This is a genomic window from Streptococcus oricebi, from assembly GCF_017883985.1.
Lineage (GTDB): Bacteria > Bacillota > Bacilli > Lactobacillales > Streptococcaceae > Streptococcus > Streptococcus oricebi.
In genome coordinates this window covers 287,748-467,012 of sequence record NZ_PRDG01000002.1, presented here as the reverse complement: position 1 = coordinate 467,012, position 179,265 = coordinate 287,748, and the positions used below count along the sequence as shown (strand labels likewise).

Below are 179,265 nucleotides of genomic sequence, written 5' to 3'. Positions count from 1 at the left end.
GTCTTGGCTACAAAACAGCTTTAGAGGCACTTTTAGATGAGGTTGAATAAAAGTTGCACTTTTTCTTGCAATTTATCCCTTTTAAAATCGATAATGTTTACTAACGGCCCGTCCCATACAGTACTTGCTAGCACTCAGTTCGCTACCGTTGATGGTATCCAGCATGTCCTTGATGTAGGAGAGCAAAAAGCCGTTATACTTGACTTCGAGAACTACTAAGCCAGGATCCAAGAGATAATTTTGGATCAAATCCTCTGAAAAAATATCATAGGAGGCTTCTGTCCCGACGATATGATGATCAAAAGTAATCCGAATGTTATTTTCCTTGGCAACAAAGGCCTTGCGCTGGTATTCAATCACCGTCTTGGGTCGATAGCACTGCTCCATCATGCGGATATAGCATTCGCTGGCAAAGTCGTCCGGATAGCTAAGCAAGACCGAGGTGTCGCCCCTAATCAGGGTCCTGGCGTCCTCTTTGGACATTTTGAGGGACCTCTTTTTTTGGTTGGCCCCTTGCTTTTGCTTCATCTCTAATTTGGCAAAATTGCTGCCACTGCCATAGTTTCTGAGGCGAATTTTCCGCCTCAATTCAACCCCGTCTTCTTTTTCTTGCCAGTCTACATCCTCTAGAGAATCAAAGTAAAGAGAACGGATATGATAACCGTCCCCCGAACTATGTGAATCTAAGTGGATGATTTTTTCAAAAAATTGTGATAATCGATAGTAATCTTCAATGGTAATTAAGTATTTTTTCTCCTGTCGCAGGACTTCCTTCATACCAAGACTCCTTTACTTTATAGGTATTTCTTAAGTTTTTGAAATGAAATAAGCAAGATAAAAAGTGGTTTTTACGCAAAATAAGACGCATATATTTTAACTGTCTAAAAATGCTTATATGAAAACTAGTTTTAAATTAACTTTATTGTAGACCAATCCAGGCCCCTTGTCAAGGTCACTTTTAATTTCTTTACAAGAAACATATACAAAATATGGAAGAAATATGCAAAATTTTTCATTTTGTTTCCCCTTGATTTTTATAATTTTTTGACCTATCTAGTAATTTTCCCAAAGAAAAAGGAGGGGGATAGAAGACTTCCTGTTCAGGAATCGTTCGTAATCCCACTCTCCTACTAGCTATTTAGCTTCATTTGGAGCTTGAAAAAACGAAGGTCCAAGCCTAAAAGCTAGCAGACCTTCTACTTATTGCTCATTCATTTAAAAAACTAGGAGCTTTCATCTAGTCTCCTTCTTACTTTTATTTTAATCTAAACACAGCAGCCTATATTCATCGATTTGCAAATCTTAATAAATAATTCTTTCTTTTTTCTTCTAGTAAGTTCCCTAGCGCTTCTGACTAGCTAAAAATTCGCTTTTGACTTCCTCTAAGCGCTCTAGTTGGTGGCATTGGGGAATGAGATACCCCAGAAAATAAGGCGAGGCGATAAAGCGAGGGATTACCTTACAGATATATTGGTCCTCTTGTTCATAAAAGAAAAGATTGTAGGACTGGCAGCGCCCTTGGAAATAGTCCCTTAGCAAAAAAAGAGTGACCCGCTTGGTCATCAGAGCCAAGAGATCAATTCGCTCCTTGGGAGCACGGACATTAAATTCGGAATACCCCATAATCGGATTCAAGGAGATATTAAACTCAGCCGAATCCTGACTTTGAGGCACAACCACCAAGCCCTCAAAGTAGAGGTCTTCCAGCTTGGCCTGGGCATCAATCGCGTCCAGACCAACAATTTGCATGTGGGGGTGACGGAGGCTGCCGCCTGATAAGGGGCCGAAATTTTTAAAGAGGCAAACACTTTTATAGTCTCCCTGCTCCTTTAACTCCTGCCACTTAGCAATACTATAGTCAAATAAGGAGACGACATAATCATCTTGATAGTTGGAGACATCTCCCAGATGCTCGGGACTCTCAATAATCAGGGTCTGATAGGCGTTTTCTAAGGTAGGATACTTATTTTCCAACCAGAGGAAGCTACCTCTCTCATCTAAAATCTTCCCCAAATTATCCTTGACACAAAAGGGACAAGCATCTTGGTTGCTGGGCTTTTCCTTAGCGATATAGGGATTAAAAATTAGGTTTCTATCTTTTTTAGTCATGGTCCTCTTCTGCTTCTTCAGCCTCTAACTTGCTGATTTGATAATTTAGATATTGTTCTTCTTCGTCAAAGTAGTACTTGGTTGATTCCAAAGTTTCATCGTTTTCTTGGTTTAAGAGGGCCGTTTCCTGACTCATTTTAACCATATTATTTAAGTTTTGCTCAAACTCTTTATCGCCTCTGCGTCTGGCCTCATCGATAAAGGCATCACGAAAGGCCACAACAAAACCATGGACCTGTTGCTGGCGGAGCTTTGACTCTTGAGAGATTCTTTCTAATTCTTTCACATGATCCTTATATTGGTCCAGGATTTTCTTATTGCGCCGAAATTTTCTTAGTTTTCTTTGACCTTCTTGATCCAGCATAGCTCCTCCTTTGCATCTAGCCTTCTTTGACTATTATTATAACATAGAATGAAAAACTCCCCAAGTCGAAAAGAGACTGAGGAGCTTTTACTATTCTTTTGCTTAGCCGACAATGGCCTCAGCGATTTCTTCCTTACTGATACCTGCAAAGTAGCGACTGATATCTAGTGAGGCCAGGGCCGATAGCACATCTTCGCGCTCATACTTCTGACCACGCAGTACATCTTCTACCGCTGCTACATCTTCAATTCCAAAGAAGTCACCATAAATCTTGATGCCTTCAATCTTAGAGTTAACAACGTTGGCGTAGATTTCAACCTTACCGCTTGGAAATTTAGTCCCCCGCTTGATGTTGTAGTCTGGCGATTTTCCATAGTTCCAATCCCAGTTACCAAATTTCTTGGCCTGATTCTCCTTGATTTGAGCAATTTCCTCTTCAGAAAGGACATACTCGGTCATCTCAGGATATTCCTTTTTCATGTAATCAAGCAGGAGGTCACGAAACTCTTCAACTGTGATTTTCTCTGGCAATTCATCAACGATATTGGTCACTCGAGCCCGAACCGACTTGACCCCCTTAGACTCAATCTTGTCCTTAGACACCTTGAGGGCTTTTGAAAGGACAGACAAGTCAACATCAAAGAGCAGGCAACCATGGTGCATGATGCGACCATTGATATAGGCTTGGGCATTACCGCAGAATTTTTTACCATCAATTTCCAAGTCATTACGGCCTGTAAATTTAGCCTTAACTCCTAGTTCTTCCAGGGTTTTAATCACAGGAGTTGAGAAACTCTTGAAGTCGAAGGCCTTGTCTTCATTCTCACGTGAGATAATGGTATAGTTGAGGTTATTATAATCGTGATAAACCGCACCCCCACCAGAAATCCGCCTAACGACTTCGATGCCGTTTTCCCGCACAAAGTCTCGGTTAATTTCCTGGATGGTGTTTTGATGGCGACCAACGATAATGGATGGTTTGTTAATCCAAAGAAGGAAAATCATATCCTCATCGAGGAGTTGCTTGAAAGCAAACTCCTCAAGAGCAATATTATAGGCAGTTTCATTGCTATTATTGATAATGTACTTCATTTTAATCTCCAATTCTTTCTTCTTGCAGACCGATAATCCACAAATGGCCCTTTTGAGCTTTTCTAACTTTTTCTGAGCGAAAGCCAGAGTTCTTACAGGTATGATAGAGCCTTGAAAAAAGAGTTTACATATATTTGTTTATGTAAACTCATCTCATTTTACTTGCTAATCTTATTTCCGTTTTGGCGGATTGTGAATAGCCTCTCCAACGGTATCTAAAATAGCTTCATAAAAGACTTCAGAGAAGGTTGGGTGGCCATGGATAGACTGAGCAACTTCATCCACCGTTAATTCCATTTTCAGAATGGTAGCCGCTTCGTTGATAATTTCAGCTGCTGCCGGTCCAATGATGTGCACCCCTAGGATTTCGTGATATTTAGGCTCAGAGATAACCTTGACAAATCCTTCTGCTTCATTTGATGCAATAGCCCGACCATTTCCAGTAAAGCTATTCTTACCAACCAAAATCTCACCGTATTGCTCGCGAGCTTGCTCTTCTGTCAAACCAACCATGGCTACTTCTGGGTGGGTATAAACAGCAGCTGGCGTAAATTCGAGATGCGCTTCGCGATGATTGCCCTGTAGAGCATTTTCAGCAGCGATTTCTCCCATCCGATAAGCAGCATGAGCTAACATTTTAGTACCATTGACATCACCTGGTGCGTAAATACCTGGTACAGAAGTTTCTTGATAAGCGTCCACCTTAATGCGACCCCGATCCATTTCAAGTTCCAGTTTTTCAAGACCATCCAGTTGCGGAACACGTCCGATTGAAAGCAGGGCTTTCTCAGCTACAACTTCTTGACCGTCAGCAAGCTTCAAGGTCAACTGGTTGCCATTTTCAACGATTTCTTGCAGAGAAGTTGAAGTCAAGAACTTCATACCGTGTTTCTTAGCTAAAATGCGTTGCAATTCTAGGGAGACTTCCTTATCCATAGCAGGGATAATTCGGTCAGCCATTTCAATAACTGTAACTTCTGTACCGTAAGAGGCATAAACCAAACCAAGCTCAACTCCGACAACACCACCACCAATAACGGCTAGTGATTTAGGGATTTCACGCAAGTCAAGAATGTCGTCAGATGTTAAAACAAGTGAAGATTCAATTCCTGGAATATTGATTCGAGAAACCTTTGAACCGGTCGCAAGGATAATCTTCCGTCCCTTAATCACCCGGTCACCGATGACAACTGTCTTGTCTGGATTTACTTGACCAAATCCATTGATAACCTCAACTTTATTGGCTTTAAGGAGACCACGAACTCCACCAGTCAGGGTTTTCACAACGCTGTTCTTGAAGTCAACTGTCTTATCCATGTCGATGCTGTAATTAGTTGAGGCTAGGTTGATGCCACGTCCAGCAGCAATTTTTAGACTATCAAGAATTTCCGCATTTTTAAGATAGGTTTTGGTTGGAATGCAACCCTTATTCAAGCAAGTTCCACCAAATTCTGTTTTCTCAACAATGGCGATTTTACCACCGAGCTGGGCACCACGAATAGCGGCATAATAACCAGCAGGTCCACCACCGACAACTACAAAATCGTATTCATCATCTGCGAGTGGCTCTTTCTTAGCCGCCACTTCAGCGATGGCCTCTTGTGATGGCGCTTCAGGAGCAGATACTGATTGACCGTCGGCCGCTACAACCGGCTGATTAGCTGCTGCTGAGGTATCGACCTGCTCGCCTTCTTCACCAAGGTAACCGATAACCTCTGTAACAGGAACGGTCTCTCCGTCGCCTTTTAAAATCGCAATCAAGTAGCCGTCTTCTTCAGCTTCAAGCTCCATGCTGACCTTATCTGTCATAATTTCCAGGAGAATTTCGCCCTCTTTGACAAAATCTCCTACTTTTTTATTCCATTGGACGATTTGACCTTCGGTCATATCAACACCAGCTTTGGGCATAATAACTTCTAATGCCATGATTTCTCCTCTGTTTATTTTCTTCTTTACTTATTATTCTATAGTTTTTAGACTATTAAATCAACAATTCCATTGGGTTTTCCAAAGTGTGCTTCAAATCAACCATGAATTTAGCCCCATTCATTCCGTCGACCACACGGTGGTCAATGGTCAAGGTCAACTTCATAATCGGACGAATAACGATTTCCCCGTCAACAACCACTGGTTTTTGATGAGTTGCTGCCACACCGAGAATGGCTGAGTTTGGTTGGTTGATGATTGGATTGAAGGAGTCAATTCCAAACATTCCCAAGTTAGAGATAGAGAAGGTTGAACCAGACATTTGATCCGGTTTCAACTTACCTGCCTGGGTTGCCTTAATCAAGCTTTTTGATTCAGTGACAAACTCTGACAAACTCATCTTGTCAGCATCCTTAACAACAGGTACCAAGAGTCCCTCATCAAGCCCAACAGCAATTCCTAGGTTGACATATTTGTGAACCGTGATTTCTGTTCCCTCTGGATTGAGGCTGGAATTGATAAATTTATGCTCTGGTTTCATGAGATTACGAACGACCGCTAGCCCAATCAAGTCGGTAAAGGTTACCTTGTTACCCGTTTTATCCATGATTGGATCCAGAACTTGCTTCCGAAGTGCGATTAGATTGGTCATATCGACTTCATAATTCAAGGCAAATACTGGCGCCTTGAGGTAACTTTCGGTCATGCGCTGGGCAATCACCTTACGCATTGGAGACATTGGGATTTTTTCAAGGTTTGTATCTTCTTCTGCCACTGGTGCAGGCTCAGCTACTGGAGCTGCTGGTTTTTCCTCTTCCAATAAAGCAAGAACATCCCGTTTTTTGATTTTACCATTCACGCCTGAACCAGTCACTAGGGCCAAGTCAACCCCTAAGTCTTCTGCTATTTTCTTAGCTAATGGAGTAATTTTCACTGTATTTGTCGCCTTATAATTTTCTACATCATCTTTATGAATGCGTCCTTTGGCTCCGCTACCAGTCACGCTAGAAAGTTCAATTCCCAAGCTATCTGCTAGCTTACGAGCCGCTGGAGTCGCTCTTAACTTATCATCAGTCATGGCTTCTCCTTAGTCTTTATTAACAGTTTTACGAATGGCTTCCTTAATGCTATCAACCGTTGGAATCATAGCGTTCTCAAGATTTTGAGCATAAGGCATAGGTACATCTTCCCCCGCACAACGACGAATTGGCGCGTCCAGATAATCAAAGGCTTCTGATTCAGCAATAATCGCAGAAAGCTCACCGATAAAGCCACTTGTCTTGTGGGCATCATTAACTAAAACAACTTTTCCAGTTTTCTTGACAGAGTTAATGATAATATCTTTATCAAGCGGTACCAAGGTGCGAGGGTCAACAACTTCGACCGAAATCCCCTCTTGAGCCAACTCTTCTGCTGCCTGCATCACACGACGAAGCATTTTTCCATAAGTAACAACGGTTACATCTGTTCCCTCTTTTTTGATTTCTCCCACTCCTAGAGGAATTGTATAGTCAGGGTCTAGAGGAACTTCTCCCTTTTGGTTAAATTCTGACTTGTACTCTAGGATAATGACTGGATTATTGTCCCGAATAGAGGACTTGAGGAGGCCCTTCATATCAGCCGGTGTCCCTGGAGCTACTACCTTAAGTCCTGGGATATGGGTAAACCAAGACTCTAGTGATTGGGAGTGTTGGGCTGCAGAACCGACCCCATTTCCGGCAGCACAACGAATGGTCATTGGTACTTGCCCTTTTCCACCGAACATATAGCGAGTTTTGGCTGCTTGGTTGACAATAGCATCCATGGCAATAACCGAAAAGTCCATAAAGGTCATATCAACAATCGGACGAAGTCCAGTCATAGCAGCTCCTGCTGCTGCACCAGAAATAGCAGCTTCAGAAATAGGACAATCTCGTACTCGTTCTGGACCAAATTCTTCCAGCATACCTACAGAAGTACCGAAGTCTCCACCAAAGACACCTACATCTTCACCCATCAAGAGTACATCGGGATCCTGACGCATCTCCTCAGACATAGCTAGGATAATGGTATCACGAAATGACATTAGTTTTGTTTCCATTAAAAATTTTTCCTCTCGTAATCTTTTTAAAATAAAGCGCTAAATAGGAAGTTGACTTCAATCTTTCCCGGAATTTTTCTTAGAGTTAGAAAGATGAAATCAAGCCCTAGTATTAGTCTGCGTAGATGTCCTCAAAAGCAGACTCTAATGGTGGGAAGGGACTTTCTTCTGCAAATTTAACAGAAGCCTCAACCGCTTCCTTAACATCTGCCTGAATCGCTTCTAATTCTTCAGCGCTTGCGATTTGGTTTTCCACTAGGTACTTGCGAAGGTTTTCAATCGGATCTTTCTTCTTCCATTCATCCACTTCTTCACGCGTCCGGTACTTACCTGGGTCAGATGATGAATGACCCAACCAACGATAGGTCACACTCTCAATCAAGACAGGCCCCTTACCGCTGCGAGCATGCTCAACCGCCTTTTGGAAACCTTCATAAACATCCAAGACATTGTTTCCGTCCTCGATAAACATACCTGGCACACCGTAAGCTGCACTTCTTTCATGGATATGCTCGATGTTGGTCATCTTTTTAATGTCAGCAGAAATACCATAGCCATTATTGATACAGTAGAAAATGACTGGCAAGTTCCAAATAGAGGCCATATTCATGGCTTCGTGGAAGACCCCTTCATTAGTAGCTCCATCACCAAAGAAACAAACTACAATCTTACCAGTCTTGTGCATTTGCTGGGTCAGGGCTGCTCCGACAGCAATTCCCATACCGCCACCAACGATACCGTTAGCTCCCAGATTTCCAGCATCCAGGTCAGCGATATGCATGGAACCACCTTTTCCTTTACAAGTTCCATTATATTTACCTAGGATTTCAGCCATCATTCCATTCAGATCAATCCCCTTGGCCACAGCTTGTCCGTGCCCGCGGTGATTGGAGGTAATTAAATCATCTGGATTTAAAGCCAGCATCGCCCCAACGCTAGCCGCTTCCTCACCAACTGAGAAGTGAGTCATCCCAGGGACCTTCCCCTTTTTAACCAATTGTGCAATTTTCAAATCCATTCGACGGATTTCTTCCATCTTCCTGAACATTTCCAATAATAAAGATTTGTCTAATGTCGCCATGAAAATATAGCCTTTCTATAATTTACCTTTTCAGATATCAGCGAGAAAACGTTTTCTCGCCAACATCATGCTCTTCTATTCTAAAACAATATGAAAACCCTGTCAAAATATTTGCTTATTTTTTTCACAAATTAAAAACTAGTTTACCTTATAGATAAACTAGTTAGCTAATCTTAAACAAAAAATTCACAAACTTTTTAAAGGCTAGTCCTCTGCCTTACGAGCAAAATCAGCAATCATCTGCTCCATTTGCGCCCTATCTGGCGTAGTTAAGAGATAGAGCCAATCCCCTTGCAGTTCGGCAAAGGCGGCTGGCATGCGTTTGATAGTCTTCAGCTGGTCACGGTATTTGTCGAGAACAAAATCTTCCGGATAATAATAGTCCGTCGCATCGCGGCGCGTGGTCGCCAGACAGTAAAGGGGCTCAAACTCTGATGGAGCTAGACCTTCTCCTGCCACGATAGAGGCATAACCCTTGTACAAGTCAATCGAGTGGGCGTAGTTATAAACGTCAATGGTGAAGCCTCCTGCCGGACGATTATTGTACTCAATCGCGATGTAGTCGTCACCTTGACGGAAAAATTCAATATGGAAAAAACGCTCTTTCATCCCGAAAGTTTTCACTATTTTTTCACCATATTCTCTTAGCTTGGGATCCATATCCTTCAAGATATAGTAGGAATTATCCAGCTTATAGAGCATCAAATCAAGAGGGGTGTGGGCATAGTCGAAAGTGGTTGAAAAGACAATATTTCCCTGACTGTCAAGCAGACCATCAAAGGTACAAATCTCGCTGGAATTAACAAACTTCTCCAGGAAATAGACAGTAGTCTGGTCCCATTCTGCCCGAAAGGCTTCCACATCTTCCTTGCTCTCCAGCTTGCAGGTCGCCGCTGCTCCCACTCCATTGTCTGGTTTTGCAATCATGGGTAGGCCAATCTCCTTTAGGGCCTTATCAATGTCTGCTGGCTTTTTAACAACTTGCCCCGGCACCACAGGAACACCCGCCTTGGTGAAATATTTTTTCATCTTGGACTTGTACTTGGTCTTGTCCAAATCTCTAGGCTTGGCACCAAAAACATGAAATTGCTCCCTAAGAGCGGCATCTAGCTCCAGCCAGTGCTCATTATGGGACTCAATCCGATCGATAGGGCCGTGCTTGTAGAAAAGAAAGGCCACAGCCCGCTTGACCTCATCTAGATTTTCTAAATCTTCCACCCGAAAATATTCGCTCAAGGCCTCCCTTAGAGGCGCATCTAGCTGCTCATAAGGCTCTTGACCAATCCCTAAAACCTTGATTCCCTTATTGGCTAGTTCAATAGTGAATTGTTGAAAATTTTGCGGATAATACGGAGAAATAACGAGATAATTCATAGCAACCTCCCTTATAGATTTAATTCATTGAGGAAATAAGGCATTTGTTTCCGCCACCAGACCCAGTCGTGGGAAACATCATGGCCCCACTCAGCAAACCAGGCCGGAATATTCTTTTGATCAAAAGCGGCTTTTAGGGTATAGAAGGAAGGCAGACCGTCCTGCTCCCAAGCACCCAAACCTGTACAAATAATGACATCAGCCTGACGATAGCGATCGATAAACCAGCCGTCATTCTGATTCCAGATATAGTCTGCTGGCGAATTTTGGTAAACCGCCTCATCATGACCAAAGTCTCCAACAAAGAAACGAGCATCATAAACGCCACTTAGGGCAATCACCTTATTAAAGACATCAGGGTGCTGCAAGAAGAAATTGAGGGCATGGTAGGCCCCCATTGAGCAACCTGTGGTCATCATCGGATCAAACCAACCGGTCTTGTGCTTGATAAAAGGAATCGCTTCTTGGATGACATAACGCTCATAGGCCCGGTGCATTTCGGCCCGATCATGCCCATTTTTCCAATTAGCCAGCCAGCTTTCATCATCGACAGTAGACAGGGTGAAAAACTGAATCTTTCCAGCCTCGATAAAGCCTGCACAGGCCTCAATCATTCCAAAATCAGCATATTCATTGTGACTACCACCCGAGGAAGGAAAGACCAGAACAGGAAGCCCTGCGTGCCCATAACGATTGAGGGGCATTTCTCGATTTAACTGACCACTCCAATGACTTAAAAATTCAACATGCATCTCTACTACCTCCATTTACTTAAGAGAAAAAAACAACTCAGACTGATAAAGACTGACACTCAGCAATCCTGCTAGCTTTTCTAAAAAAATTCACCACTTTTCGCCAAAGAATCTGAGACAGGCTGGCAAGTTTTCGGCCCAGGCGATTTCATTGTGCTCAGCTCCCGCCTGAATCCGCAAAAGCAAATTATCAAGGTCCAGGCCTTGAGCGATTAGCTGACGATAGTAAGTCAAAGACGAATCCAGATAGGCCTGCTTGATATTACCAGCCATCAAGGTCTTATCGGTATCATCAGCTTCTTCCGTCCCGACATAGATAAAGACCCTCTGATTAGTCTCTAACTTCTGGCGAGCCAAATAACGATCAAAGGACTCTTGGTGGATCCAGTTGGCCGATGAAAAGACTCCCAAGCAACCAATAGACTCCTGGTATTCAATCCCCATAAACTGGGTGATATTGCCTCCGAGTGAGGACCCCACCATGGCTGTATGGGCCTTGTCGGTCTTGGTCCGATAATGCTGATCGATAAAGGGCTTGACCACCCCCATGACAAACTCGGCATACTCCGTCCCCTTGCCACCAAACTGGACACCGGGAATGTTAGCTTCCTTGTATTTCCAAGCCGAATACTCATTCATGCGGTTAAAGCCATCATTGTCAATGGCTACGACAATCATTCTTTCAATATCTGGATTGCGCTTAATGGTTGGAATGACCTTCCAAGAATGACCGCTAAAGGACTCCTTGCTGTAGAGCACATTTTGCCCATCATGAAAATAGACCACTGGATAGGTCCTTTCCTTGTCCTTGGCATAATTTTTAGGTAATAAAACACGAACCCTTCTTTTTTTCTTAGTATAGGGAACCTCTAGTTCATGACTTTTCATATCAAGATAAAAATAGGCTTTGTTCATTTTCAGAAAACTTTCTATTTTCAAAATTTTTTATTTATTATACCATAAAATCAAGAAAAAAGTTAGGCTTTTCCTAACTTTTTTAAAATTCTTGATAAAATTGTAAGTCTTTTAAGGCTCGCTCAGCAATCTTTTCATAGCGTTCCTTTTTATCACGGATGCGGGGGCCTTCCAACTCCTTGATGATGCCAAAGTTCACATTCATGGGTTGGAAGTGCTTGCTATCGGCGTGGGTGACATAGTGGGGCAGGCTCCCAATGGCTGTGGTCTCTGGGAAGATTAGGGGTTCTTCTTGTTTGAAAAGACGGGCAGCATTGATACCAGCTACCAGACCAGAGGCTGCTGACTCCACATAGCCCTCTACTCCAGTCATCTGGCCGGCAAAAAAGAGGTGGGGAGCCTTTTTAGAGCGAAAGGTCTGGTCCAAGAGTTGGGGAGAGTCCATATAGGAATTACGGTGCATGACCCCGTAACGAACAAACTCTGCCTTTTCTAAACCTGGAATCATTTGAAAGACTCGTTTTTGTTCACCCCATTTGAGATGGGTTTGAAAACCTACTATGTTGTAAAGACTAGCTGCCGCATTGTCCTGCCGTAGTTGAACAACCGCATAAGGGGTCTTGAAATCACCGTCACGCGGCCCTTGATAGTCATCCGGATACTCCAGCCCTACCGGCTTCATGGGACCATAGAGCATGGTCTTGACTCCTCTTTTGGCCATGACCTCAATGGGCATACAACCCTCGAAATACTTCTCCTTTTCAAAGGAATTAAGGGGAGCCTCTTCTGCATTGACCAGGGCCTCATGAAAATCCATAAACTCCTGCTTAGTCATGGGAGCGTTGAGATAGGCAGCCACCCCCTTGTCATAGCGGGATTTAAGATAGACCTTGCTCCGATCGATGCTATTGACATCGATAATTGGTGCTGCTGCATCATAAAAGTAAAAACCGTCGCCGCCATTCAGCTGATGAATTTTTTCAGCCAAGGCATCGCTAGTCAAGGGACCTGTCGCAATCACAGTGATTGTATCTGTCGGAAGCTCTGTCAACTCTTCACGAATCACCTCAATCAAGGGATGCTGGCTCACCTCTTCTGTCACTCTTTGGGCAAAGCTTTCCCTATCCACAGCTAGGGCGCCCCCGGCTGGAACGCGGGTACTTTCAGCCGCCTTCATGATGACAGAACCTAATCTACGCATCTCTTCTTTTAAGAGGCCGACCGCATTGGTCAGCGAGTCCCCCCGAAAAGAATTGGAACAAACCAATTCAGCAAAATCGCTGGTTTTATGCTGGGGTGTTGACTTAACTCCCCGCATTTCATAGAGTTTGACAGGAATACCCCGCCTGGCAATTTGATAAGCCGCTTCGCTCCCTGCCAGACCTGCACCAATCACATTGATATAAGATTGAGACAAAACCAATACCTCTTGCCAGCCATCAAGGACTGGCTCAAATCTTTCTATTTATTTTAAACTTTTGTTATTATAACAAAAAAATAGCCAAAAGACGAGCCAGATAGTTATTGACTGACTTGATTTGTTTCACATAATATAAGTTATGTAAAATACCCTTCTTTCCCTTTCTACTTTGTAGGAAAATGAGAATTGTGCTACAATATAAGAAAAGGATTACGGAGGTTCAATCATGAAGTTTTACACCATTGATAAGCAAGCAGAGTTTGCTGAAACACCCGTCCAAGAATCAGGACGCATCATCCACCACTTGCACCTGGCTGCTGGCAAGGAAGTCCCAGAACACAGTGCCGATGCCCTCGTTACGGTTATCTGTCTGGCAGGAAAGGTAGACTTCTCAACCCGCCAAGAAACCGTCCAGTTGGTCCCAGGCAGTTTTCTAACCATGGAACCCAATGAACTACATAGTTTGGTTGGCCTTGAAGATAGCCATCTCTATGTAATCAAACAACTGCTTTATTAAATACTAAAGAGCTTAGGAAAAGTCATCCCAAGCTCTTTCTTTTTATACTCGAAGAAAATCAAAAATAGCCTAGGCGACGAGACGCAGGCAGTACTTGGGTACGGCAAGTCGAAGTCAACAACAGATAGTTTTGATTTTCAATGAGTATTATTTCACTTTTTCTTCTTCGTAGTCCCCATTGCTACATACGACTTGCTTGCCGCCGCCCCGTACTTTTTTCTCAACCAAATAGTGGTCACATTTAGGGCAATTCCGCCCTACTGGCTTATCCCAAGAGGTAAAGTCACAGTCTGGATAGCGATTGCAGCCATAAAAGAGGCGGTTGCGTTTGGTCTTGCGTTCAATGACCTGACCTTCTTTACACTGCGGACAAGTCACGCCGATTTCCTTGACAATGGCCTGGGTATGGCGACAGTCTGGGAAATTGCTACAAGCGTAAAATTTACCGTAGCGACCCAGCTTAATGACCATAGGGCTACCACAAACTTCACAGTCGAATCCAGCAGGTTCATCCTTAATCTGGATTTTCTCCATTTCCTCTTCAGCCTTGATGACTTCCTTTTCAAAAGGCTTGTAAAAGGCATCGATGACCTTCTGCCACTCTTCTTTTCCGACTTCGACATCATCAAGTTTAGTTTCCATACCGGCCGTAAACTTGACATCGACAATATCTGGGAAAAATTCGACAATCAAGGAGTTAACGATTTGGCCCAATTCAGTTGGCTCAAAGCGCTTGGAAGCCAATTTGACATAGTAGCGCTTTTGGATAGTTTCAATGGTTGGGGCATAGGTTGAGGGCCGTCCTACTCCATTTTCTTCCAAGGTCTTGATAAGGGTTGCTTCCGAATAGCGGGCTGGCGGTTGGGTGAAATGCTGTTCAGGATTGGTATTGACCCGCTTGACCTGGTCGCCCTTTTCCATGTCCGGCAGCATCTTATTCTTATCCGAGTCATTATAAATAGCCAAGTATCCATCAAATTTAATCTGACTACCGTTGGCCGTGAATTGCACGCCGTTTTGACCCAATTTTACACTCATGGTATCAAAGACAGCTGCTGTCATCTGACTGGCCACAAAGCGATTCCAAATCAGGGTATAGAGCTTGAGCTGGTCCTTGTCTAAGTACTTGGCAATAGCCTCAGGCGTATGATGAACACTGGACGGACGAATAGCCTCATGGGCATCTTGAGCTCCAGAAGCATTTTTCATCTTGCTACCGTGCTTGGAGTAGTTTTGACCGAAACGCTCTGTGATAAAGCTCGCAGCTTCATTTGCTGCCACAGGGCTGATACGGGTCGAGTCTGTACGCATATAGGTAATCAAACCTTGCACACCAGAGCCGATATTGATTCCTTCATAGAGCTGTTGGGCCACCATCATGGTCTTACGAGTTCGGAAGTTGATTTTATTAGCCGCATCTTGCTGCATGGAGCTGGTCGTGTAAGGCAGGGGCGCATTGCGCTTGCGCTCCTTTTTATCCACTTGCTCAACCACAAAATCGTTACTGGTCAGCTGGGCCAAGACTTCCTTGACTTGCTCATTGCTCGATAGCTTGACCTTCTTGCCATTGAGACCGTAAAAGCTAGCTTGAAATTGCTTGTTGCCCTTTTTAAAGGTCCCATCAATCGTCCAATATTCTTCTGGTTTAAAGGCATTGATTTCATTTTCACGGTCAATAATCAACTTGAGCGCAACGGATTGGACCCGTCCGGCAGACAAGCCCTTTTTGACCTTCTTCCAGAGAATAGGGGAAATAGAATAACCCACAATTCGGTCCAAGACCCGCCGCGCCTGCTGGGCATCAACCAAGTCCATGTCAATTTGCCTCGGTTCCTTGAAGGCATTCTTTACTGCATCCTTGGTAATTTCGTTAAAGACCACTCGATTTTTGTCCTGGGCATCTAAGTTTAAGATGTGGGCCAGATGCCAAGAAATAGCCTCTCCTTCGCGGTCCGGGTCACTTGCTAGAAAGACTTGTTTGGCCTTCTTGGCCTCTTTTTTCAAGTCGTTGATAAGCGGTCCCTTACCACGAATATTGATATACTCTGGCTGGTAATTATTATCAAAATCAATCGACATGGTTGATTTTTTCAAATCACGAATATGACCAACACTGGCCAGGACCTTATAGTTTCTTCCTAAATATTTTTCAATTGTTTTTGCCTTAGCAGGCGATTCTACAATCACAAGGTTTTTCTTGCTTGCAGTTTTTTTCTTTGTTTTTGTTACCAATATCTACACCTCAAAAAGTTATAAACCTCATAGAGTTTAAACTATTTTTTAAGGCTTGTCAACTAGTAACTTCTCTTATAGGAAAACTTGTTTTAAAATTGAAACTCAGCTAGGACGTCAGAACCCGAGCTAATGCACTTGGCACCTTCCTGAATCAGACGGTGGCAACCAGCACTTTGACCATCTAAAATGCTGTCAGGGATGGCGAAAACGTCTCGTCCCTCCTCCATGGCCCGCTCGCAAGTAATTAGGCTTCCTGAGCGAATCTTGGCCTGGGCTACGATAACTCCTCGACAAAGCCCGGCAATAATCCGGTTACGCTCAGGAAAGTGAAATTTCAGGGGTGGCTCGCCAGGGCCGTACTCACTCAAGACCAGATGATTTTTAGCCAGGTATTTTTGGAGGCGGGTATTTTCTCGAGGATAGTAGACATCCAGACCTGTTCCGATAACTGCTATACTGCGCCCTCCTGTTTGCAGGGCAGTCATGTGGGCAACTGTGTCAATCCCTCTGGCTAGACCACTAACGATAACCAGTTCATTATTTAATTCCTTAATCACCTTTTCTACTGCCTTATTTCCACTCCTACTACTATTACGGCTGCCGACAACCGCCACCTTAGGGAGATCTAGTAGCTTTAGATTGCCCTGATAAAATAATAGCGAGGGGGCATTATAAATCTCACTCAAATCCCAAGGGTAGACATCATCTAAAATAGAAAAAGAAGGGTACTGGTCAAAGTTTTCCCTTAGCAGGTCCTCGTCTAATTGCCTATACCTTTCCATAAACAGGGCGGGATTGCGACATTCTGATACCACCGCCAAATCTCTAGGAGAAAGCTCCTCATCCTCCTCCTGCATCTCCAGGTAGGACAGGACATTTAAGACCTGCTGGTTATTGAGACCTGCCTGCTTCAACTTATAAATTCCAAAATTATCCATTGACTTTCCTTTCTTAAATCCTTTCTTTATTTATTCGTAAAAAAATAAAAAAGTTGGCACAATCCAACTTTATTTTCTAGTTTTATCATCAAGACTAAAAAAGGAAAAGATGTCGAAGAATTCCTTGTTTTCCACTGCTGGCTCATCTAACTTATCCTGCAAGTGGCAATAAGCTCCTAGTAAATTAGCTTGATTGTGATGGCGACAAGCAAGAATTGGTAGAGGAGCAAAGATTTGCGCAAAAGGCTCCTCTTGTATCAACCTTCTATACTGGCGATTGATTTCCTCAATCAAAAGCGCTTGGCTACTGATACCGCCACCAATAGCCACGCATTCTAGTTTGAAAATCGCCTGTAAATTTAAAATCAAATAAGCGATTTCGTGGCAATAATCGGCAAACATCTGCTCCAACTCCTTTGAATTTCCCTGCTGCAAGAGTTCGAAAACTTGCGCACCGTCTGCTTCTGCCAAATTCATTTGCTGACTAGCTCTCTTGACAAACTGAACCGCGGAACCCGCATTGGTACGCAGACTTTCTAGCCCGTATCCATGCAATTCCCAAATTTTAGAAAAAGTCCCCTCTTGACTAAAAAGAGCTTTGTCACTGGTCAAGCGCAGCTTTTCAGCTAGCTCGCCCAATTGAAAATGCGCGTTTGACAAGAGATTGCCATTGATGACAACGGTACCACCCACACCTGTACCCAAAACCAAAACTGCGCCACAAGTGAAATTTTTCAACTCACCATATCTCGCCTCAGCAAGACCTGCACAGTCCCCGTCATTCATGACAGCCACAGGCAAGTCGAATTTCTCCTTTAAATATTGACCTAACGGAAACCGCTTCAAATAAAGCAGAAGTCCCCCTTTGTGAACATAACCGGTCTGAGTATTGATATCACCAGGGCAAGAAATTCCGACTCCAGCGATAGAGTCTTGGTATCTAGCAATCAACTCGGTCAAGGTCGCCAAAAATTCCTCCAGATTATCTGGCGTGGGCGTTTTGGCTAGCTGACTAAAGTGCTCTTCATCGTCAATTAAGGCAGATTTGATAAAGCTTCCGCCAATGTCAATCGTCAGATAGTTTTGCGTCATAGCACCTTCCTTATTTTACTATTTTTATCTTTCTCCCTCAGAGCAGGTCCCTCTTATTTATTTTTTTAATTTTCTCAGCAAAAGCACCATGCCACAAAAGAGGAAAAGCGCAGCCAGTAAGGCACAGAGAAGCATTCCAATCAGGACGGTTGTCGTGTATTTGCCGACAAAAACATTATAAAGTAGAGCATAGAGGAAAAGGGCTGCCAACCCCAAGCAAATAAGGATATAATAAATATCACGATGCTTGGAACTTTCTATCTTATCGACTGTTGCCCTAGCGATTTTTCCACCAATGTATCTGGAAAATAGACTCATTAGATTCCTCCAATCATTTTTTAGCAAGTAAACTTTTGACTGGCTCAAATGTTTTGCGATGAATGGCTGTCACGCCGTATTTCTCTAAGCCAGCTAGATGACTCTTGGTGCCGTAGCCTGCATTTTTAGCAAAATCATAACCAGGATAGACCTTGTCAAAGTCTGCCATCATTTTATCCCTGGTGACCTTGGCTACTATTGAGGCTGCTGCAATGGATAAGCTCTTGGCATCCCCCTTGATAAGGGCTTGCTGGCCTAAATCTACTGGAAGCTCCATGGCATCAATCAAGAGATAGTCTGGTTGAATAGCTAATTGGGCCAAAGCCTCTTGCATGGCTAACTTACTAGCCTGGTAGATATTGACCTGATCAATCATTTCATTATCGACGACGCCAAGTCCAATAGCAAGCGCTGCTTCTTGAACCGTTCGGTAGATTTCCTCATGTTTCTTTTTGGGAATTTTCTTACTGTCGTTAAGGCCTCTTATCTTGCAATTTTTAGGCAAAATAACCGCCGCTGCAACGACCGGCCCCGCCAGGGGACCACGACCCACTTCATCAATGCCTGCGATAAGTTGAAAACCTTGGGCATACAAATCCTTTTCGTAGCGCAGCATGTTTTCTAAACGCTCATCTTCATCGAGCCTAGCTTGAATCTCTCGCTTACGCTGCTCAATAGCCTTCTGAACGCCTGAACGCTTATCACGTGAGAATTCTTCAAAAATTGGACTATCCAGATGGTTAATCTCTGCCAAGAGGGTCTTGACCTCCTTAATCGTCGCCATCTAAATCCTCCAGCCGATCAAGGGTATAGCGGCCCAATTTGCCATCACGAACTTCCTTGACAAAGAGATTGTAAAACCGGTCATAATCATCCCGAAAACCAAGATTGCGGGTCATATCCATGATAATTTCTGGCGCTGCCTCTTCCAGATCCATCCGCTTAAAACGAGCTTCTAACTCTTGGGGATAGTGCGCTTTGAAAAAATTGATACCAAAAATCGTTACCTCATCCATAGGTAGGAGGTTGTCCTTGATAGCTCCTGTCAAAGCAAGTTTTAAGGCTACTTGCTCATCTTCAAACTTGGGCCAGAGAATCCCAGGAGTATCCAAAATTTCTAAATCCTTATTAGTCCTTAGCCACTGCTGGCCCTTGGTAACACCAGGTTTATTTCCGGTGACCGCAATTTTCTTGCCGGCCAAACGGTTCATGAGCGTGGACTTTCCGGCATTAGGAATGCCGATAATCATGGTGCGCAGGGTCTCGATTTGAATACCCCGCTCTTTTTGCCGCTCTAATTTGTCCTTCATCAGAGCCTTGGCAGCTTCAGTTACTTTTTTTACAGTGGCCTGCTCCTTGGAATTGATAGCTAAAGTCTTAATCCCTTGATTCTCAAAATAGGCTCTCCATTCCTTGGTCCAGACAGGATCTGCCAAGTCAGCCTTGTTTAAAATAAGCAGTTTGGGCTTGTCTCCCACGATTTTAGTCAGCATGGGATTTTGACTGGATAGGGGGAGTCTGGCATCGACTAAAATAGTCACAAAATCCACAAATTTGATATTTTCCTGAACCTGGCGTCTGGCCTTGGACATGTGTCCAGGAAACCATTGAATGCTTGTCATCTTAGATTCCTTTCTTTGAACATTGTAAACTTTAAAAACTTTAGTCCTATTTTACCATATTTCTACTTAGGGGAGCCATCAATAAGCCCTGTCGTCCAATTTATCTACTTTCTAAATTTTCTTTAAAATCCTAGAACATTGGCAAGCCTTTATTTCCAAAAAAGAAATAAGAACAAAATAAAAAGCAGCTCTTAAGCCACTTTTACTTTAGCAATTGAAGGAGCAGGAAAATAATTCCTGTCAATAAAAGAGATAGCACCGTCATGGTAATCATCCCTTTGAGAAAACCCTTGAAATGGTGGAGATAATCCTTGTTTCCTGCGCAATCTTCGGTCTTGGGAAGGATGAAGAATTTGGAAGAGCAGACGCAAATCAGTAACCAATCAAGCACCAATAAATCCACCACATTCCAAGTCATGGACATGATGAAGACATGCAAAAAGATAGTTGCAAAAGACAAAGTTTTTAGCTCATAAGTCAAGAAAACCGATAAAATAACAAAAAGAAACAAAAGGCCAAAGCTGACTGTTGCAAAGAGAACCGTTCTTTTCTTTTGCTGGGGACTGGGATTAGGTAGAGCAGCAGCCTCACGCACATCCTGGGGGTAATCATGCTCGATAGCCCAAGGGAAATAGCGGATAGTAAGTGCAACCATAAGCATCCAGAGGCCAGACCAGACTAGACTTTCCAATAGTAAAATAGGGAGATTGATCATAAGGCTCCTCCTAGAGAAAAAGGCGGGCTGAGCCCACCAACTCTTATCTTATTTGTTCAAAATGAAGGTGAACTGCAATGTGGTCACCGTAACCACTACGCTCCAAATCACGTTGGAGACGATAGGAGATATAGTGCTCGGCAATGGTGATGTAACCAGCTCCTAATAGACGGTGTTCTACAATGGACTGAATCATGCTGATTGTTGCCCGCTCCACTCTAGCCTCTTCCAAATCCAGGACAACCTTCTTGGTCACCAAGGCTAGGTTTTGCCGCAAATCATCGGTCAAGACATAGACGGTCTGCGCAGCCTTCAAAATTGCTTGATAAATCTTCTCTGGGTCAAAATTAGTGATTTGACCATCACGTTTAATAACTTGCATAAGCACCTCTTTTTATAAATTATTATTAACTAAATTTTTCTGACATATTGTAAGTCGCGAGCCTGACTAGGGTCAATCCAATTTTCACTAGCAACTACAAATTCAAAACCTTCCTTCTCATAAAAAGGAATACCGATTTGATTGCCTTCTGCCACGCTAACCCATTGCTTGCGAGCTTGAAAAACCTCTTTTTGATGTTTGGTTAAAGTAGCAAGCAAGGCATGTCCAAGGCCTTTTCGCTGTTGACTTGGCAGAACATAAAGAAGGTAAACATTGCCTTCGCCCTCTTCGTTCATGCCACCACCAATACAGCCCAAGACTTGTCCATTTTCTTCTGCCAGCCAATAACCATGCCACTGAGCCGAATGTTCAATAATATCCTGTCGCAAACGCTCCTCGCTATAAAACATCTGGAAAACTTTTTCCAGATAGGCTGGGGAATAAATATTTTTATACGTATCCCGCCAGGAAGTCTGGCAAACCGTTTGCAAATCCTGCCAGTCCGTCAAACTTGCTTTACGAATGTTCAACATAGGCTCATCTCCTTATGTAGAAGTCACCCTCTCATTATACCTTTTTTTCAAAAATTTTTCAAAAAATTGTAAAAGAAAAGGCAGATTTCACCACAATCTACCCTTCTTTCATTTTAGATTTTTAAAACGAAGTTTAGAAAACCTAGCCATAAAGTCTATTTGGTTAGGCTTCTACAATCTTGACAATCTCTGCTGCTGATTCTTCTGAACAAGCAACCAGAGGGAGACGAAGCGGGCCGACCTCAAAGCCCTGATGGTTGAGAACAGCCTTGAGCGGAGCTGGACTTGCTTGAGAAAAGAGGGCATCTACCTTGGGAAGGAATTGACGTTGGATACGCGCTGCTTCCTTGATGTTTCCCGAATCAAGGGCTGCAAACATATCGTAGATCTCATCTCCGTTTGTGTGAGAAGCCACGCTAATAACTCCATGAGCGCCCAGCGCCTTGGCATGAAAGGCCAAACCGTCTTCCCCTGTATAAATCAGGAAATCCTCTGGCGCGTGTTCCACCAGATAGGCTAGATTGTCAACACCGGTACAATCTTTAATGGCAATGATATTTGGTAACTGAGCGAGGCGTAGTGATGTCTCCACATCAAGCCCTGCCACTGTCCGACCTGGTACATTGTAGACGATAATGGGCAAGTTTGAGGCTTCCGCAATTGCCTTATAGTGCTGATACATCCCTTCTTGACTAGGCTTGTTGTAGTAGGGGGTTACAGCGAGACCGGCTGCAAATCCACCAAATTCGTCCACCCTGCGAGCAAACTCAATTGAGTCGCGCGTGTCGTTGGTCCCAATCCCTGCAATCAAAGGAACGCGCCCTTGAACAATGTCCTGAACTGCCCGAAAAAGTTCCAGCTCTTCCTCATGGGTCAAGGTTGGACTTTCTCCAGTTGTTCCAGCCAAGATGAGCCCTTCTGTATGGTGGGCCAAGAGGTGCTCAATCAACTTAGGAAGGGCAGCAAAGTTGATGCTGCCGTCTTGATTAAAAGGCGTTACTAGGGCAGTGATGATTTTCGCATTTTTTAATTGTTCGATAGACATAAATCCTCCTAAGTAATAGATGTTGTTAAATAGTGAAAAGTTATTATTTTAAATCAAAGACGACTTCTGCTGTCGGCCGAACCAAGCCACGCTCATGCAAGCTTTCTGCGATTTGAACAGAGTTCCAGGCTGCCCCTTTTAAAAGATTGTCCGATACAACCCACATGTGGATGCCCTTTTCAGCATCTAGGTCCTTGCGAATCCGCCCGACAAAGGTATCACGACTACCAACAGCATTGATAGCTTGGGGATAGATTTGATGAGCAACATCGTCCTCTAAAACAGCACCTGGAAAGGCTGCAATGGCTGCTTTGACTTCCTCGATTGGCGCAACTTCCTTGGTCTCGATATAGACTGACTCAGAGTGGGCTGACAGGATAGGAAGACGCACACAGGTAGCAGAAACTGCGATGCTGTCGTCTTCCATGATTTTTTTAGTCTCCTTGGTCATCTTCATCTCTTCATAGGTATAGTCATTATCGGTGAAGACATCGATTTGAGGCAGGGCATTAAAGGCGATTGGATAGTGTTTCTTATCCCCACCAGCCGGTAAAATCTCAGCCTGAACATCGCGGGGATTGATCCCTTCATTCAGAACCTGGCGTAATTCCCGCTCTGTTTCAAGAATAGCTCCCATACCTGCACCAGAAACCGCCTGATAGGTGGAAACGATAATCCTATCCAAGCCCCATTTTTGCCGAACTGGCTCTAAAGCAACCATCATTTGAATGGTTGAACAGTTAGGGCAGGCAATGATTCCACGATGTTGGTCCAGGGCATGAGCATTGACCTCTGGAACAACCAGAGGAACCTGGTCATGCTGGCGGAAGTGAGAGGTATTGTCCACAACAACTGCCCCAGCCTTGACCGCATAAGGAGCATACTTGGCCGAAGTTGATCCTCCAGCAGAGAAAAGGGCAATATCCACGCCCACAAAGGCATCTTCGGTCGTCTCTTCAATCAGGACCTCTTGCCCCTTAAACTGGAGTGACTTGCCTGCTGAACGGGCTGAAGCCAAGTAGCGAATCTTATCGATTGGCAAGCTAGACTCTTCCAGCATCTTAATCATTTGAGCGCCAACCGCACCAGTAGCACCTACAACCGCAACTGTGTATCCCATAAATCTACCTCATCAATAAATTTTCTAAAAATTTTTACAATAACGTAATTGTAACATTTTTTTTGAAAAATGAAAAGTCATAAAAAAATCCCTACCAAAAGGTAGGGAGAGGGCACTTTCGTGTGATAAGCAGGTTCACACAACTTATCAAGGTCCGCTCCTGCGTAATGACCTCCCATGCTAGATAGTGGCTTGCGCCACCTATCGACTCATCGCACTTTGTAAGTATACTATGATACTGTATTAAATGTCAAGTTTTTGATTTCGGTAAATGGCAGAGCTAGCAACTTGTTTTCTCAGTCTATCAGATATTTACTAGCTTCCTTGATACTTAATTTTGCCATTTGACCACCATGCTTGTCTATAAAATCCGCCACCCATTGAGGGTTGGTCTTGGAATAATCACGCAAGCTCCAGCCGATTGCCTTGTTGATGAAAAACTCCGTCTGCTCTAAATTATTAAGTAAAATTTGCTCCAAAAGAGCCGTATCCGTCTCTTCCTTTCGCAGCAACTGGTGGTCGATCGCTAAGCGCCGCAACCAAATATCAGAGTCCTCGCTCCAAGCCAAGATCGTCGCCGTACACTCAGGAAAACGGAAAACAAGGTCGCCAATAGTCATATCTAAATGGTCAATCGTGTCCCACCAAGACTTGCTTTGAGCCAGCTTTTTTAGCTTGGGCAGATCAGCAGGTGTCAGCAGTTTTTTCTTGCTTCGCAAATAATCCAAAGCCACATATTGAAGCTCCCGATAAGGGTTTTCCCAAGCCTGCCTTATGAAGTCCCAGTCAATTTTAGATTTAGGATATTTTTTAAAGCAGGCTTTAGCCACTTTTCGTCGAACAGGCGTTTTCACGCCCAAGTAGGCAAATTGGTTTTTCATATAGGCACGCATCTTGACAGCATCTTCCTCGTCAGCTACTGCCACTAACTCTTTCAAAATTTCATCAATCATATTTCCTCCTTTATGGGAATGGTTGGAAGGCAAGCAAAAGGAAAAGCCCTCAGTCATCTGCAAGCCTCTTTTGCAGCCAGACGATATCATGCCAACGACCAAACTTATAGCCAATTTTAGGGAAATGGGCCACTTGGATATAGCCTCGTTTTTGATGAAAGAGGATGCTGGCTTCATTGGGGAGGGCGATGCAGGCCAGAAAATTCACCTTGCCCTGCTTTTTTAATTGTTCTTCCAACTCCTCATACAGGGCACTACCAACCCCTTTACTCCGCTTACTTGTGTCCACATAGACAGATAATTCCACCGTCCAATCATAGGCCGCCCGCTGATAATAGGCTGAAGCGTAGGCGTAGCCGACAAGTTGACCCGCTTCTTCTGCCACCAGGTAAGGATAGTTGGCCAAGGTCTTTTCAATGCGCCTTTCAAACTCTTCTATAGTAGGGACTTGCGTTTCAAAGGTGATGGCCGTCTGCTCCAGATAGGGGCGGTAAATAGCCAGCAACTGGGCCGCATCTTCCCTCCTAGCCCTTCTAATTTCCATTATCTACCTCCATAATTTTCCTAGTAAGAAAGTAAAAAGTAATAAGTATAAAAGTCTGAATCTATTTTATCAGATATGGGGCCAAAAAGCTGAACTCAGCCCTAGTTTTGAATCTGGTAAGCTAATATTTTACGAATTGACCTTTTTCCTGTAAAATAATAAGTATGAAAATCTTAATCACTTCGGGCGGGACCAGTGAAAAAATCGATCGGGTACGCTCTATTACCAATCATTCCACAGGCCAGCTGGGTAAGCTGATAGCAGAAACTTTCTTGGACAGGGGACATCAAGTAACCCTAGTGACCAGCCCCAAGGCTCTAAAGCCTGAGCCAGATGCCAGGCTAAAGATTCTGACGGTCGAAAATGTAGCCGACCTACTTGAAACCCTAGAACCCCTGGTCAAGGAACATGATGTTTTGATTCACGCCATGGCTGTGTCAGATTATAGCCCTAGCTATATGACTGGCTTTAGCCAACTTGCCCAGGCCAGCAAGCTGGAAGAATTTTTAACAATGAAAAACCAGGAAAGTAAAATTTCCTCCGAGGAGGATTTTCAGGTGCTCTTTCTTAAGAAAACGCCCAAAATCATCAGCCTGGTCAAGACCTGGAATCCCAAAATCAGACTGGTTGGTTTTAAGCTTTTAGTAGATGTTTCCAAGGAAGAGCTTATCCAGGTCGCTCGCGAGAGTCTGCTTAAAAATCAAGCAGAAATCATCGTCGCTAATGACTTGACTACTATTGATGACCAGCAACATCTGGCCTATCTAGTTGATGAAAAAGAAGAAAACCTAGCCAAAACCAAGCAAGAAATCGCCCAGCTCTTACTAGAGCGCCTTTCACATTCAGAATAGAGGATAGCTATGACAAAGATTACTTTAGCCGTTACCGGCAGCATCTCCGCCTACAAGGCAGCTGATTTGGTCAGTCTTTTGACCAAGGAAGGCTACCAGGTGACTGTTTTAATGACCCAGGCAGCCATGGAGTTCATCACTCCCTTGACCCTACAAGTCCTATCCAAAAATAGGGTTCATTATGACATCATGGCCGAACCAGACCCCAGTAAGGTCAACCATATTGAAATTGCCAAGAATAGCGATCTTTTTCTAATAGCGCCAGCCACTGCCAATACAATCGCTAAACTCGCCAACGGTTTAGCTGATAATATGGTAACTAGCACCGCTCTGGCTCTGGATAGGAGTCAGAAAAAAATTATCGCTCCCGCTATGAATACCAAGATGTATGAAAATTACATCACCCAGGCCAACCTAAAATTCCTGCAAAAATTAGGTTATGACTTGGTTGCTCCGCGCCAGGCCCTGCTGGCTTGTGGAGATAAGGGAACTGGTGCTCTGGCTGAGCCTCAAGATATTTTAAGAAAGGTAAAGGAAGTCCTTAACAATGAAGCGTAAACCATCCATTATCGCCCCGATTGCTATCTTTTTTGCCCTCATGTTGGTCATTCATTTTCTGAGTTCGATTATCTTTAATATTCTCCCGGTTCCTATCAAACCCACTCTGATTCATATCCCAGTTATTATAGCTAGTATCCTTTATGGTCCTAGAGTCGGGGCTATTCTAGGGGCCTTGATGGGAATCATCAGTGTCATCACCAACACCGTCATCTTGCTTCCGACAAGCTATCTCTTTAGTCCCTTTGTTGAAAACGGGAATCTTTATTCACTGCTTATTGCCATCTTACCCAGAATCTTGGTCGGTATCAGCCCTTATTTTGTCTACAAGAGCCTTAAAAATAAGGCAGGCCTGGTCTTGGCCGGAGCTGTCGGATCTGCTACCAACACTATCTTTGTCTTGGGCGGGATTTTCATTCTATTTTCAAATGTTTACAAGGGCGACATTCAGGCCCTCCTAGCCCTTATCCTATCAGCCAATTCAATCCTGGAATTAGTCATAGCAGCCTTTTTGACCATCTTGATTGTTCCCAGTCTTGAAAAAGTTAGAAAATAATCACGCCAAGGCGTGATTTTTTTATGAAAAGATGCTATAATGAAAGCGATTAAATAATTGTGTTTAGGGGAAAATCGCTTGAGAATCTTTCTTCTAGTCCTTCTTCCTCTTGACCCTCTTAGATTTTAAATAAAGGAGACCCTACTATGACTTATCAGGAAAATTTCCAAAAATGGCTTGACTATGCTGAACTGCCAGCCTATCTGCGTCAAGATTTGTTGGCTATGGACGAAAAGACCAAGGAAGATGCCTTTTACACCAATCTTGAATTTGGTACAGCCGGTATGCGGGGCTTGATTGGTGCTGGTACCAACCGAATCAATATCTATGTTGTCCGTCAAGCTACTGAAGGTTTGGCTCGCTTGATTGAGGAAAAAGGGGAATCCTATAAAAAACGTGGGGTTGCCATCGCCTACGACAGCCGCCACTTCTCACCTGAATTTGCCTTTGAATCTGCAGCTGTCTTGGCTAAACACGGGATTCAATCCTACGTTTTTGAGGCCCTAAGACCGACACCTGAGCTTTCTTTTGCTGTTCGTCACTTGGGAACCTTTGCTGGAATTATGATTACAGCTAGTCACAACCCTGCACCTTTCAATGGCTACAAAGTCTATGGTGAGGATGGGGGACAAATGCCACCGGCTGATGCCGATGCTCTAACCAACTACATCCGGGCCATCGAAAATCCTTTCCAAGTTGAGGTTGCTGACCTTGAAGCAGAAAAAGCTTCTGGCCTCATCAAGGTTATTGGGGAAGATATTGACCAGGAATATCTAAAAGAAGTCAAATCTGTCAACATCAACCAAGATCTTATTGACAACTACGGTAAGGACATGAAGATTGTCTATACTCCTCTCCATGGTACAGGGGAAATGTTGGCTCGTAGAGCCCTAGCCCAGGCTGGCTTTGCTTCTGTTCAAGTGGTTGAAAGCCAAGCCGTCGCTGACCCTGACTTCTCTACTGTTGCTTCACCAAACCCAGAAAGTCAAGCAGCCTTTGCCCTGGCTGAAGAACTAGGTCGTCAAGTGGGAGCGGATGTCTTGGTTGCCACTGACCCTGATGCAGACCGGGTTGGGGTAGAGGTCCTCCAAAAAGATGGTTCTTACAAAAACCTATCTGGTAACCAAATCGGAGCCATCATTGCCAAGTATATCCTAGAAGCCCACAAGACCGCAGGAACTCTGCCAGCCAATGCGGCCCTAGCCAAGTCTATCGTTTCCACCGATTTGGTAGCGAAGATTGCCGAAAGCTATGGGGCAAAAATGTTTAATGTCTTGACCGGCTTCAAGTTCATTGCTGAAAAGATTGCCGAGTTTGAAGAAAAGCACAACCATACCTACCTCTTTGGTTTTGAAGAAAGCTTTGGTTATCTGATTAAACCTTTTGTTCGTGACAAGGATGCTATTCAGGCTGTTTTGATGGTCGCAGAAATTGCTGCCTACTACCGCTCACGTGGCCTAACCCTAGCTGACGGTATCGAAGAAATCTACCAAGAGTATGGTTATTTCGCAGAAAAGACCTTATCTGTCACCCTATCCGGTGTAGATGGTGCCGCTCAAATCAAGGCTATCATGGGTAAATTCCGCAAGGAAGCTCCAGCTCAATTCAATGCCACAGATATTGCAGTAAGGGAAGACTTCAAGGAATTGACTTCAACTGACTCTGCAGGAAATGTGACTGCCCTCACTACTCCTCCGTCAGATGTCCTCAAATACACCCTGGCTGATGGCTCCTGGATTGCTGTCCGTCCTTCAGGAACTGAACCTAAGATTAAATTCTATATTGCTGTTGTCGGCTCTTCTAATCAAGATGCAGAAGAAAAAATTGCCAATATCGAAAAAGAAATCGAGGACTTTATTAAATAAGAATACTCAAAAAAAAGAACTTGGTCAGCTGACCGAGTCCTTTTTACTTGATTTTCTTTAATTTTAAACTGTTTCTCAGCATCATGGCAAGGTTTATCAGCATAAAGCCGGCGCTTAGACCAAGAGGATAATCCTTGAGGACCAGCAGAACTCCTCCTCCTATCAGCAAAACCAGGAAATAATAAAGAGTATCCTTGCTTGTCAGAGCCAAAGAGGGCTTGTTATAGCGACTGGTGGCAAAAAGGCTCAAGTAAAAAATGGCCAAGCCCAAGAGAAGAAAAAGAGCTAAAAAGCTAGTATTGACCTGCTCTAGTAGGTAGCCAAAGCCTGCGGTCACCGTCAAAAGTCCGATAGGCAAGAGCAAATGGAGGTGCATGAGAAACATGCCATTAGAGGCAACTCCATGGTCGATAACTTCCTCAGTTTGAATCTGGTAGGTCGCAAACATAAAGATAAGACCAAAAAAGATGAGAAGAGGGAGCAAGGGATTGCTGCTAGCAGTTACTATGGAGGTTAAGCCGACAATACTCTCCCCGAAAAGGATGATGGTAATAAGGCCACAGCGTTCTAGCAAATGTGGGAAATTGAGCGTAGCTCCTAAAAATCGCTCCTTAACAAACCAAGGGGCATAGGCCTGGAAGAAATAGGCAAAAGTCATCAACCAGATACCCAGCTTATAGCCAAGCAAGAGACCGATAAAGACCAAGAAACTTGTAAAGCTAATCATGAGCATAAAGGAGGAAATCTCTTTTCTTTCCTGACTCGTCTTGGGATAATCCCCACGCGCAAACCAAAATTGAAAAAGGATGGCCAGCTGCATCAGGAGCATACCGATATTAAAAGGTAAAAAGGTGCTAGACCAGTCTGTATTGATGGAGACTGCCACATAAATGGCCCCAATCATATTGATCCAAAGACCGATTTTATCAGTCAAGCGTTCACGACCAAACTTATTGACATAGGTGGTTTGATACATCCAGGCCTGCATGAGCATGATACAGACAGAAAGGAAAAGTAGATAATCCACCCAGTTTACCATTCCTTGATGTAGATGGTGAATCATGTGGGTTATTTTGGAAATAGCAAAGACAAAGATTAAATCATAAAAGAGCTCCCACATGGTAACCCTTTTAGCAAATACATCAGACATAAAAACTCCTTCTAAAAAATTCACTGTCCCCATTATACCATAGAAGAAAAGCCAACCCTTAAGGAAAAACCAGAAAACGTTTTCCGCTGCTAACAAGGGCCCTTCTCATAGCAAAAATTGGTAAAAATATTTTAAATATGTCATACTAGACTTATCAAAAGAAAAGAGGTTACATAATGGAAGAATTTACTCAAAATATCAAGGATTTGGAAGTAACAAGGGTTGAGCGAGCACGCCAAGCTATTGCTGATAAGGAAACCGCTACTTTCTTTATCGGTCGCAAGACCTGCCCCTACTGCCGTAAATTCGCAAGGACTCTAGCTGGTGTTGTCGCTGAAAGTAAGGCCCACATCTACTTTATCAATAGCGAAGATCCAGAGCAAGTCGAGGAGCTAGCAGCCTTTAGGTCAGAATACAAAATCCCAACCGTCCCAGGCTTTCTACATACTGAAAAGGGACTGGTCTCTGTTCGCTGTGACTCTTCAATGACAGCCCAAGAAATCAAAGATTTTGCTGGACTTGCCTAAGAAACAAAAAAGAAAGCGTCAATCGACGCTTTCTTTTTGATAGACCTCCCAAATCTTCTGTTGGGGTTTGGCAAAGGGATAGCGGTCAAATTCATCTGGCGACAGCCAGATGATCTGACCTTGACAGTCAGGATCTACTGCTTCCTTGGCTAGCCCAGTCTGAATCTGTACCTGCCATTTACGATGGCTAAAGACATGTTTAACCAGGCTAAAATTTTTCTGCTCCCAATCAATAGCCAAGTCATAGTCCTGCTGGAAACTTTCTTTGACAGAAGGGTCTGGCTCTGCTACTTCAAAGAGGTCTCCCTGACCCAGCTTTTCGAGATAATCAACCTCTATCAAGGGGAAATGCCAAAAACCTGATAAGAGGCCCGCATTCTCATTTTTTTCCAGTAAAAACTGTCCTTTTTTATTTTTGATAATCATGGCCTGCAAGTAAACTGGCACTGGCTTCTTTTTTGGAGCCTTGATAGGATAGATATCCATGGTCCCATGCAGATAGGCAGCCGAAAATTCCTTGACTGGACTCTCCTCAGGCCGAGGATTAAGAGGGGCCTCAATATCAGAGCCCAAATCCATCAGGGCTTGATTAAAGTCCCCTGGTCTTTCTGGATCGATTAAGACTTCCATCAAAGCTTGAAAAACCTTGCGATTGCTAGCCTGACCAATATCCAGCTTTATTTCAAATAATCTAGCCAGGACCCGCATAACATTTCCATCAACAGCAGGCTCAGGCAGATGAAAAGCAATCGAAGCAATAGCCCCAGCTGTATAAGGGCCAATGCCCTTGAGACTGGCAATTTCCTGATAGGTCTGAGGAAAGGCACCCTGAAAATCTACCATAATTTGGCGGGCAGCTTCTTGCATATTGCGGACACGAGAATAATAGCCCAATCCCTCCCAGGCCTTTAAAAGACGCTCTTCCTCTGCCTGGGCCAGATCAGCCACCGTCGGAAACCAGTCTAAAAATCGCTCATAGTAGGGAATAACCGTATCGACCCTAGTTTGTTGGAGCATAATCTCTGAAACCCAGATATGATAGGGGTTAGTCGTTCGTCTCCAGGGTAAATCACGCTTGTGCTGGTCGTACCAAGCTAAAAGTTTAGCCCGAAAATCCTGAGTTTTCTCCTGAGGCCAAAGCTCAATACCATAGTCATCAAAATTTATCATAAAAATAGTATAGCATAAGTGGAACTATCGGACAAAAAAGAAAGATAGTTTTAGCTAACTAAAATATCCGCCTTACTTTTATATACCATTCTTTATCCCCTTTTTACCCTACTTAAAAAATTTTATTTATTGTAGCAATAGTATCTACTAATAATGCCGTCATCCCTTCTTCGATAGCCTCTAAGACCTCATCACGTCTACTTGCTAATTCTGGCGGAATAACTAGGTCTTGAATGTCAAGTGCAGTTTCAGCAGGTTCAACTACTTTTTTATCCTCAAAAACCCAGTCTTTGACAGTCCAAAATCGTAGCACAACAAAGTAAATGTCATAGCCCTCAAAAAGCATCCCATAGGTATTAGCAAACTCATCAGCTAGTCCCCCAGAATCTATACAAGTTAGATAAATCTCTCTCTCTGTAGCCCACCTACTTACGCGTTCCACCCGACCGGTATACATACCATGCTCCTTTAACAACTCTACTCCGTCTGCCGGAATAGGACTTTCCTTTACGAATCCCATTGTGATTCCTCCTAACTTTTCTACTATGATTATACTTTATTTTGAATCAAAAGGCAGCAAAAAAGAGCTTGAGCTCTTTTTACTTTTTAATAATGTCCAACCGCCTGGCTGGCTGTAATCAAGGTAAGCTTGTAAACATCATCAGCATTACAACCACGAGAGAGGTCATTGACTGGGTGATTGAGTCCTTGCAAGATTGGTCCGACAGCAGAGAAACCGCCTAGGCGCTCAGCCATTTTGTAGCTGATATTTCCTGCCTCGATACTTGGAAAGACAAAGACAGTTGCTTGTCCTGCCACCTTGCTACCTGGCGCTTTGAGATCTGCCGTTTCAGGGACAAAAGCCGCGTCAAATTGCAATTCGCCGTCGATTTGTAAATCAGGCCGCATTTCTTGAGCTAGCTTGGTCGCTTGGACCACCTTGTCCACCTTCTCACCAAAACCACTACCCTTAGTCGAATAGCTGAGCATGGCAACCTTAGGGTCAATACCGAAAATTTGTGCCGTTACAGCTGAATTAACAGCTATTTCTGCCAAGATATTTGCATCTGGATCGATATTGATAGCACAGTCGCTGAAAATATAGCGCTCATCATCACGCACCATGAGAAAGGCACCTGAGGTCCGTGATACCCAAGGAAGGGTCTTGATGATTTGCAGGGCTGGACGCACCGTGCTAGCTGTCGAATGAATTGCACCTGAAACCATCCCTTGTACTTTGCCCAGATAAACCAGCATGACCCCAAAGTAGTTGACATCTTCCTTCAAAAGTTGGCGAGCCTCGTCCTCGGTAATCTTGCCCTTACGACGCTCCACAAAGGCAGCGACCATTTCTTCAAAGCAGGAACAACTTTGCGGGTCAATAATTTGGTAGCCCTCAGTTACCCCTTCGATTTCCAGATAAATGCGAATCTTATCAGGATTTCCCAAAAGAACTGGGGTTACATTTGTTTCTTTGACCAAGCGCTTGGTGGCTTGGAGGATACGAGGTTCTTCGCCTTCTGGCAGGACAATTTTCACCTCTTTATTTTCAAGGGACGAACGGATCGAATCAAAAATTTTCATAGTTTGTTATAACTCCTTATTTCTAGTTGAAATATTTAAATTTTGGATAAGTTTCTGAAAGTCCTCGGGAAGAGGACTTGTTTGCTTGACCACTTCTGCTTGGAAGGGGTTGTAAAAGGTAAGAGAATGGCAGTGCAGGGCCTGGCGTTCAAGGCCCTCTCCTAGAGAGCCACCATAGAGGTCATCTCCTAAAAGAGGAAAACCAATATGCGAGAAATGCACCCTTATCTGGTGAGTCCGGCCTGTATGAAGCTTTATATCCACTAGGTAGACATCCCCATACTGGGCTAGGACTTGGTAGGAAGTATGGGCGTACTTGCCACCTGATGCCACCCTCCTTGTGATGATTGAGTCCTCACTTCTGGCAATGGGGGCGATGATGTCTCCCTTTTTTTCTAGAACTCCCTCTCCCTTGACCAGGGCATAGTAGCGCTTTTCTATGGTCTTTTTTTGTAGCTGCTTATCTAGCCTTGCATGGGCATAGCCGTGCTTAGCAAAGAGCATGAGGCCCGATGTATCCCGATCCAGACGAGTGACTATGTGGACCTGCTGATTATCATAGGCTTGGCGGATATAGTAGGCTTTGACATAGTTGGCCATGGTGTTGGAATGATTGATACTGGGAATGGAAGCCACTCCAGATGGTTTGTCCAGGATCAAAAAATGGTCATCTTCATAGACAATGCTTAAGTCCTTATCGACTGCCTCTAGTTTCTCAAAGGCTTCCTCCCGCGGAATATCCACGATTAAATGGTCGCCGACATCCAGCAAATAGGTAGCAAACTGGGGCTGGTTATTGACCAAAATCTGGCCGCCCCGGTATTTAATCTTGGCCAGCAGGGCCTTGGAGATTTCATGTCTCTTTAAGAAAGTCTTTACCTTGACATGCTCATCAACTGTAAACTCAAATCTCATTTGTCAGCCTCACCGATAAAGGCATCCTTGACCCGATTCCAGAAACTGGTATGGCTGGGACTGGCTAGGAAATGAATCTTGTGTTGGTCAATCTGGTATTCAATCCGCACCACATCCTTGAGGTTCAAGGTCCGATTGTCAATGGAGATGGTGTGCTGGTCACTGCGGGCTGGCACCAGTTCAATCTTGTCCTTTTTAGGTACAATAATCGATGAGCCCAGGGTCCGATAGACCCGGTTATTTAGACTGGCCACTTCTGCCACCTGTAAGGCTTCAATGGTCGGGTGGAGAACCGCCCCGCCTAGTGATTTATTATAGGCAGTACTGCCCGTTGGGGTAGAAACTGAAATCCCGTCCCCCCGAAAGCGTTCAAAATGCACATGATTGATAATCAAATCAACCACCATGGTCCGGTCGGTCCTTTTTATAGTCGCTTCATTCAAGGCCCGCATGGTCTTAACCTCGCCATTACCCAGTATAATCTTAACATTCAAGATGGGGTAGGAGACCTGGGCCCCAGTATCCAGCTTTAAATTATCCACTAGTTTATCGATTTCAAAGTCCCGATAATCGGTATAAAAGCCTAGGTGGCCTGTATGGACACCGACAAAGCGGACACGATCTAGCTGATCCTCGTATTTGTGAAAGGCCGACAGCAGCATGCCGTCTCCTCCGACCGAAATAACGACATCGGGATTTTTGCTAGTCAAAATGAAGTTGTTCTGTCTCAACTTCTGCTTCAAGGCCCGACAGACTTCTTCACTCTGGGGTTTATGGTTGCTGATAATTGCAATTTTTTTATCTGTATTCTTCATCTGTATCATCACTATTTCCAACACCATCATTCATTTTACGATAAAGGGGGTCAAACAAGGCCTGGGCCTCTTGAATATCGTCGCGGATTTTCCCCATTTCTTCGTCCAACTGGTAGGCGATTTTAGCTGTTGTTTCTAGTCTTTCCTTGATTTCTTGAGGAAATTCTCCCTTATACTTGTAATTCAAGGAATGCTCAATGGTCGCCCAGAAATTCATGGATAGGGTCCTAATTTGAATTTCAGCCAAAATCACTTCATTCCCCCTAATGGTCTCAACTGGATATTCAATGATTACATGGTAGCTGCGGTAACCACTGGCCTTTTTGTGCCTGATATAATCTCGCTCCTGGACAATTTTCATATCCTTACGGCGGCGCAAGACCTCCAAAACTTCATCCACATCATCGACAAACTGGACCATAATCCTTAAACCAGCAATATCCTGCATATCCTGGGCCAGATTTTCTTCCTTGATGTTTCTTAAGAGCATCTTTTCCTTGATGCTCTCGACATGCTTGACCCGGCCGGTGACAAACTCGATGGGCGAATGCCGCTTTTGCTTGCGGTACTGCTTGCGGATTCCCCTCAGTTTAATTTTTAATTCACCAACCGCCTGGATGTAGGGGTCTAAAAAATCTTCCCAATCTAGCATCTGTCCTCACTCACCTTGTTATTTTCCTGCATTTTTTATAAAATAAGTACAAGAGTTATTATAACATAAAAATGGCTTGAAAAAAAGAAAAGGACTCAGCATGAATCACCTAGAAATCGAATTTAAAACCGGCCTGACCCAGCAAGAATTTCAGTCCTTGTTGGCTTATTTTGGAAATCTTCCTGCCCTAGAGCAGACCAACTACTATATCGATAGTTCCGACTTTCTCCTGGCTAGCAAAAGACTGGCCCTGCGGATTCGGACCTTTCGACAAGCAGGCGAACTGACCCTAAAAATCCCCCAAAAGGTCGGCAGCATGGAATACAATCAAGAGCTAACTTCTGGACAAGTCCAAGAGCTACTGACCTCTTTTTCTCTCCCTTCAGGGACCATCCGGGATTTACTACTGGAAAGGCAGATTCCGCTTGACCAGTTGGGGATTTTGGGTCATCTAAAAACCTGGCGCAGGGAAAAAGCTGATAAAATTGGCCTCCTAGCCCTGGACCAAAATGAATATTTCGATATTAGAGACTATGAGCTAGAGGTCGAAGTCACAGATGCCTCAAAAGGCAAGGAAGATTTCCTCAAATTTTTACAGGACCAGGGCATCACTTATAAGCATCTTAAAAGTAAAATTGCCCGCTTCAGCCAAAAGCTGGTAAAAAGCTGAAAAAATCCATTTTTTTTGGTAAAATGATATATTGTAAAGCAAGTCGCTAGCGCTAGTTTCAAGAGCTAGTCCTAGCTCTAAAAAAGGAGTCTTAAAAGCAATGGTCAGTCTAAGAACCGATAAGAAGCAAATGAAGTTGTTTGCCCTCAATTCCAACTATCCAATGGCCGAAAAAATTTCCCAAGCCATCGGTGTTCCTCTTGGAAAATTATCTTCCCGCCAATTTTCCGACGGTGAAATTCAAATCAATATTGAAGAAAGTGTCCGGGGATTTGATATCTACATCATCCAATCTACTAGCTTTCCAGTCAACAACCACCTGATGGAACTCTTGATTATGGTCGATGCCTGCAACCGGGCCAGTGCCAACTCGGTCAACCTAGTCATTCCTTACTTTGGCTATGCCCGCCAGGACCGGACCGCCGCTCCCCGCGAGCCTATCACAGCTAAATTGGTAGCCAATATGTTGGTCAAGGCCGGAGTGACCCGGGTTTTAACCCTTGATTTACATGCCGTCCAAGTCCAAGGTTTCTTTGATATTCCGGTCGACAATCTCTATACGGTTCCACTTTTTGCTGAGCATTACTGCAAAATGGGCTTGACCGGTGAAGATGTGGTCGTGGTTAGTCCGAAAAATTCTGGCGTTAAGCGGGCCAGGAGTTTAGCCGAGCATCTAGATGCCCCTATCGCTATTATCGACTATGCCCAAGACGACTCCGAACGTAGTGAGGGCTACATCATCGGAGATGTGGCTGGCAAGAAAGCCATCCTGATTGATGATATTTTAAATACTGGTCGGACCTTCTCTGAGGCAGCTAAGATTGTCCACGATGCTGGTGCAGTAGAGATTTATGCCGTTTCCAGCCATGGCCTCTTTGTCAAGGGAGCTGCCGAAAAAATCGATGCCGCTCCGATCAAGGAAATTTTGGTTACAGACTCTGTGGCTACCAAGGAGAAAACGCCTAAAAATCTCAAGTATATTACAGCTAGCGAGCTGATGGGAGACGCAATCCTGCGGATTCATGAACGCCGCCCAGTCAGTCCTCTCTTTTCTTACCAAAAAAAGGATTAGGGTGATAAGGTGATTTATTTAGACAATGCAGCTACCAGCCCCCTATCGCAAGCTGCCCTGACTGCCATGATTCAGGTGCTAGAAGAGACCTTTGGCAATCCTTCCAGCACCCATAGCCACGGCCGAGCAGCCAGTAAAATCCTGCGTCAAGCCAGGTCTAGACTGGCCCAACTTTTAAATTGCCAAGACCAGGATTTAATTTTCACTTCTGGGGGAACAGAGAGCAACAATCTAGCTATCAAGGGTTATGCCCTAGCCCATCAAAATCGGGGGAAACACTTAATTACAACTGCTATTGAGCATCATTCTGTCCTAGATACTATCCAGTATTTGGTGGATAGATTCGGCTTTGAGGCCAGCTACATAAAGCCCAAGGACGGGAAAATCACTGCTCAACAAGTCCAGGAAGCTTTGAGACCCGATACAATCCTGGTTTCCACCATGTATGCCAACAATGAAACTGGCTATCTCTTGCCCATTCAAGAAATCAGCCAACTTCTAAAGGACCACCCAGCAGCCTACCATGTAGATGCTGTCCAGGTTATGGGAAAACTTCCTATAAACCTCCAAGAGCTAGGGGTTGACTTTCTTTCAGCTTCGGCCCACAAATTCCACGGCCCCAAGGGGGTAGGCTTCCTCTATGCCAAGCAGGTCCAATTTGATAAACTACTACATGGCGGCAGTCAGGAAAATAAAAGACGGGCAGGTACGGAAAATCTAGCAGCCATCCAGGCGATGGTAGTTGCTCTTGAAGAAAGCTTAGATAACTATCAAGACAAGTTGGATAAGGTAGAAGGCTTAAGGCAAGAAGTCCTAAGTCAATTAGAGCAAGATCAAATCGACTTCTACCTCAACCAGGCCCAACCCCAACTACCCCATATTATCAATATCGGCTTTCCCAAAGTAACCAATGACTCCCTGCTTCTGCGCCTGGACTTGGCAGGGATTTCTATCTCTACTGGCTCTGCCTGTACGGCTGGGACAATCGAGCCCAGTCATGTTCTAGCGGCCTTTTACGGACCTAACTCAACCCGGCTGACCGAATCAGTCCGCATCAGCCTTTCTGATCAAAACAGCCTGGCTGAAATGAACCTATTTGTTGAAAAATTAAAAGAAATTTTAGGAGGATAAGATGGCTTTTCAAACAAGCGTTAGCTTAAAAAACTGTCTCTACACATATACTATTGGAAACAAGGTTAAAAAATTCACCCTGCGTGACAATACCTTTAGTCAAACCAAGGTTGGAAATTTTGAACTCACCCGGCTCTTAGAGGCTATACCTAACAGCGGCAATGGCTTTTTACTGAAAATCATTATCAATTCAGATATGACAGCCTTTAAAATCAACATTACCGACAAGTCTGGTCTACGTCTGGTTGATATTTTCAAGTCGGAAGACAACCACATCATTCAGGAAAAATTCTACTTCCTCATGGATAGCCTAGTTGAGCGGGAAATCTTCAGCAAGAAGGAACAGTAAGCAAATCATTAACACTTTTCAACTTTTTGCAGTATAATATAGACATAAAAAGGGGGAAATACAATGATTGAATTAAAATATTTAGATCCTTACAAGGTCGAACGTAGCCTGAGCTATGATAACTTTGATGAGTTTTTACTAGCCCTATCTGGTTGTTTGACTATTCCAGACTACCTACCAGTCGCTAGCTTGACCTATAAGGGACAAGAACTTCCTTATAAGGGAAATATCGGCGACCTTTATCGTAGCATGTCCAACTTTGATCTCAGTCCCTACGAAAATTAGGACTGAACATAGTAAGAAAAAACTAAGGGACCTCTCTTAGTTTTTCTGTGTTGATAAAGTTGATTTTTTCACAATCTTTCTATAAAATAGTAATGAAAGGGTGTGATATCGTGAAAACTGATAAACAGACAACTATTCCAAGAGCAACCGCAAAGCGACTCTCGCTATACTACCGCATTTTCAAACGATTCCATGCTGAGCGCATCGAAAAGGCCAACTCCAAGCAAATCGCCGAAGCTATCGGTATTGACTCGGCTACGGTCAGGCGCGACTTTTCCTACTTTGGTGAGCTCGGTCGACGCGGTTTTGGCTATGATGTCAAAAAGCTGATGAACTTTTTCGCTGAACTTCTCCATGATAATTCCATCACCAATGTCATGTTGGTCGGTGTCGGAAATATGGGACGGGCCCTGCTCCACTACCGCTTCCATGAACGAAATAAAATGAAAATTGTCATGGCCTTTGATACTGATGACCATCCAGATGTCGGAAAGACCAGCTCTGACAGCATTCCCATTTACGGAATTTCCCAAATCAGGGAAAAGATCCAGGGAGCTGATATTAAAACAGCCATCCTCTCTGTTCCCAGTGTCAAGGCTCAGGAAGTAGCTAGCATCCTGGTCCAAGCTGGTATCAAAGGAATCTTAAGCTTTTCACCCGTCCACCTCAATCTGCCCAAGGATGTGGTCGTCCAGTATGTCGATTTGACTAGCGAACTACAAACCCTACTCTATTTTATGAAGAAAGATTAGTCTTAGAAAGAGAACAAACATTTATGAAAAAAGCAATTATTGGTATTACCGGTAATGAGCGAAAAAATCCCGAGGACAATGACATCTTGCTGAGCTATTCGGCAACCGGTTTTGTCCAGGGGGTCAAAGAGGCTGGAGGGATTCCACTTATCCTCCCGATTGGCGATTCAGAAATGGCCAAATCCTATGTTGAAATGGTCGATAAAATCATCATCACTGGCGGTCAGAATGTCTCACCTCAATTCTATGGAGAGGAAAAAAAGATTGACAGTGATGACTACCATTTAGGGCGTGATAAGTTTGAGCTGGCCATTATCGAAGAGGCCATTAAGCAAAACAAGCCCCTTTTTACCGTCTGTCGAGGTACCCAGCTCTTCAATGTTGCCATGGGCGGTAGCCTCAACCAGGAAATCGAGCACCACTGGCAGGATAATTCGGCAGAATATACCAGTCAAGAAATGGTGACAGAGCCCGGCTCTATCCTTTTTGATATTTATGGAGCTAAGTCTCAAATCAACTCCTTCCACCACCAAAGTATCAAGGATTTGGCTCAAAATCTAGAAGTGATTGCCCGCGATCCCAAGGATCAAGTAATTGAGGCCATCAAAACGACAGACGGCTTTCCCTACCTAGGTGTCCAGTGGCATCCCGAGTTCCTCTTTGGTAGTCGGCCAGAGGACTTCGCCCTCTTTACTTATGTAGTCAAGGAGCTCTAGAGCAGGTCGGTCTCTTCCCGATAGCTATAATAGTTCTGACCGGCCACGATTAGATGGTCCAAAAGAGTCAGCCCCATCATCTGGCAGGCTTCCTTGATGTGTTGGGTGACCTGGTCATCGTTTTTACTGGGATAAGCCGAGCCTGATGGGTGATTGTGGACCAGAATGAGAGAGCTTGCCATGTGCTTAAGGGCGTAGTGGAGAATTTCTCTAGGTTCAGCAATACTACGACTGACACTCCCGATAAAGATTGTTTGCTGATGAATGATATGATTTTGAGTATTGAGATAGAGCGCCACTAGGTGCTCTTGTTTTTTATCTCCTAGCTCCTGCTGCATCTTCTGAGCCAGCTTTTGACTACTGAGGATTTGCTCGCGCTCCAGGGTCTCTGCCTGGGCAATGCGGCGTCCCAACTCCATCATGGCCTGTAATTCAATGGCCTTGACTTGGCCAATGCCCGAAATGGTTTGCAATTCTTGCAAGCTCAAATAGCGCAAATCGGTCAGCTTTGATAGGCTGGAAAGGATACGGTGGGAAATCTGAAAAACACTCTCCTTTTTACTACCTGTCCGCAATAAAATAGCCAGTAACTCTTGATTGCTTAACTGCTCCGCCCCTTGAGTCAAGAGCCGTTCGCGCGGCATCAGGGCCGCCTCCTGAAATGAAATACTATACATAAGGACCTCCTTATCTGATTATTCGTAAAATCTTGATAGGGAGGTCTTAAAAACTTCTTTTTGGCTAAAATAAGCTCAATTCCTTATCTGTTAGTGCCTGGCCAGCTATCATTGGACCTCCTTTGTAACAAGAAGACAAGCTTTTTCTCGTCCTATCCCCAATCAAGCTCGGTCATCCACTAGACATTACAAATCGTAGAAAAGAGGCAAAAAAACCAAGAAAGGGTCAAGAACCACCTTCTTGGTCTGCTTTTATAATTGCATTTGATTATAGGATTTACTGAAGTAGCCTAAAAGCTCCTTAGGTGCCTGATCATAGGCGACAGAGCCCTCCAATCGTCCCTTGACAATGGTCCGGGAGGTGGCTGCTGCATCTTCACAGGTTACCAGGGTCACCTCAGCACTACCGTCTTCAGCTTCATTGATGACATCTACCCGATCAGGAGCCACATTTTCAACTGTGGTAATCGTATAGGTATAGATATTTTCCTTATCTGTCAAGTAGATTTTCATTCCAGCCTTGGCCTTGTCCAAGGGGGAAAAGAGCATGCTGTTGGCCCCGGTGATTCCAAAAACATGGTGGCTAGCCAGGGCATAATTGCCCTGGCCCATCTGCTGCTCTTCCTTCATGGTTCCTGCTCCATAGTAGAGGCCGGCATTATTTAAACCTTTAAAGATTGGAAGATTGAGCGAAAGTTCCGGAATAGCAACCCCTCCGATAACGGGAAGTTGCTGGGCCTGCCACTGGGCATTGATAACCGCCTCGGTGGAGAGGGGTTCCACCTTTTCAAAGTTAAAATCCCCCTTGGTCTCCTTGTTTTCTTTAATCTTATCCTTAGAAACCTTACTGACCTGATACTTGTTGGTATGCCAGACCATAATCATGTTTCGGATAGAGGAGTTAAAAATCAGGCCTAGGGCAATGATAATCAGTAAAAAGGAGAGGATATTTAAACCTAGTCTCTTTTTTTTCAGTTTTTTTGCTTTCCTTCTAGCTTCCAATCGTATTCACCTTCTATTCGTCCGTTGGGACTTCTTCTTTCTCAGTTTCTACAGCATCCACACTGGTAAAGGTAACAATGCGGGCATCCTTGTCCAGGCGCATGACCTTAACTCCCATGGTTGAGCGACCAGTTTGGGAAATATTGGCGACACTGGTCCGAATCATGACACCAGTATCTGTAATGACCATAAGGTCTTCCTGACCACTGACAGTCATCAGTCCTGCTAGGGGCCCATTCTTAGAGGTCACATTGGCCGTTTTAATTCCTTTACCGCCTCGACCCTTGGTTGGGTACTCCTTGGCTGGCGTCCGTTTACCATAGCCATTTTCGGTAATGATTAGGACCTCGTCACTGTCCTTAACTACACTGGCTCCGACCACTTGGTCACCCTCTCTAAGGCTAACTCCTCGAACCCCAGTTGCTGTCCGTCCCATATTCCGGACCTTGTCTTCCTTGAAACGAACAGAATAACCAAATTTAGTGCCTATAATAACGTCAGAATCCCCGTCAGTCAGAAAGACGTTGATAAGTTCATCTCCATCTTTCAAATTAAGCGCTTTGAGCCCATTTTGACGAATATTAGCAAATTCAGACACGTTTATCCGCTTGACAATCCCATAGCGTGTTGTGAAGAAGAGATAATCATTATCCCCCTTGTCTTGTTGAACATTGATAATAGTCTGAATAGTCTCTTCTTCATCCAACTTCAAAAGATTAACAATTGGTAAGCCTTTAGCCGTCCGTCCATATTCTGGAATTTCATATCCTTTAAGGCGATAGACACGTCCTTTATTGGTAAAGAAAAGTAAGCGATCGTGAGTGCTAGTTGATACTAACTCACGCACAAAGTCATCATCTTTAACCCCAGTACCTTGGACCCCGCGACCTCCCCGTTTTTGAGCTGTAAACTCAGTCTGGTTGAGTCGCTTGATGTAACCCTTGTTAGAAAGGGTAATCAGAACATCTGCCTCTTCGATGAGATCCTCATCTTCCAGTGTTAGAACCTCTCCGACCATTAGTTCGGTCCGCCTTGGGTCGGCAAACTTACGTTTCACCTCGTCTAACTCTTCTTTGATTAGAGCCAAGACCCTAGCAGGCTTGGCCAAAATATCAGCCAAATCAGCAATCAAGGCAAGCAGCTCATCATACTCAGACTGAATCTTATCACGTTCCAAGCCGGTCAGACGACGTAGACGCATATCTAAGATAGCTTGACTCTGCCGATCCGATAAGTCGAACTTAGCCATCAATTCAGCCTGGGCTTCGGCATCCGTCTGGCTATTGCGGATAATCTGAATGACCTCATCAATATGATCCAGTGCAATCAAGAGACCGGCTAAGATATGAGCCCGAGCCTCGGCCTTCTCCTTATCAAAGATGGTCCGTCTAGTAACTACTTCCTTTTGGTGCTCAATATAGGCAAGTAGAATCTCACGCAAGGAAAGAATCTTGGGAACACCATTCTGGATAGCCAGCATATTAAAGCTGAAATTGGTCTGCATCTGGGTCAGTTTAAAGAGGTTGTTCAAAATCACATGGGCGCTAGCATCCCTCTTGACTTCGATAACAAAACGAACTCCCTCGCGGTTGGATTCGTCCCGAACAGCCGTAATTCCATCAATCCGCTTTTCCTGCACCAGGCGGACAATATGCTCATGCACCTTGGTTTTGTTGACCATATAGGGGAATTCCGTAACAACAATCCGCTCCCGGCCTGTCTTGGTTTCTTCGATTTCTGTGCGTGAACGTAAAACGATTGAGCCCTTACCTGTCTCGTAGGCCTTATGGATACCAGACTTGCCCATGACCAAGGCTCCTGTCGGAAAATCAGGACCAGGCAAGACTTCCATGATGTCCCTGGTTGTAGCCTCAGGCTTATCCATAATCAGCTTAACAGCATCAATGGCTTCTCCTAGATTGTGGGGCGGGATATTAGTAGCCATACCAACCGCAATCCCTGTCGCCCCATTAACTAGGAGATTAGGGAAGCGGGCTGGTAGCACGACTGGTTCGCGCTCGCTGGCATCATAGTTATCCGCATAATCAACTGTATTTTTATTGATGTCCTTGAGCATTTCGAGCGCAATCTTGCTCATCCTTGCCTCGGTATAACGCTGGGCCGCAGCACCATCTCCATCCATGGAACCAAAGTTTCCATGACCATCTACCAGCATGTAACGATAGCTCCACCACTGGGCCATCCGAACCATGGCCTCATAGATAGAAGAATCCCCATGTGGGTGGTATTTACCCATGACATCCCCGGTAATCCGAGCTGACTTCTTATGGGGTTTATCTGGAGTCACTCCCAATTCATTCATCCCATAAAGAATCCGCCGATGAACGGGTTTTAGACCATCACGAACATCTGGCAGAGCCCGAGCCACGATGACACTCATGGCATAATCAATGAAACTAGTCTTCATTTCGCTAGTCAGATTGACATTTACTAAATTTCTATCCTGCATTAAAAAATGCCTCTTTTCACTTTTATAACTGTTCTATTATATCATATTTTGCCTCTTTTTTCAGCAATCACACCCATGTATAAAAACGTTTACATTTGTTGAAAATTCGGATTTATAGTGACAAACATCTGTAAAAGTGATAGAATGAAGTTGTATGGGCAAGTGCCCTCTATAAAAATTAAGGAGATGTTTAGAATGACTGCTACTAAACAACATAAAAAAGTTATCCTTGTGGGTGACGGTGCTGTAGGTTCTTCTTACGCTTTCGCTCTTGTCAACCAAGGTATCGCTCAAGAATTGGGAATTATCGAAATCCCAGCCTTGTTTGAAAAGGCTGTTGGTGATGCAGAAGACCTGTCCCACGCCCTTGCTTTCACCTCACCTAAGAAAATCTACGCAGCAACTTATGCTGACTGTGCAGACGCTGATTTGGTCGTTATCACTGCTGGTGCTCCACAAAAACCAGGTGAAACACGTCTAGACTTGGTTGGTAAAAACCTTGCTATCAACAAATCAATCGTCACTCAAGTAGTCGAATCTGGTTTCAAGGGTATCTTCTTAGTTGCTGCTAACCCTGTTGATGTCTTGACCTACTCTACTTGGAAATTCTCAGGTTTCCCTAAAGAACGCGTCATCGGTTCAGGTACTTCCCTCGACTCAGCTCGTTTCCGTCAAGCGCTAGCAGACAAGATTGGCATCGATGCACGTTCTGTCCATGCCTACATCATGGGTGAGCACGGTGACTCTGAGTTTGCCGTTTGGTCACATGCTAACGTTGCCGGTGTTAAACTAGAACAATGGTTGCAAGATAACCGTGATTTGGATGCTCAAGACTTGCTTGACCTCTTCATCGGTGTCCGTGACGCAGCTTATTCAATCATCAACAAGAAAGGTGCTACCTACTATGGTATCGCAGTTGCTCTTGCTCGGATTACCAAGGCTATCCTGGATGATGAAAATGCAGTTCTGCCACTTTCAGTCTTCCAAGCTGGTCAATACGGTATCGAAGATGTCTTTATCGGTCAACCTGCTATCGTCGGTGCGCATGGTATCGTTCGTCCAGTAAACATCCCTCTTAACGATGCTGAAACTCAAAAGATGCAAGCATCAGCTAAACAATTGAAGGAAATCATTGACGAAGCCTTCAAGAATCCAGACTTCCAAGCAGCATCAAAAAACTAAAATAACAAACTATGAAATCTCCTCTAAGCAGGAGATTTTTTAGTTTCTAAAAAAGCCAGCAACTAAAAGGACCTAGCTCTCTATAATTCAGAACTAAGCCCTTGGATTAAATATTTTGTTCAACTTGGGAACCTGTAAAAGAGGGTTTTTCTCTGACAAAAGTAAAAGCTGATGGAAACCATCAGCTTTTAAGTGTTATCATTTAATCTTTAGCCTTCAGGGCTGCCATAGTTACATAGTTGTATGGCTTGTTGAAGTGTGGTAGGAAGAACATATCGAGAAGGCCCAGTCTGTCGATTGTAACCTTTTCTTGAATAGCTAAGGAGAACATGTGGATACCCATAGACATATCTTCCCTAGAAGCCATTTGCGCTCCAAGTACAACCCGGCTGTCCTTGTCATAAACAATCTTCAAGGTGACATCGTAGTTGCCATGCTCCATAAAGTCTGGTTTTTGAGTATCGGTCACTTCTACTGTTTCTGGATTGTAACCAAAACGTTTTGCTTTTTCAGCTGTCAAACCAGTTGAAACCATTTTAAGACCAAAGATTTCGATACCGTTTGAACCTTGCACACCGTTTGATTCAAGTTCACGGCCACAAACATTGTGGGCTGCCACAATACCGGAACGCAAAGCATTGGAAGCAAGGGCGATATAGTTGGTGTCATTGATAGAGTTATCATAAACAGTCGCACAGTCACCGATAGCATAGACATCTGGACGGCTAGTTTCTTGCTTCTTATCAACAATAAAGGCACCATTGCGGAAGGTTTCCAATTGGCCAGCTCCAAGGGCTGTATTTGGCCGGAAACCGACTGCCAAGACTACCATGTCAACATCAAAGCTAGCCTTGTCAGTTACAATGCGCTCAACTTTACCTTCCCCTTCAATAGCTTGGACTGTTTGACCAAAGGCCAATTCAACTCCATTGTCTTCCAGGTTTTTACGCATCATGTCTGAGAGGTCGCGATCGTAGTAGCCAGCCAAGCAAGTATCAACGACATCAATTAGGATAACTTCTTTGCCTAGGCGTTGGAAGGCTTCTGCTAATTCAACCCCGATATAACCTGCTCCGACAACCGCTACCCGGTTAATGTTTTTACTCTTATCTTGCAACTTCTCAATCACATCAGCAGCGTTTTGGTAGAGTTTTACGAATTGCAGGTTTTCAAGTGTGGACTTAAATTCGCGGCTATTTGGATCAAATTCAGCTCCCTTGATTGGTGGCAAGATAGGCTGTGACCCGGTAGCCAAGACCAATTTGTCATAAGACTCGACATGCTCTTTACCGTCTACTAGGGCAGTAACAGTTTTAGCATCGTAGTCGATAGACTCAACTGGGGAGTTCATATAAACCTTAGCTCCCTTAGCTTCAAACATTTCCTTATCTGCATAGAAAAGGCCATCTGGCTTACTGATTTGCTTCCCAATCCAAAGGGCCATTCCGCAGGCCAAGAAAGAGATATTGGAATTTTGATCAAAAATGACAACTTCATTTTCAGATCCATAGTTGTCTAACATGGTGTTAATACAAGCCGTACCAGCATGGTTAGCTCCTACAACTACAATTTTACTCATAGAATATTCCTACCTTTTAATTAAAATTTTACCTGCCAATTATACCACTAGCTGTTAGCGTTTACAAGTTATTTGCTCATAATGAGCTGAAAATTTTCAAATATCTATAAAATAAATGTGCAAACGTTCTCTTTTTCTGCTATAATGGTAAGTGAAGAAGATAATAGAAAGGTTGCTTTGTGATGCTCGTTTCAGGTTCGATTTCTCTAATGGGAACGACCATTACCGTTTCCTTGCTGGCTGATGATGCTGAGGCCCTACTAGCCCAAGTCATGGAGCTTTTAAAAGTCTATGAACAGCGTTTTAGCGCCAATGATGATCAATCAGAGTTGATGAAGGTCAATCATGAAGCGGGCAAAAATTGGGTCTTTGTTCATCCCGAACTTTTCGAGCTAATCGCCCTGGGTAAGTCCCACAGTCTAGCTCCAGCCAGTCATCTCAATATTACGATTGGTCCCTTGGTTCAAACTTGGCGAATTGGCTTTAGCGATGCTAGAGTACCCAAGGACCAAGAAATCAAAGACGCCCTTAGTCTAACGGATCCAAGCTTCATCGAGCTGGATTTCAAAAATCAAGGAGTCTATCTGGCTAAGCCCGGTATGAAGATTGACCTAGGAGCCCTTGCCAAGGGCTATATCGCCGATCGAATCGCTGACTTTCTAAGAAAAAAAGGGGTAAGTTCGGCCCTTATCAATCTAGGAGGCAATGTTCTGACCCTAGGTATCAATGAAGAAAGCAAGCGACCTTGGCGAATCGGTATTCAAAATCCCCAAGAGACCCGCGGCCACCACTTGGCCCTCTTGAACATTCAAAATCAATCGGTCGTGACCTCGGGCGTCTATGAGCGTAGTCTCACCGATCAAGGAGAGACCTATCATCATATCCTGGATCGCAAGACCGGCTATCCGCTCAAGACCAAGCTCACTAGCTTGACCATCGTTTCTGATAAATCGGTGGACGGGGAAATTTGGACAACCCGGCTCTTTGGCCAAGAGCCTGCTGCTATTTTAAAGGCAGTTGAGGCCCAAGAGGGGCTAGAAGCCTTTATCATCACTGAAAACAACCACTACTTCTATAGCTCTGGTTTAGAGCCCCAGATACTTTAAAAATAGAAAGGATTTTATCATGTTAAAATTCATTGGTTTAGTTGGAACCAACTCCAAACAATCCACCAACAGAAAGCTCTTGCAATATATGCAAAAACATTTTGCCCAAAAGGCCGAAATCGAATTGATTGAAATCAAGGACCTCCCTCTTTTCAATAAACCAGCCGACAAACAAGTCCCCCTAGAGGTGCTAGAAATCGCTGAAAAAATCGAGGCAGCTGACGGTGTGATTATCGGGACTCCTGAATACGACCACTCCATTCCAGCTGTGCTAATGAGCGCCCTTGCCTGGCTTTCTTATGGCATCTACCCTATGCTCAATAAACCGGTCATGATTACCGGAGCTTCCTATGGAACCCTAGGTTCTTCTCGGGCCCAATTGCAACTGCGACAAATCCTTGACTCGCCAGAGTTAAAGGCGACTGTCATGCCTGGTTCTGAGTTTCTCCTTTCCCACTCCTTACAGGCCTTTAACCAGGATGGAGACCTAATCGACTTGGATACTATCCAGAAATTGGACGCCCTCTTTGATGACTTCCGTCTCTTTGTGAAAATCACTGAAAAATTGTCCAGCGCCCAAGAACTGCTCCATAAAGAAGCTGAAAACTTTGACTGGGAAAGCCTATAAGAAAGAGAGGAAGATAAAGAATGAAATTTGTAGGACTAGTTGGCTCAAATGCCGAACAATCATATAATCGTAAATTGTTAGAATTCATTCGCAAGCAATTTAAATTAAAATTTGAATTAGAAGTACTGGAAATCGACCAAGTACCTATGTTTAATCAGGATGAAAAATGGGATGAAAGCTTCCAACTTCGCCTCCTCTATAACAAGATTACGCGGGCGGACGGAGTTATTATCGCTACTCCTGAACACAACCACACAATCACTGCTGCCCTCAAGAGCGTCCTAGAATGGCTCTCTTACGAGGTCCATCCCTTTGAAAATAAACCGGTCATGATTGTAGGAGCTTCCTACTACGACCAAGGAACTTCTAGAGCCCAGGTTCACCTGCGTAAAATCCTTGATGCTCCTGGGGTCAATGCCTATACTCTACCAGGAAATGAATTTCTCCTAGGCAAGGCCAAGGAAGCCTTTGATAACAATGGAAATATCACCAATGAAGGAACTGTACATTTCCTAGAAACTTGCTTGGACAACTTTATCAAATACGTAGAAGTGGTATCAAAATTGAAAAAACCAAAACCAATTGAACCAGAAGATTTAGATGTAACCAACCCAATCGCAACAACCATTACAGGTGTTGACCCTGATGATCCAGACTGGGTTGAAAAGGCAGCTGAACTGGTCGGTGCTGTTTCTGGCGATACCTATGTCAAATTGGACCATGGTATTTTAACGGTTAACCAGATTGATATGTTCCTTAAGGCTATGCCTTTTGAGTTGACCTATGCCGATGACAACAATCAATTCCTTTACTACAACAATGCCCACCAAGATCCAGACACCATGTTTGCTAAGCGGGTCCCATCCCAGTCAGGTAGTCGTCTGTCGACCGTTCACAACTCCCTACCAGGCGGACGGATGAAAAATGTCGAATGGGTAGTTGGTAGCTTAAGAAACGGAAATGAAGAGTATGTGAGAACCATCGTCCCTGGTGGACCTGACGGCGTTATCAATACCCACAACTATCAAGCCATGTACTATCCAGACGGTTCCTATGCCGGAATCAACGAAATCGTCTTTAACTTCCAACCTTGGTTGGACTGGTACCTACAAACCACTGGTCAACGCTTAGTTGGTGGGGCTGCTTCAACTGCTTATAACCCACATGGGGGCGGAGCTGATGCGACCTCTGGTGCTTCTGACGCTGGTGGTAGCGCAGATACTACCGCTGGTGCCTCTGACGCTGGTGGCGGTGAAGCCGATGCAACTTCAGGTGCTTCAAGCTAAAACACTTAGAATACAAAAAGCCACAATTTCTCTAGGCAAGACTTGTGGCAAATAGGATTTAAAAAGGCCAGGCTAGACTGTGAGATTCTAGCTTGGCCTTTCTATTCTCTTAGGGTTGAGGCCTGGATCTCGACCTCTTTTGTTTTGGGCTAGTTTTTGGCCAGAGCCTTAACTAAAAGACGGGCAACTGCACGACCAGACATGGGATTTTGACCTGTAATTAGCTGACCATCCCTTACTGCAAATTCAGAGAAAAAGCGCTTTTTGACAAAATTAGCTCCCTGGCTACGAGCGACTTTTTCCGTTCCGAAAGGAACGAGGGACTGTTTACCAGATAGGACTTCTTCTGTTTGAGTAAAGCCGGTTATGGTTTTACCTGCAATCAGAGGCTGGCCTAGAGAGTCCTTGAGGTAGAGAAGGCCAGCCAGGCCATGGCAGACCGAGCTTAAGTAGCCTCCAGCCTGATAAATATCCTGGGCCAGCTGGGCCAAGGCCTCATCATGAGGGAAATCCCAGACCACTCCATGGCCACCAGTATAGTAAATAGCTAGATAGTCTTCTGCCCTAACTTGCTGGGGGCTCAAAGACTGACTTAAGGCCCGACTTTGAAAGTCCTCTGACTGGTAGAGGGCCAAATCGCTCTCTCTTAGATAGAAAGGTTTAAGGCTTCTAGGATCTATGGGAACATAGCCGCCTTTTGGGGAAAGGTAATCTATCTGATAGCCCTTCTTGGTCACCTCATCTACAAACTCCGTTGCTTCTGCTAGCCAGAGACCTGTCGCTTCCTTATGCTTGCCGTAACGGCTGTTATTGGTCAAAACCACTAAAATCTTTTTCATATTCACTCCTTAAGGTTTACTGATTTTATAAGGGATTATTTGCATTTAGTCCTCCCTTAGACAAGTCCTTTTATTTTATGCTTTTTCCAGCCAAAAGACAAGAAAAAGGTCCGAGTCTATTAAGCAGGAACTGGAAAAAATAAGGATCTTGTTTTTCTTTAATGAATCAGCAAGAAACCCCGCTTGAATAATCAAACGGGGCCTCTTTTTTGAATTTTTAGTGAGAAATATAGGTTTCCAGGACCTCTAGTAGTTGGCTGGAACTTGAAAGAACCTGGCCATTGAGCTTAACCAGGCCAACAGTATAGAGGTTGACATAGGAAAATTGCGATTCAGCTACTGTTTTTAGGGCAGAAAGTTTCTGGGGGTTATCTGCACCCTGTTGGCGAGAATCACTATAAAGGGCCAGGATAGGGATTCCCGCCTGATAGGCCACACCGATTTCAGAAGCCACGCCAGGGTCAATAATTTGCCCATCTAAAATAGCAATTAACAAGTCACTTTTGAGGACCGCTGCTGTGTCAAGCTTAGCAATCATCTTGGAATCGGCATAGGCATTTTTATCGTTAATTTGCCCCTGCTCCTGAGGAAGAAAGACCTCTACTTGAGGAAAGCGACTACGAATTTGCTCAACTAGCTGGCGATTAAAGGCTAGCTCCATCTCGCTAAATAAGGGACTGGCAAAATAGATATGCATAAAAAACCTCCTTAAGGTCAGTAAATTTTGATTCTATTTTATCACGAAAAGAAGAGGCTGTCAGATTTTTTAAAGGAAAAACCAGTAAAAATCAATTTACTGGTTTCTCTTTTTAATCGACTACTAGGATAGACTTAATTGTCTTGCGCTGGTCCATATCCTTATAAGCTTGGTCAATCTCATCTAGCTTATAAGAGGAAGTAAAGACCTTACCTGGGTTAATCTCGCCTTTAAGAACAGCATCTAAGAGACCTCCCTTGACATAGGTGGTAACTGAAGCAGGACCTCCTGCGAAAATTAGGTTGAGACCAAAGTAGTCAGCCATATTGATGTCATCTGTATGCGGCAGGCCTACCCGGCCGATATGGGCACCTGGTCGGCAAACCTTGATGGCTGTTTCGGTCGATAAGTGCGTTCCGACACATTCAAGGGCTGCATCTACCCCTGTTCCGCCAGTTAGCTCCAGAACCTTGGCTACTCCTTCATCTCCACGTTCGGCTACAATATCTGTCGCTCCAAATTCCAAGGCTAGTTTTTGACGGTCAGCATGACGGCTCATGATGATAATTCGCTTGGCACCGCGGAGTTTAGCAGCAATAACTGCGCAAAGTCCGACCGCTCCATCACCGACAACCGCAACAGTATCTCCAGTTTTAACATCTGCTACTCTAGCTGCATGATAGCCCGTTGGCATCACATCGGATAAGGAAAGCAGCGATTTGAGCATGCCTTCTGAATAGTCACTTGGTTGGCCAGGAACCTTAATCAAGGCCCAATCTCCATGGCTATAGCGAACATATTCGGCCTGATAGCCACCAGAGTAGTTGCTAGACGAGTCATGGGATTGGCAGCCCGCCTCAAATCCAGCCCGACAGGCTGCACAATGACCACAACCATGGGTGAATGGTGCGATAACAAAGTCACCTGGAACGACTGTATTGATGGCCTGGCCGACCTCTTCTACAATACCGATAATTTCATGACCGCTGTTGGCTGTACCAACTACTTCCTCACTATCATTACGGTATTTCCAAAGGTCTGATCCACAGACGCAAGAACGGACTACTCGTATAATCACGTCGTCTGCTTCTTGGACTTTAGGGATATCAAGTTCTTTGAGGCCAACTTGGCCGGTCTTTACATAAACAGCTGATTTCATCTAATTTCTCCTTTATCATCTGTAAGTTTACTGCTGTCAATCATAGGGAACTCCCTATAATGAAGGCTGAGGGAATGGTCATTTATAAGTCTGCTAATCTTGCTCCTTTTTAATCTCTAGTAGCTTTTTCAAGAGTTGAAAAGCCAGCTCATAGACTGAGTAGAAAGTATAGTCTATCTGCAACTCTTCTAGGGCCTGGCGCTGCTTTTTGGTCCCAACAGCATAGGCGTGGAGGCCAAAGAGATAGGGGAAAAAAGCATAGATAAATACTTGGCGTTCAGGAGCGGATATAGTAGGGAAGAGGGTAGCTAGGCTACTTTCGACAGCTGACAAGGTTTGAGCATAGGCTCGCTTAAAGCTAATAATCAACTCCATCCGGCTCTTTTCTTCAAAGTCAGCAATATTATTAGCAATGAGCTTGAGCATGAGCGGTCGATCCTCCAAGCTTTGGGCCAGAAAGTCAGCAAAGTCCAAGCGACTGAGTTTTTTCCCCTCATACTTGTCCTTAAAAGCCAGGATAGCCTGGGCCCAATTCTCATACTCCAAAGTCAGCAGGGTCAGAAAAATCTCCTCCTTACTATGAAAGTAATTATAGATAGAAGGGCGACTAAAAGAGGTGACTTGACTAATCTTTTTCAGATTGATGTCCCGATAAGACTCTCTTTGATAGAGTTGCTTGGTCGCTTCAAGAATTTCCTGGGCCCGCTTCTCCGTCTTAAACTCTGTAGTCTCTCCTTCTTTCATTTCGTTCCTTTCACTTTGACACACTGTCAGCAATAATTGACAAGATTTATTTTAACACTTATCTGACACTGTGTCAATTAAAAAAGATGAAAAAAATCCAAGAAATGTACTGACCCCAAAAAGTTGGACAAATAATTATTGCATGGATTTAGTTCTGTATTCTACAGGGCTAAGTCCTTTTAATTTTTCTTTGATTCGTTTGTTATTGTAGTAGTCAATATAGTCCTCAATAGCCTTTTCCAATTCATCCAGTGTCTGATAAGACTTCTCATAACCATAGAACATCTCAGACTTGAGAATGCCAAAGAAAGACTCCATCATGCCGTTATCTAAGCTATTGCCCTTCCTAGACATAGACGGCACCATGCCATGCATTTCTAGAAAGTAGTGATAGCTCTGGTGTTGGTATTGCCAACCTTGGTCACTATGTAGAATAGTCCCCTTGTAAGTCTCAGCAGGGAAGGCTTTCTCAAGCATATCATGTAATTGCTCTAGATTAGGAGATTGAGAAATATTGTAGGCAATAATCTCGCTGTTGAATCCATCTAAAACAGGTGATAGGTAGAGTTTCTTATCACTAGTTGGGATAGAGAATTCCGTCACATCTGTATAACACTTCTCATAAGGTTTGGAACCCTCAAACTGGCGCTGAATCAGGTTGTCTGCTTTCTTACCGATGTCACCCTTGTAGGAGTTATACTTGCGAGGTTGACGCATCACAGCTTTCAAATCAAGCTCTCTCATGAGTCGTTGGACTTTCTTGTGATTGACATGGACTCCTCGATTTTTTAACTCTAGATGAATGCGCCGATAGCCATAGTTGCCCTTGTGCTCATGGAAGATGGTGACCATCAACTCTTTCAATTCTTTATTAGAATCTTTTTGAGAGAGTCGTTTTCGTTGGTAATAATAAGTAGCACGCGGCAATTTTAGAATACCGAGTAATAAGGAGAGCGAATATTCAGGAATCAATCCCTGAATGATTTCTGTTGCTCTTTGAGCCTTGCTTCGTCCTTCAACCGGTATTCTCTCAGCTTTTTTAGGACAGCATTCTCCGCTTTCAGATATTCATTTTCGTATTGAAGTCGCTCTAACTCCGTCATTTCCTCTAATTTTTTCTTTGGTTTCCGTCCCATTTTTAGTGGCCTTCCCTTTTGTTTCTCAACAATAGTATACCCGTTTTTCTTGTATTGTGCCAGCCAATTGGAGAGCGTCCCACGGTTTGGGAGAGCATAATCTATGGAAACCTCTAGCTGAGACCGACCTTTAAGTAAGACATCGTCCATGATTTGTTTCTTCAATTCAGGAGGATAATACTTCTTTTTTTCTTTACGAACACTTTCTAGTCCATGCTTATCCATTAGCCGGACCATATATTGAAGATTAGACACCTGGACATCGTATTTTTGACCGAGTCTTGACCAAGACCAGCCAGCTAATTTTAGCTGATAGATTTCAATTTTATCATCATAGCTTAATTTCATCAAAAAACACCCCTTCTGTTAGATTTTCTGTCTAACTTTTGGGGTGCGGTTCAAAAAGGGTTCGGTCCTTGGACTTTTTGACTAATTTTTAGTCCTTAGAGGCGAAAACGATTTGACCATCGCAAATGGTATAGCAAACCTGTCCCTTGAGACTTTCACCAATAAAGGGGGAATTGGCTGCCTTAGAGGCAAAATGGTCAGACACTAGACGATCCGCCTGAGGGTCAAAGATAGTGATATCTGCAGGTCCGCCTTCTGCCAAGAATCCTGCCTCAAAACCATAGAGTTGGGCCGGATTGATGGTCATTTTTTCCAATAATTGCATCAGGCTTAAGTCCCCTGTTTCTACCAAATAGGTCAAGCCGAGCGAAAGAGAAGTTTCTAATCCGGTCATACCAGATGGTGCCTGGGTGATGTCAGCCACATTTTTTTCGTCAGCATGATGGGGGGCATGGTCCGTCGCAATAATTGAAATCACTCCTGACTTAAGCCCCTCAATAACAGCTAACCGATCGGACTCTAGACGCAGGGGCGGATTCATCTTTGCCTTGCTGCCTTGAGTTAAAAGCAAAGACTCGGTCTTAGAAAAATGCTGGGGAGCCACTTCTGCAGTTACCTGGGCCCCCAGTTTTTGAGCAAACTCGACCACCTGAACACTCTCTGCCTTAGAGAGGTGCTGGATGTGAACATGGGCCTTACAATCATAGGCAATCATAACATCACGCGCAATCATACTGTACTCGGCTACTCCTGTCGCCCCACAAATATGAAAATGCTCCCTAGCAATCTGCTCGTTAAAACCTAAAACGCCATTCAGTTCAGGGTCTTCCTCGTGCAGGCTAATAAAGGTTTGATTTTTTCGGGCCAATTCCAGGGCCTGGCGTAGTACCTTGGCACTAGTCAAGGGAATTCCATCGTCAGAAAAACCCACTGCACCTGCCTCTAGCAGGGCTGGGAAATCAGTCAGATTTTGACCGTCAAAATTTTGAGTAATGGTAGCGACTGACTTGACATGAATCTTCTCCCGACTAGCTGACTCCAGGACCTCTTTTAGGGTCTCCTTGGTCGAAATTGTCGGATTGGTATTGGCCATCATGACGACTGTGGTAAAGCCACCCGCTGCCGCTGCCAAGGAGCCCGTATGGATATCTTCCTTATGAGTCTGACCTGGCTCCCTAAAATGAACATGAATATCTACCAGCCCCGGTGCAACCACCAGCCCCTGGGCATTGATAACCTGGGCCTCCCCATTTTCAATATTAGGAGCAATTTTGACAATCTTCCCCTCCTCAATCAAGAGATCTGAAAGCTGATCCAATCCAGTTTTAGGATCCATTACCCGACCATTTTTAATCAATAACATAGCGACACTCCTTATTCATAAAAGTCAACATGATAGTCCAAGAGCTGGTCCCCCTGATAGGAGAAACTAGCCGAAAAGAAAGGTTTATCCTCCAAGAGCCAAGAGACAAAGGTATGGTCCCCCTCCCAGGTCGGCTTGGATAAGACCTGCTCATAGGGAACCCACTCCAGAGTTCCCTCATTGCAGTCAATCAACTGGCCCTCAAAGTCGGTAGCCTTAAAAACATAGGTGTACCAATCATGACCAGGTGTAAATTCTGGAAAGGTGATAATTCCCTTGAGCACAGGTTTGGCCCGCAGGCCCGTTTCCTCAAAAATCTCACGTGCAGCGCAGGCTTGGGGTGTCTCTCCTTTTTCTAGCTTGCCTCCGACCCCAATCCACTTACCAGCATGGACATCATTGGGCTTTTTATTGCGGTGGAGCATGAGGAACTCCTTGCCATTATCCAGATAACAAATCGTTGCTAATTTAACCATAGTTCTCCTTTATTGTAACCAGTCAATCGGACCGAGACCTTGTTGGACTAAAAATTCATTGGCACGAGAAAAGGGCTTGCTACCAAAAAATCCACGATAGGCCGATAAGGGGCTGGGATGGGCCGACTCGATAATCAAGTGCTTGGGATTGCTAATCAAGGCCTTTTTCTTACGAGCATAAGAACCCCAGAGGATAAAGACGACAGGGCTATCCTTTTGATTGACTACCTTGATGATGGCATCTGTAAAAGGCTCCCAAATAAGACCTGCATGAGCATTGGCCTGGCCGGCAGGTACAGTCAAGCTAGCATTCAAGAGGAGAACTCCCTGTTTAGCCCAGGGGGTCAAATCGTGGGAATCTTTCTGACCTAGATCGCTAGCCAACTCCTTTAGAATATTCTGCAAGGAAGGAGGGGCTGGGATATCATCTGGCACCGAGAAACTCAAACCCTGAGCCTGCCTTGGGCCATGGTAAGGGTCTTGCCCCAAAATCACCACCTTGACATCCGACAAATCCGTGGTCTGAATGGCATTAAAAACCTTGTCCCGCGGCGGATAAATGGTTGCCGACCCGTAAACATCATCCAAAAAATGATTGATTTTAGCAAAGTAACCCTCTGGCAACTCCTGCTTAATCAAATCGTGCCATGCTGAATGTCGCATTGTGACCTCTCTTTCTTTTTAACAATCCTTTAGCCCAGCCAAGCAAAGGCCCGCTTCAACTCCGCTTGGCCATTTTCCAAATAACAGCGTCCATGTGCCAGAATAATTTTATCCGGCTACCAGGCTAATATTTTTCTCAAAGACTTTCTCGCAACTTCCTTATTAGCTGTAAAAGTCAAACGAAAATCAAGTGGCGTTTTCCCCTTAGGGTCAGAAATCCCTGCCGCTTTATAGACAAGCTTCCTAATTGGACTGGTCATTTTTTCTGTCTCAAAATTTTCAATCAAATCTGCTAAAATCAAGGTCGAACTCGCTCTGTGAAAAAAGACCACTTCTTCCACAACCTTGCTGCCCTTAAAAGTCAGCTGTTCCAAGTCAGCCGACCAGTCACCAGGCGCTGACTCTGTCAATTCTCGGCCAAAAGCGGTGGCTATATTTTGGCTAGTCGCCCGCTTTTCTATACCTGGACTGGCCCAGGCAAGAGCATCTGGATAACGCTTTTTCCAAGCAGCGATATAGGCATAGTGAATCTTGTTGGGCGAAACCAAGTGAGCCACTTGTCCCAGCGCATCAAGTTTTTCAAAAAGCCCTTGATGAGGAGCCAAGGGCGAATGGCACCAGAGCTTGCCGTCTGATAGCCGAACGACCGTCATCCGCGTTGAAAAAGGAAGGGAAAAGAGACCAACATTCATATCTATAATATCTCCGTCCACAATCCAAATATTGTCGGCAATCGCTTTGAGCGTGTAAAGCGGTGGATACAGGGGAACTACTGTTTTTGTCATGACTTCGCTCCTTTGCTTTTCTTTCCTTATTATAACAAAAAAGAAAGGGAGACAAAAGCCAAACCCTTAAGAGAGCTGACTTTTTCTTCCTTTCCAAGCAATTATTTTCTTTACTTTCTCACCCCTAAAAGAATAGCGACCTAGGCCTAGACTAGCCAGGAGGACTATTTGCGGCAAAAATTGAATTAGATAGCGGGTCTTGCCGCCTTCAAAGATTTGGAGAAAGAGAAGACCACCAAAGACCGCCAAGGCCAGGAGATTTAAGGCCTCATCCTCGGCCCGAAACTTCCACATGGCAAGAACTAGATCAAAGGCTAGGAAAATCCAGAATAGCTGCTTGACCAAGGCATAATAGGCAAAGCTCTTCTTATCCGTATTGAGAAAGTAATCTCTGATAAACTGGGCCCAGGCTTGACTCTTGGTCCAGTCATAAAGAGGAGAGATATAAGGAGTCTTCTCATTTTCAACACTGCGATAAAGCCAACCCAAGGTCCCTTCTGCCACCGTCAAGGACTCCTTGTAATAAAGATGCCCTAAGAAGGTCCAAGGCGTGAACTCGCTCAAGCGACGCTCGATGTCCTTGATAATATTCTCCTGCGCAAACATACCGTTATTGTAGTCAGCACGCCGACTAGGCTCCACATAGGCCAAGAGGCCTTCCTTCATATCTTCTTGATTATGACCCGTATCGGTCAAACCTAAATCAATAAAGAGAAGGGGGCCCTTAGCTAGTCCTTCTCCCTTGACCAGAGGAATCTCAGTTTGATTTTTAATCAAGTGATTGAGACTGAAATAACTAGCAGCGAAAGCTAGACTAAAGACTCCTAGGACTAAGAAGGCTTTCTTAAACCCCTTTCTTAGAAAAAGAAGACCAAAAAAGGCTATTAAAAGGATCAGAACAGTCGGCCTGATAAGACTAGCTAGGCCAGTGATAAGAGCCAAAAGCACTGTTTTGAGACTAATTTTATTTGTCTCCTTCTCTTGGAAAATAGCTAGAGTCAGAAAAATCTGAAGCGCAATCAAGGGCAGGGGTAAAATGTCTGTATACATGGAGAAGAAATAAGGAGAAAAGCCCAGTAAAAGCAGATAGAGGAAAAAGGTCATATCAGCTGTTTTTTGTCCCAAGTACTTCAAACTCCCCTTATACAAAATCCAGGCTGTCACATCTGTATAGAAAAGATTGAGAGCCTGCATAATCCAAAGCCCAGACGGACCAAAAATCTTAAAGAAAAAACGTTCATATAAGAAGAGGAACATATTATTGGGATTGCGGGTCAAATAATTAGAAATAGAACTTTCCTTGAGATAGCCAAAAGCCCCCGTAAAAACCACTGCCGCATCTCTGCGAATCAGCAATTGAGCTGCCAGCAACATGACAAGTTGAAAAATAATCGCTGCTAGCATTAAGGCTCGCTTATGCTGCATCAAGAACTGATAAAAACCTTTTAATTGCTTGCGACAGACAAAGAGAAGCAAGACTAGGGCCAGGAAAAAGAGGCTAGCTCCCACTGAAGGCAATAAATTATTTATATGAAAAATCGCAATCACTAGCCAATGAATCACTAAAAGCAAAAGCAACTTTTGCAAAAAAGAAAAGAAAAAGGAATAGACTTTGTTCATAGTTACATTATAACAGAAACAAAAAAAATAGGCGAGCACGCCCAGAGTTCAGAACATATTAGCTTGCCCATAACCTATGTGAGGGTGAAAAATTTCAATTAAAATGCTTAGAGACAATTCTAAGCATCAAACAAAAACTAATCCTCAATCACTAGCGGCAACTGGCCCTCTAGCTCGCCTTTTTTAAACTTGTCCTCCATTTCAATCCACTCATAAACTAACTCTTTGAGTTTAGCGGTAGGAAGAACTACATCTGGTCCAAGTTCCTCGTAAGCAAAGCCAACTAAGGCAGTGCGACTGTCTCCCTCTACAAAGGACATATTGCCTGAAAAATAGAGGTCTACCTTGCGCCCCGAAAGGACATCGTCTAATTCTTTGACAATATGGGGAGCAAAATTATGAGTTTCGCTAAATAAAAAATCTTGTAGAGCGTACAGCTCTTCATTTTCAAATGCAACGTTTAATCGAGGATAATTTTTTAAAGATAGATATTTTCTTGTATACATTTTATTCTCCTATTATTGATTTTGAGAAGGAAAAGCGCTAATGATTTTTCCGTTTTTGTCTAAAAACATATCAATCTTGATACCATTTTTTGCTGTTCCACTATATGTATTCCTTGTTCCCTCAATGTATTCTCTGTTATTATACGCCTCATTGATAACATCTACCACTTCCTGCGGGCTCATGGTATCGGGGAATATAGTAGATTTCGCATGCTTAATCACACCATTTACCTTAACATCCACTTCATAGACCCCATTCCCCAAATCTACTCGAGTATCGGGTATTGCTTCACCAGCAGTTCCTTCGATATTGACATAGTGATAGCCCTTGGCTTGACGGCGCCTCACTTCTCCTTCAAAAATATGTTTAACGGTATTCTCTCTAAAACTTTCCGTATGTTCAAGTTGCTCTAACACTTCCGGTGAATAGGTCTCTGGTGTATGAACAACGTCCTTCGTTACAGTGACTGGTTTACTCGCCTGATACGCACTATACAGCCCGGTCCCAAAAGCAAGGGCATTGTTGATGCCTTCTGGGAATCCTTCAGGATAGGGTTTTCCTACTGGGTGCTAAAGTTCATTTGCTCTGTCGACTAGAGTTGGCGGGGTAAACGGAACAAATTTGGGCTGTTGATTAAGGTTGATGAACAGAGAGGAAATTAAATATCAATCCTACCGACTTCAAACTCTAGCAATTCTCCTTCTTTCACATCATTTGGAATATCACTTTCAAAATGAAGGACATACTCTCCAATCTTTAATAAAGAATTCTGTTTATCTATCAATGTACCAGTTATCACTTGACGAAAACCACCTAGAGGCAGAACGCTCTCCGGCTTATTCATTACCTGAATAACGTCCGATGAAACCATAGCATAGAGCTCCTCTTTAAACTCAACTCCAACCTGGCAATCAAACTCACTATAGCCGTCTGAGAAAACAAGCAGTTTATTTTCGCCGTCAGACAGAACAAGCTCTGCTTCTTTAGTATCAACATCAATCCACTCTATATTGTTTATTTTTATCATGTTATAAACTGTCTATTTCAACGTTTGACTGCGTTTCTAATCCGTCCACAAAAGCCTTTTGGAAGGTTTCAATTAAGTCATCACCTCGACTAGTCACAAAATAATTTGATAAGTCAGTAATATCTGGGCTGATATTATCCCCCCAAGGTGGTTGTGCACTTAAATCATCTATATCCCAGACCACCTCTTTTGGTGAAATATGGGAGAGCTCCTCTTTGATAACTGACAATTCTTGTTTGGCCTTATCAATTCTTTCATAAAGAAGATTTCCCTGATATAATTCATTCATCATCACTGGAAAACGACTGCCCCACTTACTATCTTCCAAATTAACTGCAATGGTTGAAAAGAAAGAATGAAGAAAACTTCCATTCCCAATCGGATACCAATATAAATCTACTTTTAGTCCTACTGTCATTTATTTACTCCTATTTCATAAATCGAATTTCAACTTGAGTTTGAGATTTGTTCAAAATTTTAGATTTTATGCTTTTTAAAATATCATGTGAGACACGCTGTCCCCTTATATCAACAACTATAGTTTGGAATGTCCCGCTTGGTAAGTTAGCATTTCTTTGAATGATTTGTTTGCTAACATTATTTACTAGATTATTTCTACCAGAAGGTGTCTCCAAATTATAATTTTTTACTTCTATACTATGTCCTGACTTATAATATTCAGGTCTAACACTTCCTTTAGTTCTATAAGGTACTTCTTCTCCATTTAAGAAGGATTTTTGGGCTTCATAATCAGGATAATCTTTCCCAATATCAATTTCAGATTGTCTCCATGAGGGTCTTTTTGTTGGTGGAAACTCCTCTAGCTTCCGCAAAATCTCTTTTTCTTTCTTAACATACTCCCCGAAATTCGATGCTTGTCTGGCTTCTTTGCTTTTTCGGATATTCTCAAGGATATAGTCCCGATTGTAAGTAGGAGGGGGAGTGCTCTCGCCGGCAGTTGGGGCTTGTGGGGTTGGGTCCACCCCTTGGGTTTGCGGTTTGCTGACCTGTCCGACTGGTTTTCCCGCATGATAAGCACTGAGACCAGCTGCCGTAAAGGCAAAGAAATTACTGAGGCCTTCAATAACGCCATGATGTTTGGCGGAATATTTCAATTAAAAAGCTTAGAAAAAATATTCTAAGCATTACCCGACCTCTTAATCCTCAATCACCAGCGGCAACTTGCCGTCTAGCTCGCCTTTTTTAAACTTGTCTTCCATTTCAATCCATTCATCAACTAGCTCTTTGAGCGTGGCAGTTGGGAGAACAACATCAGGACCAAGTTCCTCATAAGCAAAGCCAACTAAGGCAGTGCGCCTGTCTCCTTCTACAAAGGACATATTCCCTGAAAAATAGAGGTCTGCCTTGCGTCTTGAGAGAACATTGTCTAATTCCTTGACAATATGAGGAGCGAAATTATGAGTTTCACTGGACAAAAAATCTTGTAGAGCACCTAGCTCTTCATTTTCAAATGCAACGGTCAAATCCATAGTATTTCCAACTTTAAAACTTATGTATTTTCTAGTAAACATTTTATTCTCCTAAATTACTTAATTATTGACTTTTAGCAGGAAAAGCACTGATTATTTTTTCATCTTTGTCTAAATACATGATAACTTTTATTCCATTATTGGCTTCTCCACGATATTGATTTCTAGTATTAGGGACTTTTTCTCTCCCATTATACGCCTCATTAATAGCGTCCACCACTTCCTGCGGGCTCATAGTATCGGGGAACATGGTAGATTTCGCATGCTTAATCACACCATTTACTTTGACGTCCACCTCATAGACCCCATTCCCCAAATCAACCCGGGTATCAGGAATGGCTTCTCCAGCAGTTCCTTCGATATTGGCATAGTGATAGCCCTTGGCTTGACGGCGCTTCACTTCTCCTTCAAAAATATGTTTAACGGTATTCTCTCTAAAGCTTTCCGTGTGTTCAACTTGCCCTAATACTTCTGGTGAATAAGTCTCTGGTATATGAACAACATCCTTCGTTACAGTGACTGGCTTACTCGCCTGATACGCACTATACAGCCCGGTCCCAAAAGCAAGGGCATTGCTGAGACCTTCAATGGTACCATGGTGTTTGGCGTAGAATTTAAGATTGTCGTCCGCTTCCTTGCCAGTGATTGGGTCAATCCCAGTCTTGTTGACATGGGCATAAATCTTATTCATGAAGTTGGGGTCTCGCCAACGAAATTCCTTCTGGCTATCTAGCTTAAAATAGCGATACTCCAGATAACTTGTATTGGCAAGGTCCGTTTTTGAAAAGTAAATTGCCGGATGAACAGGGCTCTGCAAGTGCTGGAGATAAGGGAATTCCTTTTCCAACTCTTCCTGACTCATTTTATCAACCTTGGCCTTGAATTTCTTATCGACCTTTTTCAGGAGTTTAGGGCTAAACTCCACTTCCTCATGTTCGACTTGCTTGTAGCGCTCCATCACCCACTTGGCTGTACGCATTTTGGATTGGCTATTGGGGCTATACGGATCTGGATAAGCATTGGAACTGATAATATCTCCATACTCATCTAGCAGCTCCGCTTTAGACATCTTGGCTATCTTCTGACGTTCAATTTCTTGAGGGTCAGCCTTTTTAACCTCTTCATTCCTATTTTGCTTAAATAAAAGCAGAAATGATGTCTGGTGAGAAATCAGTAAAAAACAATTAGAATGCTTAGGATTGTTCCCAAGCATTCTTGCCTCCACCTAATTATCTGATAGTCAACTCTCTAGGTCAATCCCAACCCATAATCTCTGGTATTGTCGTTTCTTTATCTGCAATTAAATCATAGAAGCCAATATGAACCCCTTCCTCGTATAACCAAGCAAGGTCGGTCCCGAATTTTGCTTCAAAGAATTCAGCCATTACTGGTGCAATAGAAAACATAGTTTGCGCCGAAACAATTTCAAAATTTTCTGGATTACTAACATATTCATTGTCGTCTCTTGAAGAATAAATATACCAACCATTTAAAGCGGGAATACTAGGCTCTACGCGATAGGTATAAGCAATAGGAATTCCTAACATTACATTTTTTGATAGGAGAAAGCCACCATAATTATCTTCCCTCATTTTCATACTCCTTTACAATATCTAAAAAAGCATTTCGCCAGGAAAATTCTTTAGCATAGTCTAAAGATGATTTTCCATTATTATTTTTCAATTTATAATTTGCCCCAGCATTTAAAAGCAGTATATAAAACGGAATCAACTCCTCTGTACTATTTCGTAAATAAACAATAGATTCCATTAACGGTGTCATACCTTTTTTATTTTTCTGATTTACATCAATTCCATATTCTATTAAAAGTTCAGCAACTTCTAATAGAAAACGAACATCAGGATTACGATTGATGCGTATAAGAAGATGTAAAGCGTTCCAATCAAATCGTCCACCAATACAGTTAACATCAATTCCTTCTTCTAACAAAAATTTAATAATTTTCACTTTGTCATCTAATCTACTATAATCTGTTAGAGTAAATAAGAGGAGGTTTAAATGTCCATAAGTGAAAAGCTGGTTAACATCACCATTATATAATTCCTTAAATTCCTCAAAAGTACCGTACTGAACGGCATCAAATACAGTTGTAATTTTCATTTCAAAGCCATCGCCTAATGTCGCTCATTCTCCAATTATTCTTCTTTCTAAAAATTCAAGAAAATCTTTTGCATACAGCTGTTTATTAGATAGCCTCAAAACTGGGGCTTCTCCATTATTCATCTTAGATAGTTCCAAAAAAAAGGTATCATCAAACGATTCACAAATGACTAATTGATCAGTATTTGTTACATGATTTTTTTGGTTTAACTTATTTATATAAACAACATCGCCACCGACAACATTATCAAAATCTAAACCATAGACACTAAATATTTCATCTCCGTCAATTTCACCACCACCATAATTTTCGAGCCACCATTTATAAGAATTCGGGAAAGTAACATTTAGAGCTTGTTCAGCTTTATTAACCCATTCCTTAGAAATACCTTCACCAAAATCTGCAAATTCTACATTATCTGCTGAAGTAATTAGTTGTTTGATACTTTGAAAGTTATTCATTTTCTAACTCTAACGTTACCATATCTAAAAGAAACTCTCCAAAGCTATTATATAAAACTGGATTTTTTTGATATTCTTCTGCAAGTCCTAAGATATAGCCTGTAATTTGTGGTTCACCTTGTTGATTAAGTGAATGATAATTTAAACAATAAACTTCACCCATAGACGAATCATAAATAATAACTAAATTTTGAGGAAAATTCAGTTTTTTTCTCTGTAATAAAGTATACCAAACAGAATCAGGCACTCCTGAATTAGCAAAATCTTCTTTAAATAATCCATAAATTTCTGTAGAACCAAAATTTCCAGCACCAAATGTTTTTAAAAAATCTTTATAGTCCTTAGGATAAACTACTCCCAAGGTATTTTCGGCTAATTGAATAATATTTTCAGAACAGCCTCCAAAATCATCTAATAAATCCTGATTGTTATCAATTAAATTTAACGCTTCAAGATAGTATTTACTTAACATATTTTACTCCTCCATGTATTTTAGTTTTTATTCAAAGGGAAATCTACTAGATCGATTTTTCCAATATTGTTTTCTCCAAGTATTAAATTGCGTTCTATTTATACCTGTTGGCAATTCCCCCGTGTTTATATGCAGTATATTATAGTTCTTTTGATGAAATCTAGCTTCTACTTCAGCTATTGAACTTGTTTGACGTTGAGTAAGATGATGCAGATTAAGAGGCATTCCGTCAGAACCAATAGGAGCTAGCCCCTTTTCCATTCTTTCCAAATTGGTTCTACCTTTAGCATCCTGTGAGAAAAGATCAATTAAATCATCTCTCTGATAAACCTTATTCCCTTTAAATTCTATCTCCCTAGTCCAATATTGTTTTTGCTGAGAGTAATTTTTAACAGTATCAGTTTTTATCTTTTGAAGAATTTCCCGTTCTTTCTTAACATACTCCCCGAAATTCGATGCTTGTCTGGCTTCTTTGCTTTTTCGGATATTCTCAAGGATATAGTCCCGATTGTAAGTAGGAGGGGGAGTGCTCTCGCCGGCAGTTGGGGCTTGTGGGGTTGGGTCCACCCCTTGGGTTTGCGGTTTGCTGACCTGTCCGACTGGTTTCCCTGCATGATAAGCGCTGAGACCAGCTGCCGTAAAGGCAAAGAAATTACTGAGGCCTTCAATAGCGCCATGATGTTTGGCATAGTTTTTTAAGCTCTCATCGGCTTCCTTGCCAGTGATCGGGTCAATCCCAGTCTTGTTGACATGGTCATAAATCTTATTCATGAAGTTGGGGTCTCGCCAACGAAATTCCTTCTGGCTATCTAGCTTAAAATAGCGATACTCCAGATAACTTGTATTGGCAAGGTCCGTTTTTGAAAAGTAAATTGCCGGATGAACAGGGCTCTGCAAGTGCTGGAGATAAGGGAATTCCTTTTCCAACTCTTCCTGACTCATTTTATCAACCTTGGCCTTGAATTTCTTATCGACCTTTTTCAGGAGTTTAGGGCTAAACTCCACTTCCTCATGTTCGACTTGCTTGTAGCGCTCCATCACCCACTTGGCTGTACGCATTTTGGATTGGCTATTGGGGCTATACGGATCTGGATAAGCATTGGAACTGATAATATCTCCATACTCATCTAGCAGCTCCGCTTTAGACATCTTGGCTATCTTCTGACGTTCGATTTCTTGAGGGTCAGCCTTTTTGACCTCTTTTTCTCTTTGCTGTTTGATATGCTTATCAATGGTCTGAACCCAGTTTGGTTGGGCGACACCTTGGACATTGGGAACTTGGCCGCCATAGGTTTGGGCATCGAGTGCTAGTTGGTCGGCGCCTGCTGTGACGGCTGTTTGTAAGTCCGCAATGCCTTCTAAGACACTGGCTGAGCTAGCGAAAAAGGCTCTGAGTTTCTGGAGTTTTTCCCTAGTCTTTTCCAACTCATCTTTGGCACTGTCGATGACCTTGGTAATGGCTCCCAGGGTATCATTTGAGATGTCATCTAGTCGAAAAAGGGTATTATAGAGGTTGGTTTTGGTATGAATGACTGCTTGCAGGCTTTCTATCTTTGACTGCAACTCATCTTCATCTAGGCTTTCGCTTCCGACCTCGGCGATATATTTATCGACCAAAGCTTGACTAGCCTCGGCCAAACGCTCGACCAGGAGCTTGGCTCCTCTTAAATAAGGGATATTTCGACTGGATGCGTAGCTTTTGGAAGCACTATAAGCCTCCCCTTGGAGGCTCCCGTCATTGATAAAGTCCAGAAGGGCCTCAATGGTATGGTCATAGGCCGCGCTTCTAGCTGCCGCAATAGTGGCCATACTGCTGGCCTGGGCTTGCAGCGAAGGTAAATCAACTTTCATCAGGCTTCCTCCTTTTGTCTTCTTGGGCTAGATAGAGCTGACGCTCTGCCTTATAAAGCCGGTCTTCCTCTTCTTCTAAGTCGGCTTCTTGCTTTTTTAGAGTCTGCTCCATGGCTTCCAAGTCATCGTCCAGCAGACGGACACTGCGGTGGTCTGCTTCCCTTAATTCTGCTAAAAACAAGGCATCCTGAGGCTGGTTACTGATGAGGTCCAGCTCCTGAAAGCAGTCTTGCATCCTATCATGATGGTCTAGCACCTGGTCTTCTAAAGCTTTCAAGCGACGTTTTTGATGAATCAGGTAATCGAAAGAGCGCTCTAGCTGACGCTTTTCCTGCTTAATAGTGGCTAAGGATTGGTCTGTCATGGCGTCTCCTTTAATTTAAGGGGTAACCAAGCCCAGCCTTCTGGAGAGTTTCTGTTCCCGGAAGAGGGGCTGAGCTAGCTACATGGTCCTTGCGGGCAGGAGCAGTGACTTGATAGATCTTATCAGTCAAGCGCCAAATATCCAGCTGGGCCTTGATTTGCGTATCTGTCGCCACAAATTCTCTTGCTGTTGCTTGCACTCCAGCAACCAACTGCCTGGTCTGTTCCGCCGACTGGCTGGCAGAATCCGCTTCCTGATCCATATAGGATTGAAGACTTGTATTGCTATCAAAGTTGCTAGTGGTGTCCTTAGTGACGGCTTGGTCAACCATCAAGCTAGCTCCCGCCATAATAGCGCTGGCATGGCCGCTAGCGGTCATTTGATTGCTTTGAATGGTCATAGTGTTCCTCTTTTCTAGCTTTGTCCTATTTTACCATGTTTTGAAATTTATAACAAACAATGATAGAAATTTACTAATTTTATAAAAACAAGCCTTAAAAAGGCTTGCGTTTGATGATATAAGCGTTTTCGGCTGTTTCAAAACCGATTTTGGGATAGTAGTTCATAGCATTTGGTGCTGAAAGGAGGATAAGAGCCACTTCTTCTCCAATCTTCTGACGCGTTTTTTCGACCAAAATTCTACCTATCCCCTGCTTCTGATAGCTTTCATCGACCGCCAAATCAGACAGGTAGCAAGCGTAGGAAAAATCTGTCAAGGAACGCGCCACACCAACTAGTCGCTCTCCGTCCCACGACGTCCAGAGAATATCCGCCTCATCTAGCATTTTTTGCAAACGCGGCAAATCCTTAGTCGGGCGGTGAATGCCTGATTGCTCCAAGACATGGGCAAACTGTTGAGCAGTGATTTTTTTCTGATTTGTATAATCAATCATGCCAAACTCTCCTGCCAGGTTTTTTGGTTTTCTTTGAAGCGTTCCAAGAGCGCCAAGCCCTCTGCGCTGACATAGCCTTCTTGCTCCGCCAGCTGAATCAATTCGCTGTAGTTGGACAAGGTCACGAGCTTGACTCCTGCTTCTTCAAAGCGTTGGTCAGCCTTAGGCAGTTGATAGGTGAAAATGGCCACTACACCAAGGACATGAGCGCCTTCACGTTCAGCTGCTGCTACCGCATCTAGAACGGAACCTCCGGTTGAAATCAAGTCTTCTACAACGACCATTTTTTGTCCCGCTGGCACGCGCCCCTCAATCTGATTGCCTGCACCATGATCTTTGGGCTTGCTACGAATATAAGCAAAAGGTAAATTCATCTTATCAGCAATAATGGCACCATGAGGAATACCTGCTGTCGCTGTTCCTGCAATGACTTCTACTTGAGGAAAATCTCTCTTGATAGCCTCGACAAAACCATTCTCAATCAAGGTCCGAGTTTCTGGATAGGCCAGGGTTACACGATTATCTGTATAAATCGGGGACTTGATACCACTAGCCCAGGTGAATGGCTCTTCTGGTTTCAAGTAAACAGCCTCAATTTTCAATAAATCACGTGCAATATCTTTTGCTAAAGTCATCTTTTCTCCTTTTTCAATGTAGCATCTTAGAAACCCGAGGTCTTTAAGAATAAGTAAAAACAAATTATAAGCAAGCAAAACTCCCATAAAAACTCTAGCCAAGAGCATGGGACAAACAAGGTGGTTAAAGCTAGTGAATAGCTTAGGGAGGGCCCGATAAATAAGTAAGAAAATCGGGGCTCACGTAGAGAGACAGGACCTTCAGGGACTAGAATCTCTTAGCGGACTTCCGACGATTTCATCAAAAGGTCGATGATACCTGTTGATGAAAGCTAGTGAATAGTTTAGGGAGGGCCCGATAAATAAGTAAGAAAATCGGGGCTCACGTAGAGAGACAGACCCTTTAGGGTCTAGACTCTCTTAGCGGACTTCCGACGATTTCATCAAAAGGTCGATTATACCTGTTGATGAAAGCTAGTGAATAGCTTAGGGAGGGCCCGACAATAATCAAGAAAATCGGGGCTCACGTAGAGAGACAGACCCTTTAGGGTCTAGACTCTCTTAGCGGACTTCCGACGATTTCATCAAAAGGTCGATTATACCTGTTGATGAAAGCTAGTGAATAGCTTAGGGAGGGCCCGATAAATAAGTAAGAAAATCGGGGCTCACGTAGAGAGACAGACCCTTTAGGGTCTAGACTCTCTTAGCTATTCCACTCCTCCTTAATCTGATGATAGACTGCAAGTGGATCTTGGGCCTGGATAATAGGCCGTCCAACCACAATATAGTTGGAGCCGATTAGCTGGGCGTCGTGGGGCGTCATGACCCGCTTTTGGTCGCCAACAGCTGCTCCTTTAGGCCGAATCCCTGGTGTCAGACAGATAAAGTCCTCGGAGGTGGCTTTTTTAATCAAGTCTACTTCATGGGCCGAACAAACAACCCCGTCAAGGCCCGCTTCTTGGCTTCTCTTGGCATAGTTGACAACCGACTCTTGCAGACTAGTCTGGATATTTTGCCAGTCCCGCATATTTTCCTCAGATGTTGAGGTCAGCTGGGTGACCGCAATAATCTTAGCAGGTTTTAAAAGTCCAGCCTTGGCAGCTCGCATCATTTCCACACCACCAGCAGCATGCACCGTCATCATATCAACATCTAACTGGGATAGCATGGTCATGGCCGACTGGACCGTATTGGGAATATCGTGAAGCTTCAAGTCCAAAAAGATGGAATGACCCAATCCTTTGACATAGCGGACAATTTCAGGACCATTTCCATAAAAAAGCTCCATTCCCACCTTGACATAGAGTTTTTCCTCTTGGGGAAAAAGGGCTAAAAATTTCTTAATATCCTCAAATGAGGGGAAGTCCAAAGCGATAATCGGACGTTCTTCACGCATAAGTTTCTCCTTTACACAAAAAACCTTGCCAGATTTCCAGCAAGGTTTCACGAAAATTGGGCCCAGTCTACTGGCCCTTTTTAAGCGTTTCTACCTTAGCAGCCTCTCTGGACTCTTTAAAGGTTATTATTTATTTCATTTTATAGTTTATCGCCTCATTTGTCAAGAAAAATCTTTAAATTCAGGGCGGACTAATCCGATTCTTTTTATGGAAGCTAGCCTCTTTGCTAACGAGGAGCCATTCACAAAATCAAGTCTGATAGTGGAGAACTCATGAACCAGAATTGAGCGGTATTCCAAAGGTGGTTTCCAGCTTAGCTCTCTTTTCTATTTGTGTCCTCTTTTACTAAAACTTAAACTTTTAAGTCTACTAGCCTTTTTTCGTTCTTATATTCTCTAAAAATTGCAATATTTCCTGAGTTTTTCCAGTAACTTTATGATAAAATAGGGATATGAGAATCCAACAGTTACACTATATTATCAAAATTGTCGAAACGGGTAGCATGAACGAGGCTGCCAAACAGCTCTTTATCACCCAGCCCAGCCTGTCCAATGCCGTTCGGGACCTGGAAAATGAGATGGGAATTGAAATCTTTATCCGCAATCCCAAGGGTATTACCCTGACCAAGGATGGTATGGAGTTCCTATCCTATGCCCGTCAGGTAGTCGAGCAGACCCAACTTCTGGAAGAACGTTATAAAAATCCGGTTGAGCAAAGAGAACTCTTTAGCGTTTCATCCCAGCACTATGCCTTTGTGGTCAATGCCTTTGTCTCTCTCTTGAAAAAAAGCGATATGGAAAAGTATGAACTCTTTTTAAGAGAAACTAGGACCTGGGAAATCATTGATGACGTCAAGAATTTTCGCTCAGAAATCGGTGTTCTCTTTCTCAATAGCTACAACCGCGATGTCCTGACTAAGATGTTAGATGATAATCATCTCCTGGCCACTCCTTTATTTACAGCCCAACCCCATATCTTTGTCAGTAAGTCCAATCCCTTGGCTGACAAGGAGAGCGTGCAGCTGGCTGACTTGGAGGACTTCCCCTATCTGAGCTACGACCAAGGGACCCACAATTCCTTCTACTTTTCAGAGGAAATCCTTTCCCAGGAGCGCCACAAGAAGTCCATTGTCGTATCTGACCGGGCAACCCTCTTTAATCTCCTAATCGGACTGGACGGTTACACTATTGCGACCGGTATTCTCAATAGCAACCTCAATGGCGATAATATCGTCTCAATCCCACTTGATATCGATGACCCGATTGACCTAGTCTACATCACCCATGAAAAGGCCAGCCTATCAAAGATGGGAGAACGTTTTATTGATTATCTTCTAGAAGAAGTTAAGTTTGATAAATAAGAGCTAGGTGAAACCAAGCTACTAGTCAAAAATAGCCGAATAGTAAAGACAGAAAAGAGATTGGTAATTTCCATTACCAATCTCTTTTTGATATCATTTTTTATCTGGTCTGTTTTTAAAATCCGCCGGTAGAGGGCTAATATACTGCAAGGCAATCCGATTTTCAGGTTTGATATCTATCAAGTATAATACAAGCAGGAAAAACCACTCCAAGGGTTTCATCATTAGGTAATGACAGCTTCCTTGAAACATTCTTTCTCCTTGTTATTTCTCGCTTAAAAGAGGGCAGTTAAATGGTTAAGGAGTTGAACTCTGCACAGTTTCCTTGTTCCTTAGATTTCTTAATCATTTTTGAAGTATTTTTCGAAATCATTTATACTTTTTAGCTGATGGTTTTCCCTATCTTTACTATAACTACTAGATAGCGTCCAACCTGCAAAAGCATCTTTTTTATTTTTGGGAGCAAAATAATAATTGTAATATTCAAGAGCTTGCGGTCCAATAAATAGTACAGAGGACGATTTATAAATTTTTTTATTTTTATACGGGAACTTGAACTCTTGCATATTTTGATAAAGATAAAATTGGTTATTCGGAAAGAATTGGTTAATATTTAAGCTTTCTAGCTTAAGATTATAATCATCATATCGACCTCCTTCTATTTTTACACTTTCTGGGCTTAATTCAAGTAACAACTCACGAGCAACTCCTGTTTTATCTTTCTTAAACAGCTCGACACGACTTCTCTTAATTTCATACTCTACTCTTTCACCCCTTTTTAAAGGCTTGAAACTTTCCTCTTTTAAATTTAGCAAATAATTTCTTGGTTGCAAGAAGTTATAGCCCTGTCCTTTTTCACTAGTTCTGTAAGCTTTTATCACAAAAGTATCTTGGTTGACCTGACTTAAAATCCTTCCCGCAACAGCATCTTCCAGATGAGTTTTAATTAGTCTGTTTAAATTTATTTCCTTCTCTTTTTTTAGTCCATGGTGATAGCGATAAACTGTTAAGGTGTTTTTATCTTCATCATCAACATCTAAATCATCTCGAAGAAAATCAAAGCCACGCTTAAATGCTATTTTTTGAGTATACAATTTACCATTAGTGAAATTTATAAAGGGATGATTTTGTGTTTCTATCAATAAAATAGCATTGTTTTCATTTATCTTCAAAGTCTCGAGTTTGAATTTCTCCTGGTAACTTACAAGTTCCTTGTACTGCCAATCAGGATAAAAACCCCGATTATTTACCAATAAAAAAATGAACGGTCCTACACCTGATAGAGTAACGACAATAAGAAATATCAGCATTTTTTTATTCTTGATGATGCTCATGATTTACCATTCTCCCAATCTAAAATATTATTTATAAAGTCTAGTCTATCAGTAAGTGAAAGATTTTCTGGAAAATCTAAATGTAAACTATAATTCTCTCTTAAATAGTTTTTCACAAAGGGAAACTTATGAGTTAAACTTGGAAGCTGTTCTACATTTGAAAAAATCAAACTATCTACCTTAAGATCTATATTATTCTTAGTAAGATAATCGGTAAATGCATTCTTTCCCCACAGTGAAAGTAGACTGTTTGATTTATCTATCTGATTGGAATTATCTAACTTTTCGCTCACTGGATTTTTCGCCAATATTGTAGCTTGTCCGTTTTCTAAATCGACCTTTAAATAAGATTGTCTGTTTTCCTTATTTTTATAATCAGTCTCAGTATCGTTACCTCTATAAGTAAGTTCAAATGATAAAAAAGTTTTCCCTTCTTCTTCTAGCAAATCAAAATGAGTAGAAATAGACTCTGCCTTAGGTTCTAATTTCCTAGCTTGAGCTAGAACGTCAATTTTTTGATAGGAGGTCATTCCCTTAGCAATTTCGATTAAATCAATTATGAAATAATCTCGACTATTTTGTCCTCGATATTCCTTTTTTTCTAGATTGTTAAATTCACTTAAACGATAATTACTAGTAATCAGGTATGTATCGTTCTGAAAGTAAGAACCATCTACCAACACTGCCAGTATTCCATTATCATATTTTTTGTAATCTATAATACTATTGTATTCTCTCTCATAGTGGTCTTCTAAAAATTCATTACTTGAGTTACGTCGGCTTGTATATAACAAATCTTCAACTTGATAAAACGAGTAAAAGAAAATCATAATTGCTATAGCTATAAGCCATATGTAGGTCGTAAATTTATCCAATAAGTAGTCCTTAATTTGTTTCATATGTATTCCAATCTAAAGCTTCCTTTCTCCCTTGGCAAATCCTCAGGCAAGGGAGAGGTATACAGGAGGCAATCCGATTTTCAGGTTTGATATCTGTCAAGTATAATACAAGCAGGAAAAACCACTCCAAGGGCTTCATGAGTAGGTAAATAAGATATACTATAAAAAATGACTAGCTAAGTTTTCTTTTGCCCTCTGAATTTTTCCAACTTTATACTTCTATTTAAAAAGGATTGGGAAATTTTCTCAATCCTCATTTCTTAAAAAACTAGTCTGTAATCAAGGTTTCCAGACCCACCTTCATCATATCGGTAAAGGTGGTCTGGCGTTCTTCTGCTGTGGTATCTTCGTCTGGATTGACCAAGCTATCTGAAATGGTCATAATTCCTAAGGCTTCTACCTGATGTTGGGCCGCTAGATAATAGAGGGCTGCTGCTTCCATTTCTACTGCCAAGACTCCCATTGTGCCCAGTTTGAGATTTTGCTCGTAGAAGTTAGAATAAAAAACATCTGACGAGAGGACGCTGCCGACATGGGTAGTCATACCCAAATCTTTGGCGATATGATAGGCCTTATCTAGCAGGTTAAAGCTAGCAATTTGGGGGAAGTCATACATGGGCCAGTCGTTGCGAATAATGTTAGAGTTGGTTGCTGCTGCTTGAGCTAAAACTAGCTCTCTTACATGCACCTTATCTGACAGGGAGCCAGCAGTCCCAACCCGAATCAGCTTTTTAACTCCATAGTCGACAATCAGCTCACGCGCATAGATGGAAATTGAGGGCATTCCCATACCCGTCCCCATAACGCTGACCCGATGACCCTTATAGCTTCCTGTGTAGCCAAACATATTACGGACTTGGTTGAAGCAAACTGCATCTTCTAAAAAATTTTCGGCGATAAATTTTGCCCGCAAGGGATCGCCTGGTAGCAAGATTTTATCAGCAATCTCACCTGCTTTTGCTGCGATATGAATAGACATTTTTCTCTCCTCTGGAAATAATAATTAAATGAGCCTATAATTCTGCCAAGACAGCCTTGACCAAGCCCTTGAAGTCTTCTTTGATCCGTTCGGTGACTTCGACGACTTCTTCATGATTGAGCTCGCTTTGGAAACCTGCCGCAAAATTGGTTATAGCAGAAATTCCTAGAACCTTAAGTCCTGAATGGGCGGCGACAATGACCTCTGGAACAGTGGACATGCCGACAGCTTGAGCCCCCATGGTTTGGAAGGCACGAATTTCGGCTGGGGTTTCATAGGTTGGACCTGTAACTCCTAGATAGACACCGTCTGCTAGCTCAATTCCTAATTTGTCTGCTACGGCATGAGCTTTTTCACGATAGGCCTTGCTATAGGCATCAGACATATCTGGAAAACGTGGTCCAAAATCATCTAAATTGGCACCGATTAAGGGGTTTTGACCGGTTAAGTTGATATGGTCGCTAATGGCCATCAAGGTTCCTGGACCATAGCCAATCCCTCCCGCTGCATTGGTAACGATAACTCCGCTAGCTCCCAGAGCCTTCATCACTCTTACTGGAAAAGTGACAACTTCCATGGGATTACCTTCATAAAAATGGAAACGTCCTTGGAGGGCCAAAACCTTACGGCCAGAAAGTTCCCCGTAAACCAGTTTACCAGCATGGCCAACAACGGTCGAACGACCCCAGTTGGGAATATCGGCATAATCAACAGAGATTGCATTTTCAATCTCATTGGCCAATTCACCCAGGCCAGAGCCAAGGATAAGCCCAAATTCGGGCTGGATAATTCCCTTGCTCGCTAAAAAATCTTTTGTTTCAATAATTTTTTCTAATAATGTCATCTTCTTCTCTTTCTATTATTTATATGGTTTCAAAGATATATCAGCTTTTAAATAGAGCGGGTGGCAAGGTTGACCACTCTGATTGACTTTCAAACAAAATAATGTTTTTAAAGAATTTTTGACTTGTTCAGAGCGACCCAAATAAGTTCCGTCATTTCCCCAGCAAGCCACAACTTTGTCAGATAAATCTGCATATTTTTTGATATAGTCATCATTCTCATCGCCAACTGGATTTTCTACTGACCTTAACTGCGCTGGGTCTGTGCTCCTATAAGCAAACAGATTGGTCATGTAAAAACCACCATAGCCCCATTTTTCTGCAAAAGCAATACATTTTTTAATAGTTGGGTCGTCTTCATTTTCATCAGCTGTTGAAGGATTTAAACCAACAAACATCAGCTTGGGTAAACTAGCGTCCCACTCTCTCCATAATACATATCTGTATTTTCTATCCTCAGATAGAATAGCTCCCTTTTCCATTCTAATCTCCTATTTTTTTACTTGATAAAACAATTCGACAAATTGACCATGCCTGCGACAGTCCGTTAATTCCAGTGGGTAAGGACAATCAAGCCCTGTAAACAAGGGAACTCCGTCTCCAAGAAGAAGAGGAGCAATCATCACTTGCAGACAATCCAATAATCCCTCTTGTATCAACTTTGAGATGAGCAGACCGCCACCAACAATCCAAATATCTCGCTGGGAATACTCTTTCAAATCTGCAAACAACTGGCGAGCAGACGAAGCAAGGCGAATATGCTTTTCTGGCTCAACAGGCTGACTGGTCAAGAGGTAACAGTCCTTGTCCTGATAGGGAAAGACTTCCAAGTCCTGCTTGATAAGCCAATCATAAGTCCTTCTTCCCATGACCACACTGGAAATACTGTCATAAAAAGCACCGTAGCCATTGTCTCCTTGACCTTGCACTTCTTCCAGCCAAGTCATCCCTTCTGCTGTATCGGCAATATAGCCGTCTAAGCTCATGCCCAGATAAGCAATCGTTTGAGGTCCATTTGTTATTGACATAATCTCCTCCTCAGCCTTGATTTACAGTAATTTATCCAAGAAACTTTCCCCAATCATGGCCTTGTCGACACCAAAGTTATCAGCGATAGTGGCTGAGATGTCAGCAAAGTGGCCGACCGGTAAGTGGCCGCTTCCTTGGAGCGATTTGCCGTAAACCAAGAGCGGGATATACTCGCGGGTATGGTCAGTTCCTGCATAAGTTGGGTCATTTCCGTGATCAGCCGTAATCATGAGCAAGTCCTTATCACCCATATTTTCGATAATTTCTGGCAGGCGGGCATCAAAGTCGTGGAGGCAATCACGGTAACCTTGAGGGTCTCTTCGATGACCGTAGAGGGCGTCGAAGTCTACTAGGTTGGTAAAGGAAAATCCTTGTTTGAAGTCGGGCTTGTTTAAAGCCTTAATCAGGGTATCGACACCGTGCATATTGTTTTGGTTATGGCCTTGGTCCTTATTGATACCGGAACCGTTAAAGATGTCGTTGATTTTACCGACAGCCAGGGTATCAATCCCTGCCTCATCTAGTTTATTGAGCACAGTTGGTGCAAATGGTGAGACGGCATAGTCGTGACGATTAGCGGTCCGTGTAAAGTTACCTGGTTGACCAAGATAAGGCCGAGCGATAATCCGACCTAATAGGGCTGGTCTTTCTAGTGTGATTGAGCGGGCGTATTCACAGATACGATAGAGCTCCTCCAAGGGGATAATCTCTTCGTGGGCTGCAATCTGAAGAACCGGGTCGGCAGAGGTATAAATAATCAGCTCACCTGTTTCCATTTGGCGAGGTCCAAAGTCGTCAATAACCGCTGTTCCAGAGTAGGGTTTGTTAGCCTCCCGGATAACCTTGCGACCTGAAAATTCTTCGATTTTTGTGATGATTTCCTCTGGGAAACCATTCCAGAAGGTGTCAAAAGGCTCGGTAATGTTCAAGCCCATAATTTCCCAGTGGCCGGTCATGGTATCCTTACCTAGCGAAACTTCTTCTAATTTACTGTAGTAGCCACTAGGCTGTTCCTCTTGGGGAACGGTCTTTAGTGGCTGGGGCCGCTCGATATTTCCTAATCCGATTTTGGCCATATTGGGTAGGTTGAGGCCAACGGTCTTAGAAATATGACCCAGGGTGTCTGCAGCTCCGTCTGGAACACCAGCATTTTGAAAATTGTTGGCATCAGGGGCTGCCCCGATCCCGACTGAATCCAATACAATCAGATGAATGCGATCAAATTTTGACATAAACTGCCTTCTTTCTATTTATTTTTTTCTAAAATCTGCAGACCGGTTTGACCGGCAACAATCACTGTATCCACTAGACCATTAAAGAGCCCATGCTCGACCACTCCGACCATCTGATCGAGCTCGAGCGCCAGAGCCTCGGGGTCGGGAATGGCTTTTAAGTCTAGGTCAATAATAAAATTTTGCATATCGGTCAGATAAGGCTGGCCGTCTTGCAACCGCAAAGAGGGGCGGTAGCCGGCTTTTTCAAAGCGCCGAAAAACCTGCTTGGCTCCATAGCGGACAACCTCGACCGGTAGTTTAAAGGCGCCCAGTTGATTCACTAGCTTGGTCTCATCAACCACCCAGATATAGTGTTGGCTGGGAAGAGCGACCACCTTTTCCATCAGGAGGGCTCCTCCTCCCCCCTTGATACCGTTAAAATCCTTATCTACCTCATCGGCACCGTCAACAGTGAGATCAATACTTTCCACCTCGTCAATATCAAGCAGGGGAATGCCTAACTCTCTGGCTTGTTTTGAAGTTCGACTGGAGGTCGTTACGGCCTTTATCTGCAAACCTTCTTCTTTTAGCCTTCTCCCTAGCTCTTGGACAAAGTAATAGGCGGTCGAGCCAGTTCCTAAACCAACTGTCATGCCGTCGGTCACATACTGGGCAGCTCGAACCCCCGCCTGCTCTTTAAGATTTTCCATTCCGTTAAACTCCTTTTTGGGCCTGAGCCATTCAGCACAAGCTCCCGACAGTCTTTGCTCTATCGCACAGCCAGCTTTTCTTTTCCTAAGCAAAAAGAAGGCGACTGCCCATAAAACAATCTATATTATATTATACCATGATTATTTGGAACATGAAAGCATTTTCCCCAAATGAAAAATAAATCCAATTTTTCAAAAGTTCTGACAGTTTTCCGCGCTCAATCTAAGTCAAAAATGAAAAAGGAGCTTGTAAAACAAGCTCCTTATCTCTAAACAATCTAAGCCCCGCTTTCTAATTTAGGGATTTTCTCCTAGGCCAAGAGGTTGCTCTTTGGGCAGATAAAGAGATACTCGACTGTAGCTTTGGGCTTCTGATTGAATCTGCATGTGGTAGCTAGAGCCAAACTGTAATTTCAGACGTTGATCGATATTTCTCAGGCCGACACCCCCTAGACGCAGCAAGCTTTGCTCACTTGTAGGCTGGCTAGCAAAGCCGGAGCCATTATCATAGACCGAAAGGACCAACTTATCTCCTTCTTCTCTGACTTCAATCCTAATCAGGCCGGGACCAACCTTTTCCTTAATACCATGATAGAGGGCATTTTCTACCAGGGGTTGTAAGATGAGTTTGGGCAAGTGGTAGTCTGCAAAAGTGTCCAGCTCCTCAATTTCATACTGCAACTTATCTCCATAGCGCTGTTTCTGGATAAAGAGGTATTGGCGAACATGATCGATTTCGTCTTTGAGGCTAATCTGCTCATTTCCTTGATTGAGGGCCAAGCGGAAGTATTGGGCCAGAGACTTGGTCATAGCAACCACCCGCTTGCTATCGTTAAATTCAGCCATCCAAACAATCGTGTCCAGAGTATTGTAAAGGAAGTGCGGATTGATTTGACTAGATAGAGCGGCGAGTTCATAGCGACGAACATTTCTTTCCTTTTCTTGGACCGCCTGCATCAACTCCTCGATTTGATCCAGCATGCGATTGAACTGCACAGCCAGACTAATCAGCTCCTTGGAGCCCTTCTCATCTGCCCGGACCTCCTTGTCACCTGCTGCAACCTTGAGGATAACGCCCTCCAACTTTTGCAAGGGTCTAATCCAAAGGGAAAGCACAAACCAGAGTCCAGCTAGACAGAGCAAGAGAGCTAAAAGCCCCGTCCCTAGGAAGGACCAGAGAATCTGACCTTGCAGTTCTTTTAGTCCTTCTAGGGAAGAAACGCCGACCAGGGTCCAAGGCCCCTTAGGAAGACGGTATTGATAAACAAAGGCCTGGTCTTTTAAGTAGCCATCCTTGATAGCTAGGTAGGGCTGCATGGCCTTCATTTCCCGACTGGAGCTATAAACAGTTTTTCTAGGGTGGTAGACAAACTGCCCCTGGTCATTGAGAATAAAGGCAAAGCCTTGCTTATCCAGCTTGAGCTGGTCCAGATAGCGTTCCAGACTGTCGTAGGCCATATCTAGACGGAGCAGGCCCAGATTTTTTCCCTGACTATCCTCAAGCTCCTGGCTAATAGTAATCAGCCACTTTTCCTTTCCTTGACTGAGGACTTCCTTGCGGGCTGGAGTAATCAAGGGCAGGCCTTTTTGGTTCAAGGCCTCTTGGTACCAAGACTGACTCATCATGTCGCTGGAAGTCTGCATGCTTAGGCTAGGGTCAGTCGAAATCAAGCGACCATCTTTAGTAACTAAAAGAGCCGAAATCAAATCCGAATCGCTGGCCAAGAGGGCCTGAAAGAGGGAGCGAACCTCCGCTTCATCGCCTCCTTTTTGGGCAGCAAAATCTTGAATGGTTTGATTTTCAACTAGGCTAGTCGTAGTCTGCTTCATCTTCTCTAAATAGCGTTCCAAAAAAGCTCCGCCCTGCTCAATAGCATTGCGAGTATTTTGCTCAGTCGCCTGACGAATAGCTTGGGAACTGGTCTGGTAGTAAAGTCCTCCCACGATGGCTAGCAGAAACAAGATAAGCAGAAAGACATAGATAACCACTTGAACTAAGAGAGGGAAACGTCTCATTCTTCTACTCCCTTTTTAAACTGGCGAGGGGTCTGGCCGACCAGCTGCTTGAAACGTTGGGAAAAATAATTCATATCTTCAAATCCGACTTTTTCTGCAATTTCATAGATTTTCAAGTCAGTCGTCAACAAGAGCAATTTGGCCTTTTTCATTCGAGCCTGAATTAGGTAATCTTGAAAGGGCAGCCCCAAATCCTTTTTGATGAGAACACTAAGGTAGGAAGGACTAAAGCCTAGGTCTTGGGCCAAACTTTTCAGACTTAATCCAGGATCGTCTAACCTATCCTGGATTTTATTGGCCAATTCTGAAAAAGAGGACTTTTCTAGCAACTGCTGTACTTCTGCCTCCTTTAGTTCCTGGTCCAGCTTCTTTTTGACCTTGGCCAACATTTCTTCTACATCATCCTTAGAAAAGGGCTTAAGTAGGTAATCGTCTGCCCCCAACTTAAGGGCCGATAGGGCATAGTCAAAGTCGTCATAGCCGGTCAAAAAAATTAGGTGGGTTCCCGGCGAGTTTTCCCTAATTAGTTGGGCCAAGCTAAGCCCATTCATCTGGGGCATATTGATATCGGTCAGTACAATCTGGGGCCTCTCCTTTTGAAACAGTTCCCAAGCTTCCAGTCCGTTTTCAGCCTCGGCTACTAGTTTCATATTAAATTTTGCAAAATCTACCAAAGAAGCAATCCCCTGGCGGACCAGGTATTCATCTTCGACAATCATCATCGAGTACACAAAAATCTCCTTTATCTGGACCAGCAAGTTTGGTCATGCTTGTATAAGACTCAAAGCCCCAAATAAAAGGGGCTTGCATCTATAAATTCTGGGACCTCTAGGCCAGAGTTACCTTTCTAAAGTAAACTTTCTAGTCAAAGCTCTAAGTGCAAATAGTCTTAGACATAGTCAAGTAGATAGCCATAGCCTTGGGCTTCCATCATATCCTTAGGAATAAAGCGGATAGCTAAACTGTTGATACAGTAGCGCAAACCGCCCTTGTCCTTGGGTCCGTCGGTAAAGACATGACCAAGATGGGAATTTCCTACTCGGCTGCGAACCTCAATCCTAGTCATATTAAAGCTCTTATCCTCCTTATAGTCGGCTACATCGGGACTAATAGGGCGACTAAAGCTAGGCCAACCACAGCCAGACTCAAATTTATCCTTGGAAGAAAAGAGGGGCTCTCCCGTCACCACATCGACATAGAGACCTTGGTCAAACTTGTCCCAGTAGCGGTTAGAAAAGGCTCTTTCGGTATCGTTTTTTTGAGTCACAGCGTATTCTTCGGCCGATAATTTCTCCTTGATTTCTGCCTGACTAGGCTTGGGGTATTTACTGGCATCAATGACAGGATAAGAGGCTTGGTTCACATTGATGTGGCAGTAACCGTTAGGATTTTTCTTTAGATAATCTTGGTGATAATCCTCGGCCTCAATAAAGTGCTTTAGGGCTTCCTTTTCAACTGCCAGGGGCTGGTCATGCTTTTTAGCCTCTTCGGCAAAGACCTGCTCTATCTGCTTCAAATCCTCTTCATCTTGGTAGTAGACACCCGTCCGGTACTGGCTGCCCCGGTCATTTCCTTGCTTATTGACACTGGTTGGGTCAATAATTCTAAAATAATGCAGCAGTAATTCCCTCAAAGAAACCTTGCTGGGGTCGTAGCTGACCTTGACGGTTTCTGCATGGCCGGTTTGGCCGATTAGCTGGTATTGGGTTGTCTCGCTCTTACCATTAGCGTAGCCAGAGACTGCATCCGCCACTCCGGAAACGCGTGAGAAGTATTCTTCCACACCCCAGAAACAGCCGCCCGCTAGGTATATGTCTTTTAGTTGCTTTTTGTCCATTTGCTGCTCCTTTTTTTCTGTTGCTTTTTGATTTGTCTGACTGACTGCTGCCTCCTTGATTCGAGACAGGTCTGACTTGGAGGAGGATTTTAGGAAATTCCGTCCTACTAATAAAACCAGACCAATAAAAACGAGAGCCAGCAGGGCTAGCCAGAGAAGATTTCTTTTTTCCATGGTCTCCACCTAGCCCCTACTTGATTTTTTCTAGCTCTTCTTGAATCTGCTCTTTCTTCATAAAGCCGACATGAGTCTTAGCCACAACCCCATCACTACCGATAAAGGCTGCACTAGGATAAGAGCGGATACCATATTCTTCCAGAAGTTTTCCGTCAGGATCCAAAAGAACCGGTAGGTGCTTATAGTCTAGCCCCTTATACCACTTCTTAAAGTCCTGAGTAGACTTTTCACCATTATGGCCCGGAGAAATCACCGATAAGACCATATAGTCCTTGCCCTCACTCATGGCCAGCTGGTCGCTATCTGCCAGGGTGGAGAGACAAATCGAGCACCAGGAAGCCCAAAACTTTAGATAGACCTTCTTGCCCTTAAAATCGGATAATTTATAGGTCTTACCGTCTACTCCTTGAAGGCTAAAATCTGCTGCTGGCTTACCCTCATTCAACTTGCTAGGGCTTGCTTGCTCCTTTTTCTTATCAGAATCAGTCATTTTATCCTTCTTCATTTTATCATCTTTTTTCATAGATTGCTCGTTCATACTACTTTTTTCCCCTTTTTTCATTTGTGAATGATTTTGCTGGCTACTACAAGCCCCCAAGAGTGCTAGGCAAGAAAGACCGGCTAGGGCTAGACTAGTTGTTTTCAGATATTTTTTCATTGTTTTTTTCCTTTCCTTACGACACTTACTTAGCCAAAGAGACTGGCTAGACTATTGAGATTGCCCAACATCAGTAAAATTCCCATTAGAATAATCAGAAGGCCTCCAATTTTTTTCAGAACTCCTAGATAGGGCTTGATTTTTTGAAAATGATTTAGGACCAGACCAGACGCCAAAGCCAAGAGCAGGAAGGGAAGGCTGAGCCCCAAAGTATAGATAAACATCAGGAAACCTCCTTGCAGGGCCCCCTGGCCACCTGAGGCAGCAAGAGCCAAGACCGAGCTGAGAACTGGACCGACACAGGGGGTCCAACCAAAGCTAAAGCTCAAGCCCAAGAGAAAGGCGTTATAAAAGGGATTGCGCTCTTTCTTGGACTGAATCGCCAGAGTCTTTTGCCTCTGTAAAAATGATAACTTGATGAGGTCCAACTGGTGAATCCCTAAAAGAATAACCAAAAGACCCAGCCCATAGCGAAACCAAGGAGCATATAGAACCTTACCCAGAAAACCGGCCCCGTAGCCCAAGATGAGAAAGACCAGAGAGAGACCCGCGATAAAGCAGAGGGTCTTGACTAGACCATACCAGGGTAGCTCCTTACCCAAAAAGCGGATGCGGGGACCCTGGTCCCTATCTAAAAGAATACCGGCATAGACTGGTAATAAGGGTAAAATGCAGGGAGAAAAGAAGGATAAAACCCCTGCTAAAAATACTGAAATAGAAAATAAAGAATCTTGCATGTCTCATGTCCTCCCATAAACTTTTGATACTCATACAGTATCAATCACTAAGACTAGTATAGAAGAAAAGGACTTAAAAAAATAGGGGGAGAGATTAGCAAAAACTTGAATTTGATATGATGATTTTCTAGAAAATAAACAGAGGGGCAAAAAGTAGACAGAGCCTAAAACTCTTTAAAAGCAAAAAGCAAGTAAAAAAGGCTTTAGGACCTGGCACTTGCAAGAAAAAAAGACCCAACCAGAGTTGAATCTTTAAAGGGTATCTAGGGCCTGGTCAATCGCAAGCTCTCCCTCAATCATCTTAATAACCTGGCCGATGCTGGCCTTCTTGTCCAAGAGACCGGCTAAGACCTGAGCCACATCGGCAATGGCATTGCCAGCAAATTTTTCTGGCTGGAAGTCAACCTTGCCAGTAGCTGGCTTTTCTAGTAGGGTTCCTGGCTGTAAAATCGTATAGTCTAAATCTGTCTGATGAAGGAGATAGTTATCTGCAAAGAACTTGGCGATATAATAGTCTTGTAGATTAGCCAAGGCTTGATTTTGCCATTTTTCCGGTTCCAAGGCAAAGAGGGAGCTAAGCATAATAAAGCGCTGGACTCCTGCTTTTTGGGCGGCCTGCATCAGCTTAACAGCACCAAAGGCATCTGTCTGCAAGAGATCCCGCCCTCTTGATCCAGCTGTAAAATAAAGAGCATCCATACCCAGCAAGAGTTGACTCAAATCAGAAACCCCATTTTTTAGGTCCAACTTGACTGCTGTCAAACCTAGTAGACTAGGCAATTTTTCAGGAGAGCGAGCTCCAGCATAAATATCATGTCCCCGTTCCAATAGGATAGAAATGAGCTCTTGAGCCACGCGCCCGCTAGCTCCAGCGATAAAGATTTTCATAGGCAAAGCCTCCTTTTCTACTAGTTTATCACTTTCTACAAAACCTAGTCTCATCTTTCCTCTAAGACTAGAAAGTCCTCCTCGCTTAAAGGTTCTTCCTCCTTCTTATCTGGTAAGAAAAGGCAGGCCAAGAAACCAATAATAGCAGGAAGAATCCAAGCTAGGGAGGCCTGGGAAAAAGGCAGATAGGCTAGCCAAGTCTCCAAGAGACGAAGCTTAAAGAGGCTAGCTATCACCGATAAGATAGAGACCATACTAACCAGACCAATGGTCAACCGCATGCCAATCTGGGATAGACTTGTCAGTTTGCTTAAAAGCAAGATAGCTACAAAACTTATCGTAATCGGGTAGAGAATTTGTAAGACCGGGATAGAAAAGGCAATGATAGCATTGAGGCCTAGATTGGCAATTGCAAAGCCGACCAGACTAAAAAGGGTGGCACACAGCTTATAAGATAGTTTTGGAAAACGCTGGTTAAAAAATCCAGATAGGGAGACAATCAAGCCAACCGTTGTAGTAAAGCAGGTTACTACAACCATCAAGGCCAGGAAGGTCTGGGCAACTGGGCCAAAGAGATTACGGGTGGCCTGGGTCAGGATATAGACCCCCTTATTAGCATCAGAGACCATAATGGAGCTGGGGATGGGAAAATGATTGCCCAAATAGGCCAGTCCCAGATAGAGCAAACCAAAAAGCAAAGCCACCACCAAGCCAACCAGCCAGACAATAGAGTAATACTCTTTCTTACTTTTAAAACCCAATTGGCGCATGCTCTCTACAATGATAACCGAAAAGGCCACCGAAGCTAAGGCGTCTAGGGTATTATAACCCTCTAAAAAACCAGTCCCAAAAGGATTCGCCTGGTATTCTAGAGCTGGTGCAGATAGAGGAGCCCCTCCGTAGCGACCAATCCCGACCAGGATTAAAAAGACAATCAAGGCCGCAAATAGAGGCGTCAGCACACGTCCGATACGATCCATTATCTTAGAAGGTTTTAGGGAAATCAGATAGGCTGCTATAAAATAAAAAAGAGTAAAAACAAGGAGGCCGGCGCCTGTCCAAGCCTTGGGCAATAAGGGGGCAATCCCCACATCAAAGGAGGTACTGGCAGTCCGAGGAATGGCAAAAAAAGGACCAATAGCCAGATAAAGAGCTACCAAAAAGATAGTCGCAAAAAGAGGTGAAATCCTCTCTTCCAATTCATAACGATAGCCCTTGGGATTAAGCGCCCCGACAATCAAGGCCAAAACAGCAAAACCAACCCCCGAAAAGATAAAGCCTAAAATCGCAGGCCAAAAATTAGTTCCCGACAAGGCCCCCAAGGCCGGTGGGAAAATCAGGTTTCCTGCTCCGAAAAAGAAACCAAAAATTAAGAGGCCAATCAGGCTTCCTTTTTTAATCATAGATACTCCTTTAATTAGTGATTCTACCATTATATCACAAAGTGGCCGACCAGCCCAGATAAGTGTCTCTCTCATCAAGCCTAGCAAGCAAGCTCCCCAACTTTTCAGCCCTTAAAGATTGTGGTATACTGATAGTCTAAGAAAGGGCTAGATGAGGCTTAGCCAGATTTCGCCCTAGAAAAACCAGTAAAAACTAGAAAGATTGTCATGATTTTACATCTCTTTTGGATTATCCCCCTTTGTTTGTTTTTTATTTCCTTTCTCTATGAACCCCGCCGCATGCTCAATGCCTACCTCTTGATTTACAGTTTGGGCATGCTGGCTATCGCTCTGGTCGGTTTTTCCATTGTCAATATCGAACAGGCCCTTAACCAGCAAGTAGCCCTCTTTTTCCTTCTCCTAGTAGCGATTCTTATCCCCATCAGCGTTATCCTCTCAATGATTTACCTGATTTTTAACGGTCGACAAATGATTAGTCTAGAAGGTCACCGCCTAGCCAACCTTCTCTCCCTCTTTTATGGCCTAGCTATCGCTCTGACCTTGGGCCTTCACCTCCTACCCCAGCGACTTGGCTTTCCACTTAATTCCTTGCTTTTTTTCTTTGACTTTCTCCTCCTTTATGGAAGTTTCCTCTATCTCTCCCACATCTTCTACTCCGCCTTTTACAATGCCTGGCCCATTAGAAAAGAACCTGACTATATCATCGTCCTTGGTTCGGGTTTGCTCGGAGATAAGGTGCCACCCCTTTTGGCCCAACGCCTAGACAAGGGCCAACTACTCTATCAAAAGTTTGGTCAAAGACCACAAATCATCGTATCAGGTGGACAAGGACCTGATGAAAAAGTGGCTGAAGCAAGCGCCATGGCCGCCTACTTGCTAGAAAAAGGGGTGCCCTCAGAAGACATCCTACTAGAAAAGCAATCCAAAACCACCCAAGAAAACCTCATCTTTTCAAAAACATTGATGAAAAAAGACAGCCAAGTCCTGGTTGTGACCAATTCTTTCCACGCCTTACGAGCAGGAATTTATATGAAAAGACTGGGCCTCAAAGGCCGCAGTGTCGGCTCTAAAACAGCCCTCTACTACCTTCCTAGCGCCCTTATCCGGGAAAATATGGGACTCTTTGTCATGTATTGGAAATGGCATGCCAGTCTCTTAATTCTCTTTCTCCTCCCCCAACTTATCCTTAGCATCAAAAAAATTATTCATCTTTTTAACTAGGAGTTTTTATGCCTCAAATTATCGCCAAACGCGTTTCCAACTACGAACTTTTCTATGACCTGGTTTTTGTACTAGCTATTTCTAAGCTGACCAGCCTCCTTCACCAGCCGCATTTCCAGCTGCAAAACTTCCTGGTCTACCTGTCTGCTTTTGTCGGCATCTTGTCGGTCTGGTTTTTCCAAACCATTTACATCAACAAGTATGCTCATATCGACCGCAACGATGTCTATGGGATTATTGCCCTCATGTTCATCGTGGGACAAATGGCAATCAATATGACCAACACCCCCTCGACAGCCATTCTCCTGCTTTATCAGGTTCTCTATGCCTCGGCCTATGGAGTTATTTTGGTTCTCTACCTCCTAAGAAGAAGGCGCTACGGAACAGAAAGCGACATGGCCTACAACCTCAAAATCCTCAGCACCATTGTCATCTTTCACCTACTCATGGCCTTGCTCACCCTGATTGGCCTACTCAAGGTCTCCCATATCATCTTCTTTTTTCCCTTTCTCCCCCTCTTTTTGGTCAGCCTGACCAGACCCAAGCAGCAAGCTCCCGTCAACTTCCCCCACCTAGTAGAGCGCTGCCAGCTCATCACCATCATCAGCTTTGGAGAAACCGTCATTGCCCTAGTTAGTAATTACCCCCTGGATAAATTTCCAGCAGAATCCCTTATCTTCTTTCTCGGTATGGCCTTTCTCTTTGTCATCTATATCTCCCAGACCTATCTCAATATGGATCACCACCAGGAAGCCCAAGCTAGCCGCCTGATATTTAGCCACATCAGCCTGATTATGGGCCTCAATCTTTTTACAATCGCGGTCGAACTCTTTCCTCATCATCTTAATTCAGTCTCTCTGACTTACTTCCTAGCAGGACTGAGCATTTTTTACCTCAGCCTCCTCAGCAACTCCAGCTACAATAAGGAAGAATTTCAGATTTCCAAAAGCCAACTAGCCGCCTACCTCCTCCTTTTAGCTCTGGCTCTAGTCCTTATCTGGCTAGTCCGAAAATACCTCTTAGCCATCGCCTTAATTTTCCTTATTCTTTCTTATAGCATGGCCCATGTCGGCTACGTTTATCGCCAAGCAGCCCGCAGAAGACAAGCAAAAAGCAATTAGTTTTTGTGACTAATTGCTTTTTAAATCGTCGACCTCCCCATAGAGCTAGGCAAAATAAGAGAAAGAACTTGTCAGTCTAAGACCTCCTCCATCTGTAAGTATTGGGCCTTCATACCCAAACGCTCATAAAAGCGGACCGCTCCAGCATTATCATTCCAGACATGCAGGGTCAGACTCTGACAATTCTCCTGTCTAGCAAAGGCTCGCGCCTGCTGATAAAGCAATTCCCCCACACCTTTACCACGTTGGGACTCATCAACACAGAGATCATCAATAAAGAGCTCCCTGCGCTCAATCAGATTAGGCTTGTCCTTGGTCTCTCTTATTTCACAAAAAATATAGCCCTGAACCAGACCAGCCTCATCTTCATAGACAAAAATCGGATGTGCCTTATCCTCAATCCGTTCTACAATCTCTTGGTCCGAAAACTTCTTTTCTCCTGAAACAAACAAATCTGGCCGCAAATCTGCATGCACCGCATGCACCTGATATAAAAGCTCTCCAATCCTAGGCGCATCAGCCAGTTTGACCAAACGAATCATATTTTTTCCTCCTCATACACTTCCCTCAAGTATAGCAAAGAAGAAAAAGAAAGGCAAACCAGGCTATCCTTCCTTTCATTTACTTATACTTCCTAGTCGAGATCATTTCGCAAATATAAGTCCTCCCATCAGAGACTCTTCTCTCTGTAAAGCTAGAGCAAGCTTTTTTCAATCCTTGGAAAAATATAAGCCCAAAGCTAGTAAGGTAAAAATCGCAAATGTACTGATTGAAAGCAAGTGTAGGGTATCTGCACACTTTGGAATAGATAGGGCCACTGCAAGTCCCACAAGAACCAAGCCCAGTGCGGCTATCTTTTTACTGTACATAACTTTCTCCTTTCTAAACCAAGAAATAAGAATAGACTTAGCTAATATTGGCTGTTTGATATAAAAGAAATAATAAGGCAGGTATCCTGACTTTTTCATAGAATAATCCTCTTACTTGAGAGATATTTAATCATCCAAGCACCATACGATAAGAAGTATGCCAAGAGGGTAGACAAGATTCACCTTAGCTTCCCATATTAAATCAAGGAAAAATACCAGCCCTGCCGAAAGATATAAAGTAGCTTTTATAGCCTTCATTACCATTTTGTGTATTGATTTTTCTTCCATAAAAGCACCTCATCATTTCTAATCAAATAGAAAGTGAGTGAAATATTTTCCTACTTTTTCTTTCGCAAACCATAACGCAGATAAATAAAGAATACCAAAGAAAATGATATAATCAAACCATAAGTCGTACGATTCCAAAACGGTTCTTTGAAAAACAGATAGTTAACAAACAAAAACGATAAACCCAATATTGTTAATACAACAGATACAACTAAGGCAATTTTTAAAATGAACTTATCATTCATAGCCCCCTCCTCTTTCCCTGCTAAATCCTGTTTACTTAACTTTCTATAATTCATATAAAGCTTCTTAATATTTTTTTCTAATCATCTTTAGACATCATTAAAATAACAAATTACCAATTTAACTACTGTTTATGTTTTGAATAAATAGAATGACCAATGGATCCAATGCCTGCAATTAATAGGCCAACATGAAATGTAGGGGAGCTATTCAAATACCCCATTAATAATAATATAAAGTATAGGAGCAAGCAAAAAATACCAAAAAGGAAATCAGCTTTTATCATTTTCTTCATGTCAACACCTCACTTTCAGAAAAATAAATATCATTTATCAAGGAACTGGAATAGTAAAACTATTTCTTAAATATTTTTTTGAAAAACGAAATGATTGATAGTTTTCCTAAATATTTATCTAAAGCAACACATATAAATCCTATAATCATACCAACGATGAAAGATTTTATATCCATTTTCACCACCATAAATTATAATTTTATTTTTAAAGTGCAAATCAAAAAAACTTAAAATAATCTACCTAAACTGGTTATTATTCCTGCTCCACCTTTGTCTTTAAAACGATGACTAGTAATTGTTAGATAGAGTTGCGATACATTTCCCGAAAGTTTTGCCTTAATGGCAATAGGAGTTAATTCTGATTCCAAAAAAGCAACTACTTTAGGCAAATACATTTGATGCTCTAAATCTAACTTAGCTTTACTTAAAATTCTTTGTTCCTTTGAAGTTATATTTCCTTCTGACAAAATATTCGTAATTTTTTCTAATAGTTCGCTCTCTTTTAATAGCACTTCTAATCACCTTCTTATGATATTTATCTAGCAAAAACAAATCCTCTAATATACTGTGAAAGAATAGGCAAATAAGCTGTATTCACCTACTTGCCTACCCAGAAATCATCCTGAAAAGAATACGAAAATCAATAAATCAATAATAAAAGATATGCTTGTACAAACAACTGGTATAGAAAATAATAGATGTCTTATAGTTATTTGTTTGTCCCTAAACTTGATTAAATAATATCCAAGTAAAAATGAGACAGGAAATAGAAATAAATATTTATATAACATGATTTAATCAAAAATTATCAATGCAATACACCATCAACATTGGCAAGCATTTCGCTATCCATCACTTCAAATTGTTTAATTGTATCCACAATGAATGCTTCCTTAATATTTTTTTCTGTTAATAGCTATCACACTTTAAGTATAGCACTTTTTCTAATTTTTACTCACAAATATCCTGAATGGTCGTTTTTTTGTCCTGAATGGTTCTTTTGAATTACTAAAACTAGAAAAGAACTGAGATTCCCCAACCTATCCATCCTCTAGTCCTTTTATTTCAACGGTTTGGCGGAATAAATAATTCTGGCTAGTCGTGGTGATTGTGGCTTTGGGGTAGCGATTCATTATGGTTTGTAGATTAGCAAGTCCAATCCCCCTATTACTTCCCTTCGTGCTATAACCATAGTCAAAAATGCTAGATACATCTATTGATTCCTCCTCGGTCGAATTTTCAATGATAAATATCTGCTTATTATCATGTTCAAAGTAAACAAGAGATAGTTTTTCGGGATTAGCTTCGAGCGCATTGTCACATAGTATCGAAAGGACGGTAATAAGGTCCACCAATTCCATCCCCTTGGGACGAATCAAGTCAGGTACCTCAATAAATGCAGCTATTCCCTTATTTTGCGCTTCTAAAAACTTTGCTGCCAGAAGGCTTTTTAGGGCGTCATTTTGAATATTAACCAGGCGACCAATATCAAACTTAGAATGGGTTAATTGCTTCTCTGAATTCTTCAGTACACCATTATAGATTGTTTCAATCGCCTCCAAGTCCTTATTTTCAATGCCCAGTCTCAGACTCCTAAGGATATTACTGTAGTCATGACGAAAACTTCTGACCTCCCTATAAAGCTCCTCGATTCGCTGGCTATACCTGGTTAGATTGTCCAGCTGCATTTCCTGCTGTTCTATTAAGCGTTCCTGCAAATGCTCCCTCAGGTGACGAACCAGCAAATTCAAAGCGCTCAAAAATAAAATGATATAGACAATGACTAAAAATTGACGATAAGACAGGGTTGGAATCTTATAGCTGACTTCTATATAAGACAATATTTGAGTGATTCCATAATAAAATAGCATAGATAGATTAAGGAAAATCAATACTCTTCTATTCTTTTCAAGAAGGTATTCTTCTCTCAAATGCACAAAGTCGTATTTCAATAATCTAAAAATAGCTAGGATAAAAGCAATGGCTAATAGAGAGTTAAGTAAGAGAATAACTGTATTTTGGTTGAAAGTATTAGCATTTAAGCCCAGCAAGGGCATTAGAAAATAGGCCAAAAAACGATGAAATAAATTCCATAAAACCAAGGGGAAGAGGGCGTAGAATACAATCAAGGTTTTCTGTCTGGTTTCCCGCAAAAAATAGGATAAGGCCAGGAAAAAAATTGCTTGCATAAAGTATAATAAAAGACTATTGGCAAAGGAAATCGATAGGATAGCCAAGATAAAATAAAGCAGGGTTGAGAACACAAATATCCTTGTCGATAACTTTCTTCCGCTAATCTTGGAATAAAGAAAGGTTAACAAGACGACATCGATTACGACTAGCAAGAGCCTAACAAAATGAGCCATAGACTTCTCCTATCTTTTATCTAGCTTGGATACAAGCTCCAACAGTTTTCTCATCTTTAGCCTAGCCACAAAACAGGAACTCTGATTTTTTAAATAGACGATATTCTGCTTTTTATCTATAAAGCTGACATTGGCTGGATTGACCACAAAAGAACGGTGACAGTTATAGAGACTGGGATTTTGCTTTACAACATCAGAAAGATTGCCATAAAATTCCAGACGCTGATTTTCAGTATATAAAATAACCTTATGAGCTACCGTCGAAGTTTCTAGATAGAGGACCTTTTCTAAGGGGACTTCTATCTGCGAATGCTTTGACTTAAAATGAAAGGAAGCCTGACTAACCACTCGTCCAGCTTGACCTAAAACATAAGTTAGCACTCTTTCTATCCGCTGCTCAAAAAGATTAGCGTCCAGCCCCTTATCAATGAAGTCTAGGGCCGACACCTGATATTGAAAGGTTAGCGGCATAAACTCCGAATGCGTGGTCACAAAGACGATTACCGCTTGGGGGTCAAGCTCTCGAATCTGATTTGCAACTGCTAGCCCCTTTTGCTGCTCAGCCTTGATCTCAATATCTAGAAAAAAGACCTGATGGCTTCCTCTTTCTTTGATAGACTCTAATAAATGGCTGGGCTTGGCAAAGACTTGAAATGTCTGACAGGCCCAGTGATGTTTGGCCACTAGCTTTTTGATGACTGCTTCTAGATAAGATTGTTGGATAAAATCATCCTCTAAAATAAAGATATTCATACTACTCTCCGCTCTTGCTGGTTCCTTCCTGATATTTTTGGCCCAGTCTTTAGGGCTTTTATATTTTTCAGAAAAAATGAGACAAATTACAGATACTGCTACTTATTATTTTATCATAAATTTTACTAAGCGAGTAGGTTAGAGGGCAAGCAGAAACCCTAAACTAGAGACTTCAAAGAAGACATAACAAAGAACATAGCGAAAGCCCTAAATCGTCCCCTGTTAGCCCACTGTGGCTCTTGTGACCCTAGTTGGCAAAAGTGATGTCCTGCTCTCCAGCAACAAATAAAGGACCGGCTAAACCGATCCTTTTCGTACTAAAGCATTTTTCATAGATTCTCCTACATAAAGTAAGGTTTAGGACCATCTGAATTTGGCTTATTGACTCCAATATTTCCCCTAGAGTATCGCTCAGGGTGTTGGAAGATTTCTAGTCCCAAGGCAGCAACAGAACGACGAGAGATAACCGTTCCCTTATAATCTTGGTCACGACTGGTTGTTTCATAATCAATTTCATCCACATCAGTCAACCAAGCTGGACGCAAAACAGTGTAGTCCAAGTCAGATGCTTCAATCAGTTGGGATGCAGCACGATAAGGTGGAAGATAGCTACCGATAGCCTCTTCATTCCAGCGGCCAAATTCTCCCCAAAATACCTAATGAAGTCACAAAAACAAGCCGGGAAACGCCCTCCTGATTCATAACTTCAATCAAATTTTTAGCATGGTTTTCCATGTCACCTGAAAGAGAAGCAAAGACATAAGAAGTCCCGGCAATGGCTTGTGCTAATAGGTCCTTGTTTTCCATCTCCCCTTCAAAAATAGTTACTCGCCCTGCTGGCAAGTTCAGATCAGAGGCGGCTGGCCTTGCGCAAATACAGGTTTAAATGCTCTTCAGTTTGAGCTAAAAATAAGTCAATGGCCTGACGTGAAATTTGCCCGCTTGCTCCAATAATTGCTACTGTCACATCATTTCTACTTTCTATTTTCCTATATCTTGAGCGTCTGCCCAAAGGATGATGTCCTATCAATCCTATTTATCCTAAATAATGCTAAAAGACCATCCGTTGCCGGATGGCCTATTGGTAGATGCTACTCGATTATTTAAGAGTAACAGAAGCTCCTGCTTCTTCCAATTTAGCTTTAAGTTCTTCAGCTTCAGCAGCTGCAACACCTTCTTTGATGACACCTGGTGCACCATCAACAAGTTCTTTAGCTTCTTTAAGACCAAGACCAGTGATTTCGCGGACAACTTTGATAACTCCGACTTTCTTGTCACCAGCTGCAGTCAATTCGATATCGAATGAGTCCTTAGCAGCGGCAGCTTCACCAGCACCAGCAGCAGCTACAGCTACAGGAGCAGCTGCAGTTACACCAAATTCTTCTTCGATAGCTTTTACAAGGTCGTTAAGCTCAAGGATTGAAGCTTCTTTAATTTCAGCAATAATGTTTTCAATGTTCAATGCCATTGTTATTTCCTCCAAATTTTGTTTTTTTATAAATATTTTTTGCTAGCTAAAAGCTAGACTTAGGCAACTTTTAGGCTTAAGCTGCGTCTTCTTTGTTTTCTGCAACAGCTTTGACAGCGTATGCAACGTTGCGGACTGGCGCTTGAAGTACAGATAGCAACATAGACAGCAAACCTTCGCGGTTTGGAAGTGTTGCAAGAGCAAGGATTTCTTCCTTAGATGCCACAGCACCTTCGATAGCTCCACCCTTAATTTCAAGTGCATCCGCTTCTTTAGCAAAATCGTTCAAGATTTTCGCAGGTGCTACCACATCTTCATTTGAAAATGCTACAGCAGACGGTCCAACAAATACGTCAGCCAAACCTTCAAGACCAGCTTTTTCAGCTGCCCGGCGCAAGATTGAGTTTTTAATCACTTTGTACTCAACTTCGCTACCACGAAGATTACGACGAAGAACAGTATCTTGCTCAACAGTCAATCCACGAGCGTCTACAACGACGATAGATGCTGCAGCTTTCATTTTTTCAGCAACTGCATCTACTAATTCCGCTTTTTTAGCAATAATAGCTTCACTCATTATTTTGTTTACCTCCGTTTTTATTTTGCTTGGGATTATTTTTCAAAAGAAAAACGCGCCCAAACCTAGACACGAAAGTACAAACTATTTCTTCTCTAGTGAACTGAAATAAAACGTAAGCTGTATTAAGCTAGCATCTTATCTCAATCCACTATTGATGATTGTTTGTCCTCGGTAGGATTTTTATGAGTCTAGCTCCCCTACTGTCTTAGGCAGTTTTTTCAAACCATGAATAAGTATAGCACATCAAAAAAAAGATTGCAAGCTATTTGCGCAATCTTTTTTGATTTATTGGTTTATTTTAAACTGGTGACTAGTTGACGTAGCAATTTATCAAAGTAAGTGTTCTTTTCCTTGAGTTCTTGCTTTTCCTTCTTAACTAGGTTTGGATAGTCGGTAATAATCCCAGTCACTGGTTTTTCCAGATATTTGACCATTTGATCCTCTTCGTTAATGGTCCAGACAAAGACTTCTTTTTTCTCTTTTTGGGCCTGGGCCACCAGGCCATCATTGTAAGAGAAATCCTCGATGACAAAAAAGTCTACCTTATTCTTAGCAAAATCACCGAATTGTAAGGGAATGACATAGCCTGTATCCATCTCAGGAGCCTTTTCTTCAATGGCTTCCATGACCTTTAAGTCTAGCGACATGACCTTGTAATCCCTATCTACCCCTAGACGGCGCATTTCGGCAATAAAGAGGTCCACATAATTATCAGGCTCTGAACCGTGAGGTTTGAGTTCGACCAAGAGTTTAACCTTTAGTTCTTTAGCTTTTTGGACAAATTCCTCAAAAGAAGGCAGCTTGCTCTTATGGCCGTCTTGGCTGATTGGCAGTCCTACTACTTCATCAAAGGTCATATCCGCCACCTGCTTATCAAGGCCTACTAAACGCTTGAGATTGTAATCATGCATAACGACAAACTTGTGGTCTTTGGTGAGGAGAATATCCATCTCCACATAGTCCACCCCCTCCTTGGCAGCTCCTTCAAGTCCTTCCAAAGAGTTCTCAACTCCCTTACTGACATAACCGCGGTGACCAATAGTCAGACTATTGGGATTTAGGTCTACTGTAAAAAGAATCAAGCTATTATTGACAAGGCTAAGGAGCAGGGCTAGCGTGATTAGGAGCGAAAGGACTTTAGATTTCTTAGGCTCTTCTTTTTCATGAGCCAAAATACTAGCTGACAGCTCCTTTTCCTCCATGATGATTCGAACCATAATGGCTACAATGGATAGTTTAGATAGGAGGCTAAAGAAGAAAATAAGCACCTTCAAGCCAGTGAAAAAGATGGTCTCATATAAGAGATTGCTACCCTGGGGATCCAGCAGAACCATGATGATTAAAAGGAAGGTTAAGAGCAAGAGGGTCAAGAAGGTAAATATCAGCTCAAAACTTCCCCAGACCAAGCCTAGTTTAAACTTGCCTTTTCTGGTCAACTTCCAACTGCGCTTGATATTATCCCAAATAGTCAAATCATTAGTCACCGTCAGTGGCAGGGTGAATAAGAGCCGCAAATTGATGTAGGAAAAGAACAAAAGAGCCAAGGGATAAGCTACTGCTCCCAAGGAAGTCTTGGTCAGCTCCCCGCTGATGAACTTTGGAATAAAGAGATTTTCAGTCAAGATGGAACTGAGGCCAAGATTGGCCACAGGTACCATAGAAATCAAGTATAAGAGAAAGACTGGAAACTGTCGCCAATTTAGCTTGCGAAAGCTCAGCCAGGCATTTTTCAGAAGTGACTTCCAGGAGAAATAATCCTCTTGATAGCTACCATAAACCATCAGGGTCAAAACTGAAAATTCAAAGAAGATAAGACCAGCCATAACCAGGATAAAAAGGACGATAAGGGCCAGACTTACGGGGTTAACTAGCATGCTAAACAGGCTATCCTTGGTTAAATTTTCCTGACCAGAAGTCAGGAGGATAAATTGAAAGACCAACTTCATCAAGCCTACTCCCAGACTAGTCATGACTAGCTGCAAGAGGACAGCCCTTGAATAGTAGGTAAATTTATGGCGATAAAGATTAGACCAAACTTCTTTAAAGAGTTTTCTTACTTGAATCGTCATCAGTTTTCCCCCCTTTTACGCAAGAGACAGACCATATAAAGACAGGCCAAGAGACCAAAAAACGTTGTAAAAATGCTAGCCTCCACTCCAAAACTACCGCCATTGATTAGGGGCAAATCAGCCCTAGCTTGAGAGATAAAAATAGTTTTTGGAAAGACCTGACCGCTGACCTCAATCCCCAAAAGAGGGCCAAGCGTAAAATTCCAAATAGAATGGGCCGCTCCTACCAACCAGATATTATCAGTCAGCCAAAAGAGCAAGGCAAAGACCAAACCAAATACAAAGAGATTGATAACTGGCATCAAGGTCATTCCTGGATTGGCAGCATGTAGGCCCATAAAGGCTAGAGCGCTGATGAGCGTCGCCCAAACTCTAGAAAGGTGACTAGCCAGCTCGTTAAATAAATAGCCCCGAGTCAAGACTTCCTCGGTCAGACCCTGAATAAAGAAACCTAAAGCCGCTACTAAAATCCAGAGCCAGTCAACAGAATCCTGGCTAGCAAAGCTAAAGCCGGAAAAAAGACTAGCCGTACCAATGACACAGCAGGCCATGCCCAAGCCCAGAATGAGACCCAAACCATATTGGCCAAGGCAGTTCTCCTTTTTAAAACCTAAAGCCCTGATGGAACGCTTTTTTATCCAAAGGGTATAAGCGATGGCTAAAAAGGTAGAGCCAGCAAAGGTATAAAGGCCCCCAATTTGCTCTACAATCCCCTTGTCTGGACTGATCCAAGTCGTAAATGGACTGACAAGAGCTGCTCCCAGTACAGCAAACAGGAAATAATAAAGCAAGGCTGGCCACCAATTTTTAGACGGTTTTTCTTTGACGTATTCTAAACTCTTCTTCACGAGTTCCTCCTTAAAATTACTTGTGTCTACTGCTAAATCTTGCAAGATAAGGAAAGAAAGCTTCTTATCCTTCCCAAAATGTCCACCTAGCACCAGCTTAGACACACCAATCTAGAATAGCATAGATAAAGTATGGAGACAAGAAATAAGCCCGTCCCATAGGCTTTTAGAGGCAAAAAAACAAACTTCCCACAAAGAGAAAGTTTGTCTTAGTTCATCAGATTATTTAAATCATCTTTTCCTTCTTAAATCAGAGGAAAATCAATCAAGATAGGTATCTTCTTTTTTATTAAGAAAGGCATAAGGGAGACCGATTAAGAAGCCACCGCCAATAAGGTTGGCAATCCAGGTCACTCCCCAGTGACGGAAGATATTTGCCAAATCAAAGTTCTTAACGGAGTCTGCAATGGGGTGGAATTTGACAATGGCAAAGGAGGCAAAGTTGGCTGCAATATGCTCATTAGTCAGATATACAAACATGTAAATAGCCGATAGGACCAGAAGTAGCTTAGCCGTTCCGTCCTTGACCAGGATAAAGCAGAGAATAGCAATATTTACAAAGACATTGGCTAGGATTCCCTCCAGCAAAATCAATTCATTTGACCGCGCCAGTTTCATCTCTACTACCTTAACGATAAAGCTATCCTTGTTTAAGCCCTCAAAGGCTGCGGAATTGGCAAAGAGCCAGCCAGCAATCAAGGCCCCAATAAGATTAAAAAGAGTACAGTAGAGCAGGATGAGAAAGGCCTTCTGCCACTTCAACTTCTTCAAGTAGCTCCCTGCTGTCAAAAACATCATATTAGAGGTAACCAACTCGGCATTTAAAAAGACGATATAGGCTAACCCCCAGACAAAGAAGGCTGGAAAGACAAAGCGACCAAGACCTGGAATCGCCTTATTGATAACATCCGCCCCAATGGCACCAGCTGCGGTACTCAGGGTCAAGAAAGCTCCTGCAAAGATTGAACGGACTGCATACTTGCCCTTACTGCGGTCAAAGAGACTTTCTTTCTTGCCACAGGCCTGGGTGAGTTTTTCTAGAAAAAGTGATTCTGCCATTTGATTTCTTCCTTGTGATTTTTATTACAAATAATAGTATAGCATAAAATCCAAGGATTGAAAAGGCTTTCCTGGTTTTTATTTTCCCAAAAGAAAAAATCGGTTCAAGACCAGTTTCTTAGGTATTTATCCCAGACTTGCCTCGATTGAAAGCATCTTATCAATGGGCCAATTGGAGTTTCAAAACCTTTTTAGCCCTTGAAATAAGAAGCTAATTCGGCAATGTCCGCAGGGCGGGTTCGACAGCAACCTCCGACTAGCCTCACTCCTTTTTCTTGCCAAAGCTTGCTGTAAGAAAGCAAGGTCTGACTTTCTTCCTTGTCCTTGTGCCAGGTTTTCTTGTTTCCGTCATAAATCTCACCAGAATTTGGATAGGTCAAGAGGGGTTTAGCACTGGTCGTCTTTAGTCTTTCCAATAGAGAAGAAAGAAAAGCGGGCGGTGTACAGTTGATACCTAAGGCTAAAACCTGGGGACTAGCTTGGCAGAGGGCTCCTAAGTCAGCTATATCTGTGCCGTCTACCAGCTGCTGCCCATTTTTTGCGGTAAAGGAAAAATAAGCCTCCGTAGTTGGAAATTCCTTTGCTAGCAAATCAACTAGTGCCGCAGCTTCTGCCGCATTGGGAATGGTTTCGATAGCTAATAAATCTGCTCCCGCTTCCAAAAGAGCGGCAATCCGTGGGCGGTGAAAATCCTGATATTCTTCCTTGGTCAACTGATAAGCCCCCGTATATTCAGAACCGTCCGCCAGATAGGCTGCATAGGGACCGACACTGCCTGCAACCAGGGGATAAGGTCGCTTCTGCCGCTCGTCTTCTGACAAATCCTGCCAGACTTGGGCAATAGCCTTTTGAACCAGTTCAACCGTTAATCTTAATAGAGAAAGAGCTTGTTTTTCAGGCAAACCATAGGCTTTTAATCCCTCAAGCGTCGCTTGATAGCTAGCTGTTGTAATGATGTCGCTCCCTGCTCGGACATAGAGTTCATGGATGCCTTGTAAAACTGCTGGATTGTCCAAAAGATACTTGGCAGACCAGAGTTGGCCCGAGACATCATAACCCTGAAATTCCAGCTCGGTACCTAGGCCACCGTCTAAAATCAAGACCTCCCTTTCTTCTAGGGCTTGGCGAAATTTTCCCATCTTTTTCTCCTTTACCATTTTTTATAACGCAGATAGTGATAAATATAGCATAAGATAATGAAAGGAATACCGAAGTAAAGCCCAGTCCGTTGCGAACTATCCCAAGCAATCCCGATAATGGAAATGGCTAGCAAGATGATTGTGGCATAAGGCAAAATCGGATTAAAAGGCGTTTTGTAGGCCAAATCCTTTTCATCGTGTTCTTTCAGCCATTCCTTGCGAAAACGGATTTGGGCAATAGGAATGGAGAGCCAGACCACCACTACGGCAAAGCCTGCGATAGAAACCAAGGCCAGAAAGACCGTATCTGCTGCGTAGACACTGGAAAAGAGTGCCAGAACAGCCCCTAGCATGGATAGAAGCAGGTCCCGCATAGGAACCCCATACTGGTTGATTTTCACTACTTTTTTACTAATCATTTCTTCATTAGAGAGCGACCAAAGCATACGACTGGAGGCATAGAGGCCCGAGTTTCCAGCCGACAAAATCGCCGTTAAGATGACAAAGTTCATGATGTCTGCAGCAAAGGGCAGGCCAATTTTATCAAAAACAGCAACGAAAGGCGCTTTAGAGACCCCAGCTTCCTTCATGGGCAAAAGCGAAGCCAGGACAAAAATGGTTAGTACAAAGAAAATCACCAAGCGGCCGATGGTTGTTTTAATGGCCTTGGGAACAGCCTCGGTCGGATTGTCCGTCTCACCAGCCGCAATCCCGATTAGCTCGGTACCTGAAAAAGCGTAATTGACTGCTAGCATGACCGAAACGACAGCAATAAAGCCATTAGGTAGGAGACCATGTTCCGTCAAATTGCTAAAATAAGGTGCCGGACTCCCGTCTTTCATCGGCAAAAAGCCAAACATGGCCAAAAGACCCAGAATGATAAAAGCAACAATAGTCAAAACCTTAATACTTGAAAAGTAAAATTCTGCTTCCGCAAAAACTTGACACTGAGGGCGTTAAGGGCAAAAATAACCGTCGCAAAGACACCCGCAAAGATCCACTCAGGCACTCCAGGAAAGCAGCGTTGCATGAGCAAGCCTGCCCCCCAGAAATTCCGTTCCCAGAGCCACTGTCCAACAAAGCCAGTAGAGCCAAGCAATGGTAAAACCTGTACCTGAGCTGATAAATTTAGTGGCATAAGTATGAAAGGAACCTGTCACTGGCATGGCGACTGTCAACTCACCCAGTGATAGCATGACCAGATAGACAACAATCGCCTCCACCAAATAAGACAAAATAGCTCCAAAAGAACCTGCCTGTCCAATAGTGTAGCCTGAACTCAGGAAAAGTCCTATTCCAATGACACCACCTAGCGACAGCATAAAGAGATGACGGCTGGTCATCTTACGCTGAAATTCCCCTTCATTCTCAAAATTATGATTTTGACTAGTCAGTTTTGAAGTATTTTCTACCATGACAACTCCTCAATTTATTTACTAGCTATTTTACCATAAATAAAAAACCTCAACCATATAGAAATTTTATGGCTGAGATAGTTTTTATCTATTTGCCCAAGCGATGTCTAGATTCAAAACATCTTGGGAAGTGTACTGCTGACGGTAGGGGTTATAGACCACACCAACAGCCCCTGCTTCTCCTTGCGTTTCAAGAACGTCGTACTGGGTTAGATTGTATTTTTCGATAATCCGATTTAGCTTGGCGCTATAGCTTGTATCTGTTGCGTAGACACCTGTCAAGGCTTCGGTCGCTTCCAAGTAGCTATTGGTATTGCTCTTCCAAGCATTGGCATAGTAACCCTGACGCAGGATATTGACATAGTCAAGCAGGGACTCATAATAGCTTGGATAGGAACGGAAATCAGCGTTGATTTTATAGGCGTTCCCTTGGCCATCATCTTCCCAGGTCTGCATATTGGCCGCTTGACCAGCATACTGGCCTTTCACTCCAAAAAGATTATAGTGAGGCGCTGATGACAAGGTAGACTGACCAGAATTACTTTCCAAAATCGCTTGTGCAATCATCACAGAAGCATAAAGGTCATTTTCTTGGCCCAGTTGACGGGCTGTCTCACCGATTTGCGAAATCAGGGCCCAGGTTGGATTGTAGGCCACTTGATAGCCTTCATTGGCGCTAGCCTTTTCCACCCGATTTGATAAAATTAAAATTCCCGCTACAAGAGCCCCAAAAGTCAGGGTTAGGGCTGTTAAAATTCGCTTGTCCTTCTTTTTCACGAGTAACTTTCTCCTAGTTAAATAATATAGTATAGAAATTGTATCATATTCCCAGACAAAAAAGAAGACGCTTATTTTACAATTTGATAACAGTTTAGCATTTTGCCAGTCTTTTCCGACAGATTTTAAACTTTGTCCAGAATGGCCTGCCAGGACTGGTCTAGGCCGATTTTGTCAACCGCTGAAAAAATGATAAAATCATCATTTTTATCAAAGTCCAATTTCTTTTTAATGGCGCTTTCGTGCTTGTTCCACTTACCTCGAGGAATCTTATCGGCCTTGGTAGCGACCAGGATGACCGGAATTTCATAGTATTTAAGAAATTCATACATTTGCACATCATCGGCACTGGGGTCATGGCGCAAGTCAACCAGGCTGACCACTGCCCGAAGGTTTTCCCGATTAGTCAGGTATTCCTCAATCATCCGCCCCCACTTGGCCCGCTCGCTCTTAGAGACCTTGGCATAGCCATAGCCCGGAACATCAACGAAACGGAGCTTGTCATCAATATTGAAAAAATTAAGGAGCTGGGTTTTGCCTGGCTTACCGGAGGTTCGGGCTAGATTTTTACGATTGAGCAGGCTGTTGATAAAGCTAGACTTGCCGACATTGGAGCGCCCAGCTAGGGCAATTTCTGGCAGGTCGTCTTGGGGATAGTGGGATTTATTGGCCGCGCTGAGCAAAATCTCAGCATTATGAATATTGATTTCCATCTTTCTCCTTTTAGGAAAAACTCCGTTGAGACTTCAGCGGAGTTTTTTATCTCTTATTTTAAGCAGTTTCTAGGATCGGCTTGTCTGTACCTGCCACTGCCTCCTTGGTAATACGGACTAATTTGACACCATCTTGACTCGGTACTTCAAACATGACATCCATCATGGTTTCCTCGATGATAGAGCGTAAACCACGCGCACCTGTCTTGCGTTCAATAGCCTTATTGGCAATTTCTTGCAGGGCCTCATCATCAAACTCAAGCTTGACATCATCATAGGACAAGAGGGTCTGATATTGCTTAACCAAGGCATTTTTGGGCTCACGAAGAATGCGGACCAAATCCTCAACAGTCAACTGCTCCAAGGCAGCGAAGACTGGTAGGCGGCCAATCAACTCAGGAATGATACCAAACTTTTGGATATCCTCGGAAATAATCTCCTGCATGTAGGAATCACCCTCATCAATTGCTCGGTTGTTCTGGCCAAAACCGATGACCTTTTCACCCAGACGTTGCTTGACGATTTCTTCGATACCGTCAAAGGCCCCACCAACAATAAAGAGAATATTTTTGGTATCTACCTGAATCATCTCCTGTTGAGGGTGCTTACGACCTCCTTGAGGAGGGACACTTGCGACCGTTCCCTCGATAATCTTTAGGAGGGCTTGTTGGACTCCTTCACCCGATACATCTCGAGTGATAGAGACATTTTCAGACTTCTTGGCAATCTTATCAATCTCATCAACATAGATGATACCACGCTCTGCCCGCTCGATATTAAAGTCAGCAGCCTGCAAGAGCTTGAGCAGGATATTTTCCACATCTTCTCCGACATAACCAGCCTCTGTCAGGGCTGTCGCATCCGCAATGGCAAAGGGCACATTGAGACTGCGAGCCAGAGTCTGAGCCAGGAAGGTCTTACCTGATCCGGTCGGACCAATCATCAGAATGTTTGACTTTTGCAGGTCCACATCTTCCTCTTCACGACTATCGTGGAAGTTAATCCGCTTATAGTGATTATAGACAGCAACCGCTAGGGCTCTCTTGGCCCGATCTTGACCGATGACATAGTGGTTCAAGATATTCAAAAGTTCTTGTGGTTTTGGAACCTCTGATAGATCTGCCAAGACCTCCTCAGCTAGCTCCTCCCGGATAATCTCCTGGGCCAGCTCCACACACTCATTACAAATAAAGGCGTTGTTCCCTGCAATAATCTTTTGAACTTCCTCTTGGTTCTTTCCACAGAAAGAACAATAAACCATCATATCATTATTTCGATTTGTAGGCATGAAATTTTTTACTCCATTTTTTCTAATACATTAAATTAAATTTGCTATTAAAACAAAGTCATATAAAAGGCATGAATTGTATTGACTAAGTTGGTAAAGGCGTTGAGCCAAAAAAGAACCGATAGACCGTAGCGTTTCTTACGCAGGGTCTGGATGGCACAGATGACGCAAATGGCACATAAAAAAGCCGTAAAAACGCCAAAGACACTTCTTTCCATTACTACGAATCCTTTCTCTCTAGGACTTTTACAGTAAAATCATACTGATTCTTTTCGTCCTTGGCATGAAAGAGACTGGAGGTCTCTTCAAACCGCGAAAAGTCAAAGTCTTTAGGGAAGTAGGTATCTCCCTCCAGCTGGGCATGGATTTGCGTCAAAATCAATTGATCTGCCAAATCCTCAAAGGCTGAAAATACTTGACCACCACCGATAATAAAGAGGGTCCGCTCCTGCTCTTGATACCAGGATAAGACCGAGTCCAAATCATGAAAGACTAGCACGCGCTCGTCGTCCACCTGATAGCTCTTATCCCTGGTCAAAATCAGACTCAGCCGATTGGGAAGAACTCGCCCTTGCATTCCATCAAAGGTCACCCGCCCCATTAGAATGGCATGGCCAGTCGTGACTTCCTTAAAATGCTTTAACTCGGCTGGTAAATGCCAAGGGAGGGTCTGATCCTTACCGATTAGTCCGGTCTCATCTTGGGCCCAAATGGCTACTATCTTTTTGGTCATTCTCAAATCCTTTACATTGATACTACTATTCTATCAAATTTACCTAGAAAAGACACTTTTTAAGCATGATTTCCAGCCTTTTTATTTGGACAATCTTTCCCGCTATTTCTAAAAATAGACAAGAGAAAACACCCGTAAAAGGTGCTTACTCGATTGGACTAGATGGCTAGGTCAAATTTTAGCTGGGGTTTGACCGGGTCATAGTTTTCTAAACGAAAGTCCTCTGCCTTTATCTCAAAGAAATTCGTTCCGTCTGGCACATCTAAGACCAGGAGGGCCTCTTGACTAGAGGGTTCTCGGCGTAAGAGCTCCTCTGCCTGCTCAAATTGATTATCATAAATATGGAGATTATTGACAAAGTAGAAAAATTTGCCAGGCTTCCAACCAAAGTGCTTGGCAATCATCATCTGCAAGGCTACATATTGCATGGCATTGATATGATGGGCTACCAGCATATCATTGCTCCGCTGGGTCAGGGTCGCATCCAGATAGATTTCTCCATCTACCCGCCTTACATCAAACATGGTTTGAAAGGCGCAAGGTAGCAGACCATCCGTCTCTTCAAAGGCCTCATAGTCCCAGAGGGAGATGATATTGCGGCGATTCCAAGGATTTTCAGCCAACTGCTTTAAAATCTTTCCGATAATATCATGCTTCTTGACCACAGCTCCATAGCGTTGGCCGATGGTCTTGCTACCAGCAACCTCCCAGTCATTCCAGTAGTGGACACCATACTTGTCATTCAAGACCTCTAGACTATTGGACTGGTCCTGATAAATCCAGAGGACTTCCTTGATTGCTGACTTAATCGCAATCGGGCGTAGGCTTGTAATTGGGAACTCCCCCTTAGAGAGGTCATATTCAGCAAAAGAGCCTGTTATGTACTTAGAATTGGCGACTTGTCCATCCTTATAGCGGGGACGGGCATTTTCTGAAAAGACCCCTTCTTCTAAAATCTTTTTGATATTCTCCTTAAAAATCCGATCTGCTTTCGTCATGCTTACTCCTTTAAAATGAGAAAATTTACTTTATCTAGTATAACATAATTCAAGCCCAAAGAGGCACTTAAAACTCTCCCTACCGCTAAGGCAGGAAGAGTCCAATTTATTTAATCCAAGTATTTGGGTGATTGAGCTCATCGGCTTCCAAATCAGATAATTCCAAGGTCACCTCAGGCACTGCTGGAATATTTGAAATGGTCACCAAGGGATAGTTCTTATAGGTCGTGAAACGGACCGAACTTCCTTCTTTTCCGCCACCAAAATCATAGATATAGTTGATTTGGGCATCAGCTGGAAGCTCTACCAGCATCTCCTCTGTAATCTCGTCGCCGTCTTCCCCTTCTATCTCATCTAGCATATCGGAAAACCATCCCAGAGCTTCTGGATTAGAGGTTTCCATAATCTGCTGATTTTCACTATCATAGACATGTATCATGTCCCGATGCTTGCTCTTGTTAGGCTGACAAGCTACAAGAAAGAGAAAGGCTAGGACAAGGACGGACAAGGATTTCAGAAATTTCATCTCTTTCATACCTCCTTAGTAAGATAGGGCTACTAGCCTATCGGACTATCTAGTTTTAAAAGGCTAGCCTACTCAGCCTTAAGCTGTTTTTGCAAAAACTCTTCAAGGATTGTCGAAAATTCCTCAGGTCTTTCTTTATTTAGTTCGTGCCCGCCATTCTCAAGAATAGTCAACTGGGCGCAGGGCAACAATCGAGCTAAATTCCTTGTAGTAGCGAGATTAACCTTATCTTTGCTGCCACAGATGACACGCACAGCCAGATTGATATGTTTCATCTGCTCTGTCATCTCAAGATTTTTCATTGACTTAAAAAACTGAAGCAAGCTCGCTTTATCAACACCTTTTTGCGCGAGAGCTTTGCTAGGTAGCAACTTAAAAACGACATTTTGCAGTTTATAAAAGAAATTGTGCTTCAGGTCGTATTGAGCAGCAGACACAACCAAGCCTTTCAAGCGAGGCAACTTTTCTTTCGCCAAAGCCAGAGCCAAGGTTCCCCCAAGCGAGAGACCAACCAAAATAAAATCTTCATTTTCTTGTTTTAAGTACTCTAGCGCATTTGCTTTTAACTGAGCAAAATCCGCTGGAAAGACGCCGTTGGGCAAGAGTTCAGGAGCTGCACTAGGATAGTTTGCTAAATACTCACGAACTGCTCCCCAATCATCAGCCGTCTGCCCCGCTCCCTGCAAAAAGATCAGTTTCATACCTGCCTCCTATTGCAACACCAGCGAAGCAGCCCCAATCACACCAGCATCATTTCCGAGATTAGCTAAGGCCAACTTGGTTGTTTCCTTAATCTGAGGAAAGGCATTTTTATCAAAAACTTCTTGGACGCCTGCTAGGAGAAAATCTCCTGCTGCTGACACACCACCACCGATAACGATGGTAGCTGGATTGAGGACACTAGCGATATTGGCACAGGCTAGACCCAGATAACGAGAGAAATTGCGGTAGACAATCAAGGCCAACTCATCCTTTTCCTTGGCTAAATCAAAGACAGTCTTGGCAGTCACATCTTGACCATCATCAATCAGCTTTTTCAACTCGGCGTCGCCAGCATATTCTTCTGCATAACGGCGGGTCAGATTGACAATTCCAGTTGCGGATGCAACTGTCTCCAAACAACCTAGCTTGCCACAGGTACATTGGATAGGTTGGTCAAAGTCAACTGTGATATGGCCCAATTCTCCTGCTGCTCCAGCAACCCCATGAATCAGGCGGCCGTCAGCAATGATTCCACCACCGACACCTGTTCCCAGGGTCACAAAAACAACATCTGGATTGTTCTCACCAGCTCCGACCCACTGTTCGCCCAAGGCTGCCACATTAGCGTCATTATCGATGAAGAAAGGAATAGCAAGGGCAGTTTCCATTTTTTCCTTGACTGGCTGGAGGCTCTTCCAATTAAGGTTGTAAGCTCCAATAACTGTCCCTTGGAAACGATCCACCACACCAGGAGAGCCCATGCCAATCCCTAAAAAGTTTTCAGCAGTCAAGCCCAAGAGGTCCAGGTGGTGCTTGATAGAAGCAATCATCTCGTCAACAATATGGCTACCATCGTCCAGAATATTGGTCTTAATGGACCATTTTTCCTGAATTTCTCCAGCCTGGGTCAAGATTGCAAACTTAATGGACGTACCACCCAAATCGATTCCAATAATTTTTTTATCCATTTCTTTATCCTCAATTCAAATAGAATATCTTCACAATCATTATACCAAATTTACAAAAAAATGAAAAGGTTTGCAAAAAGAAGAAAAGGTTTTAGATGTAGGGCTTTTTTAATATTTAGAAAAAATTTTTAGACAAATTATCTAAAAAATCTAGATAATCTAAACGAAATCTTATCTAACTTCTAAGAGTTTTTTTGTTTCTGAATATAAAATTTTAATATTTTCCTATACTGAAAAATAATCCAAACCAAGAGAATTATCTCCATTGAAATAAAAGTTATATCTATGAGTCTGTTTCCAAGTGCTTCTCTATATAAAATTGCTATCTCAAAAAAATAGGACGCCATTAAGAATAAAGTAAGAATCATAGCCACCCAATATACACTAAAACGTTGAAAATAATTTTCCGATATTGCTTGAATCATAAAGATAAACAAGGGAAGAAATAAAATCAAAAATAATAAACTCTTACTAAAAGGGGTTATTAGAGAGGATAATTTCGAATTCGTAACAAATGAAATAAGTGTAATAAATTGTTCGTCATAAGGCTTTGCTAAAGGAGCAAAAAATATAATCAAGTAAATGAATCCAGTAATATAGATATCAATGCTATAAAGTTTTTTAGTTATCATCTAGTATCTTCTCCTCTATGCTATTTTTTATTTGCTTTTTGTAAATCTTGGTATTCTTGATAACTAGTTATGTAAGGATTCTCTGGTCGAAGATTACTATCCTTCAACTTCCAAAGCACTGGTTCTTCAACAACCTCAAAAGATAATAAAAGGTCTACCAATTCTTTAGAGCTCATCTTAGACTTACTCAAGTAAAATCTCCCTCCTTTTCGAGCCAATCCTTCCATGCGTTCGTCCATCCCCCTGCTTTCTATAACCTCTTCAGCCACTGTAATATTAGGATTACCATCAAAACCACCATCAAAATTTTCACCAAAATCAATATCAACAGGTAGTTCAGATAAATCTGCAATTTTTATCAAATTAGCTAATTCTTTATCATAATGCTCATAGATACTCTTAGGTTTCCTATTAGAAATTGTTTGCTTATCAATATTCAAATAGACTGTTTTCTCATTTCCTAACTTAATTTCTAAAACATCTTGACCATTTTCTAAATAGATACTTTTCGAAATTTCAATATGATTTATATCTAACTTTTTATCTTTCAAGAGCTTAATAAGGTTAATATCTTGAGATTTATTTAACCCACTTGTTTTATTGTAATTATACTTCATTTGTTTATAAGGATAAATATGTAATGTATAATGACTAACCTCGGTATACAGTCGTTCTTTATAGTTAAGTACATAATCTTTTAAAATTATATTGGAAGAACCAACAATAAAATTATCATATTCCTTATTCGTAAATCGAATTCCAAAACCAAGCTCACCATAAAGAGGCATAAACTCCTTAATCTCCTGCCCATTTCCAGAATTTATAGAATACATATATTCAAATGTTTTTGGAAGTTGAGAACGATACAACTTTTTTAAAATAAACAAGCTTCCAAAAATTGTCACCACCATTAAGCTTAATAGTAAGATATTTATCTTTAAAATTTGCCAAATATTCTTTTTCATAAGGACTCCTATCGAAAATTAAGTAATTTTGTAACAGAAAAATACAACATTTGTATTTTAAACTCAGAAATTTAAAACTTCTCCTTATTCCAACTCGCTCAAATATTCATAGCGTTCGTATTTTTCTAGTAGTTGCTCGTTTTTGCTATCTAGGTCTGCCTGCAAGTGCGAGAGCTTATCAAAGTCCGAGGCGTGGGCCTGCATTTGGGCCTCGATTTGGGCTAGTTCAGCCTCTAATTCTTCAATATCTGCCTCGATGGTCTCCCACTCTTGCTGCTCGAAATAGCTTCTCTTCTTTTTAGACTCCCGGACCTTGCCTGTCTTTTCTTTCTGGCCTTTAGTCACCAGTGTAGCTTGCTCGACCTCAAAGGTCTTTTCATCTAGATAGTCTGTGTAGTTGCCATAAAATTCTCTGATTTGCCCATCTTCAAAGGCCAAGATTTTCTGGGCTAGCTTATCTAGAAAATACCGGTCATGGCTAACTGTAATGACCGGTCCTGCAAAGCCTTGGAGGAAGTCCTCTAAAACAGTCAAGGTCGCAATATCCAAATCATTGGTCGGCTCATCTAAAAGGAGGACATTGGGCTTTTCAAGAAGAATTTTTAAGAGATAGAGGCGTTTCTTCTCCCCTCCGGATAGCTTTTGAATCAAGGTGCCGTGACTGGAGCGTGGAAAGAGAAATTGCTCCAAAAGCTCGGCGATACTGATTGTCGCTCCGCCTGCTTGGACCTCTTGGGCCACTTCCTGCAAGTAGTTAATCAGGCGTTTGGACTCATCTAGTCCTTCGGTCTTTTGGGAAAAATAACCCACCCGAACCGTCTCACCAATCTTTAGCTGGCCTTGGCTGGGGCTCAACTGGCCCGCAATCAGATAGAGCAGGGTCGACTTCCCCACTCCATTTTCACCCACAATCCCAATCCGATCCTTACTCTGAATCAGGAGATTAAACTGGCTAAACAGCTCTTTTTGACCGTAGGAAAAGGAGACATCCTCAAACTCAACAACCTTTTTCCCAATCCGGCTGGTCTCAAAGTCTATATCCAAATCGCTGTCCTTGCTTTGGCCTGAAAGGTCCTTCTTTAAATCCTGGAAACGATTAATTCTGGCTTGTTGCTTGGTTGCTCTAGCCTGGGGTTGCCGCCTCATCCAGGACAACTCCTGCTTATAAAGCTGTTTCTTCTTGTGAAGCAGGGCTGCATCGCGTTCATCCTGTTCGGCCTTTAAACGGACATAATCCTGATAATTGCCCTGGTATTCAAGAACTTGTCCCCTATCCAGTTCAAAAATCCGATTAGAGACTCGGTCCAAAAAATAGCGGTCATGGGTAATAAAAAGGACCGTCTTTTTACTATTGATGAGGAAGTTAGCCAGCCAGTTGATACTCTCAATATCCAGGTGGTTGGTTGGTTCGTCCAAAAGGAGCAACTCCTCGTCTCCCAAAAGGACCTGGGCAAGCTGGACCCGTCTGCGCAGGCCTCCTGACAAGTGTCCAACCTTGGCCTGCAAGTCTGTGATTCCTAGCTGGTTCAAAACGGTCTTGACCTGATTTTCAATAGACCAGGCGTCCAGTGAATCCATTTCAGCCATAATCTTTTCAAGTTCGACCTGCTTGTCCTCGCTATAATTGCTTAAAAGCAGCTCATAGTTCCGAATCAGGACCATTTCTCTTAAGTTACTGGATAAGACCGTATCTAAGACCGTCTGCTCATCATCAAAATCAGGCTCCTGTCTCAGATAGGCCATGCGGTAGTTGCTTTTACTAGAGAAGGGATTGACATCCCCATCAAAACCACTTAGGCCTGCTAGAACATCTAAAAGACTGCTCTTACCCGTTCCATTGACCCCAATCAGACCAATCCGATCCAAATCGTGGATAATAAAGGAAACATCCCGTAAAACAGTCTTATCTCCGACTGTCTTGGTCAAGCCTTCAACGATAAAATCACTCATGGTCCAACTCCTTAATAAATTTCATAATAGCATCCTTTTCATTGGGAATCCGATCCTCCACAATGGCCAACTCTAGCTCCTTTAACATTCGGCCCAGGTCAGGACCTGGCTGAATGTTAAATTCTTCTATCAACAGGCGGCCATTGACGACAATTTCCTGCTTATCGTGGATAGCCAGACTCTGGTAGGTCTGCTCAAGCAAGTCAAAGTTCACCTCTAGGCCAGCCTCTTGGCGGATTTGTTCCGCTAGCTCTAGCAAATCCCAGCTAAAGCGGTAGCAATCCTTCTTTTCAAGAGGTCCTTGCTGGCGAATCCGGTAGATACTGACTAAATCTTCTACCTTTTTTTGAAAATCATTGGAGGTTTTCCAAGCCTTCAAGAAAGGACGGGCCGAGGTCAAATCCAAGGCCAAGATAAGACTAGCCCAAGCCTGCTCGGAAGTCTTAAACTGGGTGTCTGACTTGGTCTCTTCCAAGAGTTGCTCCAGGGCCTGGCCTCGATCTTTTAGGCCAGGAAGGTAGTGATAGGCTCCACTTTCAATCAGACTTAAAAGAGCCCGGCGCCAGAAAGGACCAGCCAGAAGCTTGTCAAATTCGATAAAGACCCGCTCTACTGAAATCTTTTCTAAAAGAGGGGCACAGCTAGTCATAGCAAGACGAGTATTTTCCTCCAGTTTAAAACCTAGGCTAGCTTGAAAACGAAAGCCCCGCATCACTCTTAGAGCATCCTCATTGAAACGCTCACTGGCTATCCCCACTGCCCGCAAGACTTGCTGCTCCAAATCAGCAAGGCCAGCAAATTTATCAATCAGATTGCCCTCTTCATCCAAGGCAAGAGCATTGATTGTAAAATCTCGACGCTTCAAGTCCTCTTCCAAAGAGCGCACAAAGCTGACCTGACTAGGTCTCCGGTAGTCGACATAGGTATCCTCCGTCCGAAAGGTCGTCACTTCATACTCTCTTTCTCCATCTAAAACCAGGACCGTTCCATGCTCAATCCCGACATCAATGGTCCGAGGGAAAATCTGTTTGATTTCTTGCGGATAGCTGGAGCTAGCAATATCGACATCGTGAATCGGCCTATTTAAGAGGGCATCTCGTACAGAACCACCAACGAAATAGGCCTCAAAACCAGCCGCCTTAATTTTTTTTAAAATTGGTAAAGCCTCCTGAAATTCAGAAGGCAAATGCTTTAATCTCATAATAAATGTTCCAAACCATATACAAGCTCTGAGCCTTCGACTACCTTTTTAATAGCCAAATTAACCCCAGTCATAAAAGAAACCCGGTCATAAGAATCATGGCGCAAGGTCAAACCCTCGCCTTGGCTACCAAAGATGACTTCTTGATGAGCAACCAAGCCTGGTAGGCGAACACTATGGATGTGCATACCATCGAAATTTGCCCCCCTAGCTCCTGCTAGACTTTCGGTTTCATCTGGAGCACCCTGCTCCTGGCTGGTCCGAACCTGACTAATCAGCTCTGCTGTCTTAACCGCTGTTCCGCTAGGGGCATCCTTTTTCTGGTCATGGTGGAGTTCGATAATTTCCACATTAGGAAAATATTTTGCTGCTTGGGCAGCAAATTGCATGAGAAGGACAGCCCCAAGAGCAAAGTTAGGAGCAATCAAGCCCCCTAAACTTTTGGCGCGTGAGAGCTCTGTTAATTCGGTAATTTCTTCACTGGTAAAGCCAGTGGTCCCAACTACTGGGGCATAGCCTTGCTCCAAGGCAAAGCGAGTATTTTCGTAGGCTACTGCTGGCGTAGTAAAGTCTACCCAAACATCTGCAGTCAGTCCCTTCAAATCCTCCTTAGACTTAAAAACCTGAACTCCAGCCACTTGCTCTTCAGGAGCAAAGGGATCATAGAGGGCAACTAGGTCCAAATCAGGGTCCTCAGTCACCATCTTATAGGCAGCCTGCCCCATTTTTCCCTTAAAACCAGCGATAATAACCTTAATACTCATGCTTCCTCCTCAATCAAAGGTGTCACTCCAAAAGCGATAGCTCCCTCACCCAGGTGGGTGCCAATCACGCTACCGATAGCTGCAATCTCAATCTGACCTTGTAGACCACTGTCCAGAAGGAGCTGGCGAAACTCCTCAGCCTTTTCAGGTCTTTGGGCGTGTAAGACAGTGATTTGGTAGGCTTTCTGTCCAGTCATTTCCTGCAAGATGTCCAAGAGACGCTTGACTGCCTTTTTCTCTGTCCGAATCTTTTCGTAAACCTCAATCACCCCATCATTAAAATAGAGAATGGGCTTGATACTAAGAAGATTTCCTAAAATAGCCGCTCCATTAGAGAGGCGACCTCCCTTGACTAGGTGATCCAGGTCATCAACCATGATGTAGGCTGTAGTAAGATTGGCCTGCCTTTCCAGGCGATTGACAATCTTATCAAAGTCCAAACCTTCTTCTCCCCAAGTCAGAGCGTTTTCTACCATCGTTCCCAAAGGAGCTGATGTGATTTTTGAATCGATAAAGACCGTTTCTAAATTTGGAAATTCCTCAATCAGATATTGGATATTCTGATAAAAACCAGAAATACCACTGGATAAAAAGAGACCGATAATGTGGGTATAGTCTTGCCCCGACAAGATGGACAAGAGCTCTTCTAAAGCTGCTACACTGGGCTGGCTAGTCTTGGGAAGCTCCTTTGATGCAGCCATTTTTTGATAAAAGTCATCAATGGTCAGATTTTTCCCCTCGATGTAGGTCTGATCATCAATCAAGACTGGGATATCTAGTACAAAGAGATTTTCACTCTCTCTGATACTAGCTTTCAGAGAGGCTGACGAGTCTGTAATGACAGCTAATTTCATCTTTTAAAACTCCAAATTGATGCCCGGTAAATCAAGGGCAATTTCTGTTACTTCATAGGTCAAGCGGTTAAGCATGGCGAGGCTAGGAGCCGCTAGCTCCTCTACTTCCTCTTGAGAAAATTCACTAGGCTCATCAACGATGCGACCGATAATATGGTTGACCTGAGAAATGACACCACTAACGACAAAAGCTTCAAAAACAATCATGTAGTTTAAAATCACCACGATAGAGGTAGCTTGATTTTCCTCATCCCGATTGATTAGTTGAAAATTAACATCTACCTTGGTTTCAGGTGTTCCATTTTCTTTTTCCCATTCAAAATTGCGAGCGTCGTAATGATACTGACTCACAAACTCTTTTTCACGATGTAGTTCCATTCTAACTTTCTCCTAAAATTAAGCGTTAGGAATATTATAGCATATTTTCAAAAGACTGACTACTCTTTCTTATGGCCATTTCCAAGCCCTTTGCCTACAAAATAAAAAGCTGGGCATAAAGCCCAGCCTAAGTAAAATGCTTCCTGTCTAGTTGTTTGCTTAAGTGTCTTTGGTAGAGGTCATTTAAGTCCAGCCCTACTATTAGCATAGCCGTCCAGATTAACATACTGGCAAACTCAACAAAGACATCTCGAAAATAAGAAATTTTATCATACTGTTTATAACTATGCTGTAAAAAGTGGATATACAGTGGTAGGACAATTTGCCAAAATAAGAAAATAGTTACAGCCAGTACCAACCAGTTTAACACTTTAAACCACCAAGTGCTGCAATACCAAGCATGTTCGCCTATTATCCCTTTTAAAAATTTATAATTATTGAATGGTCCTGCAAATAAAAGAAAGAAAAGTACTACCATTACTATTGGTGGACTGTAATATTCGCCAACAGTGACAATATGGTCGCTTTCGCTATATCCAGCCGGTGGCAAATCTTTCAAAATGAAGAAAGGAATAATAATGACAACGAGAAAGAAAGAGAGGTAAAAAAGAGAGGTTATTCCTTTTTCCCTCAATTTCAGGTAATCCTTATACTTTAGTATTTTAACAATCGCTCTCGAACGTCCAGCTGGATTTGTAGGCATATTTTTCTCTATTTCTTGACCGCAAGAAGGGCAGGCAACATAACCCTCCTCACGCTCAAAAAATTCATAGCGACATTTTTTATTGGGGCAAATCATCATTTAAAATACCGCCTGTCTAGTTTTCTGCTTAAGTGTCTTTGGTAGAGGTCTATTAAATCTAACTCAATCATAGCCAGACTAACATAAATCATAAGTATATAAAAATAGACGACTTTTTGTTCCATATTTGCTGATGATAAACCGTGTTTAAGAAATTCCCCTAGATAATAGTTATAAAAATAGGGAATAAACGTCTTAAACAGAGCAAAAATCGTTAAGCCGTAGACGAACCATTTGAATAATTTACATTTGAAAGTACTGAGATACCAAGCGTCCTCTCCAATTGTTTTCCTTATAAATTTATAATTATTTGTAGATTGAGAAAATATAAGCATTAAAAAAGAGGGGATAATATATACACTACTCCGTGCTGCTCTATTTAAAAAATAATCGCGGAAACCATAGGAATAGCGTGGCGCATAGGTTAAAATCGCAATAATAAATACTATACAAAATAGGGTGATTGTTATGATTATAAGTGTTTTCTCAAGTTTTAAAAACTTCCGAAAAGCCAGCATTTTTACAATCGCTTCAGATCTTCTCGCTGGATTTGTGGGCATATTTTCCTTTATTTCCTGACCGCAAGAAGGGCAGGCAACATAGCCCTTCTCACGCTCAAAAAATTCATAGCGACATTTTTTATTGGGGCAAATCATATTTCTAGAAACCATAGGCTCTCAACATTCGATTTCCTACTCGCAAACCATTGTATTGGATTAAGGAAACAAACCACACTTTATCATATAAATCTTTAATCATATATGGATAAAAAACGAGCGCCGAGATACCCATAGAAGAAAAAATATCTCCAATACCACCGCTACCTATCCCAACTGCAACTAGCATAGCACAAAGAGCATCATTCATATTATCTGTTGCCATTTTGTCATAATTTGCATTTGATAAATTATTTTTTAAATTATCTACAAATGCTTTTGGATTGTTTTCTTCATTAAGAAGAGAAGCGACTAATTTTATTCTGTCTCTCATTTCCTCAACACTACCATCTATCTCCTTTATAATGTCAACTATTTTCTTTAAAAAAGATCTGACTGTTGTTATTTGAGTTAATTCATCAATTTCCTTTAACCACTTTCTTGAATTATACATACTTACTACGCCCTTAGTAAACTCAAAAACTTTATCAGAATTTCTTGTATGTTTCAAATAGGTATCATAAGTGTTTCTATCATCGTTAGTTATCCAAGCACTGAAGTAAACATCATCTGAAATACTTTTATCTACAATAAAAGAAGGACCTGTTTTTATATCTACATAATGGGACATGAACATATACTTGGTTTCTTGGATAAGGTCCTTGGCATTATAATCCCTCTTTTGATTTAAAGATGCCATTTCCCAAGCATAAGCCCAAAGACTAGCATCGTTTTTAGATTCTGCACTTAATTTAGGCTTTTCAGGGTCTTCAAAGACTTTTTCCCAATCTGTAGCAGAAGTTACTGAAGGTTGAGAAGAAATACTACTTCTATCTGTTGTAGATGATGATTTTGAAGATGTAATTAAATACTCTTTTAATCCTTCATAAAAAGCCGAATCTTTTTGTGGTAATTTTTGTAAATCACCCAAATTTATTCCAAGAGGTTCTAATATTTTATTGATTTCTAATATCTCTGCCATGACCTCTGTCGCATAATCTATATCTGACATTTCATTCTGAGTTTCAGCAGCATAAGCCACCGGTTGAAAATTGACTAATAGTAATAAGATAGATAAAATTAAACTAATTATTTTTTTCATGATATAAACTCCCTTTCTGATTTTAATCATTTATAGACTAAATTTAATAAAAAAATCTTTAATATACTATAACTTTCATCACCCCTTACTTTATTTCCCTATGACCTTTCGTAATTCAACAAAAAACAACCTCACTCCTTTCTTTTATAATCACAAGTTTATTATAACATGAAACCGCTTACAAATAAATATATTTTATAGACAACTTTTTCTTTTCTGTTCAAAAGTGTCTATTTTTAGCAAAAAAAATCCCCACCAAAGTGAGGATTGAGTCATTTCTTATTTGTCTAATGGCTTGCGCAAGTAACCAAAGAGGATACCGCTGACAACTGCTCCGACTAGAACAAAGAGCAAGTAAAGGAGGGGATTAGTTGTTAGACCGATAACGAAGATACCACCGTGTGGCGCCATGAGTTTGATACCAGCAAGACCAACCAAGGCACCTGTCAGAGCAGAACCAGCAACGAAACTTGGAATAGCACGACCTGGGTCAGCTGCACCAAATGGAATGGCACCTTCTGTAATGAAGGACAGACCCATAACGATATTGGTGATACCAGAGTTACGTTCTTCTTCGGTGAATTTATTTTTAAAGAGCAGGGTTGCGACAAAGACCGCAAGCGGTGGAACCATACCACCAGCCATAACGGCTGCCATAACAACTGAACCACCAGTTGAGACAGTTGCTGCCAAAGTACCCGTACCAAAGATGTAGGCTGCCTTATTGAAAGGACCACCCATATCAATGGCCATCATCCCACCAACTACAAGTCCTAGAAGGACAGCTGATGTTCCACTTAAACTTTCCAGGAAACCGTTCAAACCAGTATTGATAGCTGCCATTGGAATGTTAACCGCTAGCATCAGGAAGCCGGTAACAGCTGTACCAAGAAGTGGGTAGAGTAGGATTGACTTGATACCTTCGAGAGATTTTGGCAAGCCTTTGAGGGCTTTCTTAAGGAAATTAACCGCATAACCAGCCAGGAAACCACCGACAAGGGCTCCAAGGAAACCTGAAGGAACTCCTGCAAGGGCCATGCTAGCTTTTCCACCTGCTGCAAAGGGAACCTTACCAAAGGCTGCACCAGACGCTGCTAAAGCACCCGCTACAAAACCAGGAGCAAGACCAGGTTTCTCAGCAATAGAGTAGGCAATGTAACCTGCAAGAACTGGAAGCATAAAGCCAAAGGCTGCACCACCAATGCTCTTAAAGAGGGCTGCAATTTCATGGTAGCTACCGAGCTGACTGAGTTGGTCCTTAGGTACACCCATAAATTGGTCAAAGAGGAAGGCCAGGGCAATCAAGATACCACCACCGATAACAAATGGCAACATTTGACTAACACCACTCATCAAGTGTTTATAAAGACCGGCACCAGCTGAAGAGCTTGTTGAAGCAGCTGCTTCCTTGTGGCTGGCATGGTAAACAGGTGCTTGACCAGAAAGTGCTAAATCAATCAATTCTTGAGTTTTTCTGATACCGTCTGCAACAGGGCGCTGTACCAATGGTTTACCGTCGAAACGTTCCATTTCTACTGCCTTGTCAGCCGCTACGATAACTCCCTTGGCTTTAGCAATGTCTTCTGCTGTCAATTGATTGCCAATACCGCTAGCACCATTGGTTTCAACCTTGATACCAACTCCCATTTCCGCTGCTACTTTTTGCAGGGCTTCTTGGGCCATATAGGTATGGGCAATCCCTGTTGTACAAGCTGTAACTGCTACCAGGAAGTCGCCTCCCTCAGCAGCTGGCTCAACAGTTGCAGGTTCTTCTGCTTTTTCTTCAGCGCTATCAAAGAGTGCAAGTACTTCGTCTGGTGAAGTCACTTGACGTAGTTTTTCAGCAAAACCGTCTTTCATCAGATACTGAGACAATTCAGCAAGGGCTGCCAAGTGGGTATCGTTAGCGCCCTCTGGTGCTGCAATCATAAAGAAGAGATCAGTTGGCTGACCGTCCAAGCTCTCATAGTCCACGCCCTTATTGGATTTGGCAAAGAGAACGGTCGCTTCTTTGACTGCTGCATTTTTACTGTGGGGCATAGCGATTCCGTCTCCCAGACCTGTTGAGGTCAGGGCTTCACGAGCTAGAATTCCTTCTTTAAAAGCTGCAAAGTCAGTCACATAACCCTGGTCGCTTAATTTTTGAATCATTTCCTCGATTACAGCGGTCTTTTCAGTCGCTTGTAAATCCAACAACATGACATCTTTTTTTAGTAAATCTTGAATTTTCATAGTTTTTCTACCTCGACTTTTTCATAAATTTCTTTGATATAGGCTGCAGTGGCCAAGTCATCTGAGAAGGTGGTTGCCGTACCGCAAGCCACTCCCCACTTAAAGGCTTCAAGGACATCTCCTGTTTGGACTAATTTCCCTGTAAAGCCAGCCACCATTGAGTCTCCTGCCCCGACAGAGTTTTTCACCTGTCCCTTAATCGGTTGGGCAAAGTAGGAGGCTTCCTTGGTAACCAAGAGGGCACCGTCACCGGCCATAGAGATAATCACCTGTTGGGCTCCTTGCTCCAAGAGTTGGCGAGCATACTTTTCGATGTCTGGCAATTCTGTCAGAGTCACCCCGAAAATATCGCCCAGTTCATGATTATTAGGTTTGACCAAGACTGGCTCAAAGGCTAGCGAGTCGATGAGGGTCTGTCCCTCAAAGTCACAGACCACCTGTGCCCCTGTCTGCCTAGTCAACTCAATCAATTCCTTATAGATAGCATTTCCTAGATTTTTCGGGCTGCTACCCGCAAATACAACGGTATCTGCTGCCGTAAGAGCAGCTAGAATCTTCTTTAAACCATCTAGCTCTGCTGGGCTAATAGTAGGGCCAGCTCCATTGATTTCTGTCTCGGCGTCAGCCTTGATTTTGACATTGATCCGGGTATCTTCTGCTACCTGAACAAAGTCGCCTGCGATCCCTTCGCTAGCTAAGATGTCGGTGATGAATTTACCAGTAAAGCCGCCGATAAAACCGGTCGCCTTACTATCGATATCCAAGCGTTTGAGAACCCGACTAACGTTGATTCCCTTACCACCGGCAAATTTATCATCGCTATCCATGCGATTGACACTTCCGACCTTGACCTCGTCTAGGCGGACGATGTAGTCAATTGAGGGATTGAGTGTAACCGTATAAATCATACTTCGATAACCTCCGTTTTTTCTTTCAACTTAGCAATCAAATCCAATCTGCTCCCGTTGGTGATGAGACTGGCCCTTTTAAGGGGGGCTACCTTGACAAAGGAAGTCTGACCAAGCTTAGAACTATCTGCCAAAACATAGGTTTTTTGGGCATTTTCTAAGATGGCCCGCTTGATGGCTCCTTCTTCCATATCTGGAGTTGTAAAGAAGTCTTGATCGACTCCATTCATCCCCAGAAAGGCCTTGTCAAAGTTTAGTTGACCAATTTGATTGAGAGCGACACCACCGATACTGGCATCGGTAGATCTTTTTACTAATCCTCCGATAATGACCGTTGGTATATTTTTTTCAACTAGAGTTGTCGCATGGTGAATCGAATTAGTCACAACCGTTATCTTCGGATTGTTCAGAAATTGGAGCATGAGCTCCGTTGTCGTTCCTGCATCAACAAAAATCACCTCATAATCCTGAATCAGGCTGACCGCCCGGCTGGCAATCAGCTTCTTAGACCGAATGTTTTTGATAGATTTTTCTTGATTGCTCTCCTCCTCCTGCAAAGAGTGGAGGCTTTGGGCACCACCATGGACCCGCCTCAGCTTATGCTCGCTCTCCAATTCATCCAAATCCCTGCGGACAGTAGACTCGGATGTCTGTAAGATTTGGACTAGACTTTCTAGTGAAACAATCTGATCGCGGTTGACTTCCTCTAAAATCACCTGCTTGCGCTCTGATTTTAAGATAAAAATCACTCCTTCTGCAATCGTTTACAGATTCTATTATACAGAAAAATCTGATAAAGTCAAGCACTTTCTGCCAAAAACTTCCAAAAAACTCCAAATTCTTTCTTTACTAAAATAGAGTTCCTGAAGAAGAGATGCTAAGAATTGATAGGCCATTCATAAAAACAGGCTCAAGCTAACCTTTTTACAAATCTAGCATTTCGCTAGCCAGCAAACTTGGCCAAGAAAAAACTTACCCTGCTATTTGCAAGGTAAGTCTATTTTTAATCTTGACGGCGACGTTTGCCAGCCGCTAGTCCCAGGAGACCAAGGGCCATACCTGCCAAGCCTAATTGGCTAGCCTGGCTACCAGTTGCTGGCAACTGCTTAGCAGTTACTTCTGGGTTTACCATGGCTTGACCTTGGTAGGTTCCTCCCTTAGCTAGGGCTAATTGCTCAGCCTGAGCCTTGAGATTTTGGTTTTCTGTTTGAACGAATCCAGCCTGGTTAGGATCTCCTTGAGCTGCCCCCTGTCCTAACGACTGAGGAGCGGCTGCCAAGGCTGCACGATCATTTAATTTAGCTTCCAAGTCCTTGTACTGGCCGTCCAGTTTACTAAAGACTGTTTGGTAAATAGATAATTGAATTTGCTCTTCCTTCAAGAGGGCCTCTTTTTCAGCTAGATTTTCTTGAGCTGTTTTGAGGTTTTCTTGGGCTAAGGCCAGGGTTTGCGGAGCATTGGTCAAGGACAAGAGTTTATCCTTGGCTGCTGCTAGGACTGCCTTGGCTCCATCTAAATCTGCTTGGGCCTTGTCCAACTTGGCTTGAGCAGTCTCATGAATGCTGACTAGTTGAGCCAAACGATCCTTTTCTTGCTTCAATTTATCCTGACTAGCTTTCAGGGCTTCCTCTTTAGGAGCCAGACTAGCTGAAATCTTATCCTTGGCCAGATTGAGCTGGTTTTGCTTAGCCGCTAAGTTTTGTTGAGCCAGGGCCAAGGTATTTTTGGCATCAGCTACGGCTTGGCGGGCATTGCTTAAGTTTTGAGCTTGATTTTGAATATTGGCCTTCAAATCAGCCAACTGGTGATTGAGGATATTTAGGCTAACTTCTTGGTTGGTCTTTTGAACATTAAGGGCTGCCAACTCATTTTTGAGATTGGTAAGGGCTGGATTAACTGCACCTGCCGCACCATTTCTCAATAGGTTTTCAAAGTCAGCCACAGTCATCAAGGTCCCATTGTTGATGCGTTCTGCTAGATTACGGATATTGTGGAAACCAACCTCTGCTGTTCCATTTGTTTGGCTGAACTGGTTGGGATGGTTATTATAGGCTGCTGAAATTGCAGTCGCCTTATTGTCCATCATCTGCACATAATGACCGATTTTCGCAAAGGTAGCAGCTCCAACCTTGGAGTAAATATCGTTGGCATCAAGCTGTCTCTCGTCTGTTGGTAGGCCATGCTGGGCTGCAACTTGCTGATAGAGGGCTTTTTCCCGATGCCAGAAGTCCACCGCTCCTTGCGGAGTGAAGGAAATGGCTACATTTTCATTAGCAAAATACTTGGCATCATGCCAACCCTTAGCCTCAAATAAGAGGGCTTGGATTTGACTTTGAACATTGGCATAAGGGTCTACATAGAGCTCATGCAAGCCAGCCTGACGGCGGTGGGCATTGATGGCCTTAACCATTTCCAGAGCCTTGAGGTTGTTTTCCAAGGTCGCTGCACTGCTAGCACCTGTATCAACATTGACCCCTTCTCTGCTAGCATTCGCATAGGTCTCAAGAGCCTTGTTTGCTGCTTCTCGAATAGCCTGAGTTGCCCCGTTATTCTTGGCACTTTCTAGGAAACCTTGGTAGTTGCCATTGGCAAATGTAACAGAACTAGCTGGTTGGCTTTTTTCCAGTTCAGATACTTGAGCTTGCTTAGCTGCTAGGCTTTCCTTGGTTTGATTCAAGTCCTTATCGGCCTGGGCAACCTTGGCTTCTAGGTCTTTTTGAGCGGCACTTTGGTCGCTAGTCGCTTGAGCTTGCTCTAGTTGACCTTCCTTAGCTGCTAGATTTTCTTGGGCTTGGCTCTCTTGCTTTTGAGCTTCTGCTAACTCCGCTTCTTCTCTAGCAATCGGTGCCTTGGCTTCATTTACTTCCTTTTGAGCCATGTCTACCAAGGATTGTTGGCCGGCCACTTTATTTTCTTGCTCTTTGACATCTGCTTGGGCCGCTTCTTCAGCTTCCTTGGCTGTTTGGACGTCTGCTTCTTTTTGAGCAACTTCTTCTTGGGCAGCCTTGATGTCAGACTCAGCCTTGTCCATATTTTCAGCTGTCGCTTCTGCTTGGAGGGCTTGGGCCTGAGCAACTTGCTCTTCTGCTTGCTCCTTAGCAGCCTTAGCTTCATCGACTTCTTTTTGGGCTTCTTCTGTTGCCTTTGTTTGCTCCTTGACCTGCACATTAGCAGCATCTAGGTGGACCTTAGAGACTTCAAGATCAGCCTCTGTAACTGGCTTTTCAGTTACCTCAGTCGTTTTAGGCTCTTTCTTACTTTCCTTACTTAAGTCATCAGCCTTGACCTGATGAGTCAGGCTACCTGAAATAATAGTCGTTGCGGCAATCCCCGTTGCAACAACGGATTTACCTAGTTTCTTTTCCATTGAGTTTCTCCCCTCGCTTCTTAAATATTTTTTACATAGAAATATATTTTTTATTTTTTCCATACGCTACTATTTTATCACTAATTGGCCTTAATGTTTAGAGGAAAAGCATGACTTTTTTATAGAAATTAGATTACAGTTCTGTAACTTTCTTATATGAGGAGACTCTGTCCAGGAAACTAAGAGGCTGGTCAAAGTCAGATTTAGACTCTTTTTCTAGTTTACTAGTATCAGAAAAGGCATGAAAGCAGACTTTCTATGTCTAGGATTTCATGCCTTTGGCTTATCTAGGACTTGTTTCTTAGCCCCTCTAAAGATTTTCAGTGATAAAGGTTTGGCTGTCCACCACCTTCAGGATAGCTCTCAGGGTATCTAGAGAGGTGAAGAGGGGGATACTGTGGCTAATCGCTGACTGGCGAATCAATTGGCCATGCACATCACTAGTGCGTTTGTTTCCTACTGTATTCACAATGGCCTGGACCTTCCCTGCCTGGACAAAGGCTGGAATATCTCGCTTGCTAGGTCCGCCGATTTTTTCTAGACTTTCTACTTCCAGCCCCTTGTCTCTAAAGAATTTTGCTGTTCCTTGAGTGGCTAAAATGCCATAACCAAGATTAGAAAAATTCTGGGCCAGACCAAAAGCTTCTTTCTTATTATCATCTGCAATAGTAAAGACGATATTTCCAAAGCTGGGTAGGTGGAGGTAGCTGGCTTCAAAGACCTTGTAGAGGGCCTTCTCCAAGCTACGGTCGCTCCCCATGACCTCACCTGTTGATTTCATTTCTGGTCCGAGGAGACTATCTACCTTGGCTAGCTTGGTGAAGGAAAAGACGGGCGCCTTGATGTGAACGAGGGAACTTTCTGGATAGAGGCCGCCTTGGTAGCCCAAGTCTGCTAACTTCTGGCCTAATATCAGCTTGGTTGCTAGTTGAGCCATGGGCAGATTGGTCACCTTGGATAAGAAGGGCACTGTCCGACTGGCCCGCGGATTGACCTCAATCACATAAACATCCTGGTCCTTGATAACAAACTGGATATTCATCATGCCGACACAGTTGAGGCTGAGGGCTAGGCGCTTGGTATAGTCCACAATCTTGTCCTTAACTGTAGCTGATAGATTTTGGGGTGGGTACACAGCCATGGAATCTCCTGAGTGGACTCCGGCCCGCTCGATATGTTCCATAATTCCTGGGATAAGAACCTCTTGGCCGTCAGAAATGGCATCTACTTCGCATTCCCTACCGACAATATAGGAGTCAATTAAGATAGGGTGGTCAGGACTAGCCTTGACAGCTGTCCGCATATAGTTGAGGAGGTCCTCTTCATTTTCAACGATTTCCATGGCCCGTCCACCGAGAACGAAGGAGGGTCTCACTAGGACAGGGAAGGCTACCGCCCGGGCAGCAGCCAGGGCTTCCTCCTCGTTGGTGGCGGTTTGGCCTGGCGGCTGCGGAATTGCCAGCTCTTTTAAGACTTGCTCAAAGAGCTTGCGGTCCTCGGCACGATTCAAGTCGGCTACTTGGGTACCAAGAATGGGCACCCCGGCCTCCTCTAAATCCTCTGCCAAATTGATAGCAGTCTGGCCACCGAACTGAAGAATAACGCCCTTAGGCTTTTCCAAGTCAACTACATTCATGACATCTTCCAAGGTCAGGGGCTCAAAATAGAGCTTGTCAGAAATGGAAAAGTCGGTAGAGACGGTCTCAGGATTGCTATTCATGATAATGGCCTCATAGCCGGCAGCCTGAATGGCCTTGACCGAATGGACCGTCGCATAGTCAAATTCTATTCCTTGGCCAATCCGAATGGGGCCTGAGCCCAAGACCAAAACAGACTCTTTGTCCGACCTGTGAGATTCATTTTCAAAGGCATAGGTCGAATAGAAATAAGGGGTTTGGCTTTCAAATTCGGCTGCACAGGTATCGACCATTTTAAAGACCGGAAGGAGCTTATTGGCCAGCCTCAAGTCTCTGACTTCTGCTACTGTCATCTGCCAAAGCTGGGCAATCTTCTGGTCAGAAAAACCGTAACCTTTGGCTGTCTGTAAAAGCTCCACATCATAGGGGGCTTGAGCCAATTCTCTTTCCAGCTCAACGATATGTAAGAGCTTGTCCAAAAAGAAGACATCAATCTTGGTTAGTCGAGCTAGCTTCTCAATATCATATCCCCTTCTAATAGCTTCTGAAAGGTAGAAAAGGCGGTCATCCTGGGCTTTAACGATTTTTTCAAGCAACTGGTCTTCTGGCACCTGCTCTAAGTCCGCCAGCTCATTATGAATAAGACCATTTTCCAAGGAACGACAGGCCTTAAGTAGGCTCTCCTCAATCGTTCGCCCGATAGCCATAACTTCTCCAGTTGCCTTCATCTGAGTTCCTAGATGGCGCTCCCCATGCTCAAACTTATCAAAGGGAAAACGGGGAATCTTAGCGACCACATAGTCTAGGGCAGGCTCAAACATGGCATAGCTTTTTCCGGTAACTGGATTGAGCATCTCGTCTAAGGTCAAGCCGACAGCGATTTTAGCTGCTAGCTTGGCAATGGGATAGCCAGTTGCCTTGGAGGCCAAGGCCGAGGAGCGGGATACCCGTGGATTGACCTCAATCACATAGTATTTAAAACTTTGGGGGTCCAGGGCTAGCTGAACATTACAGCCGCCCTCGATTTTAAGAGCTCGAATGATTTTGAGACTGGCGTCTCGAAGCATTTGATACTCATAGTCAGATAAGGTCTGGCTAGGAGCAAAGACGATGGAATCGCCTGTATGGATACCGACCGGATCGAAATTTTCCATATTGCAGACCACCAGGGCATTATCTGCCGAATCCCGCATCACCTCATACTCAATCTCTTTAAAACCAGCAATGGAGCGCTCCAGCAAACATTGCGTTACTGGTGATAATTTGAGGCCATTTTCGACAATCTCGCTCAGCTCCTGCTCATTCTCGCAGATACCGCCACCCGTTCCACCTAGAGTAAAGGCTGGACGAACAATGAGCGGATAACCAATCTGGGCCGCAAAGTCCAAGGCTTGCTCAACTGTATGGACAATTTCTGATTCGGGAATAGGCTGATCCAGGCTTTCCATAAGACGTTTAAAGAGGTCCCGATCTTCGGCCTGGTCAATAGCAGATAATTTGGTCCCCAAAAGTTCGATACCTAGCTCTTCTAGCAGGCCTGCTTGGGATAATTCCATGGCCATATTGAGGCCTGTTTGTCCGCCTAATGTAGGTAAAAGAGCGTCAGGACGCTCTTTTCTAAGAATACGACTTACAAATTCTAAGGTCAAGGGCTCGAGATAGACCTTGTCGGCAACTTCCTTATCGGTCATAATCGTTGCTGGATTAGAATTGATTAAAATGACCTTATAGCCCTCTTCCTTCAAGGCTAGACAGGCCTGGGTCCCGGCATAGTCAAATTCGGCTGCTTGGCCGATAACAATCGGTCCAGACCCAATCACTACAATCTTTTTGATATCATTACGCTTTGGCATGCTTCTTCCTCCTTTTTCTGCTCAGGCTAGTCTGCTTGGAACTGATCTATCATTTTCATGAAATCATCAAACAAACTGCTAGCATCGTGGGGACCAGGGGCAGCATCAGGATGAAATTGGACCGAAAAGGCTGGGTAGCGACGGTGACGTAAGCCTTCAACTGAACGGTCGTTAATCTCCTCATGCGTAAGCTGCAAGTCCTCTGGCAAATCCTCGCGGCTAACGGCGAAGCCATGATTCTGACTAGTAAAGCTCACGCGCCCACTAGTCAAATCACGCACTGCATGGTTAAAGCCACGATGACCAAACTTCATCTTGTAGGTTTTGGCTCCATTGGCCCGGCTAAAGAGCTGGTGGCCCATGCAAATGCCAAAGAGGGGAAGCTTGCCCTGAATCCCTTGAATCATGGTCAGGGCTTCTGGTACATCTTCGGGATTTCCCGGTCCATTTGATAGGATGACACCGTCAGGGTGAAGTTGGAGGATTTCTTGGGCAGTCGTATTGTAGGGAACCACTGTCACGCTACAAGAACGTGCTACCAATTCTCGTAAGATAGAGTGTTTCAGGCCAAAATCTACCAGGACCAGATTGCGGCCAGTTCCCGGAATAAAATAGGAGGTCTTAGTTGAAACTTGCTTGATATTGTCCTGGGGCAGTAAGGTCGCCTGGAGTTGCTCCTTTATGTAGCTTAAATCGTCTCCCCGATTCAGCAAGGTTGCCTTCATGGTCCCATGTTGGCGAATCATCTTGGTTAGAGCCCTGGTATCAATCCCGGAAATTCCTGGGATATTCTTGGCTTTTAAAAACTCATCTAGGTTGGCCTGACTGCGCCAATTACTGGCAAGTCGAGCCCACTCATTGACAACAACTCCCTTACAGGTCGGACGGATAGACTCAAAGTCATCTCGATTGATGCCATAATTACCTACCACGGGATAGGTAAAGGTTAAAATCTGTCCGTTATAGGACTGGTCGGTAATCGACTCTTGATAGCCTGTCATACCTGTATTAAAGACCAGTTCTCCTGTTACCTCTATATCTGCGCCCAAGGCCTGTCCGCTAAAGACAGTGCCATTTTCTAAAACTAAGAATCTTTTTTGCATGCGCCCTCCTTTTAGACCGTTTGTAAGTCGATTGAGTGAAACTTCTACTGCTTGCGTCCCTTGAGAACTGCTTCGATAATGGCCATTCGGACAAAGACACCGTTGGTCATCTGCTCTACAATTCTGGACTTAGGAGCTTCTACAAGCTCATCAGCAATTTCAACATCGCGGTTAACTGGGGCTGGGTGCATAATAATGGCATGGTCCTGCATGCGGTCATAGCGCTCTTGGTTCAAACCATGCTCTCTGTGGTAGGCTGCCGTTGAGAAGTCACCATAGGTTTCATGACGTTCATGCTGAACCCTTAGGAACATCATTACATCTACCTTGTCAATGATTTGGTCGATGGTGACAAAGCTACCGTATTCTTCAAATTCTGGTGTCCGCCATTCCTCAGGTCCTGCAAAGTAAAGCTCTGCTCCCAGGCGTTTCAAAATCATCATATTGGACTTGGCTACCCGAGAGTGGGACAAGTCACCAGCAATAGCTACCTTCAAGCCTTCAAAACGGCCGAACTCTTGATAGATGGTCATCAAGTCCAGCAGGCTTTGGCTAGGGTGTTGGCCTGACCCGTCTCCACCATTGATAATGGAGGTGGTGATGGTTGGACTTTCAATCAATTCTTTATAGTAATCAACATGGGGATGACGAATCACACAGGCATCTACCCCCAGGGCAGACATGGTCAAAATCGTATCATAAAGGGTTTCTCCCTTATTGACCGAGCTCGTTTTTACATCGAAATCAAGCAAGTCACAGCCCAACTTTAACTCTGCTACTTCAAAGGCCTTGTGGGTCCGAGTGGAGGATTCAAAGAAAAGGTTGGAAACGATATGCTGGTCATCATACTGGACCTTGGCTCCATTTTTAAATTCAATTCCCCGCTTAATCAAACTAAGAACTTGATCATTGCTTAAGACTTCCATAGAGACCAGATGTTTAAGTGCGATTTGATTGGTAGACATAATTTTCTCCTTACTTGAGTATAGGCATAGTCCCAGCTTTGTTGCTAGGAAGGGTCAATCTACTAGTAGATTCGAGACGAGCAATGGGTAACTGATTTTGACCTAGTGTGAAACGCATTCCCCCTTTCAGGCCTTGTCTTTTGGCTCTGGCAAGAGCAGATAAAGGGCAATTCCTAATAGTGTCGAAAGAGCCACTCCCGAGATTTGCAGACCTGACAGTTGTAGGGTCAAGCCTCCAATTCCAGAAACCAGAATGACACTGGCGATCAGGAGGTTTTTCTTATTATCCATATCGACCTGTTTTTCAATCAGGATTTTCAGACCACTGGAGGCGATAACTCCAAAGAGGGCAATGGAAATCCCACCCAAGACCGGTCTAGGAATGGACTGCAAGAGGGCAGAGACCTTGCCGACAAAGCTCATGACAATAGCTAGGCTGGCTGCACCAGCAATCACATAGACACTATAAATCTTATTGAGGGCCATGACCCCGATATTTTCACCATAACTGGTAACCGGAGGCGCCCCTAGAAAACCAGCAACAATCTGGGCCAGACCATCACCAGCTAGGGTCTTATCTAGACCTGGCTCCTTAAAGAAGTCTTTTCCGGTCAGGCTATTTAGGACCATGACATGGCCGAAGTGTTCGGTCATGGTTACAAAGGCAATGGGAGCCATGGTTAAGATGGCGCTAGGATAGAATTTCAAGCCATAATGAACCAGGGGCAGCCTCATCGGAGGTAGGCTAAACCAGGAAGCCTTCTCTAGACCTGCAAAGGAAATGATTTCCTGGCCAGTCAACCAGCCCAAGACCAGAGCAAAGAGGTAGCCGACAATCAAGCCAAGCAAGATTGGAATGATGGCTAAAATTTTCTTGCCATAGATATTAAAGAGAATCACTGCCAGTAAGGTCACCATACCGATTAGAAAATAGCTAAGATTGTATGCCTTGTCCTTAAGCATCACATCATTGACTGCTGTCGTTGCAAGACTGAGACCAATTACCATGATGATTGGACCGACAACGACTGGTGGTAGGACCTTGTCTATCCAGGCATTGCCAGCGAATTTAACAATCCAGGCAACAATAAAGTAAACCAAACCACCAGTAATGGCTCCTTGGGCTACTGCCCCGATACCATCCGTTTTCATCAGCAACTGCATGGCCGTGATATAGGCAAAGCTAGATCCCATATAGGCGGGGATTTTATACTTGGTCACTGTCAAATGGGCCAGGGTTCCTAGACCACTAGAAAGGAGGGCCACTGCTGGATCAATTCCAACCAAGATTGGAACCAGAACGGTCGCCCCAAACATGGCAAAAAGGTGTTGGAAGGAAAGGCCTAAGAGAAGGCTAGCCTTGGGTTTATCGCTAACATCGTATCTGACTTGACTCATTTGCTAGCGCCCTCCACAATCAGGACCTGATCTCGGCCGTCCTCTTCCACCATCTGAACGACAATTTCCTCACTCAGGCTGGTCGGGATATTTTTACCTACATAGTCCGCTCGAATGGGCAACTCCCGATGGCCCCGATCGACCAAGACGGCCAGGCTGACCCGGGCTGGACGACCTAGACTGACTAGATTGTCAATAGCTGCTCGAATGGTCCGACCAGTATAGAGGACATCATCAATCAGGATGACATCCTTATCTGTAATATCGACCGGCATCTGAGTCGTGTCTTCTTGAACCTTGATATCATCGCGGAAAGGCTTGGTGTCCAACTCTCCCATAGGTAGGTTGAGATTTTCCAACTGGGCCAGCCGTTCCTGGATTCGCTTGGCGATATAGACTCCACGGGTCTTGATACCGACTAGAACCAGCTTTTCCAAGTCCTTATTGCGCTCAATAATTTCATAGGTAATGCGGGTGATGGCCCTTTTCATAGTTAATTCATCGACGACTTCTTTTTTCTTCATTTTTCCTCCTTGGACTAGACCCTGATTTTGATTTGACCATCGGGGAGCATTTCGAGGCTTGCGCCCTTCTTCTCCCTTGACAGGACAAGTTCAGAGTCTTCTAATTTAATTCTTTTCTATTTTTTTGCAAAGAAAAAGCCTCCATCAAGGAGGCTACAGAAAATGAAGATAGCAGTAAAATGAGTGTCCACTTACACTCCACCTCTATCATGTATTTTTCTCAGACTCCTTGGCTGTCTCACAGGACAGACTTAAAGGAACTTATTCGATTGACTATACTATACCACAGTCGAGTGGATTCTTCAAGTAAAAACTGTAAGATTATTCATTTTTTCGGCCCCAAATCAATTTTATCCCATAAAAGATAAAACCAGAAAGCAGATAGGCCCCAAAGATAATCAAGCACATCCGGACTACATAAGCCCAGCCAAACTTATTTACATTTAAGAAAAAGTAGGGAAAGGGATTGTCCTTGGAGTCTGGAATGGGAAGTTTGGTCACGAGGCCATTAAAAAGGGCGAAAACCATATAGATAATAGGAAGTAGAGTCCAGGCAATGGGATCGTACCAGCGGTACTGCTTGGTCTTATCAAAGATTAGGGTATCTAAGAGAAAACCTAGGGGAACAATATAGTGGCAGAGATAGTTTTCCAAACGGTGGAAATCAGTGGTCTTTGAGGCCAGCAGAAAATGATAGACCACACAGGTAATCATGATACACATGGTCACGCCCCCTTTTACCCGTAAAAGCTTGGCCGAGGACCAGTCCTTTCTTGACCGCCGCATCAAAAAGAGCAGATAGCCGGTAAAAAGAAGGACAAGCACGTTGGAAAGGACCGTATAGTACATAAGCATGCCCCAGCCAAACTTGGCAATCTCTAGGTAAACCCCGACAAAGGCCAGCAGAAAAAGCAGACTCCGGTAGGGCAAAATAAATCTTTCTTTCATCTAATTAGACCTTTTTTACAAATTCTGACTTGAGCTTCATGGCACCAAAACCATCAATCCTACAGTCGATATTGTGGTCGCCTTCAACCAGACGGATATTCTTCACCCGAGTTCCTTGCTTGATGTCCTTGGGCGCTCCCTTTACTTTTAAATCCTTGATAACGGTAACGGTATCGCCGTCAGCTAGCTGCTTGCCATTGGCGTCTAGCACGCGCAAGCCTTCCTCAGCTTGAACTTCTTCAGGATTCCATTCGTAGGCACATTCGGGACAGACCAGCAGGGCACCGTCTTCATAAACATAAGGAGACTGGCACTGGGGGCAGTTTGGTAATTGCATATTCTTCACCTTTTCTTTTCAGTTTTACTTGTATGCTATCCTTGTTAGGATACTGGTTTATTATACTCTATTTTTCGGGCTTTGACAATGGCTATAAGTTCTAGCTCTAACTAATCTAGCGGCCCAGGTCCTGTGCCTTTTGGTAGGAGGCTTCTAAGGCCTTAATCAGGCTGGCTCGAAAACCAGTCTCCTCTAGACTGACCAAACCTTCAATGGTCGCCCCGGCTGGACTTGTAACCTGGTCTTTTAACAGGGCTGGATGCAGGCCAGTCTCCTTGGTCATTTGGGCTGCACCCAAGACAGTCTGGCTAGCTAGGCTCAAGGCTAGGTGTCGAGGGAGGCCCAGTCTTACCCCCGCATCTGCCATAGTCTCAATAAAGGTATAGACAAAGGCTGGGCCGCAGCCTGCTAGGGCCGTTGCTGCATCTAAATCCTTTTCCTCTAATTGGATTAGCTGGCCAGCCCGCTCCAGTAAGTCTTCCAGAAGAAGCCGGTCACCTTCCACTACCTTCTCAGAGAGACTATAGCTAATCACACCCGCCCCTACTGTAATGGGAGTATTGGGCATAATCCGAATATAGCGGTGTTGTTGACCCGCTACTGCTGCCAAATCTGAGAGACGGACCCCTGCCGCCATAGAAACCAAGATTAAGGAGGGAGCTTGCTCTAGCTCTTCCTTATGCTCCTCTAGCAAATCCAAGACCTGCTTGGGCTTTAAGCCCAAAAAGATCATGTCTGCTTGGTTAAATACTTCTTGATTGCTAACAAGTCGTCCCCCAAACTCTTGGACTAGTTGTTCAGCCTTTTGGGGACTACGATTGGCCAAGAGAATCTCGTCCTGATCCGCCTTTTTCTCCAAAACCAGCCTGGCCAAGAGGGAGCCCATATTTCCCAAACCGATAAAAGCAATTTTCATTTTCTACCTCCTAATCTGGCCCTGACCTTCTATAATATACTTATAGGTCGTCAGCTCCGTCAAGCCCATGGGTCCTCTAGCATGAAGTTTCTGGGTAGAGATTCCCATTTCACAGCCCAAGCCAAACTGCCCACCATCCGTAAAACGAGTTGAGGCATTGACATAGACCGCAGCGCTATCAACCTGATCTGTAAAAGCCTGAGCGGCAGCCAAATCTTCTGTAATAATGGCGTCTGAATGGTGACTGCCATGCCGCTCAATATGTTCTACCGCAGCCTCTAAAGAAGGAAGGACCTTTACAGCTAGGATATAGTCCGAAAATTCCCGATCAAAATCACCAACTTGAGCCAACTTTCCCTTTATAAAAGAGCTGGCTGAAGCATCTAAGCGGAAGTCAACCGGCTCTTGACCTTGGGCCAAACGCTGGTCGACCAAGCGTTCATAAAGGGCCGGTAAGAAGGAAGGAGCCAGTCTCTCATGGACCAGACAGGTCTCAACAGCATTGCAGACAGAGGGGCGACTGGTCTTGGCGTTATCTACAATCGATAGGGCCAGCTCCAAATCCGCAGCCTGATCCACATAAATATGGCAAATCCCTGTCCCCGTCTCAATCACTGGCACCAGGGCATTTTCAACCACCGCCTGAATCAGACCCGCTCCGCCTCTAGGAATCAGAAGGTCTAAAAATCCCTTGGCCCTCATCAGACTATAGGCGCTAGATCGACTGGTATCGCTGACTAGCTGCAAGCAACTATCAGAAATCTCACTCTGGGCTAAACCTTCCTTGAGGGCAATAACGATGGCTTGAGCTGTACGATAGGCTTCCTTGCCGGTCCGCAAGATGACTGCATTGCCACTCTTGAGGGCCAGAACTGCCGCATCAGAGGTGACATTAGGACGGCTTTCATAGATAATTCCTACCACTCCCAAAGCCACTCTCTTTTTGCTGATTTTCAAGCCATTTTCTAGGTAGGAAGTTTCAATAACTTGACCGACTGGATCTTCTAGTTCAATCAAGGCCTCTATACCAGCAGCCATCTCTGCCAATCTAGCTTGATTCAGATAGAGCCGATCCAACATGACCTCGGAAATCTGTCCAGTAGCTGCTGCCATATCCGCCTGATTGGCCTCTAAAATCTTATCCTGGTGGGCCAAAAGAGCCTGGCTCATCAAGAGAAGGGCCCGATTTTTCTCCTCGCTACTGGCCCGGTTAATGGAGTGTTTAGCCTTTTGTAACTCTTCTAGTAAGATTTCTGTTGTATCCATGGCAATTCCTTTCTAAAATTCAGCTAAGAAGAAGGCAAGTTCCTCACTTAGGGAAATCCAGTCATCCCGATGAATGAGAATCCCCTTGGGTTTCTTGGCCTTAAGCAAGTCTTTCAAGGCCAGCTGGCCCAGCCTGACTCGGCCCTTGCCCAGCAAGCGGCCACTAGTCTGGTCATAGACACTGACGATGTCTTGATAGGAAAAAGAACCCTGACTAGCTAAGACTCCCGAAAGTAAGAGGCTCTTGCCTTCTGCTGTCAGAGCCTGACTGGCCCCTTGGTCCAGATAAAGCTTACCCCGGCTAGGAGCATAGAAAGCCAGCCACTGCTTTTGGGTCCGCATTCGCTTGATTTGGGCAGAAAAGAAGGTCCCCTGGTCCTGCCTCTTAGCTGCATTTAGCAGAGCTTCTTCTGGCAGGGAAGAACAAATATAGACCGGCACTCCCGCATTGGTTGCTAGGGCAGCTGCCTTGAGCTTGGTCAGCATGCCACCTGTGCCATTCTGACTACCCGCATCTCCAGCCATGGCCAGAAGTTTCCTTTCAATCCTGTCCACCCTCTCAATCCGCTGGGCTCCCTGGTCCTGACTGGGATTGGCCGTATAAAGACCGTCTACATCGGTCAAGAGAACCAAAAGATCCGCCTGGACCATGGCTGCTACCTGAGCACTCAAGCTATCATTGTCTCCCACCTTGAGCTCGGCAATCGCGACCGAGTCATTCTCATTGATGATGGGAATGGCCCCTCGATTTAAGAGGACAGCCAGAGCCTGGTGGGCATTTTGATAACGCCTCTTATCCGCAAAGTCATCTTGGGTCAAGAGCATTTGGGCCGAGACAATCTTTTCTGCCAGTAAATGCCGGGTATATTCTTCCAGCAAAAGCCCCTGACCAACTGCTGCTGCCGCTTGTTGGTCTGCAATTTTTCTGGGCCGTTTTCTAAAGCCTAGAGAGGAGAAACCAGCTGCTATAGCTCCCGAAGAAACCAAAATCAACTCATGACCAGCCTCATGGAGCAGGGTCAAATCCCGCGTTATTTTTTCTACTTTACTATGAGACAAACTCCCATCAGGATTAGTCAGAGAGCTGGTCCCGACCTTAAAGACAATTCGTTTATAATCCATACAAGCTCCATTTCCACTAGAATCATGACCTAGCAAGGCCTGGTTTACAATAAAAGGAAGGGAAGGTTTTAGCTGACCTTCTACTTCCTCCTTCTCAAAAATAGTTAGGACCTGGTCTTTCGCAACTTTTCTAAGGTTTCTTGGAAGACTGGGGGTAAATCCACCGAAAATTCTAGGTCTTGACCGGTCCTAGGATGGGTGAAACCAAGAGTCTTGGCATGTAAAAACTGCCCCTGGCCCTTTAGGGTTTTTTTAGGTCCATAGACCGGATCTCCTGCAATGGGGTGGCCAATATAGGCCAGATGCACCCGAATCTGATGGGTCCTACCCGTTTCTAGCTGCAATTCTAGGAGACTATAATCTCCAAAACGCTCCAAAACCTTAAAACGAGTCAAGGCCTCCTTGCCCTTGGCTGTAACCGCCTGCTTTTTGCGGTCCTTTTCACTCCGGCCAATCGGAGCCTCAATGACCCCCAAATCATTAGGAAGATTTCCATGGACCAGGGCCCAGTATTTCCTGAGAGACTTCTTGTCCTTTAACTCCTGAGCCAAGGCCAGATGGGCCTGATCATTTTTAGCAATCATGAGAAGACCAGATGTGTCCTTATCAATCCGATGAACAATCCCTGGCCGCAGGACCCCATTGATACTAGAGAGGTCCTTGATGTGGTACAAGAGGGCATTGACTAGGGTTCCCTGATTATGGCCAGGGCTGGGATGAACCACCATTCCCTGGGGCTTGTTTACCACAGCGACATCCTCATCCTGATAGATGATGTCAAGAGCTAGATTTTCCGGTTGATAGTCCACTAGCTCTGGTTCAGGTAGCTGATAACGAATGACATCCCCTAGCTGGACCTTGTACTTGGCCTTCTTGACCTGGCCATTGACCAAGACCTGGCCCTCTTTTATTTGCTCGTTGGCTAGACTGCGGGACAAGGAAGTCAAATCAGCCAAGGCCTTGTCCAGACGACTGCCAGCAGTTTCAATTTTTATTTTCATTTATTTCCTCTTTCACAAGGACCAAGAGGAGAATCAAGACTCCAAAGGTCAGATAGGTATCTGCTAGATTAAAGACCGCAAAATTTACAAAATCAAATTGGAACATATCCACGACAAAACCCTGACGCAGACGGTCAATAAAATTGCCCAGGCCTCCTGCTATAATCAAAAGGAGACCTGACAAGAGCCAGAGACTGCCCTTGATTTGCTTGATAAAGTACCAGCCAGCCCCTGCTAGAACCAAGAGGGTAATAATCGTAAAGAGGCCCTGCTGATTTTCCAGGATTGAAAAGGCAGCCCCTCGATTTTGCAGATAGGTTAGACTCATAATTGAAGGGAGAAAGGGCTTGACCTGACCCAGAGAGATGTACTTGACAACAGCCAATTTAACCAACTGATCCAAGCCAATCAGGACTAGGCCCAGCAAGGGGAAAAGTATTTTTCTATTCATAAATCCTAGTCCTTCTCCTGAAAATAGGTAGCCATTTCAGCCACAAAGGCCTGGCCGACAGAGCTCAAGTCTACATCTTCTCGCTTGACATAGACCATACGATTATCCCTATGGTCGTCCAGCTTGATAACAGTAATCCCATGAACACTGTTGCTGTCCAAAAAGCCTGAACCCGTAGCATAGGCATCGGTCCGCTCCAAAATCCCATTCAAGGTAGCCCGATCGGTCACATTGAAAATCTGGCAACTATCCTTGGTATCGACAAAGTTCTCAGAGTAATAGAGGTATTCGTCCTTCTCCTGGGTAAAACGAACGGTCGGAAGACCGACCAAGTCCTCCAAGGTCACCTGCTCCTTTTGGACTAGGGGATGGTTTTTCCTTAGATAGATATGGGTCTTAAAGGGAATAAGCTCAACCACTTCTAAGCCCAACTTATTGATTCTTTGCATCACACCCTTGCGATTCTGCTCATTGAGATAGATGATACCGATTTCGCTATGCCCTTGGGCCACCTCATCTAAAATTTGAACGGTGGTTGATTCAAAAATCCGAAAGTTCTTATCATTAGGATACTTCTTTGAAAAGGCTGTTATCAAAGGAGGGAGAAAGTCATAGTGTTGACTGGCGATGGAAAACTCATCTCTTTCCTCTTCTGGATTGGCATATTGATTTTGGAAAATATCAAAGCCCTTGACCAATTCGTGGGCCTTTTCATAAAATTCCATGCCCTTACGGGTCAAAAAGGTCCCGCTACTGGTCCGGCGAAAAATCTTAAAACCCAATTCCTTCTCCAAATCCCTGACAGAAATGGACAGGCTAGGCTGGCTGACATACATCTTTTCTGCCGCCTCTCGAAAGGTCCCACTATTGGCAATGGCGACTACATAACGTAATTGTTGAATATTCATGACTCATTCCTCTTTAAAGTATGGCTATATTATATCATAAAAGCCCCCATAACAAAATCCTCCAGCTAGAAAGGGCTGACTAGCTCCTATTTACAAAACTTCCAGTGGGCTAGACCTCTATTTATTGCTAACTATAATATATCAATATTTTTACTTTGACATTCAAAGTATCTCATATTATAATATGTAAAGAAATTCTATGGAATTTCTATTGGAAAATAGAAATGGCTATTTAAAGGGGAGGACTATTTCTATCGCACAGTCCTTGAAGACTTTCATCACCACATAAGGAGGAAAAAATGAAAGTAATCACACGCTTTAAGTTGCACAAGGTGAAAAAACAATGGGTCACCATTGCTAGCACTGCTGCAATCGCTTTAACTGCCCTAGCCGGTGCAGGAGCTGTCCAGGCTGAGGACAAGGCCAGCCAAACAGAGGCACAAGTCCAAGAAGTCCAGACCGCCCCGAGTGAGCAAATAGGAATCCAAGCTGATCCGGGCCAAGATTTGGAAGCTACCCAGGAAAATCCCGCAGAAACCAAAGCTGAGCAGGAAGTAAAAAACCAAGAGGAAGAAAAGACTCCCCTAAATGATTCCCAGGCCGCTGAAGCAGGGCCTAAAGAAAAAGAGGCGCAGGCGCCAGCTAAGCCTGAAGAGGCCAAAGAGACCAGTGATGAAAAAGCAAAAGAAGCTAGTCCGGAAAAGACAGAGAAAAAGACAGGCCTCATCACCGAAAACGGCAATAGCTATTACTTTGACGAGAATGGCAAGCAAGTAAAAGACCAACTTGTGACAATCGATGGTAGCAACTACTATTTCGACAAGGACAGCGGTCGCATGGCTACCGATACAGAGGCCACCATTGATGGCAAGATTTACTACTTCAATTCTACTGGTAGACAGGTAAAAGACAGGTTTATCGAGATTCTGGATGACACTACTCATCTAGCAAAAACCTATCACTACTATGATGAAAATGGAGAAAAAGTAAAAAATCGTTTTGTTCAAATCACTTATAAAAATTTCCCACCTACCCGCATTATCAAGGGCTCTTGGGTTTATTTCGATGCCGATGGAAACGCTGTAACCGGCTGGCAGGTCATCGATGGGAAAAAGACATACTTTACCGATGGTAGCTATAACAATATCCGCCAAGTCCGCGGTGAAATCTGGAAGATTGATGGCAAGGACTACTATTTTGATAAGAATGGGTCATTAGTGACCAACCGCAAGGTTGTCTATAATGACCAGGTTTATAAAGTAGACGAAAACGGCGTAGCCAGTCTGACCAATGAAGTGGCTCCCGAGGAAATTCCAAATGATTTAAAAAATAGTTTTTATACTAGCAATAAGAGACATACCTACTACTTTGATGCCAATGGCCAAAAAGTCACTGGTTGGCAAACCATTGAAGGCAAAGAATACTTCTTTAAGGAAGACGGCAGACGACTTGAAGGAGAGTTTATCAAGCGCGATGGCAAGGAGTATTACCTGACCAAAGACGACGGTGAAATCGCTCGCGACCAGACAGCCTATCTCGACTCAGAAAAAGGTTTCTTGGGCTTTGACCAAGATGGACAAATCCTCAAAAATCAAATCATCGAAAGATACGGCATCCTTTATCAGACAGATGACAAGGGACGCGCTAGCAATATCACTGCGAAAAATGCTTTCGTCACTGATTACAAGGGTAAAAAATATTATGTCAACGAAAAAAGTGAGTTAGCTAATGGTTTCTACGAAGTGGACGGCAAGAAATGGTACTTCCTCCAAGGTGAACAACTCAAGGGTGGATTTTTCCAAATTGGATGGAACACCTACTACTTTGATGCTGATGGAAAGCGGGCAAACGGCTACCAGACTATTGATGGCAAGAAATACTACTTTGCTCCAGACGGCAAACTGCTAAAAGGAACGGGCCTTGACCAAGACGGAAACACTATTTCATCAAACGAAGAAACAGGCGAAATCGTTGAGCAAGCTGAAGAACAGAAAAAAGGCTTTGTCAAAGAAGATGATGGCTACTATTACTACGATGACAAGGGTGAGAAAGTCAAAGACTTACAGACGATTGATGGTAAAGTTTATTATTTTGATGATAAGGGCAGATTATACAGGAACATTCTTTTTAAACTTGATAGCGGTACCTATTATTTTTCTAAGGAGACCGGAGAAGCTTTAACCAACCAATTTAAGGTTACTGATTATCATGGAACCTACTACTTCGGTGCCGATGGGAAAGCTTTAGCAGGAGGTTATCATACCATTGGCAACAAGACCTATTATTTTCTAAAAGATGGTGAAATGGCTCAAGGCCGATTTGTCGAAATCGATAATGATAATTATTACTTTGATGAAAAGGGGCAGCTTCTCCATAATCAATTTCTTCGTCGCAATAACGGCGCTATCATTGCTTATCTAGATAAGGACGGCAAAGCTCTTACTGGTCTTCAAACTATTGACGGAAAGACATTTTATTTTGATGAGAGTGGCTACGCAGAGCAAGGAAACATCGTAAAAATAGACCAAGACATTTATTATTTTGATCCAGACACTAGCGAAATGGTGACCAATCGTTTTGTCTATAGTTACGAAAAATGGAAATATAAAGAGGCGGCTTGGTATTACCTAGGAGCTGACGGCAAGGCCCTCAAAGGCTATCAAACCATCGATAATATTCACTATTATTTCAACCAAGAAGGAAAACAGCTAAAAGGTCAAGGCTTTGACCATGAGGGAAAAACTGTTTTAACTGATGAACAAAGTGGAAAAATCCTTGAAAAAGATCAGTGGCCAAAGGCTAACAGTTTCAACCAAAGAGCTGACGGAAAATGGTATTATATCAATGATAAGCTCGAACTCGTTAAGGGTTGGCAAACCATTGACGGCAAAAAAATGTACTTCCGCGAGGACGGCAGTCAGGTCAAGGGAGAATTTATCGACATTGATAGCAAGCGATACTACTTTGACCAAGACAGCGGAGAAATGTGGACCAATCGCTTTGCTGGCAAGCTTGAACGCAATGAAGAGTTCCGCGCCAACTATACCGACTGGTACTATCTAGGTAGTGACGGTGCTGCCCTGACCGGTCCGCAAATCATTGACGGGAAAGAATATCGCTTCTACAACAAGGGAAAGCAACTAAAAGGAGTTGCCTGGCTAAATGAGGATGACAGATATTCATTTTACGATAGAGACACTGGTGAACTCGTTCGTAATGATTTCCACTATGTAGGAGCTCGTTCCTTCAACACCTACGCTCCTTATCTCAATGGCTATATTTATCTAGATGCTGATGGAAAGATTGCTCGTGGCTGGCAAACTATTGATGGCAAAAAGATGTATTTCGAGCAATTTTCCGATGCTGGTGAAGGAAGGATTTACCTCCAAGTCAAAGGGAAAATTCTTAAAATTGACGGAAAACTCTACTACTTTGACGAAGACACGGGTGAAATGGTGACCAATCAAAATGTCTATTATAAAAATAAAGACTATCGAATAGATGAAAACGGTGTTGCTACTGCTGTGGATGAAGATTTAGACGAGACTTTGCCCACTAACAAGAAAAATACTTTTTATCTAAGTCATAAACAATATTGGTATTATTTCGATGAAAATGGAAAACCAGTGACTGGTTGGCAAACAATCAAGGGACAACGTCTCTACTTCACTGAACGTTTCAGACAAGTCAAAGGAGATTACGTTACTGTAAACGGCAAGAAGTACTATTTGGATGGGGGAAGCGGTGAAATTGTTCGTGATGCAGTGGTTCAAATCGGTGATTACCGCAACAACACTTACAGCTACTTTGACAAAGACGGACAGCTAGTCAAAGATACTCGTATCAATTACTACGGCAAAATTTATCAAATAGATAAAGACGGAAAAGCGACTGAAATCAAGCAAATCAACACCTTTGCTAGCGACGAACAAGGGAATTGGTACTATTTTGACGAAAAAGGAAGCAAAAAAAGCGGATTTCAAGTAATCAACGGTAGCAAGTACTATTTCGATACCAATGCACCCTATGCACAAGTCAAAGGACAACTGATTGAAATCGGGGGCAAATCCTACTACTTCGATCCTGCTAGCGGCGAACTTTGGACCAATCGTAGCCTGAGCTATGAAGGGAAAAATTATCAAATAGATAAGGACGGGGTAGCGACCTTGGTTCAATAAGCTTGACAAGGGGCTCAAAGGAGTCCCTTGTTTTTTCAAAGGAAAAGAGGTATAAAAATGGATAAAAAAGATCTTTTAAGATTCCTTCCCTCCAAAAAAGCTGGCTATTTTTTGGCAGCCAGTCTCCTTGCTAGCTTGGCTACTAGCAATCCCCTTCTAGCAGACCAAATCCAGCAAGGGGAGGCAATTACTGAACAAAGTCAAAGTGCTAGCCAAGAGGACCCCGTCGCAAATACACAAGCAAGCCAAGAAGAAACTGAAAATTCTGTCGGGCTTGAAGCAGGCCAGACAGAAAGGGACAAGCGAAGGAATGAACAGGCACAAGATGGAGAGCAAGAAGCCGAAAGCAAGGTGACAGACACAGCAGAAAGTCAAAATGCTCCCCAAGAGCAAGAAAGCGAAGAGCTAAAGGCCCAAGAAAAGACCGAAGAAGATTCAGAAAAGCTGGATAAAGCACTGGCTAGAGAGGCTTCCGACCAGGCTCCTAAGGCAAATGGCTTCTATCAAGGGGCTGATGGAAACTGGTACTACTATAAGGACAAGCAAGAACCAGTCACTGGCTGGCAGACCATTGAAGGAAAGAAAATGTACTTCCGCGTGGACGGCAGCCAGGTCAAGGGAGACTTTATCTATGACAATGGCAAAAAATATTATTTCGATCAAGACACAGGCGAACTCTGGACCAACCGCTTTATTTATAAACCCGGTTCTAATGACCATTATAAGAGTTTTACCAACTGGTACTATCTAGGAACGGACGGCACTCCTCTTACGGGTTACCAAACAATTGATGGCAAGAAATACTACTTCAACAGTTCAGGAGAGCAACTGAAAGGAACAATCCTTGGCGAGGACGGAAAGCTGATTTCAGCAGACCAACAGACCGGAGAAGTGATTGAAACCAAGGGTTTACCAAAAGCAAATAGCTTTTACCAAGACGCTAATGGAAAATGGTACTATTATAATGATAAGCAAGAACGGGTCACTGGTTGGCAGACCATTGACGGAAAGAAAATGTACTTCCGTAAAGACGGCAGTCAGGTCAAGGGAGACTTTATCTATGATAATGGCAAAAATTATTACTTTGACCAAGATAACGGTCAAATGTGGACTAATCGTTTCGTCCAAAGCCCTCATTTCGATTCCTATTACAAATATTACTATAAGTATTGGTACTATCTAGGTGGCGATGGTGCCACTGCGACTGGCTATCAAACCATTGATGGAAAAGAATACTATTTTTATAGAAGTGGTATGCAAGCTAAAGGGCATGTTGTCAGAACTGAAATCGGTGACAACTATAATTATTACGACGATGAAAGCGGTGAGCTAGTACGCAATCAATTCCGCCGAATCTATGATTTCACATTCTGGTTGGAGCATATCCCCTTCTATGCAGGAAGAAGAGATTTAGGAGTCTACATGTATTTCGATGCTAACGGTAAGTCTGTCTCTGGTTGGCAAACCATTGACGGCAAGAAAATGTATTTCCACATTTTTCCAGATAGCTCGATAAAAGCGCCTGTACAAGTCAGAGGAAAACTGATTGTAATCGAAGGAAAATCCTACTACTTCGATCCCACCAGCGGCGAACTCTGGACCAATCGTAGCCTGAGCTATGAAGGAAAAAATTATCAAATAGATAAGGACGGAGTGGCAAGCTTGGTTTAAGGAACTCAAGTAAGCCCCTGCCCTTCACAAGGCAAAAGAGAGGAGAAAAGATGAAGCAAAAAATGATTTTCCAAGAGATAAGAAAGCAAAAACTCCCCTACCTACTGGCTGTTAGTATATTGCTGACCTTAGCTAGCAGTAGAGTCATTCTAGCAGAGGAAAGCCAAGCAATAAAGGAAACCGAGCAAGGCCAGACCATTACCATAGAAGGCATAGACTCGAGCCAAACCGAGAGAGCCACTAGCCTAGTCCCAGCCCCAGAGCCAGTACCTAGTAGCAATCGCTTTGTGAGCGGCGCCGACGGCAACTGGTACTACTACAATAGTCAAAATCAGAAAGCGACCGGCTGGCAGGTTATTGACGGGGTTCAGCTCTACTTTGACCCAGAGGGCAGACAAGCCAAGGGCAAATTTGTCAACTTTGGCGGCGATAGCTACTATTTTGATAAGGATAGCGGCCGCATGTATGCCAATGAAAAGGCCACTATTGACGGTAAAGAATACTACTTTGATGAAAATGGGCGCCTGCGCAAAAATCAATTTTACTATGTCTATATCCCAATCAGCCGCTATATGTCAGACTTCAGCCACTTTATCTATCTGGACAATGAGGGGCAAAAGGTGACTGGCTGGCAGACTATCAATGGACAAAGACTTTATTTCGACGAGCGCGGACACCAAATCAAGGGCAACATCAAAGAATTTGACGGGCGTTACTACTACTTCGACCTTCATACCGGCGAGGCCAAGAGAAACACTCTCGGACAGTATAGCCTTGGAAAATTCAGTGGCGGACGTGTTTTTGTAACAGAGGACGGACAATTAGCCTCTGGCTGGCAAGTCGTTGACGGCAAGAAGATGTATTTCCAAGACCAGGGACACACTTATCCAACCCAAATCCGTAATGAACTAGCAACCATCGACGGAAAACTTTATTATTTCGACGATAACGGCCAACTTCTGACCAATCAAACCATTCAATATTACGACAAAACCTACCAGCTCGACCAAGACGGGGTAGCGACCCAAATATAAAAAATCTCCCAGTTTTATTAAACTGGGAGATTATCTTTTTTTAGATAAACAACCTCTGTGCGTTCAACAAAGCCTAATTTGCCATAGAGTTTGCGGGCTGCTTGATTCTCTTCTTCAACGACGATTTGGAAATCCCAATTGTTTTTTTCCTGCAAATCATTGATAAGACTTTTCATTAGATAGGTTCCAAAGCCTTGCCCCTGATATTTCTCATCAATAGCTAGGCCAAAAAGGTGATTGACCTTGTCTGAACTATCTACTGTAGCTGAGCCGATAAGTCGCTCCTTATAGGAAAGGACATATAAGAGAGTAGCGGGATTTTCCACTGACTGCTGGGCATAGAGACGGGCCGTCTTAATATCATCAGCAAAAGCCTCTGACTGAAAGCTAGCAATCTCCTCAATCATACTAGCGTCTGCCTGCTTAAGCGCTAGGGCAGGATTTTCCTCCAAATCATCGTACCTTTTAGAGGTTTGGGTCAGCCAAATTTCACTTCCGTCTAGGAGGCTCAGTTGGCAATTAGCACAAAAATCTGGCTGACTAGCTAGGAAAACTTTTTCTGTCACAAATTCCAAATCAGTCAAGACATAGCGGGCAGCCAAATCGTCTAACTTTTCCAAAAGCGAGGTCATCAAACCCTGTCTACGATGGCTTGGTCGAACATAAAGGCTAACTTCTGCCTCATGTGGCTCATCAGCATAGAGATAGGCAAAGGCGACTAGATTCTCTGCTTCATAAGCTAGTAGAAAAGCAGGCATGCTTCTATCCACATTGTAAGTCGTTGCCAGATAAGGCTGACTAAAACTTCCGTCAGCTTGATGGCAAATTTCCACCAAATCCTGCATGTCTTCTACTTCTTTAGTTGTCGGATTGACAATTTCTTTGACAATCATAAATTCTCCTGTTTTTTATTACAAACTTGCTAATCTTTTTATCGTCCATAACTAGATCTTTGAGGATTAGATATACAAAAAGCCCTCTTGACAAGGGCCTTGATAATTATTTCGCAACTGGGTATACTGATACTTGTTTCTTGTCGCGACCTTTGCGTTCGAAGCGTACTACGCCTTCAACTTTCGCAAACAAAGTGTCGTCTCCACCGCGACCAACATTTACACCTGGGTAGATGTGGGTACCGCGTTGACGGTAAAGGATAGATCCACCGCTTACGGTTTGTCCGTCAGCTGCTTTAGCTCCAAGACGTTTTGCTTGTGAATCACGTCCGTTAGATGTAGAACCTCCACCTTTTTTGTGGGCGAAAAGTTGCAAGTTAGCAAGATTCATTTTCAACATAATGTTTTTCCTCCGTTGTTAGTTTTCTGTGATAAGTCTTGTTTGGACGAACTCGCTAGAGTCCTCCGATAAGTTTGCCATACCTAGGAAAAATGATTCAAAGAAAAGTTGAGTCATCTCTCTTTGGTGCTCTGGTAGATTCTCTGGGATTTGGACCCTGAAAAAACCACCGGCTTCTTGGTCTAATTCTAAGTTGGGCTCATAACCTGCGAATTTCTCAATCGAATTGACAAAGTTAATAGCTAGGGTCGAAGCCGCTGCACACACAACATCTAAGCCGTATTCACCACTTGCAGCGTGTCCACTAATCTCTGCTCGCCTCAGCTCACCGTCTGCGGCTCTTTCAAAGACTGCTTGTATCATGTGTTTTACCTCAAAAATTAAGCCTTGATATCCTTGATGACAACTTTTGTATATGGTTGACGGTGACCTTGTTTACGGTGGCTACCTTTTTTAGGTTTGTACTTGAAGGTAACAACTTTCTTTTGCTTACCTTGCTTTTCAACTGTTCCAACAACAGTAGCTCCCTCAACAAGTGGAGTTCCGACAACAGTCTTTTCACCACCAACAAGAACAACTTCGTTAAATGTCACTTCTTGACCAGCTTCAACGTCTAATTTCTCAACGTAGATAGCTTGACCAACTTCAACTTTCACTTGTTTTCCGCCAGTTTTTACGATTGCGTATGTGCTCATTATGCACCTCCTATGATTTTTTGGGGATTTCCCCGATTTTGTGAAGACTCGCCTTGCATCGTGGGACAAACCTCTTAGACGATGTTCGAGCGGTTGCACAGGCTGTGCATAGTCAACTCTCTAAGTATAGCATGATTGACAAGGAATAGCAAGACTTAGGGGTTATTTTTTCCGCTTCTTGGCAAAGATTGGCTGACCGTGCTCATAGAGGAGAATATCCGCTTTAAATAGCTTGATAAAAAGACCCAAATAGAGCTTTTTCAGTTTAAAAAAGCAAAATAACATTAGGTGAAAAACTAATAGAAAGAGAGCAACAATGATAAATTTATGATATGTTTCCTCTAATATTTTTATATTAAAAGGAGGAAATATGTAAACGATGATAGCAACAATGATTATCATTAACCATAGAAAAAAACTACCCCAAAGGATTTGTCCTAGTAAGTAAAGAGCTTGCAGGATTTTGTTTCTTCGGCTATAGATTTCCAGGTATGCTTTAGTATGCTTTTCAAAAGCTGGAAGAAAGACACTCCCCTTGTGATTGCTATATTCTCTTAATTCTGGCTGAGCATGATAGCCCGCTAAATGAAAGAGCTTATAGAGTAACTCTCGCATAATGAGATAAGAAGCGACTGGAAAGAACCAGTAAACTCTTGTAACTAAGCCCCAGGCGGAGAGAATGATATTTGCTGTTGCTAATAGGAAGAATAAAAAAGTCAACATCTGCCCCTCCTAATTCTCGCTAGCCAGGCGCTCCTTGAGATAGGCTTCCGCTGCTACCATTGCCTCGTCTGCTTGGCTAGCGTTTAAAATATGTCCTGCACCAGCGATTTTCACAAGTCGGGCATGGGGAAAGGCTTGCTCTGCCCGCTCGGCGTAAGATAGAGGGACAATGTCATCATCCGTCCCTTGGATAATCAAGGTTTCCTTCTGAAATTTTGTCATAGTCTGATAAATATCATAATCCAGTAAATTTTCAAAATAAACTTTGCCGAGATTGCTACCACGATGATTGTAAACAGCTGGAATGTCCTCTTTGCTCTTAAAGAGTTGACGGGCATCATCAAAAAGGACAAAGGCTGCATTCATGGTAATGAGCCCCTTAATATCTGAGGCATGCTCAGCTGCAACCAAGGTCGAAACCACGCCGCCTTGGCTAAAGCCTGCTAGAAAAATGTTGTTGGCATCTACGTAATCCTGCCTTTTGAGCGTGGCCAGAACGGCATTGAGGTCGGCTTGCTCAGTAAAGACTGACATCTCAAGCATACTGCCACCGCTCCGACTAGATTGGCTGCCACCGACAAAATCAAAGGAATAAACCAAATAACCTTTCTTTGCTAGAGCTTCAGCATAGCCGTCCATAAACTCTAAAGTATTGCCAAAACCGTGCGACAAGATAAGCAAGGGCAACTTGTGGTCTTGATAACCTGCCGGCGCAGTCAACTGTCCATAAATATCATAATTATCACGTTTGATACTAAAATTTTCCTTGACAAGATTTTCATTGGGCAGAAGCTCGACCTTGCTTTGGCTGGAAGTTTCTTTTTCCTCCCAATGACTGCTACCTGTGCTTGATACGGTAGTCATTTTCTGAATATCTTTTTTTGCTTGATTTTTGGGTAAAAAGAAAAGGAGAGTTACAATTCCCGCCAGCAATAAAAGGAAAATTGCCAGGAACCAAAGACTTTTCTTTTTTATCATAGTAAGCCCTCAATCAAGTCATCGACTTCATCGCTCTGGACTTGGGGAGTAATTTCACTAATCTTGATTCCCGCTACTGCTCGCTCAACCAAGCCCTCAATATCTAAGCGCTTTTCGTACTGCTCGACGTTTTTAATCTTGGGATTGGTCTTGGGCCGGTCAGGCGCAAAGATGGTACAGCAGTCCTCAAAAGGCTGGATAGAGAGCTCAAAGGTGTCAATTTTTTCAGCAATCTCAATGATTTCCAGCTTGTCCATAGTGACGACTGGTCGAATAACTGGCGTTGTGGTCACGGCGTTAATGGCCTGCATAGACTCTAAGGTCTGGCTAGCTACCTGGCCTAGACTTTCCCCATTGATAATGACTAGACCAGCCCGTTCTTCACGAATGCGGTCGGTAATTCGCATCATAAAGCGCCGGGTCAGGGTCATCAGATAGGCTTCGGGCGTTTTATTTTTTATTTCTTCTTGTATCTCGGTAAAGGGGACCTCGATAAACTGGATGTTGCCGCCAAACTTGGTTAATTTACGGGCCAAGTCCTGGGCTTTTTTCAGGGCGCCGGGACTGGTATAAGGGGGGCTAGCAAAGTGGACTGCCTCAATCTCAACCCCTCGCTTCAGGGCCAGGTAGCCTGCAACAGGCGAGTCGATACCGCCAGACAGCATCAGCATACCCTTGCCAGAACTACCGACTGGTAAGCCTCCTGCTCCCTTAACGGTCTCATAGGAAAGGTAGGCTGCTTCTTCGCGGATTTCCACGCGCAACTCCAGATCTGGCTTTTTCATCTGGACCTTGGCATAGGGTAGGGTCCGAAAGACCGTATCACCCAGGGTCTGGTTGAGCTCGCGGCTATCTAGTTCAAAGCTGTGGTCACTTCTCCTGCTGGAAATCTTAAAGGTCATCCCCTCCTGGTAGATGGTTGGCATGAGCTGGCTAACAGCCTCAATCAGGGCAGCTCTTGATTTTTCAATCCGATAAGAGGGAGAGAAATTTTGAATCCCAAAGACCTGCTTGAGCGACTCGGCTACTGGCTGATAGTCTGCCCCATGGAGGTAGACATGGGCCCGGTCTCGATCTGCCATGACCTGAACCTGGGGATAGATGGATAAGACATCTTGGATATTTTTCTTGAGTTTATTGATAAAACGCATGCGGTTCTTTCCCTTGGTGGAAAGCTCGCCATAGCGAATCATAATTTCTGAATATTGCATATTTGGTCTGGGGAGCTGGGCCGCCTTGACTGGCTTAGAGCTAGACCTCTTCTGCTCCTGTCCTTTCTTTCTTACTTTAGTTGGGCTTTTATCTGACCTTTTTGGTCTGCTGGTAGATGATTTTAAAGGTGGTCAAAAATTGCTCTATCTGGCTCATATCATTTTCCAAATCAAGGCTGATCCGGACCGCCGTTGTCGCTAGCTTGGCTGGAACACCCATGGCAATCAAGGTTCCTGCTGGCTTGCCGGCTTTTGAGGAGCAGGCGCTGGTTGTCGAGATATAAATCTCGTAATTTTCAAAGGCATGGACCAGAACTTCTCCCCTGACTCCCTTGAGTCCAAAGGTTAGGATATGGGGGGCAAACTGGTCCTGGCCTGAAAAGATGGTCACATCTGGATAGGCTGCCAGACCTTCTTGGAGGACACTCTTCATCTGACTGGTCTTGTGCCTAAAATCCTCCATTTTTTCCAAGGAAATACGGAGGGCCTTGGCTGTCGCTGCAATAGCAGCTAGGTTTTCTGTGGTCGCACGCTTGCCAACTTCTTGCCCTCCCCCATGAAGGAGGGGGGTGATTTTCTTACCGGACTTGATATAGACAAAGCCTAGGCCCCGCAAACCATGAAATTTATGGCTAGAAAAGCTAGCAAAGTCCACCCTGTCCGTCAGATAAGTCTGGGTCGGAATTTTGCTGACGGCCTGGACCGCATCGACATGAAAGGAAATAGTCGGCTTATCCGCCAGTAAGTCTGAAATGGCCTGGATAGGCTGGATAGAGCCCAATTCATTGTTAACAGCCATGACAGAGACCAGAATCGTATCTGGCCGAATCAAGTCAGCCAGGGCTACTAAATCAATGAAACCTTGCTTATCAACTGGAGCTAGGTCCAGCTCAAAACCTTGCTTTTTTAACCAGAGGGCGGCTTCCTTGATAGCGGGATGTTCAATATCTGAAACGATAATGTGCTTGCCAAACTGGGCCTTTTCAAAGGCGACTCCCTTGAGGACCCAATTATCCCCTTCGGTCCCTCCTGAGGTGAAGAAAATTTCCTCCTCCTTCTTGCCCAGTAGCTCTGCTATTTGCCTGCGAGAGGCTGCTAGGAGGCGACTGGCCTGAGTCCCCAACTGGTGGAGACTAGAAGGGTTGCCCCAAATCTTGCTGGCCACCTCCTGATAGGTGGCTAGGACCTCCTGGTAGGGGCGGGTGGTTGCTGAATTGTCTAAATAAATCATTTTTTTCGGTACCTTCACTTAGAATACTCCTATTTTAACACGAAATGAAGCAAGGGACAACTAAGGAAGCCAAATGAAAGCAGAAGCTCCAAGAGTCTTGCGATTCTTGGAGCTGGCAGATTTCCTATAAGTAGCTGGTCTATCCTCTACCTACTGGCTAGGCTAAAAATAAAGCCTGTCTTTTCCTGGCTTACTAGGCTAGAGAGGGGTCTTTTTATAATCTTTTTAGATATTCTTCAATCAGGTAGGCTGTTTCTTCGATTGATTTATCGGTCATATTGATGGTATGGGCCCCGTATTTTTTAAAGACCTCTTCTGAATACTCTATTTCCTGATAGATCTGAGCCAGGTCGCTATAGCTGCTGGCCTGGGACAGGCCCAGAGAATCTAGGCGCTGGCTTCTAATCTTGGCTAGCTTATCCGGCTCACAGGTCAAACCAATCAGCCTCTTTCTATCTACCTTGTCTAGGAGCTGAGGCAGGGGAACTTGTGGTATCAAGGGAAGATTGGCTACCTTATAGCCCTTATTGGCCAGATAGATACTTAAGGGAGTTTTGGAAGTTCGAGAAACTCCCAAGAGGACTAGGTCTGCCTCCAAGAAACCCTGGGGATTTTTACCGTCATCATACTTGACCGCAAATTCGATAGCAGAAATTTTATTAAAGTAATCCCCATCCAGACGGTGGATAACCCCAGGAACCTCAATAGGACTCTGTCCTGTTTTTTCCCTAATGATTTCAAAGAAGGGACTCAGCAGATCCAGATAGGCCAACTGGTGCTTCTGGCTAAATTCACGCGCCAACTGAGCCAGCTGGGCGTTTACCAGGGTCGAAAGAACCAAGGCCTTATCCTTACAGGCATCTTCTAAGATAGCCAGGAGCTCTTCCTTACTGGTCACAAAGGGAAAGCGATGGCGATTATCAAAGTTTAGGTCTGGGTACTGGGCCTTGACTGCTGCTAAGAGCTTGCGCGAGGTCCCACCCAGAGAGTCCGAAATGGTGTAAATAATGATTTCTTTTTGCATAAGGGCTCCTATCTATCTACTTCAATCTTTCTAGCCTCACCGATGATAAAGTCAAGGAGGCTGGCCCTGCTGACACTGCCTACTAGTTCTCGACTTCCATGTCCCTTAAGGACCGGTAGGGAATCAACTGCCAAATCCTGCAATATGACAGCTGCTTCTAAGACGGTCATCTCTGCCTGGCAGGTCTGGATATGGGGCTGGCGGGTCATACAAACCGCTATGGGGGTGCTAGCAATCTTGGTATTGAGAGCAGCCCTCAAGAGGTCCTTGCGCGATACCAGACCCAGCAAGTCCTTGTCCTCATCTAAAACGTAGAGGACATCGGCATCATACATGAAGAGCTGGATAATGGCATCTTGAATCAGAGTATCTGGTGGCAAAAGCAAAGGCGAGGTCATGACCTCTGCTACCTTGGTCTGAAAGGTCTCAAAAAAATAGAGACTTTCCAAGTCCACTCCAGCATAGGTATAGCCAACCTTGGGCGTGGCCTTGAGCAAGCCAACCAGGGTTAAAAAGGACAAGTCAGCCCTCAGGGTGGAGCGGGAGATGGCTAAGACTTGAGCAATCTTCTCTCCACTGACTGGCTGGTCTTCCTTGACAATGTCTAAAATTTGTTTTTGGCGTTTAGATAATTTCAAATCCTTTCTCCTACAGTATCTCTATTTTTCAGGGCTAATCAGCCTCTGCTAGTTGCTGGCCGGTCTTACTTTTGTAATAAGTGGCTCATTTCTGTCTATTTATCTTAAATAATAGCATATTTATCCCCTACAAGTCAAGAAATCTTCTTTATATTTTTGCTTGACAAATATATAATGGATATATTACAATGTTTTTAAAATAAATATGACACATATTTGGAAAACGGAGGTAGAATATGTCTAAATGGATTTACTTCTTTGAAGAAGGCAGGAGTAAGGACAAGCATTTGCTGGGTGGCAAGGGGGCCAATCTAGCCGAAATGAGCCACCTAGGACTTCCCGTTCCAGCCGGCTTTACAATTACTACCCAGAGCTGCATCCACTACTTGGAGGAACCCGATTTTTTCACTAGCCATTTACAAGAGGAAATTTTGAAAGCGGTCTCAGAATTGGAGCTAAAAACAGGTCGCTCCTTTATGAATAAGGAAGGCCTCCCCCTATTGGTCTCTGTTCGCAGCGGGGCTGAAGTTTCCATGCCTGGCATGATGGATACCATCTTAAATCTAGGTTTGAATGATGAGCGGGTCAAGGATTTGGCCGAATTAACCAATCGCCACTTTGCCTATGACTGCTACCGCCGGCTCTTACAGATGTTTGCCGATGTAGTCTACGGTCTAGCCAAGGAAAGATTTGATGAGCAACTTGACCAAGCCCAAAAGGAAAATGGCAAGCCCGTCCAGGACTTCTCTCAGCTCGAGCAGGAGGCCCTGGTTGAAAGCTATAAGAAGGTCTACCAAAGTTGCCGCAAATCCTTCCCGCAAGATCCTGCTGACCAGCTCTTTGCGGCGGTCAAGGCGGTCTTTGCCTCCTGGAATAATCCGCGGGCCAAGATTTACCGACAGTTGAATGCCATTAGTGATAAGCTAGGAACAGCGGTCAATGTTCAGATGATGGTCTTTGGTAATAGCGATGAAGAAAGCGGAACTGGTGTGGTCTTTACCAGAAACCCTGCCAAGGGACAAAAAGAGTTGTTTGGAGAATTTCTCTTAAATGCCCAGGGAGAGGACGTGGTTGCTGGTATTCGGACCCCAGAGCCTATCCAAGCCCTGGCCCAGCACTTGCCCAAAGCCTATCAGGATTTTAAGGACTATGCCCAAATTCTTGAGCGGCATTACCGTGACATGCAGGATATTGAATTTACCATTGAACGCGGGCAACTCTTTATCCTCCAAACCAGGGAAGGCAAGCGGACAGCCCAGGCTGCCCTCCAAATCGCCCTTGACTTGGTCGAGGAAGGACTGATTAGCCAAGAAGAGGCCCTGCTAAGAATCAACCCTAAATTGGTAGACCAGTTGATTCACCCCGTCTTTGAGCCAGAGAGCCTGGAGTCAGCCCAGCCTATTGCCCAGGGTCTACCAGCCAGTCCCGGTGCTGCTTGGGGCAAGCTAGTCTTTACCGCCCAAGATGCCAAACGCTATCATGAAGAAGGACAAAAGGTTATCTTGGTCCGCCAGGAGACCTCACCAGAGGATATTGAGGGCATGATTGTTAGCCAAGCTATTGTAACTAGCCATGGTGGCATGACCTCCCATGCCGCCGTAGTGGCTCGGGGAATGGGGACCTGCTGTGTGGCTGGTTGTAGCGATTTAAGCATCAAGGAAGAGGAAAAAATCGTCCACTATGGCAAAAAGAGCCTAAAGGAGGGGGATATTATTTCCGTTGACGGCTCCTCCGGTAAGATTTATCTAGGGGCTCTGCCGACCAGTCTGATTGAAAAAAATGAGAATCTAGAGCAAGTCCTGCTCTGGGCCGACCAGCATGCCCAACTAGAGGTCAGGGCCAATGCCGAAACCATTCCGGACTTAAGGACAGCCATCAAGTTTTCAGCCAAGGGGATTGGTCTGGCTCGGACAGAGCACATGTTCTTTGGCAAGGCTAGAATCCTGGAAATGCGGCGTTTGATTTTGGCCGACCAAGAGGCCGACCGCAAGGAAGCCCTGGTCAAACTTTTGACCTTCCAGGCCGAGGATTTCTATCAGATGTTTAAGGAGGTGGGAGACAGGCCACTAGTCATCCGCCTACTGGATCCTCCCCTACATGAATTTCTCCCCAAAGAAGATGTTGAAATAGAGGAAGTGGCCCAGGAACTAGGCAAGAGCCCTAGCTTGATTAGGGAACGTATCAAGCAGCTAGTCGAAACCAACCCCATGCTGGGCCACCGTGGTTGCCGTCTGGGTATCAGCCAGCCAGCAATCTACCAGATGCAGGTTGAGGCCGTTATCTCTAGCGCCATTCGCCTCCAGCAAAAGGGCCTGGCTATCAAGCCAGAAATCATGATTCCCCTAATCGCTGAGAAAAAAGAACTGGACTATCTGCGAGCCCTACTTGAAGACCACATTAGTCATATCTTTAAAAAATACTCTGCCCAGGCCTTCCCTTATGAAATTGGAACCATGATTGAGCTACCTCGGGCCTGCCTTATCGCCGATCAACTGGCTCAGGCTGCTGACTTCTTCAGCTTTGGTACCAATGACTTAACCCAGATGACCTACGGTTTCTCACGAGATGATATTGGTAAATTTATCAACCACTACAAGAACAAAGAAATTATCAGCTTCGACCCCTTCCAGACTCTGGACAAGGAGGGAGTGGGTGAGCTGATGCGCCTAGCTGTGGAAAAGGCCCGCAGAATTAAGCCCCAACTAGCTATTGGCGTCTGTGGAGAAGTCGGGGGCGATCCTGCTTCCATCTCCTTCTTAGAGGAAATTGGGGTCGACTATGTCTCCTGCTCTCCTTACCGCATTCCTGCTGCCCGCCTGGCTGTGGCCCAAGCTAGCCTACTCAAGAAACTAGAACAAGAAAGACATCAAGCCTAGCTGACTAATCCCTAGCTCTCCTCAAGCTTGCTATTTTTCCGAGACATTTCCGCTTAAAAAATGTATAATGTAAGGAAAGAAAGGAGATTATCATCTAGCATGGAAAATTATTCTCGCAGCAAGAAGCCTGCAAAAGGGCCTAAAAAGGAAAAAACGCCTGCCCGCCACCAGATTAAAAAAGGTCTCTCGGCCTTTCAAAAGACCCTGGCCACTGTGGGGAGTATCTTGGGCATTATCACTGCTTCTATCACCATTATGACCTTTATGAATAACAACAAAGAGCAAAAGACCGACTCCAAGACCAGTCAGTCTACCACAACCATTATTCGAGAGGTGGAAAAAGAGACAGAAAAAACCAATCCCAATACTACTGATAATAGTAGCCAGGAGGCTGGGCAAGATCAAACTGGCCCTTCTTCTAGTTCAACTAGCCAGCCAGCAGAGGAAACCAATCCCTCTAGCAGCAGTCCAGAGCCTGCAACTAGTGGAGAGGCAACCCCTGCTAGCCAAAGCAACTAAAAAAACCTTGACCATCAGGAGCATTTCCACATGGTCAAGGTTTTTATCTTCTAAAGAAAGGTGCTTTTCAGGCCAGTCTAGACCTTTTGATAGAACTAAAAGACCACTTTGACAAGCTAAGCAAATGGTCCAGCCGCTCAAAACTACTTCCGATACATCTTAAATTGGAGATAGAGGTCATTATAGATACCCAACCATTTAGAGCCTAGGGATTGATAAACTTCTAGGCGTTTCATGGTTTCTTCCTTGGGATAAAAGGCTTCGTCCTCTTGAATCTCCTTGGGTAGCATGGCCTTGGCTGGCAAGTTTGGTGTTGAATAGCCGACATAAAGGGCGTTCTTATAGGCATTTTCAGGTCTTAGCATGAAGTTGATAAACTGGTAGGCAGCTTCCTTATTTTTTACGGTCTTGGGAATGACGATATTGTCAAACCAAAGATTGCTAGCCTCAGGTGGTACCACATAGCGCAATTTATCATTCTTATCCAGCATCTGTCTGGCCTCTCCAGAAAAGCTGACCCCGATAGCTGCATTATTTTGAATCATATAGCCCTTCATCTCATCAGCCACAATAGCCTTGATGTTGGGGGTTAGGCTGTAGAGCTTATCGACCGTTTCTTGGAGTTCTTGCTCATTTTTGGAGTTGAGACTATATCCCAGGGAATTAAGCCCCAGTCCCATGACCTCACGCGCCCCATCAATCAGCATAATCTCATTTTTATAGTCAGACCGCCAGAGATCCTCCCAATGCTCGGGTGCTTCCTTGACCAGCTCACTATTGTAGATGATGCCTAGGGTCCCCCAGAAATAGGGAACGGAATAGCGGTTCTTGGGATCAAAGGGCTGGTCCAAGAAGTCGGACCCGATATTTTCTAGCCCCTTAATTTTTGAGCTATCCAGTGGAACCAAGAGCTTCTCAGACATCATCTTGGAAATCATATACTCACTAGGAATGGCAATATCGTAGGTTGTGCCTCCCTGCTTGATTTTGGTGTACATGGATTCGTTGGAGTCAAAGGTCTCATACTGGACCTGAATGCCTGTCTCCTTGGTAAAGTCCTTTAACAGCTCCGGATCGATATAATCCCCCCAGTTAAAAATTACTAGTTTATTACTGGCATTGCTATTACTCTTAGACTCTAAGTGAAGAGAGAGGAGCCAGAGGGCTAGGATAATTCCCAAGATACCCATTAAAAAGGAATAAAGCTTTTTCATTCTGTCTCCTTTTCACGTGAAATAAAGTAATAACCAATGACCAAAACAATGCTAAAGAGAAAGACCAGGGCGGACAAGGCGTTGATTTCCAGAGAAATCCCCTGACGAGCCCGAGAGTAAATCTCAACTGACAAGGTTGAAAAGCCATTACCGGTCACAAAGAAGGTTACGGCAAAGTCATCCAAAGAGTAGGTAAAGGCCATGAAATAACCCGCAATAATAGCCGGTGTCAGATAAGGAAGCATAATCTCCTTGAGCATCTGAAACTGACTGGCCCCCAAATCATAGGCTGCCTTAATCATATCATCATTCATCTCCTGCAGACGAGGCAAAATCATCAAAACCACAATCGGAATAGAGAAGGCCACATGACTGGCTAAGACTGAAACAAAGCCCAACTGAAAGCCAATCAGGGTAAAGAGAATCAGAAAGCTAGCCCCAATCATGACATCCGGAGCTACCATGAGGATATTGTTTAAGGCCAAAAGGCTTGCCTGCCTTCTCTTTTTCGCCTGATAGATATAAATGGCCCCAAAGGTCCCAATCAAGGTGGCCAACAAAGAGGATAAAAAGGCCAAAAAGAAGGTCTGAGTCAAAATCAGCATCAGGCGACTGTCGCCAAAGAGATTTTGAAAATGGGTCCAACTAAAGCCTGTAAACCGATTCATATCGTCGCCAGCATTAAAGGCATAGGCAATCAGATAGAAAATAGGTAGATAAAGGAGTAGAAAGACCAGGCTGAGATAGCCCGTCGCTAATTTTTTCATCGCTCTCTCCTCTCTTTAGTAATCCACATGGTCAAGAGCATGGCCACAATCAAGACTAGGCCAATGGTTGAACCCATACCCCAATTTTCAGTCGTCAAAAAGTGCTGCTCAATGGCTGTCCCTAGGGTAATCACCCGATTTCCACCAATCAGGCGAGTCAGCATAAAGAGACTGAGACTGGGGATAAAGACGGATTGAATCCCACTTCTGACCCCATTCATGGACAAGGGAAAGATAACCCGACGGAAGGTCTCCCAGCGGGTCGCTCCCAAGTCAAAGCTGGCATTGATGAGATTTTTATCCAAGTCATCCAGGACATTAAAAATCGGCAAAATCATAAAGGGCAGCTCGATATAGGAAGCCACAAAAATAAAGGAAAAGTCCGTAAATAAAATCTGCTTGGGACCCAGGCCCATAAAGGACAGAAATTGATTGATTGAGCCTTGTTGACCGAAAATCCCGATAAAGGCATAGGCCTTAAGCAGCAGATTGACCCAGGTTGGTAGGATAATCAACATAAGCCAGAGTTGGCGGTGTTTGAGCTGGGTCAGGAAAAAAGCTGTCGGATAGCTAATCAAAAGGGTAACTAGGGTAATAATCCCAGCGTATAAGATGGAATTAAAACTCATTTTCAGATAGGTCCAGTTGGGCGCTCCAAAAAAGGTCCGATAGTTGTCCAGAGTAAATTGTCCTTCTAAATTGAAAAAAGAACGAACGATAATCAGGGCAACGGGTACCAAGACAAAGAGCAGGACCCAGAGAAAGTAAGGGAGGGCAAATAGACTAGAGTTTGTTTTCTTCATCTCTTTCCTCCTCAATGGCGTTAATCAGACCGGCCTCCTGCTCTTCAATTTCCACATATTCTTCAATCCGAGCATCGAACTCTTCTTCCGTCTCATTGAGCCGCATGATGTGAATGTCCTCTGGCTCAAATTGGAGCCCGATAATTTCCCCGACAATAGCCTTGCGGGTGGAGTGAATCATCCATTCATTGCCTAGTTCATCGTAGGCGATAATTTCATAGTGGACCCCCCGAAAGAGCTGGGTGTCTACCTTAACTTGGAGCTTGCCCTCCTCTGGCAGGGTAATTCTTAGGTCCTCCGGCCGGATAACTACTTCAACAGCCTCATTGGGTCTCATCCCCCCATCCACTGCCTCAAAGCGCTTGCCATTAAATTCGACCAGGTAGTCCTCAATCATCCGCCCAGCAATAATGTTGGACTCACCGATAAAGGTGGCTACAAAGTGATTGATGGGTTCGTCGTAAATATCAACAGGACTTCCTGACTGAACGATTTCCCCCTCATTCATCACGAAAATCCAGTCACTCATAGCCAGGGCCTCTTCCTGATCGTGGGTGACAAAGACAAAGGTAATGCCCAGTCTTTGCTGTAATTCCCGCAGTTCATACTGCATGTCTGTCCGCAATTTCAAGTCCAGGGCCGACAAGGGTTCATCTAAAAGGACCAGCCGAGGTTGGTTGACAATGGCTCTGGCAATGGCCACCCGCTGTCTTTGGCCACCAGACAATTTCCGAATGGAGCGATTTTCATAGCCGTCCAGGCGGACCATTTTTAGGACTTGGGCTACCCGCTCCTTGATTTCCTTTTTATCAGTCTTTTTTAAACGCAGGGGAAAGGCTACATTTTCAAAGACATTCATGTGGGGAAAGAGCGCGTAGGATTGAAAGACGGTATGGACATCCCTTTTATTGATAGGAATGTCGTTGATTCTGACCCCGTCCAAATAAACATCACCGCTGGAAGGATCTAAGAGACCAGCGATGATATTGAGAATGGTTGATTTACCAGAACCGGAGGCTCCTAAAAGGGTATAGAATTTCCCTTCTTCCAGCTCAAAATTGATATCTCTGAGGACTGTTGTATTGTTGTCCTCAAAAACCTTGGAAACATTCTTGAATTCGATGATTGGCTTTTTCAATTTTCATAAATTCCTTCTTTATTTTCAGCAGATAGTCTGGCAAAATCAAAGTCTCTTGTGACTGGGATAAAAGTTGCTAGCAGGTAGCTAGCTTTTGAGCCTTTACCTGGGCCTGTTCAGGGCTGACTTCTATCCCAATCCCAAAAAGAAGCTGCCTGCCCCTAAGGACTCAGGCAGCCTCACTCTGATAAAAAGCAGTTCTTAATCTAGGGCTGGGTCTCCGATAATTCTGACCTCAGGTTCCAAGCGGACACCAGAATTTTCAGCTACCTTGTCAATCACATGGGCAATCAGGTCCTCATAGTCCTTGGCGCTCCCCTCTGCCACATTAACCATAAAACCAGCGTGCTTTTGAGAAACCTCTACTCCACCGATACGGTGGCCCTTGAGCTTAGCTTCTGAAATCAGCTGGCCAGCAAAATGACCATGCGGTCTTTTAAAGACCGAGCCACAACTCGGGTATTCCAGGGGTTGCTTTAACTGGCGCAGGTGGGTCAGACGTTGCATTTCCTGACCAATAGCCGTATAGTTACCAGGAGCTAGGGCAAACTTAGCCGATATGACGACTTGGCCCGACTCCTGCAGGACCGAATGCCGATAGCCAAATTTCATCTGCTCTGCACTGAGGGTCTTAATCTCTCCTGAAGGCGTCAAGACCTTACAAGAAAGCAGGATATGGGCAATTTCGCCACCATAGGCTCCTGCATTCATAAAGACTGCACCGCCGACACTTCCAGGAATCCCACAAGCAAACTCAAAACCAGTCAGGCTATGGTAGTGAGCCAGATGGGTGGTCTCAATCAGATTGGCACCAGCCTCGGCCTCCAAGGTATAACCATTGATGGTAATGGAACTCAGCTTATCAAACATAATGACAAAACCGCGAATCCCCCCATCACGAACAATCAAATTGCTGGCATTACCCAAGACCAACCAGGGAATCCCTTGAGCATTAGCAAATTTGACTACCCGAACCAATTCAAAGCGATTTCTGGGAAAAACCAGATAATCAGCCGGCCCGCCCACCTTGGTATAGGTGTATTTTTTCAAGGGCTCATCAAAACGAATATCAAGGCCCTCAAGCTCTGTTTTTAATAAATCAAGATTAGTCATTTATTCTCTTTCTTTTTTTACAAAAGTCACTCCTTATTATACCAAATTTATGAGACAATGACGATAGAAATGAGCAAAAAAACTGACCGAGGTCAGCTTTTAATCTTTTTATAATTTTCTGGTAACGTAGCGTTGACTTTGGTTGAATAAGGTATTACGAACCATATAAAAGGCTCCCACAGCTGTAAAGAGATAGAGCAAGGCAAGATTGAACCAGTATTGACCCGGAACATCAGTATTGGTAAAGACAGCCTGATTCACATACTGGAAGCCTTCGCCTAGATATTCAAACCCTAGTTTATTGGCCTTTAAAAGCTCCATGGCCGAATCCAACTGCTGGGCCACAAAGGTCATTACAATCATCAAGAGGATACTGATGACCAGCCCCTTCTTGCTCACTTTCTTACCTAGCAGTTCATAGCCCTTAATCGTACAAACTCCCATAACAATGCCACCCGCAACAGAAACATAGCCCATCTGAGCAACTAGGAGAATGACAATCAAGCCGATAAGACTACCCAAAAAGGCTCCAACTATCCCTGCCACCATATGTTCTGACTGGTTATCGTATTCTTGATTATCCAGAGAATGCGAAGCAGCTAGGCTCTGAAAACTGGCTGGGGAGAGGATTAAAGCCTGGTTGCCCACCTGGTAGACATCAATCTGACCTTGCTCACCACTCTGCTCGCAAACATTGACAAAGCCCCGTTCAGTCAAGAAGTTTAGGCTGGCTTCTAGGGCCTCCTCTAAATAGTTTGCCGCCTTATTTTTGGTCATGGCATTTTTGACTAGGCAGGTAATCTTATAGCGATTAGCATCGACTCGGAGCAAGCTCTTGGCTTGGTCCTTCCAGTCCCTTAAAACTTCCTTGCCATCTAGCCCCTCGGCCAGACTTACCGAAAAATAAATGCTGTACTGATTTTGCTGACTAGCTTCAGTGATATAAAGATTATAGCCTTCCTTCTGACCAAAAATTAAACCAAGCTCCTCATCAAACCTTAGGCCTAGTCTTTCAGCCAGAGCTCTGACTTCCATATTATCCATCTATGCTTCCTCCTTTTTCTAGCTATATTATAGCATAAGTCAGGACAAAAATATAGACCGCTTTTCTTTGAACCCAATGACAAGAATTAAAGAGTCTAAGCTATTCTTCTTTAGCGACTTTCCTTGGGATACATGGAATCATAAATATCCTTTAGCATATCCTTAATTTCTTGGACAGCGACTTTGGTAATTTCTTTTTCTTCTTCGGGACTTATTTCGATACGGGTATCGCGATGAGAACTATCAACTGTATCATATATCCCTTTCCTTCTTAATGTCATGTCTCTCAACAGAAATTGATAAACGCTTATTGTACGATCTCCTTGGCTATAATTAAAATGAACTTCAATACCATCTGATGCTGGAATAAGCTTTAAGTTTCTTTTTTTAGTAGTCAGACTAGTCACCCAGTCGGTCATTTTAAGATTATAATCGTCAATTTCATAGCCGGCCTTTCTTAGGGCGGGAACATACTGCTTAGCGCCTATTAACTTCTCATATCCTGTGATAGCTACTAGTTGCTCATAAACCGTACCATGCTCATAGGAACGCTTGAAAGAAGCGTAATTATACTGATTAAAACAAAAATAGAAAGCCCTAAAACAAGAGACACCAGCAAGGCTCTTATAATTGTCTTGGATTTTTTCAGTCTAGTAAATATTTTCATAAGATTTTTCAATTTCATTTCAAGGAATTAGCCTGCAAACTTAGCTCTCTCCCTATCAGCTCCCCACTAATAAAAAAGATTGGAATCTTCCAATCTTCTACTCTTCTACTCTGACCCCTTGGCGGTCAACGCTTAGTTCAAAAATTTCTCCCTTAAAATGGGCTTTTTCTAGTCGACTTTGGATTGCTTGAGCCTTATTTGTCGGAGCTAGCACCATTACGGTTGGGCCGGCTCCGGATAAATAGGTGGCATAGGCTCCGTTTTTGCGGGCAATTTTTTTAATGGCCGGAAATTCCCGGACTAGTTTTTGACGGAAACGTTCATGAAAGAGGTCAGACTCAATCGCCCGACCTGCCGTCTCCATATCCCCTTTTAGAAGGGCAGCAATGGCAACATTGGCAATAGAGCTGGCAGCAACAGCCTCCTTATAGGAGAACTTAAAGGGCAGAACCCCCCGGCTATCCCGGGTTTTCAGCTCATAACGGGGGATAAAGGCGATAAAGCTAGCTTGAGGAAAATCAGCCTCAACCGCTGATACCCGTCCCCGAACGTAACTAGAGACAACTAGGCCACCAAAAATAGCTGGTGCTACGTTGTCGGGATGGCCCTCGCTCTTGGTGGCAATTCGGAGCTTCTCCTCCTTAGTCAGATTTAGTTGGGCCAGCTGATTGGCCAGCTCAATTCCAGCCACGATAACCGAGCTGGAAGAGCCCAGCCCCCTAGCCAGAGGAATATCACTGGTCATCTTGAGCCGGTGGGGCTTTAAATCGGGAGCGATTTGGAGGGCCACCTTGATAAGGAGATTACGCTTGTCCTTGGGGATTCTGGGATTTAAATCATGCTCAATCAGCCAAGCCTCCCTTTCTTCCAAAACTTCAATAGTCAAATATTTTGAAACAGCTACCCCTACCGAGTCAAAACCTGGTCCAATATTGGCACTGGTTGCTGGTACAATAATCTTCATCTTATTCTCCTAAAACTTTAAAGGTGTTCAACAACTCAAAATCAGCCACTGACTGGAGGGCAGCTGTCACTTTTTCAAACTGATTCTTATTGATAGAGTGGGTGATAATTACCAAGCGGGCCTGTTTGTTTTCTGATTCCTGTTGCAGGATTTGCTTAAAGGATACATCTTCCTTGCTAAAGATTTCCGCAATCTTCAAGGCTTGACCTTTTTGGTCTGGTGTCAGAATTGAGAAATAATAGCTACTTTGAATATCTTCTGGTTGGGCCAGTAGGACTGGGCGTTTATATTCATTAAAGGCCTTACCAACGGTTTGGTCCTTCAAGCGGCGGACAATCCGAATAATATCAGCTACGACACTGGTAGCGGTTGGTTTTTGTCCAGCTCCTGGTCCATAGTACATTGACTCGCCGATACCGATTGACTCGACAAAGACAGCATTCATGACCCCATTGACACTAGCTAGTGGATGGGACTTCGGCAAGAAGGTTGGAGTTACTTCAGCAACAATCCCTGACTGGGTCTCTTCGATAGAGCCTACTAGCTTGATGACATAGCCCAGCTCTTGAGCTACCTTAACATCTTCTGGGGTAATCTTTCGGATACCCTTGTGGGCCACGTCTTCAAACTTGACATCCATACCAAAGGCAAACTGGCTGAGAATCACCATCTTGTAGGCTGCATCAATCCCGTCCACATCATTGGTTGGGTCACTTTCAGCAAAACCAAGTCGTTGAGCTTCTTCTAGGGCCTGCTCATAAGACCAAGCTTCATCGACCATTTTAGTCATCATAAAGTTAGAGGTACCATTGACAACCCCCAAGACCCGGCTAATCTTGTCTGAAGCCAAAGAGTTAACCAAGGTCCGCAAAATCGGGATTCCCCCCGCTACTGCTGCTTCATAATAGAGGGCCAAACCTTTCTCTTGAGCCAAATCTAAGAGCTCGCTACCATGAACGGCAAGGAGGTCCTTATTGGCCGTTACTACATGCTTACCAGCTTCCAAAGCCCGACGAATAAAGGTCCGTGCTGGCTCGATACGCCCCATCAGTTCAACTACAATAGCGATTTCTGGATCTGCTAAAATATCCTCTATATCTGTTACAAAGTTAAAGTCATTTCCTGCTGCTAGCAGTCTCTCTTTTTCAGCCTGGTCCTTGACCAAGACCTTGGCAATCTCAATCTTATTCTGAGCAGCCAGGCTAATCTTTTCATCATTTTCCTTTAGTAAAAATGGTACACCACTAGCAACCGTCCCAAAACCAAGTAAAGCAATTTTAATAGACATGATGAGCTCCTTGTCGAATTTTCTTATATACAAGCTATATTATATCAAAAAATATTCTAAATACATACCCAACAGATTAGATATTTGATATAATTGTAACATATCAAAAAAAGATGGAGAATCTTATGTCCGCAAAGCACACAGGAAATCGCTTGGCCCGACGCAAAGCACAAAAAAGAACCTATCGCCTTATTCTAGTTAATGTCTTACTCCTAATCGCCCTGGTTATCAGTGGCTTTTACCTAATCAAACAATGGAGCCCCTCAACCAGCAAGAATACTCTGGCAAGCAGTAGCCCGGTCAACCAGAGCCAGACCGCAACTACTAGCTCCAGTCAAACCAGCGATTCCAAAAATCAAACCAAGGAAGAGGAGAAAATCAAGTGGGTCAAACAGGACAATCCTGTGAAAATCCCTATCCTCATGTATCACGCTATCCATGAAATGGATCCTTCCGAGGCTGCCAATGCCGGTCTCATCGTCTCTCCCCAAACCTTTGAAAGCCACCTTAAGGCTCTAAAAGAAGCGGGATACTATACCTTGACACCAGCAGAAGCCTACAAGGTTTTGACCGAAAATGTCCTACCAGAAAACAAGTCCAAGGTTGTGTGGCTGACCTTTGACGATAGCTTGGCAGATTTCTATAGTCAAGCCTTTCCCCTCCTAGAAAAGTATCAGATGCGGGCAACCAACAATGTCATTACTGGCTTTGTCGAAAATGGTCGTGCCGATATGCTGACCCTGGACCAAATCAAGGAGATGAAAGAAAAAGGCATGTCCTTTGAAGACCATACCGTCAACCATCCCGACCTGTCAGCCTCAAGCGAAGAGAGTCAAACTAGCGAGCTACAAGTCTCCAAGCAATATCTAGATAGCAACCTCTCACAGACCACCACAACGGTTGCCTACCCTTCAGGTCGCTATACGGATACTACCCTACAAATCGCGCAAAATCTAGGCTACAAAATGGGGCTGACAACCAATAATGGTCTAGCCTCTGCGGCAGATGGCCTGCTGTCGCTCAACCGCGTCCGCGTTAATCCCACAACCACTGCCCAAGATTTACTCAATGAGATTAGCAACTAAGCTCCATACTCAAGTAAAACAAGCTCCTTGATGAAACCATCATCAAGGAGCTTTATTTTTACCCTAAATAACCCTGCCTCGCTCATAAGAAGCATTATAAAGTTTCAGCTCATCTTCGGCACGCAATTCTTTGGCTGCCATCTGTAACCAGTTCGGATTAGCCAGCAAGGGACGACCAAGACTGATAATATCTGCTGCTTCTGTCTGCAAGAGGTAGTCAACCAGCTTAGGATCATTGAGCAAACCAACAGCGCTGACCGCAACATTTGCTCCTTCTTTAATGGCTTTGGCTAGGGGAACTTGATAGCCTGGATAAATCTTACTTGGTTTAACTTCAATTAAGCCACCCGAGGAGACATGGACCACTTCTACTCCGTCTGCTTTCAGCCATTTAGCAAGCTGGATAAACTCTTCCAACTTGGTTCCCTCTTCATGATACTCGTCGGCCGAAATGCGAACCCAAAGCGCCCCCTGAAAGACCTGCTGAACAGCCTCTACTACTCGCCCTAACAGGCGATAGCGATTTTCCAAACTACCGCCATATTCGTCCTTACGCTGATTCGTCAGATTAGAGATAAATTGATTGAGCAAGTAGCCGTGAGCCGCATGTATCTCAATCATATCCACTCTTGCCTTGGCTGCAAGCTGGGCTGTATGTTGAAACTTAAGAACAAGTTCATCAATATCTGCTGTGGTCATGGCACGTGGCTCACCATATTCTGCACTGTAAGCTAGGGCTGATGGAGCGATTAGGTCTTGACTAGCGGTCGCCTTGCGACCTGCATGATTGATTTGGATGCCTACCTTGCTACCAAAGTGATGCAAAGTTTGGATTAAACTTGCTAGGGCCTCAGCTTGTTCATTATTCCAGAGTCCCAAATCATAGGCCGACAGGCGGCCGTTAGGGTCAATAGCATTGGCTTCAATAGTAATTAAGCCGACCCCTCCAAGGGCCCGTGCTCCATAATGAATCTTATGAAACTCAGTAACCCTTCCATCTTCAGCCTTTACCTCATACATACACATGGGCGCCATAGCCACCCGATTTTTTAGCTCTAAAGAACCCAAGCTTAGGGGAGCAAATAATTTTGTTTTCATAGCCATATCCTTTCTGCTCTATAAATTTTAACATTTTTTAAAGTATACCATATTCTCAAAATAAAAAACGAGAAAAATTAACAGCGATATGAGAAAAATTTTCTAGTAAAGAAAAAACACTAGACCAGCCATTAGATAAGCAAATATTTCTTTCTGAACCCTAGATAGTCCATCGCCGTCTCTTAGAATATTAAGCAAGAGAAAGTGAACTTATTCCTAAAAAGGAATAGAAAGAGCCCAAAAAAGCTAGCCCTAAAGCTAGCTTTTTTCTATTTAGACTTAATATAATTGATCCCATCAGCCTTAGGTGCTACTGCCTTACCAAAGAAGGCGGCCAAGACAACGATTGTCAAGACATAAGGCGCAATCTGCAAGTAGACCGCTGGCACATGTGACAAGAAAGGCAGTTGACTACCAATAACAGCCAAACTTTGAGAAAGACCAAAGAAGAGACTGGACAGCATGGCTCCGATTGGACTCCACTTACCAAAAATCATGGCTGCTAGGGCGATAAAGCCCGGTCCAATGATGGTTGTGGCAGCAAAGTTAACAGAGATAGACTGGGCATAAATAGCTCCTCCTACTCCGCCTAAAAAGCCAGAAATCATCACACCACAATAGCGCATGAGGTAGACATTGATTCCCAAGGTATCCGCAGCCTGTGGGTGCTCACCGACTGAGCGCAGGCGCAGACCAAACTTGGTCTTAAACATAATATACCAAGCCAGGAAGGAGAAGACAACAGCCAGATAGCCCATCAAGCTAGTATGCTTAAAGAAGATGTCCCCAAGCACTGGAATTTTGGATAAAAGCGGAAAATCAAATTTACCAAAGGAAACATTGATGTTGTCCGTTTGCCCCTTGCCATAAAAGGCCTTGACCAAAAAGATTGCCAAAGCTGGAGCCATCAGGTTCAGAACGGTCCCACTGACTACATGGTCTGCTCGAAAATGAACTGTCGCCACCGCATGGATTAGTGAGAAGATAAGACCAACCAGGCCTCCAACCACTAGAGCAAACCAAGGGGTCCAAGCACCAAGACTTGGTGCAAAGGTTAGGTTAAAGACTACCCCTGAAAAAGCACCCATAACCATGATACCTTCCAAGCCGACATTGACCACTCCGGCATGTTCAGAATAAGCTCCTCCGATAGAAGTAAAGATAAGCGGAGCTGCGTAGATAAGCATGGAGGAAACCAATAAACCTAGCATTGTAACAAAATTCATCTTACTTGCCCTCCTTAGCTTGTTTTTTAACTTTGACAAAACGCTCGATTAGATAATGCACGCTGACAAAGAAGATAATCGAAGCAGTCACAATGTTTACCAATTCGGCAGGAATCGTTGCCGCATTCATACCAGGAGCTCCTACTTGCAAGACCGCAAAGAGAAAGGCTGCAAAGAGGATACCAATTGGAGAATTGCTAGCTAAGAGGCTAACCGCCATACCGTTAAATCCAACTGCTAGAGAGCTTCCTTGGACATAGACATTCTGGAAGGTTCCTAGCCCCTCTACAACCCCTCCAATACCAGCAAGGGCACCGGAGATAATCATAGATAGGATAATGGTCCGCTTGGCAGACATTCCTGCATATTCACTGGCATTAGGATTGAGACCAACTGAGCGAATCTCAAAACCAAGAGTTGTTTTCTTTAATAAGAACCAGATACAAGCCACTGCGATAAAGGCAAAGAAGATACCGATATTCATTCGCGAGTTGCTAGTCAAGGCCCGCAACCAATCCGTCTGGTAGCTAGCATTGGCCCCTACTCGAATACTAGAGTCAATACTTTGCATGACCTTCTTGGGAAAGCTATGGATAAAGGCATTGCCAACATAGAGAACGATGTAGTTCATCATAATGGTCACAATCACTTCACTAGTACCCAGATAGGCCCTTAAGAAGCCTGGTAGAGCTCCTACTAGTCCCCCAGCTACAGCTGCTAGAAGGACGGTAAGGGGAATCATGATGACCCTTGGAATATCTGGAAAAGATAGGGCAAACCAGCCGGCCAAGAGCCAACCAGCCAAAGCCTGACCAGGCAGACCGACATTAAAGAAGCCAGCACGACTTGCCACCGCAAAACCTAGGGCGATTAAAATAAGCGGCCCCATAGCTCGGAAAATTTCTCCCACACTACGAAGGGAGCCAAAGGCTGTTTTAAAGAGTTCTTCATAACCCCAAATCGCATCATAGCCAAAAATCCACATGACAATTGCTCCCAGCAAAATTCCTAGGACAACTGAAATCAAAGGAACAGCTACTTGCTGCATTTTCTTAGACATGTACTTCTCCCTTCTTAAGCTCACCACCAGCCATTAGAATACCTAGCTCTTGCTTGTCGGTCTCTTCTGGCTTGACAATGCCTTGAATTTTACCGTCATGGATAACGGCAATCCGATCAGATAGGTTGAGGATTTCATCTAGCTCAAAGCTGACAACTAGGACAGCCTTGCCTTTATCCCGCTCCTCAATCAAGCGTTTATGGATGTATTCAATCGCTCCCACATCCAAGCCCCGAGTCGGTTGACTAACGATGAGAAGGTCTGGATTGCGATCCACTTCACGGGCAATGATGGCCTTTTGCTGGTTTCCTCCAGATAGGGCAGAAGCCGGTACAAGCTCACTAGCAGCCCGAACATCAAACTCTTCCATGAGCTTACGAGCATAAGAGGTAATTTGATTGTAGTTGAGAACGCCTCTATTGCTGAGCGGGGCCTTGTAGTAGGTCTGCAAGGCGATATTTTCTGCCAACATCATCTCAAGGACCAGACCATCCCTATGCCGATCTTCTGGCACATGACTGACCTGCATTTCCGTAATTTTTCTTGGTGATAGACCTAGAACTTCCTTGCCCTTAATGCTGACGCTACCAGACTTGACCTTGCGTAAACCAGTAATGGCCTGAATCAGCTCGCTCTGACCATTTCCATCAATCCCAGCAATTCCGACGATTTCACCGGCTCGAACATCCAGAGAAAGGCCCTTAACGGCAAGGACACCACGATTTTCCGCCACTTCCAAGTCCTTGATTGACAGGACCACATCCTTGGGTTGGGCAGGCTCCTTAGCCGTTGTAAAGGAGACCGAGCGTCCGACCATCATTTCAGCCAAATCCTTATTGGTTGCTCCTTCGATACCGACTGTTTCGATACTCTTTCCTCGGCGGATGACCGTTACTCGATCGGCTACTGCTCGAATTTCATCTAGCTTGTGGGTAATCAGAATAATTGATTTCCCTTCCTTGACTAGATTTTTCATGATATTTTCTAGTTCTTCAATTTCTGAAGGAGTCAAAACGGCTGTCGGCTCGTCAAAGATTAGAATATCTGCACCACGATACAGGGTCTTAAGAATCTCCACCCTTTGCTGGGCACCGACAGATATATCTTCGATTTTGGCCCTTGGATCCACAGCTAGACCATAACGTTCAGACAGGTCCTTGATTTCCTTAATCGCCTTATCCAAATCTAGGACACCAAAGCTGTTGGTTTTTTCACTACCCAGAATGATGTTTTCAGCAACCGTAAAGGCCTCTACAAGCATAAAGTGCTGGTGGACCATTCCGATACCTAGAGATGCAGCCTTGGATGGAGAATCCAGTTTCACAGGCTGACCATTGACGAGGATTTGACCGCTAGTCGGCTCTAAAAGACCGGCCAGCATGTTCATCAAGGTTGACTTTCCTGCTCCATTTTCTCCCAAAAGCGCATGAATTTCACCACGTCTTAGGTTGAGATTGATTTTATCATTTGCAACAAATTCACCAAAAACCTTGGTAATCTCTCGCATTTCAATGACATTTTCATGTGCCATGTGATTCTTCCTTTCAGAAATAAATTTTATGTCAGTAAAACCTATTTTTAAAATAGGCTTTACTGAGACAAAATTTCGTCTCAACTCTCAAAAAAGCGACCACCAAGGTCGCTTCTTGAGTGATATATATCTTATTCTGCCGGAACCTTGATACTTCCATCAAGAATTTTTGCTTTCGCATCCTCAACGGCTTTCTTAGCATCCTCAGAGAGGGAAGTTGTAGTCAAGTCTACACCACCATCTTTCAGACCGTAAGTAACTGTCTTCCCACCTGGGAACTTGTCTTTAGCTGTCTTGTTTGCAATATCCTTAACAGTTGCTCCAACTTGTTTTAGGGTAGAAGCTAGGACAAAGTTTGACTCTTTTCCATCTTTAGAAGTGTATTTTCCTTCGTCTTTTTGGTCGCGGTCAACACCGATTACCCAAACTTTTTCAGCTTCTGGACGAGTTTCGTTGATTGATTTTGCTTCGTTGAAGACACCTGCACCAGTACCACCAGCTACTTGGTAAACAACGTCTGCACCAGCAGCATATTGAGCAGCTGCAATGGTCTTCCCTTTAGCAGCATCACCGAATGATTCAGCATATTTAACATCAATCTTGATAGATGGATCAACAGATTTAACACCTGCCTCAAATCCTTTTTCAAAACGAGTCAAAACAGCACCCTTGATTCCACCAACAAAACCAATCATCTTGGTCTTGGTGGTCTTAGCGGCAGCAACACCAGCAAGATAAGCAGCTTCGTTATCTGCAAAGAGGGCAGAAGCTACATTGCTTTGGTCCTTGATTTCGTCGTCGATGATGACATAGTTGATGTCTGAATGGTCTTTAGCAGCAGATTCAACAGCGTTTCTCAGCGCAAAACCGATACCAAATACCAGCTTGTAGTTGCTTGAAGCAGCTTGGTCTAAGTTGTTGGTATATTCAGACTCATTGGTAGACTGGAAGTAGGTATAGCCATTGTCTTTAGAAAGACCATTATCCTTACCCCATTCTTGGAGACCCTCCCAGGCTGATTGGTTGAAGGACTTGTCATCAACACCACCAGTATCTGTAACGATAGCAGCCTTCAAATCTGTCTTGGCATTGCTATTGTCAGATTTTGATGCGCGGTTACCACATGCAGCGAGTCCGATTGCTGCGACAGCTACTAGACCTAGGCCTAGCCATTGTTTCTTGTTCATTACTGAACCTCCTAAATAAGATATGCAACCAGGGTTGCGAATTTTTAGTTTGGTCTTGGGACCAGCTTTACCAACTATTCCAAGTCAGTAAAAGAATAGGGAAGTAATTCCTTGACCGTCATCACGACCGTCGACTTATTTTTAGCGACCAGGGTCACCTTTAAATCCTGAGGGAAAAACTCTGCCATCACCTGACGACAGGCTCCACATGGAGAAATGGGCTTGTCCGTTTCTCCGTAGACAATCAGTTCTTCAAAGTCTAAGACTCCTTCAGAAACTGCCTTAAAAATGGCTGTCCTTTCGCCGCAGTTGGTCAGACCAAAACTGGCATTCTCGATATTGACACCAGTGAAAATCTGCCCCCCCTTGGCAAGCAAAACAGCTCCAATCGGAAAGTGAGAATAGGGAACATAGGCCTTCTTACTCGTTTCAATTGCTAAATCAATCAAATCAGTAGTCGCCACTAACCTTTTCTCCCTTCATAATTGCTGGGCCAGCAGAGCTTCCAATTCTAGTCGCTCCCGCCTCAATAAAGGCTAGAGCATCTTCATAAGAACGAGCTCCACCCGCTGCCTTGACCCCCATGTCGGGGCCTACTGTCTGGCGCATGAGAGCGACATCTGCAACAGTTGCTCCGCCAGTTGAAAAACCAGTAGAGGTCTTAACAAAGTCCGCTCCGGCCTTTTGGGCAACCTGACAGGCCAAAACCTTTTCCTGGTCGCTCAAGAGACATGCTTCGATAATCACCTTGACTAGCTTGTCACCACTGGCCTCTACTACCGCCCGGATATCCCTTTCCAAAAGGTCCAAGTCCTGGGATTTGAGGGCACCAATATTGATGACCATATCGATTTCATCCGCCCCTTGTTCGATAGCGTCCTTGGTCTCTAAAGCCTTGATTTCAGGTCGGTTGGCTCCCAGAGGGAAACCAACAACCGTACAAACCTTGACCCCACTTTCAGCCAAGGCCTGGGCCGCAAAGGCCACCCAGGTCGGATTGACACAGACACTGGCAAAGTTGTACTCCTTGGCCTCCTCAATCAGCTGAACAATCTGCTCACTTGTAGCATCGGGCTTTAAAAAGGTATGGTCGATATATTTATTTAATTTCATCTTCGTCTCTCCTAAAAGTTAAGCGATTACTTCAATGATTTCACTTACTTTTTTCGGCTCATTACTTATTTTAACATTTTTTTTGAATTCTGTAACTAGTTCTTGGGAAATTTTTTGGTTGGCATAGATTTTGGCCAACAGCTCGCCAGCGGCGACTTTTTCACCAACTTTTTTCTCAAAAACAATCCCAGTTTCAAAATCCAAATCGTCTGACTTCACAGCCCGTCCAGCTCCCAATCTCATGGCAAAAAGACCAAATTCCATGGCTGGCAAGTCAGCGATATAGCCAGTCTCATCCGCCTTAATTTCTAAGACAAATTCCGCCTGGGAAGGCCGGTACAAGTCTTGCAAGTCACCCCCTTGGGCCTCAACCATTTCTTCAAACTTTTTCAGGGCTGAACCATCCAAAAGGTGGCTATGAACTTCTTCTAGACTAACTTCCAGATCAGCTAGACCCAGCATGATTTGGGCCAGGCGGCAGATAAAGTCACTAATATCCTCGCGCCCCTTACCCTGCAAGATTTCCAAAGCCTCTAGAATTTCCAAGCGATTACCGATTGCCCGCCCCAAAGGCTGACTCATATCGGTAATGACCGCAACGGTCTTGCGCCCAACAGCCTTACCTAAATCAACCATGGTCCGAGCCAAGACTCTAGCATCTGTCAGATTCTTCATAAAGGCCCCCTCGCCTACTGTCACGTCCAGTAAGATACTGTCTGCACCGGCAGCAATCTTCTTACTCATAACCGAGCTAGCGATTAGGGGAATGGTATCAACAGTTGCTGTTACATCGCGCAGGGCATAGAGGAGCTTGTCTGCCTTGACCAACTGATCTGACTGGCCGATGACAGAGAGCCCCAGCTCTTGGACCTGCTTGATAAAGTCCTCTTGGTTCCGCTCTACCTCAAAGCCCTTAATTGACTCTAGCTTATCAATTGTCCCACCAGTATGGCCCAGGCCTCGACCACTCATTTTAGCAACTGGAACACCGAAACTAGCTACCAAAGGAACTAAAATCAAGGTCACCTTATCTCCTACCCCTCCGGTAGAATGCTTGTCTACCTTGATGCCAGCTATTTCAGATAAATCAATCTGCTCACCCGTTCCCACCATGGTCATGGTCAAGTCAGAAATTTCTCTAGTGGTCATTCCCTTAAAATAGACAGCCATGGCAAAGGCCGACATTTGATAGTCTGGGACCTGACCCGCCACATAGCCCTCAATCAGCCATTTAATCTCCGCGCTAGACAGCTCTAGGCCGTCCCGCTTTTTTTGAATAATATCAACTGCCCGCATTTCTTCTCTCAAATCCTTCCTTCATGATTCGTAAATTGCCTACTGCTCCCTTTTTCTACTTAGACAAAGATTGTTTTTTAGAGCAAATAACCCACATTCACTTTTGGCTCTGCAAGATATAGTAGCCCTTGTCTTTTTTTAAGACCTGGCAGTCACCAAAGACCTCTTCCATCTTGCTTTTAGCGCTAGGTGCTCCCTGCTTTTTTTGGATAACGATAGTCAAATCACCACCAGTTACTAAATGGTCATAAGCAGAGGAAATAAGCTGGTGGACTACCTGCTTACCCGCCCGGATAGGAGGGTTGCTGATGATGTGCTGAAACTGCCCTTCAACCTCTGAATAGAGATTTGACTGAAAAATTTGAGCTTCAATATGATTATTTTCAGCATTTTTTCTAGCCAAGTCTAGGGCCCGCTGATTGACATCAACCAGGGTTGCCACCACTCCTTGGGCTTTGACCAAGGTCAAGGCCAAGGGGCCGTAACCACAACCCACATCTAAAAGACTCTCCCCTTCTTTAAAATCCAGGCAAGAAAGCAGGACCTGACTACCATAGTCAATCATCCTCTTACTAAAGACTCCGGCATCAGTCAAAAAGGTCAGCTCCTGACCCAGAAGTTGGACCCTTAATTGGTGAATATCGTGCTTTGCGTCCGGATTTTCTGCGAAATACATTTTACTCATAAAACTATTTTATCATATTCATCTAGCTTTTGTAAATCGTTTACATTCTCTTATTAGATATGCTATACTAGGTAGTTAGATAGGAGTGTAGTGTAAGATGACCAACGAATTTATTCACTTTGACAAAATCAGTCGTGAGACCTGGCAGAATTTACATCGAAAGGTACCAGCTCCCCTGACTGCCCAGGAACTTAATTCTATTAAAAGTTTTAATGATGAAATCAACCTCCAAGATGTTGTTGAGGTCTATCTCCCCCTGACCTACCTGATTCAAATCTACAAGCGGTCCAAGGAGGATTTGGCCTTTTCTAAGGGAATCTTCCTACAAAAAAATCTAAAAAAACGGCCCTTTATCATCGGTATTTCAGGTAGTGTGGCCGTCGGCAAATCAACAACTAGCCGGCTCTTGCAAATTCTACTATCCAGGACCTTTGAAGAAGCCAAGGTGGAATTGGTTACCACAGACGGTTTTCTCTACCCCAACGCCCTTTTAGAAGAAGAGGAACTCTTACAACGCAAGGGCTTTCCAGAAAGTTATAATATGGAGCTCCTCCTCGACTTTCTGGATCATCTGAAAAATGGGCAAAACTACCAAATTCCTGTCTATTCACATGAGATTTACGATATTGTCCCAAATAAGACCCAAAAAATCGAGGCGGCAGACTTTGTCATTGTCGAGGGAATCAATGTCTTTCAAAATCCACAAAATGAGCGATTATATATGACCGACTACTTTGACTTCTCTATCTATGTAGATGCCGAAGTCCAAAATATCGAAACTTGGTATCTGGACCGCTTTACCAAATTGCTGGACTTGGCCAAGGATAATCCTGACAACTACTACCACCACTTTACTCAAAAACCTCTAGAAGAGGTCATTGACTTTGCCCGCAAGGTCTGGCAGACTATCAACCTAGTCAATCTGAAAAACTATATCGAGCCCACCCGCAATCGGGCCGAGTTAATTTTACATAAGGCTGCCAATCATGAAATTGACGAAATTTATCTAAAAAAATAATTTAGGCTTGTCAAACACGACTTTTTCAAGTATAATGAGATAGTTAGTATTAAATGGAGGTGAAAAACTTGGCAAACATTAAATCAGCTATTAAACGCGCTGAATTAAACGTTAAACACAACGAAAAAAACTCAGCTCAAAAATCAGCTATGCGTACTGCAATTAAAGCATTTGAAGCAAACCCAACTGAAGAACTTTTCCGCGCTGCTTCTTCAAGCATCGACAAAGCAGAAACTAAAGGTTTGATTCACAAAAACAAAGCAAGCCGCGACAAAGCACGTCTTGCAGCAAAACTTGCAAAATAAGCTCTATGGAGCTTTTTTTCTTGCTCTGAAAAGGAAAAGATTTTTATGAAAATCGTTATTATTGGCTACTCTGGCTCAGGCAAATCAACGTTAGCGAAAAAACTTGCTCAGCATTACTCCATTCCTAAACTTCATTTGGATACCCTGCAGTTTAAAGCAAACTGGG

At 43.7% G+C, this 179,265-nt stretch carries 183 protein-coding genes, 5 pseudogenes and 2 other annotated features (1 of these 190 cut by a window edge); of the genes and pseudogenes, 29 read left to right on the top strand and 159 right to left on the bottom strand.

Annotated elements, in window-relative coordinates:
* Window positions 1-81: 81 nt before the first annotated feature.
* From C4K46_RS04965 to trmFO, 12 genes and pseudogenes are all read right to left on the bottom strand, one after another.
* Window positions 82-777 carry a polyphosphate polymerase domain-containing protein gene (locus C4K46_RS04965; RefSeq protein WP_209627770.1) on the bottom strand — a complete coding sequence of 232 codons (696 nt, stop codon included), beginning with the start codon at window positions 775-777 and terminating at the stop codon, window positions 82-84.
* A 564-nt stretch (window positions 778-1,341) separates the two neighbouring features.
* Window positions 1,342-2,109 (bottom strand): DUF4931 domain-containing protein, encoded by a 768-nt coding sequence (locus C4K46_RS04960; RefSeq protein WP_209627769.1) that lies wholly within the window; start codon window positions 2,107-2,109, stop codon window positions 1,342-1,344.
* Window positions 2,102-2,473: a hypothetical protein gene (locus C4K46_RS04955; protein WP_209627768.1), complete on the bottom strand. Its 372-nt coding sequence runs from the start codon at window positions 2,471-2,473 to the stop codon at window positions 2,102-2,104. The genes C4K46_RS04960 and C4K46_RS04955 overlap by 8 nt, the downstream gene beginning before the upstream one ends.
* A 102-nt stretch (window positions 2,474-2,575) precedes the next feature.
* Window positions 2,576-3,565, bottom strand: coding sequence for a lipoate--protein ligase (locus C4K46_RS04950; protein ID WP_209627767.1), 990 nt, complete (start codon window positions 3,563-3,565; stop codon window positions 2,576-2,578).
* Between the two features lie 171 nt (window positions 3,566-3,736).
* Window positions 3,737-5,491 carry a dihydrolipoyl dehydrogenase gene (gene lpdA, locus C4K46_RS04945; protein WP_209627766.1) on the bottom strand — a complete coding sequence of 585 codons (1,755 nt, stop codon included), beginning with the start codon at window positions 5,489-5,491 and terminating at the stop codon, window positions 3,737-3,739.
* Window positions 5,492-5,546: 55 nt separating this feature from the next.
* A pseudogene (locus C4K46_RS04940) lies at window positions 5,547-6,557 on the bottom strand (dihydrolipoamide acetyltransferase); the annotation flags it as partial.
* A gap of 21 nt (window positions 6,558-6,578) precedes the next feature.
* Entirely contained in the window at window positions 6,579-7,571 is a 993-nt protein-coding gene (locus tag C4K46_RS04935; RefSeq protein ID WP_209627764.1) for an alpha-ketoacid dehydrogenase subunit beta, read from the bottom strand.
* Between the two features lie 112 nt (window positions 7,572-7,683).
* Window positions 7,684-8,652 carry a thiamine pyrophosphate-dependent dehydrogenase E1 component subunit alpha gene (locus tag C4K46_RS04930; RefSeq protein WP_209627763.1) on the bottom strand — a complete coding sequence of 323 codons (969 nt, stop codon included), beginning with the start codon at window positions 8,650-8,652 and terminating at the stop codon, window positions 7,684-7,686.
* 204 nt (window positions 8,653-8,856) lie between these two features.
* Entirely contained in the window at window positions 8,857-10,026 is a 1,170-nt protein-coding gene (locus C4K46_RS04925) for an ATP-grasp domain-containing protein (RefSeq protein ID WP_209627762.1), read from the bottom strand.
* 11 nt (window positions 10,027-10,037) lie between these two features.
* On the bottom strand, window positions 10,038-10,778 hold the full coding sequence (locus C4K46_RS04920; RefSeq protein ID WP_209627761.1) for an esterase family protein: 741 nt from the start codon (window positions 10,776-10,778) through the stop codon (window positions 10,038-10,040).
* Window positions 10,779-10,868: 90 nt separating this feature from the next.
* The gene (locus C4K46_RS04915; RefSeq protein ID WP_209627760.1) at window positions 10,869-11,693 is read right to left on the bottom strand and encodes an alpha/beta hydrolase; all 825 of its coding nucleotides are present in this window, start codon (window positions 11,691-11,693) and stop codon (window positions 10,869-10,871) included.
* Between the two features lie 82 nt (window positions 11,694-11,775).
* A complete protein-coding gene (gene trmFO / locus C4K46_RS04910; RefSeq protein ID WP_209627759.1) occupies window positions 11,776-13,110 on the bottom strand; it encodes a methylenetetrahydrofolate--tRNA-(uracil(54)-C(5))-methyltransferase (FADH(2)-oxidizing) TrmFO in 1,335 nt (444 codons plus the stop codon).
* A 229-nt stretch (window positions 13,111-13,339) separates the two neighbouring features.
* On the opposite strand from trmFO, the gene C4K46_RS04905 reads away from it, so the two are divergent.
* Window positions 13,340-13,630, top strand: coding sequence for an AraC family ligand binding domain-containing protein (locus C4K46_RS04905; RefSeq protein ID WP_209627758.1), 291 nt, complete (start codon window positions 13,340-13,342; stop codon window positions 13,628-13,630).
* Window positions 13,631-13,777: 147 nt separating this feature from the next.
* Here the strand turns inward: C4K46_RS04905 and topA are convergent, their stop codons facing one another.
* The 13 genes from topA to C4K46_RS04840 form a co-directional block, all read right to left on the bottom strand.
* Window positions 13,778-15,862 carry a type I DNA topoisomerase gene (gene topA, locus C4K46_RS04900; protein WP_209627757.1) on the bottom strand — a complete coding sequence of 695 codons (2,085 nt, stop codon included), beginning with the start codon at window positions 15,860-15,862 and terminating at the stop codon, window positions 13,778-13,780.
* Between the two features lie 92 nt (window positions 15,863-15,954).
* Entirely contained in the window at window positions 15,955-16,803 is an 849-nt protein-coding gene (gene dprA / locus C4K46_RS04895) for a DNA-processing protein DprA (protein ID WP_209627756.1), read from the bottom strand.
* A gap of 69 nt (window positions 16,804-16,872) precedes the next feature.
* Window positions 16,873-17,895 carry an ROK family protein gene (locus C4K46_RS04890; protein WP_209627755.1) on the bottom strand — a complete coding sequence of 341 codons (1,023 nt, stop codon included), beginning with the start codon at window positions 17,893-17,895 and terminating at the stop codon, window positions 16,873-16,875.
* 57 nt (window positions 17,896-17,952) lie between these two features.
* Entirely contained in the window at window positions 17,953-18,213 is a 261-nt protein-coding gene (locus C4K46_RS04885; protein WP_209627754.1) for a hypothetical protein, read from the bottom strand.
* A gap of 13 nt (window positions 18,214-18,226) precedes the next feature.
* Window positions 18,227-18,997: a ribonuclease HII gene (locus C4K46_RS04880; protein ID WP_209627753.1), complete on the bottom strand. Its 771-nt coding sequence runs from the start codon at window positions 18,995-18,997 to the stop codon at window positions 18,227-18,229.
* Entirely contained in the window at window positions 18,984-19,835 is an 852-nt protein-coding gene (ylqF, locus tag C4K46_RS04875; protein ID WP_209627752.1) for a ribosome biogenesis GTPase YlqF, read from the bottom strand. Before ylqF ends, C4K46_RS04880 begins: the two co-directional genes overlap by 14 nt.
* A 202-nt stretch (window positions 19,836-20,037) precedes the next feature.
* Entirely contained in the window at window positions 20,038-20,550 is a 513-nt protein-coding gene (locus tag C4K46_RS04870) for a hypothetical protein (protein ID WP_209627751.1), read from the bottom strand.
* A gap of 43 nt (window positions 20,551-20,593) precedes the next feature.
* Complete coding sequence (locus C4K46_RS04865) at window positions 20,594-20,932, bottom strand: ATP cone domain-containing protein (RefSeq protein WP_209627750.1); 339 nt, start codon at window positions 20,930-20,932, stop codon at window positions 20,594-20,596.
* 29 nt (window positions 20,933-20,961) lie between these two features.
* Window positions 20,962-21,465, bottom strand: coding sequence for a GNAT family N-acetyltransferase (locus C4K46_RS04860; protein ID WP_209627749.1), 504 nt, complete (start codon window positions 21,463-21,465; stop codon window positions 20,962-20,964).
* 163 nt (window positions 21,466-21,628) lie between these two features.
* Window positions 21,629-22,510, bottom strand: a complete 882-nt coding sequence (gene dapA, locus C4K46_RS04855; protein WP_209627748.1) for a 4-hydroxy-tetrahydrodipicolinate synthase — start codon at window positions 22,508-22,510, stop codon at window positions 21,629-21,631.
* Window positions 22,511-22,553: 43 nt separating this feature from the next.
* Window positions 22,554-23,630, bottom strand: a complete 1,077-nt coding sequence (locus C4K46_RS04850) for an aspartate-semialdehyde dehydrogenase (RefSeq protein WP_209627747.1) — start codon at window positions 23,628-23,630, stop codon at window positions 22,554-22,556.
* A gap of 296 nt (window positions 23,631-23,926) precedes the next feature.
* Window positions 23,927-24,583 carry a DNA alkylation repair protein gene (locus C4K46_RS04845; RefSeq protein ID WP_209627746.1) on the bottom strand — a complete coding sequence of 219 codons (657 nt, stop codon included), beginning with the start codon at window positions 24,581-24,583 and terminating at the stop codon, window positions 23,927-23,929.
* 49 nt (window positions 24,584-24,632) lie between these two features.
* Entirely contained in the window at window positions 24,633-25,127 is a 495-nt protein-coding gene (locus tag C4K46_RS04840) for a GNAT family N-acetyltransferase (protein ID WP_209627745.1), read from the bottom strand.
* 164 nt (window positions 25,128-25,291) lie between these two features.
* Here C4K46_RS04840 and C4K46_RS04835 point away from each other — a divergent pair, with 164 nt between their 5' ends.
* The 4 genes from C4K46_RS04835 (at window position 25,292) to C4K46_RS04820 (ending at window position 28,957) form a co-directional block, all read left to right on the top strand.
* A complete protein-coding gene (locus tag C4K46_RS04835; RefSeq protein ID WP_209627744.1) occupies window positions 25,292-25,978 on the top strand; it encodes a phosphopantothenate--cysteine ligase in 687 nt (228 codons plus the stop codon).
* A 9-nt stretch (window positions 25,979-25,987) separates the two neighbouring features.
* Window positions 25,988-26,536, top strand: coding sequence for a phosphopantothenoylcysteine decarboxylase (coaC, locus tag C4K46_RS04830; RefSeq protein ID WP_209627743.1), 549 nt, complete (start codon window positions 25,988-25,990; stop codon window positions 26,534-26,536).
* The gene (locus C4K46_RS04825; RefSeq protein ID WP_209627742.1) at window positions 26,526-27,092 is read left to right on the top strand and encodes an ECF transporter S component; all 567 of its coding nucleotides are present in this window, start codon (window positions 26,526-26,528) and stop codon (window positions 27,090-27,092) included. Before coaC ends, C4K46_RS04825 begins: the two co-directional genes overlap by 11 nt.
* A gap of 146 nt (window positions 27,093-27,238) precedes the next feature.
* Complete coding sequence (locus tag C4K46_RS04820) at window positions 27,239-28,957, top strand: phospho-sugar mutase (protein ID WP_209627741.1); 1,719 nt, start codon at window positions 27,239-27,241, stop codon at window positions 28,955-28,957.
* A gap of 43 nt (window positions 28,958-29,000) precedes the next feature.
* On the opposite strand, the gene C4K46_RS04815 is transcribed toward C4K46_RS04820, so the two are convergent.
* Window positions 29,001-30,107 (bottom strand): low temperature requirement protein A, encoded by a 1,107-nt coding sequence (locus C4K46_RS04815; RefSeq protein WP_209627740.1) that lies wholly within the window; start codon window positions 30,105-30,107, stop codon window positions 29,001-29,003.
* Window positions 30,108-30,283: 176 nt separating this feature from the next.
* Here C4K46_RS04815 and C4K46_RS04810 point away from each other — a divergent pair, with 176 nt between their 5' ends.
* Window positions 30,284-30,634, top strand: coding sequence for a DUF6568 family protein (locus tag C4K46_RS04810; RefSeq protein ID WP_209627739.1), 351 nt, complete (start codon window positions 30,284-30,286; stop codon window positions 30,632-30,634).
* Between the two features lie 18 nt (window positions 30,635-30,652).
* On the opposite strand, the gene mutY is transcribed toward C4K46_RS04810, so the two are convergent.
* The 6 genes from mutY to yjbM all read right to left on the bottom strand — a co-directional run bounded on the left by mutY (window position 30,653) and on the right by yjbM (window position 35,770).
* Complete coding sequence (gene mutY, locus C4K46_RS04805) at window positions 30,653-31,804, bottom strand: A/G-specific adenine glycosylase (RefSeq protein WP_209627738.1); 1,152 nt, start codon at window positions 31,802-31,804, stop codon at window positions 30,653-30,655.
* A gap of 112 nt (window positions 31,805-31,916) precedes the next feature.
* Window positions 31,917-32,324 carry a hypothetical protein gene (locus tag C4K46_RS04800; RefSeq protein WP_209627737.1) on the bottom strand — a complete coding sequence of 136 codons (408 nt, stop codon included), beginning with the start codon at window positions 32,322-32,324 and terminating at the stop codon, window positions 31,917-31,919.
* 86 nt (window positions 32,325-32,410) lie between these two features.
* Window positions 32,411-33,388 (bottom strand): phosphate acetyltransferase, encoded by a 978-nt coding sequence (gene pta / locus C4K46_RS04795; RefSeq protein ID WP_209627736.1) that lies wholly within the window; start codon window positions 33,386-33,388, stop codon window positions 32,411-32,413.
* A 6-nt stretch (window positions 33,389-33,394) separates the two neighbouring features.
* Window positions 33,395-34,303 carry an RluA family pseudouridine synthase gene (locus C4K46_RS04790; RefSeq protein ID WP_209627735.1) on the bottom strand — a complete coding sequence of 303 codons (909 nt, stop codon included), beginning with the start codon at window positions 34,301-34,303 and terminating at the stop codon, window positions 33,395-33,397.
* Window positions 34,300-35,118 carry an NAD kinase gene (locus C4K46_RS04785; RefSeq protein ID WP_209627797.1) on the bottom strand — a complete coding sequence of 273 codons (819 nt, stop codon included), beginning with the start codon at window positions 35,116-35,118 and terminating at the stop codon, window positions 34,300-34,302. Before C4K46_RS04785 ends, C4K46_RS04790 begins: the two co-directional genes overlap by 4 nt.
* Window positions 35,102-35,770: a GTP diphosphokinase gene (gene yjbM / locus C4K46_RS04780; RefSeq protein ID WP_209627734.1), complete on the bottom strand. Its 669-nt coding sequence runs from the start codon at window positions 35,768-35,770 to the stop codon at window positions 35,102-35,104. Before yjbM ends, C4K46_RS04785 begins: the two co-directional genes overlap by 17 nt.
* Before the next feature lie 100 nt (window positions 35,771-35,870).
* Between yjbM and C4K46_RS04775 the strand changes: the two genes are divergently transcribed.
* The 7 genes from C4K46_RS04775 (at window position 35,871) to C4K46_RS04745 (ending at window position 40,745) form a co-directional block, all read left to right on the top strand.
* Window positions 35,871-36,440: a CYTH domain-containing protein gene (locus C4K46_RS04775; protein WP_209627733.1), complete on the top strand. Its 570-nt coding sequence runs from the start codon at window positions 35,871-35,873 to the stop codon at window positions 36,438-36,440.
* Between the two features lie 100 nt (window positions 36,441-36,540).
* Entirely contained in the window at window positions 36,541-37,512 is a 972-nt protein-coding gene (locus tag C4K46_RS04770) for a ribose-phosphate diphosphokinase (protein WP_209627732.1), read from the top strand.
* Window positions 37,513-37,521: 9 nt separating this feature from the next.
* Window positions 37,522-38,643 (top strand): cysteine desulfurase family protein, encoded by a 1,122-nt coding sequence (locus C4K46_RS04765; RefSeq protein WP_209627731.1) that lies wholly within the window; start codon window positions 37,522-37,524, stop codon window positions 38,641-38,643.
* Window position 38,644: 1 nt separating this feature from the next.
* On the top strand, window positions 38,645-38,992 hold the full coding sequence (locus tag C4K46_RS04760) for a DUF1831 domain-containing protein (RefSeq protein WP_209627730.1): 348 nt from the start codon (window positions 38,645-38,647) through the stop codon (window positions 38,990-38,992).
* Window positions 38,993-39,055: 63 nt separating this feature from the next.
* On the top strand, window positions 39,056-39,277 hold the full coding sequence (locus tag C4K46_RS04755) for a DUF4649 family protein (protein ID WP_209627729.1): 222 nt from the start codon (window positions 39,056-39,058) through the stop codon (window positions 39,275-39,277).
* Between the two features lie 110 nt (window positions 39,278-39,387).
* Window positions 39,388-40,029: a redox-sensing transcriptional repressor Rex gene (locus C4K46_RS04750; RefSeq protein WP_209627728.1), complete on the top strand. Its 642-nt coding sequence runs from the start codon at window positions 39,388-39,390 to the stop codon at window positions 40,027-40,029.
* Between the two features lie 23 nt (window positions 40,030-40,052).
* Window positions 40,053-40,745, top strand: coding sequence for a gamma-glutamyl-gamma-aminobutyrate hydrolase family protein (locus C4K46_RS04745; RefSeq protein ID WP_209627727.1), 693 nt, complete (start codon window positions 40,053-40,055; stop codon window positions 40,743-40,745).
* On the opposite strand, the gene radC is transcribed toward C4K46_RS04745, so the two are convergent.
* The 3 genes from radC to gyrA all read right to left on the bottom strand — a co-directional run bounded on the left by radC (window position 40,742) and on the right by gyrA (window position 44,894).
* The gene (gene radC / locus C4K46_RS04740; RefSeq protein ID WP_209627726.1) at window positions 40,742-41,422 is read right to left on the bottom strand and encodes a RadC family protein; all 681 of its coding nucleotides are present in this window, start codon (window positions 41,420-41,422) and stop codon (window positions 40,742-40,744) included. The two genes, C4K46_RS04745 and radC, sit on opposite strands and share 4 nt — an antisense overlap.
* Before the next feature lie 252 nt (window positions 41,423-41,674).
* Window positions 41,675-42,424, bottom strand: coding sequence for a class A sortase (locus tag C4K46_RS04735; RefSeq protein WP_209627725.1), 750 nt, complete (start codon window positions 42,422-42,424; stop codon window positions 41,675-41,677).
* A 13-nt stretch (window positions 42,425-42,437) separates the two neighbouring features.
* Window positions 42,438-44,894 carry a DNA gyrase subunit A gene (gene gyrA / locus C4K46_RS04730; RefSeq protein ID WP_209627724.1) on the bottom strand — a complete coding sequence of 819 codons (2,457 nt, stop codon included), beginning with the start codon at window positions 44,892-44,894 and terminating at the stop codon, window positions 42,438-42,440.
* A gap of 195 nt (window positions 44,895-45,089) precedes the next feature.
* Here gyrA and C4K46_RS04725 point away from each other — a divergent pair, with 195 nt between their 5' ends.
* Entirely contained in the window at window positions 45,090-46,076 is a 987-nt protein-coding gene (locus tag C4K46_RS04725) for an L-lactate dehydrogenase (protein ID WP_209627723.1), read from the top strand.
* Window positions 46,077-46,278: 202 nt separating this feature from the next.
* Here the strand turns inward: C4K46_RS04725 and nox are convergent, their stop codons facing one another.
* The gene (gene nox / locus C4K46_RS04720) at window positions 46,279-47,655 is read right to left on the bottom strand and encodes a H2O-forming NADH oxidase (RefSeq protein WP_209627722.1); all 1,377 of its coding nucleotides are present in this window, start codon (window positions 47,653-47,655) and stop codon (window positions 46,279-46,281) included.
* Between the two features lie 179 nt (window positions 47,656-47,834).
* Between nox and C4K46_RS04715 the strand changes: the two genes are divergently transcribed.
* The 3 genes from C4K46_RS04715 to C4K46_RS04705 are packed head-to-tail and all read left to right on the top strand — an operon-like array spanning window position 47,835 to window position 50,675.
* A complete protein-coding gene (locus C4K46_RS04715; protein WP_338059776.1) occupies window positions 47,835-48,761 on the top strand; it encodes an FAD:protein FMN transferase in 927 nt (308 codons plus the stop codon).
* A 19-nt stretch (window positions 48,762-48,780) separates the two neighbouring features.
* Window positions 48,781-49,389 carry an NADPH-dependent FMN reductase gene (locus C4K46_RS04710; RefSeq protein WP_209627721.1) on the top strand — a complete coding sequence of 203 codons (609 nt, stop codon included), beginning with the start codon at window positions 48,781-48,783 and terminating at the stop codon, window positions 49,387-49,389.
* Between the two features lie 20 nt (window positions 49,390-49,409).
* Window positions 49,410-50,675 (top strand): NAD(P)H-dependent oxidoreductase, encoded by a 1,266-nt coding sequence (locus C4K46_RS04705; protein ID WP_209627720.1) that lies wholly within the window; start codon window positions 49,410-49,412, stop codon window positions 50,673-50,675.
* Between the two features lie 149 nt (window positions 50,676-50,824).
* On the opposite strand, the gene C4K46_RS04700 is transcribed toward C4K46_RS04705, so the two are convergent.
* From C4K46_RS04700 to pyrF, 27 genes and pseudogenes are all read right to left on the bottom strand, one after another.
* The gene (locus tag C4K46_RS04700; RefSeq protein ID WP_209627719.1) at window positions 50,825-51,514 is read right to left on the bottom strand and encodes a type 1 glutamine amidotransferase domain-containing protein; all 690 of its coding nucleotides are present in this window, start codon (window positions 51,512-51,514) and stop codon (window positions 50,825-50,827) included.
* Window positions 51,515-51,731: 217 nt separating this feature from the next.
* A complete protein-coding gene (locus C4K46_RS04695; protein ID WP_209627718.1) occupies window positions 51,732-52,211 on the bottom strand; it encodes a nucleoside 2-deoxyribosyltransferase in 480 nt (159 codons plus the stop codon).
* A 112-nt stretch (window positions 52,212-52,323) separates the two neighbouring features.
* On the bottom strand, window positions 52,324-53,370 hold the full coding sequence (locus C4K46_RS04690; RefSeq protein ID WP_209627717.1) for a zinc-dependent alcohol dehydrogenase family protein: 1,047 nt from the start codon (window positions 53,368-53,370) through the stop codon (window positions 52,324-52,326).
* A 93-nt stretch (window positions 53,371-53,463) separates the two neighbouring features.
* Entirely contained in the window at window positions 53,464-54,114 is a 651-nt protein-coding gene (locus C4K46_RS04685; protein WP_209627716.1) for a TetR/AcrR family transcriptional regulator, read from the bottom strand.
* A gap of 135 nt (window positions 54,115-54,249) precedes the next feature.
* Window positions 54,250-55,598 (bottom strand): IS3 family transposase gene (locus tag C4K46_RS04680; protein WP_209627715.1). Its coding sequence is split into 2 segments (ribosomal slippage): window positions 54,250-55,157 and window positions 55,157-55,598, totalling 1,350 coding nucleotides; the frame shifts between segments, so codons are not numbered across the junction.
* Between the two features lie 88 nt (window positions 55,599-55,686).
* Window positions 55,687-56,961, bottom strand: a complete 1,275-nt coding sequence (locus C4K46_RS04675; RefSeq protein WP_209627714.1) for a dihydroorotase — start codon at window positions 56,959-56,961, stop codon at window positions 55,687-55,689.
* An 11-nt stretch (window positions 56,962-56,972) separates the two neighbouring features.
* Window positions 56,973-57,437, bottom strand: coding sequence for an NUDIX hydrolase (locus tag C4K46_RS04670; protein WP_209627713.1), 465 nt, complete (start codon window positions 57,435-57,437; stop codon window positions 56,973-56,975).
* A gap of 9 nt (window positions 57,438-57,446) precedes the next feature.
* Window positions 57,447-58,100 carry a uracil-DNA glycosylase gene (locus C4K46_RS04665; protein ID WP_209627712.1) on the bottom strand — a complete coding sequence of 218 codons (654 nt, stop codon included), beginning with the start codon at window positions 58,098-58,100 and terminating at the stop codon, window positions 57,447-57,449.
* Between the two features lie 29 nt (window positions 58,101-58,129).
* Window positions 58,130-58,885, bottom strand: a pseudogene (locus C4K46_RS04660) (DUF4336 domain-containing protein).
* Between the two features lie 66 nt (window positions 58,886-58,951).
* Window positions 58,952-60,505: a glycosyltransferase family protein gene (locus C4K46_RS04655; protein WP_209627711.1), complete on the bottom strand. Its 1,554-nt coding sequence runs from the start codon at window positions 60,503-60,505 to the stop codon at window positions 58,952-58,954.
* A 137-nt stretch (window positions 60,506-60,642) separates the two neighbouring features.
* Window positions 60,643-61,011, bottom strand: a complete 369-nt coding sequence (locus C4K46_RS04650; RefSeq protein WP_209627710.1) for a hypothetical protein — start codon at window positions 61,009-61,011, stop codon at window positions 60,643-60,645.
* 12 nt (window positions 61,012-61,023) lie between these two features.
* Window positions 61,024-61,428 carry an EndoU domain-containing protein gene (locus tag C4K46_RS04645; protein ID WP_338059775.1) on the bottom strand — a complete coding sequence of 135 codons (405 nt, stop codon included), beginning with the start codon at window positions 61,426-61,428 and terminating at the stop codon, window positions 61,024-61,026.
* Between the two features lie 242 nt (window positions 61,429-61,670).
* On the bottom strand, window positions 61,671-62,039 hold the full coding sequence (locus tag C4K46_RS04640; RefSeq protein ID WP_209627708.1) for a hypothetical protein: 369 nt from the start codon (window positions 62,037-62,039) through the stop codon (window positions 61,671-61,673).
* A 1-nt stretch (window position 62,040) separates the two neighbouring features.
* Complete coding sequence (locus C4K46_RS04635) at window positions 62,041-62,457, bottom strand: immunity 70 family protein (protein WP_209627707.1); 417 nt, start codon at window positions 62,455-62,457, stop codon at window positions 62,041-62,043.
* 10 nt (window positions 62,458-62,467) lie between these two features.
* Window positions 62,468-63,154 carry a hypothetical protein gene (locus C4K46_RS04630; RefSeq protein WP_209627706.1) on the bottom strand — a complete coding sequence of 229 codons (687 nt, stop codon included), beginning with the start codon at window positions 63,152-63,154 and terminating at the stop codon, window positions 62,468-62,470.
* 42 nt (window positions 63,155-63,196) lie between these two features.
* Complete coding sequence (locus tag C4K46_RS04625; protein WP_209627705.1) at window positions 63,197-63,571, bottom strand: hypothetical protein; 375 nt, start codon at window positions 63,569-63,571, stop codon at window positions 63,197-63,199.
* 22 nt (window positions 63,572-63,593) lie between these two features.
* Window positions 63,594-64,598 carry an EndoU domain-containing protein gene (locus tag C4K46_RS04620; RefSeq protein WP_209627704.1) on the bottom strand — a complete coding sequence of 335 codons (1,005 nt, stop codon included), beginning with the start codon at window positions 64,596-64,598 and terminating at the stop codon, window positions 63,594-63,596.
* 184 nt (window positions 64,599-64,782) lie between these two features.
* Window positions 64,783-65,121, bottom strand: a complete 339-nt coding sequence (locus C4K46_RS04615) for an immunity protein Imm33 domain-containing protein (protein WP_447459112.1) — start codon at window positions 65,119-65,121, stop codon at window positions 64,783-64,785.
* Entirely contained in the window at window positions 65,108-65,650 is a 543-nt protein-coding gene (locus tag C4K46_RS04610; protein ID WP_209627702.1) for an ankyrin repeat domain-containing protein, read from the bottom strand. The genes C4K46_RS04615 and C4K46_RS04610 overlap by 14 nt, the downstream gene beginning before the upstream one ends.
* Window positions 65,651-65,674: 24 nt before the next feature.
* Window positions 65,675-66,112, bottom strand: coding sequence for an SMI1/KNR4 family protein (locus C4K46_RS04605; RefSeq protein WP_209627701.1), 438 nt, complete (start codon window positions 66,110-66,112; stop codon window positions 65,675-65,677).
* Complete coding sequence (locus tag C4K46_RS04600) at window positions 66,105-66,584, bottom strand: SMI1/KNR4 family protein (RefSeq protein ID WP_209627700.1); 480 nt, start codon at window positions 66,582-66,584, stop codon at window positions 66,105-66,107. Before C4K46_RS04600 ends, C4K46_RS04605 begins: the two co-directional genes overlap by 8 nt.
* A gap of 27 nt (window positions 66,585-66,611) precedes the next feature.
* Window positions 66,612-68,435 (bottom strand): HNH/ENDO VII family nuclease, encoded by a 1,824-nt coding sequence (locus tag C4K46_RS04595; protein WP_209627699.1) that lies wholly within the window; start codon window positions 68,433-68,435, stop codon window positions 66,612-66,614.
* On the bottom strand, window positions 68,425-68,799 hold the full coding sequence (locus C4K46_RS04590) for a hypothetical protein (protein ID WP_209627698.1): 375 nt from the start codon (window positions 68,797-68,799) through the stop codon (window positions 68,425-68,427). The genes C4K46_RS04595 and C4K46_RS04590 overlap by 11 nt, the downstream gene beginning before the upstream one ends.
* A 10-nt stretch (window positions 68,800-68,809) precedes the next feature.
* Window positions 68,810-69,199, bottom strand: coding sequence for a TIGR04197 family type VII secretion effector (locus tag C4K46_RS04585; RefSeq protein WP_209627697.1), 390 nt, complete (start codon window positions 69,197-69,199; stop codon window positions 68,810-68,812).
* Between the two features lie 94 nt (window positions 69,200-69,293).
* Entirely contained in the window at window positions 69,294-69,692 is a 399-nt protein-coding gene (locus C4K46_RS04580; protein WP_209627696.1) for a GNAT family N-acetyltransferase, read from the bottom strand.
* On the bottom strand, window positions 69,689-70,327 hold the full coding sequence (gene pyrE, locus C4K46_RS04575; protein WP_209627695.1) for an orotate phosphoribosyltransferase: 639 nt from the start codon (window positions 70,325-70,327) through the stop codon (window positions 69,689-69,691). The genes C4K46_RS04580 and pyrE overlap by 4 nt, the downstream gene beginning before the upstream one ends.
* 643 nt (window positions 70,328-70,970) lie before the next feature.
* Window positions 70,971-71,663, bottom strand: a complete 693-nt coding sequence (pyrF, locus tag C4K46_RS04570) for an orotidine-5'-phosphate decarboxylase (protein WP_209627694.1) — start codon at window positions 71,661-71,663, stop codon at window positions 70,971-70,973.
* 452 nt (window positions 71,664-72,115) lie between these two features.
* Here pyrF and C4K46_RS04565 point away from each other — a divergent pair, with 452 nt between their 5' ends.
* Complete coding sequence (locus C4K46_RS04565; protein ID WP_209627693.1) at window positions 72,116-73,024, top strand: LysR family transcriptional regulator; 909 nt, start codon at window positions 72,116-72,118, stop codon at window positions 73,022-73,024.
* A 93-nt stretch (window positions 73,025-73,117) separates the two neighbouring features.
* Here C4K46_RS04565 and C4K46_RS10660 read toward each other — a convergent pair whose 3' ends face one another.
* The 17 genes and pseudogenes from C4K46_RS10660 to brnQ all read right to left on the bottom strand — a co-directional run bounded on the left by C4K46_RS10660 (window position 73,118) and on the right by brnQ (window position 87,747).
* Window positions 73,118-73,276 (bottom strand): DUF6688 family protein, encoded by a 159-nt coding sequence (locus C4K46_RS10660; protein WP_420853771.1) that lies wholly within the window; start codon window positions 73,274-73,276, stop codon window positions 73,118-73,120.
* Between the two features lie 89 nt (window positions 73,277-73,365).
* Window positions 73,366-74,358: a hypothetical protein gene (locus C4K46_RS04560; protein WP_209627692.1), complete on the bottom strand. Its 993-nt coding sequence runs from the start codon at window positions 74,356-74,358 to the stop codon at window positions 73,366-73,368.
* Complete coding sequence (locus tag C4K46_RS04555; protein ID WP_209627691.1) at window positions 74,355-75,257, bottom strand: hypothetical protein; 903 nt, start codon at window positions 75,255-75,257, stop codon at window positions 74,355-74,357. The genes C4K46_RS04560 and C4K46_RS04555 overlap by 4 nt, the downstream gene beginning before the upstream one ends.
* Window positions 75,254-75,411, bottom strand: a pseudogene (locus C4K46_RS10655) (DUF6688 family protein); the annotation flags it as partial. The gene C4K46_RS04555 and the pseudogene C4K46_RS10655, both read right to left, overlap by 4 nt.
* A 114-nt stretch (window positions 75,412-75,525) precedes the next feature.
* A complete protein-coding gene (deoD, locus tag C4K46_RS04550; protein ID WP_209627690.1) occupies window positions 75,526-76,236 on the bottom strand; it encodes a purine-nucleoside phosphorylase in 711 nt (236 codons plus the stop codon).
* 34 nt (window positions 76,237-76,270) lie between these two features.
* On the bottom strand, window positions 76,271-77,080 hold the full coding sequence (locus C4K46_RS04545; protein WP_209627689.1) for a purine-nucleoside phosphorylase: 810 nt from the start codon (window positions 77,078-77,080) through the stop codon (window positions 76,271-76,273).
* Window positions 77,081-77,095: 15 nt separating this feature from the next.
* Complete coding sequence (locus C4K46_RS04540) at window positions 77,096-77,560, bottom strand: DUF1643 domain-containing protein (protein ID WP_209627688.1); 465 nt, start codon at window positions 77,558-77,560, stop codon at window positions 77,096-77,098.
* Between the two features lie 9 nt (window positions 77,561-77,569).
* Window positions 77,570-78,106 carry a dihydrofolate reductase family protein gene (locus tag C4K46_RS04535; RefSeq protein ID WP_209627687.1) on the bottom strand — a complete coding sequence of 179 codons (537 nt, stop codon included), beginning with the start codon at window positions 78,104-78,106 and terminating at the stop codon, window positions 77,570-77,572.
* A gap of 21 nt (window positions 78,107-78,127) precedes the next feature.
* Window positions 78,128-79,339, bottom strand: coding sequence for a phosphopentomutase (locus C4K46_RS04530; RefSeq protein ID WP_209627686.1), 1,212 nt, complete (start codon window positions 79,337-79,339; stop codon window positions 78,128-78,130).
* A 14-nt stretch (window positions 79,340-79,353) separates the two neighbouring features.
* Window positions 79,354-80,031, bottom strand: coding sequence for a ribose-5-phosphate isomerase RpiA (gene rpiA / locus C4K46_RS04525; protein ID WP_209627685.1), 678 nt, complete (start codon window positions 80,029-80,031; stop codon window positions 79,354-79,356).
* Window positions 80,032-80,328: 297 nt separating this feature from the next.
* Window positions 80,329-82,047 (bottom strand): cache domain-containing sensor histidine kinase, encoded by a 1,719-nt coding sequence (locus C4K46_RS04520; protein ID WP_209627684.1) that lies wholly within the window; start codon window positions 82,045-82,047, stop codon window positions 80,329-80,331.
* Window positions 82,044-82,778 (bottom strand): response regulator transcription factor, encoded by a 735-nt coding sequence (locus C4K46_RS04515; RefSeq protein ID WP_209627683.1) that lies wholly within the window; start codon window positions 82,776-82,778, stop codon window positions 82,044-82,046. Before C4K46_RS04515 ends, C4K46_RS04520 begins: the two co-directional genes overlap by 4 nt.
* A gap of 158 nt (window positions 82,779-82,936) precedes the next feature.
* The gene (msrB, locus tag C4K46_RS04510) at window positions 82,937-84,058 is read right to left on the bottom strand and encodes a peptide-methionine (R)-S-oxide reductase MsrB (RefSeq protein ID WP_209627682.1); all 1,122 of its coding nucleotides are present in this window, start codon (window positions 84,056-84,058) and stop codon (window positions 82,937-82,939) included.
* Window positions 84,059-84,074: 16 nt separating this feature from the next.
* The gene (locus tag C4K46_RS04505; protein WP_420853773.1) at window positions 84,075-84,707 is read right to left on the bottom strand and encodes a redoxin family protein; all 633 of its coding nucleotides are present in this window, start codon (window positions 84,705-84,707) and stop codon (window positions 84,075-84,077) included.
* 41 nt (window positions 84,708-84,748) lie between these two features.
* On the bottom strand, window positions 84,749-85,456 hold the full coding sequence (gene ccdA2 / locus C4K46_RS04500) for a thiol-disulfide oxidoreductase-associated membrane protein CcdA2 (RefSeq protein ID WP_209627680.1): 708 nt from the start codon (window positions 85,454-85,456) through the stop codon (window positions 84,749-84,751).
* Window positions 85,457-85,708: 252 nt separating this feature from the next.
* Window positions 85,709-86,344: an SDR family oxidoreductase gene (locus C4K46_RS04495; protein ID WP_209627679.1), complete on the bottom strand. Its 636-nt coding sequence runs from the start codon at window positions 86,342-86,344 to the stop codon at window positions 85,709-85,711.
* A gap of 50 nt (window positions 86,345-86,394) precedes the next feature.
* Entirely contained in the window at window positions 86,395-87,747 is a 1,353-nt protein-coding gene (gene brnQ, locus C4K46_RS04490; RefSeq protein WP_209627678.1) for a branched-chain amino acid transport system II carrier protein, read from the bottom strand.
* 207 nt (window positions 87,748-87,954) lie between these two features.
* On the opposite strand from brnQ, the gene C4K46_RS04485 reads away from it, so the two are divergent.
* Window positions 87,955-88,968, top strand: a complete 1,014-nt coding sequence (locus C4K46_RS04485; RefSeq protein ID WP_209627677.1) for a YdcF family protein — start codon at window positions 87,955-87,957, stop codon at window positions 88,966-88,968.
* 8 nt (window positions 88,969-88,976) lie between these two features.
* A complete protein-coding gene (locus C4K46_RS04480; RefSeq protein WP_209627676.1) occupies window positions 88,977-90,089 on the top strand; it encodes a low temperature requirement protein A in 1,113 nt (370 codons plus the stop codon).
* Window positions 90,090-90,160: 71 nt separating this feature from the next.
* Here C4K46_RS04480 and C4K46_RS04475 read toward each other — a convergent pair whose 3' ends face one another.
* The 51 genes and pseudogenes from C4K46_RS04475 to C4K46_RS04220 all read right to left on the bottom strand — a co-directional run bounded on the left by C4K46_RS04475 (window position 90,161) and on the right by C4K46_RS04220 (window position 140,426).
* Window positions 90,161-90,631 (bottom strand): GNAT family N-acetyltransferase, encoded by a 471-nt coding sequence (locus C4K46_RS04475; protein WP_209627675.1) that lies wholly within the window; start codon window positions 90,629-90,631, stop codon window positions 90,161-90,163.
* A 168-nt stretch (window positions 90,632-90,799) separates the two neighbouring features.
* Window positions 90,800-91,057 (bottom strand): hypothetical protein, encoded by a 258-nt coding sequence (locus tag C4K46_RS04470; protein WP_209627674.1) that lies wholly within the window; start codon window positions 91,055-91,057, stop codon window positions 90,800-90,802.
* 27 nt (window positions 91,058-91,084) lie between these two features.
* Window positions 91,085-91,246 carry a hypothetical protein gene (locus C4K46_RS04465; protein WP_209627673.1) on the bottom strand — a complete coding sequence of 54 codons (162 nt, stop codon included), beginning with the start codon at window positions 91,244-91,246 and terminating at the stop codon, window positions 91,085-91,087.
* A gap of 50 nt (window positions 91,247-91,296) precedes the next feature.
* Complete coding sequence (locus C4K46_RS04460) at window positions 91,297-91,545, bottom strand: hypothetical protein (protein ID WP_245335126.1); 249 nt, start codon at window positions 91,543-91,545, stop codon at window positions 91,297-91,299.
* A gap of 466 nt (window positions 91,546-92,011) precedes the next feature.
* Window positions 92,012-92,296 (bottom strand): bacteriocin immunity family protein, encoded by a 285-nt coding sequence (locus C4K46_RS04455; protein WP_209627672.1) that lies wholly within the window; start codon window positions 92,294-92,296, stop codon window positions 92,012-92,014.
* 528 nt (window positions 92,297-92,824) lie between these two features.
* Entirely contained in the window at window positions 92,825-94,150 is a 1,326-nt protein-coding gene (locus C4K46_RS04450) for a sensor histidine kinase (protein WP_209627671.1), read from the bottom strand.
* 9 nt (window positions 94,151-94,159) lie between these two features.
* Window positions 94,160-94,903 (bottom strand): response regulator transcription factor, encoded by a 744-nt coding sequence (locus C4K46_RS04445; RefSeq protein WP_209627670.1) that lies wholly within the window; start codon window positions 94,901-94,903, stop codon window positions 94,160-94,162.
* 341 nt (window positions 94,904-95,244) lie between these two features.
* Window positions 95,245-95,710: pseudogene (locus C4K46_RS10715) on the bottom strand (NAD(P)H-binding protein).
* Between the two features lie 292 nt (window positions 95,711-96,002).
* Window positions 96,003-96,371 (bottom strand): 50S ribosomal protein L7/L12, encoded by a 369-nt coding sequence (gene rplL / locus C4K46_RS04430; RefSeq protein WP_209627668.1) that lies wholly within the window; start codon window positions 96,369-96,371, stop codon window positions 96,003-96,005.
* Between the two features lie 76 nt (window positions 96,372-96,447).
* Window positions 96,448-96,948: a 50S ribosomal protein L10 gene (gene rplJ, locus C4K46_RS04425; protein ID WP_209627667.1), complete on the bottom strand. Its 501-nt coding sequence runs from the start codon at window positions 96,946-96,948 to the stop codon at window positions 96,448-96,450.
* A 38-nt stretch (window positions 96,949-96,986) separates the two neighbouring features.
* Window positions 96,987-97,179: a sequence feature (ribosomal protein L10 leader region), on the bottom strand.
* Between the two features lie 65 nt (window positions 97,180-97,244).
* Window positions 97,245-99,020 carry a glycerophosphoryl diester phosphodiesterase membrane domain-containing protein gene (locus tag C4K46_RS04420; protein ID WP_209627666.1) on the bottom strand — a complete coding sequence of 592 codons (1,776 nt, stop codon included), beginning with the start codon at window positions 99,018-99,020 and terminating at the stop codon, window positions 97,245-97,247.
* A complete protein-coding gene (locus tag C4K46_RS04415) occupies window positions 99,020-99,868 on the bottom strand; it encodes a CPBP family intramembrane glutamic endopeptidase (protein WP_209627665.1) in 849 nt (282 codons plus the stop codon). The genes C4K46_RS04420 and C4K46_RS04415 overlap by 1 nt, the downstream gene beginning before the upstream one ends.
* Window positions 99,869-100,129: 261 nt before the next feature.
* Window positions 100,130-100,927 (bottom strand): formate/nitrite transporter family protein, encoded by a 798-nt coding sequence (locus tag C4K46_RS04410; RefSeq protein WP_209627664.1) that lies wholly within the window; start codon window positions 100,925-100,927, stop codon window positions 100,130-100,132.
* Between the two features lie 191 nt (window positions 100,928-101,118).
* Window positions 101,119-102,066, bottom strand: a complete 948-nt coding sequence (gene mmuM, locus C4K46_RS04405) for a homocysteine S-methyltransferase (RefSeq protein WP_209627663.1) — start codon at window positions 102,064-102,066, stop codon at window positions 101,119-101,121.
* An 11-nt stretch (window positions 102,067-102,077) separates the two neighbouring features.
* Window positions 102,078-103,388: pseudogene (locus tag C4K46_RS04400) on the bottom strand (amino acid permease).
* Between the two features lie 177 nt (window positions 103,389-103,565).
* Complete coding sequence (locus C4K46_RS04395) at window positions 103,566-104,258, bottom strand: glucosaminidase domain-containing protein (protein ID WP_209627662.1); 693 nt, start codon at window positions 104,256-104,258, stop codon at window positions 103,566-103,568.
* A gap of 125 nt (window positions 104,259-104,383) precedes the next feature.
* Window positions 104,384-104,971, bottom strand: coding sequence for a ribosome biogenesis GTP-binding protein YihA/YsxC (gene yihA, locus C4K46_RS04390; protein WP_209627661.1), 588 nt, complete (start codon window positions 104,969-104,971; stop codon window positions 104,384-104,386).
* A 58-nt stretch (window positions 104,972-105,029) separates the two neighbouring features.
* Window positions 105,030-106,259: an ATP-dependent Clp protease ATP-binding subunit ClpX gene (gene clpX / locus C4K46_RS04385; RefSeq protein ID WP_209627660.1), complete on the bottom strand. Its 1,230-nt coding sequence runs from the start codon at window positions 106,257-106,259 to the stop codon at window positions 105,030-105,032.
* A gap of 47 nt (window positions 106,260-106,306) precedes the next feature.
* Window positions 106,307-106,477 (bottom strand): hypothetical protein, encoded by a 171-nt coding sequence (locus tag C4K46_RS04380; RefSeq protein ID WP_209627659.1) that lies wholly within the window; start codon window positions 106,475-106,477, stop codon window positions 106,307-106,309.
* 2 nt (window positions 106,478-106,479) lie between these two features.
* A complete protein-coding gene (locus C4K46_RS04375) occupies window positions 106,480-106,992 on the bottom strand; it encodes a dihydrofolate reductase (RefSeq protein WP_209627658.1) in 513 nt (170 codons plus the stop codon).
* Between the two features lie 158 nt (window positions 106,993-107,150).
* A complete protein-coding gene (locus tag C4K46_RS04370) occupies window positions 107,151-107,990 on the bottom strand; it encodes a thymidylate synthase (RefSeq protein WP_209627657.1) in 840 nt (279 codons plus the stop codon).
* A gap of 106 nt (window positions 107,991-108,096) precedes the next feature.
* Complete coding sequence (locus C4K46_RS04365; protein ID WP_245335125.1) at window positions 108,097-108,525, bottom strand: hypothetical protein; 429 nt, start codon at window positions 108,523-108,525, stop codon at window positions 108,097-108,099.
* Between the two features lie 59 nt (window positions 108,526-108,584).
* The gene (locus tag C4K46_RS04360) at window positions 108,585-109,217 is read right to left on the bottom strand and encodes an alpha/beta fold hydrolase (RefSeq protein ID WP_209627656.1); all 633 of its coding nucleotides are present in this window, start codon (window positions 109,215-109,217) and stop codon (window positions 108,585-108,587) included.
* A 9-nt stretch (window positions 109,218-109,226) separates the two neighbouring features.
* Window positions 109,227-110,186, bottom strand: coding sequence for an ROK family glucokinase (locus C4K46_RS04355; protein ID WP_209627655.1), 960 nt, complete (start codon window positions 110,184-110,186; stop codon window positions 109,227-109,229).
* Window positions 110,187-110,368: 182 nt separating this feature from the next.
* A complete protein-coding gene (locus C4K46_RS04350) occupies window positions 110,369-110,818 on the bottom strand; it encodes a hypothetical protein (RefSeq protein WP_209627654.1) in 450 nt (149 codons plus the stop codon).
* A gap of 20 nt (window positions 110,819-110,838) precedes the next feature.
* Window positions 110,839-111,783, bottom strand: a complete 945-nt coding sequence (locus C4K46_RS04345) for a hypothetical protein (RefSeq protein WP_209627653.1) — start codon at window positions 111,781-111,783, stop codon at window positions 110,839-110,841.
* 84 nt (window positions 111,784-111,867) lie between these two features.
* Window positions 111,868-113,733, bottom strand: coding sequence for an ABC-F family ATP-binding cassette domain-containing protein (locus C4K46_RS04340; RefSeq protein ID WP_209627652.1), 1,866 nt, complete (start codon window positions 113,731-113,733; stop codon window positions 111,868-111,870).
* Window positions 113,726-114,934 (bottom strand): CCA tRNA nucleotidyltransferase, encoded by a 1,209-nt coding sequence (locus C4K46_RS04335; RefSeq protein ID WP_209627651.1) that lies wholly within the window; start codon window positions 114,932-114,934, stop codon window positions 113,726-113,728. Before C4K46_RS04335 ends, C4K46_RS04340 begins: the two co-directional genes overlap by 8 nt.
* Window positions 114,931-115,698 (bottom strand): 4-hydroxy-tetrahydrodipicolinate reductase, encoded by a 768-nt coding sequence (gene dapB, locus C4K46_RS04330; protein WP_209627650.1) that lies wholly within the window; start codon window positions 115,696-115,698, stop codon window positions 114,931-114,933. Before dapB ends, C4K46_RS04335 begins: the two co-directional genes overlap by 4 nt.
* The gene (locus C4K46_RS04325; protein ID WP_209627649.1) at window positions 115,695-116,552 is read right to left on the bottom strand and encodes a DegV family protein; all 858 of its coding nucleotides are present in this window, start codon (window positions 116,550-116,552) and stop codon (window positions 115,695-115,697) included. The genes dapB and C4K46_RS04325 overlap by 4 nt, the downstream gene beginning before the upstream one ends.
* Window positions 116,553-116,555: 3 nt before the next feature.
* Window positions 116,556-116,930 carry a DUF1149 family protein gene (locus C4K46_RS04320; RefSeq protein ID WP_209627648.1) on the bottom strand — a complete coding sequence of 125 codons (375 nt, stop codon included), beginning with the start codon at window positions 116,928-116,930 and terminating at the stop codon, window positions 116,556-116,558.
* A 127-nt stretch (window positions 116,931-117,057) separates the two neighbouring features.
* Entirely contained in the window at window positions 117,058-117,732 is a 675-nt protein-coding gene (locus C4K46_RS04315; RefSeq protein WP_209627647.1) for a hypothetical protein, read from the bottom strand.
* Complete coding sequence (locus C4K46_RS04310) at window positions 117,729-118,403, bottom strand: hypothetical protein (RefSeq protein WP_209627646.1); 675 nt, start codon at window positions 118,401-118,403, stop codon at window positions 117,729-117,731. The genes C4K46_RS04315 and C4K46_RS04310 overlap by 4 nt, the downstream gene beginning before the upstream one ends.
* Entirely contained in the window at window positions 118,393-119,490 is a 1,098-nt protein-coding gene (locus C4K46_RS04305; RefSeq protein ID WP_209627645.1) for a hypothetical protein, read from the bottom strand. Before C4K46_RS04305 ends, C4K46_RS04310 begins: the two co-directional genes overlap by 11 nt.
* Before the next feature lie 279 nt (window positions 119,491-119,769).
* A complete protein-coding gene (locus C4K46_RS04300) occupies window positions 119,770-121,722 on the bottom strand; it encodes a PTS fructose transporter subunit IIABC (RefSeq protein ID WP_209627644.1) in 1,953 nt (650 codons plus the stop codon).
* Entirely contained in the window at window positions 121,719-122,630 is a 912-nt protein-coding gene (gene pfkB / locus C4K46_RS04295) for a 1-phosphofructokinase (RefSeq protein WP_209627643.1), read from the bottom strand. Before pfkB ends, C4K46_RS04300 begins: the two co-directional genes overlap by 4 nt.
* A complete protein-coding gene (locus C4K46_RS04290) occupies window positions 122,627-123,370 on the bottom strand; it encodes a DeoR/GlpR family DNA-binding transcription regulator (protein WP_209627792.1) in 744 nt (247 codons plus the stop codon). Before C4K46_RS04290 ends, pfkB begins: the two co-directional genes overlap by 4 nt.
* Window positions 123,371-123,633: 263 nt before the next feature.
* The gene (locus tag C4K46_RS04285; protein ID WP_209627642.1) at window positions 123,634-125,997 is read right to left on the bottom strand and encodes a CAP domain-containing protein; all 2,364 of its coding nucleotides are present in this window, start codon (window positions 125,995-125,997) and stop codon (window positions 123,634-123,636) included.
* Between the two features lie 310 nt (window positions 125,998-126,307).
* A complete protein-coding gene (carB, locus tag C4K46_RS04280) occupies window positions 126,308-129,487 on the bottom strand; it encodes a carbamoyl-phosphate synthase large subunit (protein ID WP_209627641.1) in 3,180 nt (1,059 codons plus the stop codon).
* Between the two features lie 26 nt (window positions 129,488-129,513).
* The gene (locus tag C4K46_RS04275) at window positions 129,514-130,590 is read right to left on the bottom strand and encodes a carbamoyl phosphate synthase small subunit (RefSeq protein WP_209627640.1); all 1,077 of its coding nucleotides are present in this window, start codon (window positions 130,588-130,590) and stop codon (window positions 129,514-129,516) included.
* Between the two features lie 44 nt (window positions 130,591-130,634).
* Window positions 130,635-131,555: an aspartate carbamoyltransferase catalytic subunit gene (locus tag C4K46_RS04270; protein WP_209627639.1), complete on the bottom strand. Its 921-nt coding sequence runs from the start codon at window positions 131,553-131,555 to the stop codon at window positions 130,635-130,637.
* A 126-nt stretch (window positions 131,556-131,681) separates the two neighbouring features.
* Window positions 131,682-132,953, bottom strand: a complete 1,272-nt coding sequence (locus C4K46_RS04265) for a uracil-xanthine permease family protein (RefSeq protein WP_209627638.1) — start codon at window positions 132,951-132,953, stop codon at window positions 131,682-131,684.
* Complete coding sequence (pyrR, locus tag C4K46_RS04260; RefSeq protein ID WP_209627637.1) at window positions 132,950-133,477, bottom strand: bifunctional pyr operon transcriptional regulator/uracil phosphoribosyltransferase PyrR; 528 nt, start codon at window positions 133,475-133,477, stop codon at window positions 132,950-132,952. Before pyrR ends, C4K46_RS04265 begins: the two co-directional genes overlap by 4 nt.
* 321 nt (window positions 133,478-133,798) lie before the next feature.
* Window positions 133,799-134,425 (bottom strand): Pr6Pr family membrane protein, encoded by a 627-nt coding sequence (locus C4K46_RS04255; protein ID WP_209627636.1) that lies wholly within the window; start codon window positions 134,423-134,425, stop codon window positions 133,799-133,801.
* A gap of 4 nt (window positions 134,426-134,429) precedes the next feature.
* Window positions 134,430-134,762, bottom strand: coding sequence for a zinc ribbon domain-containing protein YjdM (locus C4K46_RS04250; RefSeq protein WP_209627635.1), 333 nt, complete (start codon window positions 134,760-134,762; stop codon window positions 134,430-134,432).
* Window positions 134,763-134,877: 115 nt separating this feature from the next.
* Window positions 134,878-135,678, bottom strand: a complete 801-nt coding sequence (proC, locus tag C4K46_RS04245) for a pyrroline-5-carboxylate reductase (protein ID WP_209627634.1) — start codon at window positions 135,676-135,678, stop codon at window positions 134,878-134,880.
* A 3-nt stretch (window positions 135,679-135,681) separates the two neighbouring features.
* Window positions 135,682-136,944, bottom strand: a complete 1,263-nt coding sequence (locus tag C4K46_RS04240; protein WP_209627633.1) for a glutamate-5-semialdehyde dehydrogenase — start codon at window positions 136,942-136,944, stop codon at window positions 135,682-135,684.
* 12 nt (window positions 136,945-136,956) lie between these two features.
* On the bottom strand, window positions 136,957-138,066 hold the full coding sequence (proB, locus tag C4K46_RS04235; RefSeq protein WP_209627632.1) for a glutamate 5-kinase: 1,110 nt from the start codon (window positions 138,064-138,066) through the stop codon (window positions 136,957-136,959).
* A 104-nt stretch (window positions 138,067-138,170) separates the two neighbouring features.
* The gene (locus C4K46_RS04230; RefSeq protein ID WP_209627631.1) at window positions 138,171-139,067 is read right to left on the bottom strand and encodes an RluA family pseudouridine synthase; all 897 of its coding nucleotides are present in this window, start codon (window positions 139,065-139,067) and stop codon (window positions 138,171-138,173) included.
* Complete coding sequence (lspA, locus tag C4K46_RS04225; RefSeq protein WP_209627630.1) at window positions 139,051-139,518, bottom strand: signal peptidase II; 468 nt, start codon at window positions 139,516-139,518, stop codon at window positions 139,051-139,053. The genes C4K46_RS04230 and lspA overlap by 17 nt, the downstream gene beginning before the upstream one ends.
* A 5-nt stretch (window positions 139,519-139,523) precedes the next feature.
* Window positions 139,524-140,426, bottom strand: coding sequence for a LysR family transcriptional regulator (locus C4K46_RS04220; RefSeq protein ID WP_209627629.1), 903 nt, complete (start codon window positions 140,424-140,426; stop codon window positions 139,524-139,526).
* A 299-nt stretch (window positions 140,427-140,725) separates the two neighbouring features.
* Here C4K46_RS04220 and C4K46_RS04215 point away from each other — a divergent pair, with 299 nt between their 5' ends.
* From C4K46_RS04215 to C4K46_RS04205, 3 genes are read left to right on the top strand one after another with little or no spacing between them, the layout of a single operon-like run.
* Complete coding sequence (locus C4K46_RS04215) at window positions 140,726-144,604, top strand: KxYKxGKxW signal peptide domain-containing protein (RefSeq protein WP_209627628.1); 3,879 nt, start codon at window positions 140,726-140,728, stop codon at window positions 144,602-144,604.
* 57 nt (window positions 144,605-144,661) lie between these two features.
* Window positions 144,662-146,275 carry a hypothetical protein gene (locus tag C4K46_RS04210; protein WP_209627627.1) on the top strand — a complete coding sequence of 538 codons (1,614 nt, stop codon included), beginning with the start codon at window positions 144,662-144,664 and terminating at the stop codon, window positions 146,273-146,275.
* A 50-nt stretch (window positions 146,276-146,325) separates the two neighbouring features.
* Window positions 146,326-147,309 (top strand): N-acetylmuramoyl-L-alanine amidase family protein, encoded by a 984-nt coding sequence (locus tag C4K46_RS04205; protein WP_209627626.1) that lies wholly within the window; start codon window positions 146,326-146,328, stop codon window positions 147,307-147,309.
* A gap of 17 nt (window positions 147,310-147,326) precedes the next feature.
* Here the strand turns inward: C4K46_RS04205 and C4K46_RS04200 are convergent, their stop codons facing one another.
* The 10 genes from C4K46_RS04200 to C4K46_RS04155 all read right to left on the bottom strand — a co-directional run bounded on the left by C4K46_RS04200 (window position 147,327) and on the right by C4K46_RS04155 (window position 155,102).
* Window positions 147,327-148,202, bottom strand: a complete 876-nt coding sequence (locus C4K46_RS04200) for a GNAT family N-acetyltransferase (protein WP_209627625.1) — start codon at window positions 148,200-148,202, stop codon at window positions 147,327-147,329.
* A 106-nt stretch (window positions 148,203-148,308) separates the two neighbouring features.
* Window positions 148,309-148,602, bottom strand: coding sequence for a 50S ribosomal protein L27 (gene rpmA, locus C4K46_RS04195; protein ID WP_002985110.1), 294 nt, complete (start codon window positions 148,600-148,602; stop codon window positions 148,309-148,311).
* Between the two features lie 18 nt (window positions 148,603-148,620).
* Window positions 148,621-148,965 carry a ribosomal-processing cysteine protease Prp gene (locus C4K46_RS04190; RefSeq protein WP_209627624.1) on the bottom strand — a complete coding sequence of 115 codons (345 nt, stop codon included), beginning with the start codon at window positions 148,963-148,965 and terminating at the stop codon, window positions 148,621-148,623.
* A gap of 17 nt (window positions 148,966-148,982) precedes the next feature.
* Window positions 148,983-149,297, bottom strand: a complete 315-nt coding sequence (gene rplU, locus C4K46_RS04185) for a 50S ribosomal protein L21 (RefSeq protein WP_209627623.1) — start codon at window positions 149,295-149,297, stop codon at window positions 148,983-148,985.
* Between the two features lie 34 nt (window positions 149,298-149,331).
* Window positions 149,332-149,402, bottom strand: a sequence feature (ribosomal protein L21 leader region).
* A gap of 57 nt (window positions 149,403-149,459) precedes the next feature.
* The gene (locus C4K46_RS04180; RefSeq protein ID WP_209627622.1) at window positions 149,460-150,020 is read right to left on the bottom strand and encodes a hypothetical protein; all 561 of its coding nucleotides are present in this window, start codon (window positions 150,018-150,020) and stop codon (window positions 149,460-149,462) included.
* Between the two features lie 9 nt (window positions 150,021-150,029).
* The gene (locus C4K46_RS04175) at window positions 150,030-150,884 is read right to left on the bottom strand and encodes an alpha/beta hydrolase family protein (protein ID WP_209627621.1); all 855 of its coding nucleotides are present in this window, start codon (window positions 150,882-150,884) and stop codon (window positions 150,030-150,032) included.
* A 110-nt stretch (window positions 150,885-150,994) separates the two neighbouring features.
* Window positions 150,995-152,209: a tRNA uracil 4-sulfurtransferase ThiI gene (gene thiI, locus C4K46_RS04170; RefSeq protein WP_209627620.1), complete on the bottom strand. Its 1,215-nt coding sequence runs from the start codon at window positions 152,207-152,209 to the stop codon at window positions 150,995-150,997.
* 88 nt (window positions 152,210-152,297) lie between these two features.
* Complete coding sequence (locus C4K46_RS04165) at window positions 152,298-153,440, bottom strand: cysteine desulfurase family protein (protein WP_209627791.1); 1,143 nt, start codon at window positions 153,438-153,440, stop codon at window positions 152,298-152,300.
* Between the two features lie 214 nt (window positions 153,441-153,654).
* Window positions 153,655-154,464, bottom strand: a complete 810-nt coding sequence (locus C4K46_RS04160) for a pyruvate, water dikinase regulatory protein (protein ID WP_209627619.1) — start codon at window positions 154,462-154,464, stop codon at window positions 153,655-153,657.
* An 8-nt stretch (window positions 154,465-154,472) separates the two neighbouring features.
* Window positions 154,473-155,102, bottom strand: a complete 630-nt coding sequence (locus tag C4K46_RS04155) for a CBS domain-containing protein (protein WP_209627618.1) — start codon at window positions 155,100-155,102, stop codon at window positions 154,473-154,475.
* 236 nt (window positions 155,103-155,338) lie between these two features.
* Between C4K46_RS04155 and ppdK the strand changes: the two genes are divergently transcribed.
* Together ppdK and C4K46_RS04145 are read left to right on the top strand one after the other, a co-directional pair.
* On the top strand, window positions 155,339-157,978 hold the full coding sequence (gene ppdK, locus C4K46_RS04150; RefSeq protein ID WP_209627617.1) for a pyruvate, phosphate dikinase: 2,640 nt from the start codon (window positions 155,339-155,341) through the stop codon (window positions 157,976-157,978).
* A gap of 99 nt (window positions 157,979-158,077) precedes the next feature.
* Complete coding sequence (locus C4K46_RS04145) at window positions 158,078-158,497, top strand: DUF6556 family protein (RefSeq protein WP_209627616.1); 420 nt, start codon at window positions 158,078-158,080, stop codon at window positions 158,495-158,497.
* Between the two features lie 143 nt (window positions 158,498-158,640).
* Here C4K46_RS04145 and C4K46_RS04140 read toward each other — a convergent pair whose 3' ends face one another.
* The 9 genes from C4K46_RS04140 to C4K46_RS04100 form a co-directional block, all read right to left on the bottom strand.
* Window positions 158,641-159,711 carry an ABC transporter substrate-binding protein gene (locus tag C4K46_RS04140; RefSeq protein ID WP_209627615.1) on the bottom strand — a complete coding sequence of 357 codons (1,071 nt, stop codon included), beginning with the start codon at window positions 159,709-159,711 and terminating at the stop codon, window positions 158,641-158,643.
* Window positions 159,708-160,478, bottom strand: a complete 771-nt coding sequence (locus C4K46_RS04135; protein ID WP_209627614.1) for an ABC transporter permease — start codon at window positions 160,476-160,478, stop codon at window positions 159,708-159,710. The genes C4K46_RS04140 and C4K46_RS04135 overlap by 4 nt, the downstream gene beginning before the upstream one ends.
* The gene (locus tag C4K46_RS04130; protein WP_209627613.1) at window positions 160,475-161,281 is read right to left on the bottom strand and encodes an ABC transporter permease; all 807 of its coding nucleotides are present in this window, start codon (window positions 161,279-161,281) and stop codon (window positions 160,475-160,477) included. Before C4K46_RS04130 ends, C4K46_RS04135 begins: the two co-directional genes overlap by 4 nt.
* Entirely contained in the window at window positions 161,262-162,419 is a 1,158-nt protein-coding gene (locus C4K46_RS04125; protein WP_209627612.1) for an ABC transporter ATP-binding protein, read from the bottom strand. The genes C4K46_RS04130 and C4K46_RS04125 overlap by 20 nt, the downstream gene beginning before the upstream one ends.
* A gap of 201 nt (window positions 162,420-162,620) precedes the next feature.
* Window positions 162,621-163,532 carry a UDP-N-acetylmuramate dehydrogenase gene (murB, locus tag C4K46_RS04120; RefSeq protein WP_209627611.1) on the bottom strand — a complete coding sequence of 304 codons (912 nt, stop codon included), beginning with the start codon at window positions 163,530-163,532 and terminating at the stop codon, window positions 162,621-162,623.
* Between the two features lie 108 nt (window positions 163,533-163,640).
* Window positions 163,641-164,576: an ECF transporter S component gene (locus C4K46_RS04115; protein WP_209627610.1), complete on the bottom strand. Its 936-nt coding sequence runs from the start codon at window positions 164,574-164,576 to the stop codon at window positions 163,641-163,643.
* A 110-nt stretch (window positions 164,577-164,686) separates the two neighbouring features.
* Complete coding sequence (locus tag C4K46_RS04110) at window positions 164,687-164,857, bottom strand: hypothetical protein (RefSeq protein ID WP_209627609.1); 171 nt, start codon at window positions 164,855-164,857, stop codon at window positions 164,687-164,689.
* Between the two features lie 483 nt (window positions 164,858-165,340).
* Window positions 165,341-166,207, bottom strand: a complete 867-nt coding sequence (gene thrB / locus C4K46_RS04105) for a homoserine kinase (RefSeq protein WP_209627608.1) — start codon at window positions 166,205-166,207, stop codon at window positions 165,341-165,343.
* A gap of 1 nt (window position 166,208) precedes the next feature.
* Window positions 166,209-167,495 carry a homoserine dehydrogenase gene (locus C4K46_RS04100; RefSeq protein WP_209627607.1) on the bottom strand — a complete coding sequence of 429 codons (1,287 nt, stop codon included), beginning with the start codon at window positions 167,493-167,495 and terminating at the stop codon, window positions 166,209-166,211.
* A 125-nt stretch (window positions 167,496-167,620) separates the two neighbouring features.
* On the opposite strand from C4K46_RS04100, the gene C4K46_RS04095 reads away from it, so the two are divergent.
* Window positions 167,621-168,580, top strand: coding sequence for a polysaccharide deacetylase family protein (locus C4K46_RS04095; RefSeq protein ID WP_209627606.1), 960 nt, complete (start codon window positions 167,621-167,623; stop codon window positions 168,578-168,580).
* 63 nt (window positions 168,581-168,643) lie between these two features.
* On the opposite strand, the gene C4K46_RS04090 is transcribed toward C4K46_RS04095, so the two are convergent.
* The 9 genes from C4K46_RS04090 to C4K46_RS04050 all read right to left on the bottom strand — a co-directional run bounded on the left by C4K46_RS04090 (window position 168,644) and on the right by C4K46_RS04050 (window position 177,776).
* Window positions 168,644-169,678 (bottom strand): NADH:flavin oxidoreductase/NADH oxidase, encoded by a 1,035-nt coding sequence (locus C4K46_RS04090; RefSeq protein WP_209627605.1) that lies wholly within the window; start codon window positions 169,676-169,678, stop codon window positions 168,644-168,646.
* 269 nt (window positions 169,679-169,947) lie between these two features.
* Window positions 169,948-170,904 carry an ABC transporter permease gene (locus C4K46_RS04085; protein ID WP_209627604.1) on the bottom strand — a complete coding sequence of 319 codons (957 nt, stop codon included), beginning with the start codon at window positions 170,902-170,904 and terminating at the stop codon, window positions 169,948-169,950.
* A gap of 1 nt (window position 170,905) precedes the next feature.
* Complete coding sequence (locus C4K46_RS04080) at window positions 170,906-171,964, bottom strand: ABC transporter permease (RefSeq protein WP_209627603.1); 1,059 nt, start codon at window positions 171,962-171,964, stop codon at window positions 170,906-170,908.
* Complete coding sequence (locus C4K46_RS04075) at window positions 171,957-173,495, bottom strand: ABC transporter ATP-binding protein (protein ID WP_209627602.1); 1,539 nt, start codon at window positions 173,493-173,495, stop codon at window positions 171,957-171,959. Before C4K46_RS04075 ends, C4K46_RS04080 begins: the two co-directional genes overlap by 8 nt.
* A 131-nt stretch (window positions 173,496-173,626) precedes the next feature.
* Window positions 173,627-174,682 carry a BMP family lipoprotein gene (locus tag C4K46_RS04070; RefSeq protein ID WP_209627601.1) on the bottom strand — a complete coding sequence of 352 codons (1,056 nt, stop codon included), beginning with the start codon at window positions 174,680-174,682 and terminating at the stop codon, window positions 173,627-173,629.
* A gap of 74 nt (window positions 174,683-174,756) precedes the next feature.
* Entirely contained in the window at window positions 174,757-175,146 is a 390-nt protein-coding gene (locus C4K46_RS04065; protein WP_209627600.1) for a cytidine deaminase, read from the bottom strand.
* Window positions 175,133-175,795, bottom strand: coding sequence for a deoxyribose-phosphate aldolase (deoC, locus tag C4K46_RS04060; RefSeq protein WP_209627599.1), 663 nt, complete (start codon window positions 175,793-175,795; stop codon window positions 175,133-175,135). Before deoC ends, C4K46_RS04065 begins: the two co-directional genes overlap by 14 nt.
* 18 nt (window positions 175,796-175,813) lie before the next feature.
* Window positions 175,814-177,091, bottom strand: a complete 1,278-nt coding sequence (locus C4K46_RS04055; RefSeq protein ID WP_209627790.1) for a pyrimidine-nucleoside phosphorylase — start codon at window positions 177,089-177,091, stop codon at window positions 175,814-175,816.
* Window positions 177,092-177,188: 97 nt separating this feature from the next.
* On the bottom strand, window positions 177,189-177,776 hold the full coding sequence (locus C4K46_RS04050; protein ID WP_209627598.1) for a class I SAM-dependent methyltransferase: 588 nt from the start codon (window positions 177,774-177,776) through the stop codon (window positions 177,189-177,191).
* A 97-nt stretch (window positions 177,777-177,873) separates the two neighbouring features.
* On the opposite strand from C4K46_RS04050, the gene coaA reads away from it, so the two are divergent.
* The 3 genes in view from coaA to C4K46_RS04035 are tightly spaced (at most 53 nt apart) and all read left to right on the top strand, a layout consistent with a single transcriptional unit that may run on beyond the window.
* Window positions 177,874-178,794, top strand: coding sequence for a type I pantothenate kinase (gene coaA / locus C4K46_RS04045; protein WP_209627597.1), 921 nt, complete (start codon window positions 177,874-177,876; stop codon window positions 178,792-178,794).
* Window positions 178,795-178,847: 53 nt separating this feature from the next.
* A complete protein-coding gene (gene rpsT / locus C4K46_RS04040; protein WP_209627596.1) occupies window positions 178,848-179,099 on the top strand; it encodes a 30S ribosomal protein S20 in 252 nt (83 codons plus the stop codon).
* A gap of 45 nt (window positions 179,100-179,144) precedes the next feature.
* On the top strand, window positions 179,145-179,265 hold the 5' portion of the coding sequence (locus C4K46_RS04035) for a DNA topology modulation protein (protein WP_209627595.1). It continues 389 nt past the right edge of the window; the window shows 121 of its 510 coding nt (coding positions 1-121); its start codon is at window positions 179,145-179,147; the stop codon falls past the right edge of the window.

Excerpts from the sequence above, each read along its gene's own strand:
- C4K46_RS04650 (WP_209627710.1), bottom strand. The coding sequence starts at position 61,011 with ATGTATACAAGAAAATATCTATCTTTAAAAAATTATCCTCGATTAAAC.
- C4K46_RS04670 (WP_209627713.1), bottom strand. The coding sequence starts at position 57,437 with ATGGTTAAATTAGCAACGATTTGTTATCTGGATAATGGCAAGGAGTTC.
- C4K46_RS04960 (WP_209627769.1), bottom strand. The coding sequence starts at position 2,109 with ATGACTAAAAAAGATAGAAACCTAATTTTTAATCCCTATATCGCTAAG.
- C4K46_RS04200 (WP_209627625.1), bottom strand. The coding sequence starts at position 148,202 with ATGATTGTCAAAGAAATTGTCAATCCGACAACTAAAGAAGTAGAAGAC.
- C4K46_RS04355 (WP_209627655.1), bottom strand. The coding sequence starts at position 110,186 with ATGGATAAAAAAATTATTGGAATCGATTTGGGTGGTACGTCCATTAAG.
- ccdA2 (WP_209627680.1), bottom strand. The coding sequence starts at position 85,456 with ATGCAAGATTCTTTATTTTCTATTTCAGTATTTTTAGCAGGGGTTTTA.
- lpdA (WP_209627766.1), bottom strand. The coding sequence starts at position 5,491 with ATGGCATTAGAAGTTATTATGCCCAAAGCTGGTGTTGATATGACCGAA.
- mmuM (WP_209627663.1), bottom strand. The coding sequence starts at position 102,066 with ATGGGAAAATTTCGCCAAGCCCTAGAAGAAAGGGAGGTCTTGATTTTA.
- C4K46_RS04145 (WP_209627616.1), top strand. The coding sequence starts at position 158,078 with ATGGAAAATTATTCTCGCAGCAAGAAGCCTGCAAAAGGGCCTAAAAAG.
- C4K46_RS04175 (WP_209627621.1), bottom strand. The coding sequence starts at position 150,884 with ATGACTACCGTATCAAGCACAGGTAGCAGTCATTGGGAGGAAAAAGAA.
- C4K46_RS04190 (WP_209627624.1), bottom strand. The coding sequence starts at position 148,965 with ATGATACAAGCAGTCTTTGAAAGAGCCGCAGACGGTGAGCTGAGGCGA.
- C4K46_RS04445 (WP_209627670.1), bottom strand. The coding sequence starts at position 94,903 with ATGAATATCTTTATTTTAGAGGATGATTTTATCCAACAATCTTATCTA.
- C4K46_RS04350 (WP_209627654.1), bottom strand. The coding sequence starts at position 110,818 with ATGATAACTAAAAAACTTTATAGCATTGATATCTATATTACTGGATTC.
- C4K46_RS04380 (WP_209627659.1), bottom strand. The coding sequence starts at position 106,477 with ATGGAAAGAAGTGTCTTTGGCGTTTTTACGGCTTTTTTATGTGCCATT.
- rplJ (WP_209627667.1), bottom strand. The coding sequence starts at position 96,948 with ATGAGTGAAGCTATTATTGCTAAAAAAGCGGAATTAGTAGATGCAGTT.
- C4K46_RS04520 (WP_209627684.1), bottom strand. The coding sequence starts at position 82,047 with ATGAGACGTTTCCCTCTCTTAGTTCAAGTGGTTATCTATGTCTTTCTG.
- carB (WP_209627641.1), bottom strand. The coding sequence starts at position 129,487 with ATGCCAAAGCGTAATGATATCAAAAAGATTGTAGTGATTGGGTCTGGA.
- C4K46_RS04300 (WP_209627644.1), bottom strand. The coding sequence starts at position 121,722 with ATGAAAATTCAAGATTTACTAAAAAAAGATGTCATGTTGTTGGATTTA.
- C4K46_RS04160 (WP_209627619.1), bottom strand. The coding sequence starts at position 154,464 with ATGCAAAAAGAAATCATTATTTACACCATTTCGGACTCTCTGGGTGGG.
- C4K46_RS04275 (WP_209627640.1), bottom strand. The coding sequence starts at position 130,590 with ATGCAAAAAAGATTCTTAGTTTTAGAAAATGGCACTGTCTTTAGCGGA.
- C4K46_RS04685 (WP_209627716.1), bottom strand. The coding sequence starts at position 54,114 with ATGAAAGAAGGAGAGACTACAGAGTTTAAGACGGAGAAGCGGGCCCAG.
- C4K46_RS04265 (WP_209627638.1), bottom strand. The coding sequence starts at position 132,953 with ATGAGTCAAGTCAGATACGATGTTAGCGATAAACCCAAGGCTAGCCTT.
- C4K46_RS04935 (WP_209627764.1), bottom strand. The coding sequence starts at position 7,571 with ATGGAAACAAAACTAATGTCATTTCGTGATACCATTATCCTAGCTATG.
- proB (WP_209627632.1), bottom strand. The coding sequence starts at position 138,066 with ATGGATTATAAACGAATTGTCTTTAAGGTCGGGACCAGCTCTCTGACT.
- C4K46_RS04635 (WP_209627707.1), bottom strand. The coding sequence starts at position 62,457 with ATGACAGTAGGACTAAAAGTAGATTTATATTGGTATCCGATTGGGAAT.
- C4K46_RS04325 (WP_209627649.1), bottom strand. The coding sequence starts at position 116,552 with ATGAAATTAGCTGTCATTACAGACTCGTCAGCCTCTCTGAAAGCTAGT.
- C4K46_RS04085 (WP_209627604.1), bottom strand. The coding sequence starts at position 170,904 with ATGAATTTTGTTACAATGCTAGGTTTATTGGTTTCCTCCATGCTTATC.
- C4K46_RS04755 (WP_209627729.1), top strand. The coding sequence starts at position 39,056 with ATGATTGAATTAAAATATTTAGATCCTTACAAGGTCGAACGTAGCCTG.
- C4K46_RS04700 (WP_209627719.1), bottom strand. The coding sequence starts at position 51,514 with ATGAAAAAGATTTTAGTGGTTTTGACCAATAACAGCCGTTACGGCAAG.
- C4K46_RS04080 (WP_209627603.1), bottom strand. The coding sequence starts at position 171,964 with ATGTCTAAGAAAATGCAGCAAGTAGCTGTTCCTTTGATTTCAGTTGTC.
- dapA (WP_209627748.1), bottom strand. The coding sequence starts at position 22,510 with ATGTCTATCGAACAATTAAAAAATGCGAAAATCATCACTGCCCTAGTA.
- pfkB (WP_209627643.1), bottom strand. The coding sequence starts at position 122,630 with ATGATTTATACGGTTACACTCAATCCCTCAATTGACTACATCGTCCGC.
- yjbM (WP_209627734.1), bottom strand. The coding sequence starts at position 35,770 with ATGCTAGATTGGGAAGATTTTTTAGACCCCTACATCCAGGCGGTTGGT.
- C4K46_RS04760 (WP_209627730.1), top strand. The coding sequence starts at position 38,645 with ATGGCTTTTCAAACAAGCGTTAGCTTAAAAAACTGTCTCTACACATAT.
- C4K46_RS04540 (WP_209627688.1), bottom strand. The coding sequence starts at position 77,560 with ATGGAAAAGGGAGCTATTCTATCTGAGGATAGAAAATACAGATATGTA.
- C4K46_RS04810 (WP_209627739.1), top strand. The coding sequence starts at position 30,284 with ATGGAAGAATTTACTCAAAATATCAAGGATTTGGAAGTAACAAGGGTT.
- C4K46_RS04665 (WP_209627712.1), bottom strand. The coding sequence starts at position 58,100 with ATGCGACATTCAGCATGGCACGATTTGATTAAGCAGGAGTTGCCAGAG.
- C4K46_RS04320 (WP_209627648.1), bottom strand. The coding sequence starts at position 116,930 with ATGGAACTACATCGTGAAAAAGAGTTTGTGAGTCAGTATCATTACGAC.
- mutY (WP_209627738.1), bottom strand. The coding sequence starts at position 31,804 with ATGATAAATTTTGATGACTATGGTATTGAGCTTTGGCCTCAGGAGAAA.
- C4K46_RS04785 (WP_209627797.1), bottom strand. The coding sequence starts at position 35,118 with ATGAAGAATACAGATAAAAAAATTGCAATTATCAGCAACCATAAACCC.
- C4K46_RS04475 (WP_209627675.1), bottom strand. The coding sequence starts at position 90,631 with ATGATTCGTTTGGTCAAACTGGCTGATGCGCCTAGGATTGGAGAGCTT.
- C4K46_RS04885 (WP_209627754.1), bottom strand. The coding sequence starts at position 18,213 with ATGAGTCTATTTTCCAGATACATTGGTGGAAAAATCGCTAGGGCAACA.
- rpmA (WP_002985110.1), bottom strand. The coding sequence starts at position 148,602 with ATGTTGAAAATGAATCTTGCTAACTTGCAACTTTTCGCCCACAAAAAA.
- nox (WP_209627722.1), bottom strand. The coding sequence starts at position 47,655 with ATGAGTAAAATTGTAGTTGTAGGAGCTAACCATGCTGGTACGGCTTGT.
- C4K46_RS04705 (WP_209627720.1), top strand. The coding sequence starts at position 49,410 with ATGAAATTTGTAGGACTAGTTGGCTCAAATGCCGAACAATCATATAAT.
- C4K46_RS04370 (WP_209627657.1), bottom strand. The coding sequence starts at position 107,990 with ATGACGAAAGCAGATCGGATTTTTAAGGAGAATATCAAAAAGATTTTA.
- C4K46_RS04110 (WP_209627609.1), bottom strand. The coding sequence starts at position 164,857 with ATGACATTAAGAAGGAAAGGGATATATGATACAGTTGATAGTTCTCAT.
- C4K46_RS04310 (WP_209627646.1), bottom strand. The coding sequence starts at position 118,403 with ATGGTTTCTAGAAATATGATTTGCCCCAATAAAAAATGTCGCTATGAA.
- C4K46_RS04250 (WP_209627635.1), bottom strand. The coding sequence starts at position 134,762 with ATGCAATTACCAAACTGCCCCCAGTGCCAGTCTCCTTATGTTTATGAA.
- C4K46_RS04620 (WP_209627704.1), bottom strand. The coding sequence starts at position 64,598 with ATGTCTAAAGCGGAGCTGCTAGATGAGTATGGAGATATTATCAGTTCC.
- thiI (WP_209627620.1), bottom strand. The coding sequence starts at position 152,209 with ATGCAATATTCAGAAATTATGATTCGCTATGGCGAGCTTTCCACCAAG.
- rpiA (WP_209627685.1), bottom strand. The coding sequence starts at position 80,031 with ATGGAAAATCTTAAAGAGCAGGCGGGGGTTCGAGCTGCCCAGTATGTG.
- C4K46_RS04695 (WP_209627718.1), bottom strand. The coding sequence starts at position 52,211 with ATGCATATCTATTTTGCCAGTCCCTTATTTAGCGAGATGGAGCTAGCC.
- C4K46_RS04890 (WP_209627755.1), bottom strand. The coding sequence starts at position 17,895 with ATGACGCAAAACTATCTGACGATTGACATTGGCGGAAGCTTTATCAAA.
- C4K46_RS04305 (WP_209627645.1), bottom strand. The coding sequence starts at position 119,490 with ATGAAAAAAATAATTAGTTTAATTTTATCTATCTTATTACTATTAGTC.
- C4K46_RS04220 (WP_209627629.1), bottom strand. The coding sequence starts at position 140,426 with ATGAATATTCAACAATTACGTTATGTAGTCGCCATTGCCAATAGTGGG.
- dapB (WP_209627650.1), bottom strand. The coding sequence starts at position 115,698 with ATGAGTATTAAGGTTATTATCGCTGGTTTTAAGGGAAAAATGGGGCAG.
- C4K46_RS04365 (WP_245335125.1), bottom strand. The coding sequence starts at position 108,525 with ATGAAAGAGATGAAATTTCTGAAATCCTTGTCCGTCCTTGTCCTAGCC.
- C4K46_RS04100 (WP_209627607.1), bottom strand. The coding sequence starts at position 167,495 with ATGTCTATTAAAATTGCTTTACTTGGTTTTGGGACGGTTGCTAGTGGT.
- C4K46_RS04925 (WP_209627762.1), bottom strand. The coding sequence starts at position 10,026 with ATGAATTATCTCGTTATTTCTCCGTATTATCCGCAAAATTTTCAACAA.
- C4K46_RS04495 (WP_209627679.1), bottom strand. The coding sequence starts at position 86,344 with ATGAAAATCTTTATCGCTGGAGCTAGCGGGCGCGTGGCTCAAGAGCTC.
- pta (WP_209627736.1), bottom strand. The coding sequence starts at position 33,388 with ATGAAAATTTTTGATTCGATCCGTTCGTCCCTTGAAAATAAAGAGGTG.
- C4K46_RS04835 (WP_209627744.1), top strand. The coding sequence starts at position 25,292 with ATGAAAATCTTAATCACTTCGGGCGGGACCAGTGAAAAAATCGATCGG.
- C4K46_RS04850 (WP_209627747.1), bottom strand. The coding sequence starts at position 23,630 with ATGGGATACACAGTTGCGGTTGTAGGTGCTACTGGTGCGGTTGGCGCT.
- C4K46_RS04140 (WP_209627615.1), bottom strand. The coding sequence starts at position 159,711 with ATGAAAAAGCTTTATTCCTTTTTAATGGGTATCTTGGGAATTATCCTA.
- C4K46_RS04745 (WP_209627727.1), top strand. The coding sequence starts at position 40,053 with ATGAAAAAAGCAATTATTGGTATTACCGGTAATGAGCGAAAAAATCCC.
- C4K46_RS04375 (WP_209627658.1), bottom strand. The coding sequence starts at position 106,992 with ATGACCAAAAAGATAGTAGCCATTTGGGCCCAAGATGAGACCGGACTA.
- C4K46_RS04690 (WP_209627717.1), bottom strand. The coding sequence starts at position 53,370 with ATGAAATCAGCTGTTTATGTAAAGACCGGCCAAGTTGGCCTCAAAGAA.
- brnQ (WP_209627678.1), bottom strand. The coding sequence starts at position 87,747 with ATGATTAAAAAAGGAAGCCTGATTGGCCTCTTAATTTTTGGTTTCTTT.
- deoC (WP_209627599.1), bottom strand. The coding sequence starts at position 175,795 with ATGAAATTAAATAAATATATCGACCATACCTTTTTAAAGCCCGATGCT.
- C4K46_RS04050 (WP_209627598.1), bottom strand. The coding sequence starts at position 177,776 with ATGAGTAAAATGTATTTCGCAGAAAATCCGGACGCAAAGCACGATATT.
- C4K46_RS04315 (WP_209627647.1), bottom strand. The coding sequence starts at position 117,732 with ATGATGATTTGCCCCAATAAAAAATGTCGCTATGAATTTTTTGAGCGT.
- C4K46_RS04820 (WP_209627741.1), top strand. The coding sequence starts at position 27,239 with ATGACTTATCAGGAAAATTTCCAAAAATGGCTTGACTATGCTGAACTG.
- C4K46_RS04070 (WP_209627601.1), bottom strand. The coding sequence starts at position 174,682 with ATGAACAAGAAACAATGGCTAGGCCTAGGTCTAGTAGCTGTCGCAGCA.
- dprA (WP_209627756.1), bottom strand. The coding sequence starts at position 16,803 with ATGGATAATTTTGGAATTTATAAGTTGAAGCAGGCAGGTCTCAATAAC.
- C4K46_RS04335 (WP_209627651.1), bottom strand. The coding sequence starts at position 114,934 with ATGAGATTAAAGCATTTGCCTTCTGAATTTCAGGAGGCTTTACCAATT.
- rpsT (WP_209627596.1), top strand. The coding sequence starts at position 178,848 with ATGGAGGTGAAAAACTTGGCAAACATTAAATCAGCTATTAAACGCGCT.
- pyrF (WP_209627694.1), bottom strand. The coding sequence starts at position 71,663 with ATGCGTGAAGAACGTCCGATTATCGCTTTGGACTTCCCCTCATTTGAG.
- C4K46_RS04180 (WP_209627622.1), bottom strand. The coding sequence starts at position 150,020 with ATGTTGACTTTTTTATTCTTCCTATTAGCAACAGCAAATATCATTCTC.
- C4K46_RS04880 (WP_209627753.1), bottom strand. The coding sequence starts at position 18,997 with ATGGCGACGATTAAGGAGGTCAAGACCCTCTTGGCAGAGATTAACCAT.
- C4K46_RS04590 (WP_209627698.1), bottom strand. The coding sequence starts at position 68,799 with ATGACAGACCAATCCTTAGCCACTATTAAGCAGGAAAAGCGTCAGCTA.
- C4K46_RS04285 (WP_209627642.1), bottom strand. The coding sequence starts at position 125,997 with ATGGAAAAGAAACTAGGTAAATCCGTTGTTGCAACGGGGATTGCCGCA.
- C4K46_RS04585 (WP_209627697.1), bottom strand. The coding sequence starts at position 69,199 with ATGACCATTCAAAGCAATCAAATGACCGCTAGCGGCCATGCCAGCGCT.
- C4K46_RS04825 (WP_209627742.1), top strand. The coding sequence starts at position 26,526 with ATGAAGCGTAAACCATCCATTATCGCCCCGATTGCTATCTTTTTTGCC.
- C4K46_RS04640 (WP_209627708.1), bottom strand. The coding sequence starts at position 62,039 with ATGATAAAAATAAACAATATAGAGTGGATTGATGTTGATACTAAAGAA.
- C4K46_RS04905 (WP_209627758.1), top strand. The coding sequence starts at position 13,340 with ATGAAGTTTTACACCATTGATAAGCAAGCAGAGTTTGCTGAAACACCC.
- C4K46_RS04215 (WP_209627628.1), top strand. The coding sequence starts at position 140,726 with ATGAAAGTAATCACACGCTTTAAGTTGCACAAGGTGAAAAAACAATGG.
- proC (WP_209627634.1), bottom strand. The coding sequence starts at position 135,678 with ATGAAAATTGCTTTTATCGGTTTGGGAAATATGGGCTCCCTCTTGGCC.
- C4K46_RS04860 (WP_209627749.1), bottom strand. The coding sequence starts at position 21,465 with ATGTTGAACATTCGTAAAGCAAGTTTGACGGACTGGCAGGATTTGCAA.
- C4K46_RS04965 (WP_209627770.1), bottom strand. The coding sequence starts at position 777 with ATGAAGGAAGTCCTGCGACAGGAGAAAAAATACTTAATTACCATTGAA.
- rplL (WP_209627668.1), bottom strand. The coding sequence starts at position 96,371 with ATGGCATTGAACATTGAAAACATTATTGCTGAAATTAAAGAAGCTTCA.
- C4K46_RS04420 (WP_209627666.1), bottom strand. The coding sequence starts at position 99,020 with ATGACGATTCAAGTAAGAAAACTCTTTAAAGAAGTTTGGTCTAATCTT.
- C4K46_RS04595 (WP_209627699.1), bottom strand. The coding sequence starts at position 68,435 with ATGAAAGTTGATTTACCTTCGCTGCAAGCCCAGGCCAGCAGTATGGCC.
- C4K46_RS04450 (WP_209627671.1), bottom strand. The coding sequence starts at position 94,150 with ATGGCTCATTTTGTTAGGCTCTTGCTAGTCGTAATCGATGTCGTCTTG.
- C4K46_RS04610 (WP_209627702.1), bottom strand. The coding sequence starts at position 65,650 with ATGAAAATTACAACTGTATTTGATGCCGTTCAGTACGGTACTTTTGAG.
- pyrR (WP_209627637.1), bottom strand. The coding sequence starts at position 133,477 with ATGAAGAAAAAAGAAGTCGTCGATGAATTAACTATGAAAAGGGCCATC.
- msrB (WP_209627682.1), bottom strand. The coding sequence starts at position 84,058 with ATGGAAAAAAGAAATCTTCTCTGGCTAGCCCTGCTGGCTCTCGTTTTT.
- C4K46_RS04270 (WP_209627639.1), bottom strand. The coding sequence starts at position 131,555 with ATGTCTACCAATCAAATCGCACTTAAACATCTGGTCTCTATGGAAGTC.
- clpX (WP_209627660.1), bottom strand. The coding sequence starts at position 106,259 with ATGCCTACAAATCGAAATAATGATATGATGGTTTATTGTTCTTTCTGT.
- gyrA (WP_209627724.1), bottom strand. The coding sequence starts at position 44,894 with ATGCAGGATAGAAATTTAGTAAATGTCAATCTGACTAGCGAAATGAAG.
- C4K46_RS04465 (WP_209627673.1), bottom strand. The coding sequence starts at position 91,246 with ATGGAAGAAAAATCAATACACAAAATGGTAATGAAGGCTATAAAAGCT.
- C4K46_RS04600 (WP_209627700.1), bottom strand. The coding sequence starts at position 66,584 with ATGTTAAGTAAATACTATCTTGAAGCGTTAAATTTAATTGATAACAAT.
- C4K46_RS04770 (WP_209627732.1), top strand. The coding sequence starts at position 36,541 with ATGGTCAGTCTAAGAACCGATAAGAAGCAAATGAAGTTGTTTGCCCTC.
- C4K46_RS04605 (WP_209627701.1), bottom strand. The coding sequence starts at position 66,112 with ATGAATAACTTTCAAAGTATCAAACAACTAATTACTTCAGCAGATAAT.
- C4K46_RS10660 (WP_420853771.1), bottom strand. The coding sequence starts at position 73,276 with ATGTTTCAAGGAAGCTGTCATTACCTAATGATGAAACCCTTGGAGTGG.
- C4K46_RS04920 (WP_209627761.1), bottom strand. The coding sequence starts at position 10,778 with ATGCATGTTGAATTTTTAAGTCATTGGAGTGGTCAGTTAAATCGAGAA.
- C4K46_RS04485 (WP_209627677.1), top strand. The coding sequence starts at position 87,955 with ATGATTTTACATCTCTTTTGGATTATCCCCCTTTGTTTGTTTTTTATT.
- C4K46_RS04470 (WP_209627674.1), bottom strand. The coding sequence starts at position 91,057 with ATGAAAAAGTCAGGATACCTGCCTTATTATTTCTTTTATATCAAACAG.
- C4K46_RS04360 (WP_209627656.1), bottom strand. The coding sequence starts at position 109,217 with ATGAAACTGATCTTTTTGCAGGGAGCGGGGCAGACGGCTGATGATTGG.
- C4K46_RS04930 (WP_209627763.1), bottom strand. The coding sequence starts at position 8,652 with ATGGCGACATTAGACAAATCTTTATTATTGGAAATGTTCAGGAAGATG.
- C4K46_RS04075 (WP_209627602.1), bottom strand. The coding sequence starts at position 173,495 with ATGGCACATGAAAATGTCATTGAAATGCGAGAGATTACCAAGGTTTTT.
- C4K46_RS04055 (WP_209627790.1), bottom strand. The coding sequence starts at position 177,091 with ATGCGGGCAGTTGATATTATTCAAAAAAAGCGGGACGGCCTAGAGCTG.
- C4K46_RS04460 (WP_245335126.1), bottom strand. The coding sequence starts at position 91,545 with ATGAATTATAGAAAGTTAAGTAAACAGGATTTAGCAGGGAAAGAGGAG.
- C4K46_RS04790 (WP_209627735.1), bottom strand. The coding sequence starts at position 34,303 with ATGAGATTTGAGTTTACAGTTGATGAGCATGTCAAGGTAAAGACTTTC.
- C4K46_RS04555 (WP_209627691.1), bottom strand. The coding sequence starts at position 75,257 with ATGAAACAAATTAAGGACTACTTATTGGATAAATTTACGACCTACATA.
- coaA (WP_209627597.1), top strand. The coding sequence starts at position 177,874 with ATGACCAACGAATTTATTCACTTTGACAAAATCAGTCGTGAGACCTGG.
- C4K46_RS04410 (WP_209627664.1), bottom strand. The coding sequence starts at position 100,927 with ATGGCAGAATCACTTTTTCTAGAAAAACTCACCCAGGCCTGTGGCAAG.
- yihA (WP_209627661.1), bottom strand. The coding sequence starts at position 104,971 with ATGGAAATCAATATTCATAATGCTGAGATTTTGCTCAGCGCGGCCAAT.
- C4K46_RS04915 (WP_209627760.1), bottom strand. The coding sequence starts at position 11,693 with ATGAACAAAGCCTATTTTTATCTTGATATGAAAAGTCATGAACTAGAG.
- C4K46_RS04625 (WP_209627705.1), bottom strand. The coding sequence starts at position 63,571 with ATGTTTACTAGAAAATACATAAGTTTTAAAGTTGGAAATACTATGGAT.
- coaC (WP_209627743.1), top strand. The coding sequence starts at position 25,988 with ATGACAAAGATTACTTTAGCCGTTACCGGCAGCATCTCCGCCTACAAG.
- C4K46_RS04135 (WP_209627614.1), bottom strand. The coding sequence starts at position 160,478 with ATGAAAAAATTAGCGACGGGCTATCTCAGCCTGGTCTTTCTACTCCTT.
- C4K46_RS04950 (WP_209627767.1), bottom strand. The coding sequence starts at position 3,565 with ATGAAGTACATTATCAATAATAGCAATGAAACTGCCTATAATATTGCT.
- C4K46_RS04205 (WP_209627626.1), top strand. The coding sequence starts at position 146,326 with ATGAAGCAAAAAATGATTTTCCAAGAGATAAGAAAGCAAAAACTCCCC.
- C4K46_RS04845 (WP_209627746.1), bottom strand. The coding sequence starts at position 24,583 with ATGATTGATGAAATTTTGAAAGAGTTAGTGGCAGTAGCTGACGAGGAA.
- C4K46_RS04580 (WP_209627696.1), bottom strand. The coding sequence starts at position 69,692 with ATGATTGATTATACAAATCAGAAAAAAATCACTGCTCAACAGTTTGCC.
- C4K46_RS04815 (WP_209627740.1), bottom strand. The coding sequence starts at position 30,107 with ATGTCTGATGTATTTGCTAAAAGGGTTACCATGTGGGAGCTCTTTTAT.
- pyrE (WP_209627695.1), bottom strand. The coding sequence starts at position 70,327 with ATGACTTTAGCAAAAGATATTGCACGTGATTTATTGAAAATTGAGGCT.
- C4K46_RS04130 (WP_209627613.1), bottom strand. The coding sequence starts at position 161,281 with ATGAAGAAAACAAACTCTAGTCTATTTGCCCTCCCTTACTTTCTCTGG.
- C4K46_RS04210 (WP_209627627.1), top strand. The coding sequence starts at position 144,662 with ATGGATAAAAAAGATCTTTTAAGATTCCTTCCCTCCAAAAAAGCTGGC.
- C4K46_RS04165 (WP_209627791.1), bottom strand. The coding sequence starts at position 153,440 with ATGATTTATTTAGACAATTCAGCAACCACCCGCCCCTACCAGGAGGTC.
- C4K46_RS04095 (WP_209627606.1), top strand. The coding sequence starts at position 167,621 with ATGTCCGCAAAGCACACAGGAAATCGCTTGGCCCGACGCAAAGCACAA.
- ylqF (WP_209627752.1), bottom strand. The coding sequence starts at position 19,835 with ATGACAAGCATTCAATGGTTTCCTGGACACATGTCCAAGGCCAGACGC.
- C4K46_RS04115 (WP_209627610.1), bottom strand. The coding sequence starts at position 164,576 with ATGGATAATATGGAAGTCAGAGCTCTGGCTGAAAGACTAGGCCTAAGG.
- C4K46_RS04800 (WP_209627737.1), bottom strand. The coding sequence starts at position 32,324 with ATGGGATTCGTAAAGGAAAGTCCTATTCCGGCAGACGGAGTAGAGTTG.
- C4K46_RS04240 (WP_209627633.1), bottom strand. The coding sequence starts at position 136,944 with ATGGATACAACAGAAATCTTACTAGAAGAGTTACAAAAGGCTAAACAC.
- C4K46_RS04840 (WP_209627745.1), bottom strand. The coding sequence starts at position 25,127 with ATGGAAATTAGAAGGGCTAGGAGGGAAGATGCGGCCCAGTTGCTGGCT.
- C4K46_RS04090 (WP_209627605.1), bottom strand. The coding sequence starts at position 169,678 with ATGAAAACAAAATTATTTGCTCCCCTAAGCTTGGGTTCTTTAGAGCTA.
- deoD (WP_209627690.1), bottom strand. The coding sequence starts at position 76,236 with ATGTCTATTCATATCGCAGCAAAAGCAGGTGAGATTGCTGATAAAATC.
- thrB (WP_209627608.1), bottom strand. The coding sequence starts at position 166,207 with ATGAAGATTATTGTACCAGCAACCAGTGCCAATATTGGACCAGGTTTT.
- C4K46_RS04535 (WP_209627687.1), bottom strand. The coding sequence starts at position 78,106 with ATGTCAATAACAAATGGACCTCAAACGATTGCTTATCTGGGCATGAGC.
- C4K46_RS04655 (WP_209627711.1), bottom strand. The coding sequence starts at position 60,505 with ATGAACAAAGTCTATTCCTTTTTCTTTTCTTTTTTGCAAAAGTTGCTT.
- C4K46_RS04480 (WP_209627676.1), top strand. The coding sequence starts at position 88,977 with ATGCCTCAAATTATCGCCAAACGCGTTTCCAACTACGAACTTTTCTAT.
- ppdK (WP_209627617.1), top strand. The coding sequence starts at position 155,339 with ATGTCTAAATGGATTTACTTCTTTGAAGAAGGCAGGAGTAAGGACAAG.
- C4K46_RS04530 (WP_209627686.1), bottom strand. The coding sequence starts at position 79,339 with ATGTCAAAATTTGATCGCATTCATCTGATTGTATTGGATTCAGTCGGG.
- murB (WP_209627611.1), bottom strand. The coding sequence starts at position 163,532 with ATGACTAATCTTGATTTATTAAAAACAGAGCTTGAGGGCCTTGATATT.
- C4K46_RS04725 (WP_209627723.1), top strand. The coding sequence starts at position 45,090 with ATGACTGCTACTAAACAACATAAAAAAGTTATCCTTGTGGGTGACGGT.
- C4K46_RS04560 (WP_209627692.1), bottom strand. The coding sequence starts at position 74,358 with ATGAGCATCATCAAGAATAAAAAAATGCTGATATTTCTTATTGTCGTT.
- C4K46_RS04615 (WP_447459112.1), bottom strand. The coding sequence starts at position 65,121 with ATGAGGGAAGATAATTATGGTGGCTTTCTCCTATCAAAAAATGTAATG.
- lspA (WP_209627630.1), bottom strand. The coding sequence starts at position 139,518 with ATGAATAGAAAAATACTTTTCCCCTTGCTGGGCCTAGTCCTGATTGGC.
- C4K46_RS04865 (WP_209627750.1), bottom strand. The coding sequence starts at position 20,932 with ATGCAAGTTATTAAACGTGATGGTCAAATCACTAATTTTGACCCAGAG.
- C4K46_RS04255 (WP_209627636.1), bottom strand. The coding sequence starts at position 134,425 with ATGAAAGAAAGATTTATTTTGCCCTACCGGAGTCTGCTTTTTCTGCTG.
- C4K46_RS04565 (WP_209627693.1), top strand. The coding sequence starts at position 72,116 with ATGAGAATCCAACAGTTACACTATATTATCAAAATTGTCGAAACGGGT.
- radC (WP_209627726.1), bottom strand. The coding sequence starts at position 41,422 with ATGTATAGTATTTCATTTCAGGAGGCGGCCCTGATGCCGCGCGAACGG.
- rplU (WP_209627623.1), bottom strand. The coding sequence starts at position 149,297 with ATGAGCACATACGCAATCGTAAAAACTGGCGGAAAACAAGTGAAAGTT.
- C4K46_RS04955 (WP_209627768.1), bottom strand. The coding sequence starts at position 2,473 with ATGCTGGATCAAGAAGGTCAAAGAAAACTAAGAAAATTTCGGCGCAAT.
- C4K46_RS04230 (WP_209627631.1), bottom strand. The coding sequence starts at position 139,067 with ATGAAAATAAAAATTGAAACTGCTGGCAGTCGTCTGGACAAGGCCTTG.
- C4K46_RS04340 (WP_209627652.1), bottom strand. The coding sequence starts at position 113,733 with ATGAGTGATTTTATCGTTGAAGGCTTGACCAAGACAGTCGGAGATAAG.
- C4K46_RS04675 (WP_209627714.1), bottom strand. The coding sequence starts at position 56,961 with ATGTTATTGATTAAAAATGGTCGGGTAATGGATCCTAAAACTGGATTG.
- C4K46_RS04775 (WP_209627733.1), top strand. The coding sequence starts at position 35,871 with ATGAATCACCTAGAAATCGAATTTAAAACCGGCCTGACCCAGCAAGAA.
- C4K46_RS04545 (WP_209627689.1), bottom strand. The coding sequence starts at position 77,080 with ATGACATTATTAGAAAAAATTATTGAAACAAAAGATTTTTTAGCGAGC.
- C4K46_RS04345 (WP_209627653.1), bottom strand. The coding sequence starts at position 111,783 with ATGAAAAAGAATATTTGGCAAATTTTAAAGATAAATATCTTACTATTA.
- C4K46_RS04710 (WP_209627721.1), top strand. The coding sequence starts at position 48,781 with ATGTTAAAATTCATTGGTTTAGTTGGAACCAACTCCAAACAATCCACC.
- C4K46_RS04870 (WP_209627751.1), bottom strand. The coding sequence starts at position 20,550 with ATGATCAATCTCCCTATTTTACTATTGGAAAGTCTAGTCTGGTCTGGC.